The 230,686-nt window shown below is 39.4% G+C and carries 220 protein-coding genes and 2 pseudogenes (2 of these 222 cut by a window edge); 189 read left to right on the top strand and 33 right to left on the bottom strand.

Annotated features, from left to right (window positions below):
* From ffh to ACQKL0_RS03885, 88 genes are all read left to right on the top strand, one after another.
* Nucleotides 1-1,184 carry the 3' portion of a signal recognition particle protein gene (gene ffh, locus ACQKL0_RS04320; RefSeq protein ID WP_402868286.1) on the top strand. The gene continues 157 nt to the left of window position 1, outside the view, so 1,184 of the gene's 1,341 nt are visible here — the last part of the coding sequence; its start codon lies off the left edge, out of view; the stop codon is at nucleotides 1,182-1,184.
* A 150-nt stretch (nucleotides 1,185-1,334) separates the two neighbouring features.
* On the top strand, nucleotides 1,335-1,607 hold the full coding sequence (gene rpsP, locus ACQKL0_RS04315; protein ID WP_053345299.1) for a 30S ribosomal protein S16: 273 nt from the start codon (nucleotides 1,335-1,337) through the stop codon (nucleotides 1,605-1,607).
* A gap of 13 nt (nucleotides 1,608-1,620) precedes the next feature.
* Nucleotides 1,621-1,851: a KH domain-containing protein gene (locus tag ACQKL0_RS04310; RefSeq protein WP_402868288.1), complete on the top strand. Its 231-nt coding sequence runs from the start codon at nucleotides 1,621-1,623 to the stop codon at nucleotides 1,849-1,851.
* Nucleotides 1,852-2,072: 221 nt separating this feature from the next.
* Complete coding sequence (locus tag ACQKL0_RS04305; RefSeq protein WP_402868290.1) at nucleotides 2,073-2,459, top strand: YlqD family protein; 387 nt, start codon at nucleotides 2,073-2,075, stop codon at nucleotides 2,457-2,459.
* A gap of 10 nt (nucleotides 2,460-2,469) precedes the next feature.
* The gene (rimM, locus tag ACQKL0_RS04300; RefSeq protein WP_402868292.1) at nucleotides 2,470-2,988 is read left to right on the top strand and encodes a ribosome maturation factor RimM; all 519 of its coding nucleotides are present in this window, start codon (nucleotides 2,470-2,472) and stop codon (nucleotides 2,986-2,988) included.
* On the top strand, nucleotides 2,988-3,722 hold the full coding sequence (trmD, locus tag ACQKL0_RS04295) for a tRNA (guanosine(37)-N1)-methyltransferase TrmD (RefSeq protein WP_402868294.1): 735 nt from the start codon (nucleotides 2,988-2,990) through the stop codon (nucleotides 3,720-3,722). The genes rimM and trmD overlap by 1 nt, the downstream gene beginning before the upstream one ends.
* Before the next feature lie 131 nt (nucleotides 3,723-3,853).
* A complete protein-coding gene (gene rplS / locus ACQKL0_RS04290) occupies nucleotides 3,854-4,201 on the top strand; it encodes a 50S ribosomal protein L19 (protein ID WP_402868296.1) in 348 nt (115 codons plus the stop codon).
* Between the two features lie 210 nt (nucleotides 4,202-4,411).
* Nucleotides 4,412-4,966, top strand: coding sequence for a signal peptidase I (gene lepB, locus ACQKL0_RS04285; RefSeq protein WP_402868298.1), 555 nt, complete (start codon nucleotides 4,412-4,414; stop codon nucleotides 4,964-4,966).
* A gap of 17 nt (nucleotides 4,967-4,983) precedes the next feature.
* Complete coding sequence (gene ylqF, locus ACQKL0_RS04280; protein ID WP_402868300.1) at nucleotides 4,984-5,856, top strand: ribosome biogenesis GTPase YlqF; 873 nt, start codon at nucleotides 4,984-4,986, stop codon at nucleotides 5,854-5,856.
* A 174-nt stretch (nucleotides 5,857-6,030) separates the two neighbouring features.
* Nucleotides 6,031-6,798, top strand: coding sequence for a ribonuclease HII (locus tag ACQKL0_RS04275; protein ID WP_402868303.1), 768 nt, complete (start codon nucleotides 6,031-6,033; stop codon nucleotides 6,796-6,798).
* A 21-nt stretch (nucleotides 6,799-6,819) separates the two neighbouring features.
* On the top strand, nucleotides 6,820-8,946 hold the full coding sequence (locus ACQKL0_RS04270; protein WP_427686404.1) for a hypothetical protein: 2,127 nt from the start codon (nucleotides 6,820-6,822) through the stop codon (nucleotides 8,944-8,946).
* Nucleotides 8,943-9,215, top strand: coding sequence for an EscU/YscU/HrcU family type III secretion system export apparatus switch protein (locus ACQKL0_RS04265; RefSeq protein ID WP_402987874.1), 273 nt, complete (start codon nucleotides 8,943-8,945; stop codon nucleotides 9,213-9,215). The genes ACQKL0_RS04270 and ACQKL0_RS04265 overlap by 4 nt, the downstream gene beginning before the upstream one ends.
* A 450-nt stretch (nucleotides 9,216-9,665) precedes the next feature.
* Complete coding sequence (gene sucC / locus ACQKL0_RS04260) at nucleotides 9,666-10,826, top strand: ADP-forming succinate--CoA ligase subunit beta (protein WP_402956288.1); 1,161 nt, start codon at nucleotides 9,666-9,668, stop codon at nucleotides 10,824-10,826.
* A gap of 18 nt (nucleotides 10,827-10,844) precedes the next feature.
* The gene (gene sucD / locus ACQKL0_RS04255) at nucleotides 10,845-11,747 is read left to right on the top strand and encodes a succinate--CoA ligase subunit alpha (RefSeq protein WP_402868308.1); all 903 of its coding nucleotides are present in this window, start codon (nucleotides 10,845-10,847) and stop codon (nucleotides 11,745-11,747) included.
* Between the two features lie 144 nt (nucleotides 11,748-11,891).
* The gene (gene dprA, locus ACQKL0_RS04250) at nucleotides 11,892-12,758 is read left to right on the top strand and encodes a DNA-processing protein DprA (RefSeq protein WP_427686402.1); all 867 of its coding nucleotides are present in this window, start codon (nucleotides 11,892-11,894) and stop codon (nucleotides 12,756-12,758) included.
* Nucleotides 12,759-13,023: 265 nt separating this feature from the next.
* Complete coding sequence (gene topA, locus ACQKL0_RS04245) at nucleotides 13,024-15,099, top strand: type I DNA topoisomerase (protein ID WP_427686400.1); 2,076 nt, start codon at nucleotides 13,024-13,026, stop codon at nucleotides 15,097-15,099.
* Between the two features lie 399 nt (nucleotides 15,100-15,498).
* On the top strand, nucleotides 15,499-16,821 hold the full coding sequence (gene trmFO, locus ACQKL0_RS04240) for an FADH(2)-oxidizing methylenetetrahydrofolate--tRNA-(uracil(54)-C(5))-methyltransferase TrmFO (protein WP_427686398.1): 1,323 nt from the start codon (nucleotides 15,499-15,501) through the stop codon (nucleotides 16,819-16,821).
* A 60-nt stretch (nucleotides 16,822-16,881) separates the two neighbouring features.
* Nucleotides 16,882-17,784 carry a tyrosine recombinase XerC gene (xerC, locus tag ACQKL0_RS04235; protein ID WP_402868315.1) on the top strand — a complete coding sequence of 301 codons (903 nt, stop codon included), beginning with the start codon at nucleotides 16,882-16,884 and terminating at the stop codon, nucleotides 17,782-17,784.
* Nucleotides 17,785-17,804: 20 nt separating this feature from the next.
* On the top strand, nucleotides 17,805-18,332 hold the full coding sequence (gene hslV, locus ACQKL0_RS04230; protein ID WP_402868317.1) for an HslVU peptidase proteolytic subunit: 528 nt from the start codon (nucleotides 17,805-17,807) through the stop codon (nucleotides 18,330-18,332).
* 13 nt (nucleotides 18,333-18,345) lie between these two features.
* Nucleotides 18,346-19,755, top strand: a complete 1,410-nt coding sequence (gene hslU, locus ACQKL0_RS04225) for an HslU--HslV peptidase ATPase subunit (protein ID WP_402868319.1) — start codon at nucleotides 18,346-18,348, stop codon at nucleotides 19,753-19,755.
* A 107-nt stretch (nucleotides 19,756-19,862) separates the two neighbouring features.
* Complete coding sequence (gene codY, locus ACQKL0_RS04220; protein WP_402868321.1) at nucleotides 19,863-20,642, top strand: GTP-sensing pleiotropic transcriptional regulator CodY; 780 nt, start codon at nucleotides 19,863-19,865, stop codon at nucleotides 20,640-20,642.
* A gap of 983 nt (nucleotides 20,643-21,625) precedes the next feature.
* Complete coding sequence (gene flgB / locus ACQKL0_RS04215; RefSeq protein ID WP_402956295.1) at nucleotides 21,626-22,021, top strand: flagellar basal body rod protein FlgB; 396 nt, start codon at nucleotides 21,626-21,628, stop codon at nucleotides 22,019-22,021.
* Nucleotides 22,021-22,479, top strand: a complete 459-nt coding sequence (gene flgC, locus ACQKL0_RS04210; protein ID WP_402956297.1) for a flagellar basal body rod protein FlgC — start codon at nucleotides 22,021-22,023, stop codon at nucleotides 22,477-22,479. Before flgB ends, flgC begins: the two co-directional genes overlap by 1 nt.
* A 23-nt stretch (nucleotides 22,480-22,502) precedes the next feature.
* Entirely contained in the window at nucleotides 22,503-22,811 is a 309-nt protein-coding gene (gene fliE, locus ACQKL0_RS04205) for a flagellar hook-basal body complex protein FliE (RefSeq protein WP_402956299.1), read from the top strand.
* A 93-nt stretch (nucleotides 22,812-22,904) separates the two neighbouring features.
* Complete coding sequence (gene fliF / locus ACQKL0_RS04200; RefSeq protein ID WP_427686396.1) at nucleotides 22,905-24,506, top strand: flagellar basal-body MS-ring/collar protein FliF; 1,602 nt, start codon at nucleotides 22,905-22,907, stop codon at nucleotides 24,504-24,506.
* A 12-nt stretch (nucleotides 24,507-24,518) separates the two neighbouring features.
* A complete protein-coding gene (gene fliG / locus ACQKL0_RS04195) occupies nucleotides 24,519-25,538 on the top strand; it encodes a flagellar motor switch protein FliG (protein WP_402956303.1) in 1,020 nt (339 codons plus the stop codon).
* A complete protein-coding gene (gene fliH / locus ACQKL0_RS04190; protein ID WP_427686394.1) occupies nucleotides 25,531-26,292 on the top strand; it encodes a flagellar assembly protein FliH in 762 nt (253 codons plus the stop codon). Before fliG ends, fliH begins: the two co-directional genes overlap by 8 nt.
* Before the next feature lie 2 nt (nucleotides 26,293-26,294).
* A complete protein-coding gene (gene fliI, locus ACQKL0_RS04185; protein WP_402956307.1) occupies nucleotides 26,295-27,614 on the top strand; it encodes a flagellar protein export ATPase FliI in 1,320 nt (439 codons plus the stop codon).
* A 2-nt stretch (nucleotides 27,615-27,616) separates the two neighbouring features.
* Nucleotides 27,617-28,060 (top strand): flagellar export protein FliJ, encoded by a 444-nt coding sequence (fliJ, locus tag ACQKL0_RS04180; protein WP_402868333.1) that lies wholly within the window; start codon nucleotides 27,617-27,619, stop codon nucleotides 28,058-28,060.
* An 8-nt stretch (nucleotides 28,061-28,068) separates the two neighbouring features.
* A complete protein-coding gene (locus ACQKL0_RS04175) occupies nucleotides 28,069-28,686 on the top strand; it encodes a MotE family protein (RefSeq protein WP_427686393.1) in 618 nt (205 codons plus the stop codon).
* A 26-nt stretch (nucleotides 28,687-28,712) separates the two neighbouring features.
* Nucleotides 28,713-30,107, top strand: coding sequence for a flagellar hook-length control protein FliK (locus ACQKL0_RS04170; RefSeq protein WP_427686391.1), 1,395 nt, complete (start codon nucleotides 28,713-28,715; stop codon nucleotides 30,105-30,107).
* An 8-nt stretch (nucleotides 30,108-30,115) separates the two neighbouring features.
* On the top strand, nucleotides 30,116-30,751 hold the full coding sequence (gene flgD, locus ACQKL0_RS04165) for a flagellar hook assembly protein FlgD (protein ID WP_402987897.1): 636 nt from the start codon (nucleotides 30,116-30,118) through the stop codon (nucleotides 30,749-30,751).
* 11 nt (nucleotides 30,752-30,762) lie between these two features.
* The gene (locus ACQKL0_RS04160; protein ID WP_402987900.1) at nucleotides 30,763-31,146 is read left to right on the top strand and encodes a TIGR02530 family flagellar biosynthesis protein; all 384 of its coding nucleotides are present in this window, start codon (nucleotides 30,763-30,765) and stop codon (nucleotides 31,144-31,146) included.
* Between the two features lie 77 nt (nucleotides 31,147-31,223).
* Nucleotides 31,224-32,426, top strand: coding sequence for a flagellar basal-body rod protein FlgF (gene flgF / locus ACQKL0_RS04155; RefSeq protein ID WP_402987903.1), 1,203 nt, complete (start codon nucleotides 31,224-31,226; stop codon nucleotides 32,424-32,426).
* 50 nt (nucleotides 32,427-32,476) lie between these two features.
* A complete protein-coding gene (locus tag ACQKL0_RS04150; RefSeq protein ID WP_402988021.1) occupies nucleotides 32,477-32,692 on the top strand; it encodes a flagellar FlbD family protein in 216 nt (71 codons plus the stop codon).
* A complete protein-coding gene (fliL, locus tag ACQKL0_RS04145) occupies nucleotides 32,689-33,117 on the top strand; it encodes a flagellar basal body-associated protein FliL (protein WP_402987906.1) in 429 nt (142 codons plus the stop codon). The genes ACQKL0_RS04150 and fliL overlap by 4 nt, the downstream gene beginning before the upstream one ends.
* 52 nt (nucleotides 33,118-33,169) lie before the next feature.
* Entirely contained in the window at nucleotides 33,170-34,168 is a 999-nt protein-coding gene (fliM, locus tag ACQKL0_RS04140; RefSeq protein WP_402868343.1) for a flagellar motor switch protein FliM, read from the top strand.
* Nucleotides 34,158-35,384, top strand: a complete 1,227-nt coding sequence (gene fliY / locus ACQKL0_RS04135; protein ID WP_427686388.1) for a flagellar motor switch phosphatase FliY — start codon at nucleotides 34,158-34,160, stop codon at nucleotides 35,382-35,384. The genes fliM and fliY overlap by 11 nt, the downstream gene beginning before the upstream one ends.
* Before the next feature lie 20 nt (nucleotides 35,385-35,404).
* On the top strand, nucleotides 35,405-35,767 hold the full coding sequence (locus ACQKL0_RS04130) for a response regulator (protein WP_063231856.1): 363 nt from the start codon (nucleotides 35,405-35,407) through the stop codon (nucleotides 35,765-35,767).
* 19 nt (nucleotides 35,768-35,786) lie between these two features.
* Nucleotides 35,787-36,461, top strand: a complete 675-nt coding sequence (locus tag ACQKL0_RS04125) for a flagellar biosynthetic protein FliO (RefSeq protein WP_427650991.1) — start codon at nucleotides 35,787-35,789, stop codon at nucleotides 36,459-36,461.
* Complete coding sequence (gene fliP / locus ACQKL0_RS04120) at nucleotides 36,458-37,123, top strand: flagellar type III secretion system pore protein FliP (RefSeq protein ID WP_402868349.1); 666 nt, start codon at nucleotides 36,458-36,460, stop codon at nucleotides 37,121-37,123. The genes ACQKL0_RS04125 and fliP overlap by 4 nt, the downstream gene beginning before the upstream one ends.
* 14 nt (nucleotides 37,124-37,137) lie before the next feature.
* Nucleotides 37,138-37,407 (top strand): flagellar biosynthesis protein FliQ, encoded by a 270-nt coding sequence (gene fliQ, locus ACQKL0_RS04115; protein WP_402868351.1) that lies wholly within the window; start codon nucleotides 37,138-37,140, stop codon nucleotides 37,405-37,407.
* Nucleotides 37,408-37,410: 3 nt separating this feature from the next.
* Entirely contained in the window at nucleotides 37,411-38,187 is a 777-nt protein-coding gene (gene fliR, locus ACQKL0_RS04110; RefSeq protein WP_402868354.1) for a flagellar biosynthetic protein FliR, read from the top strand.
* 2 nt (nucleotides 38,188-38,189) lie between these two features.
* The gene (flhB, locus tag ACQKL0_RS04105; RefSeq protein ID WP_402868355.1) at nucleotides 38,190-39,272 is read left to right on the top strand and encodes a flagellar biosynthesis protein FlhB; all 1,083 of its coding nucleotides are present in this window, start codon (nucleotides 38,190-38,192) and stop codon (nucleotides 39,270-39,272) included.
* 37 nt (nucleotides 39,273-39,309) lie between these two features.
* Nucleotides 39,310-41,346 (top strand): flagellar biosynthesis protein FlhA, encoded by a 2,037-nt coding sequence (gene flhA, locus ACQKL0_RS04100; protein ID WP_402868357.1) that lies wholly within the window; start codon nucleotides 39,310-39,312, stop codon nucleotides 41,344-41,346.
* Complete coding sequence (flhF, locus tag ACQKL0_RS04095; RefSeq protein WP_427686386.1) at nucleotides 41,343-42,515, top strand: flagellar biosynthesis protein FlhF; 1,173 nt, start codon at nucleotides 41,343-41,345, stop codon at nucleotides 42,513-42,515. Before flhA ends, flhF begins: the two co-directional genes overlap by 4 nt.
* Nucleotides 42,499-43,365, top strand: coding sequence for a MinD/ParA family protein (locus ACQKL0_RS04090; RefSeq protein WP_427686384.1), 867 nt, complete (start codon nucleotides 42,499-42,501; stop codon nucleotides 43,363-43,365). Before flhF ends, ACQKL0_RS04090 begins: the two co-directional genes overlap by 17 nt.
* A gap of 10 nt (nucleotides 43,366-43,375) precedes the next feature.
* Nucleotides 43,376-44,473, top strand: coding sequence for a protein-glutamate methylesterase/protein-glutamine glutaminase (locus tag ACQKL0_RS04085; protein ID WP_407407646.1), 1,098 nt, complete (start codon nucleotides 43,376-43,378; stop codon nucleotides 44,471-44,473).
* A 20-nt stretch (nucleotides 44,474-44,493) separates the two neighbouring features.
* Entirely contained in the window at nucleotides 44,494-46,539 is a 2,046-nt protein-coding gene (locus tag ACQKL0_RS04080; protein ID WP_427686381.1) for a chemotaxis protein CheW, read from the top strand.
* Between the two features lie 124 nt (nucleotides 46,540-46,663).
* The gene (locus ACQKL0_RS04075) at nucleotides 46,664-47,134 is read left to right on the top strand and encodes a chemotaxis protein CheW (protein ID WP_402956335.1); all 471 of its coding nucleotides are present in this window, start codon (nucleotides 46,664-46,666) and stop codon (nucleotides 47,132-47,134) included.
* 4 nt (nucleotides 47,135-47,138) lie between these two features.
* Nucleotides 47,139-47,777, top strand: coding sequence for a chemotaxis protein CheC (locus tag ACQKL0_RS04070; RefSeq protein WP_402868368.1), 639 nt, complete (start codon nucleotides 47,139-47,141; stop codon nucleotides 47,775-47,777).
* The gene (locus ACQKL0_RS04065) at nucleotides 47,770-48,273 is read left to right on the top strand and encodes a chemotaxis protein CheD (protein ID WP_402868370.1); all 504 of its coding nucleotides are present in this window, start codon (nucleotides 47,770-47,772) and stop codon (nucleotides 48,271-48,273) included. Before ACQKL0_RS04070 ends, ACQKL0_RS04065 begins: the two co-directional genes overlap by 8 nt.
* 124 nt (nucleotides 48,274-48,397) lie before the next feature.
* Nucleotides 48,398-49,165, top strand: a complete 768-nt coding sequence (locus tag ACQKL0_RS04060; RefSeq protein ID WP_402868372.1) for a FliA/WhiG family RNA polymerase sigma factor — start codon at nucleotides 48,398-48,400, stop codon at nucleotides 49,163-49,165.
* Between the two features lie 165 nt (nucleotides 49,166-49,330).
* Entirely contained in the window at nucleotides 49,331-49,648 is a 318-nt protein-coding gene (locus ACQKL0_RS04055) for a hypothetical protein (protein WP_403123142.1), read from the top strand.
* An 11-nt stretch (nucleotides 49,649-49,659) separates the two neighbouring features.
* Nucleotides 49,660-50,295, top strand: coding sequence for a hypothetical protein (locus ACQKL0_RS04050; RefSeq protein ID WP_402956340.1), 636 nt, complete (start codon nucleotides 49,660-49,662; stop codon nucleotides 50,293-50,295).
* A gap of 151 nt (nucleotides 50,296-50,446) precedes the next feature.
* Entirely contained in the window at nucleotides 50,447-51,160 is a 714-nt protein-coding gene (rpsB, locus tag ACQKL0_RS04045) for a 30S ribosomal protein S2 (RefSeq protein WP_402868377.1), read from the top strand.
* A gap of 283 nt (nucleotides 51,161-51,443) precedes the next feature.
* Nucleotides 51,444-52,328 carry a translation elongation factor Ts gene (tsf, locus tag ACQKL0_RS04040; RefSeq protein ID WP_402868378.1) on the top strand — a complete coding sequence of 295 codons (885 nt, stop codon included), beginning with the start codon at nucleotides 51,444-51,446 and terminating at the stop codon, nucleotides 52,326-52,328.
* Between the two features lie 130 nt (nucleotides 52,329-52,458).
* Entirely contained in the window at nucleotides 52,459-53,175 is a 717-nt protein-coding gene (gene pyrH / locus ACQKL0_RS04035; RefSeq protein WP_402868380.1) for a UMP kinase, read from the top strand.
* Between the two features lie 3 nt (nucleotides 53,176-53,178).
* Complete coding sequence (gene frr / locus ACQKL0_RS04030) at nucleotides 53,179-53,736, top strand: ribosome recycling factor (protein WP_402868382.1); 558 nt, start codon at nucleotides 53,179-53,181, stop codon at nucleotides 53,734-53,736.
* A 369-nt stretch (nucleotides 53,737-54,105) separates the two neighbouring features.
* Complete coding sequence (locus ACQKL0_RS04025) at nucleotides 54,106-54,879, top strand: isoprenyl transferase (protein ID WP_402868383.1); 774 nt, start codon at nucleotides 54,106-54,108, stop codon at nucleotides 54,877-54,879.
* Between the two features lie 25 nt (nucleotides 54,880-54,904).
* A complete protein-coding gene (locus ACQKL0_RS04020; RefSeq protein ID WP_427686379.1) occupies nucleotides 54,905-55,702 on the top strand; it encodes a phosphatidate cytidylyltransferase in 798 nt (265 codons plus the stop codon).
* Between the two features lie 41 nt (nucleotides 55,703-55,743).
* The gene (gene dxr / locus ACQKL0_RS04015; protein ID WP_402956342.1) at nucleotides 55,744-56,904 is read left to right on the top strand and encodes a 1-deoxy-D-xylulose-5-phosphate reductoisomerase; all 1,161 of its coding nucleotides are present in this window, start codon (nucleotides 55,744-55,746) and stop codon (nucleotides 56,902-56,904) included.
* A 7-nt stretch (nucleotides 56,905-56,911) separates the two neighbouring features.
* Entirely contained in the window at nucleotides 56,912-58,180 is a 1,269-nt protein-coding gene (gene rseP, locus ACQKL0_RS04010; protein WP_402868389.1) for an RIP metalloprotease RseP, read from the top strand.
* Between the two features lie 244 nt (nucleotides 58,181-58,424).
* The gene (locus ACQKL0_RS04005; protein WP_407407637.1) at nucleotides 58,425-60,125 is read left to right on the top strand and encodes a proline--tRNA ligase; all 1,701 of its coding nucleotides are present in this window, start codon (nucleotides 58,425-58,427) and stop codon (nucleotides 60,123-60,125) included.
* Nucleotides 60,126-60,293: 168 nt separating this feature from the next.
* Nucleotides 60,294-64,613, top strand: coding sequence for a PolC-type DNA polymerase III (locus ACQKL0_RS04000; RefSeq protein ID WP_427686378.1), 4,320 nt, complete (start codon nucleotides 60,294-60,296; stop codon nucleotides 64,611-64,613).
* Nucleotides 64,614-64,806: 193 nt separating this feature from the next.
* On the top strand, nucleotides 64,807-65,280 hold the full coding sequence (rimP, locus tag ACQKL0_RS03995; RefSeq protein WP_402868394.1) for a ribosome maturation factor RimP: 474 nt from the start codon (nucleotides 64,807-64,809) through the stop codon (nucleotides 65,278-65,280).
* A 40-nt stretch (nucleotides 65,281-65,320) separates the two neighbouring features.
* Complete coding sequence (gene nusA / locus ACQKL0_RS03990; protein WP_402868396.1) at nucleotides 65,321-66,451, top strand: transcription termination factor NusA; 1,131 nt, start codon at nucleotides 65,321-65,323, stop codon at nucleotides 66,449-66,451.
* Nucleotides 66,452-66,468: 17 nt separating this feature from the next.
* On the top strand, nucleotides 66,469-66,744 hold the full coding sequence (gene rnpM, locus ACQKL0_RS03985) for an RNase P modulator RnpM (RefSeq protein ID WP_402868398.1): 276 nt from the start codon (nucleotides 66,469-66,471) through the stop codon (nucleotides 66,742-66,744).
* Between the two features lie 4 nt (nucleotides 66,745-66,748).
* A complete protein-coding gene (locus ACQKL0_RS03980) occupies nucleotides 66,749-67,054 on the top strand; it encodes a YlxQ family RNA-binding protein (RefSeq protein WP_402868399.1) in 306 nt (101 codons plus the stop codon).
* 19 nt (nucleotides 67,055-67,073) lie between these two features.
* The gene (infB, locus tag ACQKL0_RS03975) at nucleotides 67,074-69,233 is read left to right on the top strand and encodes a translation initiation factor IF-2 (protein ID WP_402868401.1); all 2,160 of its coding nucleotides are present in this window, start codon (nucleotides 67,074-67,076) and stop codon (nucleotides 69,231-69,233) included.
* The gene (locus tag ACQKL0_RS03970) at nucleotides 69,230-69,511 is read left to right on the top strand and encodes a DUF503 domain-containing protein (protein ID WP_402868403.1); all 282 of its coding nucleotides are present in this window, start codon (nucleotides 69,230-69,232) and stop codon (nucleotides 69,509-69,511) included. Before infB ends, ACQKL0_RS03970 begins: the two co-directional genes overlap by 4 nt.
* A 17-nt stretch (nucleotides 69,512-69,528) precedes the next feature.
* A complete protein-coding gene (gene rbfA / locus ACQKL0_RS03965) occupies nucleotides 69,529-69,897 on the top strand; it encodes a 30S ribosome-binding factor RbfA (RefSeq protein ID WP_402868404.1) in 369 nt (122 codons plus the stop codon).
* A gap of 93 nt (nucleotides 69,898-69,990) precedes the next feature.
* Nucleotides 69,991-70,911, top strand: a complete 921-nt coding sequence (gene truB / locus ACQKL0_RS03960; RefSeq protein WP_427686376.1) for a tRNA pseudouridine(55) synthase TruB — start codon at nucleotides 69,991-69,993, stop codon at nucleotides 70,909-70,911.
* 34 nt (nucleotides 70,912-70,945) lie between these two features.
* Nucleotides 70,946-71,896 carry a bifunctional riboflavin kinase/FAD synthetase gene (gene ribF / locus ACQKL0_RS03955; protein WP_407407632.1) on the top strand — a complete coding sequence of 317 codons (951 nt, stop codon included), beginning with the start codon at nucleotides 70,946-70,948 and terminating at the stop codon, nucleotides 71,894-71,896.
* Between the two features lie 159 nt (nucleotides 71,897-72,055).
* Nucleotides 72,056-72,325, top strand: a complete 270-nt coding sequence (rpsO, locus tag ACQKL0_RS03950) for a 30S ribosomal protein S15 (protein ID WP_402868411.1) — start codon at nucleotides 72,056-72,058, stop codon at nucleotides 72,323-72,325.
* Between the two features lie 323 nt (nucleotides 72,326-72,648).
* Complete coding sequence (pnp, locus tag ACQKL0_RS03945) at nucleotides 72,649-74,766, top strand: polyribonucleotide nucleotidyltransferase (RefSeq protein ID WP_402868413.1); 2,118 nt, start codon at nucleotides 72,649-72,651, stop codon at nucleotides 74,764-74,766.
* A gap of 158 nt (nucleotides 74,767-74,924) precedes the next feature.
* The gene (locus tag ACQKL0_RS03940; RefSeq protein WP_402868415.1) at nucleotides 74,925-75,884 is read left to right on the top strand and encodes a polysaccharide deacetylase family protein; all 960 of its coding nucleotides are present in this window, start codon (nucleotides 74,925-74,927) and stop codon (nucleotides 75,882-75,884) included.
* Between the two features lie 46 nt (nucleotides 75,885-75,930).
* Nucleotides 75,931-77,157, top strand: a complete 1,227-nt coding sequence (locus ACQKL0_RS03935) for a M16 family metallopeptidase (protein WP_402868417.1) — start codon at nucleotides 75,931-75,933, stop codon at nucleotides 77,155-77,157.
* Nucleotides 77,158-77,296: 139 nt separating this feature from the next.
* A complete protein-coding gene (locus tag ACQKL0_RS03930) occupies nucleotides 77,297-77,575 on the top strand; it encodes a YlmC/YmxH family sporulation protein (protein ID WP_402868419.1) in 279 nt (92 codons plus the stop codon).
* Between the two features lie 195 nt (nucleotides 77,576-77,770).
* Complete coding sequence (gene dpaA, locus ACQKL0_RS03925; protein ID WP_402868421.1) at nucleotides 77,771-78,673, top strand: dipicolinic acid synthetase subunit A; 903 nt, start codon at nucleotides 77,771-77,773, stop codon at nucleotides 78,671-78,673.
* A complete protein-coding gene (locus tag ACQKL0_RS03920; protein WP_402868422.1) occupies nucleotides 78,670-79,272 on the top strand; it encodes a dipicolinate synthase subunit B in 603 nt (200 codons plus the stop codon). The genes dpaA and ACQKL0_RS03920 overlap by 4 nt, the downstream gene beginning before the upstream one ends.
* Before the next feature lie 224 nt (nucleotides 79,273-79,496).
* Nucleotides 79,497-80,552, top strand: coding sequence for an aspartate-semialdehyde dehydrogenase (gene asd / locus ACQKL0_RS03915; protein WP_402868424.1), 1,056 nt, complete (start codon nucleotides 79,497-79,499; stop codon nucleotides 80,550-80,552).
* A gap of 94 nt (nucleotides 80,553-80,646) precedes the next feature.
* A complete protein-coding gene (gene dapG / locus ACQKL0_RS03910; RefSeq protein WP_402868426.1) occupies nucleotides 80,647-81,873 on the top strand; it encodes an aspartate kinase in 1,227 nt (408 codons plus the stop codon).
* Nucleotides 81,874-81,909: 36 nt separating this feature from the next.
* A complete protein-coding gene (dapA, locus tag ACQKL0_RS03905) occupies nucleotides 81,910-82,779 on the top strand; it encodes a 4-hydroxy-tetrahydrodipicolinate synthase (RefSeq protein ID WP_402868575.1) in 870 nt (289 codons plus the stop codon).
* A gap of 292 nt (nucleotides 82,780-83,071) precedes the next feature.
* Entirely contained in the window at nucleotides 83,072-84,742 is a 1,671-nt protein-coding gene (locus ACQKL0_RS03900; RefSeq protein ID WP_402868428.1) for a ribonuclease J, read from the top strand.
* 219 nt (nucleotides 84,743-84,961) lie between these two features.
* On the top strand, nucleotides 84,962-85,699 hold the full coding sequence (locus ACQKL0_RS03895; protein WP_402868430.1) for a ClpP family protease: 738 nt from the start codon (nucleotides 84,962-84,964) through the stop codon (nucleotides 85,697-85,699).
* Complete coding sequence (locus ACQKL0_RS03890) at nucleotides 85,696-85,923, top strand: YlzJ-like family protein (RefSeq protein WP_427686372.1); 228 nt, start codon at nucleotides 85,696-85,698, stop codon at nucleotides 85,921-85,923. The genes ACQKL0_RS03895 and ACQKL0_RS03890 overlap by 4 nt, the downstream gene beginning before the upstream one ends.
* A 221-nt stretch (nucleotides 85,924-86,144) precedes the next feature.
* Nucleotides 86,145-88,478, top strand: a complete 2,334-nt coding sequence (locus ACQKL0_RS03885; RefSeq protein WP_427686370.1) for a DNA translocase FtsK — start codon at nucleotides 86,145-86,147, stop codon at nucleotides 88,476-88,478.
* A gap of 35 nt (nucleotides 88,479-88,513) precedes the next feature.
* Here the strand turns inward: ACQKL0_RS03885 and ACQKL0_RS03880 are convergent, their stop codons facing one another.
* Nucleotides 88,514-88,813, bottom strand: a complete 300-nt coding sequence (locus tag ACQKL0_RS03880) for a DUF6509 family protein (RefSeq protein WP_402868433.1) — start codon at nucleotides 88,811-88,813, stop codon at nucleotides 88,514-88,516.
* Nucleotides 88,814-89,126: 313 nt separating this feature from the next.
* Here ACQKL0_RS03880 and ACQKL0_RS03875 point away from each other — a divergent pair, with 313 nt between their 5' ends.
* The 20 genes from ACQKL0_RS03875 (at nucleotide 89,127) to ACQKL0_RS03780 (ending at nucleotide 111,261) form a co-directional block, all read left to right on the top strand.
* Complete coding sequence (locus ACQKL0_RS03875) at nucleotides 89,127-89,852, top strand: GntR family transcriptional regulator (protein ID WP_402868435.1); 726 nt, start codon at nucleotides 89,127-89,129, stop codon at nucleotides 89,850-89,852.
* Nucleotides 89,853-90,004: 152 nt separating this feature from the next.
* Complete coding sequence (locus ACQKL0_RS03870; protein WP_427686368.1) at nucleotides 90,005-91,102, top strand: BMP family lipoprotein; 1,098 nt, start codon at nucleotides 90,005-90,007, stop codon at nucleotides 91,100-91,102.
* A gap of 188 nt (nucleotides 91,103-91,290) precedes the next feature.
* The gene (locus ACQKL0_RS03865; RefSeq protein ID WP_402987964.1) at nucleotides 91,291-92,826 is read left to right on the top strand and encodes an ABC transporter ATP-binding protein; all 1,536 of its coding nucleotides are present in this window, start codon (nucleotides 91,291-91,293) and stop codon (nucleotides 92,824-92,826) included.
* A complete protein-coding gene (locus ACQKL0_RS03860) occupies nucleotides 92,819-93,889 on the top strand; it encodes an ABC transporter permease (protein ID WP_402987972.1) in 1,071 nt (356 codons plus the stop codon). Before ACQKL0_RS03865 ends, ACQKL0_RS03860 begins: the two co-directional genes overlap by 8 nt.
* Nucleotides 93,890-94,849: an ABC transporter permease gene (locus tag ACQKL0_RS03855; RefSeq protein ID WP_402987978.1), complete on the top strand. Its 960-nt coding sequence runs from the start codon at nucleotides 93,890-93,892 to the stop codon at nucleotides 94,847-94,849.
* A 212-nt stretch (nucleotides 94,850-95,061) separates the two neighbouring features.
* On the top strand, nucleotides 95,062-96,342 hold the full coding sequence (gene yfmF, locus ACQKL0_RS03850; protein ID WP_402868445.1) for an EF-P 5-aminopentanol modification-associated protein YfmF: 1,281 nt from the start codon (nucleotides 95,062-95,064) through the stop codon (nucleotides 96,340-96,342).
* On the top strand, nucleotides 96,342-97,628 hold the full coding sequence (gene yfmH / locus ACQKL0_RS03845) for an EF-P 5-aminopentanol modification-associated protein YfmH (RefSeq protein ID WP_427651443.1): 1,287 nt from the start codon (nucleotides 96,342-96,344) through the stop codon (nucleotides 97,626-97,628). The genes yfmF and yfmH overlap by 1 nt, the downstream gene beginning before the upstream one ends.
* Nucleotides 97,629-97,648: 20 nt before the next feature.
* A complete protein-coding gene (gene ymfI / locus ACQKL0_RS03840; protein WP_407407618.1) occupies nucleotides 97,649-98,374 on the top strand; it encodes an elongation factor P 5-aminopentanone reductase in 726 nt (241 codons plus the stop codon).
* 82 nt (nucleotides 98,375-98,456) lie between these two features.
* Nucleotides 98,457-98,714 (top strand): DUF3243 domain-containing protein, encoded by a 258-nt coding sequence (locus ACQKL0_RS03835; RefSeq protein WP_402868451.1) that lies wholly within the window; start codon nucleotides 98,457-98,459, stop codon nucleotides 98,712-98,714.
* A 244-nt stretch (nucleotides 98,715-98,958) separates the two neighbouring features.
* Nucleotides 98,959-99,750 (top strand): DUF3388 domain-containing protein, encoded by a 792-nt coding sequence (locus ACQKL0_RS03830; protein ID WP_402868453.1) that lies wholly within the window; start codon nucleotides 98,959-98,961, stop codon nucleotides 99,748-99,750.
* An 8-nt stretch (nucleotides 99,751-99,758) separates the two neighbouring features.
* Complete coding sequence (locus ACQKL0_RS03825; protein ID WP_427651441.1) at nucleotides 99,759-100,673, top strand: RodZ domain-containing protein; 915 nt, start codon at nucleotides 99,759-99,761, stop codon at nucleotides 100,671-100,673.
* A gap of 174 nt (nucleotides 100,674-100,847) precedes the next feature.
* A complete protein-coding gene (gene pgsA, locus ACQKL0_RS03820) occupies nucleotides 100,848-101,432 on the top strand; it encodes a CDP-diacylglycerol--glycerol-3-phosphate 3-phosphatidyltransferase (protein WP_402956357.1) in 585 nt (194 codons plus the stop codon).
* A 16-nt stretch (nucleotides 101,433-101,448) separates the two neighbouring features.
* A complete protein-coding gene (locus ACQKL0_RS03815) occupies nucleotides 101,449-102,681 on the top strand; it encodes a competence/damage-inducible protein A (RefSeq protein WP_402987995.1) in 1,233 nt (410 codons plus the stop codon).
* Nucleotides 102,682-103,029: 348 nt separating this feature from the next.
* A complete protein-coding gene (gene recA, locus ACQKL0_RS03810; protein WP_402868461.1) occupies nucleotides 103,030-104,073 on the top strand; it encodes a recombinase RecA in 1,044 nt (347 codons plus the stop codon).
* A 342-nt stretch (nucleotides 104,074-104,415) separates the two neighbouring features.
* A complete protein-coding gene (gene rny, locus ACQKL0_RS03805; RefSeq protein WP_402868463.1) occupies nucleotides 104,416-105,975 on the top strand; it encodes a ribonuclease Y in 1,560 nt (519 codons plus the stop codon).
* A gap of 128 nt (nucleotides 105,976-106,103) precedes the next feature.
* Nucleotides 106,104-106,901 (top strand): TIGR00282 family metallophosphoesterase, encoded by a 798-nt coding sequence (locus ACQKL0_RS03800; RefSeq protein WP_402868465.1) that lies wholly within the window; start codon nucleotides 106,104-106,106, stop codon nucleotides 106,899-106,901.
* 247 nt (nucleotides 106,902-107,148) lie between these two features.
* Nucleotides 107,149-107,409, top strand: a complete 261-nt coding sequence (gene spoVS, locus ACQKL0_RS03795) for a stage V sporulation protein SpoVS (protein ID WP_191095538.1) — start codon at nucleotides 107,149-107,151, stop codon at nucleotides 107,407-107,409.
* Between the two features lie 90 nt (nucleotides 107,410-107,499).
* Nucleotides 107,500-108,417, top strand: a complete 918-nt coding sequence (locus ACQKL0_RS03790; RefSeq protein WP_427686366.1) for a dipeptidase — start codon at nucleotides 107,500-107,502, stop codon at nucleotides 108,415-108,417.
* Nucleotides 108,418-108,650: 233 nt separating this feature from the next.
* Nucleotides 108,651-110,408 carry a 2-oxoacid:acceptor oxidoreductase subunit alpha gene (locus ACQKL0_RS03785; protein ID WP_402868468.1) on the top strand — a complete coding sequence of 586 codons (1,758 nt, stop codon included), beginning with the start codon at nucleotides 108,651-108,653 and terminating at the stop codon, nucleotides 110,406-110,408.
* The gene (locus ACQKL0_RS03780) at nucleotides 110,395-111,261 is read left to right on the top strand and encodes a 2-oxoacid:ferredoxin oxidoreductase subunit beta (RefSeq protein ID WP_402868470.1); all 867 of its coding nucleotides are present in this window, start codon (nucleotides 110,395-110,397) and stop codon (nucleotides 111,259-111,261) included. The genes ACQKL0_RS03785 and ACQKL0_RS03780 overlap by 14 nt, the downstream gene beginning before the upstream one ends.
* 80 nt (nucleotides 111,262-111,341) lie before the next feature.
* On the opposite strand, the gene ACQKL0_RS03775 is transcribed toward ACQKL0_RS03780, so the two are convergent.
* The gene (locus ACQKL0_RS03775; RefSeq protein WP_427686364.1) at nucleotides 111,342-111,539 is read right to left on the bottom strand and encodes a hypothetical protein; all 198 of its coding nucleotides are present in this window, start codon (nucleotides 111,537-111,539) and stop codon (nucleotides 111,342-111,344) included.
* Nucleotides 111,540-112,046: 507 nt separating this feature from the next.
* Between ACQKL0_RS03775 and miaB the strand changes: the two genes are divergently transcribed.
* The 6 genes from miaB to ACQKL0_RS03745 all read left to right on the top strand — a co-directional run bounded on the left by miaB (nucleotide 112,047) and on the right by ACQKL0_RS03745 (nucleotide 120,204).
* Nucleotides 112,047-113,591, top strand: coding sequence for a tRNA (N6-isopentenyl adenosine(37)-C2)-methylthiotransferase MiaB (gene miaB / locus ACQKL0_RS03770; RefSeq protein WP_402868474.1), 1,545 nt, complete (start codon nucleotides 112,047-112,049; stop codon nucleotides 113,589-113,591).
* A 1-nt stretch (nucleotide 113,592) separates the two neighbouring features.
* Entirely contained in the window at nucleotides 113,593-114,021 is a 429-nt protein-coding gene (locus ACQKL0_RS03765) for a RicAFT regulatory complex protein RicA family protein (protein WP_402868476.1), read from the top strand.
* 213 nt (nucleotides 114,022-114,234) lie between these two features.
* Nucleotides 114,235-114,774, top strand: a complete 540-nt coding sequence (locus ACQKL0_RS03760) for an outer spore coat protein CotE (RefSeq protein WP_402868478.1) — start codon at nucleotides 114,235-114,237, stop codon at nucleotides 114,772-114,774.
* Between the two features lie 261 nt (nucleotides 114,775-115,035).
* Nucleotides 115,036-117,675, top strand: coding sequence for a DNA mismatch repair protein MutS (mutS, locus tag ACQKL0_RS03755; RefSeq protein WP_427686362.1), 2,640 nt, complete (start codon nucleotides 115,036-115,038; stop codon nucleotides 117,673-117,675).
* A gap of 23 nt (nucleotides 117,676-117,698) precedes the next feature.
* Nucleotides 117,699-119,648: a DNA mismatch repair endonuclease MutL gene (gene mutL, locus ACQKL0_RS03750; protein ID WP_427686361.1), complete on the top strand. Its 1,950-nt coding sequence runs from the start codon at nucleotides 117,699-117,701 to the stop codon at nucleotides 119,646-119,648.
* 91 nt (nucleotides 119,649-119,739) lie between these two features.
* Nucleotides 119,740-120,204: a GNAT family N-acetyltransferase gene (locus ACQKL0_RS03745; protein ID WP_402956377.1), complete on the top strand. Its 465-nt coding sequence runs from the start codon at nucleotides 119,740-119,742 to the stop codon at nucleotides 120,202-120,204.
* 112 nt (nucleotides 120,205-120,316) lie between these two features.
* Here the strand turns inward: ACQKL0_RS03745 and ACQKL0_RS03740 are convergent, their stop codons facing one another.
* The 3 genes from ACQKL0_RS03740 to ACQKL0_RS03730 all read right to left on the bottom strand — a co-directional run bounded on the left by ACQKL0_RS03740 (nucleotide 120,317) and on the right by ACQKL0_RS03730 (nucleotide 122,196).
* Entirely contained in the window at nucleotides 120,317-120,535 is a 219-nt protein-coding gene (locus ACQKL0_RS03740; protein WP_403123129.1) for a DUF3006 domain-containing protein, read from the bottom strand.
* The gene (locus tag ACQKL0_RS03735; protein WP_402956381.1) at nucleotides 120,536-121,375 is read right to left on the bottom strand and encodes a ComEC/Rec2 family competence protein; all 840 of its coding nucleotides are present in this window, start codon (nucleotides 121,373-121,375) and stop codon (nucleotides 120,536-120,538) included. It lies immediately after the preceding gene.
* Nucleotides 121,376-121,575: 200 nt separating this feature from the next.
* Nucleotides 121,576-122,196 (bottom strand): cupin domain-containing protein, encoded by a 621-nt coding sequence (locus ACQKL0_RS03730; protein WP_427686358.1) that lies wholly within the window; start codon nucleotides 122,194-122,196, stop codon nucleotides 121,576-121,578.
* Nucleotides 122,197-122,456: 260 nt separating this feature from the next.
* Here ACQKL0_RS03730 and ACQKL0_RS03725 point away from each other — a divergent pair, with 260 nt between their 5' ends.
* Together ACQKL0_RS03725 and ACQKL0_RS03720 are read left to right on the top strand one after the other, a co-directional pair.
* Nucleotides 122,457-124,349, top strand: coding sequence for an OPT family oligopeptide transporter (locus ACQKL0_RS03725; RefSeq protein WP_427651436.1), 1,893 nt, complete (start codon nucleotides 122,457-122,459; stop codon nucleotides 124,347-124,349).
* The gene (locus ACQKL0_RS03720; protein ID WP_427686356.1) at nucleotides 124,339-124,701 is read left to right on the top strand and encodes a PqqD family protein; all 363 of its coding nucleotides are present in this window, start codon (nucleotides 124,339-124,341) and stop codon (nucleotides 124,699-124,701) included. The genes ACQKL0_RS03725 and ACQKL0_RS03720 overlap by 11 nt, the downstream gene beginning before the upstream one ends.
* Nucleotides 124,702-125,174: 473 nt before the next feature.
* Here the strand turns inward: ACQKL0_RS03720 and ACQKL0_RS03715 are convergent, their stop codons facing one another.
* Complete coding sequence (locus tag ACQKL0_RS03715; RefSeq protein WP_402875257.1) at nucleotides 125,175-126,356, bottom strand: NAD(P)/FAD-dependent oxidoreductase; 1,182 nt, start codon at nucleotides 126,354-126,356, stop codon at nucleotides 125,175-125,177.
* Nucleotides 126,357-126,399: 43 nt separating this feature from the next.
* Entirely contained in the window at nucleotides 126,400-126,843 is a 444-nt protein-coding gene (locus tag ACQKL0_RS03710; protein WP_402875259.1) for a DUF1641 domain-containing protein, read from the bottom strand.
* Between the two features lie 1,156 nt (nucleotides 126,844-127,999).
* Between ACQKL0_RS03710 and ACQKL0_RS03705 the strand changes: the two genes are divergently transcribed.
* The 8 genes from ACQKL0_RS03705 to spoVK all read left to right on the top strand — a co-directional run bounded on the left by ACQKL0_RS03705 (nucleotide 128,000) and on the right by spoVK (nucleotide 137,643).
* On the top strand, nucleotides 128,000-129,616 hold the full coding sequence (locus ACQKL0_RS03705) for a thiamine pyrophosphate-binding protein (protein ID WP_427686354.1): 1,617 nt from the start codon (nucleotides 128,000-128,002) through the stop codon (nucleotides 129,614-129,616).
* Between the two features lie 273 nt (nucleotides 129,617-129,889).
* A complete protein-coding gene (locus ACQKL0_RS03700; protein ID WP_427686352.1) occupies nucleotides 129,890-131,650 on the top strand; it encodes a SulP family inorganic anion transporter in 1,761 nt (586 codons plus the stop codon).
* Between the two features lie 24 nt (nucleotides 131,651-131,674).
* Nucleotides 131,675-132,025, top strand: coding sequence for an ArsR/SmtB family transcription factor (locus ACQKL0_RS03695; RefSeq protein WP_402875268.1), 351 nt, complete (start codon nucleotides 131,675-131,677; stop codon nucleotides 132,023-132,025).
* 411 nt (nucleotides 132,026-132,436) lie between these two features.
* Nucleotides 132,437-132,892: an SMI1/KNR4 family protein gene (locus ACQKL0_RS03690; protein ID WP_402875271.1), complete on the top strand. Its 456-nt coding sequence runs from the start codon at nucleotides 132,437-132,439 to the stop codon at nucleotides 132,890-132,892.
* 618 nt (nucleotides 132,893-133,510) lie between these two features.
* The gene (locus tag ACQKL0_RS03685; RefSeq protein ID WP_407406269.1) at nucleotides 133,511-134,821 is read left to right on the top strand and encodes a sensor histidine kinase; all 1,311 of its coding nucleotides are present in this window, start codon (nucleotides 133,511-133,513) and stop codon (nucleotides 134,819-134,821) included.
* Nucleotides 134,822-135,094: 273 nt separating this feature from the next.
* A complete protein-coding gene (gene miaA, locus ACQKL0_RS03680) occupies nucleotides 135,095-136,078 on the top strand; it encodes a tRNA (adenosine(37)-N6)-dimethylallyltransferase MiaA (protein WP_427686350.1) in 984 nt (327 codons plus the stop codon).
* 3 nt (nucleotides 136,079-136,081) lie between these two features.
* Nucleotides 136,082-136,315, top strand: a complete 234-nt coding sequence (hfq, locus tag ACQKL0_RS03675; RefSeq protein WP_034313436.1) for an RNA chaperone Hfq — start codon at nucleotides 136,082-136,084, stop codon at nucleotides 136,313-136,315.
* Nucleotides 136,316-136,686: 371 nt separating this feature from the next.
* Complete coding sequence (gene spoVK, locus ACQKL0_RS03670; protein WP_402875280.1) at nucleotides 136,687-137,643, top strand: stage V sporulation protein K; 957 nt, start codon at nucleotides 136,687-136,689, stop codon at nucleotides 137,641-137,643.
* 42 nt (nucleotides 137,644-137,685) lie between these two features.
* Here the strand turns inward: spoVK and ACQKL0_RS03665 are convergent, their stop codons facing one another.
* A complete protein-coding gene (locus ACQKL0_RS03665; RefSeq protein ID WP_402875283.1) occupies nucleotides 137,686-138,294 on the bottom strand; it encodes a trimeric intracellular cation channel family protein in 609 nt (202 codons plus the stop codon).
* A gap of 163 nt (nucleotides 138,295-138,457) precedes the next feature.
* On the opposite strand from ACQKL0_RS03665, the gene hflX reads away from it, so the two are divergent.
* The 6 genes and pseudogenes from hflX to ACQKL0_RS03635 all read left to right on the top strand — a co-directional run bounded on the left by hflX (nucleotide 138,458) and on the right by ACQKL0_RS03635 (nucleotide 144,984).
* On the top strand, nucleotides 138,458-139,711 hold the full coding sequence (gene hflX / locus ACQKL0_RS03660; RefSeq protein ID WP_427686348.1) for a GTPase HflX: 1,254 nt from the start codon (nucleotides 138,458-138,460) through the stop codon (nucleotides 139,709-139,711).
* A gap of 13 nt (nucleotides 139,712-139,724) precedes the next feature.
* Nucleotides 139,725-140,993: an aminotransferase class I/II-fold pyridoxal phosphate-dependent enzyme gene (locus ACQKL0_RS03655; protein WP_427686346.1), complete on the top strand. Its 1,269-nt coding sequence runs from the start codon at nucleotides 139,725-139,727 to the stop codon at nucleotides 140,991-140,993.
* Between the two features lie 210 nt (nucleotides 140,994-141,203).
* Nucleotides 141,204-141,608, top strand: a complete 405-nt coding sequence (locus ACQKL0_RS03650) for a MerR family transcriptional regulator (RefSeq protein ID WP_402875291.1) — start codon at nucleotides 141,204-141,206, stop codon at nucleotides 141,606-141,608.
* Between the two features lie 37 nt (nucleotides 141,609-141,645).
* Entirely contained in the window at nucleotides 141,646-142,980 is a 1,335-nt protein-coding gene (glnA, locus tag ACQKL0_RS03645) for a type I glutamate--ammonia ligase (RefSeq protein ID WP_402875294.1), read from the top strand.
* A 672-nt stretch (nucleotides 142,981-143,652) separates the two neighbouring features.
* Nucleotides 143,653-144,197, top strand: a pseudogene (locus tag ACQKL0_RS03640) (GNAT family N-acetyltransferase).
* 340 nt (nucleotides 144,198-144,537) lie between these two features.
* The gene (locus ACQKL0_RS03635; protein WP_403123111.1) at nucleotides 144,538-144,984 is read left to right on the top strand and encodes a hypothetical protein; all 447 of its coding nucleotides are present in this window, start codon (nucleotides 144,538-144,540) and stop codon (nucleotides 144,982-144,984) included.
* 311 nt (nucleotides 144,985-145,295) lie between these two features.
* Here ACQKL0_RS03635 and ACQKL0_RS03630 read toward each other — a convergent pair whose 3' ends face one another.
* A complete protein-coding gene (locus tag ACQKL0_RS03630) occupies nucleotides 145,296-145,673 on the bottom strand; it encodes a PH domain-containing protein (protein WP_427686344.1) in 378 nt (125 codons plus the stop codon).
* Between the two features lie 370 nt (nucleotides 145,674-146,043).
* Between ACQKL0_RS03630 and ACQKL0_RS03625 the strand changes: the two genes are divergently transcribed.
* Together ACQKL0_RS03625 and ACQKL0_RS03620 are read left to right on the top strand one after the other, a co-directional pair.
* Complete coding sequence (locus ACQKL0_RS03625; RefSeq protein ID WP_427686342.1) at nucleotides 146,044-146,310, top strand: CotD family spore coat protein; 267 nt, start codon at nucleotides 146,044-146,046, stop codon at nucleotides 146,308-146,310.
* A gap of 238 nt (nucleotides 146,311-146,548) precedes the next feature.
* Complete coding sequence (locus ACQKL0_RS03620) at nucleotides 146,549-147,241, top strand: N-acetylmuramoyl-L-alanine amidase (RefSeq protein ID WP_427686340.1); 693 nt, start codon at nucleotides 146,549-146,551, stop codon at nucleotides 147,239-147,241.
* Nucleotides 147,242-147,467: 226 nt separating this feature from the next.
* Here the strand turns inward: ACQKL0_RS03620 and ACQKL0_RS03615 are convergent, their stop codons facing one another.
* Nucleotides 147,468-147,743, bottom strand: a complete 276-nt coding sequence (locus ACQKL0_RS03615; protein ID WP_402956403.1) for a YqhV family protein — start codon at nucleotides 147,741-147,743, stop codon at nucleotides 147,468-147,470.
* A 363-nt stretch (nucleotides 147,744-148,106) separates the two neighbouring features.
* Between ACQKL0_RS03615 and ACQKL0_RS03610 the strand changes: the two genes are divergently transcribed.
* Entirely contained in the window at nucleotides 148,107-148,715 is a 609-nt protein-coding gene (locus ACQKL0_RS03610; protein WP_403123107.1) for a VanZ family protein, read from the top strand.
* Nucleotides 148,716-148,767: 52 nt separating this feature from the next.
* Here ACQKL0_RS03610 and ACQKL0_RS03605 read toward each other — a convergent pair whose 3' ends face one another.
* Complete coding sequence (locus tag ACQKL0_RS03605) at nucleotides 148,768-150,261, bottom strand: peptide MFS transporter (RefSeq protein ID WP_427686338.1); 1,494 nt, start codon at nucleotides 150,259-150,261, stop codon at nucleotides 148,768-148,770.
* Nucleotides 150,262-151,013: 752 nt separating this feature from the next.
* On the opposite strand from ACQKL0_RS03605, the gene ACQKL0_RS03600 reads away from it, so the two are divergent.
* Nucleotides 151,014-151,250: a GlsB/YeaQ/YmgE family stress response membrane protein gene (locus ACQKL0_RS03600; protein WP_402875429.1), complete on the top strand. Its 237-nt coding sequence runs from the start codon at nucleotides 151,014-151,016 to the stop codon at nucleotides 151,248-151,250.
* 170 nt (nucleotides 151,251-151,420) lie between these two features.
* Here the strand turns inward: ACQKL0_RS03600 and ACQKL0_RS03595 are convergent, their stop codons facing one another.
* Together ACQKL0_RS03595 and lexA are read right to left on the bottom strand one after the other, a co-directional pair.
* Entirely contained in the window at nucleotides 151,421-151,708 is a 288-nt protein-coding gene (locus tag ACQKL0_RS03595) for a hypothetical protein (protein WP_402956409.1), read from the bottom strand.
* Nucleotides 151,709-151,901: 193 nt separating this feature from the next.
* Complete coding sequence (gene lexA / locus ACQKL0_RS03590; RefSeq protein ID WP_402875352.1) at nucleotides 151,902-152,525, bottom strand: transcriptional repressor LexA; 624 nt, start codon at nucleotides 152,523-152,525, stop codon at nucleotides 151,902-151,904.
* A gap of 159 nt (nucleotides 152,526-152,684) precedes the next feature.
* On the opposite strand from lexA, the gene yneA reads away from it, so the two are divergent.
* The 6 genes from yneA (at nucleotide 152,685) to ACQKL0_RS03560 (ending at nucleotide 157,215) form a co-directional block, all read left to right on the top strand.
* Nucleotides 152,685-152,996 carry a cell division suppressor protein YneA gene (yneA, locus tag ACQKL0_RS03585; RefSeq protein WP_402875354.1) on the top strand — a complete coding sequence of 104 codons (312 nt, stop codon included), beginning with the start codon at nucleotides 152,685-152,687 and terminating at the stop codon, nucleotides 152,994-152,996.
* 12 nt (nucleotides 152,997-153,008) lie between these two features.
* Nucleotides 153,009-153,665 carry a YneB family resolvase-like protein gene (locus ACQKL0_RS03580; RefSeq protein ID WP_427686336.1) on the top strand — a complete coding sequence of 219 codons (657 nt, stop codon included), beginning with the start codon at nucleotides 153,009-153,011 and terminating at the stop codon, nucleotides 153,663-153,665.
* 64 nt (nucleotides 153,666-153,729) lie between these two features.
* A complete protein-coding gene (locus ACQKL0_RS03575; RefSeq protein ID WP_402875358.1) occupies nucleotides 153,730-153,963 on the top strand; it encodes a DUF896 domain-containing protein in 234 nt (77 codons plus the stop codon).
* Nucleotides 153,964-154,194: 231 nt separating this feature from the next.
* Nucleotides 154,195-156,201 carry a transketolase gene (gene tkt / locus ACQKL0_RS03570; protein ID WP_427686334.1) on the top strand — a complete coding sequence of 669 codons (2,007 nt, stop codon included), beginning with the start codon at nucleotides 154,195-154,197 and terminating at the stop codon, nucleotides 156,199-156,201.
* Between the two features lie 273 nt (nucleotides 156,202-156,474).
* Complete coding sequence (gene sirA, locus ACQKL0_RS03565) at nucleotides 156,475-156,915, top strand: sporulation inhibitor of replication protein SirA (protein WP_402956413.1); 441 nt, start codon at nucleotides 156,475-156,477, stop codon at nucleotides 156,913-156,915.
* 84 nt (nucleotides 156,916-156,999) lie between these two features.
* The gene (locus tag ACQKL0_RS03560; RefSeq protein WP_402875361.1) at nucleotides 157,000-157,215 is read left to right on the top strand and encodes a YneF family protein; all 216 of its coding nucleotides are present in this window, start codon (nucleotides 157,000-157,002) and stop codon (nucleotides 157,213-157,215) included.
* Between the two features lie 333 nt (nucleotides 157,216-157,548).
* Here ACQKL0_RS03560 and ACQKL0_RS03555 read toward each other — a convergent pair whose 3' ends face one another.
* Entirely contained in the window at nucleotides 157,549-158,283 is a 735-nt protein-coding gene (locus ACQKL0_RS03555; RefSeq protein ID WP_427686331.1) for a glucose 1-dehydrogenase, read from the bottom strand.
* 111 nt (nucleotides 158,284-158,394) lie between these two features.
* Between ACQKL0_RS03555 and ACQKL0_RS03550 the strand changes: the two genes are divergently transcribed.
* On the top strand, nucleotides 158,395-159,030 hold the full coding sequence (locus ACQKL0_RS03550) for a TetR/AcrR family transcriptional regulator (RefSeq protein ID WP_402875365.1): 636 nt from the start codon (nucleotides 158,395-158,397) through the stop codon (nucleotides 159,028-159,030).
* 99 nt (nucleotides 159,031-159,129) lie between these two features.
* On the opposite strand, the gene ACQKL0_RS03545 is transcribed toward ACQKL0_RS03550, so the two are convergent.
* Nucleotides 159,130-159,885 carry a polysaccharide deacetylase family protein gene (locus ACQKL0_RS03545; RefSeq protein ID WP_427686329.1) on the bottom strand — a complete coding sequence of 252 codons (756 nt, stop codon included), beginning with the start codon at nucleotides 159,883-159,885 and terminating at the stop codon, nucleotides 159,130-159,132.
* A gap of 161 nt (nucleotides 159,886-160,046) precedes the next feature.
* Nucleotides 160,047-160,214, bottom strand: coding sequence for a Spo0E family sporulation regulatory protein-aspartic acid phosphatase (locus tag ACQKL0_RS03540; RefSeq protein ID WP_402875367.1), 168 nt, complete (start codon nucleotides 160,212-160,214; stop codon nucleotides 160,047-160,049).
* Nucleotides 160,215-160,452: 238 nt separating this feature from the next.
* Between ACQKL0_RS03540 and ACQKL0_RS03535 the strand changes: the two genes are divergently transcribed.
* From ACQKL0_RS03535 to ACQKL0_RS03495, 9 genes are all read left to right on the top strand, one after another.
* Nucleotides 160,453-161,160, top strand: a complete 708-nt coding sequence (locus tag ACQKL0_RS03535) for a cytochrome c biogenesis CcdA family protein (protein WP_427686327.1) — start codon at nucleotides 160,453-160,455, stop codon at nucleotides 161,158-161,160.
* A 189-nt stretch (nucleotides 161,161-161,349) separates the two neighbouring features.
* Entirely contained in the window at nucleotides 161,350-161,709 is a 360-nt protein-coding gene (locus ACQKL0_RS03530; protein WP_402875372.1) for a response regulator, read from the top strand.
* 113 nt (nucleotides 161,710-161,822) lie between these two features.
* Nucleotides 161,823-162,299 carry a CcdC family protein gene (locus tag ACQKL0_RS03525; protein WP_402875374.1) on the top strand — a complete coding sequence of 159 codons (477 nt, stop codon included), beginning with the start codon at nucleotides 161,823-161,825 and terminating at the stop codon, nucleotides 162,297-162,299.
* Between the two features lie 174 nt (nucleotides 162,300-162,473).
* Nucleotides 162,474-163,526, top strand: a complete 1,053-nt coding sequence (locus tag ACQKL0_RS03520) for a YeeE/YedE thiosulfate transporter family protein (RefSeq protein WP_427686325.1) — start codon at nucleotides 162,474-162,476, stop codon at nucleotides 163,524-163,526.
* 33 nt (nucleotides 163,527-163,559) lie between these two features.
* Nucleotides 163,560-163,787, top strand: a complete 228-nt coding sequence (locus tag ACQKL0_RS03515; RefSeq protein ID WP_402991956.1) for a sulfurtransferase TusA family protein — start codon at nucleotides 163,560-163,562, stop codon at nucleotides 163,785-163,787.
* 123 nt (nucleotides 163,788-163,910) lie between these two features.
* Entirely contained in the window at nucleotides 163,911-164,216 is a 306-nt protein-coding gene (locus ACQKL0_RS03510) for a DUF3219 family protein (protein WP_402956423.1), read from the top strand.
* An 84-nt stretch (nucleotides 164,217-164,300) separates the two neighbouring features.
* A complete protein-coding gene (locus tag ACQKL0_RS03505; RefSeq protein WP_402956425.1) occupies nucleotides 164,301-164,729 on the top strand; it encodes a DUF2621 domain-containing protein in 429 nt (142 codons plus the stop codon).
* 140 nt (nucleotides 164,730-164,869) lie between these two features.
* On the top strand, nucleotides 164,870-166,015 hold the full coding sequence (locus ACQKL0_RS03500) for an exonuclease SbcCD subunit D (protein ID WP_427686324.1): 1,146 nt from the start codon (nucleotides 164,870-164,872) through the stop codon (nucleotides 166,013-166,015).
* Nucleotides 166,012-169,146: an AAA family ATPase gene (locus tag ACQKL0_RS03495; protein WP_427686322.1), complete on the top strand. Its 3,135-nt coding sequence runs from the start codon at nucleotides 166,012-166,014 to the stop codon at nucleotides 169,144-169,146. The genes ACQKL0_RS03500 and ACQKL0_RS03495 overlap by 4 nt, the downstream gene beginning before the upstream one ends.
* Nucleotides 169,147-169,204: 58 nt before the next feature.
* Here the strand turns inward: ACQKL0_RS03495 and ACQKL0_RS03490 are convergent, their stop codons facing one another.
* A complete protein-coding gene (locus ACQKL0_RS03490; protein WP_402875388.1) occupies nucleotides 169,205-169,624 on the bottom strand; it encodes an Hsp20/alpha crystallin family protein in 420 nt (139 codons plus the stop codon).
* A 344-nt stretch (nucleotides 169,625-169,968) separates the two neighbouring features.
* On the opposite strand from ACQKL0_RS03490, the gene ACQKL0_RS03485 reads away from it, so the two are divergent.
* The 17 genes from ACQKL0_RS03485 (at nucleotide 169,969) to ACQKL0_RS03405 (ending at nucleotide 185,595) form a co-directional block, all read left to right on the top strand.
* Nucleotides 169,969-171,150: a thiolase family protein gene (locus ACQKL0_RS03485; protein WP_427686320.1), complete on the top strand. Its 1,182-nt coding sequence runs from the start codon at nucleotides 169,969-169,971 to the stop codon at nucleotides 171,148-171,150.
* A 345-nt stretch (nucleotides 171,151-171,495) separates the two neighbouring features.
* The gene (locus tag ACQKL0_RS03480) at nucleotides 171,496-173,106 is read left to right on the top strand and encodes a long-chain-fatty-acid--CoA ligase (RefSeq protein WP_402875392.1); all 1,611 of its coding nucleotides are present in this window, start codon (nucleotides 171,496-171,498) and stop codon (nucleotides 173,104-173,106) included.
* Between the two features lie 320 nt (nucleotides 173,107-173,426).
* Nucleotides 173,427-174,704 carry an MFS transporter gene (locus ACQKL0_RS03475; RefSeq protein WP_402875396.1) on the top strand — a complete coding sequence of 426 codons (1,278 nt, stop codon included), beginning with the start codon at nucleotides 173,427-173,429 and terminating at the stop codon, nucleotides 174,702-174,704.
* 57 nt (nucleotides 174,705-174,761) lie between these two features.
* A complete protein-coding gene (locus ACQKL0_RS03470; RefSeq protein ID WP_402991968.1) occupies nucleotides 174,762-175,934 on the top strand; it encodes a thiolase family protein in 1,173 nt (390 codons plus the stop codon).
* A 106-nt stretch (nucleotides 175,935-176,040) separates the two neighbouring features.
* Nucleotides 176,041-177,189, top strand: coding sequence for an acyl-CoA dehydrogenase family protein (locus ACQKL0_RS03465; protein ID WP_427686317.1), 1,149 nt, complete (start codon nucleotides 176,041-176,043; stop codon nucleotides 177,187-177,189).
* Nucleotides 177,190-177,353: 164 nt separating this feature from the next.
* Nucleotides 177,354-177,758, top strand: a complete 405-nt coding sequence (locus tag ACQKL0_RS03460) for a PaaI family thioesterase (protein WP_427686315.1) — start codon at nucleotides 177,354-177,356, stop codon at nucleotides 177,756-177,758.
* A gap of 42 nt (nucleotides 177,759-177,800) precedes the next feature.
* Nucleotides 177,801-179,414 carry a long-chain-fatty-acid--CoA ligase gene (locus tag ACQKL0_RS03455; RefSeq protein WP_427686313.1) on the top strand — a complete coding sequence of 538 codons (1,614 nt, stop codon included), beginning with the start codon at nucleotides 177,801-177,803 and terminating at the stop codon, nucleotides 179,412-179,414.
* A 289-nt stretch (nucleotides 179,415-179,703) separates the two neighbouring features.
* A complete protein-coding gene (gene pssA, locus ACQKL0_RS03450; RefSeq protein ID WP_402875403.1) occupies nucleotides 179,704-180,450 on the top strand; it encodes a CDP-diacylglycerol--serine O-phosphatidyltransferase in 747 nt (248 codons plus the stop codon).
* 208 nt (nucleotides 180,451-180,658) lie between these two features.
* On the top strand, nucleotides 180,659-180,919 hold the full coding sequence (locus ACQKL0_RS03445; protein WP_402956433.1) for a metal-sensitive transcriptional regulator: 261 nt from the start codon (nucleotides 180,659-180,661) through the stop codon (nucleotides 180,917-180,919).
* A gap of 164 nt (nucleotides 180,920-181,083) precedes the next feature.
* Nucleotides 181,084-181,563, top strand: coding sequence for a DsrE/DsrF/DrsH-like family protein (locus tag ACQKL0_RS03440; protein ID WP_427686311.1), 480 nt, complete (start codon nucleotides 181,084-181,086; stop codon nucleotides 181,561-181,563).
* A 20-nt stretch (nucleotides 181,564-181,583) separates the two neighbouring features.
* Nucleotides 181,584-181,949, top strand: a complete 366-nt coding sequence (locus ACQKL0_RS03435) for a rhodanese-like domain-containing protein (protein WP_402956507.1) — start codon at nucleotides 181,584-181,586, stop codon at nucleotides 181,947-181,949.
* A gap of 19 nt (nucleotides 181,950-181,968) precedes the next feature.
* Nucleotides 181,969-182,265, top strand: coding sequence for a rhodanese-like domain-containing protein (locus tag ACQKL0_RS03430; RefSeq protein ID WP_402875408.1), 297 nt, complete (start codon nucleotides 181,969-181,971; stop codon nucleotides 182,263-182,265).
* Between the two features lie 52 nt (nucleotides 182,266-182,317).
* On the top strand, nucleotides 182,318-182,887 hold the full coding sequence (locus ACQKL0_RS03425; protein ID WP_427686308.1) for a sulfurtransferase TusA family protein: 570 nt from the start codon (nucleotides 182,318-182,320) through the stop codon (nucleotides 182,885-182,887).
* Nucleotides 182,888-182,919: 32 nt separating this feature from the next.
* Nucleotides 182,920-183,315 carry a DsrE/DsrF/DrsH-like family protein gene (locus ACQKL0_RS03420; RefSeq protein ID WP_402956438.1) on the top strand — a complete coding sequence of 132 codons (396 nt, stop codon included), beginning with the start codon at nucleotides 182,920-182,922 and terminating at the stop codon, nucleotides 183,313-183,315.
* Between the two features lie 55 nt (nucleotides 183,316-183,370).
* Nucleotides 183,371-184,498 (top strand): MBL fold metallo-hydrolase, encoded by a 1,128-nt coding sequence (locus ACQKL0_RS03415; RefSeq protein WP_427686306.1) that lies wholly within the window; start codon nucleotides 183,371-183,373, stop codon nucleotides 184,496-184,498.
* A 39-nt stretch (nucleotides 184,499-184,537) separates the two neighbouring features.
* A complete protein-coding gene (locus ACQKL0_RS03410; protein ID WP_402956509.1) occupies nucleotides 184,538-184,765 on the top strand; it encodes a sulfurtransferase TusA family protein in 228 nt (75 codons plus the stop codon).
* Nucleotides 184,766-184,815: 50 nt separating this feature from the next.
* The gene (locus ACQKL0_RS03405) at nucleotides 184,816-185,595 is read left to right on the top strand and encodes a sulfite exporter TauE/SafE family protein (RefSeq protein ID WP_427686304.1); all 780 of its coding nucleotides are present in this window, start codon (nucleotides 184,816-184,818) and stop codon (nucleotides 185,593-185,595) included.
* Between the two features lie 140 nt (nucleotides 185,596-185,735).
* Here the strand turns inward: ACQKL0_RS03405 and ACQKL0_RS03400 are convergent, their stop codons facing one another.
* The 5 genes from ACQKL0_RS03400 to ACQKL0_RS03380 form a co-directional block, all read right to left on the bottom strand.
* Nucleotides 185,736-188,123, bottom strand: coding sequence for an Ig-like domain-containing protein (locus ACQKL0_RS03400; protein ID WP_427686302.1), 2,388 nt, complete (start codon nucleotides 188,121-188,123; stop codon nucleotides 185,736-185,738).
* 749 nt (nucleotides 188,124-188,872) lie between these two features.
* Nucleotides 188,873-189,169 (bottom strand): hypothetical protein, encoded by a 297-nt coding sequence (locus ACQKL0_RS03395; RefSeq protein ID WP_427686300.1) that lies wholly within the window; start codon nucleotides 189,167-189,169, stop codon nucleotides 188,873-188,875.
* A gap of 630 nt (nucleotides 189,170-189,799) precedes the next feature.
* Nucleotides 189,800-190,063, bottom strand: coding sequence for an SH3 domain-containing protein (locus ACQKL0_RS03390; protein WP_427686298.1), 264 nt, complete (start codon nucleotides 190,061-190,063; stop codon nucleotides 189,800-189,802).
* Between the two features lie 279 nt (nucleotides 190,064-190,342).
* The gene (locus ACQKL0_RS03385; RefSeq protein WP_427686296.1) at nucleotides 190,343-191,116 is read right to left on the bottom strand and encodes an SH3 domain-containing protein; all 774 of its coding nucleotides are present in this window, start codon (nucleotides 191,114-191,116) and stop codon (nucleotides 190,343-190,345) included.
* A gap of 151 nt (nucleotides 191,117-191,267) precedes the next feature.
* Nucleotides 191,268-191,858 (bottom strand): hypothetical protein, encoded by a 591-nt coding sequence (locus ACQKL0_RS03380; RefSeq protein WP_427686294.1) that lies wholly within the window; start codon nucleotides 191,856-191,858, stop codon nucleotides 191,268-191,270.
* Nucleotides 191,859-192,729: 871 nt separating this feature from the next.
* Between ACQKL0_RS03380 and ACQKL0_RS03375 the strand changes: the two genes are divergently transcribed.
* The 5 genes from ACQKL0_RS03375 (at nucleotide 192,730) to ACQKL0_RS03355 (ending at nucleotide 199,670) form a co-directional block, all read left to right on the top strand.
* Complete coding sequence (locus ACQKL0_RS03375; RefSeq protein WP_427686292.1) at nucleotides 192,730-193,224, top strand: hypothetical protein; 495 nt, start codon at nucleotides 192,730-192,732, stop codon at nucleotides 193,222-193,224.
* A gap of 156 nt (nucleotides 193,225-193,380) precedes the next feature.
* Nucleotides 193,381-193,650, top strand: a complete 270-nt coding sequence (locus ACQKL0_RS03370; protein WP_427686290.1) for an HAD family hydrolase — start codon at nucleotides 193,381-193,383, stop codon at nucleotides 193,648-193,650.
* 1,937 nt (nucleotides 193,651-195,587) lie between these two features.
* Entirely contained in the window at nucleotides 195,588-195,770 is a 183-nt protein-coding gene (locus ACQKL0_RS03365) for a hypothetical protein (RefSeq protein ID WP_427686288.1), read from the top strand.
* A 360-nt stretch (nucleotides 195,771-196,130) separates the two neighbouring features.
* Nucleotides 196,131-196,718, top strand: a complete 588-nt coding sequence (locus tag ACQKL0_RS03360; protein WP_427686286.1) for a TasA family protein — start codon at nucleotides 196,131-196,133, stop codon at nucleotides 196,716-196,718.
* A 1,296-nt stretch (nucleotides 196,719-198,014) separates the two neighbouring features.
* Nucleotides 198,015-199,670: a M28 family peptidase gene (locus tag ACQKL0_RS03355; RefSeq protein WP_427686284.1), complete on the top strand. Its 1,656-nt coding sequence runs from the start codon at nucleotides 198,015-198,017 to the stop codon at nucleotides 199,668-199,670.
* A gap of 426 nt (nucleotides 199,671-200,096) precedes the next feature.
* On the opposite strand, the gene ACQKL0_RS03350 is transcribed toward ACQKL0_RS03355, so the two are convergent.
* Both ACQKL0_RS03350 and ACQKL0_RS03345 read right to left on the bottom strand, forming a co-directional pair.
* Nucleotides 200,097-200,525 carry a MarR family winged helix-turn-helix transcriptional regulator gene (locus ACQKL0_RS03350; protein WP_402966978.1) on the bottom strand — a complete coding sequence of 143 codons (429 nt, stop codon included), beginning with the start codon at nucleotides 200,523-200,525 and terminating at the stop codon, nucleotides 200,097-200,099.
* A gap of 280 nt (nucleotides 200,526-200,805) precedes the next feature.
* On the bottom strand, nucleotides 200,806-201,435 hold the full coding sequence (locus ACQKL0_RS03345) for a nitroreductase family protein (protein ID WP_427686282.1): 630 nt from the start codon (nucleotides 201,433-201,435) through the stop codon (nucleotides 200,806-200,808).
* 612 nt (nucleotides 201,436-202,047) lie between these two features.
* Here ACQKL0_RS03345 and ACQKL0_RS03340 point away from each other — a divergent pair.
* On the top strand, nucleotides 202,048-202,959 hold the full coding sequence (locus tag ACQKL0_RS03340) for a DNA/RNA non-specific endonuclease (RefSeq protein ID WP_427686280.1): 912 nt from the start codon (nucleotides 202,048-202,050) through the stop codon (nucleotides 202,957-202,959).
* A 796-nt stretch (nucleotides 202,960-203,755) separates the two neighbouring features.
* Nucleotides 203,756-204,106, top strand: a complete 351-nt coding sequence (locus ACQKL0_RS03335; protein ID WP_427686278.1) for a transposase — start codon at nucleotides 203,756-203,758, stop codon at nucleotides 204,104-204,106.
* Between the two features lie 329 nt (nucleotides 204,107-204,435).
* On the opposite strand, the gene cyoE is transcribed toward ACQKL0_RS03335, so the two are convergent.
* On the bottom strand, nucleotides 204,436-205,332 hold the full coding sequence (gene cyoE / locus ACQKL0_RS03330) for a heme o synthase (RefSeq protein ID WP_427686276.1): 897 nt from the start codon (nucleotides 205,330-205,332) through the stop codon (nucleotides 204,436-204,438).
* Between the two features lie 307 nt (nucleotides 205,333-205,639).
* Here cyoE and ACQKL0_RS03325 point away from each other — a divergent pair, with 307 nt between their 5' ends.
* The gene (locus ACQKL0_RS03325; protein WP_427686274.1) at nucleotides 205,640-206,383 is read left to right on the top strand and encodes an SDR family NAD(P)-dependent oxidoreductase; all 744 of its coding nucleotides are present in this window, start codon (nucleotides 205,640-205,642) and stop codon (nucleotides 206,381-206,383) included.
* Between the two features lie 502 nt (nucleotides 206,384-206,885).
* Here the strand turns inward: ACQKL0_RS03325 and ACQKL0_RS03320 are convergent.
* The 4 genes from ACQKL0_RS03320 to ACQKL0_RS03305 form a co-directional block, all read right to left on the bottom strand.
* Nucleotides 206,886-207,164 carry an RNA polymerase sigma factor gene (locus ACQKL0_RS03320; protein WP_402876092.1) on the bottom strand — a complete coding sequence of 93 codons (279 nt, stop codon included), beginning with the start codon at nucleotides 207,162-207,164 and terminating at the stop codon, nucleotides 206,886-206,888.
* A 385-nt stretch (nucleotides 207,165-207,549) separates the two neighbouring features.
* Entirely contained in the window at nucleotides 207,550-208,461 is a 912-nt protein-coding gene (locus tag ACQKL0_RS03315) for a DMT family transporter (protein WP_427686272.1), read from the bottom strand.
* Nucleotides 208,462-208,727: 266 nt separating this feature from the next.
* On the bottom strand, nucleotides 208,728-209,978 hold the full coding sequence (locus ACQKL0_RS03310) for a CynX/NimT family MFS transporter (RefSeq protein ID WP_427686270.1): 1,251 nt from the start codon (nucleotides 209,976-209,978) through the stop codon (nucleotides 208,728-208,730).
* Between the two features lie 88 nt (nucleotides 209,979-210,066).
* Nucleotides 210,067-210,804, bottom strand: coding sequence for an SDR family NAD(P)-dependent oxidoreductase (locus ACQKL0_RS03305; RefSeq protein ID WP_427686268.1), 738 nt, complete (start codon nucleotides 210,802-210,804; stop codon nucleotides 210,067-210,069).
* 142 nt (nucleotides 210,805-210,946) lie between these two features.
* Here ACQKL0_RS03305 and ACQKL0_RS03300 point away from each other — a divergent pair, with 142 nt between their 5' ends.
* On the top strand, nucleotides 210,947-211,831 hold the full coding sequence (locus ACQKL0_RS03300) for a LysR family transcriptional regulator (protein ID WP_402872334.1): 885 nt from the start codon (nucleotides 210,947-210,949) through the stop codon (nucleotides 211,829-211,831).
* A gap of 499 nt (nucleotides 211,832-212,330) precedes the next feature.
* Here the strand turns inward: ACQKL0_RS03300 and ACQKL0_RS03295 are convergent, their stop codons facing one another.
* The gene (locus tag ACQKL0_RS03295) at nucleotides 212,331-213,293 is read right to left on the bottom strand and encodes a fumarylacetoacetate hydrolase family protein (RefSeq protein ID WP_427686265.1); all 963 of its coding nucleotides are present in this window, start codon (nucleotides 213,291-213,293) and stop codon (nucleotides 212,331-212,333) included.
* A 115-nt stretch (nucleotides 213,294-213,408) separates the two neighbouring features.
* Between ACQKL0_RS03295 and ACQKL0_RS03290 the strand changes: the two genes are divergently transcribed.
* The 8 genes and pseudogenes from ACQKL0_RS03290 to truA all read left to right on the top strand — a co-directional run bounded on the left by ACQKL0_RS03290 (nucleotide 213,409) and on the right by truA (nucleotide 222,736).
* Nucleotides 213,409-213,573 carry a heme-binding protein gene (locus tag ACQKL0_RS03290; RefSeq protein WP_427686263.1) on the top strand — a complete coding sequence of 55 codons (165 nt, stop codon included), beginning with the start codon at nucleotides 213,409-213,411 and terminating at the stop codon, nucleotides 213,571-213,573.
* 413 nt (nucleotides 213,574-213,986) lie between these two features.
* Nucleotides 213,987-215,447 carry a sensor histidine kinase gene (locus ACQKL0_RS03285; RefSeq protein WP_427686261.1) on the top strand — a complete coding sequence of 487 codons (1,461 nt, stop codon included), beginning with the start codon at nucleotides 213,987-213,989 and terminating at the stop codon, nucleotides 215,445-215,447.
* Nucleotides 215,422-215,994, top strand: a complete 573-nt coding sequence (locus tag ACQKL0_RS03280) for an ANTAR domain-containing response regulator (RefSeq protein ID WP_427686259.1) — start codon at nucleotides 215,422-215,424, stop codon at nucleotides 215,992-215,994. Before ACQKL0_RS03285 ends, ACQKL0_RS03280 begins: the two co-directional genes overlap by 26 nt.
* Before the next feature lie 151 nt (nucleotides 215,995-216,145).
* Nucleotides 216,146-217,414 (top strand): ethanolamine utilization protein EutH, encoded by a 1,269-nt coding sequence (gene eutH / locus ACQKL0_RS03275; protein WP_427686257.1) that lies wholly within the window; start codon nucleotides 216,146-216,148, stop codon nucleotides 217,412-217,414.
* 188 nt (nucleotides 217,415-217,602) lie between these two features.
* Nucleotides 217,603-219,051, top strand: coding sequence for an ethanolamine ammonia-lyase reactivating factor EutA (locus ACQKL0_RS03270; protein WP_427686255.1), 1,449 nt, complete (start codon nucleotides 217,603-217,605; stop codon nucleotides 219,049-219,051).
* Nucleotides 219,052-219,067: 16 nt separating this feature from the next.
* Nucleotides 219,068-220,429 (top strand): ethanolamine ammonia-lyase subunit EutB, encoded by a 1,362-nt coding sequence (locus ACQKL0_RS03265; protein ID WP_427686254.1) that lies wholly within the window; start codon nucleotides 219,068-219,070, stop codon nucleotides 220,427-220,429.
* Nucleotides 220,430-220,482: 53 nt separating this feature from the next.
* Nucleotides 220,483-221,199 (top strand): annotated as a pseudogene (gene eutC / locus ACQKL0_RS03260) (ethanolamine ammonia-lyase subunit EutC); the annotation flags it as partial.
* A gap of 799 nt (nucleotides 221,200-221,998) precedes the next feature.
* Nucleotides 221,999-222,736: a tRNA pseudouridine(38-40) synthase TruA gene (gene truA / locus ACQKL0_RS03255; protein ID WP_427686252.1), complete on the top strand. Its 738-nt coding sequence runs from the start codon at nucleotides 221,999-222,001 to the stop codon at nucleotides 222,734-222,736.
* Between the two features lie 69 nt (nucleotides 222,737-222,805).
* Here truA and ACQKL0_RS03250 read toward each other — a convergent pair whose 3' ends face one another.
* Nucleotides 222,806-223,120: an iron-sulfur cluster biosynthesis family protein gene (locus ACQKL0_RS03250; protein ID WP_427686250.1), complete on the bottom strand. Its 315-nt coding sequence runs from the start codon at nucleotides 223,118-223,120 to the stop codon at nucleotides 222,806-222,808.
* A 417-nt stretch (nucleotides 223,121-223,537) separates the two neighbouring features.
* Here ACQKL0_RS03250 and ACQKL0_RS03245 point away from each other — a divergent pair, with 417 nt between their 5' ends.
* Nucleotides 223,538-223,747, top strand: coding sequence for a hypothetical protein (locus ACQKL0_RS03245; protein ID WP_402872441.1), 210 nt, complete (start codon nucleotides 223,538-223,540; stop codon nucleotides 223,745-223,747).
* 164 nt (nucleotides 223,748-223,911) lie between these two features.
* Here ACQKL0_RS03245 and ACQKL0_RS03240 read toward each other — a convergent pair whose 3' ends face one another.
* Both ACQKL0_RS03240 and ACQKL0_RS03235 read right to left on the bottom strand, forming a co-directional pair.
* Nucleotides 223,912-225,339: an aldehyde dehydrogenase family protein gene (locus tag ACQKL0_RS03240; RefSeq protein WP_427686248.1), complete on the bottom strand. Its 1,428-nt coding sequence runs from the start codon at nucleotides 225,337-225,339 to the stop codon at nucleotides 223,912-223,914.
* Nucleotides 225,340-225,577: 238 nt separating this feature from the next.
* Complete coding sequence (locus tag ACQKL0_RS03235) at nucleotides 225,578-225,922, bottom strand: DUF6176 family protein (RefSeq protein ID WP_427686246.1); 345 nt, start codon at nucleotides 225,920-225,922, stop codon at nucleotides 225,578-225,580.
* A 292-nt stretch (nucleotides 225,923-226,214) separates the two neighbouring features.
* On the opposite strand from ACQKL0_RS03235, the gene ACQKL0_RS03230 reads away from it, so the two are divergent.
* The 4 genes from ACQKL0_RS03230 to ACQKL0_RS03215 all read left to right on the top strand — a co-directional run.
* Nucleotides 226,215-227,684 (top strand): MFS transporter, encoded by a 1,470-nt coding sequence (locus ACQKL0_RS03230; RefSeq protein ID WP_427686244.1) that lies wholly within the window; start codon nucleotides 226,215-226,217, stop codon nucleotides 227,682-227,684.
* A gap of 138 nt (nucleotides 227,685-227,822) precedes the next feature.
* Complete coding sequence (mscL, locus tag ACQKL0_RS03225; protein WP_427686242.1) at nucleotides 227,823-228,215, top strand: large conductance mechanosensitive channel protein MscL; 393 nt, start codon at nucleotides 227,823-227,825, stop codon at nucleotides 228,213-228,215.
* A gap of 465 nt (nucleotides 228,216-228,680) precedes the next feature.
* Complete coding sequence (pxpA, locus tag ACQKL0_RS03220; RefSeq protein ID WP_427686240.1) at nucleotides 228,681-229,439, top strand: 5-oxoprolinase subunit PxpA; 759 nt, start codon at nucleotides 228,681-228,683, stop codon at nucleotides 229,437-229,439.
* A gap of 114 nt (nucleotides 229,440-229,553) precedes the next feature.
* A protein-coding gene (locus ACQKL0_RS03215; protein WP_427686522.1) for an NRAMP family divalent metal transporter crosses the window boundary here: on the top strand, nucleotides 229,554-230,686 show its 5' portion. Its footprint extends 7 nt past the window's final position; only the first 1,133 of its 1,140 coding nucleotides appear in the window; the start codon lies at nucleotides 229,554-229,556; the stop codon falls past the right edge of the window.

Genomic DNA, 230,686 nt, shown 5'->3' with positions numbered 1-230,686 from the left:
TGAAGCGTGTAAGTGAGCGTTCGGTAGGCCAGGAAGTGCTAAAAAGCTTAACCCCCGGTCAACAGGTAATTAAAGTAGTTAAGGAAGAATTGACTCAGCTGATGGGCGGCGAACAGAGTAAGATTGCCGTTGCCTCCAAACCACCGACTGTCATTATGATGGTAGGTCTTCAAGGGGCAGGTAAAACGACGACTACCGGAAAGCTGGCAAATCTTCTTAGAAAAAAATACAACCGTAAGCCATTGTTGGTTGCGGCTGATATTTACCGTCCGGCGGCGATTAAGCAGCTTGAAACACTTGGCAAACAATTAAGCATGCCTGTTTTTTCCCTAGGTGATCAGGTCAGTCCTGTAGAAATTGCGAAACAGGCGATTGAAAAGGCGAAGGAAGAACATCATGATTATGTGTTGATTGATACCGCAGGTCGCCTCCATGTTGATGAAAATCTGATGGGCGAACTGAAAGATATCAAGGAATTGACCAAACCGGATGAAATCTTCCTAGTTGTCGATGCGATGACAGGTCAGGATGCTGTCAATGTGGCTCAAAGTTTCAATGAACAGCTCGGTCTAACTGGAGTCGTATTAACGAAGCTAGATGGAGATACTCGTGGTGGTGCGGCACTTTCTATTCGTTCCGTTACGGACACGCCGATTAAATTTGTCGGTATGGGCGAAAAATTGGATGCACTTGAAGCATTCCATCCAGAAAGGATGGCTTCAAGAATCCTTGGTATGGGTGATGTATTGACCCTTATCGAAAAAGCACAAGCCAATGTTGATGAAGAAAAAGCGAAAGAATTAGAGAAAAAGATGCGTACCGCTACTTTTACCTTTGATGATTTCCTTGAACAGCTTGGTCAAGTGCGCAATATGGGACCGCTTGATGATATTTTGAAGATGATTCCTGGTGCGAATAAAATGAAAGGGATGGATAACCTTCAGATCGATGAGAAACAGATTGGTCATGTTGAGGCTATCATCCGTTCAATGACGACGCAAGAGAAAGAACATCCAGAAACCATGAATGCATCCCGCAAGAAACGGATTGCCAAAGGGAGCGGAAGATCGATCCAAGAAGTGAACCGTCTACTGAAGCAATTTGAAGAAATGAAAAAGATGATGAAACAAGTTACAAGCATGCAAAAAGGAAAGAAAAAGGGATTTAAATTCCCGTTCATGTAAGTTTTTTTCATGGGAAATGAGCATAAAAATAGGCTGAAACCGCCTATTTAAACACTTTTTTCACCTGTTAAGAAAAAAACCTTTACAAACATACAAGACATTTGATATTATACTATCTTGTGTGAAACTATTCGGAGGTGCTTATTTAAAATGGCAGTAAAAATTCGCTTAAAACGTATGGGAGCAAAAAAATCTCCTTTCTATCGTATTGTAGTTGCAGATTCTCGTTCACCACGTGACGGACGTTATATCGAAGTAGTGGGAACTTATAACCCGGTGACTCAACCAGCTAAAGTTGACATCAATGAAGAGCTTGCTCTTAAATGGTTACAAGATGGAGCTAAACCATCTGATACAGTTCGCAACTTATTCTCAACTCAAGGCATCATGGAAAAATTCCATGTTGCAAAAAACAGCAAGTAATCGACGCTAGTTGATGAAATCTTTAATTGAAACGATTGTTTCAGCACTTGTGGATCATCCGGAAGAGGTTATTGTAACTTCGAAGGAAGAAGCCGACCGGGTTGTTTATGTCCTCTCCGTTCATAAAGAAGACATGGGCAAGGTCATCGGTAAACAAGGGCGTGTTGCTAAGGCGATTCGAACTGTGGTATATGCAGCAGGATCTTCACAGCAGAAGAAAATCTATTTGGAGATTTCCGAATAAGGAGGGCTAATCCCCTCCTTTTTTTGTACTTCAAGAAAAGTTCAATCCCGGGTCTACTTGCAATTTCATGGATTCGGGGTTTAATTTTCATTCTTTTGAGACACATCTTTCACCATTTTACGTTATACTTAAGAGAATGACCCTCATTTTTTCAAAAGATTACCCTATCATACATATTTTTTGAACGAAATAAGAAATCATAGATAATAGGAGGCGCTGGAATGAAAATTCTCCAAAATGTAATCGTTAACCAAGTATTAACGGAATCCAGCAAGAATCAGCTCCTCGATAAGTACAAATCAAAACGACTACAACTTCAAAAAGAAAGTGAACAGCTTCGTTTTGAACTGAAAAAACTTGAAAAGACCCGTAACCTTCAGCCCGCCAGCCTTCGTTCTCATTTTGAAAAAGAAATTAACCAAAGGCAGGAAAAAATCAAACTGCTTGAATTTCAAATGGAACAGTTGGAAATCCTTCCTATTGGAAGCGAACTGAAGGAACGGGAAGTCCAAAGCATTATTGATGTAGAAATCGGGGAAGATTGGGACGATCTTATGACAACGAAGACAATTGTCATTAAAGATGGAATTGTCTCGGAAATTCGTTAGAGGTGAAAGAATGGAAAACTGGTTTAATGTAGGTAAAATCGTCAATACGCACGGTCTTCTAGGAGAAGTCCGTGTTATTTCATCAACAGATTTCCCGGAGAAGCGGTACAAAGTTGGCAATACGCTGTATTTGTTCAGGGAAACAGAGAAAAAACCATTGCCGCTTACAATCAGGTCACACCGGACTCATAAAAACTTTAATCTATTGACGTTTGAAAACTATTATAACGTCGGTCAGGTAGAAGCTTTCCGCAACGGGATTTTGAGAATAAAGGAATCACAGCTTGGCAAACTGGATGAAGGGGAATTTTTCTTCCACGAGATCATCGGCTGTAAGGTCTTCACGGATGAAGAAGAGGAAATAGGAGAAATCGTAGAGGTATTGACTCCAGGTGCCAATGATGTTTGGGTCATTAAAAGGACGGCAGGCAAGGATGTTCTAATACCGTATATCGATCAGATTGTAAAAGAGGTCGACATCTCGGAGAAAAAGGTTATCATCACGCCGATGGAAGGACTATTGGACTGATGAAAATCGATGTACTTTCTCTTTTTCCAGAAATGTTCGAAGGAGTGCTTGGTTCCTCTATGTTAAAAAAGGCGGCAGAAAAGCAGGCTGTCAGCTATCGAGTGACCAATTTCCGCGATTACGCAGATAATAAACATTCAACTGTTGATGATTACCCATATGGCGGTGGGGCAGGCATGGTGTTGAAGGCACAGCCCATTTTTGATGCTGTAGAAGCGATCAAAGGCCAAGGTGACCTAAAACCTAGGGTAGTACTCCTTTGCCCGCAGGGGGAGCGCTACACGCAGAAAAAAGCAGAGGAACTTGCAAAGGAAGAACATCTCATTTTCGTATGCGGCCATTATGAAGGATATGATGAGCGTATCAGGGAGCATATCGTCACAGATGAGATATCAATAGGCGACTATGTACTTACAGGTGGAGAATTGGGGGCCATGGTCATTATAGATAGTGTTGTCCGCTTGTTGCCGGGTGTTCTTGGAAATGTTGATTCCCCGATTCTTGATTCCTATTCTTCTGGTTTATTAGAGCACCCTCATTACACTAGACCTGCAGATTTCCGGGGCATGAAAGTCCCGGATCCACTCATATCCGGAAATCATAAAAAAATAGATGAGTGGCGGATGAAAGAATCATTACGGAGAACATGGCAGAGACGACCTGATTTGCTTGAAAGCTATGAACTTTCCGATCTTGAGAAAAAATTGCTGTCAGAGATTCAAAAAGAAGAATGATCGCTATTGCATCAATGCATATTGTATGGTAGGATAGACCTTGTGACTTGGGCAAAAGTCCGGTCTTATATCGATGTTCCGCTGCAAAACAATTCAGTATTTGCAAGAGCGTCCAGGAGGAGTTGGAATTCATGCAAAATCTTATTAACGAAATTACAAAAGAACAACTTCGCACAGATCTTCCATCATTCAGACCTGGTGACACAGTACGTGTACACGTTAAGGTTATTGAAGGAACTCGCGAACGTATTCAGTTGTTTGAAGGCGTTGTAATCAAACGTCGTGGCGGCGGAGTTAGTGAAACTTTCACAGTACGTAAGATTTCTTACGGCGTTGGAGTAGAACGTGCTTTCCCTGTTCACACACCAAAAATTGCGAAATTAGAAGTTATCCGTCACGGTAAAGTCCGTCGTGCGAAACTTTATTACCTACGCGAACTTCGTGGTAAAAAAGCACGTATTAAAGAAATTCGTCGTTAATTCTTCGAATCTCTCTATGCGGGTTTACCATGATCCACATAAGGTGCGAAACCAAATCGTATACAAAAAAAGGAGCCTGTTTAACAGGCTCCTTTTTTTATCGATTAAACCATCCGGAAAAGAAGTGAGAGGGTCCTAAACCTGCTCGCTATAGCGTCCGTAACATGTTAAAATGATTAGATGATATGCTTTTCTAAAAGGGTGGTAAGGATGGCGAAAAAGAAAAATGAATTGTGGGAATGGATAAAGGCAGCCCTAATTGCGGTCATTTTAGTAACGCTTATTCGTTATTTCCTTTTGGCCCCAATCTATGTGGACGGCTTTTCCATGATGCCGACTTTGAAGGATACAGACCGTATGCTCGTTAATAAATTCTCTTATTCAGTGGGTGAACCAAAAAGATTCGATATCATCGTCTTTAAAGCGCCGGAAGGCAAGGATTACGTTAAACGGGTCATCGGTCTTCCCGGTGAAAAGGTGGAATATAAAGATGATATACTTTATGTGGATGGAAAAGCATATGGCGAACCATATTTGGATGAATATAAAAAGCAATTGATTGATGGTGGACCATTGACCGAGCCTTTTACATTAAGTGATATCATTGAACAGGAAACGGTGCCTGAAGGACATTTATTTGTTTTGGGAGATAATCGTCGCTTCAGCAAGGACAGCCGCCATATCGGGGTTGTTTCGTACCGGGAAGTGTTAGGCAAAACTAAATTAGTTTACTGGCCAATCAAAGACTTTCGATTGGTGGAATAGTAGAAAGGTGGATTCCATTGACAATACAGTGGTTCCCTGGCCATATGGCCAAAGCGAGACGGGAAGTAACAGAAAAATTAAAACTGGTGGACATCATATTTGAACTTGTGGATGCACGTATCCCGGCATCTTCACGGAATCCGATGATAGATGAGATTATCCAGCATAAACCAAGGCTTATCTTGTTGAATAAAGCCGATATGGCTGATCCGGTAAAAACCAATCAGTGGCTTGATTATTATAAATCACAAGGTAAAACGGCAATTGCTATTAACTCACAGGCGGGAAATGGTCTGCATCAGATTACGACGACTTCTAAAATGCTCTTGAAAGAGAAGTATGATCGGATGGAGTCAAGAGGAATCAAGCCGCGTGCGATTCGTGCGATGATCGTCGGGATTCCGAATGTCGGGAAATCGACGCTGATCAATCGGCTTGCTAGGAAGAACATTGCCAAAACGGGCAACACGCCTGGTGTGACGAAGGCCCAGCAATGGATAAAGTTCGGTAAGGAACTCGAACTTTTAGATACACCGGGGATTCTGTGGCCTAAATTCGAGGATCAGGAAGTCGGTTTAAGACTGGCCTTGACAGGAGCAATCAAGGATACGATTTTAAACTTGCACGAAGTCTCTCTCTATGGTCTTCGCTTCTTGGAAAAAGAATATCCAGATCGGTTGAAATCACGATATAATCTTGATGTCATCCCACAAGAAACGCTGGAACTTTTCGATGCAGTTGGGAAGTTCAGAGGATGTATAGCCTCTGGAGGATATATCGATTACGATAAGACCGCAGAACTGGTCGTTCGTGAAATCCGTTCTGAAAAGATGGGCCCGCTCACATTCGAGCTACCGCCTAAAGAGGACCAAGAAAACACGCCCGACTAACCTCTGTCCGGGCCAAGCTGTACAAGAGAATAAACACGGAGCGGGACTTTAGGCATCGAAGGTTGTTTTAACCTAAATGATGTCTCTTTTCCGCTCCGTATTTTTGATGGAACTATAGGAATGTAACATTTCTGCCGATACTTATAATGATGGGTGATAAAAATGAAAACAGCCATGAATATTAACGAAATTTCTTCAAGATTAAAATCCATAAGTAATCCGGAAGATCCTTTTTTGCAAGAATGCCGGGAGGATGCTCGCAAGGGAGTCGCCGATTTAATCGGCAAATGGAACAAATCCTACGAAAAAGCTCAACAAATCAGGGATACCTTCTTAAAAATGTCAGAGTTTGAGCGAGAGCTGCGCCAACAAGGGTTTTCGGTTCTTGCCGGTATAGATGAAGTAGGAAGAGGGCCCTTGGCTGGTCCGGTAGTGACAAGTGCGGTTATTTTACCAGAGACTTTCTATTTGCCTGGGCTAAATGATTCGAAAAAAATTTCCGAGTCCAAAAGGGAACAATTTTATGAGGCGATTCATAAAGAGGCTATATCAATTGGGATAGGCATTGTACATAGCGAAGAAATCGACGAAATCAATATCTATCAGGCTACGAAAAAGGCCATGATGGCAGCGGTGAACAATCTTTCGGAATTGCCGGATCATTTATTGATTGATGCAATGGAACTGGATATGCCCATTCCTCAGCTCTCGCTAATAAAAGGAGATGCTAGAAGTATTACCATATCTGCGGCTTCAATCGTCGCTAAAGTGACACGTGACAGGATGATGAAGGAATATGGGGTAAAGTACCCGGAGTATGGATTTGAAAAGCATATGGGCTATGGTACGAGCCAACACCTCGAAGCTCTCGATAAGCATGGGCTTACACCATGGCACAGAAGAAGTTTCGCACCTGTAAAGGAAATTGCGGCAAGGAAATAAGGATTAAAGGAGGATGAGGGGATGCAATCAATAACAAATGGTCAGTCTGTTTCTACACCCGTTGGGATACAAGGAAGCACGAATCTAAAGAGTGGGCAAATTCTTTTCGGAAAAGTGAATAAGATCTTTCCGAACCAAACGGCTGAAGTGCAGATTGGCCAACAAAAAATGATTGCGCACCTGGACGTCCCGCTACAGGTTGGGGAAAGATATTGGCTTCAAGTGCAGCCAAATGAGGGACAGGTGGTTTTGAAAGTACTTGATTCCCCGAATGTGAACCTCTCGAATACAAAAGAAGCAGCGGCACAGCTACTTGTTTACCTTGGTGTTAAGTCGGAACCAGAGTCTACAAAGCTTGCCGAGTTTTTACTGAGAAATCAATTCCCCATCACCAAAGATTTCTTCTCATCAGCATTGCAATGGGTTAAAGCGGCAAGTACAACTGAATCGGGACTTTCTGTTATTAAAACGATGTTTACGCAGCAGCTACCTTTTGTTAAGGATGTATTTTTTGCCTTGGCCGAACTAGCAAAAGGTGAACCTTTTCATAAGTTACTAAGTGGTCTGCAACAACAATTACAGGAAAGCGGATCTGACACAAAGACGCTGGTGCAGCTAAAAGCCGTATTGGAGTCCCTACATATTACTAAACAAGATCAATTGCAACAAACTGGTTTGCACAGACTTATTGCAATTTGGCTTGATTCCAAGTCGACACCAGATATGAAATCAGGAGCCTTTTCCTTGCTTCAAAAGACTGGTTTCATTCCAAGTGGGATAACTGAAACGGAATTACTGAGAAGAATAGTTGCTGAATCGGTGCGGTCGCCGGAACCCATGAAGACCCCAACGGCTAATAAACTACAGCAAGGACTGCAAGCACTAGCAAATGGAACGCTTGGACAAGGGAATATGGAATCTAACCTTATTAAACTATGGGGGAGTTCGGATATAGGAGCGAAGGCATCTTCAGATGTAAAAGATGTAATACCGTATAAAAGCATCGCAACCGATGAAAGGTCTGGACTTAATCTAAACCTGCTTGAACGTGCTTTTGGGAAAGGCTCCTCGGCAAGGGAACCAGGGACTATCCCTATGATTCAACGGAATGGAATCCAAAGCGGAAATGAAGGGCCGGAGTTAATCTCAGAATCATTAAAGAGCTCTAAGGCTGATACCCAATGGCAGGGGATGCAACAGACGGTCCGGCAAATTCCAGTGTTTACAAAAGAAGTCCTTAATCTTACTTCACATTTACTTGAACGTGCTTTTTCCGAGGTGTCTGCCAATCGTAAAATCACCCCGGTCGATCTAGAAGTCGATGAATTATTGAGTCAAATAAATAAGGATGTAGGGCAAGTTGGTGAGTCGAAGGGGAAAGTGGGGGATCTTCTACTTCAGGCTTTTAAGCAAGTTCCAGAAACTCCCTCTGCTGCTATCAATCCCGAGAAACTAGTGCTGAGCCATTTAATAGATGAAGGTTTTCAACCAAATGATTTTACAAATGGGACAGCTGTAGCCCAACAACTGAAAGAATGGACCAAAATGCTTGGGCTTCAACTGGAGCATGTTCTTGCTAATCTATCGGGAGGCGAATCGGAAGCGCTATCAGAGGAGTTAGAAACTCTCAAGCCTTTACTCCTAAAATTGTTGAATGAGCAGCATCCATCAGCAATTAAAGACATGGCTGAACAAATAGTGAATCGGCTCACTGCTCAGCAGGTTCTTTCACAGGATAACGGACCCATGCAAAATTTATTGCTCACCCTTCCTCTCAACTTAGGTTCGTTCCAAACGGATTTAACGTTGCAATGGAGTGGAAGGAAAACAAAGGATGGAAAGATCGATCCTGATTACTGTTGTATCCTGTTTTATTTAGAGTTAGAGAACCTTAACGAAACCATCATTGACATGCAAATCCAAAACCGCGTCATCAACGTGACTATCATTAACGAGCAGAATCAAACAATTGAAACTGCGGCGAGTAATTATCTGGACGTGTTGAAGGATAATTTGCGATTGATGGATTACAAGTTATCAGGAGTTTTATTTCAGGACACAACACGCACAAGAAATACGGGTGTGAGGCAGACTACTGTTCCTTTTTCAGAGACAGGAACTTATAGTGGGGTGGACATTCGGATATGAAACAGGAAAAACGGAAAGAAGCGATTGCCTTAAAGTATGATGCAAAGTCATCACAGGCACCTGTCTTGTTGGCTAAGGGAAAAGGCAAGACGGCAGAGAATATCCTGGTAAAGGCAGAGGAACTGAATATTCCTGTACAGAAGGACGAAACGTTAACGGAACTTTTAGGTCAGCTTGATATTAATCAAACGATACCGGAAGAATTATATGGAGCTGTTGCCGAAGTATTCGCTTTTGTTTATAAGGTGGACCGGAATGCTAAAAGTTAAAACCCTAATTTTATTCGGCAGGTTAAAAAAATGGTCGGATTGTGAAGGAAACCATAAAAAGTACTGAAAAAAATCATTATATTAAAAACATAGTAAACTAATGATAAAAGGATGAAGCAGAAGCTTCGTGCTTTTATTTTTTTGTCCAAAAAAAATAAATAAGGGTGCAAATCTTATAAAAGTGAAGAAAGAAATTCCTAAAAAATGGCTTTAAATAAGGTGTTTAATTAAAAAAGTCTGTAGGTGTAAAATGATCATCCTGAAAATGAGCCTATGAATGAATAATGTATTTTCTTCCATATAATAGAAGGTTAATTAGGTATATTGTAATAATTATTTTTCATAGTAGATAAAGAAAATTATGCATGAAAGAGAATTTTGTTGTAATATGGTAGAGAAAACACGCACCAAATTTCAGTTTTGTTTTTTAGTAGATAAGGAGGATGGGAAATGAATATCCATGAGTATCAGGGGAAAGAGATTTTGAGACAATACGGGGTATCTGTTCCAAATGGCCGAGTTGCCTTTACTGTTGATGAAGCAGTTGAAGCGGCGAAGGAGTTAGGTACAGATGTTGTTGTCGTCAAAGCTCAAATCCATGCGGGTGGCCGCGGAAAAGCCGGCGGAGTTAAGGTTGCGAAGAATCTTGATGAAGCACGTACATATGCAGAAGAGATTCTTGGTAAAACGTTGGTGACCCATCAAACAGGGCCTGCAGGTAAAGAAGTGAAGCGTTTACTTATCGAGGAAGGCTGCGATATCACTAAGGAATATTACATTGGTCTGGTCTTGGACCGTGCAACGAACAGTGTAGTATTGATGGCCTCCGAAGAAGGAGGAACGGAAATCGAAGAAGTGGCTGAGAAAACTCCCGAGAAAATCTTCAAGGAAGTAATTGACCCTGTGGTCGGTTTAACGGGTTTCCAGGCACGTAGAATCGCTTTTAATATTAATATTCCAGCTCCATTAATAAATAAAGCATCTAAATTGATGATCAACTTATATACAGCATTCGTAGAAAAAGATTGTTCGATTGCCGAAATCAATCCGTTAGTCGTGACGGGGGATGGCAATGTAATGGCCTTGGATGCTAAATTGAATTTTGATGACAATGCAATATACCGTCAGAAAGATATTTCAGAGTACCGTGATTTGGATGAAGAAGATGCTAAAGAAATTGAAGCATCAAAACATGGTCTTAGTTACATATCGCTTGACGGAAATATTGGCTGTATGGTTAATGGCGCCGGGCTTGCAATGGCAACAATGGACATCATTAAACACTATATGGGCGACCCAGCCAATTTCCTTGACGTCGGGGGCGGCGCTACAGAGGAAAAGGTGAAAGAGGCTTTCAAAATCATCCTGTCCGATGAAAAAGTAAAGGGCATCTTTGTCAATATCTTCGGAGGAATCATGAAATGTGACATCATCGCGACAGGCGTCGTAGCTGCTGCAAAAGAGCTAGGCCTGGATGTTCCACTCGTTGTTCGCTTAGAAGGAACGAATGTCGATTTAGGGAAAAGTATTTTGAAAGATTCTGGACTAAATATCACCGCTGCTGAATCCATGGCAGACGGAGCGCAAAAAATAGTATCACTTGTAGGATAATAGGCAGGGGGGAACATAATGAGCGTTTATATTAATAAAGATACGAAAGTGATTGTTCAGGGAATCACTGGCTCAACAGCATTATTTCATACAAAACAGATGTTAGAATACGGTACGAAAATCGTTGCAGGGGTCACTCCGGGTAAAGGTGGAACAGAAGCGGAAGGGGTACCTGTATATAATACAGTTTCCGAAGCTGTCACTGAAACAGGGGCGAATGCATCGGTTATCTATGTACCGGCTCCATTTGCAGCAGATGCAATTCTAGAAGCGGTTGACGCGGAGATTGATCTCGTCATCTGTATTACCGAGCATATTCCAGTCCTTGATATGGTTAAGGTCAAGCGGTATATGGAAGGCAAAAAAACACGCTTAATTGGACCTAACTGTCCGGGTGTGATTACCCCGGAAGAATGCAAAATCGGGATAATGCCTGGCTATATCCACAAAAAAGGCCATATTGGCGTAGTTTCTCGCTCTGGCACTCTGACTTATGAAGCCGTACATCAATTATCACAAGAGGGCATTGGGCAATCATCAGCTGTCGGCATTGGTGGGGACCCTGTTAATGGGACTGATTTCATTGATGTGCTTAAAGCATTCAATGAAGATCCAGAAACCCATGCGGTAATCATGATAGGGGAAATCGGTGGCACAGCAGAAGAAGAAGCGGCCATTTGGGTTAAGGAAAATATGACGAAACCGGTTGTTGGATTCATTGGAGGACGTACGGCTCCAGCTGGAAAACGTATGGGACATGCTGGTGCAATTATTTCAGGAGGAAAAGGAACAGCCGATGAAAAAATCCGCGTCATGAATGAATGTGGAATTAAAGTTGCTGAAACACCATCGGTCATGGGAGAAACCTTGATATCCGTCTTAAAAGAAAAAGGCATGTACGAACCTTGTAAAACGCATTAATAAGAGATGGGCCGACCTGATATTGGTCGGCCTTTATTTCACTTCTATAGTAAGTACCCTTCGAAAGTATCCATGACATCTTCATTTGACAAACCATACGACCATCCCCTGCTTTTGAATAATCCTCAAAGGAGTGCTTCCAAATTGAACAGAAATGAAAAACTAATCCACCTTCATCATTGTCGTGGTGCAGGCTGGAAAACGATAAAAATGATCTTGGCTGCAGACCCATCCCTCACCACCCTCTTTACAAAAACGTATGCTGAATGGAAAGAAATTCTCTCCATCCCGAACGACAAACTCCAACTCTTTCTCGCAGACTTGCATTCTTACAATACGATTGAAAAACTGAAACAATATGAAAATAATCAAATCCACTGTATGACGATTTTTGATGAAGACTATCCATATCTATTAAGACAAATTTTCGATCCCCCCTGGGTGCTTTATTTAAAAGGCAATAAACAGCTTTTAGCTAAGAAGAATACCATAGGTGTCGTTGGTACACGGAATCCAACCTCGTACGGGTTAGAGGCCTTAAAAACGATTTTAACGCCACTCGTAAAGAGAAAATTCGTGATTATTAGTGGAGTGGCAGTTGGAATTGACGCGATTGCCCATAAAATCACGTTGAACGAAGGTGGACATACGATAGGGGTTTTAGGAGGGGGATTAATGCACATTTATCCGAAAATCAATATTCCACTCGCAAGGGTGATCATCGATAAGGGATTGCTTCTTTCGGAAACCCCTCCGACTAGGAGATCGGAACCTTGGATGTTCCCTCTCCGCAATAGAATCATCAGTGGTTTATCGCAGGGGATTTTCGTGGTAGAGGCAAAGCAGAGAAGTGGTTCGCTTATCACAGCGCAGGCTGCACTTGACCAGGGAAGGGACGTATTTGCACTTCCTGGTAATATAACCAGTCTTGAATCAATGGGGACTAATCAATTAATTCAAGAGGGAGCTAAATTAGTTTTGACAGCTGAACAGATTGAGGAGGAATATTAAAACAATATAATATAGAAGATATACGGTGAAACCTCCAATTTTTGTCGAAAAAGGTGCTTTTTTAGGTGAATAGAATAAAATATTAGACAAAAAGGTTGAAAAAATTGTAAAACTGTTATAAGTTTTGCAACAGGCACCTCTTGTCAAAATATCTAAATCCTGATGAATCAGCGGGATTGGAAAAGTAAAGAGGTGTTGACAAATGATTTTTGAATGATTAATAATAGTGAAGATTTATATTACCTCTTTGAGGAGGATTTATTGGATGTCAGATTACTTAGTGATTGTGGAATCGCCCGCAAAAGCAAAGACGATAGAGCGATACTTAGGAAAGAAATATAAAGTTAAAGCTTCCATGGGTCATGTACGCGATCTACCTAAAAGTCAAACGGGTGTCGACGTTGAACATGGCTATGAACCTAAATATATAACAATCCGCGGCAAAGGCCCGGTTTTAAAAGAATTGAAAACAGCAGCAAAAAAAGCAAAAAAAATCTATCTCGCAGCTGACCCCGACAGAGAAGGTGAAGCGATTGCCTGGCATTTAGCGCATAGCCTCGACGTCGACATAAACTCGGATTGCCGTGTCGTATTCAATGAGATTACGAAAGAAGCAATCAAAGAATCATTTAAATCTCCGAGACCGATTAATATGCAATTGGTTGATGCCCAGCAGGCAAGGAGGATATTGGATCGTTTGGTCGGGTACAATATTTCCCCTCTATTGTGGAAAAAAGTGAAAAAAGGCTTGAGTGCCGGACGGGTTCAATCAGTTGCAGTCCGAATGATCATAGATCGTGAAAAAGAAATCAAAGACTTCGTTCCTGAAGAGTATTGGACAATCAAGGCCGATTTTGTAAAAGGAAAAGAACAGTTTGAGGGTTCCTTTTTCAGCCTTGCGGGAGAACGTACTGAATTGAATACGGAAGAAGACGTGAAGAAGGTTCTGGATTCTTTGAGCGGTGGGGAATTTACAATCGGTACCGTGACAAAAAAGGAAAGAAAACGTAATCCAGCTGCACCATTCACAACTTCTTCCCTACAACAGGAAGCTGCGCGTAAATTGAATTTCAGGGCCAAGAAAACGATGATGCTTGCCCAGCAGCTTTACGAAGGAATTGAGCTAGGAAAAGAAGGAACAGTCGGACTGATTACTTACATGAGAACGGATTCAACCCGGATTTCCGATGTGGCTAAGCTCGAAGCGCATAACTTCATCTCAACTAGTTATGGTGAAAAGTATGTCCAGACGGAACAGCGTAAAGAGAAAAAACAGACAAATGCCCAGGATGCCCATGAAGCAGTGAGACCGACTAGCACACTGCGGGAACCAGGTTTAGTGAAAGAATTTTTATCCAGAGACCAATTCCGTTTATATAAATTGATCTGGGAACGTTTCGTTTCAAGTCAAATGTCTTCTGCTGTTATGGATACAATGAGCATCGACTTACATAACGGAGATGTCATATTCAGAGCAAATGGATCAAAAGTTAAATTTCCTGGTTTTATGAAGGTCTATGTTGAAGGAACGGATGACTCGGTGGAGGAAAAGGAGAATACCCTTCCTGATGTGAAAAAAGGTGATCAATTCTTTTCAAAAGATGTTGAGCCTAAGCAGCATTTCACGCAACCGCCGCCCCGCTATACAGAGGCACGCCTTGTTAAAACGCTGGAAGAATTAGGAATAGGTCGGCCATCCACTTATGCCCCTACTTTGGATACGATACAAAAAAGGGGTTACGTCACGCTTGATAACAAACGATTTATCCCGACCGAACTTGGTGAAATAGTCCTTGAACTAATTCGCGAATTCTTCCCATATATCCTGGATGCTGAATTCACAGCCAAGATGGAACAGGAGTTTGATGGTGTAGAGGCTGGAAGTGTTGAGTGGGTTAATGTCATTGATGACTTCTACAAGGATTTTGCTGTTGATTTGGCCAAGGCAGAAGCCGAGATGGAAAAGATTGAAATTAAAGATGAACCTGCTGGCGAGGATTGTGAAGAATGCGGTCATGGAATGGTCTTCAAAATGGGGAGATACGGAAAATTCATGGCATGCAGCAATTTTCCTGACTGCCGTAACACGAAACCAATCGTCAAGGAAATCGGTGTGAAGTGCCCAAAATGTAAAGAAGGAAACATCATAGAGCGGAAAAGTAAAAAACGCCGCCTGTTTTATGGATGCGATACGTATCCAGGGTGTGATTTCATTTCATGGGATAAGCCATTGCCGCGTAATTGTCCAAAATGTGAAGGTACCCTTGTTGAGAAAAAACTTAAAAAAGGCGTACAAGTACAATGTGTGGATTGTGATTTCAAAGAGGTACCTCAAGCTTAAGGAAAGGTGGGCAATCATGCCCACCTTTTTCATGTTCACCAGAAAAGGACTGACTCGGGTAGAGCTGAGTTTCTTCATATTAGGTAAGGTATGATATCATGATAAAGAGAAGGATGTTCCTCGCAGAATATATTGGAAAGGCATGAAACTTTTTAATTTTGCTCAAGTATTGTAAAATTCAGTGGACAAGTGCCTTCATTTAAAGTTATAATTCCTCTTTGTGTCCAGTTATTGTTTCTGTAAGAACACGACTTAAGGCATTTATCCAAATAGACATACTTAAAAAGTGCATCAGCAGGAATGTGCAAGATGGGGTATACATATAAACATATCGTTAAAATGAAGATTTTGTAAAAAACAATTTTGATGATAAATCTTCCTGTTTTATCATATCTATACATGGAGGTTCGAAATATGAAAGAAGCAAAAGTAAGTGTAATTGGTGCTGGGCTTGCAGGAAGTGAAGCTGCTTGGCAATTAGCTAAAAGAGGAATAAAAGTTGATTTGTACGAAATGCGTCCGGTTAAGCAAACGCCTGCACACCATACCGATAAATTCGCTGAACTTGTTTGTTCCAATTCACTTCGGGCAAATACGTTAACAAATGCTGTAGGTGTTTTAAAAGAAGAGATGCGAACATTGGATTCCGTTATTATTTCCGCAGCAGATACTTGTGCTGTTCCTGCTGGTGGTGCATTAGCCGTCGATCGTCACGAATTTGCTGACCTTGTAACGGAGAGGGTGAAAAATCATCCAAATGTGACCGTTTTCCATGAAGAAGTGACAGAGATTCCTGAGGGTCCAACCGTCATAGCTACGGGTCCATTGACTAGCCAATTTTTATCGGATAGCTTGAAGCAAATTATGGATGAAGAATATTTATATTTCTATGATGCTGCAGCTCCAATTCTTGAAAAAGAAAGCATCAATATGGATAAAGTCTATTTAAAGTCCCGCTATGATAAAGGGGAAGCTGCTTACTTGAACTGTCCGATGACCGAAGAAGAATTCGATCGGTTTTATGAAGCGCTGATTTCTGCAGAAACTGTGCCACTTAAGGAATTTGAAAAAGAAATCTTTTTCGAAGGGTGCATGCCAATAGAAGTAATGGCATCTCGTGGGAAAAAGACGATGCTATTCGGACCGTTGAAGCCGGTTGGATTGGAAGATCCAAAAACGGGTAAACGACCATTTGCTGTCGTTCAACTTCGTCAAGATGATGCAGCTGGAACCCTTTATAACATTGTTGGTTTTCAGACACATTTAAAATGGGGACCTCAAAAAGAGGTACTTCAGCTGATTCCAGGATTAGAGAATGCTGAAATTGTCCGTTATGGAGTGATGCACCGCAATACATTCATCAACTCTCCGAATGTGTTAAAGCCGACCTATCAATTCAAAAACCGGGAAGATTTATTCTTTGCCGGCCAGATGACGGGTGTGGAAGGGTATGTGGAGTCTGCCGCATCAGGACTGGTCGCCGGAATTAATGCAGCAAGACTGGTTCAAGGGATGGAACCAATCGTTTTCCCTGCTGAAACGACAATGGGGAGCATGGCAAGGTATATTACGTCCACTAACGGGAAGAGCTTCCAGCCGATGAATGCGAATTTTGGTCTCCTCCCAGATTTAGAAATCAGAATCAAGTCGAAAAAGGAACGAAATGAGGCACATGCAAATCGCGCTTTAGACACAATTCAGAACTTTGTGAAAAGTTTGTAAAATCATTTGCCTGCTGTTTTAAAGTATGATACTATTTATAAGCCTTTGCGAGGTGTTTCTATGATCAATCAAAATAAGGCGTTATCTTCCTTCATTGAATATCTACAAATAGAAAAAAATAGTTCACACTACACGATTGAAAATTACAAGCGGGATATTCACGAATTTTTCTTATTCCTGAACGAACAACGGATTACCGATGTCGCGTCAGTCGAATATATGGATGTCCGGCTATATTTGACGAATTTATATGAGAAACAACTTTCAAAGAGGACTGTAGCAAGAAAAACATCTTGTTTGCGTAGTTTTTATAAATTTCTAATGAGGGAAGGGGAAGTCAAGGATAATCCTTTTTCCCTTGCATCTTTACCCAAAAAGGAACAGAGATTGCCTCGCTTTCTGTATGAGGAAGAAGTCAATCAGTTGTTTTCTTCTTTAAAGAAAGATACCCCAATTGAAATCAGAAACGTTGCATTACTGGAATTACTGTATGCTACTGGCATTCGCGTAAGTGAGTGCTGTGAAATCAAAGTACAGGATATCGATCTCTCGCTTGGAACCGTACTGATCCATGGAAAAGGGAAGAAAGATCGGTATGTCCCGGTTGGCAGTTATGCTCAGGAAGCGATAGATTTATACATACGTACAGCCAGGATGGAAATGACATCGTCTGACGCTAAGGCGCATGCTTATTTATTTGTTAACTTTCGCGGAGAACCCCTTACACCTAGGGGGGTCCGTTATATATTAAATGAATTGATTAAAAAGTCGGCCGCTGATGGAAATCTGCATCCCCATATGTTGAGGCATTCATTTGCCACTCACCTTTTAAATAACGGAGCAGATATACGTACGGTTCAGGAACTGCTTGGACATTCAAAAATTTCATCTACGCAAGTGTATACGCATGTAACAAAGGACCAATTAAAAAAAGTCTACAATGCATCACATCCGCGGGCTTAAAAGTTGAAAGGGGACACTTTATGACAACGATATTTGCAGTGCATCATAAAGGAGAATGTGCCATGTCCGGTGATGGGCAGGTTACTTTAGGGAATTCAGTAGTGATGAAGCATACGGCAAGAAAAGTGAGGAAAATCTTTAACGGGAATGTCCTGGCAGGTTTTGCAGGTTCTGTTGCAGACGCATTCACTCTTTTCGAAATGTTTGAAGCCAAGCTTGAGGAATACAATGGGAATCTTCAACGTGCAGCCGTCGAAATGGCGAAGCAATGGCGGAGTGATAATGTGCTTAGAAAGCTGGAAGCAATGTTAATTGTCATGAATAAACAAGATTTGCTTCTCGTTTCCGGTACTGGAGAAGTAATTGAACCTGACGACGGGATTCTAGCCATAGGATCTGGTGGAAATTATGCTCTAGCTGCAGGCAGGGCTTTAAAGCGTTTTTCTAGTGAAAACCTATCGGCAAGGGAAATAGCCCAATCATCTTTACAAATTGCAGCGGAAATTTGTGTATTTACAAATACGAATATAATCGTGGAAGAGTTGTAAGGAGGAGCGCACAATGTCAAAGAAAACTAATTTAACACCGAGGCAAATCGTAGAGAAACTGGATCAATATATTGTAGGACAGAGTGAAGCAAAACGTGCAGTAGCGGTTGCATTGCGTAATCGATATCGTCGTTCTTTACTCTCAGAACAACTTCGTGATGAAGTCGTTCCTAAAAACATATTAATGATTGGACCGACTGGTGTTGGGAAAACAGAAATTGCTCGGAGAATGGCTAAATTGGTTGGTGCTCCTTTTGTGAAAGTGGAAGCAACGAAATTTACGGAAGTCGGTTATGTCGGCCGTGATGTAGAATCCATGGTGCGTGATTTAGTGGAGACTTCCGTCCGCCTCGTGAAGGAAGAAAAGATGGTTAGTGTCAGAGAACGGGCAGAGGAAAATGCCAATCGCCGTTTAATTGATTTATTAGTGCCATCTAATAAAAAACAGAGCAATTTCAAAAACCCTCTCGAAGCATTTTTCGGAGGAGGAACGAATCAAGCTGAACAGGATTCGAGTGACAACTCAGAAGATTTAAGCCTTCAGCAAAAAAGAAAGCTTGTGGCCAATCAGCTGGCTAAAGGCGAGTTAGAGAATGAAATGATTACAGTTGAGGTGGAAGAACAGGCCGCATCCATGTTTGATATGCTACAAGGTTCGGGAATGGAACAAATGGGGATGAATATGCAGGATGCCTTGGGAAGCTTGATGCCCAAGAAAAATAAAAAGCGTAAATTGAAAGTAAGCGAAGCACGAGTTGTCTTGACCAATGAGGAAGCGGCAAAATTAATCGACATGGATGAAGTAACATCGGATGCTGTATACGGTGCAGAGCAAAATGGGATAATATTCATCGATGAAATTGATAAGATCGCTAGCAAACAGTCGGGAAGTTCTTCAGCGGACGTTTCAAGAGAAGGTGTACAACGGGATATCCTTCCAATTGTTGAAGGGTCTACAGTTGTAACAAAATACGGATCCGTTAAAACCGATCATGTACTCTTCATTGCAGCAGGGGCTTTCCATACGGCTAAACCCTCGGATCTTATTCCTGAGCTGCAGGGCCGTTTTCCAATCCGTGTGGAATTAAACAAATTGACCGTCGAAGACTTTGTGAAAATTTTACACGAGCCGGATAATGCTCTGTTAAAGCAATATGTAGCTTTATTAGAAACAGAAGGTATAGAAATTGAATTTTCTGACGAAGCTGTAAGTAAGATAGCAGAAGTGGCTTTCGAGGTTAATCAAAACACAGATAATATTGGGGCAAGGCGCCTTCATACAATCCTGGAGCGTCTTCTAGAGGACTTATCTTTCGAAGCTCCTGACATTACGATGGAGAAGATTACAATCACTCCTCAATATGTCGAAGATAAGCTGGGCTCGATTGCCCGTAATAAAGACTTAAGCCAGTTTATCCTTTAGAATGAACCAGCGGCAATATTCATTGCCTAAGCAAATTACATCACATTACGGAAATACAACTTCATAGTCAATTGTGAACCATGGTATTTTTAGGAGGAACAAGTCAGATGAACTTATTAGCAAAAACAAGAAAAATTAATGCAATGCTCCAAAAAGCAGCAGGAAAAGCAGTTAATTTCAAAGAAATGGCAGAAAGTTTAAGTGAAGTAATCGAAGCGAATGTATTCGTCGTTAGCCGTCGCGGAAAATTACTTGGAATCGCAGTAAGCCAACAAATCGAAAATGAACGTATGTATAAAATGTTAGAAGATAAGCAATTCCCTGAAGTGTATACAAAGAATCTATTCAACATCCAAGAAACATCTTCTAACCTCGATATTGAAAGCGAATATACAGCTTTCCCAATTGAGAATAAAGAGTTGTTTTCAAATGGCCTAACTACCATCGTTCCTATCATGGGCGGGGGAGATCGTTTAGGAACATTGATTCTTGCTCGATTACAAGATAAGTTCCATGATGACGACTTAATCTTGGCGGAGTATGGAGCCACTGTTGTTGGAATGGAAATCCTTCGTGAGAAATCAGAAGAGATTGAAGAAGAGGCACGTAGTAAAGCAGTCGTTCAAATGGCTATATCTTCACTTTCTTACAGTGAATTAGAAGCTATTGAACATATATTCGAAGAACTTAAAGGGAACGAAGGATTACTTGTTGCATCTAAAATTGCAGACAGAGTTGGTATTACTCGTTCAGTAATCGTAAATGCACTTAGAAAACTTGAAAGTGCCGGTGTTATTGAATCACGTTCATTAGGAATGAAAGGGACGTACATCAAAGTATTGAACGATAAATTCCTTAACGAGTTAGAAAAACTTAAAAATAACTAAAATTCAGCTCTAGATATAAAGCTGATAGTACCAAAGGAAAGGGTTCGGGAATTTAATTCCGGATCCTTTTTTTATCTTTAAATGTAGATGGAGAAAATTAGCATCTCGATTTCTAGCAATCTAACCAAAAAGGCACGATCTCTTAGTGGGTGAGAGATCGTGCCTTTTTGGGGTTAGGTACGAAATATAATCGTATATATATTAAATTGCACTTATTTAATATATCCTTCATCCGGTAAAACTAAGGTAGTAGTTATAAGAACATGTAGGAGGTTCAATTTATAATGAAGTTTTCCATTATAGGGTAATTGGAATCAAATTCTAATAGGCAGTATGAGGATAAAGAATCGTTTATCCAAAATACAGTATAATTTTCCTTATATAGGGTAATTATACTGTAATAGCTATCTGAATAGACAGTCCTCTATGGTCAATAAAAGATTGTCTTCATTAATTTTAAGAATACTTTATATCTCAGGCATTTATTAATCGGAATTTCCGGGAAGTTTAATATGTGGAAAAAAGTCGAATGCTTTAATAGTTTTATATTCTTTTAAAAAAATTAGGGAGTCAGTATTTGTAAAAAATCTGATTTTTTACACGTTAATTCACCCTTTGCTGAAGCAGTATGTAGATTACCATTAAACTATTACCAATATATACCTGATGGTTTCTATACTAATTAGTTCTAAAGTATCAGGTATATGGGTTTGTGATTCTGTATGATAAATAAGTATTTAAAGATAAAAAATGGATAAAATCATAAAATAATGTAATATAACGTCACAATTGACTAGAAATTTAAATAAAAAAGCTATAAATTTGAGCAAATTGTGACATTTTTCGACTATAATAGGTCTAAAGTCTATATATTGATTATAGACATCGTTCTTGCGTTTCTTTAAAATTAAGGATATTAAGATAATGGATTTATTTATCACATAAGTTATTATTTGCTTGGATAGAAAGAGGGGAACGACAAAATGGAGTTATTTTCAAATACCTTTCAATCACTGGAAAACGCTCTGAATTTTTCTAGTACGAAACAAAAGGTCATTTCGCAAAATATTGCTAATTCCGATACGCCGAATTATAAGGCGAAAGATGTTTCTAATACAAAGTCCTTTCGAACAGAACTTGATACGGCTATTCAATCATATCGTACCGATGACAGGCACTTTAGCTTTAAATCAAACGGCAAAGCGACTTCTTCCATTGTTACACAGAACAATGTGAATTATAACAGTAACGGGAACAGTGTGGATGTCGATAAAGAAATGACGGACCTGGCTACGAATCAAATTTATTATAATGCTGTAACGGATAGACTTTCGGGTAAATTCCAGTCATTGGAATCAGTGATTAGGGGTGGGAAGTAATGGGGATTTTTCAGAGTATTAATACGACGGGCTCAGCTTTGACTGCCCAAAGGCTTCGGATGGATGTGATTTCTGCCAATATGGCTAATGCCGATACGACTAGAGCCGAATTTGATGCGGAGTCGGGACAATGGAAACCTTATTCAAGAAAATCGGTTGTTCTGCAAAATAAGGAAGCAAGTTTTGCAAGTTTTCTAGATGCAGCAACCGGAAAAACGAACGGTACGGGTACAGGTGTAAAAGTATCAGGAATTGTTAAAGATGAAACACCATTTGAACTGGATTACAATCCAGATCACCCAGATGCAAATGAAGATGGATATGTAGAGATGCCAAACGTGGATCCACTGAGAGAAATGGTCGACTTAATGAGCGTCACTAGATCCTATGAAGCCAATGTCACTGTTTTGAATGCATCAAAGGGAATGATGATGAAGGCATTAGAAATCGGTAAATAATTTTTGATTGGAGCGTGTGCATTATGGAGGGGATTTCTCTTTCAAGCATAAGCAATATAGATAAAGCATGGAAAAGTCAGCAGACTAACACAAGTACACCATACGAAGCGCAACAAGATTTTGCGTCCGTATTAAAAGAAACTATGAATAAAGTTAACGAGGCCCAGGTATCATCGGACAGCCTTACAGCTAAGTTAGCTAACGGAGAAGACGTGGAACTTCATAATGTGATGATTGCTTCACAAAAGGCGAGCATTACGATGCAGGCTACGTTAGAGGTTCGGAATAAAGTGGTCGAAGCCTACCAGGAAATGATGAGAATGAGCATTTAACATTCATTTTAAAGACCTCATATAAAGAGAGAAAAAATGGCTAGGGGGAAAATGCCTCCTCTCATAAATTCATAGACTGACCGGGGGATTTAAATGAATGATGCACTAGTGAACTTTAAAAATAAAATAACTGGTTACTGGAGTACAAGAAGTAGAAAACAAAAGATGATAATGATTGGTTCAACGGCATTAGTCATCATCATCGTCATGGTTGCCTCATTTTTCGCAACCCGAACGACATTGGTTCCGTTATATTCCAATCTGAAACCATCCGAGACGGGTAGCATAAAAGAAAATTTAGACAGTCAAGGAATAAAAAACGAGATTGCGGATAACGGTACAACCATCAAAGTACCACAAGAAAGTGTTGATACGCTCAAAGTCGAACTAGCGGCTGAGGGAATACCAGAGTCTGGTAGCATCGATTATTCATTCTTTAGCCAGGGAGCTGGATTGGGAATGACTGAAAATGAGTTTAATGTAATTAAATTGGATACGATGCAAACAGAGTTATCCAATTTAATAAAGAAAATTGATGGAGTCGAGGACGCTAGCGTCATGATTACGCTTCCTGATAAAGGAGTCTTTGTCAGCGAATCCGCCGGTGAAGCTTCAGCATCGATTGTATTGAATACGAAATCGGGCTATAAGTTCGAGGAGAGTCAAGTCAATTCCCTATATCATCTTGTTTCGAAAAGTGTTCCCAACCTTCCTACAGATAATATCGTCATCATGAATCAAGATTTTGAGTATTATGACCTTAAAAATGAAAATTCGTCATTCGGTTCTGCTTTTCAATCTCAAAATGAGATAAAAAAAGAAATAGAACGAGATATACAAAGACAAGTGCAAAATATGCTTGGAACTATTATGGGGCGGGATAAAGTGGCCGTTTCCGTTACGACCGACATTGATTTTACTCAAGAAAATCGGGAAGAGAACCTTGTGGAGCCGGTGGATGAGGAAAATATGGCTGGAATAGAAATTTCAGCCCAAAGGATCAACGAATCGTATAGCGGGGACGCAGCTGAAAATGGGGGAATTCCCCAAAGTGAAGACTCCGCGGATTCATTGGGTTCCAGTTATGTAGAAGGTACGACAGGTTCAGGCGATTATGAAAAAACAGATGAAACTATAAATAGTGAAGTGAACCGAATCAAGAAAGAAATCGTTGAAAGTCCATATAAAGTCAAGGATTTAGGCATTCAAGTCATGGTAGAACCACCTACCGCTGATGATCCGAATTCATTATCTCAACAGAGCGTGGATGATATCACACAAATCCTAAGTACGATTATCCGAACGACGATAGATAAAAAAGCGGTAGGGGAAGAACTGACAGATGATGAATTAAATCAGAAGATTGCCATTTCCGTACAACCTTTTAATGGAAAAATGAAGATCTCAGAAGAGGAGAATGCTTCCTCACTACCGATATGGGTTTATATTGTTGGTGGAGTTCTATTGCTAGTCATTATCATTCTATTAGTCTTATTCTTCCGTTCAAGACGTCAACGGGATTTGGAAGAGGAGTATTACGAGGAAGTAGAAGAGGAAGCCCAATTCCAAGTTCCTGATTTAAATAAAGAGACGGAATCGGAGGCCTCTTTAAAAAGGAAACAGCTTGAAAAATTGGCTAAAGAGAAGCCAGATGAATTCGCAAAATTATTAAGAAGCTGGATAGCAGAAGATTAGGAGGCCATGCAAGTGATAGATCGAAAGAAAAAGGGTGGATTGACAGGTAAACAAAAGGCGGCAATCCTCCTTATCTCCTTAGGCCCGGATGTTTCTGCATCCGTATATAAGCATCTTTCAGAAGAAGAAATCGAGAGGCTGACTCTGGAGATTTCAGGAGTTAGAAGTGTCGACTCGCACGATAAGGAAGAGATTTTAGAGGAATTTCATAACATCGCTTTAGCACAGGATTATATTTCGCAAGGTGGGATAGGATACGCGAAGCAGGTTTTGGAAAAGGCGTTAGGTACCGATCAAGCTGCGGCCATCATTAACCGTTTAACTTCATCCCTGCAAGTTCGGCCTTTCGACTTTGCACGTAAAGCAGACCCAGGGCAAATATTGAACTTTATTCAAAATGAGCACCCTCAGACGATTGCCCTGATTTTATCTTATTTAGATCCGACACAGGCCGGACAAATTTTATCAGAACTGCCTCAAGAAGTGCAGGCAGACATTGCAAGAAGGATTGCTTTGATGGATAGCACTTCGCCAGAGATTATTAATGAAGTGGAACAGATATTAGAAAGAAAACTTTCTGCAACCGTTACCCAGGATTATACACAAACCGGTGGTGTCGAAGCTGTGGTAGATGTCCTGAACGGAGTCGATCGTTCCACGGAACGAACCATTTTGGATGCTCTTGAAATTCAAGACCCTGAACTTGCAGAAGAAATCAAGAAGAGGATGTTTGTCTTTGAAGATATCGTGACCCTTGATGGTAGAGCCATTCAACGTGTGGTTCGGGAATCTGATAATGAAGATCTTAAACTTGCACTTAAAGTGGCAAGTGAGGAAGTGAAAGACATTGTATTCCGCAATATGTCCAAACGGATGGTCGAAACCTTTGAGGAAGAAATGGAATATATGGGACCTGTTCGTCTACGTGATGTAGAAGAAGCACAATCAAGAATCGTTGCTGTCATTCGCCGCCTTGAAGAAACTGGTGAAATTGTAATCGCCCGCGGCGGAGGGGATGATATTATTGTCTAGAATTATTAAATCTCATCAGGCGAAGGAAGATGAACGTAACAAATTCACGATTAAAATCCGGCAATTTGATGTCCAGGCAACAGAAAATGATGAGGGGCAAGTCACCAATCACTTCCCACCTAATGAATTTCTTAATCAAACCATACAAGAAGCGGATGCCATATTAATAGAAGCAAAGCAGCAAGCCGAAACGATTGTCGAAGAAATTCAACAAGCGAAGAATTATTGGGAGCAAGAGGAAAAAAGAATATACATTGAACAAGCACAAAAAGAAGGATACCAACAGGGAATTGAGGATGGAATTCAAAAGGGCTATAACGAGATGGCCGGGGACATCGCTTTTGCGAAAGAAGTGGTGGAGGCATCAAAAGTAGATTATCAGCAACATCTTGAATCCTCTGAATCAGTCATTCTAGATATAGCATTGAACGTAGCCAAAAAAATCATCGGACAGCAATTGGAGGCTAAGGAAGAAACATTCTTATCTCTCGTTAAGGGAGCGATTAAAGAAGCAAGGGAATACCGGGAAGTTCAGTTGCACATTCATCCGTCCAGATACCAATCGATTCTTTCTCACAAGGATGAAATGATTTCGATTTTTCCAAAAGAAGCGGAATTATATATTTATCCTGATGATGAATTGGATGAAAGCAGCTGTATCATAGAGTCGGAGAATGGAAGAATTGATGCAAGTGTCGATAGTCAACTACTAGAAATTAAGGCAAAACTATCCGAACTGTTGGAAGGGGAGTAAAGATGAAAGCGAGAGACCTCATACCCTATATTGATGAAGTCGATACATTTAAACACTATGGCCGAGTCAAGCGTGTCGTAGGGTTGATGATTGAATCTCAAGGCCCTGAAAGCTCTGTTGGAGACGTTTGCTATATCTATACCGGTGTTCAAAAAAAGAAAAAACCGATACTGGCTGAAGTCGTCGGTTTCCGCGATGAAATGGTTATTCTCATGCCATTTACAGCTGTGAGTGATATTTCACCAGGGTGCATCGTCGAAGGAAGTGGGCGTAGCCTTGAGATAAAAGTGGGAAGCGGATTGATTGGCCAGGTTGTCGATCCTCTGGGTTTTCCCATCGATCATTCCCTGCTTCCGAAGGGACTAGCTACGGTACCAGTCGATCAAGATCCTCCCAATCCTATGGAAAGACCACCGATTGATGAACCGATTGATGTTGGTGTCAGGGTGATAGATAGTCTACTAACAGTCGGAAAAGGGCAACGTGTCGGGATTTTCGCTGGGAGTGGAGTAGGGAAAAGTACATTGCTAGGCATGGTGGCCAGGAATACGACAGCTGACTTAAATGTTATTGGACTTGTTGGGGAACGTGGTCGGGAGGTTCGGGAGTTCATTGAGAAGGATCTTGGTCCAGAGGGATTGGCTCGTTCCATTGTGGTGGTGGCAACTTCCGATCAGCCAGCGTTGATGCGGATTAAAGGAGCAATGACAGCAACTGCAATTGCAGAATACTTTCGGGATAAGGGATTGAATGTAATGTTGATGATGGACTCTGTCACAAGGGTGGCGATGGCCCAAAGGGAAATCGGACTAGCTGTCGGTGAGCCACCTACGACAAAAGGGTATACACCATCGGTATTCGCCATTCTTCCAAGACTTTTAGAAAGAACGGGAACAAATCAACTAGGATCTATCACAGCCTTTTATACGGTTCTTGTTGATGGAGACGATATGAATGAACCAATTGCTGATGCAGTCAGGGGAATATTGGACGGGCATTTCATCTTAGACCGTAATTTGGCTAACAAGGGCCAGTATCCCGCGCTTAATGTTTTAAAGAGCATCAGCCGAGTCATGAATAACATCGTTGGAGAAAGACACAAAAAGTCGGCAGAAGAACTACGTGCAAACTTATCTACTTATATGGATTCGGAAGATTTAATTAATATAGGAGCTTATAAAAGGGGATCTTCGAAGGAAATAGATAATTCCATAAAGCGCTACCCGGAAATCATTTCATTTTTAAAGCAGGGCACTCATGAAAAGGCGCCTAAAGATATAAGTATAGGAAACCTTGTAGATTTGATGGAAAGAGGTGAGTAGCTATGATTTATCAATATAAGTTCGAAAAGATTCTTACCATAAAAGAAAAAGAAAAAAGAGATGCACTATCTAAATATAATACAGCGCTGAAAAAGTTTGAAGAAGTGGCTGGAAAACTATATAAGTTCTTGAAGAAGAAAGAGGACTTACTGGCATTCCAAGAGGAAAGGTTGAGAAATGGTTTGTCCATTCAAGAAATTCGCCATCACCAGCTGTTTATGGACAATCTTGAAAAGCTCATAAGTCTTAGCCAGGAGGAAGTCATAGAAGCTCGTTATAAAATGAATGTCCTGCAAGAAGTATTAATGGAAAGAAATATTGAAGTGAAGAAGTACGAGAAAATGAAAGAAAACGATTTTCATAAATTCTTGGATATCATCAAGGAAGATGAGAATAGACAAATGGATGAAATATCTATCAGGCAATTCTTAAGTAAAGGGCGTTAGGTGATAGAATGCGTAAAAAAGAAGAACCAACTGGATTGGATGAATTGGAAGAAAGTAAAATAAGTAAATTTCAATGGTTTCTTGTCATCTTTATCCCTTTGATTTTTGCGGTGACTGTTGCATTGATCGTTTTTACTGTAGCCGGTGTGAATGTCATGGAAAAGGCTAAGGAGCTATCAGGGGAAATCCCCTTTACTGAACTATTTGAAAAAGATGATGAAAAAGTAAAACCTGCACAAGAGATTGGTAAGGATTCAAAAAGATTGGCTAGACTAGAGACTGAAATTAAAGACAAGGAAAAAGAGATAAAGAAACTTGAAAGCATCATTGACACCCGTGATCAGGCGGTCGAAAAGGCTGAGGCAGAAAAACAGCAAATACAAACTCAATTGAATCAGCTTAAAGAAAGCCAGGATGGGAGTAAACGGGCATTCAAGGACATCATACGCACATATGAAACGATGGCTCCTAAAAAATCAGCGCCAATCATTACGGAGATGAACGATGAAGATGCCGTGAAAATCTTGGCAAGTATGAAAGCTGATACATTAGCGAAGGTCTTGGAGCAGATGCCTACCGCAGATGCTGTCAGATTAACGAAGAAACTAACAGAGTCTAGTACGTAAGTCGCATGAAAGGAGGTGATTTAAACGTGAATTCGGCCATTAATTCGATGCTACCTTTGGCATCAGTGAATAAAAAAGTACAACCCAACCAGAGCCAAGGATCAAATGCCCAGTTTGGATCCGCCCTTCAATCCGCATTGACTGTAGAGACAGATTCGGACAAGACGTTGGATGCAGAATCTATCACTCTTTCGGAGAAAGAACTCACAACACTAAAGGATTTGGTGGATTTCTTGAAACAATCCAATTTAAGTGATCTTGAAGGGGGAGTAGCAGCTGAGGACTTGTTAATAAACGAGTCGTCAGGTTCGGGAGAGTTACTTTTACAGCTACTGCAAATTCTTAACGGTGATGACAAAACTAGTCTAGAGAGATTTTTTACAAGTATCGAAGAACTTGATTTAGATAGTGACCAGGAAGAGATGGCACTCGACGCTCAAAGTCTTCTCGGTGCTAATGTCATGGACCTATATACAATCCTTAAACAGGTTGCATCGTTAAGTGAAGATGAGTGGAAACAGCTCCCAATAGAGGGAACGGCAAACCTTTTAAAGCTAGTGAAAGTTCAGGAACTTCTATCAGAAACTAAAGATATGACACTGGACGAAGCATCCATCCAGAAGCAAATGAAGAACGTGCTTGATGGAATAACCGGAAAGCTTGAAAAATGGGTGTCCAATGAGCAACAGAAAAAAAGTGGAGATCTTGATTTTTCAGTTCTAGTGGACAAAGGGCAGAATAAATCTCTCGAAACGGTGAGGAATGCATTCTCTCGGATGGTAGAGGCTGATAAAGAAGGAAACAAGCAAGGCCTGGGTTTGCCAATCCAAATTTTAAAACCGGATCAGCTTAATTTCACTCTAACAAAAAATGATAAAACAGATGGACAAGAGGTTCTGAATACAGAGGAAAGCACCCACTTAAATCCAAGTGTTCCCGTTCAAATGAGCAAGATAGAACAATTGGTTTTGACAGCTTCCAAAAGTGGTCAGAACGTAAGTCAAGAGGAATTCGTCAAGCGATTTGAATCCATTTTGAACAAATCAAATTTCTCAGGAACGAATGGCGTCAATAAGCTGTTAATTAGACTGAACCCTGAACACCTGGGCTCGCTCAGAATTGAATTGATCCAAAAAGATGGACTGATGACAGCAAGAATCTTAGCCACTACAGCACATGCAAAGGATATGTTGGAGAACCAAGTTCGAGGATTAAAGCAAGCCTTTAGCGGGCAGAACATTCAAATCGAAAAAATCGAAATTGCACAGGCCTTCAACTCTTTCAATGCAGAGAAATTCAGCCAGAAAGATGCAGAGGACCAAAGCAGACAACACCAAGAAAGCAAGCAGGAAAGTAACGAAGAATCAGAAAGTGAATTTACCAGTTCATTTGCTGAAGCCCTGTTAAATCTAGAAGTGTAGGTGAAGAAATGACGACGATTGATACATCACTCATGTTATCAAACTATCAAACCGAAACAAGAAAAACGGGGGATAATCTAGGAAAAGATGATTTCCTGAAGTTGTTGCTTACTCAACTACAAAATCAAGACCCTTCAAGCCCGATGGACAACTCGGAGTTCATAGCCCAAATGGCGACTTTTTCATCTTTAGAACAGATGATGAATATCGGAACTAAAATGGACGAGTTGCTTGCATCCAATCAGCAAAATAGTTTGATGAACTATAACTCCTTTGTTGGCAAAGAAGTGACATGGCATAAACTTGACGAGGGTGATGAGAACCTTGCAATTGAAGAAGGAACAGGAATCGTGGATTCAATTCAATTTAAAGGAGATAAAGTTTATTTCCTTTTAGAAGATGGAACCAAACTTGAACCGGCGAATATTTCAGCCATGAAGCAGACGGGAACAGGCTCAAATAGCCTGACGACAGCAAGCGAGCTGATTGGTAAAAGTGTCACGTGGAATGATGAGAAAAACGGTGAGCAGTCGGCCATTGTAACATCAGTATCGATGAATAATGGCAAGCTGCAAATCGAAGTGGATGATGAAACAGGCACAAAATTATCAAGAGAGCAATTGATAAAAATAGCTGGCGCTTAAGGAGCGGAACGATGAATAAACTAGGCTTTCAAACTAATTCCGCTCAAGCGATACCACTGATGAAATCACCCTTGAGACAAAGGCAAACGGTCCAGCAAGGATTTCAACAGCACTTCAAGACAGCTGTAACAGATGTTGAAAAACTGACGATCAGTAAACACGCTCAAATGCGGATGAATCAAAGGAAAATAGAAATAAATCCCCAAACTTGGGATCTAATTGCCGATAAAGCAAGTGAGGCCAAAAAGATGGGAGTGACAGAGTCACTCATAATCACCGATAATGCGGCGCTCGTAGTCAGCACGAAAAATAACAAAGTTATCACTGTCATGGACCGAGATGAAGCATCGTCTCAAATTTTCACGAATATCAATGGAACCATATTACTGGATTAACGGGCCGGCCCTAGTATAGGAAGCCTAGACTGTGGAATGACAGAAGCAGTCGCTAATATGAAAGGGGAACGTTTAATATGCTTCGTTCAATGTACTCAGGAATCAGTGGGTTGAAAAACTTACAAACAAAATTGGATGTCATCGGGAATAATGTGGCTAATGTAAATACGTATGGTTTTAAGAAAAGCCGTGTTACTTTCAGTGATACGATGAACCAAACAATATCAGGGGCAAGTGCTGCAACGGAAAATAGAGGGGGGACCAATGCCAAACAAGTAGGTTTAGGATCTACAATCGCGACGATAGACACGATTCATAGTCAATCAAGCTTGCAAACTACTGGACGTGATCTAGACTTGGCTGTATCCGGTGATGGCTATTTCGTCGTTAAACAAGGTGACGCCTTATCGTATACACGTGCCGGAAATTTCTATTTAGATGATAATGGTACCCTCGTAAACTCGAGTGGATCCAAAGTGCAAGCCTACAAGGTTGATGCAAATGGAAAATTATCGAATACAATCGGTGATGTAGCAGTTAACGTAAATGCTGTTTTACCGGCAGTAAAGACAACTACAGTAACCGTGAGTGAGAATCTTGCAGCAGACGCTATTAAAGGTTCCGTATTTAGTCAGCAAATCAAAGTGATTGATGATAAGGGTCAAGAACAAACGAAAACGATGTATTTTCAAAAAACATCTGAACCAAATGCTACTACTGGTTCATGGGATGTATTTGTAGACCAGGAACCACCGACTGTTCCTGGTACTACAGGTTCAGGTCAATTAACTACTCTTGCTTTTGATAATAACGGTAATTACACTTCTGGTAATAAAACAGAAGCTACCATAAATTATAATTTTTCAAACCTTACCCAAGTTGCAGGAACAACAACAGCTCTTGTCAATCCAAACGGTAATAAAGAAGGAAAACTGGAAAGCTTTAACTTCGGCGCTTCAGGTGAAATTAATGGAATATACTCAAACGGGAAAATCGTGACATTGGGTCAGTTGGCCATCGCCAAGTTCTCAAACGCTTCTGGTTTAACCAAAACTGGCGGTAGCACATTCCAGGAATCGATTAACTCAGGAACGGCGAACATCGGTGTAGCTGGGGATGGCCGCGGAACACTTGCATCCGGGTCATTGGAAATGTCCAACGTCGATTTATCCGAAGAGTTCACGGAGATGATTGTTGCTCAGCGTGGTTTCCAGTCGAATTCGCGGATCATCACGACGTCTGATGAAATTCTGCAAGAACTGGTTAACTTAAAACGATAGGTTAAGGGAGGGAGGAGCCAGGCGCTGATTTGCTCTGGCTCCTACATATTATTATTAAAGTGACAAGGCTGAATGGCAAAAGATTTCATATTAATGCATTGTACATAGATACGGTCGAATCGCTGCCGGATACGACCATTACTTTTACAAATGGCAAGAAGATTGTAGTACTTGAGAAAGAAGAGGAATTGATTCAGGCTATCATTCAATTCTACCGTTCCGTTAACGTTCTTGGATTTCAAAAAGATGGGGAGGGAAGCGTATGAAAAAAAAGCTATTGACGATTATATTGATTATGCTTGTGGCGATAACCCTGGTTGGCGTCATAGCAGTAGTGGTTGTTACGAAGTTATCTGACCCCACATCGGCAGAAGACAAGCCAAGTATAGATGAAATCGTTAAATCTTCTGTTGAAATTCCTGAGATTACGACGAATCTAGCGGGCAATGATTATATTAAAATATCATTTATGGTCCAGACAGATAGTAAAAAGGCTAAAGAAGAACTGGAAAAAAGGAATTTTCAAGTGAAAAATATCATTATAACCGAGCTTTCCGAAATGAAGGCAACAGATTTGACAGGTAAAAAGGGCAAGGAAAAACTTCAGAATACATTAAAGACTAAAATTAATGAATTAATGGAAGAAGGAAAAGTTGAAAAGGTTTATATAACCTCCTCGATTCTTCAATAAGAACATCCTGACTTCATTAAATAAGAAGGGGAAGTTTTGGAGGTGAATGCTAATGTCCGGGGAAATATTATCGCAAAATGAAATTGATGCACTACTATCAGCGATTTCTACAGGAGAAATGGATGCAGATGATTTAAAGAAAGAAGAAATAGAAAAAAGGGTGAAAGTGTACGACTTCAAGAGAGCGCTCCGGTTCTCGAAAGACCAAATCAGGAGTTTGACACGCATCCATGACAATTTCGCAAGGTTATTGACAACCTATTTTTCAGCGCAGCTAAGAACCTATGTTCAAATTTCGGTCGCTTCCGCTGACCAAATCCCTTATGAAGAATTTATACGGTCCATCCCAAAAATGACAATTTTGAATGTATTCGAGGTTCCACCCTTGGATGGTCGCATCATACTTGAGGTCAACCCGAATATTGCGTATTCCATGATGGACCGGGTGTTGGGCGGCAGGGGCGTCAGTGCAAATAAAGTTGACAGTCTAACGGAAATCGAAACGAAAATCATGTCAAATCTCTTTGAGAAGGCTTTTGAAAATTTACAAGAAGCCTGGGAGACGATTGTCGAAATCGAACCGGTGATGACGGAATTCGAAGTGAATCCGCAATTCTTACAGCTAGTTTCACCCAATGACACAGTGGTGGTCATTTCGTTGAATACCCAGATTGGTGAAACAAGTGGAATGATCAATATATGTATACCGCACGTCGTATTAGAACCGATCATACCAAAGTTATCTGCTCATTACTGGATGGAAACGTCCCAAAAAGAAAGACTGCCTGAGGAAATCAAGGTCTTGGAAACGCGTATCAGGAATTCAGACCTCCCAATCATTTCCGAACTTGGAACCACTGATATTACCATACAGGATTTTCTGCTTCTTGATGTAGGTGATGTTATCGATTTAAATCAGGCAATCGATCAACCTTTATTAATTAAAGTTGGAGGAATTCCAAAATATAGTGGGCAACCAGGCAAAGTAGGTAAAAAACATGCCATCCAGATTCTTGATATTTTGAAAGGGGGAGACGAAGATGGTAAGTGACGAAATGCTTTCACAAGACGAAATAGATGCCCTTTTAAAAGGTACAGATGATACAGATGAAGGGGTAAGCTCGCTTCCCATTGCTGATTATTTATCAGCAATGGAACTGGATGCACTCGGTGAAATCGGGAATATCTCTTTCGGAAGCTCAGCAACTGCATTATCTACCTTATTGAACCAAAAGGTGGATATCACGACTCCGACTGTTACCATCATTGAAAAGGGTAAAATAGCAGAGGAGTTTCCACAGCCATATGTGGCCATCCAAGTAAGGTATACGGAGGGGTTTTCCGGTATCAATATGCTTGTCATCAAGCAAAGTGATGCAGCCATCATCGCCGATTTGATGTTGGGTGGTGATGGATTAAGTCCTTCGGATATGCTAGGGGAAATCCAATTAAGTGCGGTCCAGGAAGCAATGAATCAAATGATGGGGTCCGCCGCTACGTCAATGTCGACCATTTTCAGCAAAAAGGTTGATATTTCTCCACCTAGCATAGATTTACTCAATTTTTTGAACGGCGAAGGCGAGGACGCCATCCCGAACGAAGATCTATTTGCAAAAATTTCGTTCCGGCTGCGCGTCGGTGATTTAATTGATTCAAGCATCATGCAGTTATTGCCTTTAGAGTTCGCTAAGGGGTTGGTCGATGAACTATTGAATGGTACCGGAGATAGTGAACCTGCCGAAATTCCAAAAACGATGGAACAGGTGGCCAAAAATCAGCCGCAGAGCATTCCGACACAAGCGACTGTTCAATCACAGATGCCCATTACGAACCAATCAGTCCATGATCCATATGGACAAATGCCTTATCAGGCACAACAACAGACTTATCAAATGCCTAATGAACCTCAGCATTTTGGTTCACCAAGTGCATCCAATGGTAAGCCTGTAAATATCCAACCAGCTAGTTTCACAAGTTTTCAGCCTTATCAACTTCAAGAATCGGAAACGAAGAACCTCAGCATGCTGATGGACATTCCACTTCAAGTAACGGTAGAACTTGGCAGGACAAAGCGTTCGGTCAAGGAAATCCTGGAGTTGTCATCCGGTTCTATCATTGAATTGGATAAACTGGCTGGGGAACCTGTTGATATTCTTGTAAACAGCCGGTTAATCGCAAAGGGTGAAGTTGTTGTCATTGATGAAAACTTTGGAGTTCGAGTTACTGATATTATGAGTCAGAGCGACCGATTAAAAAAAATTAGATAAAATTTGGGGGAAGAAACAAAATGGCAAATAGAATATTAATTGTAGACGATGCAGCATTTATGAGAATGATGATCAAGGACATTCTTTCTAAAAATGGCTTTGAGATTGTCGGGGAAGCGGCAGATGGAGCCCAAGCAGTTGAGAAATATAAAGAAACGCACCCGGATCTTGTAACGATGGATATAACGATGCCTGAAATGGATGGAATTACCGCATTAAAGGAAATTAAAAAGGTAAATCCTCAAGCCAAGGTCATCATGTGCTCTGCAATGGGCCAACAAGCAATGGTCATTGATGCCATCCAAGCGGGAGCCAAAGACTTCATTGTAAAACCGTTCCAAGCCGATCGCGTATTGGAAGCCATAAATAAAGCACTAAGCTAACTAAGAGGGTGTCTTCATATTGTTTGCTTTTAAAAAATGGCTTCAAGTTTCACTAGCGCTAGTCATTTTGTTTTGCGGGGCCATTCAGGTCCATGCACAAGATCAGGATGACACAGTAAAGAATTTTTTTGAGCCAGAAAATTCAAAAACGGATAAAACTGATAAATCAAAAGAATCCCTTTCTACCGATTCCCAATCTACCGATGAAGCAACGAATCCTGAAAAAGTGGGGATTACTGGATGGGAGTTCCTCAGGATGATTCTTGCGACCATTTTTGTGGTCGTGCTGCTCTATATAGTTTTAAGATTTGTAGGAAAGAAAAGCAAAACGTATCAAAAAGCCAATTCGGTTGAGAATCTGGGAGGTACGAGTCTCGGGGCAAACCGATCCGTACAGCTTGTAAAAGTCGGAGGAAGGATTCTAGTCGTAGGCGTTGGTGAAAACATCCAACTTTTAAAGGAAATAGATGATCCAAAAGAATATGAACAGCTGATAGAAGATTACAATGGGAAAATGGACCAGATGATCCAGCCAAGAGATTTTGTGGCAAAAATGAAAGGCAAATGGCTGAAAAAGGATGAAACAGAGACTAATAGTTTTTCCTCGGAGTTCAAAAATCAGCTCGAGAAAATGTCTAAAAGCAGGAAGAAGCTGTTAAAAGAACTTGATAGGAAAGGAAGAGACAAAGAATGAATGAGTTCATGGAGTTCTTTAACAACAGTGATCCCACTAGCGTCTCTACTTCCGTCAAGTTAGTTCTTTTGCTAACCGTTTTATCTCTTGCTCCTAGTATATTGATTTTAATGACGTGTTTTACGAGGATCATCATCGTACTCAGTTTTGTCAGGACTTCGCTGGCGACGCAACAGATGCCGCCGAACCAGGTACTGGTCGGCTTGGCTCTTTTCATGACTTTTTTCATCATGGCTCCCACTTTCCAGGAAGTGAATGAGAAGGCATTGACTCCTTTATTTAATGAAGAAATTGATTTGGAAGAGGCGTATGAGCAAGCAGCGATTCCTTTTAAGGAATTTATGAGCGCTCATACGAGACAGAAAGACCTGGCCTTATTTCTTGACTATGCCCAGGTAGAACAGCCAAAAACGATACAGGATATCCCCTTGACTGCTTTTGTTCCAGCATTTGCAATCAGTGAAATTAAAACGGCCTTTCAAATAGGATTCATGATTTTCATTCCTTTTTTAGTGATAGATATGGTCATTGCCAGCGTCCTGATGTCAATGGGAATGATGATGTTACCGCCGGTCATGATTTCCCTCCCATTCAAGATCCTTCTCTTCATTCTTGTTGATGGTTGGTATTTAGTAGTGAAGTCATTATTACAGAGTTTTTAAGCAGGTGAGAAAAGATGAGTGCAGATTATGTGATTGATGTAGCAGAAAAAGGAATTTATATGGTGTTGATTATTGCGGGTCCGTTGATGTTGATAGCTCTTGTGGTCGGGTTATTAGTAAGTATCTTTCAGGCAACCACTCAGATTCAGGAGCAGACATTGGCCTTCGTTCCGAAAATTGTGGCTGTTTTATTGGCGCTTATTTTATTGGCCCCATGGATGCTCAGTCATCTATTATCATATGCCAATGATATATTCGGTAATTTGAATCGATTTGTAGGTTAGGGCATGGAAGAAATATTCCCTTACTTTCCTGCTTTTTTATTAATAGTAGTCAGGGTTACTACCTTTTTCGTGGCCATGCCGATTTTTTCGTATCGATCAATTCCGATACAGCACAGAATCGGGTTGGGGGTTTTCCTGGCTTGGATCATGTACTATACCATCGATGCCCCGGTTCTGGATTTGGATGTGACTTTTTATTTATTGATCATGAAGGAAGCACTTGTAGGACTTTTCATTGGGTTTGCTGCTTATATGATCTTGTCTGCGGTCCAAATTGCCGGTGGGTTAATCGATTTTCAACTGGGCTTTTCGATAGCGAATGTCATCGATCCACAAACAGGAGCACAAAGTCCCTTGATGGGACAATATTTATACACGATAGCCCTATTGTTTCTATTAAGCACCAATGGTCATCATTTACTACTGGATGGAATCTTTTATAGCTATCAATTTATCCCGATTGACCAATTGTTCGTCCCGTTCGGCGACCAAACAATAATTGAGTACTTGGCCAAGGCGTTTAGTAAAGCATTTATGATTGCCTTTCAAATGGCGATCCCAGTAGTGGGGAGCATATTTTTAGTGGATGTCACGCTTGGTATCCTAGCAAGGACCGTTCCTCAACTAAATGTTTTTGTTGTCGGCATCCCTGTGAAAATCATCGTGGGTTTAGCGATTGTCATCATAGTCATGGGAATGATGATGACGGTTGTGTCACAGTTATTTAACTTCATGCTCCTGACGATGCGTCAGTTAATGCAGCTGATCGGGGGCTTATGACAATGGAATGGATACAACTGGATTTACAGTTTTTCGCCGGTGAAAAAACGGAAAAGGCAACCCCAAAAAAACGTCAGGATTCAAAGAAAAAAGGGCAAGTTGCCAAAAGCCAGGATGTCAACACCTCAGTTAATTTAATCACTGTATTCTCAGTGTTGCTGTTGATGGGACCCTATATGTACAATCATTTACTCTCCCTTATGAAGAAATACCTACAGAACTTCACGATGGCCGATTTCAGTGAAGAGGGGATGCAAGTCATTTTGCTCGAAATTCTTGTAGAGATGGGACTTGTTCTGGGTCCTGTTTTTCTGGCAGCAGTGGTAGCAGGGATTTTGGCCAATGTGATGCAAATCGGTTTTATGTTTTCTACGGAATCAATCCAGTTCAAGCTCGAAAAGCTGGACCCCATTAAAGGGTTTAAACGAATTTTTTCCATGAGGGCAATTGTTGAATTATTGAAATCCATTCTTAAAATATCATTTGTTGGTTTTGTTGCTTTTTATGTACTTTGGAACCGTATGGAAGAGATCATGATTTTATCACAGATATCTGTGGCAGATGCAATGGCAACATTGGCGGATATTACGATTAAAGTAGGGTATTATGCTGCCGTGGCTTTATTGTTCATTGCACTATTGGACTATATGTATCAAAAATATGACTTTGAAAAAAACATCCGGATGTCTAAGCAAGATATTAAGGATGAATATAAAAATTCTGAAGGCGACCCGCTCATTAAATCTAAGATCAGGCAAAAGCAACGTCAGATGGCTGCCCAGAGAATGATGCAGGAAGTGCCGAATGCGGACGTTGTCATTACAAACCCCACGCATTTTGCCATTGCTCTAAAATATGATGAAAATGAAGCGGAAGCTCCCTTTGTCGTGGCGAAGGGTGTGGATTTTGTTGCTCAGAAGATTAAATATATCGCGAAAGAAAATGATGTCGTCATGGTGGAAAATCGGCCTTTGGCAAGATCGTTATATGATCAAGCCGAAGTGGGACAAGCGATACCGGAAGAGTTTTTTAAGGCAGTCGCTGAAATACTGGCCTTTGTATATAAAACGAAAGGCAAGCTTTAAAAGGTAGATTGTTACCTGTTAGTTAGGAGAGAAAAACATGCGAGCAAGAGATTTGGTTGTTATATCGAGTGTCATCATGATTGTCGCCATGTTGGTCATACCATTACCAACTTGGTTATTAAGTATCTTACTTCTTTTAAATATATCTCTTGCGCTGTTGGTTCTATTGACTACGATGAATATGAAAGAGCCGCTTGAGTTTTCAATCTTTCCGTCGCTGCTCTTATTATTAACACTATTCAGACTCGGATTGAATGTGTCCACGACTCGTGCCATTTTGACGTATGGAGATGCTGGCGGTGTCGTTGAAACCTTTGGCTCCTTCGTGGTTGGAGGGAATGTTCTTGTAGGCTTAGTGGTATTTATAATCTTGGTCATCATCAATTTCATTGTCATCACGAAAGGGTCCGAAAGGGTATCTGAAGTAGCGGCAAGGTTTACGCTGGATGCGATGCCTGGGAAACAGATGGCCATTGACGCGGATTTGAACGCTGGGATGATATCTGAAGGCGAAGCACGTACAAGGCGAGAAAAAATCAGCAACGAAGCCGATTTCTATGGATCCATGGACGGGGCGAGCAAGTTCGTAAAAGGTGATGCCATAGCAGGTATAATCATTGTCATCATCAACTTGATTTTTGGGATGATCATCGGTGTCATGCAATTGGACATGAGCTTTGGCGAATCAGCCGTCCATTTTTCCATGTTATCGGTGGGCGATGGAATCGTCAGCCAAGTGCCGGCATTACTGATTTCAACGGCTACAGGGATTGTCGTGACTCGTGCAGCCTCTAATGGAAATTTAGGCGCGGATATCGTTGAGCAGTTATTTCAATTTCCTAAAATGCTGTACTTGACTGCAGCAACAATTTTCCTCCTGGGATTATTCACCCCCATATCGGATGTATTCACAATGCCGATTGCCGCTTTGTTGGTTCTGGGTGGATATGTCATTTCCAAAACACCACAACCTGATGAAAATGAAATCCAGGAGATGGAAGAAGTATTGGAAACGGACGAAATGAAAAGTCCTGAAAGCGTCGTGAACCTTTTGAGTGTCGACCCCATTGAATTTGAATTTGGCTATGGACTAATCCCCCTTGCCGATACGAATCAGGGAGGAGACCTTCTCGATCGGGTGGTCATGATCCGCAGACAGCTGGCAATCGAAATGGGTCTGATCATCCCGGTGGTGCGGATTCGGGATAATATCCAGTTGAATCCTAATGAGTATCGCTTGAAGATCAAGGGAAGTGAAATTGCCAACGGAGAATTACTTTTGAACCACTATTTAGCCATGAGTCCTGGCATAGAGGACGATACAATAGAAGGAATCGATACGGTTGAACCGTCATTCGGTCTGCCTGCTAAATGGATTACGGAAGACATGAAAGAGCATGCGGAAATGATGGGCTATACCGTGGTGGATCCTCCGAGTGTGGTTTCCACGCATTTAACGGAAGTCATCAAAGCTAATGCCCATGAACTTTTGGGCAGGCAGGAAACGAAACAATTAATCGATCATCTACGAGAAACATCGCCGATTCTCGTAGAGGAGGTCACCCCGAATCCATTATCGATTGGGGATGTCCAAAAGGTCTTGGCAAAACTATTGAAAGAAAAAGTTTCGATAAGGAACTTACCAATCATTTTTGAAACGCTTGCTGATTATGGAAAGTTATCTACTGATACCGATTTGCTCACTGAATATGTAAGGCAGAATTTAGCAAGGCAAATTACGAACTCCTTTATTTCAGGAGAAAACCGGATAAAAGTCATCACTTTATCGGGAAAAGTGGAGAAGGCGATTGCAGATGCGGTACAACAAACTGAACATGGTAACTTTTTATCGCTCGATCCGACTGTATCCCAGTCGATACTAGAGGCGATTGCCAGTAAATTGGAGGAGCTGACTTTGATGGATCATCAACCGATTGTGCTTTGCTCCCCAGCTGTACGTATGTACGCTCGACAATTGACAGAACGTTATTTTCCCAATGTACCGATTCTTTCATACAATGAACTCGAATCAAATGTAGAAGTACAAAGTGTAGGGGTGGTGAATATTGATTGAGAGTAAAGAAATATATGGCACCTTCCATGTCTGAAGCCATGAAGCAGATACGACAAGAGTTAGGCAGTGAAGCGGTCATTTTAAGTTCGAAAGCGGTATTCACGGGTGGTTTTCTAGGGTTGTTCAAGAAAAGGAATATTGAAGTCATGGCTGCCATCGATCCCGTTTCACAGCCCGCCCAACCCGTAACTAAACAAAAAGAGAAAAAGCTGCCTGTAAAACCGGCACTTGAGAGTACTAAAGCGAAAAACAATGAACAGGCTGCATCAAAACAAATCAACCGGGGAGATGTTGAACTGGTAAAGGAAATTGAGGGGTTAAAAGGGATGATAAGAAATATACAAATCCCATCACACGCCCATTATCCGGAGAAATTACAACAAGTTTATGAGTATCTTATCGAACAGGATGTCGATACAGTTATCCGCTCACAAATCATGGACGAGCTCCTTGATAAATGGTTTGCTACTAAAGCGGATTCTACTGATGAAGAGATTAAAAACTGGCTAGAAGCATCTTTGTGTAAACTAGTGGATCAGGTACCGAATGGAAGGCCCGGCCTGCAGAAGAAATATATTAATATTGTAGGTCCGACAGGTGTTGGCAAGACAACAACTTTAGCCAAGGTAGCAGCAGAGACCATGCTGAAGCATGATAAGAAGGTAGCTTTCATTACAACCGACACGTATAGGATAGCTGCTATCGATCAGTTGAAGACATATGCAAAGATTCTAAACGTTCCAATCGAAGTGGCTTATAACTTGGAAGATTTCAAAAAAGCCACAGAACGCTTTTCTCATTACGATTATGTGTTCATCGATACAGCTGGAAGGAATTTTCGCAATCCGCAGTATGTTAAAGACCTAGGGGAAATCATCCACTTCACAGATGAGATGGAAACGTACTTAGTGCTTTCATTGACTTCGAAGCAAAAGGACATGGAGGATATTTATCGACAGTTCACGACGATTCCGATTAAGCAGGTCATTTTTACGAAAGCGGATGAAACGTCTACTTTTGGTTCGATCTTTAATTTTATTCACACTCATAAATTGGGGGTAGCTTATATAACAAATGGACAAAATGTGCCAGATGATATTGAAAAAGCAACTTCATCCAATTTATTGAAGATGGTTCTTGGAGCTAAAGATTATGAAAGATCAAGCTGAAAACCTAAGAAGGAGACTGGAATTGCAAAAAAACCATTTAATGGCCAAGACACTTGCCATCTTGAGTGGAAAAGGTGGAGTCGGTAAATCCAACTTTTCTTTGAACTTTGCCATTTCCTTGTCGAAACTGGGAAAAAAGGTATTGTTGTTCGATATGGATATTGGAATGGGTAATATAGATATCTTATTTGGGCAGCATTCTCCATATAGCATCGTTGACTTTTTTGAAGATGGTCTAAGCTTGAAAGAGATTATGACCACAGGACCGGAACAAATTTCCGTAATAACAGGTGGAACCGGGCTGACCCACCTTTTTACTTTAGATGAAGATAAATATGCACGTTTTACTGATGAATTTGGTTCTCTGCTAGAGAGTTATGATTATATATTGTTTGATATGGGGGCAGGTATCACACAGGATTCCGCAAAATTCCTTTTGTGTGTGGATGAGTTAATCATCATCACAACCCCAGAACCGACTTCTGTGATGGATGCTTACTCTACGATGAAATACATTCATTCAATAAATGATGAGATTCCATTTTTTCTCGTTTGCAATAGAGTGTTCACGAAAAAGGAAGGGAAAGAAACGATGATCAGACTTCAAAATGCCCTGAGAAAATTCCTTGGAGCGGAGATGGTTTCACTTGGCTATCTCCCCGATGATAGGTCCGTTTCCAAAGCGGTTTCCAAGCAGATTCCTTTTATCCTTTCTTATCCTGATGCGGCTGTTTCCAAATCTCTAATCGAGGTTGTATCTAGATATGTAAATCATGGCTTAGGTGAAGAATCAATTATACAAAAAAGTAATTTCCTGCAAAATATGAAACGATATTTTCTTGGAAAGTAGGTTTCCTTATATGGAAAAGGTTAAAGTGTTGATCGTGGATGATTCCGCGTTTATGAGGAAGCTGATTTCTGAACTTTTAGCAGAAGATAATAGAATGGAAATCATTGGTACGGCCAGGAACGGTAAAGATGCTTTATTAAAAATAAAATCGCTGAAACCGGATGTCGTCACCTTGGATGTTGAAATGCCGGTTATGGATGGATTAGAAGCGTTAAACCGGATTATGGAAGAATGTCCGACAGCAGTGGTCATGCTATCAAGCACGACGAAGGAGGGGACGGAAAGTACATGTATCGCCATGCAGAGTGGCGCCATTGACTTTATTGCTAAGCCTTCAGGGGCTATTTCACTGGATTTGCATAAAATTAAGGAAGAACTATGTGAGAAAGTTATGGCAGCCAGCCTTGCAAATGTTCACAAACTACAAAAAAGTGCGATAAATGTTGAAAGAAACCCATCAGACTGGAAAAAATATAGTAAAATAGAATCAAAAGAAATTAACGATATTGATAATGATATGAAAAAATGGTTCCATGGCAATAAAAAGATTGTAGTTATTGGTACATCGACAGGAGGACCAAGGGCTTTGCAGACAGTATTGACGGGTCTCCCGGAAAATATCGATGCCCCTATTTTGATTGTCCAGCATATGCCTCCCAGCTTCACGAAATCCTTAGCCGATAGGCTCAATTCATTATCGAGGATACGGGTAAAGGAAGCGGAAGATGGGGAATTGATTCAAAAAGGAGTAGCATATATCGCTCCGGGGGGATTCCATTTCAAAGTGAAAAAAGTTGGGTTGAGTCTTGCGGTAGAATTGGATCAATCCGAGCAGCGAAATGGGCATCGTCCTTCGGTGGATGTGCTTTTCGAATCAGTAAGTGAAATAGCGGAATTTGCAAAAATAGCTGTTGTCATGACTGGAATGGGTATGGATGGTTCAAGCGGGCTTACCAAGTTGAAAAGAACTGGTCCCTTAAAGGCAATAGCAGAGTCACAGGAGACGTCAATTGTCTTTGGAATGCCAAAGGCGGCGATTGCTACCAATTTAATAGATAGCATAGAGGATGTAGATAAAATAGCAAAAGCCATAATTGGCTATTGCTAACATACGGGGGTGGAGATTGTATGGATATGAATCAGTATTTAGAGGTATTTATTGAAGAAAGTAAAGAACATCTTCAAACGTGTAGTGAACAGCTGTTGGTACTTGAGAAGAACCCGGAGGATCTTTCGATAGTCAATGAGATTTTTCGTTCCGCACATACTTTAAAAGGTATGTCGGCTACAATGGGCTATGAGGATTTAGCTGATTTGACCCATAAAATGGAAAATGTTCTAGACGCGATCCGGAACAGCAAAATTATCCTAACTCCTGAACTGTTCGACGTAATATTCTTGGCGGTGGATGACCTAGAAGCAATTGTCATGTCGATTGCTGAAGGCGGAGATGGCAAACGTGATGTGACGAACGTGGTGCGAAAATTGCAACAAATCGAAAAAGGTGAATCACTGGTTATCCCTACAATTAATGAAACGGCAGCAGCATCTCCCGTTCTAGAAACAATGGAACAAGCAACGATGGGCGAATATGACGAATTCGAAATGACTGTTTTGCAGCAATCCAAGGAACAAGGATTTAAAAGCTATGAAATTTCAATCAGCTTACGTGACGACTGCCTTTTAAAAGCTGCAAGAGTGTTTATGGTGTTTGAAGTTCTTGAAAAGTCAGGTGAGGTGATAAAATCGAATCCACCCGCTGAACTTTTGGAGGAAGAACAATTTGATCAGAAATTCACGGTTACATTGGTGACCAATGAATCGATTGAAGAGACCAAGAAAAAAATCATGAAGGTTTCAGAAGTGGATGTCGTCGAAATAACAGCCCTAAATCTGGAAGAACTACGTCATGCTGCAAATATTAAAGAGGAAAAAAAAGCGGCCGATAAAAAGCCTCAGGAAGGTACGGACCAGTCACCTTCAATCAATGAGGCTAAAGAAACAAAAAAAACGGTCAAGCATGCTCCAAGCAAGACCATTCGGGTAAATATCGAGCGGCTAGATATATTAATGAACTTATTTGAAGAACTAGTTATCGATAGAGGAAGGTTAGATCAAATTTCAAGCGATTTGGATAACCAGGAACTGCACGAAACTGTGGAAAGAATGTCCCGCGTAACAAGCGATTTGCAAACGATTGTGTTGAACATGCGCATGGTTCCTGTCGAAACGGTATTCAACCGTTTTCCGAAAATGGTACGCCAATTAGCGAGGGATTTAAATAAAAAGGTAGATTTAGAGATTATCGGCGCTGAAACTGAATTGGACCGAACGGTGATTGATGAAATTGGCGACCCACTCGTCCATTTATTAAGAAACGCGATGGATCATGGAGTGGAGACACCCGAAAAGCGCCTTTCTAAGGGAAAAAATGAAGTAGGGAAGATTCTGTTAAAGGCCTATCATAGCGGTAACCATGTGTTCATTGAAATTGAAGATGATGGAGCTGGTATTAATAAAGAACGGGTTTTAAGTAAAGCCCTTTCCAATGGAATACTAACGAAGGAAACCGCCGCAACACTATCGGATAAGCAAATTTATGAATTGATTTTCGCTTCAGGTTTCTCCACAGCCGATACCATTTCGGATGTATCTGGCCGTGGCGTAGGTTTGGATGTCGTGAAGAACACAATAGAATCACTGGGCGGATCGGTAACAATCGACTCTAAGGAGAATGAAGGGTCCATTTTTCTCATACAACTTCCTTTGACGTTATCTATCATTTCCGTCATGTTAGTTGAAATTCAACAGGAGAAATATGCAATCCCTCTTTCTTCTATTATAGAGACAGCCATTATAAGAAAAGAAGATATTATGAATGCCCATAATCAACAAGTGATCGACTTTAGAGGAAAAGTGCTGCCACTCCTGTTCCTAAAGGACATTTTTGATGTGCCCGTACAAAACGAAGAAGAAGAGTTTCTTTCAATCGTTATAGTCAGGAAAGGCGAAAAAATGGCGGGACTTGTAGTGGATTCCTTTATAGGGCAACTTGAAATCGTCTTGAAGTCATTAGGTAATTATTTATCGACTGCATTTGCCATATCTGGAGCTACTATTTTAGGCGATGGCCAAGTAGCCTTGATTGTCGATTGTAATGCATTGATTCACTGACCATTTTAATATATAGATTCGCTACAATCCTTCCTACCATTTGATTACTGGAGACCCTTTGGAAACAAGGGTCAATGGATGAACAGTAGATATGGTTGAGGGGTAAAAAGAGGAGGGTAATTGAATGTCGACCACAAGTCCTGTTCAAGATATAAAAGTAATCGTGTTTCAAATCAAAGACAAAGAATATGCGATTCCGGTGGATAAAGTAAGTGGAATAGAAAAACTTTTGCATATAACAAGGGTACCCAAGGCCGTTCCATTTGTTAAAGGTGTGATTAATTTAAGGGGTGTGATTACCCCCATTATTGATTTAAGAGTCCGTTTCGGTTTTGAAGAGGTTGAATATAACGATTCAACGAGGATCATCATTGTTGTCCTTGATGACATCGAAGTAGGGTTGATTGTCGATTCAGCCAATGATGTGCTTGACATTCCCGTCGAGAGCATTGAGCCTCAGCCGGAAGTTGTCGGTCATTTAGCTTCTGAATATATCAGCGGTGTCGCAAAAATTGAAAAACGTTTGCTTGTATTGGTGAATTTGGAGAAGGCCTTAAGTCTCGAAGCAAATGAAATCGTGAGAAAAGAAGGATAAAGGGATGTCATTTATTGATAAAATCAACCCCATCCACCTCGATATCCTCAAAGAAATTGGGAATATTGGGGCGGGACATGCTGCTACTGCACTCTCTGCCATTCTTAATAAAAAAATAGATATGAATGTTCCTAATGTCCGGGTAGTTTCCTTTGATGAAATGATGGAATTGGCAGGGGGAGCAGAACATGTTGTGGCTAGTGTCTTTTTGCGAATTGAAGGAGATGCCACTGGAAGCATGATTTTTATCCTTTCATTACCTGTAGCTGAATATTTCATTCAACAGATGATAGGGGATGAAACCTTCTCCATTGATAAACCACAGCATTCTGAATTAGCTCTTTCTTGTCTACAGGAATTAGGGAATATCCTGTCGGGATCCTATCTTTCTTCTTTATCGGATTTTACTAAGTTGAATATATATCCATCGGTTCCTTCCTTGAATATCGATATGGTGGGAGCAACTATCAGTTATGGATTACTGGAATTATCACAAGTAAGTGATTCTGCTATTGTGATAGATACCGTCCTAGCGCAGAATGAGAGGTTTGCTGAATCTATCAATGGCCATTTCTTTTTACTGCCCGATCCTGATTCCTTTGATACTATTTTTGCTGCCCTGGGAGTGACAATAAATGGTTGAATTATTGCAAATCCAAGTTGTTAAAGTGGGGATAGCGGATATGAATACTGTAAAACCTCCTTATTCGATTCGCACTTCAGGGCTTGGTTCATGCGTAGGGGTCGTCATTTATGATGAGAAAAGAGAGATTGCCGGTTTGGCGCATGTCATGTTGCCGGATTCTTCACTTGCTAAGTCTGGTCAGATTAATCGGGCCAAGTTTGCCGATACAGCCGTAAAGGAATTGGTGAATCGTCTGGTGAAGGAAGGAGCAAGGCCTGCTTTTTTAAAAGCAAAGCTGGCTGGAGGTGCACAAATGTTTCAATTTGCCTCTGGGGGGGATTTAATGAGAATAGGACCCCGAAATGTTGAAGCTGTCCGGAAAGAATTGGCTGATTTACGAATACAGGTCGTTTCGGAGGACGTCGGCGGGAACAGTGGTAGGACGATAGAATTCAATGTGACAAAGTGCATGCTTAATATCCGGACAGTAAATAAAGGGACTAGAAATATTTAATTGGGAAGATGAAATTTGCGCAGCCGGAAAGTGACGGGAACACTGCAATCAAAATATTGTTGCACCTAGAGCCTTCGAGGACCGTTTTGATTACAAAACGTAAACAATGTTAGGAGGAAATCCCATGTCTCAACTGACTATCGAAGAAGAACAGTTATGCTGGAAAAATTGGGTCGACTGCAGGGACCCGCAAGCAGGGGACGTTTTGGTGAAGAAATATGTTCCACTTGTATCTTACCATGTCCAACGTATTTCAGTCAGCCTTCCTAGGAATGTCAGTCGTGATGACATTAGGAGTTTAGGGATGATGGGCTTATTTGATGCCTTGGAGCGCTTTGATCCAAAGCGTGATCTGAAATTTGACACATATGCTTCATTCCGGATCCGTGGGGCCATATTGGATGGTTTAAGGAAAGAGGATTGGCTACCGCGGAGTGCGAGGGATAAAGCGAAAAAAATCGATTCAGCTATTGAAAAATTGGAACAAAAATATATGCGGAACCTTACACCAAAGGAAATTGCATTTGAATTAAATATTCCGGAAGATGAAGTATATGCTGCACTTAACGAGCATTTCTTTGCCAATGTTTTATCCATGGATGAAAATCCTCAAGAACAGGATGACAAAGAAAAAACGAATTTCCATATTAAAGATGATAAAGCAGACCTGCCTGAAGAGAATGTTCTAAGACAAGAATTGTATGCAGAGCTAGCAAAGGTCATAGAAACACTAAATGAGAAAGAACAGTTGGTATTGCAACTTTTTTATAAAGAAGAACTTACGCTGACGGAAATTGGACAAGTGATGAGTCTTTCCACATCAAGGATATCGCAAATTCACTCAAGGGCGATATTTAAACTTAGACATGCTATGCAGGATAAAAAAAGTTAACCCATATTTTTATTTAGTGTCATGCTTCGAGGCATGCTCTATGAGAAATGCATGGATTTATCAGTTTGGACAGACCATTCCGAACATTTTGAATCCATGGGAAGAACATGTGTACACAGGCAGTTATACAGAAGAATCACTATAGAAATATAGGGGTGGATGGCTGTGAGTTTAAAAGCAATCGAGATGCAAATTGCCCTTCCAAGAACCCAAGATGCCGGAAAGATCCAAGAACAACTTTTACAAAAAAATCTAATCCAACAGGATCATGCCACCCATCAAGGAAGAAAAGAAGAGGAACGAAAACAAACGACTGTAATGGGCGAGGAACAAAAGCTCCCAGCTCATTTTTATGAAAAGGAAGGTAGCGCAGATAAGGGTCCGTTTTTTAAACAGCGTAGGAAGAAAGACAATACGAGACAAACAACAGAGAATATAGATCCCCATCCCTATAAAGGAAAGAGTATCGACTATTCCGGTTAAGAGGAGGCACCATGTCAGTATTTTTTATGTTACTCCTTTTTAGTCTAAATATTTTCACGATTTTCGCCGTTATTCTTTTGTATCTTAGACAAAATCGATTAAGTAAGCTAGAAAAGGAACAAAAAGCCACCATAATTGAAATGGAAGAACTACTAACAGGCTATCTAATGGAAATGAAGGAAGATAACGAAGCCTTGATAAAAGCTTTTACACAAACTGACGTCTTACCTAATGAGAAAAAGATAGAAGAGTCAGTAATAGTAAAAACAAGGCCACCTATAGAAAAGGAAGCAGAACTAGAAAAGGAATCATTCCCTGACTATAAAGAACCAAGTTTTAACGGGAAGAAATTGCAGGCTGCTAATGCTTATATGAACCAGACTGGAATAGAAGAAGAATTCAAGCCAGCCAATGAAGTGAAGGACAAGCTCGAACTTTCGGCGGAGGCCTCCATTTTAACCAAACAAGAGGCACGCGTGGAAAAAGATTTTTCAGCCATGCTACAGGATTCTTTAGAAGAATTATCATTAAATGAACAGGTAGACTATTTAGTGGAGCAAGGTCTTTCAATTGAAGATATCGCCAAAAAATTAAATAGGGGTCAAACGGAAATTGAGCTTTTATTAAAGTTCCGTATGGATAGATAAATATTGCTTGATTGTATCACCTGAGTATGATATATTATGAAATGGTGTTAATACACACGCCCGTGATTCTAGCAGATGGTGCTGTTTATACAGTTTCTGTATGAAAATGATCGGAGCGGAGGAAAAACAAAACCATTTAGGAGGAACTAAAATGTCAGTCATTTCTATGAAACAATTGCTTGAAGCTGGTGTGCATTTCGGACACCAAACACGTCGCTGGAACCCTAAGATGAAGAAATATATCTTCACTGAGCGTAACGGCATCTACATCATCGACCTTCAAAAAACAGTTAAAAAGGTTGAAGAAGCTTATAACTTCGTTAAAGAACTAGCTGCTAACGGTGGAACTGTTCTTTTCGTTGGTACTAAAAAACAAGCTCAAGAATCAGTTAAAGAAGAAGCTATCCGCTCTGGTATGTACTATGTAAACCAACGTTGGTTAGGTGGAACTTTAACAAACTTTGAAACAATCCAAAAACGTATTAATCGTCTTAAAGATATCGAAAAAATGGACGCTAACGGAACTTTCGAAGTGCTTCCTAAAAAAGAAGTAATCCAACTTAAAAAAGAATGGGATCGCTTAGAGAAATTCTTAGGCGGTATTAAAGATATGAAGACTCTTCCAGATGCGATCTTCGTTATCGACCCTCGCAAAGAGCGTATTGCTGTTGCGGAAGCACACAAATTAAACATTCCACTTGTTGGTATCGTTGATACAAACTGTGATCCGGACGAAATCGACGTAGTTATTCCTGCTAATGACGATGCAATCCGTGCTGTTAAATTATTAACAGGTAAAATGGCAGATGCTATCTTAGAAGCTAAACAAGGCGAAGAAACAGCAACTGAAACAACTACTGCTTAATAGTTGACAGAACTGCTTAACTAGTGAGAAAAAAAGGTGATAAGAGGATAATGCCTTTTATCCCTTTTTTTTGCACTAAATAAGCATACATAAATCCCGTGCCTTATCACGGCTGATTTTTGAAACTGGAGAGAACCGAGCTTATTTGTCATAACGTTGACCAATAAATATTTTTTGTAAAAATTTGCTGCGATTTGTTGTATTTGTTGTTGAAAACAAGTATTATCTAGCAAAATGGGTAAAGACTGAATAAACCGCACTTAATTTGAGGAGGATTTATATTATGGCAATCACTGCACAATTAGTTAAAGAATTGCGTGAAAAAACTGGCGCTGGCATGATGGACTGCAAAAAAGCACTTGTACAAACTGAAGGAAATATGGATAAAGCGATTGACTTCCTTCGCGAAAAAGGAATTGCAAAAGCTGCCAATAAAGGCGACCGTATCGCTGCTGAAGGGTTAACTTCTATCGTAGTAGACGGAAACCAAGCAGTAATCCTTGAAGTGAACTCAGAAACTGATTTCGTTGCTAAAAACGAAGGTTTCCAAACTCTTGTTAAAGAATTGGCTTCATTCTTATTGGCTAACAAGCCTGAAACTGTAGAAGCTGCTCTTGAGCAAACAATGGAAAACGGTGTGAAAGTTGCTGATCATATCAATGCAGCAGTAGCTAAAATTGGTGAAAAATTAACTCTTCGCCGTTTCCAAGTCGTTACAAAAACAGACAGCGATGCTTTCGGCGCTTACCTACACATGGGTGGACGTATCAGCGTACTTACAGTTCTTGAAGGTACAACTGATGCTGAAGCAGCTAAAGGTGTTTCTATGCACATCGCAGCTCTTAACCCAAAATATGTTTCTCGTGACCAAGTAGACGCTACTGAGCTAGAGCACGAACGTGAAGTTCTTACTCAACAAGCCCTAAACGAAGGCAAGCCAGAAAAAATCGTTGCTAAAATGGTTGAAGGACGTATCAACAAATTCTACGAAGAAATCTGTGTAAACGAACAAGCTTTCGTTAAAAACCCAGATCAAAAAGTAGGACAATTCGTTGAAGCACTAGGCGGAAAAATCCTTTCATTCGTACGTTACGAAGTAGGGGAAGGTCTTGAAAAACGTCAAGAAAACTTTGCTGAAGAAGTAATGAACCAAGTTAAAAAGGACTAATTTATTGTAAGAAAATGGTTAAATAGGGAACACTATAGTGTTCCCTATTTTTTAAAATGTCCTGAATTTTTGATTAATGCAAGAATGAGCATGATGGACGAACAAAAAGATTACATAGTTGGAGGTTCTCATGGCTAAATATAAACGTGTCGTATTGAAACTCAGTGGTGAAGCATTGGCTGGAGACGAGGGTTTCGGAATTAATCCTGCAGTTATAAAGTCGATTGCAGAACAAGTAAAAGAAGTAGCTGAATTGGATGTAGAAGTAGCTGTGGTTGTCGGTGGCGGAAACATATGGCGCGGGAAAATCGGTAGTGAAATGGGCATGGACCGTGCAAATGCCGATTATATGGGCATGCTCGCTACAGTCATGAATTCATTGGCGTTACAAGATAGCCTCGAGCAGCTTGGGATTGAAACGCGCGTCCAAACGTCCATTGAGATGAGACAAGTGGCAGAACCATATATTAGACGACGTGCAATTAGACACCTGGAGAAAAAGAGAGTAGTCATTTTTGCAGCAGGAACAGGAAACCCATATTTCTCAACGGATACGACTGCCGCATTACGTGCAGCTGAAATTGAAGCGGATGTCATCTTGATGGCGAAGAACAATGTGGATGGCGTATACAATGCTGATCCTGTTAAAGACAAAAATGCAGTGAAGTATGATGAGCTTTCATATCTTGATGTGATAAAAGACGGATTACAAGTCATGGATTCTACTGCGTCCTCGCTATGTATGGACAATGATATTCCATTGATTGTCTTCTCTATTATGGAAAAAGGTAATATTAAGCGCGCTGTATTAGGCGAAACGCTTGGAACTATTGTAAGGGGGAAATAAAAGATGCCGAAACAAGTTATTTCGAATGCGAAAACGAAAATGGAAAAAGCCATTAGCGCTTACACACGTGAATTAGCCAGCATCCGTGCCGGAAGAGCAAATGCCTCATTGCTTGATAGAATCTCAATTGATTATTACGGATCCCAAACACCTATCAATCAAATGGCGGGCATTTCTGTACCAGAAGCAAGACTTTTAGTCATCCAGCCTTATGACAAAACGATTTTGGGCGAGATTGAAAAAGCAATTTTGAAATCGGATTTAGGATTAAATCCTTCTAATGATGGTTCTATAATCAGGATTGCCATTCCTGCGTTAACAGAAGAACGTAGGAAAGAACTTGTCAAGGTCGTTAAGAAAGAAGCCGAAGAAGCAAAAATCGCGGTTCGTAACGTTCGCCGTGATGCCAACGATGAGTTGAAAAAGCTTGAGAAAAATGGCGATATCACAGAAGATGACTTGCGCGGTTATGCAGATGACATTCAAAAGATGACGGATGGCAACATCTCAAAAATCGATGATATTACAAAAGATAAAGAAAAAGAAATTCTAGAAGTCTAATCCCTTCTAAAAGCATTGAATAAAAGGGCCGAATCCATTGTGGTCATGTCTTTGATCTAACATATAGGTGTGTTAAAAAGAGAAAACTGTTATAATAAGGTTTCTCCGATTATGAATACGCCTGAGTTAGTAAGAGCTTGAAAATGATGGAGGAGGTCCTTTTTGCCTTTTCTTCTTGAAAGGATATGCATTATTTATTTCTGGCCAACTTCTAATGAAGATAATATTTTCATAATAATAATATGAGAACAAGTTTTTTTTTGATATTATAATATAGATTCTGTTCTTATTTAGAATCCAAAAAATATACATAGTGCACGTAAATATTGCCTTTGTAGAGATAAGTACAACCTAATGGGGGACTAACATATGTATTCACTATGGAAGCGTTTCGTTAAAAAAGATGCTTCTTCCGATGTAGCAAGTAGGATCCAGCATATTAAGGAGTCTAATGTTCCTCAACATATTGCCATTATTATGGATGGAAACGGCCGATGGGCTAAAAAACGTGCGCTGCCACGTGTGGCAGGCCACCATGAAGGAATGAAAACCGTTCGAAAAATAACAAAGATTTCTAATGAGTTGGGAATAAAAACGTTGACCGTTTATGCGTTCTCCACAGAAAATTGGAAACGTCCGAAAAGTGAAGTCGATTTTTTGATGAAACTTCCACAGGAATTCCTAGGCACCTTTTTGCCAGAGCTTATAGCTGAAAATGTAAGGGTGGAGATGATGGGAGACTTATCTTTAATCCCGTCACATACTCAGAAAGCAGTTAAACAAGCGATGGAGGATACGAAAAATAATAACGGGATGATTTTGAACTTTGCCCTTAATTATGGAAGCCGTGGAGAAATAGTTGCGGCGGTCAACAGCATCATACATGATGTGAAAAATGGTATAATAAAGGAAAATGTTTCTGAGGAAATAGTATCAAGCTACTTAATGACACAACATTTGCTGGATCCGGATTTGTTGATCCGTACAAGCGGCGAAAAAAGGTTAAGCAACTTCATGCTTTGGCAGTCAGCGTATACCGAGCTATGGTTTACGGATGTGTTATGGCCGGACTTTAGTGAAGGTCATTTACTACAGGCTGTCGAGGAGTATCAAAAACGTTCACGCAGGTTCGGTGGCGTTTAATGTAGAAGGCGAGGAAATAGGAATAATGAAACAGAGAATTATTACGGCAGTCATCGCTGCCGCCATCTTCATTCCAATCGTGATGATAGGGAAGCTTCCCTTTTTATTGGTAATCTACCTTCTAGCATCTATCGGTTTGTATGAATTGATGAAAATGAAAAAGATGCGTGTATTCTCCTTTGAGGCAATCCTTTCACATGTTTTACTTTGGATATTATTACTGCCGAATGAATATAGCACGTTTTTAACTGAAAATAATTATGACAAAGTACAGATTTTCTTAATCGGCGTTTTAGTGCTATTGCTTTATACGGTCCTTTCGAAAAATATGTTCACTTTCGATGATGCAGGATTTTTGGTCATTGCGATTCTTTACTTAGGCATCGGCTTTTACTATTTCTTTGAAACACGTGACAATGAATCTCTAGGTCTAGTCTATATCCTTCTTACTTTATTTACGATATGGGCAACCGATTCAGGAGCATACTTCATTGGAAAAGCAATCGGTAAGAGGAAGTTATGGCCTGAAATCAGTCCTAATAAAACAGTCGAGGGATTTTTTGGAGGCGTAGTTTCCGCGTTAGTCGTAGGTGTGCTTTTTTACGTATTTTCATCCCTTGACTATTCGATATGGCAATTGTTGTTGATATCATTAATCATAGCAATCTTCGGCCAACTGGGAGACCTTGTTCAATCGGCTTATAAACGTCATTATGGCGTAAAGGATTCAGGAAAGATCCTACCTGGTCATGGCGGGATTTTAGACAGGCTGGATAGTTTAATATTTATTTTACCAATCTTACATTTATTGCATGTATTATAATTAAAAAGGTAAGGTTATATGGAATTAGGAGATGAACGGATTTGAAGTATATCAGCCTTCTGGGTGCAACAGGTTCGATAGGCAAGCAAACGGCGGATGTGGTCAGGGCCCATCCCGATCAATTTAAGATAGTGGCACTTTCGGCCGGAAAGAATATTGCTTTGGTCAGAACCTATATAAAAGAGTTTGAACCAGAACTAGTTTCCGTACAGACAAAAGAAGATTATGAGGTTTTGAAAAGCGAGTTCTCTAACCGGAAAGATATTGAGTTCATGTATGGCGATGAGGGAATAACGGCAGTGGCTGTGTATAATCAAGCAACAGTCTTAGTGAATGCGGTCATCGGCAGCGTAGGACTTTATCCGACTTTGCAAGCGATTAAAGCCGGTAAGGATATTGCGATTGCCAATAAGGAGACTTTGGTAACAGCGGGCCATTTGGTCATTGATGAAGCGAAAAAGGCCGGGGTAAGGCTGCTTCCGGTCGATAGTGAGCATTCAGCAATTTTTCAAGCACTTCAGGGTGAACAAGAAAAAAATATCGAGCGCTTAGTCATTACTGCCTCTGGTGGAAGTTTCCGTGATCGCACCCGTGAAGAGCTAAAAGGCGTCACGGTAGAAGAGGCTTTAAACCATCCAAACTGGTCTATGGGGGCTAAAATCACCATCGATTCAGCATCCATGATGAACAAGGGATTGGAAGTAATCGAGGCACACTGGTTGTTTGATCTTCCATACGAAAAGATTGACGTGCTTCTTCATAGGGAGAGCATTATCCACTCAATGGTGGAATTTCATGATTCCAGTGTGATGGCACAGTTAGGTACACCTGATATGCGTGTACCCATCCAATTTGCCCTTACATATCCAGATCGACTGCCTCTTGTAGGACGGAAGCGTTTGAATTTGGCTGAAGCGGGAAAACTCCACTTTAGTGAAATGGACTTCACTCGATATCCTTGTTTGCAATTCGCTTACAAAGCAGGTAAAATGGGCGGCACAATGACAACGGTGTTGAATGCTGCAAATGAAGCTGCAGTAGCTGCATTTTTATCTGGAAAAGTTTCTTTCCTAGAAATTGAAACCCTGATAGAAAGAGCGCTTAACAAACATTCTGTCATAGCGAGTCCTGACTTAGAAACGATCCAGGAAGTCGATAAAATGACAAGGAAGTTTATAGAATCCTTAGTGAAAGATAGGTGACCAGAACATGCAGACTCTAGAAACGCTTATAGCGTTCATTATCATTTTTGGCGCTCTTGTTTTTTTCCATGAGCTTGGACACTTAGTATTTGCGAAGCGTGCTGGAATTCTATGCCGCGAATTTGCAATCGGATTTGGACCAAAAGTATTCACATATAAAAAGAAGGAAACGGTCTATACGATACGTCTTCTTCCTCTAGGTGGATACGTTCGAATGGCCGGAGAAGATGCGGAAAATATTGAATTGAAACCTGGTTACCGTGTGGGATTGATGTTTGATGAAGAAGAAACCGTCACGAAAATCATCTTGAACAACAAAGACAAATACCCGGATATTCGGCTTGTCGAAGTGGAAGTGATAGATTTAGATCATAAACTGATACTTACGGGATATGAAGAGGGAGAAGAAGACACGTTAAAAACGTTTTCGATCCATAAGGAAGCCGTAATCGTTGAAAATGGGGTCGAGAACCAAATTGCCCCTTATGATCGCCAGTTTGCATCTAAATCTCTTGGACACCGCTTTTTAACAATCTTAGCGGGCCCAGCAATGAACTTTGTTCTAGCTTTTGTTATTTTTACATTGATTGGTTTATTTCAAGGCGTCGTGGTGGACGAAGCCAAACTGGGTGAATTAACTAAGGACGGTGCAGCCGTTACTTCTGGACTTAAATCAGGGGATGCCATTCAATCGATTGAAGGTACGGAAGTCACAACCTGGGAAGATGTACAGGCGAGTATCCAAAAAAGTCCCGGTAAAGAAATCGAATTCGTTGTATATAGGGACGGTAAAACGTTAGAAGTTCCAGTTACTCCTCAGGAAGTCGAGAGGGAAGGTCAGAAAATTGGAATCATCGGGGTATACCCGCCCGTTGAAAAAGCTCCACTAAAGGCCATTCAATATGGTGCGACGGAGACGTATTTTTGGACGAAACAGATTTTCATCATTCTGGGTGACCTAGTAACGGGTGGCTTTACGATTGACAGTCTATCTGGTCCAGTAGGTATATATAAATCGACTGAGGAAGTCGCAAAACAGGGCTTGTTCACGTTGATGAAATGGGCTGGGTTGCTCAGCATAAATTTAGGAATCATGAATCTTTTACCGTTACCTGCTTTGGACGGCGGACGATTATTATTCTTCGTGGTTGAGTTCTTAAGAGGAAAACCAATTGATCGCCAAAAAGAAGGAATGGTGCATTTCATCGGATTTGCTTTGCTGATGTTGTTAATGATCGTCGTGACATGGAATGACATCCAGAGGTTCTTCCTATAAGCTGATATGAATGAAACCAAACAAGCCAGCAGAACTATCTGTTGGCTGTTTGAATCTACTTGTAACTTTTTGAAGAGTTTGGGCAAAATAGTTTGTTTTATCGGGAATTCGTAAGTATAATCGAAAAAGAGCGAATGAAATCAACTTAATTTAAATCAATCAGACAATAATAATGTAATTTTGTATTACATGACCCGTAAATTTCCGTATGGAAGTTTAAAGGAAATATTGAAGAGGTGTAGATATGAAACAAAGTATGACGTTAATCCCTACATTGAGGGAAGTCCCTGCAGATGCAGAAATTAAAAGCCACCAGCTTTTGTTGCGAGCAGGATTCATGAGACAGAATTCAAGTGGCGTTTACAGTTTTATGCCGCTTGGTAATAAAGTGCTTCAAAAGGTTGAAGCGATTGTTCGGGAAGAAATGGACAATGCAGGTGCCGTAGAATTATTGATGCCAGCCCTTCAACAAGCGGAATTTTGGCAGGAATCCGGTCGTTGGTATACATATGGACCCGAATTAATGCGATTAAAAGACCGTAACAACCGTGAATTTGCCCTTGGAGCTACACATGAAGAGGTCGTTACAAGCTTGGTTCGTGACGAAGTGAAGTCATACAAGCGTTTGCCATTGACGGTTTATCAAATCCAAACGAAGTTCCGTGATGAAAAAAGACCTCGTTTTGGTTTATTGCGCGGACGCGAATTCATCATGAAGGATGCTTACTCATTCCATGCAAATCAAGAAAGTCTTGATGCTGTATATGAAAAACTTTATGCGGCCTATTCAAATGTATTTAGCCGTTGTGGCCTTGATTTCCGTGCAGTCATCGCCGATTCAGGAGCGATGGGTGGAAAGGATACACATGAATTCATGGTGCTTTCTGAAATTGGAGAAGACACGATTGCCTATTCAGATACATCCGATTATGCGGCGAATATTGAAATGGCTCCTGTAGCGGTAAAATATGAAAAAGATTCCGAAGAGCAGGGAACACTTGATAAAGTTCATACTCCTGGACAGAAATCAATCGATGATGTAGCTTCATTTTTGAAAACCAATGCCTCAAAATTGATAAAGTCCTTGTTATTTAAAGTGGATGAAAAATATGTACTCGTCTTGGTACGAGGAGATCATGAAGTGAATGATATCAAAGTTAAAAACTTCTACAATGCTGAAGTCGTGGAGTTGGTGGACCCTAACGAAACGAAAGAAGTCTTAGGTTGTGCGGTAGGTTCTCTTGGACCAATCAATATTGCCTCAAGCGTAGAAGTCATCGCCGATTTGGCCATTGAAGCAATGGTTAATGGAGTATGCGGCGCTAATGAGGAAGATTATCATTTTGTAAATGTAAACCCTGACCGTGATTTTAAGGTGGAAAGTTTTATCGATCTTCGTTTTATCCAAGAGGGAGATCCATCACCGGATGGCAACGGAATAATCAAGTTTGCTAAAGGAATTGAAGTCGGTCACGTATTCAAGCTTGGGACTAAATATTCCGAAGCGATGAACGCGACGTTCCTAGATGAAAACGGCCGTTCGCAACCGATGATCATGGGTTGTTACGGTATTGGCGTATCTCGTACACTTGCAGCTGTCGCTGAGCAATTCAATGATGAGAAAGGTTTAGTATGGCCGGTGAATTTGGCTCCGTTCCAGGTCCATTTGATTCCGGTTAATATGAAGGATCAATCTCAAGCTGAACTTGCAGAAAAACTATATGCTGAACTTAAAAAACAAGGCATGGATGTCTTGATGGATGACCGTCATGAACGTGCCGGAGTGAAATTTGCCGATTCTGACTTGATTGGACTTCCTGTCCGCGTAACGGTCGGTAAAAAAGCTTCCGAAGGCATCGTGGAAGTGAAGATCCGTAAAACAGGTGAAGTGCTTGAACTGGAAACATCGGAACTTGCACAGAAGTTACATGAATTATTGGGATAAAGCAGTAAAATCATAGCTTGATTTGGCATCATTCATTTGGATGATGCCTTTCCTTTTCCCTATAATTAGATGTCCGTGAACTGCATCTAGTATGTTATAATAACCACTGTTATTAGAATGAAACTGATGAATAATATCTTTAGATAGTAGATAAAGGGGAGAGAGGAAATGGATCAAAATCCAAACAGCGGTAGAGAGAGATTTCAACTCTTGCTCCAGCAATTGGGCTTGACTGAGGATGCCTTTGTGAATTTTTTCATCGGTGCCGAAATTGATAAACTTTCCATAGAGAGAGAGTCCCAAAAATGGCATTTTGCCTTTAATATACCTGCGTTAATTCCATGCAGTGTTCATACAAGATTTTCAAATCATTTAACTAGTACTTTTGCCCATATTGCCAAGGTTACATTCACCATGAATGTTGCCAATCCGATAGTGACGGAGGAATTGGTCAAAGAATACTGGAAAAATTGCATAAGTGAGCTACAAGGCATATCGCCAGCACTTTTATCACTCTTAAATGAGCAAGAACCCAAAGTGACAGGGTATAAGCTCGTCGTCAATGCACGTAATGGTGCGGAAGCTGGACAGTTAAAACAGAAATACTCCGGTCTCATTTCGAATATTTATCAAACGTATGGTTTCCCTCCATTAACACTTGAAGCAGAAGTGAACGAAAACGTTTCGGAAACTGATTACAAGAAGTTTTTAGCAGAGAAGCAAAAGGAAGATGAGGAAAAGGGACTTGCCGCGTTACTAGAGATGCAGAAGAAAGAATCGGAAAAAGGAGACGAGGGTGTTTACGAAGGCCCAGTTAAAATCGGGTACACCATTAAAGAAGATGCCGATTTCCGTAGCATAGAGCAAATTATTGATGAAGAGCGCAGGATAGCGATTGAAGGTTTCGTGTTTGACGCGGAAGTCCGTGAGCTCCGGAGCGGACGTAGTCTATTGACGTTTAAAGTTACGGATTATACAAGCTCTATTTTAGTTAAAATGTTTTCACGTGACAAAGAGGATGCTGCCATCCTAGCCCGTGTTAAAAAAGGAATGTGGGTACGTGCCCAAGGTAGCATTCAAAATGATACGTTTGTTCGCGATCTAGTTATGATCGCAAACGATATTAATGAGATTTCTAAGCAGGGACGGCAGGATAAGGCTCCTGAGGGTGAAAAACGCGTCGAACTTCATATGCACACACCGATGAGCCAAATGGATGCAGTGACGCCGACATCCGCTCTTGTTGCCCAAGCCGCGAAGTGGGGTCATAAGGCTGTTGCCATCACCGATCATGCAGGGGCTCAATCTTTCCCAGAGGCCTACGGCGCCGGTCAAAAACATGACATCAAGATTTTGTATGGTGTCGAAGTGAATCTCGTGAACGACGGTGTACCAATCGCTTATAATGAAGCACATATACCGCTTTCCGATGCCACCTATATCGTTTTCGATGTCGAGACGACTGGTTTGTCTGCCGTTTATGATACGATCATTGAATTAGCAGCCGTGAAAATTCATGATGGAGACATCATTGATAAATTTGAATCATTCGCTAACCCACATCGACCGTTATCCAATACGATCATCGACTTGACTCATATCACAGATGATATGCTGGTGGATGCACCGGAAGTTTCAGACGTATTGGAAAAGTTCAAGGAATGGGCGGGAGATGCCATCCTTGTTGCGCATAATGCAAGTTTTGATATGGGCTTTTTGAACATGGGCTACAAAAATATTGGGTATCCAAAAGCAACCAATCCCGTATTGGATACGCTGGAATTAGGGAGATTTTTATATCCTGAGTTCAAAAATCACCGGTTGAACACATTGTGTAAAAAGCTCGATATTGATTTGACTCAACATCATAGGGCCATATACGATGCTGAGGCTACGGGGTACCTGATGTTGAAGATGTTGAAGGAAACGATATCGAGAGGCATTACCCATCATGATCAATTAAATGACAATATGGGAAACGGAAATGCATATCAGCGTTCTCGACCATCTCATTGTACTTTGATTGCACAAACACAGGAAGGCTTGAAAAATCTCTTTAAATTGATTTCATTATCCCATATTAATTATTTTTACAGAGTTCCGCGGATTCCGCGTTCTCAACTAAAAAAATATCGTGAAGGAATTCTCGTTGGTTCTGGATGTGATAAAGGGGAAGTCTTCGAAGGGATGATGCAAAAGGGTTTTGAGGATGTTGTTGAAATTGCCGAGTTTTACGATTATCTTGAAATCCATCCAAAGGATGTTTATCAACATTTGATAGAGCTTGAATTTGTCCGTGATGAAAAGTCGTTAGAGACGATTATTTCAAACATTGTCAAGCTCGGAGAAAAGCTTAATAAACCTGTTGTAGCGACAGGAAATGTGCATTATTTGGACCCGAATGACAAGATATACCGTAAAATCCTTGTGAATTCACAAGGTGGGGCGAATATGCTGAATCGACATAAGCTACCAGATGTCCATTTCCGTACAACGGATGAAATGTTAAGGGACTTTTCCTTCCTTGGTGCCGAGAAGGCAAAAGAAGTCGTAGTCACAAATACGAATAAAATTGCAGATATGATAGAAAACATCAAGCCAATCAAGGACGATCTATATACACCTAAAATCGAGGGTGCAGAAGAAGAAATGCGTGCAATGAGTTATGGAATGGCTAGAAAGATATATGGAGAGAATCTACCGGAAATCGTTGAGGCCCGTCTTGAAAAGGAACTAAAAAGTATTATCGGCCATGGATTCGCCGTTATCTATTTAATTTCTCATAAACTGGTTAAAAAATCATTGAATGATGGCTATCTCGTTGGTTCCCGGGGTTCGGTCGGATCGTCATTCGTTGCGACGATGACAGAAATTACGGAAGTGAACCCGCTGCCGCCTCATTATGTGTGCCCTGTATGTAAGAAATCGGAATTCTTTAATGATGGGTCAGTAGGCTCAGGGTTTGACTTGCCTGATAAAGATTGCCCGGATTGTGGCATTGCCTATACGAAAGACGGTCATGATATTCCATTTGAAACGTTCCTTGGATTTAAAGGGGATAAGGTCCCCGATATTGACTTGAACTTCTCTGGTGAATATCAGCCGAAAGCCCATGATTATACGAAGGTCCTATTTGGAGAAGATTATGTTTATCGTGCCGGTACAATCGGTACGGTGGCTGAAAAGACGGCATACGGATATGTTAAAGGCTATTCAGCCGACAATAATATCCATATGCGTGGTGCAGAAACAGATCGCCTTGTCGCAGGATGTACGGGTGTTAAACGGACAACTGGACAGCATCCAGGGGGAATCATCGTTGTCCCGGATTACATGGATATCTATGATTTCTCACCAATACAGTTCCCTGCGGATGACAGAAACTCAGAGTGGAAAACGACTCACTTTGATTTCCACTCCATTCACGATAATATTTTGAAACTGGATATACTTGGTCATGATGATCCGACGGTGATCAGGATGCTTCAGGATTTAAGTGGTATTGACCCAAAAACGATTCCTACAGATGATCCAGAGGTAATGAAGATATTCAGCAGCACGGAATCGTTAGGTGTGACCGAAGATCAAATCATGTGTAAAACCGGGACACTTGGCATACCTGAATTTGGAACGCGTTTTGTTAGACAAATGCTTGAGGACACTAAACCGACGACATTTTCCGAGCTTGTCCAGATTTCTGGTTTATCCCATGGTACCGATGTATGGCTGAGCAATGCACAAGAACTGATTCATAATAAAATCTGTACACTTAGCGAAGTAATCGGTTGCCGGGATGATATTATGGTTTATCTCATTTATCAGGGACTAGACCCTTCCCTTGCTTTTAAAATCATGGAATCCGTACGTAAAGGGAAAGGCTTGTCTGAGGAATTCGAAGAGGAAATGCGTAAGAATCAAGTGCCGGAATGGTATATAGATTCCTGTAAGAAGATTAAATATATGTTCCCGAAAGCACATGCTGCCGCATATGTGTTGATGGCGGTTCGGATTGCCTATTTCAAAGTGCATTTGCCATTATTGTATTATGCAGCATATTTCACGGTTCGTGCCGATGACTTCGAAATAGATGCCATGACACGTGGGTCACAAGCAATCAAGACCAAGATGGATGAAATAAATGTAAAAGGGTTGGATGCTTCCACGAAAGAGAAAAACACACTGACGGTACTTGAGCTAGCGTTGGAAATGTGTGAGCGTGGATACTCTTTCGCCAAGGTAGACTTGTATAAATCGAGTGCAGACCAATTCATCATTGAGGGTAACACGTTAATTCCACCTTTCAATTCGATTCCAGGTCTTGGTACGAATGCGGCGATCAATATTGTCAATGCGCGCAAAAACGGAGAGTTTCTCTCCAAGGAAGATTTGCAACAACGGGGGAAGGTATCCAAGACAATTCTTGAATACCTTGATAAACAAGGCTGTCTCGAGGCTCTTCCAGAACAAAATCAGCTTTCCTTATTTTAAGTGTGGAACTGCCTATGAAAAGGAAGAAACAGACATGATATTTGCAAAAATATCTTGATTATGGTATATTTTTATTGGAAATACTAAGAGGAACCAATGGCAAGAGTGGGGAAACCCACTCTTTCGTGTTGTATTGACCATTTAATTTTGAATCCGAAACCAAGCGCACACAACGCACGTATGGAGGAAACAAATGAGTAAAAAGGTAACGGAAGTTGTAGAAGAATTAGCTCTACCAATTCTTGAAGAATTGCAGCTTGAATTAGTTGAAGTGGAGTATGTGAAGGAAGGCAAGAACTGGTTCCTTCGAGTGTACATTGATAAAGAGACAGGCGTAGATCTTGAAGATTGCGGGAAAACGAGTGAAAAGCTCAGTGAAAAGCTTGATGAAGTCGATCCAATTCCACAAATTTATTTTCTCGAAGTTTCATCTCCCGGAGCGGAAAGGCCTCTAAAAAAAGAGAAGGATTTCCTTAATGCTATCGGTAAAAATGTTTACATAAAAACATACGAGCCCATTTTAAATGAAAAAGAATTCGAAGGAATCATGACCAATTATGATGGGAATGAAGTGACGCTTGAAATCAAAATCAAGACTAGAAAGAAAATAGTCGTCATTCCATTTGAAAAAGTGGCGAAAGCAAGACTTGCCATTACCTTCTCTTAATCAAGCAATTATTAATTAAATATCCGTAAGGGGGATCACCATGAGCAATGAGTTATTGGATGCTCTCTATATTTTAGAACATGATAAAGGAATTTCGAGAGAAGTTTTGATCGACGCGATTGAGGCTGCACTTATATCGGCATATCGCCGTAACTTTAACCAAGCACAAAATGTACGTATCGACTTGAATTTAGGCAAAGGCACCATGCGAGTATTTGCCAGAAAAGATGTAGTCGAGGAAGTATTCGATTCACGTCTGGAAATTTCCGTTGAAGAAGCAAGAGCAATAGATCCAAACTACCAGTTGGAAGATATTGTGGAAATGGAAGTTACGCCTAAGGATTTCGGCCGTATTGCCGCACAAACAGCCAAGCAGGTCGTAACACAAAGAGTGCGTGAAGCTGAACGTGGTATCATTTACGCAGAATTCATAGACCGTGAAGAGGATATCATGACAGGTATCGTGCAACGCCAGGATTCACGTTTCATCTATGTGAGTTTGGGGAAAATTGAAGCATTGCTTCCTGTCAATGAACAGATGCCAAATGAACAGTATAAACCTCACGACCGCATCAAGGTTTTCATTACAAAAGTTGAAAAGACTTCGAAAGGGCCACAAATTTTTGTATCCCGTTCTCATCCAGGTCTTTTAAAACGTTTGTTTGAGATAGAAGTGCCTGAGATTTTTGATGGAACTGTAGAAATCAAATCAGTTGCCAGAGAAGCAGGCGACCGCTCAAAAATTTCTGTACACTCAGATAATGAGGAAGTCGATCCAGTTGGTTCATGTGTTGGCCAAAAAGGACAGCGTGTCCAGGCTATCGTCAATGAATTAAAAGGTGAGAAGATCGATATCGTTAAATGGTCAGAAAATCCTGTTATCTTTGTTGCGAATGCTTTAAGTCCTTCAAAAGTGCTTGAAGTAATCGTTAAAGAAGAAGACAAAGCGACGACTGTCATTGTTCCTGACTACCAACTTTCACTAGCAATTGGTAAGCGTGGACAAAACGCACGCTTAGCAGCCAAACTGACTGGCTGGAAAATTGATATCAAGAGTGAAACGGAAGCCCGCGAAGCTGGTATTTACCCTGTTGAAGAACAGGAGTTCTTATTAAGCCGGGATAGTTATGTGAATGAAGAGGATGAAGAATTCGAAGAGGATAACGAGTAAGGTAGAGGTGAATATAGATGAATAGCCGAAAAAAAATCCCGATGCGTAAATGTGTTGCCACTGGCGTTATGAAGCCAAAGAAAGAACTCATTCGTATCGTTCGATCTAAAGAAGGGGAAGTCAGCCTTGATCCGACCGGAAAAAAATCGGGAAGGGGAGCTTATTTGACCCTTGATCGGAATATTATCGAGCTGGCCAAAAAGAAAAATGTGCTGGCAAATCACCTTAGTACTCAAATTGATTCTTCCCTTTATGAACAATTGCTTGAATTAGTGGATAAGGAGCAAGACTAACACCATGACCCAACAACAACAATGGATGTCTCTATTAGGTTTGGCCAATCGAGCACGCAAGCTAATTTCGGGTGAAGAATTAGTGGTTAAAGAGATTAGAAGCGGTAATGCCAAAGTTGTTATTTTAGCCGCGGACGCTTCAAAAAACACTGAGAAAAAAATCTCTGATAAGTGCGCATTTTATCAGGTTCCTTTAAAAAGAGTCGAAGACAGATCTATGCTCGGCCATGCTATTGGCAAAGATGCTAGAGTTGCCGTCGCAGTTCTTGATGAAGGTTTTGCACAAAAACTCCGAATGCTGCTCGATTAAATTTACCGGGGGTGAACGTATGACAAAATTGCGTGTATATGAATATGCAAAACAGAAAAACGTTTCAAGTAAAGACGTAATAAATAAACTTAAAGAAATGAATATAGAGGTAACAAACCATATGACAGCATTAGACGATTCAACTGTAAACAAATTAAACGATTCTCTTAAACCAAAAAGCGAAGAACCAACCCAAGCAGCTGCTGAACCGAAAGCAAATGCAACGGTTGCGAAATACGAAGCTGAAGCAGATGAGAAAAGCACGATCAATAAAGAAAAGCTAAAGAAAAAGCCACCAGTTAAACCGTTGGGCACTAAAAAACCATCAGGACAGTTTAGCAGGGGAAGAAATAACCGTAATAAGAATAACAAACAAAGACAATCGGCGCCGCAGGCACCAGTTACAAAACGTAAAGAAAGAGAACTTCCAGAAAAAATTACGTTTTATGAGTCTTTGACTGTCATGGAACTTGGTAAGAAACTTCACCGTGAACCTTCTGAAATCATTAAGAAGCTTTTCATGCTTGGAGTCATGGCTACAATCAACCAAACGTTGGATAAAGATGCTATCGAATTAATCTGTACTGAGTACGGAGTATTGGCTGAAGAAGAGATTCGTGTTGACTTGACAGATCTTGAGTCATTAGTGACTGAAGATGCTTCTGAAGATTTAATCGAACGTCCAGCAGTCGTAACTATCATGGGTCACGTCGATCATGGTAAAACGACATTGCTTGATTCTATTCGCCATACAAAAGTAACAGAAGGCGAAGCGGGCGGAATCACTCAACATATCGGTGCTTACCAAGTCAAAGTCAATGACAAGAAAATCACATTCCTTGATACACCAGGACATGCTGCGTTTACAACAATGCGTGCTCGTGGAGCTTTAATCACGGATATTACGATTCTTGTTGTAGCAGCGGATGACGGTGTAATGCCGCAAACAATTGAAGCGATTAACCATGCTAAAGCAGCGGATGTTCCAATCATTGTTGCTGTTAATAAAATGGATAAAGAAGCAGCTAATCCTGACCGCGTCATGCAAGAATTAACAGAGCATGGTTTAGTTTCTGAAGCATGGGGTGGAGATACGATCTTCGTACCTATTTCTGCCAAAACGGGCGAAGGAATTGATAACTTGCTGGAAATGATTCTACTAGTTAGTGAAGTAGAAGAATATAAAGCCAATCCAACCCGTAAAGCGAACGGAACGGTTATAGAAGCACGTTTGGATAAAGGCCGTGGCTCTGTAGCGACGTTACTAGTCCAAAACGGTACTTTGAAAGTCGGAGACCCAATCGTTATCGGTAATACTTTCGGCCGTGTACGTGCCATGGTCAGTGATCTTGGACGTCGTGTTAAGGATGCAGGTCCATCAACACCGGTTGAAATCACTGGATTGAATGAAGTTCCACAAGCAGGCGACCGTTTCATCGTCTTTGAAGATGAGAAAACAGCCCGCCAAGTTGGGGAAGTACGTGCACAGAGACAACTTGCTTCACAACGTAATGAAAAATCACGTGTAACGCTTGATACATTGTTTGAACAAATGAAAGAAGGGGAAATTAAGGAATTGAACATCATCTTAAAAGCGGATGTTCAAGGTTCTGCTGAAGCAGTAGCCGCTTCCCTGAATAAAATAGAAGTAGAAGGCGCTAAAGTAAAAATCATTCATATCGGCGTCGGTGCTATCACAGAGTCTGATATCATCCTTGCTACCGCTTCTAATGCAATCGTAATTGGTTTTAATGTTCGTCCCGATGCGAATGCGAAGCGTGCCGCTGAATCAGAACAAGTTGATGTTCGCCTTCACCGTATCATATACAAAGCAATTGAAGAGATTGAATCGGCTATGAAAGGGATGCTTGATCCTGAGTTCGAAGAAAAAATCATTGGTCAAGCTGAAGTTCGTACAACTTTTAAAGTATCTAAAGTTGGTACAATTGCTGGTTCATATGTTACCGAAGGAAAACTTACGCGTGACAGCGGAATTCGCTTAATTCGTGAAGGTGTTGTCATTTACGAAGGTGAAATTGACGCATTGAAACGTTTTAAAGATGACGTTAAAGAAGTGGCAACAAATTATGAATGTGGTATTACCATTAAAAATTACAATGACCTTAAAGAGGGCGATGTAATTGAGGCTTATATAATGGAAGAGATCGAGCGTAAATGATCGTTGGATCCGTCCAATGTGAGTGCATAATCTATGACACCCATTCTTTGAAAGAAAAACGAGCTGTGTTGCAACGTGTCATGACACGGCTTAAGCAGAAGCTTAATGTCTCGGTAGCGGAAACGGATTTCCAGGATCTTTGGCAGCGTACTAAGATTTCTATCGTAACCGTTTCATCCTCAAGGAAAGCTACTGAGAGGGAACTTCAAAATGCCCTTAAATTTCTAGATTCATTTCCGGAAATTGAGCGCACAATAACAGATATAGACTGGCTATAAGCTAGCGAGGTGATATTATGAGCCTTCGAGCAAATCGTGTGGGCGAACAAATGAAAAAAGAGCTGAGTGAAATCATCGGCCGCAAAATTAAAGATCCAAGAATCGGATTCGTCACAGTAACGGATGTTGAAGTGACAGGCGATTTACAACAAGCAACAGTTTATATCTCTGTCTTGGGAGACCAGGAGCAACGGGAAAAAACTTTGCAGGGTCTTGAAAAGGCAAAAGGATTCATGCGTTCAGAAATTGGGCAAAGAATTCGCTTGCGTAAAACTCCGGAGTTGTTTTTTGAATTTGATGAATCCGTCGATTATGGTAACCGTATCGAATCATTAATTTCTCAAATCAAAAAAGAGGAAAAACCTTCAGTAAAAGACGAAGAATAAGCAAGCAGTAAATGGAGGCTGACTCAATAAGTGCTTTGCACTTCTTGGCTCGGCCTCTTTTTTTTGAAATGACAAGATTAATGAGGTGAAGGAATGGACGGCATACTCCCATTATGGAAACCAAAGGGAATGACATCCCATGATTGTGTTTTTAAATTAAGGAAGATTTTAAAAACGAAAAAAGTCGGACATACGGGCACTTTAGATCCTGAAGTCACCGGTGTTTTACCGATATGTATCGGCAGGGCAACGAAAATTGCCGAATACTTAACAGAAGCAGGTAAAGCGTATGAAGGGGAAGTGACGCTTGGTTTTTCAACGGCTACCGAAGATGCGACTGGAGAAAAGGTGGCGGAACAAAAGGTAACCGAAACATTTCAACGTTCACAAATCCTTGAGGTATTGAAATCCCTAACAGGAACAATTGAACAAACTCCACCAATGTTTTCAGCTGTCAAGGTAAATGGCAAAAAGCTATATGAATATGCTCGGGCTGGGATAGAAGTGGAACGTCCAACACGGGAAGTAACTATTCATGATATTACTTTACTGGATGACCGTTCAGAATTCAAAGGTGAAACCATTTCCTACCGGTTTCGTGTCAAGTGTAGCAAAGGAACCTATATTCGGACATTAGCGGTGATGATGGGCGAAAGATTGGGATACCCGGCACATATGTCGGACTTGGTCCGGATTGAAGCGGCTGGCTTTACGCTTGAGGATTGTTTCACGTTCGCTGAGGTGGAAGAATTCATGGAATCAGAAAAGACAGGAGATTTTCTGTTGCCATTAGAACGTGGATTGTTACATTTGCCGAAATTCCAGATTAATGATAAAGTAGCAAAGAAAGTACTTAACGGTGCGGTATTGGAACAAACGGAGGATGTTGTTTTTGAAAAGGGGCAACCATTTGTCATGATGGATCCCACTGATAAGGCGATTGCCATTTATCAAATACATCCCACAAAAGAAGGGTTAATTAAACCTGTCAAAGTTTTCGCACAAGAATCATAGACCGTTTTTGCCGTCGGAAAGAGGAGATTGAAAGGTGAAAGTGATTGCATTAGAGCATCCTCATCAATTTAAACCGGATGACTTCCCTGAGCTTGTCATGGCACTTGGTTTTTTTGATGGCATCCATAAAGGACATCAAACTGTCATCCAAACCGCTAAGCAAAAGGCTCATGAAATGAATCTTATGTCAGCAGTCATGACATTTGATCCACATCCTTCCGCTGTATTAGGGAAGAAAGTGGGAAACATCCGTTATATTACACCACTGGAAGATAAGATAAAAATCATAGAAACGATGGAAATCGATTACCTATTTGTCGTCCACTTCAGTAAGGAATTCGCTTCGATGCTACCTGAGGAGTTCGTGGATGATTACCTAGTGGGTCTGAATGTCCGTCACGTTGTAGCAGGTTTTGATTATTCATATGGCCGCTATGGTAATGGATCCATGGATGACCTACCTATCTATGCTAAGGGGAGATTTGGTCAAACCGTCGTTGCAAAGCAGACATTCGAGGACGGAAAGGTAAGTTCCACAAGAATCAGGGAGACGCTCAGCAATGGTGATTTTTCTGACTTCTATCATTTAGCGGGTCGTCGCTATGTAACAAAGGGACATGTAGTCCATGGAGAAAAGCGGGGGAGAAAGTTAGGATTCCCGACCGCGAATATTGAAGTGAGTGATGATTACATATTCCCCGCACCTGGCGTATATGCAGTCAGGATTAAAATAAGTGGATCCTGGTATGATGGGGTGTGCAATGTAGGGTATAAGCCGACATTCCATGAAGAAAAACCCGAATATCCTAGCGTAGAAGTTCATGCATTAGGTTTTACAGGAGATATCTATGGAGAACAGGTGTCAGTCGAGTGGCATATCAGGTTGAGAAGCGAGCGCAAATTCTCGGGACTTGAAGAGTTAGTCAACCAGATTGAAATTGACAAGCAAAATACGCAAGCATATTTTGCCGAATTGAACGGGTAACGTTGTAAGAAACCAAAAGGATAGAAGACAAGGCTTGCAATTTTGACGGAAAACATGTATTCTATTGTATGTATGAAAATAACCATTGCTTGGCTAGTCGAGACTCCGACGCTGGCTCGGTAATAGGTGATTTTACAGAATTTTAGGAGGAATAATAACATGGCTATTACACAAGAACGCAAAAACGAACTTATCGCTGAGTTCAGAACTCACGATACTGACACTGGATCTCCAGAAGTTCAAATCGCAGTACTAACAGAAGAAATCAACAACTTGAACGGTCACTTACGCACACACAAAAAAGATCACCATTCTCGTCGCGGTCTTCTTAAAATGGTAGGTAAACGTCGTAATCTTTTAACTTACCTACGTAATAAAGACGTTACTCGTTACCGTACACTAATTAACACATTAGGTCTACGTAGATAATTTTTTCAAAAAAAGCGGGAAATTTCCCGCTTTTTTGATGTTATTCAAATGATTTGGACGCTATCAATTTTTAGGCTAAGCCATCGTCCTTTGGACTCGGCAGCCGCCGAGTTTTTTTCTACTCATAAATGATTAAGATATATACATAATTGAATGAATAAATATTTAGTCATATTACTGTTAACACTTGTTTTTTTCGTGCATAATAGTGATAGTTTGGTTATAACTTGAGTTCAATTACTTTCACATATAATGATTTAATTTAATAAAGGTTTAGGTAAACTAAGCCTCTAATAGCGAAGATTCAGAGAGGGGTTTAATAAATGGGACAGGGAAAACATACGTATTCATTTGACTGGGCCGGCCGTAATGTAACGGTAGAAATCGGTCAGTTGGCCAAACAAGCGAACGGAGCCGTTTTAGTCCGTTATGGCGAAACAGCTGTCTTAAGTACAGCAACTGCTTCTAAAGAACCTAGAAACGTCGACTTCTTCCCGTTGACAGTCAACTACGAAGAAAGACTGTATGCAGTCGGTAAAATTCCAGGGGGCTTCATTAAACGTGAGGGTAGACCGAGCGAAAGAGCTATTTTGGCAAGCCGTCTAATTGACCGTCCAATTCGTCCACTATTTGCGGATGGTTTCAGGAACGACGTTCAAATCATCAGCATGGTCATGAGTGTTGATCAAGATTGTTCTACAGAAATGGCAGCAATGCTAGGTTCTTCCCTTGCACTTTCAGTTTCTGACATTCCGTTTGAAGGACCAATCGCGGGCGTAGTAGTAGGAAGAATCAATAATGAATTCATCATAAACCCTACTGTTGACCAACTTGCGAAAAGTGATATCAACTTAACGGTTGCTGGAACAAAGGACGCTATCAACATGGTTGAAGCTGGAGCGAATGAAGTGCCTGAAGAAACAATGCTTGAAGCCATCATGTTTGGACATGATGAAATCAAGAAGGTCATTGCATTCCAAGAAAAAATCGTTGCTGAAATTGGCAAGGAAAAGCTACAAATCACTTTGTATAAAGTGGATGAAGAACTTGAAGCAGAAGTGAAAGGCCTATGTGAGGCGGAACTTAACAAAGCTGTACAAGTTCAGGAAAAACATGCACGTGAAGCCGCCATCAAAGAGGTTAAAGATGATGTGTTGGCTAAATACGAAGAAGAAACTGATGAAGAAAAACTAAAACAAATTAAAGAAATTTTAAATAAACTGGTTAAATCAGAAGTCCGCCGATTAATCACGGAAGAAAAAGTACGTCCGGATGGCCGTAATCCTGATGAAATCAGACCATTGTCATCTGAAGTTACGATTTTACCACGTACCCACGGCTCTGGATTGTTCACACGCGGACAAACACAAGCACTATCCATTTGTACACTGGGAGCACTAGGAGATGTACAGATTTTGGACGGGCTTGGAACAGAAGAGTCAAAACGCTTTATGCATCATTATAACTTCCCACATTTCAGTGTTGGGGAAACAGGTCCGATCCGTGGGGCAGGACGTCGTGAAATCGGTCACGGTGCACTTGGTGAAAGAGCATTAGAACCAGTCATTCCAAATGATAAAGACTTCCCTTATACAATCAGACTTGTATCTGAAGTACTTGAATCTAATGGATCAACATCTCAAGCAAGTATCTGTGCTAGTACGCTAGCTATGATGGACGCGGGTGTTCCATTGAAAGCACCGGTTGCAGGTATCGCAATGGGTCTTGTAAAAACAGGTGAGCATTATACGATCCTGACTGATATTCAAGGCATGGAAGATCACCTTGGCGATATGGACTTTAAAGTGGCTGGAACATCTAAAGGTGTTACCGCTCTTCAAATGGATATCAAAATTGATGGTCTTTCAAGAGAAATTCTTGAAGAAGCATTGCTTCAAGCTAAAAAAGGCCGCATGCATATCTTGGAATCGATGATTGCTACAATCAATCAACCGCGTGAAAAATTGTCCAAATATGCGCCTAAAATCGTTACAATGACCATTAATCCGGACAAAATCCGCGATGTTATCGGACCTAGTGGTAAACATATCAATAAAATCATTGAAGAGACCGGCGTGAAAATCGATATCGAACAAGATGGTACGGTATTCATTTCTTCAACGGACGAACCGATGATCGAAAAAGCTAAAAAAATCATTGAAGACATCGTTCGTGAAGTCGTTGTGGGCGAACTATACTTAGGTAAAGTTAAACGCATTGAAAAATTCGGTTGCTTCGTGGAGATTTTCAATGGTAAAGATGGTTTGGTCCATATTTCGGAATTGGCTGAAGAAAGAGTCGGCAAAGTGGAAGATGTCGTTTCACTTGGCGATGAGCTATTAGTAAAGGTCACTGAGATTGACAAACAAGGTAGGGTTAACCTTTCTCGTAAAGCTGTACTTAAAGAACAAAAAGAAGCAGCTAATCCTTCTCAATCATAAGAAAAAAGAATATACGGCATGCGGTTCTCTTTATGAACCTGCATGCTTTTTTTGTTTGAAAAGGCCCCCTTATTTATAAGCATTTCAGCAATTGAAAGTTGTCATGTTCTACCTTGTCCATTTTCTTCATACATTTCTGTATGAAGGGGGCGTAAAAAATGAATAATAAATGGAAGCAGATAGTTGCGATAAGTGCCATTGCAGGTATATCATGGTTATTAGTGCAAAATCCATATACACAAGTTTATTTGACCCAGTTAACGAATCAATCAGTGGCTACCATGAAGCAGGAAGATGAACTGCTTACCGAGATAAAAGGATCAGCCCAAAAATATGAGATTGCACCCCAAGATGCACGAATAGATTCGGTTTGGAAGACCGTTCCTGGGTATAATGGCCTTACGGTCAATATCCAGGCTTCGTATAAAGCAATGAAGAAGGAGGATAAATTCGATAAGGATAAGCTTGTGTATGAACAAGTTCCCCCAAAAGTCCATTTAAAAGATCTTGAGCCTGCACCCATTTACCGGGCACATCCGGAAAAGCAGGTTGTATCATTTTTAATCAATGTGGCTTGGGGAAATGAATACCTACAAGATATGTTGGCTGTGTTGAAGAAGCATAATGTAAAGGCGACGTTTTTTCTAGAAGGGAAATGGACGAAAAATAATCCGGAATTCGCAAAAATGATTGTGGATGGTGGTCATGAAATAGGCAATCATTCATACTCGCATCCTAATATGCAAACCATTTCCTCACAGGCAACACGGGAGGAAATCACCAAGACGAATGAAGTGGTGGAAGCTGTGACGGGCGTGAAGATGAATTGGTTCGCCCCTCCAAGTGGGAGTTATCGAGACGAAACGGTCAAAATTGCGAGTTCTTTAGGAATGGGGACCGTGATGTGGAGTGTGGATACGATTGACTGGCAAAAACCCAGCCCCGAGGTCCTTCAACAAAGGGTCCTTTCTAAAGTTCACCCTGGAGCTTTTATTTTAATGCATCCGACAGAATCTACAGCCAAATCCTTGGAGACGTTAATTATTAATATAGAAAAGAAAGACCTGGAAGTTGTTAAGGTTTCGGAAGCAGTTAGTGAGGAACGTTTGAATCCGTAACGCTTTGGTTACGATAGCAGCATAGAATGATTGGGAGGAATGTTAGTTGATTAAGAAATACACGTGTCAAAATGGAGTAAGAATAGTATTGGAAAATATTCCAACAGTGCGTTCAGCGGCAATTGGAGTTTGGATCAAGACCGGTTCGCGGAATGAAACACCGGAACTGAATGGTGTATCCCATTTTCTTGAGCATATGTTTTTCAAAGGGACGACAACGAGGAACGCGCGTGAAATCGCCGAGTCGTTTGACAGCATTGGCGGCCAAGTGAATGCATTTACTTCAAAAGAGTATACATGCTACTATGCTAAAGTAATGGATAACCATGCAAGCTATGCTCTTGAAATTCTTGCTGATATGTTCTTCAACTCTACATTTGATGAGGAAGAATTGAAAAAAGAAAAAAATGTTGTCTATGAAGAAATCAAAATGTATGAAGATACACCCGATGATATCGTCCATGACCTTTTGAGCAAGGCTGTCTATGAAAATCATCCTCTTGGCTATCCAATCCTTGGTACGGAAAGTACGTTGGAAACATTCAATAGTGAAACACTTAAGAAATATGTTCATGATATGTATACGCCTGATAAAGTCGTCATCTCGATTGCTGGAAATGTGGACGAGAAGTTGATTCAGGAAGTGGAAAGTTACTTTGGTTCCTATCAAGGTGGGGAAGAGCGTCTTGAATTGGTGAAGCCTTCATTCCATGAAAATAGAATCACTCGTAAAAAAGAGACTGAACAAGCACACCTATGCCTCGGTTTCAAAGGTTTGGAAATCGGAAATGATAAAACCTATAGTTTAGTCACATTGAATAATATCCTTGGAGGTAGCATGAGTAGCCGTCTATTCCAAGAGGTCCGTGAGCAACGTGGGCTGGCCTACTCGGTATATTCTTACCATTCAAGCTACCAGGATACGGGTTTAGTGACCATTTATGGTGGGACAGGCACAAGCCAGCTTGACAGCTTGTATGATACGATCCAGGAGACGCTTGCTACGCTGAAAAGAGACGGAATCACAGAAAAAGAATTGCGAAATAGTAAGGAACAGCTAAAAGGTAGCTTAATGCTAAGCCTTGAGAGCACAAACAGCCGAATGAGCCGTAATGGCAAAAATGAGCTAATGCTAGGTGAGCATCGTTCACTGGATGATATCATAGTCAAGATTGATGAAGTTACGGAAGATAGTGTCAATGAACTAGCAAACCGTATCTTCACAGAACACTCTTTATCGTTGGTGAGCCCTTTGGAAAATTGGGATAAATAAATATCTACGACCTGTTCTTCTGTTTAGGAGGGCAGGTTTTTTTTGGAAGGAAGGGGACGACTATTTTAATAAATGCCTTCTAAGTTCTCTTGATTTCGGATATAGATGGAATTAAGGAGAAAAAAAGGGGGATTCGGATTTGAGGCTGAGTGAATTAAGTGGAAAAGAGATAGTCGATGTGAACAGGGCAGAACGATTAGGTGTCCTGGGACAAACGGATTTGGAATTTGACGAAACGGGACAAATTACCACTTTGGTCATTCCTTCAGTAAAATGGTTTGGGCTTTTCAGAAATGGAAGTGAAATCAGGGTACCATGGAATCACATTAAAAAAGTGGGAACGGATATGCTTATCATCGATTTTAGGGAAGAACTTGAAGCTCATTCGGTGGAAGACGGAGAACATATGGATGGATAGGAATGAAAATGAGAAAAGACTAATGAGCGCCTTAGCTGGTAATAGCTATAGGCGTTTTTACTTTTCTAATCACCGTTCTTTATTTCAGTACATAAGATGGATGGAGACTGAATGAATATCGGATAACAAAACGCCTTCAAGAGTTGATTTTGGGCGAGGAGTGGGTTGGATTTTTAAAAAGAAGGTGACGATTTAATGCTCACAGACATGCAAATCGCTGTAATCGGTGGGGATGCGCGTCAGCTTGAAGTTGTTCGTAAACTGACTGAGCTAGATGCGAAGCTGTTTTTAGTAGGGTTTGAACAGCTTGACCATGCGTTTACAGGTGCGGTTAAGGAGAAATTAGAAGATATAAATTTTACGGAACTGGATGCAGTTATCTTGCCTGTGCGAGGGACGGATTCAACCGGTAAAGTGGAAACCATCTTCTCCAGTGAAGATGTTTTCTTGACCGAGTCCATGATAAATGACACGCCAAAGGATTGTGTATTTTATTCAGGAATCAGTAATGATTACCTCGATCGACTATTCAAGGAAGCAGGTCGTAAACTCGTACTCTTATTTGAGCGAGACGATGTAGCGATATACAATTCGATTCCCACCGTAGAGGGCGCAATCATGATGGCTATTCAACACACGGATTTTACCATCCATGGATCGGATGTTGCCGTTCTAGGCCTAGGAAGGGTTGGGATGAGTGTGGCACGATCATTTCAAGCACTTGGAGCCAAAGTGAAGGTAGGGGCGAGGAAAAGCGAAGATATTGCGAGAATTACTGAAATGGCGATAATCCCTTTTCATCTAAATGATCTTGCGTCCGAAATGAAAAATGTTGATATTTGCATTAATACCATCCCTTTTCCCATCATTACAGCAGACGTTCTTGCAAACATGCCCGTTCATACTTTGATTATTGACCTTGCTTCAAAGCCTGGGGGGACGGATTTTCGTTTTGCGGAAAAAAGGGGAATTAAAGCGTTATTGGCGCCAAGCCTACCGGGGATAGTGGCCCCGAAAACTGCCGGTCAAATTTTGGCGAATGCACTTGGGGTCTTGATCCAAGGGGAATTCTTGAAAAGAAAGGGGAAAAAATTATGAATCTGAAAGGTAAACGGATCGGTTTTGGATTGACAGGATCGCATTGCACATACGATAGTGTGTTTCCCGAGATAGAAAAACTTATAAATGAAGGGGCAGAAGTCATTCCGATTGTGACATCCACTGTTCAAAATACGGAAACACGCTTTGGAAATGGGGAGGACTGGGTTGCACGTATAGAAAAATTGACGGGAAATGAAGCCGTTGATACAATCGTCAAAGCAGAGCCATTAGGACCTAAATTGCCGCTAGACTGCATGGTCATTGCTCCGTTGACCGGGAATTCGATGAGTAAGATGGCAAATGCCCTTACAGATTCGCCTGTACTTATGGCTGCAAAAGCGACGATGAGAAATCACCGTCCAGTTGTGGTTGCGATTTCAACCAACGATGCCCTTGGTTTGAATGGTGTAAATTTAATGAGGCTGATGGCTGCAAAGGATATCTATTTTGTTCCATACGGCCAAGATAATCCGGTAGGCAAACCGAGCTCGATGGTGGCGAGAATGAGTTTGATTCGGGATACCATCGTGGCGGCAATAGAAGGAGAACAAATACAGCCAGTGATTATTGAAAGGTTCAAAGATGATGTAATCTAATTGTCGTTCCATAATGCCTAAATCCAGGAAATGTCATTTGTTCATGCTTTGCAACCAGTTGGAATTATCGTTAAGAACCAAAAACAATCTATACTACCAGAATATTTTGTTAAAGTGCGTTCTTTCGAATGTTAATGTGTTAAAATATATGATATTCTGAGCAAGTAGAAATAATTAGACAAATTATAAACCAACTTTTAGAGATAGAAAAGGAGTATGGACAAATGACCGGGACACAGGGATTGCATATTGCAGTAGTAGGAGCGACTGGAGCAGTAGGACAACAAATGATTTCAACACTTGAACAACGGGATTTACCGATTAAGAAAATCATCTTTTTATCATCGGCTCGTTCTGCAGGGACTAAATTGTCATTTAAAGGCGAAGAAATCGAAGTTCAGGAAGCAAAACCTGAAAGCTTTGAAGGCATAGATATCGCTCTTTTCAGTGCAGGAGGAAGTGTGTCTAAGGAATTGGCTCCTGAAGCAGTAAAAAGAGGAGCGATAGTAGTAGATAATACAAGCGCGTTCCGCATGGATGAAAATGTTCCGCTTGTTGTACCGGAAGTAAATGAAGAGGACTTGAAACAGCATAACGGGATCATTGCCAACCCGAATTGCTCAACAATCCAGATGGTTGTTGCATTGGAACCAATCCGTCAAGAGTTTGGTTTATCAAAGGTAGTAGTTTCAACATACCAAGCAGTATCTGGAGCTGGAGTCGCTGCGATAAACGAACTAAAGGATCAGGCTCGTGATCTTCTGGATGAAAAAGAAATCGAACCAAAAATCTTGCCGGTAAAAGGGGATGCCAAGCATTATCAAATTGCTTTCAATGTCATTCCACAAATCGATAGGTTCCAAGATAATGGATTCACGTTTGAAGAAATGAAAATGATTAATGAAACAAAGAAAATCATGCATATGGAAGAGCTACCTGTAGCGGCAACTTGCGTAAGGCTTCCTGTTGTAACGGGGCATTCGGAATCCGTATACATCGAAGTCGAAAAAGAAGGCATTTCTGCGTCTGAGATCAAGAATTTGATGAAAACGGCACCGGGAGTCGTATTAGAAGATGAGCCAGAACAACAGGTTTATCCAACGCCTGCATCATCTGTCGGCAAGAATGACGTATTCGTTGGCCGGATCCGTAAAGATTTAGATGAAGATAAAGGCTTCCATTTATGGATAGTTTCCGATAATCTATTAAAAGGGGCAGCATGGAATTCTGTCCAAATAGCTGAAAGCCTTTTAAAATTAGGGTTAGTGACAGTTAAGTAAGGTAAAAACTCAAGCAGCTAAGACTTGTCAACATGATAGAGAGTTAGGTCAGCTTCCTTAACGGGGGAGCTGGCTTATATTTGGGGTGAGAATAGTGAAAATAATCGTCCAGAAATTCGGTGGGACATCAGTCCGGGACGAAGAGAGCCGGGCCCATGCCAAGAATCATATCGAAAGGGCAATTAAAGAAGGCTACAAAGTGGTGGTCGTTGTTTCTGCCATGGGTAGGAAAGGCGATCCATATGCGACGGATACGTTACTTTCTTTAGTGAATGGTTCCAACGCCCGCCTCTCCAAGCGGGAACAGGATTTACTAATGTCGGTAGGGGAAACGATCTCTTCTGTCGTATTTACGAATATGTTATTGGAACATGGAATCGAGGCTACTGCATACACAGGTGCTCAAGCAGGGTTCCAGACGAATTATGAATTTTCGAGTGCGAAAATCATTGAAATGAAATGTGACCGTCTTCTGAAAGAACTGGAATTGAAGGATGTCGTCGTGGTCGCAGGCTTCCAAGGGGCCGCTAAAAATGGGGACATGACAACTATTGGACGAGGTGGAAGTGACACTTCGGCTGCTGCATTGGGGGCGGCTTTACAGGCTGACCGCGTTGATATTTTCACGGACGTCGAAGGTATCATGACCGCTGATCCACGGATTGCAGAGCATGCACGCCCATTATCGATCGTTTCTTATACTGAGGTATGCAATATGGCATATCAAGGCGCTAAAGTCATCCATCCCCGCGCGGTCGAAATTGCTATGCAGGCAAAAGTACCAATCCGGATTCGTTCGACATACAGTGAAGGGTTGGGAACTCTGGTTACCAGTGTCAATAAAGGAAGCCAAGGTAGTGATATCAGGGAAAGACTCGTTACAGGAATCGCTCATGTTTCGAAAATCACCCAAATTAAGGTGAATGCAAAAAAAGGACAATATAATTTACAGGCAGAAGTGTTTAAAGCAATGGCAAATGCATCTATTTCCGTAGACTTTATCAATATTTCTCCGCATGGTGTCGTGTATACGGTCACGGAAGAGATGACCGAACTTGCACTTTCCATTCTTACAGGAATGGGACATGAGCCTCTCGTTGAGCGGAATTGTGCGAAGGTATCAGTCGTGGGAGCAGGCATCAACGGAGTACCTGGGGTTGCATCAAAAATTGTCACAGCATTATCGGAAAATGAAATCTCGATTCTACAATCCGCGGATAGCCATACGACTATATGGGTTCTAGTGAAGGAAGAAGATTTAATCAAGGCTGTAAATTCACTTCATGATGCATTCCATTTACATGAAATAGAAGCAGAATAATCTATATAGAGGTTTTAAAAATTAAAGAGGTGTTAAATAATGATATTTGGTAGAGTATCAACCGCAATGGTCACCCCTTTCGATAGCAAGGGAAACGTTGATTTTCAAAAAACAACTAAATTAGTCAATTACTTATTATCGAACGGAACGGATTCGCTTGTACTTGCGGGTACAACTGGGGAATCACCGACATTATCCTCGGAAGAGAAGATAGCCTTGCTTCGCCATGTCACCAAGGTTGTAGAAAAACGGGTGCCAATCATCATGGGAACTGGGAGCAATAACACATATGCTTCTATTGAGCTGACTAAAAAAGCAGAAAAGAATGGCGCCGACGCAATCATGTTGGTGGCTCCTTATTATAGTAAAACGAATCAGGAAGGCCTATACCAACATTTTAAAGCGATTGCCGAAAGTACGACATTGCCGGTCATGGTTTATAACATTCCGGGACGTGCTTCGGTCAATATTGAACCGGAGACCATTATTCGCCTTGCGGAAATACCGAATATCGTGGCTGTGAAAGAGGCGAGCGGCGATTTAAACGCCATGACCCAAATCATTGCCGAAACGGATGAAGATTTCGCTTTATATAGTGGCGATGATGCTTTAACCCTTCCTGTACTAGCAATCGGTGGGGTTGGGGTCGTATCGGTTGCTTCCCATGTAGCCGGGAATGAAATGCAGAAAATTGTTGAAGCTTTCGTCACTGGGAACTTATCGGAAGCGGCGAGACTTCATCAGGAGCTACTCCCGCTCATAAAAGGCTTATTTGCAGCACCAAGCCCTGCGCCTGTTAAAACGGCTCTTCAAATTCGTGGCATAGATGTAGGCTCAGTCAGGTTACCAATTGTACCATTGACTGAAAAAGAGCGCTTAACGCTCATATCCGTCTTAAATAAATAAAAATTCACCAAACAAGCTGATCGTTTAATGATTGGCTTGTTTTTACATAGAATGATTAGTTTTGGGATTCCCGTATTATTTTCTTTCCAGTTATAGGATAAAGGCTTATACTTCTAATAGTCTTTTCTTTAAAAAAGACAAAAATTGAGAAGTGGGACCTATACATATACGCATGGCCAAGTAGAGGAAAAAATCTTTCTAAAAATGGTATGTGTTGTCATGTTTTTTGAACTTGAGTTATAATGAAATCATTGGAACTTATGAACGGCTATTTTTTAAGGAGGATATTCGATTGGGTAAAGATAAAAATAATGGAATTAAAGTGATTTCTCTTGGGGGACAAGGGGAACTTGGTAAAAATATGTATGTAGTTGAGGTGAACGATGACCTTTATCTTTTGGATGCAGGTTTGATGTTGCCGGAAGAAGAAATGCTTGGCATCGATGCTGTTATACCTGATATTTCTTATTTGATGGATAACAAAGAACGGATTCAGGGGATTTTTATAACGCATGGTCATGAAGATCATATGGGAGCCCTAGCTTATGTATTGAAGTATTTACCTGTTCCTGTTTATGGGACAAAGTTAACACTAGCGTTGATTAAGACTAAGTTGAAGGAAGATGGCTTTAATGGCCGGGCAATTTTTACTGAGATTGACTCTGATTCCCTTTTGAGTTTCCCAGAGGCTGCTGTTTCCTTTTTCCGTACGAACCATAGTATCCCTGATTCTGTGGGAGTGGTCATCCATACTCGTGAAGGGGCCATCGTCTACACCGGTGATTTCAAGTTTGATCAAGCTGCGACCGAACTGTATAAACCGGAAATAGGCAAAATGGCAAGTATAGGAGAAGAAGGGGTCCTATGTCTCCTATCTGATAGCACAGGAGCGGAGAAACCAGGCTATACACCATCCGAAGCGGTAGTGGCCAAGGATATTACCGAAGCTTTCCGGTCCACATCCGGAAGAATTATCGTTGCCTGCTTTGCTTCGAACGTAAATCGAATTCAGCATGTTTTCAACGCGGCTGCAGCGAATAAGAGGAAAGTGGCCGTTGTTGGAAAAAGTCTGAAGCGGGTATATGAAACAGCCTTAAATCTAGGTTACTTAAAAGTGGAAGAAGATTTAATCATTCCGGTCAGTGAAATCAGCCAATACGAAGACCGTGAAATTGTGGTGTTATCAACGGGTCATCAGGGGGAGCCGATAGCGGCACTTCAAAAAATGGCGAAGCAGACTCATAAGCAAGTTACGATTAAGAAAGGGGATACGGTCTTGATCAGTGCGTCCCCACTACAGGGTGGAGAACTCATTCTATCAAAAACCGTCGACTTACTTTACCGGGTGGGTGCGGAAGTCGTTTCTTCTAATAAATATAAGGTCCATGTTACGGGCCATGGTAGTCAGGAAGAATTGAAAATGATGATCAACCTGATGAACCCTAAGTTTTTCATACCGGTACATGGGGAATACCGTCACCTTTATTCTCACCAAAAAGTAGGTATCTCTGCCGGAATCAAGCCGGAAAACATTATGATTGCTGAAAAAGGTGACGTCATTGAAATGAATGGTGATAAGATTGCCCTTTCAGGCAAGGTAACTGCTGGAAATATTTTAATTGATGGCAGTGGTGTTGGTGATGTCGGGAATATCGTACTCCGTGATCGCCGTCTGTTATCACAAGATGGTATATTGATTGTTGTGGTCACGTTGAATCGACAAGATAAGAGCATTGCTGCAGGTCCGGAAATCATCTCCCGTGGATTCGTATATGTACGTGAATCAGAAAAAATGATGACGGAAGCAACAGCCATTGTCAATGAGATAGTGAAGAAAAACGGTTCTCGTCAGCCTTTCGATTGGTCCACGCTGAAACAGGAAATGCGTGATGCGCTAAACCAATTCTTCTATGAAAAAACAAAGCGTCGTCCGATGATATTACCCATCATCATGGAATATTAATAAAGAAGGGATTTTCATACCCCCTTTTTCAAGTAAAATAAGCGAAAATGCAAAAGGCGGCAACGTTCATACAACGTTTCTGTCTTTTTGTATTCCTTTCGATTTCGATTTTTATAAGGGGCAAGGCTTTTTCTCATGCAGGCTATCTGACTGGAAGAATGAAGTTTAAGACTCGAGACATAATAAGGGCATAGGCTTTTGAGAAAGGGGTTGCCATAAGTGGATACACCATTACCAAATGAAAATGAAGGACGACAGGAAGGTAAAAATTCAACTTTAATTGAGAAGATTCAGCAGTTGGGAACAACAAGTGTCCCACAATTATCGAAAGACTCAAAAATCCATTGTTTGACGATCATTGGTCAAATTGAAGGTCACATGCAACTTCCTCCACAAAATAAAACGACAAAGTATGAGCATGTTATTCCTCAAATTGTTGCGATTGAACAAAATCCTAATATTGAGGGGTTACTTGTCATTTTAAATACCGTCGGAGGAGACGTGGAAGCGGGACTAGCCATTGCCGAGATGTTAGCTTCCTTGTCTAAGCCGTCCGTCTCCATCGTTTTAGGAGGCGGACATTCCATTGGGGTGCCGATTGCTGTATCTTGTGATTATTCCTTTATAGCAGAGACGGCGACCATGACGATCCATCCTATTAGGTTGACAGGTATGGTCATTGGAGTACCGCAAACATTTGAATACTTAGATAAAATGCAGGAACGGGTCATAAAGTTTGTCACACGGCATTCCAATGTTACCGAAGACAGTTTTAAAGATCTAATGTTCGCTAAAGGAAATTTAACGAGGGATATAGGCACGAATGTAATCGGGGTGGAAGCGGTCGATGTAGGAATGATTGATGGTGTCGGAGGAGTAGGGCAGGCGATGAGGAAACTGAATGAATTCATGGAGGAAAGAAGTACAAATAAAGGAGAAGAGGGGCTACTGCAATGACACTTTATACGATTGTTCCAGAAGAAATCATCTTCCCTCATCCCCATGAGAAAATTGCACAAATGATTGAAATGAAGGTGAATGGGGTTCATGTTATGGTGGAACATGAAGGAGGAAGTTCGTTTCGCATTGATCGGATCGTGAGTACGAATCCTGAGGATTACATGAAGACCAATGTACAGCCTGGTGAAGTCGTCAATGTATTCGAAGCGTTGAGAAATTAGAAAAAAGGACCAACGGAGAGAAATTATGATATACTAATGAAAAAATTAGCAGCCCTTTGGCTGCTTTATTCATTGGTTTGTTTTTTCATGTTAGATAAGACACGATCAAGGGACAACATGATATTTTTTTGATATAATCGTTGAACGAACGTTTGTTTCCTATTGAGTTGTACCATATGAATGGAAAAAAGAAGTTTCAAGAAGAATCAGGTGATTTTATGGTGAAGAAGAAAAAAAGGAAAAAGAAAAGTACAGAAAAATTAAAGATTACGCTTAAATATGAATTGATTGGCCTAATCATAATAAGTCTGGCCGTCATTGCCATTGCAAAACTAGGGGCAGTGGGAAATGGTACCGTCCTTTTAGTCCGTTTCTTTATGGGGGAGTGGTATATTCTCTTTTTATTAGGGGCAATAGCGGCGGGCTTTTATTTGATGATTAAAAGAGAAGTTCCATATTTACTGAAACGGCAGTTAATTGGCTTGTATTTCATTGTTGCGAGTATGCTACTGCTTAGTCATGTCACCCTCTTTAATTTATTGGCCGAAGGTGGTCCTTTCGCAAAGCCAAGTGTCATTTCGAATACTTGGGAATTGTTCTGGATGGAAGTGACCGGAAATGCTAGCACAAAGGATCTTGGCGGTGGGATGGTTGGTGCTGTTTTATTCGCTGCTTCTTATTTCTTGTTCGATGAAGCGGGTTCAAAAATCGTATCCATCGTCCTAATAATCATTGGGATTGTATTACTGACTGGGAAAACACTAGGCGATACTCTTGGTAAATTTGCCTTCGCCCTTGGTAGCTTTGTTAAAAGGCAATGGACCGCGTTTAGTGATGATATGAAAACCTGGAATAACGATAAGAAACAGAAGAAAAAAGATCCGGTCAAAAAGAAAAAACGTGAAAAAGAACCAGTGGAAGAAGAGGTTCATGCCATACAGCAGGTAGAAGAGACACAACAAGTGGCGACAGAGCGTATTATTTCAAGCTTTGCAGATAAAGCATACGGTGATGATGAAAAGGATGAACAACCGTCTGCTGAAACGCTACCTTCGGCTGAAGTTGAAGAAGAACATGACGATCCTGTTCCCGCCATCGATTTTACGGAAGTAGAAAATAAAGAATATGCTCTACCGCCACTTTCCTTGTTATCGCAACCGAAAAAAACGGATCAAAGTGGAGAGTATCAATTAATTCATGAAAATGCGGCAAAGCTCGAACGCACTTTTCAGAGCTTTGGGGTCAAAGCAAGAGTCACTCAAGTTTATTTGGGACCGGCTGTCACTAAATATGAAGTGCATCCGGATGTAGGGGTGAAAGTCAGTAAAATAGTGAGCCTTTCCGATGACCTTGCACTGGCACTTGCAGCTAAAGATATCCGGATGGAAGCACCGATTCCAGGTAAATCGGCGATTGGGATTGAGGTACCGAATTCCGAGGTGGCAATGGTTTCCCTTAGAGAAGTATTGGATGCAAAAGAAGTGGACAAGCCGGATGCCAAGCTGCAAATTGGTCTAGGCCGAAATATTTCCGGTGAAGCGGTTAAGGCGGAACTAAATAAAATGCCCCATTTACTGGTAGCGGGGGCTACAGGCAGTGGTAAATCCGTCTGTATCAACGGCATTATCACAAGTATCTTGATGCGGGCAAAACCTCATGAAGTGAAGATGATGATGATTGATCCGAAAATGGTGGAACTCAATGTCTATAACGGGATTCCACATTTACTGGCACCAGTCGTGACTAATCCGAAAAAAGCGGCCCAAGCTTTGCAAAAAGTGGTCAGTGAAATGGAACGACGCTACGAGCTCTTTTCACATACGGGTACGCGTAATATAGAAGGCTATAACGATTACGTAAACCGTTTTAACAGTGAGGAAGATTCCAAACAACCGTTGTTACCTTATATAGTAGTGATAGTCGATGAACTGGCTGATTTGATGATGGTGGCTTCAAATGACGTGGAGGATGCTATCACACGTCTTGCACAGATGGCAAGGGCAGCGGGCATCCACTTAATCATAGCCACTCAGCGACCCTCTGTAGATGTTATTACGGGTGTCATCAAGGCCAACATCCCATCCAGGATCGCTTTTAGTGTCTCCTCCTCAACGGATTCAAGAACCATACTCGATATGGGAGGTGCGGAGAAACTGCTAGGACGTGGAGATATGCTATTTTTACCTGTTGGATCTTCAAAACCAATTCGCGTCCAAGGGGCTTTCTTATCCGATCATGAAGTTGAAGAAGTGGTCACTTTCGTCATTTCCCAACAGAAAGCTCAGTACAACGAAGAAATGATTCCGGATGAGATACCGGAGACGTCAAGCGGTGAAGTCGAAGATAGTTTATATGGGGAAGCGGTGGCTTTAATTACCGAAATGCAGACAGCTTCTGTCTCGATGCTTCAGCGTCGTTTCAGGATTGGCTATACGCGGGCTGCAAGGTTAATCGATGAAATGGAAGCAAGGGGAATCGTCGGTCCATATGAAGGAAGTAAACCACGTAATGTGTTAATTTCCAAAGATGATCATGATGAAGCACATTTATCTTAGGTATAAAAAAATACCGGGCAGCTGCCCGGTATTTTTTAATTTACTGTCGCTTCGTCTAGATGCTCTAGGCAGAAGGCAGTAATCATGGCTACTTCTTCATCTTCTAACTCGAAATCAAACAGTTGATCGCTGCCTTTTTCTAGAATGTCATATTTAACAAGTCTGCCATTCTGTTCTTCGACAACAAATAAAACCCGGATATATAAACCGTTCTCTGAAAAGAGTTCGTCCTCTTCCGGAACTTCAATATCTAAAAAGTATTCAAAGCGGTCTCCGGATAAGATTCCGAATGGGTCGGTCAATTTTTCTACGGTATATTCTGTAATGTTTAACATAATTCGATCATCCCTTCAAAGAAGATAAGTTCTATTATACAGCAAAACGGATTCTTGGAAAGAAAGCAGTGTCATTTTAGCAATAAGAATTTTACCCATGACCAATAGTTGGATTAGGGCAAATAATCGTAAGATTTGCAACGTTTTTACTACGTGGAAGAAAATAGGGGGGTATATTCTACTAAATTCTTTTCAGTTAATTAGTAAAACTCTATTTATTTATAGTTGAAAAAATGTTATATTATTTTCGATTAGTAGGAATGATTCAACATCAGATGTCTGATGTCTTAAGAAACAAGCTGGGGGAAACTGTATGTCTATTAAATCAGATAGTCGACATTTATATTTGCAGGTCATTGATTACCTGAAGCAAGATATTGAATCAGGAGTTTACAAGGAAAATGAAAAATTTCCTTCTGAATTCGATCTTGCAAAAAAGCTAGGAGTGAGTAGAGCGACGCTTCGTGAAGCACTGCGAATTTTAGAAGAAGAAAATATCATCATTCGCCGCCATGGAGTCGGAACCTTCGTCAATCCTAAGCCACGGTTCACTTCGGGTATCGAGCAACTAAAAAGTGTCACGGATATGATTGAGGAGGCAGGGATGAAGCCGGGGACGTTTTTCTTAAGTTCGACGACTCAAGAACCAACAGAAGAGGATATCCGCAGGTTTTCATGTACACCGGATGAACGCATCGTGATCATTGAACGTGTGAGAACAGCGAATGGTGAGCCTGTCATCTACTGTATCGATAAAATTCCTGAATCTATTCTCTCGGTGAATTTCGACCGTAATGATGAGTCTCTTTTTGATATATTGGAAAGGGACGCTGATAGGAAAATCACCCATGCCGTAGCTGAAATAGAGCCTATCGGATACCATGAGAAGGTTTCTCCTATCCTTAAATGTACGCCTGAAGCTGCCTTGCTCGTTCTAAAGCAGATGCATCTGGATGACTGGGACCAGCCTATCTTGTATTCTGTTAACTACTTTAAAGCCAATATGTTCAGTTTTCATGTCCTTCGGAAACGGGTGTAGGCATAGTCCCTTACATAAGGATGAATGCAAACGTTTGTTACCACTATGGCACACCGTTAACCGTTTCGTTTTTTGCGGACCATTGAAAACGCAAACATGAATGACTTTTCAGAACATTCCTGCTCAAACTATCAATCTTAGGAGGAAAAAAAATGAAAAAGCGTAAATTGGGTTTAGCTCTTTCGCTTGTTCTTGCTGCTGGTACATTATTGGGGGCTTGTGGTAATTCAGAGGACGATGATAAAGAATCTTCTACTGGGAAAGACAAGAAAGATAATTTCACAGTAGCGATGGTGACCGATACGGGTGGGGTTGATGATGAGTCTTTCAACCAATCCGCTTGGGTAGGAATTCAGGACTTCGGGAAAGAAAATAACTTGAAAAAAGGTAAGGATGGATACAATTACCTGCAATCAAAATCGGATGCTGACTATGCAAAGAACTTGAATACGCTTGTCCGCGAAGATTACAGTTTGATTTATGCCATTGGTTTCTTATTAGCAGAGTCAGTTGAAGAAGTAGCTGACCAACGTCCTGATTCACATTTTGCTATCGTTGATACTATTGTGGATAAACCGAATGTTGCAAGTATTAATTTCAAAGAACAGCAAGGTTCCTTCTTGGTTGGGGTTATAGCTGGACTTCAAACGAAAACGAACAAAGTCGGTTTTATCGGCGGAGTTGAATCCGAATTAATCAAAAAATTCGAAATCGGATTCAAAGCTGGTGTATTGGCAGTAAACCCGAAAGCAAAAGTAGAAGTCAAGTATGCCGGTGATTTCAATAAGGCTGATATCGGTAAATCTACTGCTGGGTCTATGTACTCTTCAGGAGCAGATATCATTTATCATGCTGCTGGCGGTACGGGTAAAGGTGTATTCACTGAAGCAGTGGAACAAAAACAAAAAGATCCTAAGAGAGAAATTTATGTAATTGGTGTGGATAGTGATCAAGTTAAACTGGGAGATGTTCCAGGAACAGATGAAAATGTTACATTAACATCCATGATTAAACGCGTTGATATTGCGGTTAAAGACCTTTCTACAAAAGCGAAGGATGGAAAATTCCCTGGTGGAGAAACCATTGAATATGGTATCGAAGAGAATGGTGTAGGCATTTCAGAATCGAAAGACAATGTTTCTGAAGAATCTTTAAAAGCAGTAGAAGAATGGACTGCGAAAATCAAGTCAGGTGATTTAGTGGTTCCTGGCACGGATGATGAATTCAAAAAATTCCAAGAAGAATTATAATCAGAAAGATCGAGAGGGAGTAGGGAACATTTTCCTATTCCTTCTTTTCCCCAAAAACGCTGGTGGAAAAAAATGAATGAAAGACTATGAAAGATTCATAGTTTCTCATTTGGTTTTTTCTAATAAGGTAGGGATAAGCCAATCTTCTAGTTAAGTTTCATATACACTCATTTAGGGGTTGATTATACGTGGATTATGTAATTGAGATGCTGAACATCCGAAAGGAGTTTCCTGGAATCGTCGCTAATGATAATGTAACCCTTCAAGTGAAAAAAGGGGAGATTCACGCATTATTGGGTGAAAATGGTGCCGGAAAATCGACATTGATGAATGTTCTGTTTGGTCTTTACCAACCAGAACAAGGGGAAATTCGAGTGAATGGAGAGCCCCATAAAATCACAAGTCCGAATATTGCAAATGATTTAGGAATCGGGATGGTGCATCAGCATTTTATGCTTGTTGATCCTTTTACTGTCACTGAAAATATCATTTTGGGAAAAGAACCTTCAAAGGCTGGGAAAATCGATTTAAAAGAGGCGAGTGAAGAAGTTCGGAAACTATCGGAACAATACCAGCTTCGTGTTGACCCTCATGCGAAAATTGCCGACATTTCGATAGGGATGCAACAACGTGTCGAAATTTTGAAAACACTCTACCGTGGGGCAGAGATTCTCATATTCGATGAACCTACGGCCGTATTGACCCCTCAAGAGATTAAAGAGCTGATAACGATTATGAAGGCGCTCGTTAGAGAAGGGAAATCTATCATTTTGATCACCCACAAACTTAAGGAAATCATGGAAGTTTGTGATCGTGTGACAGTCATCCGTAAAGGACAAGGAATTGGGACGGTTACTGTCAGTGAAACAAACCCCAATGAACTAGCTAGTTTAATGGTTGGCCGGGAAGTCCTATTTAAAACGGAAAAAACGGAAGGTACCCCAACGGATGTCGTTTTAGATGTAAAAGGACTTGAAGTGAAGGATGCCAGGGGAGTTTCAGCCGTAAGGAACCTGGATTTAACCGTCCGTGCTGGAGAAATCGTCGGTATCGCAGGAGTGGATGGCAATGGTCAATCCGAACTCATTGAGGCTTTGGCCGGTTTAAGGAAAACGACAGCTGGTAGCATTCAATTGAATGGCAAGGAAATCCGGAATCTAAAACCACGGAAAATTACGGAATCAGGGGTAGGACATATCCCGGAAGACCGTCATAAGCATGGCTTGGTCCTCGATTATAGCATTGGGGAAAACATTGTCCTGCAAACGTATTATCAACAGCCATTTTCCAAAGGTGGAATCTTGAATTCAAGAAAAATATTCGAAAAAGCTCGTTCTTTAATTAAATCTTATGATGTTCGTACACCAAGTGAGTATACACCTGCAAGGGCTCTATCGGGAGGAAACCAGCAGAAAGCAATCATCGGCCGGGAAGTTGATAGAAACCCGGATTTATTGATTGCCGCACAGCCCACTCGAGGACTCGATGTTGGAGCGATTGAATTTATTCATAAACGTTTGATTGAACAACGTGATGCGGGCAAGGCGGTACTTCTCATCTCATTCGAACTGGATGAAATCATGAATGTGAGCGATAGAATTGCTGTTATATACGAGGGAGAAATCGTGGCCATTGTCAATCCTAAAGAAACGACAGAACAGGAACTTGGGCTTCTTATGGCTGGCAGTAAACGGACGGGAGCAGGTGAGAAACAACATGACTAAAGACAAAATCATGAAGTTTGTATCTAAATATTTATCCAAATTACTAAACCCGGTGATTGCCGTCATCCTCGGTTTAATTGTAGGGGCTATCATCATGTTGGTCAGTGGATACGATCCAATTGCAGGATATGGTTCCATGCTTGGCGGCATTGTTGGGGATTCTTATTATGTGGGAGAATCAGTCAGGACGATCATCCCTTATATCCTTACCGGTTTGGCGGTCGCTTTTGCTTTTCGTACGGGTCTATTCAATATCGGTGTTGAAGGACAATTAATCGTAGGCTGGCTGGCTGCAGTATGGGTAGGAATTGCTTTTGAACTTCCTGGGATCATTCATTTACCTTTAGCGATTTTAGCAGGGGCCGCTGCAGGAGCTCTGTGGGCCTTTATCCCGGGGTATTTAAAAGCGAAATTTCGTGTACACGAAGTAATCGTTTCTATCATGCTAAATTATACGGCCTTATATGTAACGAACTATTTAATCCGGAACGTATTGACGGACAAGCTGGATAAAACAGAGAGAATTGCTGATTCTGCTTCTCTTCGTTCACCTTTCTTTGAAAGTATGACCGATTATTCCCGGATGCACTGGGGAATTGTCGTAGCCATCATATGTGTGATCATCATGTGGTTCATTTTAGAAAAAACCAAAACCGGTTTTGAATTGAAAGCGGTTGGATTTAATCAGCATGCATCTGAGTACGCAGGGATGAGCGTCAATAAGAACATTATCCTGTCCATGGTCATTTCAGGTGCATTCGCTGGTCTTGCTGGAGCGATGGAAGGATTGGGTACATTCGGATATGCTGCCGTAAAAGGCGGATTCACAGGTATGGGATTTGATGGTATCGCAGTCGCGTTACTCGGAGCGAATACGGCCATCGGTGTTGTGTTGGCAGCCTTATTATTCGGTGGACTAAAAGCCGGGGCATTGAACATGCCACTTGAAACAGGCATACCTAGTGAAATTGTAGACATTGTCATTGCATTGATCATCTTCTTCGTAGCATCCAGTTACTTTATTCGTTGGATTGCCAATCGTTTTAAGAAAGGGGTGAAATAAGTGGACTTTTATCAAGTTTTACAAATTATTGTACCATCAATGATCGCTCTAGCTGCTCCGCTTATATTCACGGCACTCGGCGGAGTATTTTCTGAACGGGCTGGCGTCATCAATATTGGGTTAGAAGGATTAATGGTCATTGGTGCTTTCACCGGGATTGTATTTAACTTAACCTTTGCCGAAACATTTGGCGCTTGGACTCCGTGGCTGGCAGTTTTAGCCGCTATGGTTGCCGGATTGTTATTTTCGGTTCTCCATGCCGTTGCGTCGATCACATTCAGGGCGGACCAAACGGTTAGTGGGGTCGCCATCAACTTATTGGCAGTCGGGCTCACGATGTTTTTAGTCAAGCTGATTTATGATAAAGGACAAACAGATCGTATTACGGAAACATTCCCGAGGATTGATGTCCCATTATTAAGCGATATCCCATTCATCGGTCCAATCTTCTTCTCGAATGGATACTATATCGTCTATATCGCTATTTTAATTTCATTTGTCGTATGGTATATCCTTTATAAAACGCCGTTCGGCTTACGAATCCGGGCTGTAGGGGAGCACCCGATGGCCGCTGATACGATGGGTGTCAACGTTACGAAAATTCGGTATGCAGGCGTTCTTCTTTCAGGTGCTTTTGGGGGAATCGGCGGAGCAATATATGCGACCATCTTTTCTAATGAATTCAACCATGCGACCATCAATGGTCAAGGGTTCATGGCTATTGCGGCCATGATATTTGGTAAGTGGCACCCAATCGGGGCTATGGGAGCCGCCTTATTCTTTGGACTGGCTCAAAGCTTGAGTATTGTGGGATCAAGCTTACCATTCTTTAAAGACATACCATCTGTCTATCTATTAATTGCGCCTTATGTTCTAACAATTATCGCATTAACTGGATTCATCGGTCGCGCAGATGCACCTAAGGCATCTGGTCAGCCGTATATCAAAGGAAACAGGTAAAAGTTTGACGGTCAGCTATTATAATGCTGACCGTTTTTTTCATGTCAGGGACAGAGTAAAGATAGTTAAGTTGGAACTTTTACAAAAAAAGTACCTCCAACTTGCATGAATTTTCCTTTGACATGTATATTTTAAGGAGATGTTTAAAAGATTACGTATCTACAAACAATAACTTAATTAAGAATGCATTCCATATCGAGGAGGATTAATCCATGTCTATTGCATCCGACACAGTTACAGAAAAAAGCGGATATAAGCTGCATATTGTCCATACGGATAAATATAAAACAAACACGCTCGTGTTGAAAATGAAAGCTCCACTGACTAAAGATTCCGTTACATACCGTGCTTTATTGCCATATGTGCTTCAAAGCAGTACAAGTAAGTTCCCAACTACGCCCGAGCTTCGGTCTTATTTGGATGATCTATATGGAGCGGGCTTTTACGTCGATGTGGCAAAAAAAGGGGAATATCAAGTCGTGAGCTTTACCATTGATATCGTCAACGAAAAGTTCTTAAGCGACCCGACCCCCCTTCTGGAAAAAGCTTTTGCGTTGCTTTCTGAAGTGATCTTTCATCCCAAAACAAATGGAGAGGCTTTTGATGCCAAGACTGTTACCAATGAAATCAGGTCATTAAGGCAACGTATTCAGTCAATCTATGATGATAAAATGAGATACTCCGCTACTCGTCTTGTCGAGGAAATGTGTAAAAATGAGCCATATGCTTTGGAGGCCAGTGGCAATTTAGAAGACCTGGAGACCATTACTCCACAATCACTTTATGCTTTTTATGAAAAAATGCTGGCTCAGGATGATATCGATCTGTATGTCATTGGTGATATTGATGAGTCAGAAGTGGAGAAGCTGGCTGACCGATATATTTCCCTTCCGGAACGGGTTCCGGCCCGACTTCAAAGAAATATAGGGGGAAAAGTTGAGAAAGAACAAGAAATCATTGAGAATGCTGATGTGAAACAAGGGAAGTTGAATATGGGGTATCGGACGCATATTTCATATGGAGATCCCGACTATTATGCCCTCCAGCTGTTTAATGGGATTTTTGGCGGTTTTTCACATTCAAAACTTTTCATCAATGTCAGGGAAAAAGCAAGCCTGGCTTATTATGCTGCCTCAAGACTTGAAAGTCATAAGGGACTTCTAATGGTGATGGCTGGCATCGAAAATGCTAACTATAAGCAGGCGATAGATATCATTCATGAACAAATGAAGGAAATGAAGCAAGGGAATTTTTCGGAAGAAGAATTGGAGCAAACGAAAGCTGTCATTAAAAATCAACTTCTAGAAACCATTGATGTATCAAGGGGATTAGTCGAAATCCTCTATCATAATGTTCTATCGGGGAAAGATATCTCACTTGATGAATGGTTTGAAAAAACGGAACAGACAACCAAGGAAGATATTATCAAAGTTGGCCAAAAGATTGAGCTAGATACAATTTACTTCCTATCTGGAACGGAGGTGCAAGAATAATGGAAAAAATTGAATTCGCCCAATTAAAAGAAGAGCTCTATCATGAAAAAATGGAGAATGGATTAGAGGTATATATTCTTCCAAAAAAAGAGTTTAACAAATCATTCGCCACGTTTACGACAAAGTACGGTTCAGTTGACAGCCATTTCAAACCATTGAACCAAGAAGTATTTACAAAAGTACCGGATGGAATTGCCCATTTCTTAGAGCATAAGTTATTTGAAAAAGAAGACGGAGACGTGTTTCAACAATTCTCTAAGCAGGGTGCGTCCGCCAATGCCTTCACATCGTTTACAAGGACGGCTTATCTTTTTTCGAGCACATCGAATTTTGAAAGGAACTTAACCACATTAATAGACTTCGTCCAAGAACCTTATTTCTCCGAGAAGACCGTCGAGAAGGAAAAAGGCATTATAGGACAAGAAATTAATATGTATGATGACAACCCTGATTGGCGTTTATATTTTGGTACGATTGCGAACATGTACCATCACCATCCTGTGAAGATCGACATCGCAGGCACAGTCGAATCAATCGCAGATATTACGAAAGACATGCTTTATGATTGTTACAATACGTTCTATCATCCAAGCAACATGCTATTATTCGTTGTAGGACCAGTGGATGTGGAGAAAACGATGAAGCAGATACGGGATAATCAAAACGGTAAAGACTACCGGGAACAACCGGAAATCGAACGGAGATTCGAAAAGGAGCCCGATACAGTAGCTAAGGATAAGGACATTTTAAAAATGAATGTTCAAACACCGAAAGTGATGATTGGAATCAAGGCCAATGATGTTTTTCAAACAGGCGAACAACTTTTGAAGCGGGAACTGGCAACGAATATATACTTAGAAATGCTGTTCGGGAAAAGTTCATCCCTTCATGAAGGCCTGTATGAGGAGGGGTTGATTGATCAAAGCTTCTCGTATGATTATACCCAGGAACAAGGGTTTGGTTTCGCTTTAATTGGTGGAGACACGGCCAATCCTGAAAAATTAACAAAGTCTTTGTTGGAAATCCTGGAGAATTCTAAAAAAGGTACTGGTTTAAGTGAAGAAAGTTTGCAAAGAACAATTAAGAAAAAAATTGGTTCTTACCTTCGCTCACTGAATTCACCCGAATATATTGCCAACCAATTTACGCGGTATGCATTCAATGAGATGAAATTATTCGATGTGGTAGCAGTTTTGGAAAAACTTAAAATGGAAGACATCGAACAGATTGCCAAGGATCTAATTTCCGTTGAGCGGATGACGGTCTGTGAGGTACTTCCTAAATAACATATAGAGGGGGCATGAAAGTGGAAAAGCGTTTTGCCCTTATAACGGGAGCTAGCGGAGGAATCGGCAGGGAAATTGCTTTAAAACTTGCGGAAGAAAATTATTCACTTTATTTACATTACAATAGCAATGAGGAAGCCATTCATGATCTAATTGAACAACTTCGTCCATTTCAGGTCGAACTCATCCCGATTCAGGCAGATTTGTCTACCGGGGACGGTTACAAAAAATTGGTGGAAAATATATTTGCTCTTCATGCCATCGTCCTTAATAGCGGGAATAGTTATTATGGACTCATATCAGACATGACTGAGCAGATTGTCAATGAAATGGTTCAGCTACATGTGACCAGCCCTTTTCAATTAACCAAGGAATTGTTGCCTAAATTAATGTATCAAGAAAAGGCGGCCATCGTCGCAGTTACATCCATCTGGGGTCAGACGGGTGCTTCATGTGAAGTGCTTTATTCGATGGTCAAGGGAGGGCAAAATGCCTTTATCAAGGCATTAAGCAAAGAAGTATCATTAAATGGACTTCGTGTAAACGCCGTCGCCCCTGGCGCGATTTCAACTTCCATGCTGGAATCTTTTAGTGCGGAGGATTTGGAAATCATTAAAGGCGACATCCCAATGGGCAGGATGGGGAGTGCCAAGGAAGTGGCGGAAGCCGTTTCCTATTTACTTTCCGATAAGGCTTCTTATATAACCGGGCAAATCCTTGGTGTAAATGGCGGTTGGTACACTTGAATAAAATTTTTAAAGATGCATAATTTCATCGTTTCCTTCACAAAATATACTTGTACTATTTTGAAGGAAAGGGTGACCACACATGTCTGTATTAGACAATTGGGATCAATGGAAAAATTTCTTGGGAGATCGTCTTAATGAGGGTGAACGCCAAGGGTTGAATGATGAGACAGTAAATAGCTTGGCTTTCGAAATCGGTGATTACTTAGCTAAGCAGGTTGAGCCCCAAAACGACCAAGAAAAAGTGCTAGCTGATCTTTGGTCCGTTGCGAGCGATGAGGAAAAACAAGCAATGGCAAATGTAATGGTCAAGTTAGTCGAGAACAACGGAACAAAGTAAATATGTGAAGATAAAGGCCCCGTTACCCTTGTAATGGGGCCTTTATCTTGGTTATATAAAATATTCCGCTATCCTTCAATGAAAATGGAGATTTTTTATAGGGTTTTTCCTTTTAACTTATCAAGAAATACTATATTATAGAATCTAGACAGTAATAATTTAAAAGTAAAGAAGATGAAATAGTATGACGGATAAGTAATACTCGATGGTTGGATAAAAGCTTCTAGGCTTAAGGAGTGTTATCGTGGAGAAAAAAGAATGGTATTTTGAATATGAAATTCAAGTTAACCGTCCAGGTTTATTAGGGGACATATCATCTTTGCTGGGTATGCTATCCATTAATATCATCACTATTAACGGTGTCGACCAAGGCAGGCGAGGTTTGCTTTTAAGGGCAAACGACAGCCGAAATATAGAGAGATTTGAGTCCATTCTCCATACGATGGATACGATAAAGGTCATTAAACTTAGAGAACCCAAATTACGCGATCGGCTTGCGGTCAGACATGGCCGTTATATACAACGTGATGCCGATGAAAAAAACACATTCAGATTTGTTCGTGATGAATTGGGCTTACTGGTGGACTTTATGGCCGAACTATTCAAACAAGAAGGTCACAAGTTAATCGGTATTCGAGGAATGCCCCGAGTCGGAAAGACCGAATCGATAGTTGCATCAAGCGTTTGTGCGAATAAAAGATGGTTGTTTGTGTCATCTACCCTTCTAAAGCAGACGATTCGCAGTCAACTTATCGAGGATGAGTACAATAATGATAATTTGTTTATTCTAGACGGAATTGTATCAACCCGTCGCGCCAATGAGAGACATTGGCAGCTTATCCGTGAAATAATGAGGCTTGATGCTGTCAAAGTCATTGAACATCCAGATGTGTTTGTTCAAAATACGGAGTATACGCTCGAAGACTTTGATTATATTATTGAACTAAGAAACAATCCAGAAGAAGAAATTACATATGAAGTTGTGGACCAAAAAGATCAGTTTTCTGGTTCGGAATTTGGATCCTTTGACTTTTAAAATGGCAGGTGTTTTATTTGACTGAATTAGGTAATCGATTAAAAGAAACTAGGGAAGCCAAAGGGCTTACCCTTGATGATTTACAGGAACTGACAAAGATTCAAAAGCGGTATCTTGTAGGGATTGAAGAGGGAAATTATAGTATGATGCCCGGAAAGTTTTATGTGCGGGCATTCATCAAGCAATATTGTGAAGCTGTAGGTCTGGACCCTGATGAAATATTCGAGGAGTTCAAGAGCGACGTGCCATCTGTCTATAGCGAGGAACTGCCTGAACAGCTTTCAAGGGTTCAAACCCGTAAGACGATTCCGGCAAAAGACTCCAAATTTGTAGAGATGTTGCCTAAAATCCTAGGTGTGATCGTGGTAATTGGTGTCGCTATATTGATTTGGGTGTTGGTTTCCAATAGTATGAGTAAGTCCAATGACAATGATAAAAAGAGCGATAAACCGAATGAAGTGGTTGGATATAACGAAAGTAATGAGTTTAACGAAAAAGAAGAAAAAGTAGATAAAGACCAGAAAGAAGGAACAGATACAGCTGATAAAAAGGATAAAGACAATGCTGTAGAAGAAGAAAAAGAAGAAGAAAAGATTGAGCAGGATTTGACTGTTGTCAGTTCTAGCGGTAAAAATAGTACGTATGAGTTAAAAGGTTCGGATACTTTCAAATTGAAAGTTTCCTCTAAAGGTTCGCCATGGGTAGGTATTACAAATGGTGAAGGGAAATTACTTTTCCAAGGGACAATCAAGGAAAATGAAAGTGAGGAAATAGATTTTACTGAAGAAAAAGAAGCTGTCATTAATATTGGTAGAGCAAACGAAACGGAAATTTTTGTCAATGATGAAAAGCTTGAGTATACTATTTCACCCAATGATATGACTACGCAATTGGTTACGATACAATTTACGAAAGCGGAATAGTCATCTCTTAGATGACTATTTTTCTCTTTTCTATATGGAAAATGTCCATGTTAAACCGGCATACATCAATGATTTTGAGGTAAATTATACATAGGTAAACTTGGCCATTGGCCACATTACAATGATGGAAAGCGCATTGCCTAAAAGCAAGCGTATATTTTGGAGGTTAAAAGTTTGAATCTGCCTAATAAGATTACAGTAGCAAGAATCTGTCTAATTCCAGTTTTTTTAATCATCATGCTCGTACCTTTTTCTTGGGGAACACTTACTTGGGGAGAGTATACATTGCCGGTGGCGCATCTAGCGGGGGCTATACTTTTCATCATAGCTTCTACTACGGATTGGATTGATGGTCATTTTGCAAGAAAATATAATTTGGTTACTGATTTAGGGAAGTTTTTAGACCCGTTGGCCGATAAATTACTTGTTTCGGCAGCATTGATTGTTTTAGTTGACTTAAATTTAATGTATGGCCAGTCCTGGATTGCCATCGTCATTATCAGTCGGGAATTTGCCGTTACTGGTTTACGCCTGGTTTTAGCCGGTACGGGTGAAGTGGTCGCGGCCAACCAATTGGGTAAAATTAAAACATGGGCACAAATTGTCTCAATATCTGCTTTATTGCTTCATAACCTGCCCTTTGCTTTTATTTCGCTTCCATTTGCCAATATCGCTCTATGGATTGCGTTAATCTTTACAATATGGTCTGGGGCCGATTATTTTGTGAAAAACAAGCAAGCTTTCATTAATTCTAAGTAACGAAGGGGTCGTTGATATGGATGCAGAAATCATTGCAGTAGGCTCTGAACTTCTATTGGGGCAAATTAACAATACAAACGGAAGGTTTTTATCGCAACAGTTTGCTGAAATGGGTGTCAATGTTTTTTACCATACTGTCGTCGGAGATAATGACCGCCGTCTGCAACAAGCCATAGAGATTGCTGAGTCACGGGCTAACTTAATTGTCTTTACTGGTGGCCTTGGTCCAACGAAGGATGATTTAACGAAGGAGACAATTTCTCGCCACATTGGGAAAAAGCTCGTTTTTGATGAGGATGCACTACAATCCATAGAAGCGTACTTTCAAAAGCGCGGTCGTCCAATGACTGAAAATAATAAGAAGCAGGCTCTTGTCTTGGAAGGCTGTGATGTATTGCCAAACGACCATGGCATGGCACCCGGAATGGTCTTGGCTAAATCGGGAATCACATATATGCTGCTTCCTGGTCCACCAAGCGAAATGGAACCGATGTTCTTAAACTACGGATATGAAGCAATCATGAAAAGGCTTGAAAAGCATGAACGAATTGATTCGAAGGTTCTTCGTTTCTACGGAATAGGGGAAGCGGAGCTGGAAACGGTGATAGAAGATCTTCTCGTAGACCAAACCAATCCAACCATTGCCCCACTTGCAGCTGAAGGGGAAGTGACTTTAAGGATTACAGCAAAAGAATCGTCTAAAGAAAAGTGTGAAGAGCTTATTTTGGGAGCGGAGAAGGAAATCCTTAGTCGGGTCGGTCAATATTATTATGGAAGTGATAATACATCGCTGATAAAAGAACTGGTTAAAGAATTAACGGTCCGTAAGCTAACGATCGCGGCGGCGGAAAGTTTGACCGGTGGAATGTTTCAAGAACAGTTAACGACCATACCAGGTGCTGGAAAAGTGTTCAAAGGCGGTATTGTCAGCTATACAAACGATGCAAAGGCGGATGTGCTAGGCGTAAGCGAAGGAACCATTTCAACTCATGGCGTCGTGAGCGGAGAGTGTGCCATGGAAATGGCCTCTAAGGTACGGGAGAAGCTTGATGCAGATGTAGGTATCAGTTTTACTGGAGTGGCAGGACCCGATGAACAAGAAGGGAAACCAGTGGGTACTGTATTCATTGGCATTTCCTTACGGGGTGGGGACACTCGCTTTGAAGAGTTGAATTTATCTGGAAGCAGGGCGCAAAACCGAGTAAGAAGTGTAAAATATGGTTGCCATTATTTATTACGGGGTTTATAAGCGACATAAAAGCAGAGCTCAAAAGGCTCTGTTTTTTATGTCTTAGAAGTTTTCATTTTGTCGAATTAGGGAAAAGAAGAAAACAGTTTATTCAATAAAAAGGCATTTTATTAGCGGATATCTTATAGAAAAAGATAAAATCACGTAGACAAAATACTTTTTCATAAAGATTTAACCAAAAGAAAAAAACGAATGAATGTTCGACTTTTTGCTTGGCAAAATAGCAAAAAGAGTATATAGTTAAGATAGGTTTTGAGACAAGATATTGACCTTGTCCTCAAAGAATGGCTAACGTAAGAACATCTTTAATCGGACTGCCGATTATTTGAATATAGAGGAGGAACTTAAGTGAGTAGTGATCGTCAAGCGGCTTTAGATATGGCGTTAAAACAAATTGAGAAACAATTTGGTAAAGGTTCTGTAATGAAACTTGGAGAACAGTCCGATCGAAGAATCTCAACGATTTCGAGTGGGTCTCTAGCGTTGGATGTAGCATTGGGAGTAGGTGGCTATCCGAGAGGCCGTGTCATTGAGATATACGGACCGGAGAGTTCAGGTAAAACGACTGTTGCCTTGCATGCAATAGCAGAGGTGCAAAAGACTGGCGGAACAGCTGCATTTATTGATGCTGAGCATGCCTTGGATCCAGCATATTCTGAAAAACTTGGCGTGAATATTGATGAATTGTTGCTTTCACAGCCTGATACTGGTGAACAAGCCCTTGAGATTGCGGAAGCGTTAGTGAGAAGTGGTGCGGTGGATATTATTGTTATCGACTCCGTAGCAGCACTTGTTCCTAAAGCGGAAATCGAAGGAGAAATGGGAGATTCCCATATGGGTCTTCAAGCCCGTATGATGTCACAGGCCCTTAGAAAACTTTCTGGTGCTATCAATAAATCAAATACCATTGCGATTTTCATTAACCAGATTCGTGAAAAGATCGGGATTATGTTTGGGAATCCAGAAACGACTCCGGGTGGTCGTGCCTTGAAGTTCTATTCGACTGTTCGTCTTGAAGTGCGTCGTGCTGAACAATTAAAACAAGGTAATGAAATCGTTGGTAATAAAACAAAGATTAAAGTCGTTAAAAATAAAGTAGCTCCACCTTTCCGTCAAGCGGAAGTCGATATCATGTATGGTCAGGGAATCTCACAGGAAGGCGAAATCATTGATATGGGTGCAGACCTGGATATCGTCCTAAAAAGTGGTTCGTGGTATTCATACAATGATGAGCGTGTGGGACAAGGTAGGGAAAATGCGAAATTGTTCTTGAAAGAAAATCAGGACATCGCTAAGGAAATCTCACAAAAAATCAGGGACCATTATAATCTAGATGGAGAGTTTGAGCTCCCGAAAGAGGCTGAAGAGGAGCATCTTGAACTACTTGATTGATGGTAGGAAAGGACCTAAGCTAATTATGCTTAGGCCTTTTCTATATTCCTTAAGATCGTTGAAATGGAAAAATTGCAAAAATTAAAGCGGTTTTGCAGCCCTCAATTATGTTAAACTGATACATAATTGCTATGCATAGTAATAAAACGAGAATAAACCTTGATACATAAGGGACAAAGGCTTGACAATAAAAATTCTCAACTATACAATTAATATGTATATTTTACAATTTTTCAAACTAAAATTTTGAAAATTAAGAGCTGTATATTGAATTTATGTGCAATGTACTTGCCGACAGTTCAACATTTTATGTAAAAGTTCATAGCAAGGGGAGGTGAAACGATGGAACCCATGACAATCATCTTCACTTTGCTTGGCCTAATCGTCGGTGCAGTTGTTGGTTATTTTATTCACAAATCAAAATTTGAGAGTAAAATAGCAGGGGCAAAGGGCTCTGCTGAACATATCCTTGAGGATGCAAAACGTGAAGCGGAAGCGCTTAAAAAAGAAGCCTTGTTGGAAGCAAAAGATGAAATTCACAAGGTTCGTTCTGAGTCCGATCGGGAATCCCGTGAAAGAAGGAACGAATTACAAAAACAAGAAAATCGATTATTGCAAAGAGAAGAGAATCTTGATCGGAAGGATGAAACGTTGGATAAACGTGAAAGCCTTTTAGAGAGAAAAGAGGAGTCTCTTAACCAAAGACAACAGCATATTGAAGAGATGGAAAGCAAAGTGGACGAGACGGTACGTAAGCAACAAACGGAGCTTGAACGTGTCTCTGGTTTGACTCGTGAAGAAGCTAAATCGATCATTATAGATCGAACAGAAAATGAGCTTGCTCATGATGTAGCAGTTATGATTAAAGAAAGTGATACCCGCGCCAAAGAAGAAGCTGATAAAAAGGCGAAAGAAGTCTTATCTCTAGCCATTCAGCGTTGTGCGGCTGATCATGTTGCAGAAACCACCGTTTCTGTAGTGAATCTTCCAAATGATGAAATGAAGGGACGGATAATCGGACGTGAGGGCCGAAATATCCGAACACTTGAAACGCTAACGGGTATTGATCTTATCATTGATGATACTCCTGAGGCAGTCATCCTATCTGGATTTGATCCAATTCGACGGGAAACAGCACGTTTGGCTCTTGAAAAACTAGTTCAGGACGGACGGATTCATCCGGCTCGTATTGAAGAAATGGTTGATAAGGCAAGACGTGAGGTAGATGAACATATTCGTGAAATTGGTGAACAAACAACTTTCGAAGTGGGTGTTCACGGGCTTCATCCAGATCTTATCAAGATTCTTGGTCGTTTGAAGTTCCGTACAAGCTATGGTCAAAACGTACTGAAACATTCTATTGAAGTGGCCCAACTTTCAGGATTATTGGCAGCTGAGCTTGGTGAGGACGAAGTACTTGCCCGCCGTGCCGGTTTATTACATGATATTGGGAAAGCAATTGACCACGAAGTGGAAGGTAGTCACGTTGAAATCGGCGTTGAATTAGCGACTAAGTATAAGGAACATCCAACTGTCATCAACAGCATCGCTTCACATCATGGTGACACAGAGCCAACATCCATTATTTCGGTGCTTGTAGCGGCCGCTGATGCCTTATCAGCTGCAAGACCAGGTGCACGAAGTGAAACGCTGGAAAATTACATTAGAAGACTTGAAAAACTTGAAGAGATATCCGAATCCTATGATGGAGTGGAAAAATCCTTCGCGATTCAAGCCGGACGTGAAGTGCGGATTCTAGTGAAACCAGAACAAATAGATGATCTTTCGGCTCATAAACTTGCTCGTGACATCCGGAAACGGATTGAAGAAGAGCTTGATTACCCAGGTCATATAAAAGTAACAGTAATCCGTGAAACAAGAGCGGTAGAATATGCCAAATGATTTGGCTTGGAAAACGAAGTGGTGAAAACCACTTCGTTTTCATTTTTTGTATGAACTTTTTTGAGGATGTCTGTGCAATCAACCAGTTATACGAAATAAGTGAAATGTATATAGGAAAGGGTTTTAGTATGAAATTGTTATTTATAGGAGATGTAGTGGGGGCACCGGGCCGTGATATGGTTAAAGAATACCTCCCAAGACTTAAAGAAAAATATCACCCGCACATCACGGTAATAAATGGTGAGAATGCTGCAGGAGGCCGGGGAATTACGGAAAAGATTTATCGCAGTTTTCTGGAGTGGGGCGCGCAGGCCGTAACAATGGGAAATCATACATGGGATAATCGAGATATTTTTTCGTTTATTGATGAAGCGGAATATCTTGTTCGTCCAGCCAACTTTCCCATGGGTGCCCCGGGTGAGGGGCTGAAGTATATAGCGCTAGATCACCAGGAAATCGCTATCATCAATCTACAGGCCCGGACATTCATGCCGGCATTGGATTGTCCTTTCCGAAAAGCGGAAGAGCTCGTTCTGGAAGCCCAAAAAAGGACACCTATCATTTTTGTCGACTTCCATGGTGAAGCTACAAGTGAAAAACAAGCAATGGGCTGGTACCTTGATGGGAAGGTGACAGCGGTGGTAGGCACACATACACATGTCCAAACAGCTGATAACCGGGTTTTACCACAAGGTACAGCTTATGTATCGGACGTAGGGATGACAGGGCCTTATGACGGCATTCTGGGAATGGAAAGAGAGGCTGTCATCCATAAGTTCTTGACGAGCCTCCCTGTGCGATTTGAAGTACCTAAAGCTGGCCGTTCCTTATTAAGTGCTGTATTAATAGATATTGATGAAAAGTCAGGCAAGGCGGTAAACATTGAGCGAATACTGATAAACGAAGATAACCCGTTTTATAACTAACTTAAATGGACATCAGTCGTGGCTGATTGTCCATTTTTCTTTATAAAAGCTACGTGATTTTCACACGAAGGATTCAATGAGAGAAAAAGTTAAGTAAGGTCTCCTAATAGGGAATCTAAAATCTGTTGTTGGACAATCCTGGTTTTCTTTGTCATACAAGTTTTACTAGCTGAATATAGTAGCAGTGGAAAGTGTTATAACTATTGAGCCAAGTTATAATCGGCAGGGAAAACAAGGAGGACTAGGAATGGAAATATTAAAGGTTTCAGCAAAATCTAATCCTAATTCTGTAGCAGGCGCACTGGCGGGGGTTCTCAGAGAAAGAGGAACCGCAGAAATTCAAGCAATTGGTGCAGGTGCGTTAAATCAAGCCGTTAAGGCAGTAGCAATCGCAAGAGGATTTGTCGCACCTAGTGGAGTCGACTTGATTTGTATTCCTGCCTTTACGGATATTCTCATTGATGGCGAAGAGCGTACGGCAATTAAGCTAATCGTTGAACCAAGATAAATTCATAAGTTTATGCCTGTTTGTCGGATGGCGAGCAGGTTATTTTTTGTATGTGACGAATAAGAAAGGGAGAGAAGGGGGATTGGATGGGTGATTTTTGATGCGCATTGTGATGTTTTGATGAAATTGTTTATAGATCCGGATATTTCCTTTGTGGACAGCGATAAGTTACATATAACGAAGCGTAAACTTATGGTTTCAGGTGGAAAGGTCCAATGCTTTGCGATATACATTCCTGAACAAGTCCATTCGGATATGAGATTTCAGGCTGCCTTGGCGATGGTGGATATCTTTCACAAAAAAATCCTGGCTGAACCTGAAATGAAATTTATAAGGTCAAAGAAAGATATCGATTCACTGGGTGAAAAAGAGATAGGAGCTTTGCTGACATTAGAAGGCTGTGATTGCATCGGGGATGATGTATTAAAGATGAAAACCCTCCTTCAGCTGGGGGTTACTTCGGTAGGATTAACATGGAATTATGCCAATCTGGTAGCCGACGGAGTTTTAGAAAAAAGAGGAGGCGGGCTGACGAGATTTGGAACGGATGTGGTGGCATTATTGAATGTGCAGTCGATATGGTGCGATCTTTCCCACCTATCGGAATCTGGGTTTTGGGACACCATAGAAATAGCTGACTTTCCGATTGCTTCCCATTCGAACGCCTATCGTTTATGCCCACATCCAAGGAATCTGAAAGACAGCCAAATAAAGGCTCTCCTAAAAAAGAATGGGACTATTGGGGTGACATTTGTTCCTCAATTTTTATCACAAGGTAAATCCGCGTCCATAAAAGACGTTATCAATCATATTGAACATATTTGTAGTTTAGGTGGAGAAAAACAAATTGGTTTTGGATCGGATTTCGATGGCATAGAAGAGATGGTCGATGACTTGGTCTCTTATAGCAATTACCAAAATTTAATTGATGAACTTGATAGGCTCTATTCCACAGAATTCGTAAAAGGCATTCTTTTTGAAAATTTCATTCGTCATTATCCTCGATAAAAAAAGGATAGGGCGAAATGGTGTTTTTATTCTGATTTTGTAGATAGGATTGAATATTCTGAAAATATAAAAAATAAAAGCAAAAAGGTTGCAATTTATGTATTTAACCGATAGAATTGAAAGCGTTTAGTACACCTTTTCTGTCATAGAACGATTATTTACATATTGAACGTTCTGAAGAGAGGTACAGGTAAATAGCAGTTATATACGAACGTTCTAAAGGAGTGTAAGACATGATCAATCAACTTTCATGGAAAGTTGGCGGACAACAAGGTGAAGGTATTGAAAGTACAGGAGAAATATTCTGTATTGCCCTCAATCGCTTAGGTTATTACTTGTATGGCTACCGTCATTTCTCATCTCGAATAAAGGGAGGACACACGAATAATAAGATTCGTGTAAGTACTTCTGAAACTCGTGCTATCTCAGATGATTTAGACATCTTAGTTGCTTTCGATCAAGAAACAATAGACGTCAATTATAAAGAACTACACGAAGGCGGCATCATTATCGCTGATGCAAAATTTAAACCTGTCTGCCCTGAAGATACAAAGGCAGAGTTATATATAGTCCCATTTACGGAAATTGCATCTGAATTGGGTACTTCTTTAATGAAAAACATGGTGGCAATCGGAGCTACCTGTGCTGTACTTGGCATGGAAATCTCCGTGTTCAATGATGTTGTTGATGAAATCTTCGGCCGTAAAGGTGAAGAAATCGTTAAAAAGAACATGGATGCGATTACTGCTGGTTATAAGGCCATGGAAGTATTGCTTGGTGAAAAAGTGGGCGCTATGGAACTTGAAAAAGCGGATGGTCAAAAACGTTTATTCATGATTGGTAACGACGCAATCGCACTAGGTGCAGTTGCCGGTGGATGTCGATTTATGGCTGCTTATCCGATTACGCCAGCCTCGGAAATCATGGAGTATTTAATCAAGAAACTGCCTAAAGTGGGTGGTACCGTCATTCAGACGGAAGACGAAATCGCTGCAGCTACGATGGCAATCGGGGCTAACTACGGTGGTGTTCGTGCTATTACAGCTTCTGCCGGACCAGGTCTTTCATTGAAAATGGAAGCAATCGGTTTAGCGGGAATCACAGAAACTCCGATTGTTATTGTAGATACACAACGTGGCGGTCCTTCTACCGGACTTCCAACGAAACAAGAACAATCTGACTTAATGGCGATGATTTATGGGACGCACGGAGAAATACCGAAAATCGTCATGGCCCCAAGTACGGTTGAGGAAGCCTTTTATGATACGGCTGAAGCCTTCAATCTTGCTGAGGAATACCAATGTCCGGTTATCATTTTATCCGATTTACAGCTATCATTGGGTAAGCAGACCGTGCAACCGCTAGATTACAGTAAAGTGGAAATCAGACGTGGTAAACTTTTGGACACGGAAATAGAAGGCCCTCAAGAAAAAACATATTTCAAGCGCTATGAAGTAACAGAAGATGGAGTTTCTCCTCGTGTCGTTCCAGGCATGAAAAACGGAATTCACCATGTTACGGGTGTAGAGCATGATGAAACAGGGAAGCCTTCTGAATCAGCTGCAAATCGTGTAGCACAAATGGATAAGCGGATGCGTAAGCTTAGCAATTTAGCGAACACATTCAATACACCCGTTTACAAGAATGCACCACACGAAGAGGCTGACTTATTAATCCTAGGGTTTAACTCTACCCGTGGAACGATAGATGAAGCAATCGGCCGTTTAGAAACGGATGGAATAAAAGTGAATCATGCACAAGTTCGTTTGATTCATCCATTCCCTGCCGATGAAGTTCTTTCTTTAGTGCAATCAGCTAAGAAAGTAGTAGTAATTGAAAATAATGCGACTGGACAATTGGCTAATATTATCAAGATGAATGTCGGGCATGTAAATAAAATTAAAAGCATCCTAAAATATGACGGCAACCCATTCCTCCCGCATGAAATTCACACACAATGCAAGGAGATGTTCGAATATGGCAACATTTAAAGAATTTCGAAATGATGTAAAACCTAATTGGTGTCCTGGTTGTGGGGATTTCTCCGTTCAGGCTGCCATGCAGCGTGCGGCAGCCAACGTAGGCTTAGAACCGGAAAACTTAGCTGTGGTTTCTGGAATCGGCTGTTCAGGTCGGATTTCAGGCTACATCAAATCTTATGGTTTCCATGGCATTCATGGTCGTTCGCTACCGATTGCCCAAGGATTGAAAATGGCTAACCGCGAGTTGACCGTTATAGCTTCCGGTGGAGACGGAGATGGTTTTGCAATCGGGATGGGACATACCATTCATGCCATTCGTCGTAATATCGATATTACGTATATTGTCATGGATAACCAAATTTATGGTTTAACAAAAGGACAGACTTCCCCACGTTCAGCTGCTGGGTTTAAAACAAAATCCACCCCTGAAGGATCAATTGAGAGGGCTGTCTCTCCGATGGAATTAGCTTTATCGGCTGGTGCTACTTTTGTCGCTCAAAGCTTTTCGACGGATTTAAAAGACTTAACTGCAATTATTGAAGCAGGAATCAATCATAAAGGATTCTCCTTTATTAATGTTTTCTCTCCATGCGTAACGTATAACAAAATCAATACCTATGATTGGTTCAAACAAAATCTAACAAAATTAAGCATGATTGAAGGATATGATTCTACAAATAAAGAACAAGCCATGCAAACGTTGATGAAGCATGACAGTCTTGTGACAGGAATCATTTATCAAGATTCTTCACGTTCTTCTTATCAAGAATTAATTCCAGGTTATGCAGAAGAAGCATTGAATAAGTCTGATTTAACTCTAGATCAAGCTCATTTTGATAAACTTGTTGAAGAATTTATGTAAGCGTGAAAAGGTTCACCCCAAATTTGGGGTGAACCTTTTTTGTGGTTAATAACCAAGCGTTCTAATGAGGAGACAGCACGCTAGAAGATGGTGCTACCTAAATAGTAGGGCTTAGAAGAAACCGTTATTGCATCCGCAGCGGTTTCCTCGGTTACAGCATCCGAAAGAGAAGAAATTACAACGATTTCTTCTACAACAACAGTTGTTGTTATTGTTGTTATGATGATGGTGGTGGTGATGGTGATTGTTGTTGTCGTTGTGGCGGTCGTCGCGGTCATTGTCGCGTCTTTGACAACCCCTCACCGCACGACAGAAATCTCTTTCGATTCTGCTATTATCGTCGTTATTACGATGATGATCGTGATTATTATTGTTATTTCCAGAACATGACATATAAGTCACTCCTTAAATTGTTTTTGTTGTACGAGATATCTTATTCAAGAGCGGACAGGATGTTATAGGACTATGTCCTATATAGTGAAAATGTACGATAGACCTAGACTGTCGATAGTAGTGAAAAAGTTTTGGGTAATAAATTCAGGGTTTATTTTTATTATTTTATTACCTTTTTTGTGAATTTTTTCTAACAAGTGCTTAAGGAGCGACAGAATGATTGTTTCTTCCAGGTAAAAGCTTTATACTATGTTAATGTGGATATATCACACTTAAAAGCAAATATTTACTGGTGATTTTAAAGGTGAATTGGACAAAAATCATTGTAAACATGATGGGTCTGGAAATAGTTAGGATGATAAATAAACTAACTATTTTGAAAGGAGATTAACATGAACGAGAAACAAAGATTAGAATTACAACAAGTACAGAATGAAAATCCAGCGGACAAAAAATCCGAAAAGGATTACAGTAAGTACTTTCAGGCAGTTTATATCCCGCCTTCCTTGAAGGATGCTAAAAAACGAGGAAAAGAAAATGTAGAATACCATGATGACTTTGCTATTCCTGAACAATTCCGAGGAATGGGAGAAGGTAAGAAATTTCTTATTCGTACATACGGTTGCCAAATGAATGAGCACGATACTGAAGTCATGGCGGGTATCTTTACGGCACTCGGATATCAACCGACCACTACAGTCGACGATGCGAATGTCATTTTACTGAACACTTGCGCAATAAGGGAAAATGCAGAGAATAAAGTATTCGGGGAACTAGGGCATTTAAAATCACTTAAATTGGAAAAACCAGATTTGCTTTTGGGCGTCTGCGGCTGTATGTCCCAGGAAGAATCGGTCGTTAAAAGAATTCTTGAGAAACATCATTTTGTCGATATGATCTTTGGTACACATAACATCCACCGACTACCACAAATCCTAAATGAGGCGTATCTTTCAAAAGAGATGGTCATTGAAGTTTGGTCCAAAGAAGGGGATGTAATCGAAAATCTTCCTAAAGTACGTAAAGGGAAAACAAAAGCATGGGTCAATATTATGTACGGCTGTGATAAATTCTGTACGTATTGCATCGTGCCTTTTACACGAGGTAAAGAAAGGAGTCGCCGTCCCGAAGACATCATTCAGGAAGTTCGTCATCTTGCAGCACAGGGCTACAAGGAAGTCACCCTCCTCGGTCAAAATGTGAATGCATATGGGAAAGACTTTACAGACATGGAGTATCGTCTTGGTGACTTGATGGATGAAATCCGTAAAATAGATATCCCGCGGATTCGCTTTACTACTAGTCATCCCCGGGACTTCGATGATCATTTGATTGAAGTTCTTGCTAAAGGCGGTAACCTAGTGGATCATATCCATCTTCCTGTTCAATCGGGAAGTACGGAAACGCTTAAAATCATGGCGCGTAAATATACGCGTGAACAATATTTAGAGCTTGTTAGAAAAATTAGGGAAGCAATTCCTAGTGCATCTTTAACGACGGATATTATTGTCGGTTATCCAAATGAAACGGAAGAACATTTCGAGGAAACGATGTCTTTATACCGGGAAGTTGGATTTGATGCTGCTTATACGTATATTTACTCTCCGCGAGAAGGAACGCCTGCAGCAAAAATGCAGGATAATGTCCCGATGGAAGTGAAAAAAGAACGTCTGCAACGCTTAAATGCCCTTGTGAACGAAACATGTGCTTTGAAAATGAAAGAGTACAATGGGCAAATTGTAGAAGTTCTCGTGGAAGGTGAAAGTAAGAAAAATCCAGATGTATTAGCAGGGTATACTACGAAAAATAAGCTAGTGAACTTCAAAGGACCAAAGTCCGCGATTGGCCAAATCGTCAAGGTGAAAATCACCGACACGAAAACATGGTCATTGAATGGGGATATGGTTGAAGAAGCGACAGCGATAGAGGTGGATTAAAATGACAAAATATACAAAAGACGATATCTTAACAAAAGCGGCAGAGCTAGCTGAAATGATTGCCAGCACGGAAGAAGTGGATTTCTTTAAACGGGCTGAGGCTCATATTAATGAAAACCAAAAGATACGTGAAATGATTGCCAGTATCAAAAGCTTACAAAAACAAGCTGTGAACTTCCAACATTATGGAAAAGAAAAAGCATACGGGCAAGTTCAGGCGAAAATCGATGCCCTTGAAAAGCAGTTGGATGAGCTTCCAATCGTCCAGGAGTTCAAGCAATCCCAAGTCGATGTCAACGACCTTCTTCAAATGGTTTCTTCGCAAGTATCCAATAAGGTGACGGATTTGATAATTGAATCAACTGAAGGTGATATCCTTCGTGGTGAGACAGGATCAAAGGTACAGGCTGGTGGCGGAGGTTGTTCATAATATTTTCGGAAAGCCCTTCTGGATGCAGAAGGGCTTTTTTATGTTTCAAAAACCCTTATACAGCGCCCATTCGTGACACATATCCCAAAACTGGTGCATAAAATAACCTAGATTTAAACATTACAGCAGTTTTCAGATATTAAAAATTCTACGCACACTAGACTTTTACCACGCATAGGATGAATGGAAACTGTATGAGGAGGGTTCGCTAGCATGTCACAATATAGAGAGATAATAACTAAAGCGGTGGTGGCCAAGGGACGTAAATTCACAAAGTCCTCACACACCATTTGCCCGGCTCATCATCCTTCTAGCATTCTAGGTTGTTGGATCATCAACCATAAATACGATGCCAAGAAAGTCGGCAAAAAGGTAGAAATTCACGGCAGCTACGAAATCAACGTTTGGTATTCATATAACCATAATTCAAAGACGGAAGTTGTCACTGAAAAAGTACAATATACCGACGTGATTTCGCTAAAATACCGTGATCCAGATTGTCATGATGACCATGAAATCGTAGCACAAGCTGTCCAACAGCCGAATTGTTTAGAAGCATCCATCTCCCCATGTGGACAAAAGATCATTGTTCATGTGGAAAGAGAATTCTTTGTGGAGGTCGTTGGCGAAACGAAAATTTGCGTCGCTGTAAGCCCAGATGGCCGCTGTGAAGATGACTGGGGCTCAGATTTTGATGATGATGAGTTCGAAGATTTAGATCCGGATTTCCTTGATGAATTCGAAGATGAGTAAAATACTTTAATATAGTCAATACCGGATGACATTCCCTTCATCCGGTCTTATTTACGTTAAAAGAAGGACAGGCCAAATTAGTAGAGTATTTTATTACCCGCATAAGCTCCTCGGCGTCCTAAATCCCCTTATAAAAAGGAAAAAAACAGTGTATTATGCATGTTTTCTTGTAATAGCGAATACAGGAAAGGTGCTATCCCGTATGGTATAATAAATGACATATATAAATAACAGATTATAGTTTGGAAAGGTTTTGAAAGAATGGCTGGATATACACCAATGATTCAACAATATTTAAAAATCAAGGCAGAGTATCAGGATGCCTTTTTATTTTTCCGTTTAGGGGATTTTTATGAAATGTTTTTTGAGGATGCATTGAATGCCTCACAGGAACTGGAGATTACATTAACGAGCCGGGAGGGTGGCACGGAAAATCGAATTCCCATGTGTGGCATTCCCTATCACTCGGCTCCCAATTATATTGATATTTTGATAGAAAAAGGCTTTAAGGTAGCCATTTGTGAACAGACAGAGGATCCTAAACAAGCAAAAGGGGTAGTCCGCCGGGAAGTTGTCCAGCTGATTACACCGGGAACCAAAATGGATAGTAAAGGACTTCGGGAAAAAGAAAATAATTACATTGCATCCATCACGTCCTTTACAGATGGGCCATTCGGCTTTGCTTACAACGATTTGTCGACAGGTGAAAACAAGGTCACGTTGATTGAAAGTTTTGAAGAGGTATTGAATGAGTTTGCAAACCTTGGTGCCAGCGAAGTTGTCATTGCAACGGATTTTAACGATGAATGGAAAAAGCAATTGCAGGAAAGGGGTGCCGCAGCACTTTCCCTTGAGGATAACTTAGAGCAAAGTGAGTCGTTCGTTTCTTTGTTTCGACTGTTGAAAGAAGATAAGCAAGCTCAAACGACTGCGCGTTTATTGAATTATTTATACCGAACCCAAAAAAGAAGCCTAGATCACCTGCAGCCAGTATTTGCATATGAAACGTCCCATTATATGAAAATCGACTATTATAGCAAGCGTAATTTGGAGTTGACGGAAACCATCCGTTCCAAAGGAAAAAAAGGGTCGTTATTATGGCTTTTGGATGAGACGAAGACAGCGATGGGAGGCAGGATGCTTAAGCAATGGATTGATCGTCCACTCATCAATCGACTGCAAATCGAACGTAGACAAAACCTTGTGGAAATATTGAAGGATCACTACTTCGAACGTCAAGATTTGCGCGAGCGCTTGAAGGAAGTATATGATTTAGAGCGTCTTGCGGGCCGGGTGGCGTTTGGAAATGTCAATGCACGTGATTTAATCCAGTTGAAACGTTCACTCCAACAAGTACCCATCATTCGTGAAATCGTCCAATCCTTGGGCTCCAATGGCGATATAACAGCTCTCGCCGAAAAGCTGGATCCCTGTGAGGAAGTGACCGATTTACTTGAAACGGCATTAGTGGAAAATCCACCGTTATCCGTTAAGGAAGGGAACATTATCCAAGATGGTTTCCACTCGGAACTGGATACATATCGAGATGCCAGCCGAAACGGAAAAACGTGGATCGCTCAGCTGGAACGGGAGGAACGGGAACGTACCGGAATACGATCATTGAAAATCGGCTATAACCGAGTATTTGGTTATTATATTGAAGTGACTCGCGCCAATTTGCATTTACTTGAAGAGGGACGGTATGAACGGAAGCAAACCTTGACCAATGCTGAAAGATATATCACACCTGAACTAAAAGAAAAGGAAGCCTTGATTTTACAAGCCGAAGAGAAAAGCATCGGTCTTGAATATGATCTGTTCCTCAGCCTCCGTGAACAGGTGAAAAGCTATATCCCACGTTTACAAGAGCTTGCGAAAGGCATCAGTGAACTTGATGTTCTCCAATGCTTTGCAACAATCAGTGAAGAGCGTCATTATGTAAAGCCGGTCTTTTCTGAAAATCGTAAAATAGCCTTACAGGAAGGACGCCACCCTGTTGTCGAAAAAGTACTGCATTCTCAAGAGTATGTTCCAAATGACTGTTTTATGGATAGCGACCGTGAGCTACTTTTGATTACAGGACCTAATATGTCGGGTAAAAGTACGTATATGCGTCAGATTGCGTTGACATCCATTTTGGCCCAAATCGGTTGTTTTGTATCGGCGACCTCAGCGGAACTGCCGATTTTCGATAAAGTGTTCACTCGAATTGGTGCAGCGGATGATCTCATTTCGGGGCAAAGTACTTTCATGGTCGAGATGCTCGAAGCAAAAAATGCCATCATGAATGCTACGGAAAACAGCTTGATTTTATTCGATGAAATCGGACGAGGAACTTCCACTTACGATGGTATGGCGTTAGCGCAGGCAATCATTGAATATATTCATGGAGAAATCGGTGCAAAGACACTCTTTTCAACACATTATCATGAATTGACCGTGCTATCAGAGGAACTTCCTAAACTGAAAAATATCCACGTAAGTGCAATCGAACAGAATGGGAATGTCGTTTTCCTTCATAAAATAAAAGAGGGACCAGCCGATAAAAGTTATGGTATTCATGTTGCCAAGCTTGCCAACCTTCCAAAACAGTTAATTGACCGGGCAGCTGCCATTTTAGCGCAACTTGAAAGTGATAATGAACAAGTGACGCAAACACCTTCACAGTCAGCTGTTGTAGTAGATATAGATGTTCCTAAAGGATCTAAAGAAAAGGATGGTACGGTTGTAAATGAAGCGTCGCAACTTTCCTTTTTCGGAGAAGAAGTTCCAAGGGAAAAAACCAGTTCATCAGCTAAGGAAAAAAAAGTGCTTGATGATATCAAATCGCTCGATATCCTAGAAATGACACCACTAGATGCGATGAATATACTCTATAAATTGCATAAGAAATTGAAATAAATAATTGAAGCGAGGCGATAAAAGTGGGGAAAATCATACAGCTAGACGAGTCTTTATCGAATAAAATAGCAGCTGGCGAAGTGGTTGAACGTCCTGCCTCAGTCGTGAAAGAGCTAGTGGAGAACGCCATAGATGCCAACAGTACCATCATTGAAATTGAATTGGTGGAGGCCGGACTTGGGTCCATCAGGATCATAGACAATGGAGATGGAATGACGGCCGACGATGTAGAAGCGGCGTTTAAACGTCATGCCACAAGTAAAATAAAAGATGAAAATGACTTGTTTCGGATTCGGACGCTCGGGTTCCGTGGTGAAGCCATGCCAAGTATCGCATCAGTTTCCCATTTTGAAATGAAAAGCAGCACGGGAGAGGGGCCAGGAACCCGAATTCTGCTTGAAGGGGGGATCATTCGTGAATTGGAGGCTTCATCAAGCCGAAAAGGGACGGACATCACGGTCTCCGAGCTTTTCTATAATACACCGGCACGATTGAAGTATTTAAAAACGATTCATACGGAGCTAGGAAACATTACGGATGTCACGAACAGGCTGGCTTTGTCACACCCTGACGTTTCGATAAGCCTTACGCATAATGAGAAGCGTATTTTGCATACAAATGGTAATGGAGATGTCCGGCAAGTACTGGCCGCAATCTACGGAATGAATATCGCCAAAAAGATGATTCCGATAGAGACGAGGTCTTTGGACTTCACTATAACCGGATATATCGTAATGCCCGAGGTCACCCGTGCCTCCAGAAATTACATTTCGACGATGATTAACGGTAGATTTATAAAAAACTATGTTCTTGTTAAGGCAATCCTGGAGGGATACCACACACTCCTTCCTATTGGACGTTTCCCAATTGCTTTGTTGAATATTGAAATGGATCCAATCTTGGTCGATGTTAATGTACATCCGTCCAAATTAGAGGTGCGACTTAGTAAGGAACAAGAGTTATATGCCTTAGTATCGGAAACGATTAAATCAGCTTTCAAGAAACTTTCCTTGATTCCAAGCGGTTTCACGCCGTCACAAAAGAAAGAGGAGCCTAAAAGCGAGCAGACGTCTCTCAGCTTAGACCATGTCGTAGAAAGAGGAAGGCAAGTTCTTGAAGAAGCAAAAAAAGAAGCATCCCTACTAAAGAATACCTTGATACGAGAAAAACAACAGCAAGAAGTTCCAGTGGAATCTATCGATGATAACCAGGATATTGATACCATGCATGAATTAATATATAGCAGTGAAGATGGAATGCAAATGGGAGAGGCCTCTATCCCTGTCATACCTCCAGAAGAAAAAAGGTCCTTGTTCGAATCCGCTGAAGGGTATACAACATATACAGTCGAAGAGGATGAGGAAGAAATAGAGGAGGAAGATGCTTCAAGCCGCATACCTCCTATGTATCCAATTGGACAAATGCATGGCACCTATATTTTCGCCCAAAACGAAAAAGGTTTGTATATCATCGATCAGCATGCTGCACAGGAACGGATTAAATATGAATATTTCAAAGAAAAGGTTGGTCGTGTCGAAAATGAGCTACAGGATATGCTCGTTCCGATCACGTTAGAATTTTCGACCGATCAATCAATTCGAATCAATGAATACAAGGATGAGCTAGAAAAGGTCGGCGTCTTTTTAGAGGAATTCGGTTACAATTCCTTTATCGTCCGGTCCCATCCACAATGGTTCCCTAAAGGAATTGAACAGGAAATCCTTGAAGACATGATTGAACAATTATTGTCGATGAAAAAGGTGGACATAAAAAAACTGCGTGAAGCGGCGGCCATCATGATGAGCTGCAAAGCCTCCATTAAAGCCAACCGCCACCTCCGTAACGATGAAATACAAGCCCTTCTTGATGAATTAAGGAGAACAACCGATCCATTCACCTGTCCGCATGGAAGACCCATCATCATCTCCTATTCAATTTACGAAATGGAAAAGATGTTTAAAAGGGTGATGTGAAAATGAAAAGAGAACCCCTTGTTATTAAGGGGTTCTCTTTGGGATAGGTACCAACATAATACGTAATATGTATGCTAAGGGAGGAGTTTCTTTGCATTTTGAACCGATTGATGTAACGAAGCATAGAACATTCATTATTCGATTTCGTAGGGACTCTTTCATCATAAGCTTTGGTTCTGATAAGGATCTTGGAAACGTAGAGGAATATCTGGATTGGGTAAAAATAAAATCGAACCGATATCCAGGTGGATTTGTCTTGGTTATGGAAGATGATGTGCCCATCGGTCAACTTGAACTTACAATTAAAGAATATAAGGGTAGTAAAGTAGGCTACGTAAATCTTTATTATCTCATTCCTGAAAAACGTGGAATGGGGTTAGGGAAGGAACTTCACCGATATGCTCTTCATTTCTTTAAAAAATATGGGGTAAAGGAATATCATCTACGCGTTTCTCCTACTAATAGAAACGCATTGTCTTTTTATCGTAAAAATGGAATGCAGGAAGTAGGGTTTGAATTAGAGGGAAAAGTGATAAGAATGAAAGGGAACGTGTAAGTTAAAAAATATACCTCCAGGGTAAGTTCATGTTTCTCAGCTAGTTCATTATTATTAAGGTAAAAGATGTAGAAAAAATCCCCTTCTCATTTTGAGAAGGGGATAGTCGTAGTCAATCTTCAAACAACTCATCCATCAAGTCATCAATTTCTTTTTTTAACTTTCTTGTTCCTTCTTTGGAGACAGTAATTGTATCACCATCGATAATCAGCATATCTCCGACCTTGGCCCCTTTTGGAAGGGAGCTTTTCGGAAAATCCTTCATATCGCCACCATCGATTTCCACGACAGCGATTTTACCTTCAAAGCGATCAATTATTCCTTGCTTCATTTATTTCACCGTCTTTACAGTAAGTTTCGTACCTGTAGAAGTAAAAATAATGTTTCCAGATTTGTCTGTACGATAGATTTTAGCTTTTATGGAATTCAAGCGTTTTACAACGGTAGAAGTAGGATGCCCATAGCTATTTTTTCCTACACTTATTATAGCGTATTTTGGTTTTGCTTTCTTAATAAAAGCTGAACTAGAAGATGTTTTTGCCCCGTGGTGCCCAACTTTAAGGACATCCACGCTTGGTACTACCTTTTTGGCAAGCATGTCTTTTTCGGATTTTTCTTCAGCATCGCCAGTGAACAAGAACGATTTTTTATTATGTTTAAGCAATAGGACGGCACTCCAGTTATTTAAGTCTTTCTTATAGTCTTTGACTGGAGCAAGGAATTTCAATGACGTATTCTTTGCCTTCGTTGTGACTACTACCCCGGTCTTTGCTTTCTTGATTTTTAGCCCTTTCTTCTTAACCGCTTTTAAAAAGTCTTTGTAAGCTTGTGTGGTATGGGAAACTTTCGGTGCATACACAGCTTTGACTTTCAGGTTATTGATTACATAGGCCAGTCCACCGATATGATCGGCATCCGGATGAGTCGAGACAACCGCATTCAACGTTTTTACCTTTTGTTTTTTCAGATAGGCAACGACATCATCGCCTTTTCCTTTTCCACCAGCATCAATTAAAATGTTTTCATTACCGGTTTGAATCAGGATGGAATCGCCTTGGCCCACATTGATAAAGTGTACCTTCACATTGGAAGCAGCAGCTTCAGTTGACTGGATTCCAGTAAATAAAGTTAAACATAGAACAGCCACTAATATTACTTTAAGTTTTTTCATCATTATATCACCCTAGCATATCTTATCATGGTTATTAAGAGAAAGTGAGATAATAAATATTTTAAAATAGTATTTTTTTATTCGTATAGATATTTATATGTTATTTTATGCATAAATTAATTAAAATATACCATTAATATAAATATAAGGATAATATTTTAGTTATTTATGTGATTTTATATTATTTTATTAGAATAATACTAATAATATGGTAAAACTGATGGGTTTTGATAGTAGTAGGGGATACCGTACCATTGGTTCGGATCGTGCCATGATTGATGGGAATGGTTATTCCCATTTCTGTTATAGGTTACGGGTGGGCCAATGAAAGTCGAGGGCTGGACGGGTGACACCGTTTTATTCCATTGGTTTTCATCTATGGAATAAGTGTGGGCCATGATATCCGCTGGCGTTAATTTCAAGATATCCGATCCCAGAATGACTTCAGGGGTAGGTGCATTAAAAATAGCAAGTAAATGTGTTTGGTCCATGGTAGCCACTTCATAATGCCACCACCCTTGTGGGACGTTCGCAACTTGGCCGGGAGTAATGGGGTAGTTTTGAATGAGCTTTGTATATGGATTCAGAATTGATACTGTAGCGGCCCCGGAGATGCAATAAACTAGTTCGGCTGCTTTTTGATGGTAATGAGGTTCGATGATATTATTGGCACTTAAGAATATATCGAGTAAAGAAGTGTTCTCCAGGGTGTTCAACTGTGAGATGCCCAATACATTTATATAGTTCAGATTATCTTTTTTTACTAAAGTACTTTTAGTTACATCGAAGGTAAATTGAGTCGAAGGTGATGCATAATCCATAGGTATCCTTCCTTTACGATGGTGTGGGTTTTGAGCAGAATATGCGGTTTTTCTTTAGAATGTGCAAATACCCATGATAAAGATTGTAGTTAGAAACCAAAGTCTTTCAAAATAATATTCTTATAAAATATCATTTAACTGAATTTTCCCTATTGTCTTATTTAAGAATAAGCAGAATTTTCCCATTGCATGAATAGAAATTACAGTGATATAATAATTCCTGTGTTTTTAAAGTTAAAAAGATATAGGAAGTGTCTAAATTGTCTAACAATTCGAAAGAGAGCAAATTCGTCCCGTACGTTTCTGCTTCGAAATCTTTACCCGAATTAACTGTCACTGCAATTATTCTAGGTATAATTCTTGCCATCGTTTTTGGAGCAGCTAATGCATATTTAGGTCTCCTTATTGGATTGACGGTTTCCGCATCTATACCCGCGGCGGTAATTTCAATGGCAATCCTGAGAGGGATTTTTCGACGAGATTCCATCTTAGAAAACAACATTGTGCAAACGATGACAACAGCAGGTGAGGCCATTGGGGCCGGAGCCGTTTTTACTATCCCAGCATTATTTATGTGGGGGATGGATGTTAGTCAAGCGTTAATCCTATTCATTGTTTTAACTGGTGGATTCCTTGGGGTCTTCATGATGGTCCCCCTTCGTCAGCTTTTAATAGTAAGGGAGCACGAAACATTACCTTATCCTGAGGGTACGGCATGTGCCGAGGTATTGAAATCAGGAGAAAAAGGCGGTTCTAGCGCTAAATTAATCGGAGTCGGTTTAGTAATCGGTGGTGTGGTTAAAGCGCTTGGAGATGGATTCAAGCTATTTAAAACGGAAGTGGAAACAGGCATCACTGGTTTTAAAAATGCAGTAGTCGGCCTTGATGCATTTCCTTCCCTATTGGGTGTCGGGTATATCATCGGTCCACGTGTTGCGGGTCAAATGATCGGTGGGGGTCTATTGGCTTGGGTCGTCCTTATACCGGCCATTAGCTTCTTTGGTAGTGGTAGCTCTACACCTATATTCCCGTCAGAAGTTCCTATCGGTGAACTGGACGCTTGGGGAATTTGGGATAATTATATTCGGTACATCGGAGCTGGAGCAGTTGCGACTGGGGGCTTAATCACACTGATTAAGACATTGCCCACTCTATTCAGTTCTGCTTTTGCAACGCTGAGAGGCGTGCAAGCGAATAAAGGTCAGCTTAAAGCCGGGCTAATTCGTACTGAAAAAGACATTCCTGCTAAATTCGTGTGGTTAGGGATGCTTATTGTTCTTTTGATTATTGCCTTTGCACCTGTAACGGAAGTAGGTATCATAGGCGCAGTTGCAATCGGTATTTTTGGTTTCTTATTCGTTACGGTCGCTTCAAGGATTGTTGGGATTGTAGGAAGCTCTTCATCCCCTACATCTGGGATGACCATTGCGACACTACTAATTGTAGCGCTTATTTATAAGGCAACAGGCTTCACTGGCATGGATGGCATGATAGCTGTAGTAACGGTTGCTGCAATCGTTTGTACGGCACTTGCAGTGTCAGGTGACGTTTCTCAAGATTTGAAAACAGGTTATATTGTCGGTGGTACGCCATGGAAACAACAAGTTGCGATGATGATTGGTGTCGTTGCATCTGCAGCTGTCATTGGCTTTACCTTAGTGTTAATGGATAATGCTTATACAATGGGTTCTGCAGAACTTCCTGCACCTAAAGCGGCCTTGATGAAAATTCTTGCTGAAGGTGTTCTTGGAGGAGACTTACCTTGGACCCTTATCTTCATCGGAACGGCGATTGCCATTACTCTAGAGTTCTTCGGTTTGAATTCACTTAGTGTGGCAGTTGGGATTTACTTGCCAGTTCATACGAGTGCGCCAATCATGATCGGTGGATTTGTACGTTACTTCGTTGAACGTTTTGCTAAATCTAAAGAAGCACGTAAAGCAAGAGTAGATAGAGGAACATTGTTCGCGTCCGGTTTAATCGCCGGTGAATCATTGATTGGAGTGCTTATTGCAGTCTTAATTGCAGTGGGAGTAAAAGTTCCAGCCGTAGCGGTGATAGCGAGCAACCTAATACCATTCTTACTTTTCCTTGCTTTAGCTGGAGTACTTTGGTTTGTATCTAGCAAAAGGAATAAAGAAGATGTTTCGTAAAAAGAAAACATCAAAGAGGAACCTGTTAACTATGGTTCCTCTTTTGGAAAGTCGTGTCACCCTAGAAATGGATTCTTCTTCGGACTTAGGATTTTTGATTATCCAGAGAACTAACTTCATCGAGAGACTGACGATTCGTTTCTTGAAGCAAAGGGCATTTCGTAAAATCAAGCTAGATAAGTTTGGGAGATTTGCCATTGAACAAATGGCATATCGCAAGAATGTCCAAGCGATTTCGGAAGCGATGATTGAACACTTTGGGGAAGAAGCCGAACCGGCCTTACCACGACTTGTGAAATTTTTTGAAATCCTTGAAGTTCATGAATGGATCATTTGGGAAGAAGAAAAATAACAAACAAGCTGAAGCATGCAAATCGCGCTTCAGCTTGTTTTTTTGCTTTTTCATTAATGAGGGGTAGCGAAATCAATAGCTAAAGGTGATTCGAAAAAATTTCTTAATAACGTCAGAGAGTAGGTTGTAGGGCTGATCGTCATGTTTTGTATTTGTAAAAGGAGCGTATTCTGTAAATGTTAACGTATATGATTTTATTCTTGATGGGTTTGTATGGGAAATGTAATAGGGACGCTAAAGAGGGTGACACCAGGCCTGAATTTAAAGTCCGGCAAAATGCCCTCAGTCTATACTTATTGTATTGCCTTGCCATACTACGGGGGAGGGGACCATGTTCTATCATTTATTAATTCGTCAATAGATTCCTAATCTATCAATTGGTGGAATTGAAAAATCCAGTTTCCGTCTAAGGACAGAAACTGGATTTTTCTCAGCGTCTACTTATTTACAAATGATTAAGTTCAGTGTTGAACTTAATAGACCAAATTGTAAAGCGCTTTGATATGAGTAAGATAACGGATGTTACTAGCTTCCTTCATTAAAGTGGCAGGTAAGCCTTTAAGTTCAGTGTTGTTAGCCCCAACTGTTGCTACACCATCTTTACGACCTAAGCTGGCAAGTGTTCCAGAATTGATAGGTGCGAATTTTTCTAGTGTTTTACCTTCAAATGCTGCATATAGGTTGTAACCGACTAGTTCGCCCATTTGCCAAGCGTTTTGTGCTGTTGGTGCGTATGGACGTCCACCTTCTGGAGGGAAGGCAACGGCACTATCGCCAACAACGAATACGTCATTATGAGACTTGGATTGAAGATATTCATTGACAGTTGCTTTACCACGGTCCACTTCAAGACCTGATTCCCCAACGATAGGAAGAGCAGCGACCCCACCAGTCCAAACAAGTGTATTAGCCGTGATGGTTTGTCCATCTTTCAATTCGATAACATTGCCTTTGACACCTGTTACAGGAAGGCTAGTTAAGAATTCGACCCCACGTTTTTGTAGACTTGTCATTGCGCGTTCAATTAATGAATCCGGTAATACAGGAAGAATCTTTGGACCAGCCTCGATAAGCTTGATTTTCAAGTCTTTGTAGTCTACGCCAAATTGTTTTGCAATTTTAGGGAAATGATCTACGATTTCACCGATTAATTCAACGCCAGTTAATCCACCGCCGCCGATTACAATCGTTGCGTCCGCTTCATTTTTCGTAATGGAATATTCACGAATGCGATCTTCGATATGTTTGTAAACTTTGTTTGCATCATGTACAGATTTTAATACCATGCTGTTTTCTTCAAGTCCTGGAATGCCGAAGAATCCTGTTTGGCTTCCTAAAGCAACAACTAAAGCATCGTAAGTTAGAGTAGAACCATTAGCAAGTTTAACTTGTTTTTTATCCACTGAGAAAGATTCAGCTTTGGAAATGACAAGGTCGATGTCTTTTCCTTTGAAAAGTTTTTCTAACGGAATGGCAACAGCTTGTTCAGAAACTGATCCTCCTGCTAGACGATGAAGTTCTGTGATAATTTGGTGTGTTGGGTATTGGTTAACCACTGTAACTTGTGCTTCATCTTTATTTAAGTATTTTCGAACCGTTAATGCAGATAGTAATCCGCCGTATCCTGCACCTAAGATGACGATATGTTTTGACATTTGTTAATCCCCCGTCCTAACTGGTTGAATGATAATAATAGAATTAGTTTTGGTTCTTACGTTCTGCAGAGATTTCAAGGAACGCACTTGCGAAACGGAAAAGTTTTTGCGCTTGTGGATCTTTCATCATACGTAGTAAACCGAAAAGACCAATGACTTCCGTACTTTCTTCAGCCCGGTCCTTTGCTTCGATTGCATTGGCAGCAAGGCCCTTTACAGAAGATACAACTGGTGTTGCCATTTCTGAAATAGCACTGACTGTATCATTTTTCAATACTTCATCAGTTGCAACAGATTGAGCAAAATCATATGACTTTGTCAAAATATTAACCAATTCCGTTAATTTTGGTAATTGTTCTACTAAATTATTCAGTGATTGTTGAACCTCAGGGTTTAAAAGTTGATCTAGGATATCTCTTTGTTCCTGGCTTGCAGAGATATTAAGTGTTTCGTTTTCAGGTTTTGATTTTGAGACTACATCTGCCATATCTATTTCCCCTTTGCGTTGAACTTAATTTGCTAATTAGGATGCAAAGTCACATTACTATCGAAGTCAGAAACTATAACTTTGAAAATCTCTTTAAAAAGTTATCGCTACTAGAGGCCCATACTGATATGTAGTTCCTTTGATAGAACCTATTAACTTACTGAACTCACGTGTCTCTATCCTAACACTCCTAATCATACGTCTACCGACTGTTAATTTCAAATAGTTTTTTACAATATGAATATAACTTAAAGTTATTATTTATGTTCGTGTAAGCCAGGGAACATTTTTCGTGGTATCATCGGGAAACTTGAATATCTTCTATATTCTCCATTTTTATGGTTTTTTTGAGAATTCACCTTAGAAATAGGCTTCATTCCTATAAAATACCTATAATTTTCTTACTTTTTTGTGTTTCTTTTAGTTTTTACGAATAAACTCTCTAAAATCAGGGTATAAGATATTACTTGTATTGGAGATGATGCCTTTGATCAAACGTCGATTATTAAAAGTTCATGGAGAAATGATTCAGATTTCCTCCAGATATTCTAAAAAGCATAACAAATGGAATTGTACGGCCAAACTTCCCAATAGTTCGCTTATCGCATATTGTCGAGATAAAAACAGGATACGTGCAGAAACTGTGTCCATGAGTAGGTTAATAATTACTTATGATGATTATAAAATCATATAATCAGGATGAACGTACTTTATAAATAGTAAAAGGGCACTCAATCATTTTTTTGATTGGGTGCCCTGGCCTGCCCTTTTAATTAACGCTTTATCTTGAAATTCCTTAAATGTTCATTCCCATCATGAAAGGATGTTTGTTTTTCCATACATAAAAAGCGGGGATCACTGGAGTAAGGATACATGGCTATCTTTCATATATCATCATATTAATAATCTCATGCATTATCAGTATCCTTTTTTTAAAAGAATATTTTGTATGTTGCTATAGTGATATACGTAATTGAAAGATGATTAGAAATCCATACAAGTAGAAAAGCTATCTGTTAATGCTCAGATGGCTTTTTTAATAGAACTAACTATAAAAAAATAAAATTCAATACATTTGTTTAAAAGAAAGGAGATTAGTGTAAAAAATAATAGGACAAATTAACGCAAGTAATAAAAACGAGAGGGTTGAAGGATTTTGGAACATTCTAAGAATACAGTTGCCGAGTTAATCATTCAACAATTACAACTCATGAATGTGAAAAGAATTTATGGAGTGGTGGGAGATACGATAATTGGACTGATTGATGCACTGGCGAATCAAGAAAATATTAAATTCATTGCTGTTAAGCATGAATCGGTAGCCGCTTTAATGGCTTCGGCGGAGGCCAAGTTAACAGGGGGATTGGGTGTGTGTACCGCGACCATGGGACCTGGGGTCACTAATTTGCTTAATGGACTTGGTGATGCCTATTCCGATAAAGCACCGGTGTTGGCCATAACAGGGCAGGCTCCAAGTGATAAAATAGGAACGGATTTTCAACAATATGTGAATCAACAGGAACTTGTGAAGCCGTTTGCTTCTTATAGTGTAAATTTGACCAGCCCGGATGCCATTATTGAAGTGATGCACAAAGCGGCCCAAAAATCGCTTGGCCAGAGAGGGGTTACTCACCTTTCCATACCAAAGGATTTTTTCGATAAAAAAACGGAAGTGCGGCCAAGGCGTTTACCTTTACTTGTTAAAAGTACTTCCTCGCTGGAAGAAGAAAGCAAGAATCGGATTCTTGAGGTAATGAAAACAGCGAGACAACCTATGATACTGGCTGGAGCCGGTGCCCGTGGTGCTTCAGAAGCGATTGAGATGCTTGCGGATACGTGGGGTGCTGCCATTCTTACTAGCCTTGGGGGTAAGGGCGCTTTCGAGGCAAACTCTCCAAATCTTTTACAGGGCATCGGGGAAGGCGGCAATCCATATGCGAAGAGCGCCTTCCTGGAGGCTGACGTCGTATTGCTTGCCGGTGTTACTTGGTGGCCCGAAGGATATGTGCCAACCGATGCGAAGATTATACAGATAGACAGTAATTTTGACAAGATCGAAAAAAGCATACCCGTAGAAATCGGTATTAAAGGTAATACTGAAGAGGTTATTCCTCAATTGAATCTTGGATTAAAAGGGCACAACAAGAATGATGAGTGGGTCGGTCGTTGCCGGGAAGTGAAAGAATTATGGTCAGCGCAATTGGAACAGGAAGGCAATAGCGAAGGTTCTCCTATACACCCAGCAAGGATTATTCGAGCGATTGAAAGGACGATAGATCCAGATGCGATCCTGGCAATCGATACTGGGGATGTAACTGTTTGGACGAATAGAATCTTGCGCCAACAAAACCAAAGGGTTCTATTTTCAGGATATTGGAGAACGATGGGGTTTGGTCTTCCAGCTGCAATGGCTGCCAAATTAGCCGAACCGGAAAAACAAGTAGTAGCCGTTGTCGGTGACGGAGGCCTTCAGATGACACTTGCTGACTTACTGACAGCCAAACGATACGGCATTAAGATTACCATCATCGTACTCAATAATGAATCACTACAAATGGAACGGGATAAAATTAAAGCTGAGGGAGGGGATGAAGTGGGCGTGGGTCTGACAAATCCTGATTTCGTAAAGGTAGCAGAAGCCTGTGGATGGAAGGGTGTGCATGTCGAAGAGGATAACTCCTTGGAAGCATCCATCACAGAAGCTTTGCAGTCAGAGTTACCCGCTTTAGTCGATATCCGTACAGCTCAAATCTTTTTCCCTGAAACAGAATGAAAGGACAATTACGTACAGGGAAAATATATAGTGGAAGGAAGTTAGTAAAAAGAGGCATTTGACCAATGGGTTAAGTGCTTCTTTTTTTGCCAAATATATATAGAAAGGACCCATTAAAAGGTACTGTATCAAAAATAAATGATTCACGCTTCCTACTGAATTACCCCCTTCTTTAAAATGACCTTTGACAAAAAGAAGAGAAAGGGTTAAATTCTAATAATCGTATATTCAAATAATCAGATATACAAAAATAAAAAAAGGAAGTGCTTTTTTATGAAGCGAAATTGGCTTATTGATGGAAGATACAAAGATTATTCTCTTCAATCTTTACAAAAAGATTTTATAGCTGGACTCGTAGTCGGTGTAATTGCCATTCCATTAGGCATGGCATTTGCTATAGCTTCAGGTGTAAAACCTGAATATGGGATATACACGACAATCATTGCCGGAGTATTGATTTCCCTATTAGGGGGTTCGAAATTTCAAATAGGTGGGCCAACAGGTGCGTTTATCCCGATTTTATTTGGGATTGTAATGACATATGGGTTTGAAAACTTATTAATTGCTGGATTTTTAGCAGGAATCATCCTAACCTTAATGGGGATTTTTAAATTAGGCTCATTAATTAAGTTTATTCCCAAACCTGTAACGATTGGGTTTACCGCTGGGATTGCTGTCATCATATTTGTGGGCCAGGTTCCGAACTTTCTGGGATTGTCTGGTGTGGAGAAACACGAAGAATTCATTAATAATGTAAAGGAAATATTCATGCATATTCAAAGCATGAACATGTACAGCGTATTAACCGCAGGTATTTGTTTAATGGCTGTTTTAGGCACACCTAGGTTCTTTCCAAAGATTCCAGGGCCACTAATCGGCATTATCTGTTCGACATTGGTTGCCACTTTCTTATTTCCGGGTCAAGTAGCAACGATTGGTTCAACATATGGGGAAATTCCAAATAATTTGCCACAGTTCAAATTTCCTGAGATTACTTTAGATCGCATTCAACTTTTAATTCGACCCGCGCTTGTCATAGCCATGCTAGGAGCAATAGAATCATTATTATCAGCAGTCGTGGCAGACGGGATGTCCGGTAGTAAGCATAATAGTAATAAGGAATTGATTGGTCAAGGCGTTGCTAATATAATTACGCCTCTATTCGGTGGAATCCCAGCGACAGGTGCAATCGCAAGAACGGCTACCAATATTAAAAACGGGGCTGTTTCCCCGGTATCCGGTGTGGTTCATGGCATAGTCGTCCTCTTGGTTTTAGTGCTGTTTGCACCGTACGCCTCAAAGGTGCCGTTGGCAAGTATGGCTCCGATATTGATGGTGGTTGCTTGGAATATGAGTGAGAGGCATCTTTTCTTTAATATGGTCAAAATCAAAACGACAGATTCACTCATTCTAGTTATAACATTCTTATTGACGGTATTTGAAAATTTAACCAGTGCCGTAGAAGTGGGGCTTATTTTAGCCGTCCTTTTATTTATAAAACGAATGAGTGATACAATAGTAACTGAAAAAGTATTGCCTAATCCCAATAATAAACATCAACAGGTTGATAGCCGAGTAGTTACATCTACGCATGATTGTCCACAGATTAGTATATATAATGTGGAAGGGCCCCTCTTTTTCGGTGCAGCCCAAACTTTTGAACAGTCTATTATTGGGACAACCCATTCCAAACCAAAGGTACTGCTTTTAAGAATGGGACAAGTCCCATTGTTGGATACCACTGGTGAGTCTTATCTTTCTAACATCGTTCATCATTTTTCTAAACACGGTCTCGTTTTGATTTCTGGAATCAAACCACAACCTAAAACGCTTCTGATCAAAACTGGCTTATATGAAGTAATTGGGAAAGATCATTTTTTTGATCATACAGGAGTAGCGATTGATTACGCTCTTGAACAGTTAAATAGGAATAAGTGTCTTGGCTGCAAGCACTTTGCCTTTAGAGAATGTTCGGCTTTATCAGGGGATCTCACCAAAGGTATTGAGGAAAGAAGACGGGCCTTTTCCAGTTAATTAAATTGAAGAGGAGAATTATCATTGAATCTTGAGATGCAACAATTTAAAGCGGAGTTTTTTAAGGCACTTGCACATCCCTTGAGAATAAAAATTCTCGAGTTATTGTCAGAAGGAGATAAAAACGTAAATGAAATCCAAAATCTCATTGGTAGTGAAGGATCCGCAGTTTCCCAGCAGCTAACCGTTTTACGAGCGAAAAATATTGTCGTAGGAACGAAAGATGGAAATCGCGTGGTCTATTCACTAAGAGACCCCATGATTGTGGAACTTCTTTCAATAGCACGTCAAATATTTAATAATCACTTGGTAGATACGATTTCAATGCTAGATAAAATAAGTGAAAATGAGGAAAAGAATAGAAATAAGTTGTAACTGAGGCTGGGGGATGTTGACATAGCAACGTAAAGATGAACTATGTCAACACCTTTATTTTTCCTTTTTATTTGCAGAAAATACTGAAAAAAACAAACGAAATTATGTTAATATATTTTAAGAAAGTGGTATAGGATAAATATGGGGAATAATAATTATAGTGAAGTTTTCTTTTACAAGCAAGGAAATTTGACGAAAACGTACTATTTCCCCAAGAATTATGAAAGTCTACATGGTATAGTACAATTATAATTAGATATTGTTATTTATTGTAAAACGAGATAGTAAAGGGACTATTGAAAGACAACTGCAATCAACATATATCCTCGGAGTTATCCCCTGATTACATTTAAGTTTAGGCATATAGGTGGCTAATGTAGTTTTTTATTAAAACGAACTGGAGTTGATAGGATGAGGAAAATCACTGGATACGGCAAAGCAACACAGGAAGCGGTCAATAACTTTGAGAGGTATGTCGGTTTCGAGATTCCGGCTGATTATAAACATTTCCTCCTTGAATATAACGGAGGGACCACTACCGTTCAAAATGGTAAGTTTTATGTAGAGGCATTGGACACACTTGTATCGTTAGACGTGTTATATGGGTTGGATATCGATAGTGAACAGCTTGATTTACAAAAGTTGCATGAAAATAATAAAGATGGTTTACATACAAATTGCATTATAATCGGCAACGATACCTGTGCAGGAAAAATCCTGTTGATAAACAATGATGAAGAACAAGGAATCTTCTTTTGGGATCAGGGGTGGTACGCAGATCCCTCCAGTCAGGATGAAAATATTTATAAAGTGGCAGAAAGTTTCAAATCCTTTATCGAGGGACTAAAAATCCCTGAGGAAATTTAATGGTGTAAAGTCACTCCTTGATTGGTTAAAAACCAGTCAAGGTTTTTTATCGTGACTGACAATTCCATTCTGCATGCTTTAAGCAATTCATGGCAGAAAATCAATCTTTAGTAGAAAATCGAACAGGTCATTTAAGTGCTTCTCGTGGACTTGCGGGGAGTGATCCTCTTGATTTTATTGTCTTGTAAATGATTTCATCTATTGAAACTTCAACAAATTTCTACGGGGTGTTATAGTACGTAAAGGTTTGAAAAAAATGAAATCAATTAATAAAGCATGATAGCCGAAAAAAGGGGCTGTCCCAAAAGGTGTAATTACCCCGTAATTGAATAAATAGTAAAAGGCAGAAACGTTGATTTAACAACATTTCCGCCTCTTTGTTTTTGCGAAATTACTGGAATAAGGACTTATTAGACAGCCCCTTTCACACTTGTTGAAGTCTAGAAAAAGGAATATTTAGAACGTTGTGTCATTATCTTATTTATTCATTTTGTGATTAAATATACCTATGATAATCGATATAAAATAAGTTTACTATATTCCTTTCTCTGTAATTATAGTAAAATTATAGTATAATATCCGATTTTCAACTTCAAGAGATGGGGTATATAGAATTTTATGAAAAATAAAAAGGTAAAAGCATTCATTATAATGATATTCCTATTGTTACTTGGATTTGTCCTACTTAATATGTTTACTTCTTATTTAAATATCAAAAATACTGTTCAAAGGTCTGTGGCCAATCAAAATCTCTTGGTTGCTAAGTCTGTTGCTAGTACGTTGGATATAGAAGCCTATAAACGCTTTCTTAAAAACCCAGTAAAGAGCCAAGAATATGAGGATATTAAAGCCTATTTAGAGAATGTCCGTGAAAATGTTGGCGTTGTACACATCTATACTTTAAAAGTGGAAAACCCCCAAGAGTCAAGGACCATGATTGCAGGTCTCCCAGAAAACGTTAAAAGAGAACCTGAAATTGGGGAACTATGCACGGTCCCCGAACGCCAGGTCAGACAGGCCTATAAGGGAGAAAACTTCATCACGGATATTCTGGATGACCCCATATATGGGAAGTATATGACTGTAGGAGTTCCCATAAAGGATAAGGAAGGCTCCGTAATAGGTTTTTTAGGAGTGGATGCGAGTGCTGAAGATATTCACGCAATAAGCGATGAGGTTATCAATAGCAGCATTTTTAATCTGATTTATTCGGGCGCTTTTGTCATTATCCTGGCCATTGCTTTTACAATCATGCAAAGATGGTATCGAAAAGAGTTGATACGAGAGGTAGGGGATACTGAGGATACGTACAGGGCGGAGTTTCAATCTCTTATGGCATCTGTTCGTTCCCTAAGGCATGACTTCTCCAATCACATTCAGGTCGTACACGGTCTTTTAAAACTTGGAGAAAAAGATAAAGCATTAGAATACTTAACAGGTCTCTCTAAGGAGATCCATACCATAGAATCCATGGAAATGAACGTTACACACCCTGGGTTATCGGTGCTGTTGGAAACGAAAAGGCTGTCTGCCCAAAACTATAATATTGATATAAGCCTTGATATTTCTCCAGATTCTTTCGATACGATTAAGACGATAGATTTAATTAAATTGTTATCAAATATAATAGATAATGCCATAGAAGCTACGATTGAAATACCTGAGCAAGAGCGGCGTATGAATATCATTTGTAAAAAGGATAAAGGAAAATATACATTCACCGTTACGAATTCAGGACAGATGATTAGTAGGGGGGACCTGGAAAAGATTTATATAAGTGGATTTTCCACTAAAAAGAAAGAAAAAGGAAAAGAGCGTGGTCAAGGTCTGTTTATCGTTAAGGATCTAGTAAGAAGATATAACGGTGAGATATCAGTAGATTCGAATGAAGTAGAAACGACTGTAACGGTCTTAATACCTGTGGAATGAAGTTTTTACAAAGAGACCGCCCAAAATGTGAGATGCTTTATTTTGTTAGGGATGTTTAGGGGCATGAACCCGTTTATGGGATCATGCCTTTAGTCATGTGGATTTACAGACAGTACTCCAAGCGTTGAACCAGAACCTTCGCTAACTTGTTAGGAGATATATTCGCCGATGTGAATAAATGAGTGAGGAATGGATATAATGGTTAGATGTTTAACTGCTTTTGTGGCGTTTTGTGATAAGATAAAAAAAAATCATATAAGGCAGTGAATAAAGTTGACACAACAAAAAGGAAAACTTCTAGTCATTATTGGACCGACGGCAGTAGGCAAGACGAAACTGAGCATTGAGTTGGCCAAGCGATTTAATGGAGAAATAATTAGTGGGGATTCCATGCAGGTTTATAAGGGAATGGATATTGGAACTGCAAAGATCACAAGAGAAGAGATGGAAGGCATTCCCCATTATCTACTTGATATAAAGGGGCCGGATGAACCATTCAGTGCAGCTGAGTTTCAGAAGCAGGCAAATGCTTGCATTGAGGATATTCAGGGCAGGGGCAAACTCCCTATCATAGTAGGAGGCACGGGTTTATATATTCAATCGGTAATCTATGATTATCATTTCTCTGAAGCGCCATCCGATCCTCTATATAGGGAACAGCTCGAAAAACAAGTCAACGAAGCAGGAATCGATCCTGTTTTTGACCAATTGCGGAGTGTGGACCCAGAAAGTGCTAAAAGAATACACCCTAATAATGTAAGAAGGGTGATTCGTGCACTTGAGATTTACCACTGTACAGGAAAAACAATGAGTGAGCAGATGAATCAACAACCCACGGAAATGAAATATGATACATGCATAATAGGACTGACAATGGATCGGGACAAGTTATATGAACGTATTGACCAACGAGTTGATGGAATGGTGGAAGCCGGATTGATTGAAGAGGTACAATCTTTTTATGATCAAGGATTGAGGGATTGCCAATCGATACAGGCAATTGGTTACAAAGAGATATACGACTACTTTGAAGACCGGGCTTCGGTGGAAGAAGCGATCGATTCTTTGAAGCAAAACTCACGCCGATATGCAAAACGTCAATTGACCTGGTTCCGAAATAAAATGGATGTAATCTGGTTTAATATGACGGACATCGAAGGGTTTACAAAAAAAATAAATGAAATATCTGGATTTGTAGCAGGAAAGCTTTTCAAAGAAGGCGAATACATAAATTTAGAGAGAAAAGAGGAGGACTAAATCATGAAGCAATCCGTAAATATTCAAGACCAATTTCTTAATCAATTACGAAAAGATGGGACGTATGTGACGGTTTTCTTATTAAATGGTTTCCAAATCAGGGGCCAGGTTAAAGGGTTTGATAATTTCACTGTGTTATTCGAATCCGAAGGTAAGCAGCAATTGGTATACAAACATGCTATATCCACATTCGCTCCACAGCGTAATGTTCAAATTGATTACGAAGTGAAGGAATAACCATATACATGATAGCAAAATGACAGGCGGCCCACAGGGCGGCCTGTTTTTTTGTGCTAAGAGCTTGTATCTTTTTCAAGGATTCGATTATTTTACTTGTTCGTTTTGAATATATATATATGGAAGGAAGAATCATTTCTCGGGAAAGCGCAGGAAATGACAAATGAATGAAAGAAATGATGAATAGGAGATAAATTGTCGAAAGCCCCTTTATAGACAAGAAAGCTAACTGAAAAACCCAATATTTACAAAAGTAAATTAGACGGAGATATTGGCGAAGGGAAAACATATAATGACCCGAAAGGTCCGTGTGTGTTCATGTTAAATGAATGGTTTAAAAGTTTAGGGTCCAAGATGGAGAGGTGAAGACATTGGAACAACCGATCCGTATGAAAAATAACGGGCAAATCAATATCGTTTTTAATGCGGAAAATAGAAAATCACTACAGAAAGATTTGCCGGTCAAAGAAGTGTTGGTCCAAGAAATTCCCCAACAACATGTGGCTTTGAAGGAAATAGAAGACGAACTGAAGGCACTGGTTGGAATGGATGAGATGAAACGCATGATAAAGGAAATATACGCTTGGATTTACATAAACAAACAACGTGAGACCAGAGGGCTGAAGACTGGTCAGCAAGCACTTCACATGATGTTTAAAGGGAATCCAGGAACAGGTAAGACTACCGTTGCCCGATTGATTGGTAAGTTGTTTCAAAAGATGAATGTCCTTTCTAAAGGGCATTTGATTGAAGCGGAACGCGCCGATTTGGTCGGTGAATATATTGGTCATACAGCCCAAAAAACACGTGATCTGATTAAAAAGGCAATAGGTGGCATATTATTTATCGATGAGGCCTACTCTTTGGGAAGAGGTGGAGAGAAGGATTTTGGCAAAGAAGCGATAGATACGCTTGTCAAGCATATGGAAGATCGCCAACACGAATTCATCTTAATCTTAGCAGGTTATTCTCGTGAAATGGACTATTTCCTAAGTCTTAATCCAGGGCTTTATTCGAGGTTTCCACTAGTCGTCGATTTTCCGGACTATACAATCGATCAGTTAATGGAGATAGCTGGCCTCATGTTGCAAGAGCGTGAATATATTATGAGCCGGGATGCCGAAAGGAAGTTAAAGGAACATTTAATTGTATTACGTTCCGATCGTGGCGTGGTATCGTTTTCTAATGGCCGTTATATCCGGAACGTACTTGAAAAATCGATAAGGGCGCAGGCCATGCGCCTATTAATAGAAGATACGTTTGAAAAGGTCGACCTGCTTACACTGACCAGTCAAGATCTCGTTTTCGAGGATGATGAGAAGGAGTGACAACAGAAAGGCCCGCCATTAAACGTGGCTGGCCTTTCGCATTTATATTTTCGGGACCCATTTTTTATTAGGAAGGTGCCAATTGTAGGTGTAAGATAGCACGCGGAATAAAGTGACGAAAATAAAGAGTGTGTATAAATGCCATGCTTGTGAGAAAAGTCCACTGCCTAGAGCCAAACCTGCGATGATTGCCCAAACGGCATAGATTTCTTTTCTAAAGACTAACGGTTTTCTCCCGGCAAGTACATCCCTGATTATTCCCCCACCACAACCGGTTAGTGCCGCGGACACGATAATGGCGCTAATTGGATGATTTAGTTCCACTGCATACATGGCACCTTGGATAGCAAACGCAGAGAGTCCAATGGCATCACTGAAGTTTCCCCATCTGTCCCAATGCCTTGATAGATTGGTAGGGAAAAGAAAAACGATGGTGATTGAGACCAGGGCGACGGTGAAATAGAGGCTTTGATCCCAAAGCGCAGATACAGGCACGCCGATTAAAAGGTTTCGAATCGCGCCTCCCCCGAAAGCCGTAACAATTCCTAAAATATATACTCCTAAAATATCATACTCTTCTTCCATTGCAATGATGGTTCCGCTTATGGCAAATGCAATTGTACCAATGAAGGTTAATACTTCCCACGTCATATCCTTTTCCCTCTATGTCATTTCAGATTTATGGTAAAGCCAAACTTGATTTTAGCATGTTACGGGTGATATTAATATGGTTACTGGCCCTGTTTTTAGGAAAATTTTATATGTGGCCATTTATTTGGTATGATGGATGAAAATTGTTTAGGTGGTGTGTGAATTGGAACAGGCAATAAGAGAAACCGCTGTATTGATTGGTTGTCAAACAACAGAGGATGAGGAGCATTTCCGCTATTCACTGGACGAGCTGGCGTCGTTAGCTAAGACAGCAAATGGCGAGGTATTGATGACCATTACACAAAAAAGAGAACGGGTTCATCCGTCTACATATATAGGCAAAGGGAAAATAGAAGAACTACAAAACCTGGAAGCAGAATTGGAGCCTGATTTATTCATTTTCAATGATGAATTATCACCGAGTCAAATCCGGAACCTTTCTAAATTCCTCGAGGCGAGGGTGATTGACAGGACTCAGCTTATACTGGACATTTTTGCTCAGCGAGCCAGGTCGAGGGAAGGTAAGCTCCAGGTGGAACTTGCCCAGCTCCAATATTTAATGCCCCGTTTAGCCGGGCAGGGTACAGCCATGTCCAGATTAGGAGGCGGAATCGGTACGCGGGGACCGGGAGAGACGAAGCTCGAAAGTGACCGCCGTCACATTCGTGGGAAAATTGACGAAATCAAGCAACAACTAAGTGGAATCGTGAAGCACCGTGAGAGGTATCGTGAAAGGAGAAAAAGAAATAAGGCCTTTCAGGTTGCTCTGGTTGGTTACACGAACGCTGGTAAATCAACCTTGTTCAATCGTTTGACAGAAGCAGATTCTTTTGAAGAAAACCTGTTGTTCGCCACTCTCGATCCAATGACGCGAAAAGCGATTCTTCCTAGCGGCTTTACTGTACTAATGACCGATACGGTCGGTTTCATTCAGGATTTGCCGACTTCCCTGATTGCAGCCTTTCGCTCGACATTAGAGGAAGTGAAGGAAGCGGACTTGTTGCTCCACGTTGTCGATTCGTCTAGCTCGGATTATTTTAATCATGAGAAAACGGTTCACAACCTATTAAATGACTTAGATGTCTCTTCCATTCCCCAGCTAACGTTGTATAATAAGAAGGATAGGGTTCACGTCGACTTTTTAAGGTCTTCCAGTAATGATTCGTTATTAATCAGTGCCTATGACCAAAAAGACCTGGAAACAATCATGGAAGAAATTGAAAAGTACGTCATTGAGAAAATGATACCGTATAATGTTTTCTTACCTTCCAGTGAGGGTAAACTACTATCACAGCTGAAAAATGAAACCATTTTGCGCACTCTCTCCTTTAATGAAGAATCGGAAAGATATGAATGCAAAGGTTTTTGTCTAGCTGATCATTCAATAATTGGACAGCTAGAGAAATACTCATTATAAAAGGGGAATTTGGATGTATCAGCAATTAAAGCATGGAGAAGTCTTAAAAACAATCGCCCAAGAAGTCGAAGCGATGATTTTTCCATTACATAAGCAAGTAGATGAAAGAATCGAGACCAATCAATTTCGCGTATTGCAAAGCTATCAGAAGCACCGTGTGAGTGATTCGCATTTTAACCCAACAACAGGATATGGATATGATGATATCGGACGTGATACGCTCGAATTAATATATGCCGATGTTTTTGGTGCGGAAGCAGGACTGGTTCGTGCTCAAATCATTTCAGGTACACACGCCATATCCACTGCCTTATTTGGGATTTTACGTCCAGGCGATGAATTGCTATACATAACTGGAAAACCATACGATACATTAGAAGAAATTGTCGGGATCAGGGGTTCTGGAATTGGGTCCTTACGCGATTTTCAAATAGGTTATGATGCGGTACCGTTAATGGAATCGGGAAGTGTGGATTTTGAAGCCGTCAGACATGCGATCAATCCGAAAACGAAAATGATAGGCATCCAACGCTCAAAGGGCTATGCGACTCGTCCTTCCTTTACAATCGATGAAATAAAGGAAATGATTTCTTTCGTCAAGGAAATCAATCCAGAAATCGTTGTTTTCGTGGATAATTGCTACGGCGAATTTGTGGAAACGGAAGAGCCTTGTCATGTCGGGGCAGATCTTATGGCGGGTTCTCTAATTAAAAATCCAGGTGGCGGAATTGTGAAGACTGGCGGATACATTGTCGGTAAAAAAGATTTAGTTGAAGCGTGTTCCTATCGTTTGACGTCCCCAGGTATTGGAGCGGAGGCAGGGGCTTCACTATATAGCCTACAGGAAATGTACCAAGGATTCTTCCTTGCGCCACATGTCGTCGGGCAAGCGATAAAAGGTGCGATGTTCACAGCAGCCTTTTTAGAAAAAATCGGGATGAATACATACCCTCGTTGGGATGCAAAACGTACCGATTTAATTCAGTCTGTCCAATTCGATGATAAAGATAAAATGGTAGCTTTTTGCCAGGCAATTCAATATGCATCCCCAATTAATTCACATGTTACTCCATACCCTGCTTATATGCCAGGGTATGAAGATGATGTAATCATGGCTGCAGGAACATTCATCCAAGGAGCTAGCATTGAACTGACGGCAGATGGACCGACAAGGCCTCCTTATGTTGCCTATGTTCAAGGTGGCTTAACATATGCCCATGTCAAAATGGCTGTATTGACCGCGGTGAACTCGTTAATGGAGAAAGAATTGATACATTTGTAACGTGAGATGGTAGCCGTTAGTTTAAGAAATACACTTCGTGAGAACCCAGCATGTCTGGATTCTCATGAAGAAAAATAGTCATAATATTCAATGGGTTACAAATCATTCAATTTTTATGAATAATTTATGTCATAAAAGGTAACATGAACTTGACATATTAAATACCATATACTATGATTATATCAAGATAAACAAAGGAGGATGCAAAGAATGAGCGGCAACAACATTCGGCGTTCTATGCCTCTTTTTTCCATCGGAATTGTGATGCAGCTGACTGATTTGTCTGCACGTCAAATTCGATATTACGAAGAGCATCAATTAATTACTCCTATGAGAACAGACGGAAACCGGCGCGTTTTTTCTTTAAACGATATTGATAGACTCCTTGAGATTAAAGACTTGATCGAACAAGGCGTCAATCTCGCTGGCATTAAGAAGATATTTACTGTAAAAGAACAAAATTTACCGAAATCACAAGATCTTGAACAGGCGGAGAAAATAAGACGTGACTTAAGTGATGACGAACTGCGTAAGCTTTTACGAGCAGAGCTTCTCCAAGGCACTAGAAATCGCACATCTCTCCGACAAGGTGATATGTCGCGTTTTTTCAAATGAAATATCAATATGAACTATTATTTAGGGGGAATTGAAAATGGCAAAGTTTACACGTGAAGATATTACTCGTTTAGCAAAAGAAGAAAATGTAAAGTACATTCGTTTACAATTCACTGATATCCTAGGAACAATCAAAAATGTAGAAATTCCAGTTAGTCAATTGGAAAAAGCACTTGATAATAAAATGATGTTTGACGGATCTTCCATTGAAGGTTTCGTACGCATCGAAGAATCAGATATGTATTTGTACCCTGATTTAGATACATGGGTGGTTTTCCCTTGGACATCAGAAAAAGGTAAAGTTGCTCGTCTGATTTGCGATATCTACAATACAGATGGAACACCTTTTGATGGGGACCCTCGTGCTAACCTAAAACGAATTCTCGCTGAAGCAAGAGAAATGGGCTTCACGAACTTTAACTTAGGACCTGAACCTGAATTTTTCTTATTCAAACTAGATGCTCAAGGCGAACCAACTCTAGAATTAAATGATAAAGGTGGATACTTTGACCTTGCACCTACTGACTTAGGGGAAAACTGCCGTCGCGATATCGTTCTTGAACTGGAAGAAATGGGCTTTGAAATTGAAGCATCGCATCACGAAGTTGCCCCAGGACAACACGAAATCGATTGGAAATATGCAGACGCTGTATCAGCTTGTGATAACATCCAAACATTCAAATTGGTCGTTAAAACGATTGCCCGTAAACATGGTTTACATGCAACGTTCATGCCAAAACCATTGTTCGGTGTGAATGGTTCAGGTATGCACTGTAACGTATCTCTATTTAAGGGAAGCGAAAATGCTTTCTACGATAAAGAAGGTAAATTAGAATTAAGCAAAACAGCTGAACAATTTATCGCGGGTATCATCAAACATGCACCAAACTTTACAGCGGTAACTAACCCAACTGTTAACTCATACAAACGTTTAGTACCTGGTTATGAAGCACCTTGCTATGTTGCTTGGTCCGCTAAAAACCGTAGCCCATTAATCCGTATCCCGGCTTCACGTGGAGTAAGTACTCGTGTTGAGGTACGTAGTGTCGATCCAGCAGCAAACCCATACCTTGCACTTGCGGTCATCCTAAAAGCGGGTCTAGACGGAATCGCAAATAACCTGACTCCTCCAGCTCCAGTGGACCGTAACATCTATGTCATGAACAAAGAAGAACGTGAAGCGGAAGGCATCATCGATCTTCCATCTACTTTATACGCGGCATTAGAAACATTAAAAGCGGATAAAGTCATCAAGGATGCTCTAGGTGACCATTTACTTGAACACTTCATCGAAGCAAAAGAAATCGAGTGGGATATGTTCCGCACGCAAGTTCACCCTTGGGAACGCGAACAATATATGAGCACGTATTAATTCTTTGAACCCTTGACGCTCTAAGCGTTGAGGGTTTTTATTTTGTGGGTGAATACTTTATATTTATGTTTACTTTTTAAATACACAAAACACCCACACTCACGACAAAACTTTGTTTATATATGCACCGAAATTGTTCACTTAACCTTTAGCCCTACTACATCAGTATTCACTATCAATTTTATGTCGCAGTTCAACTCTCAACTTATAAGTTGAGAGTTGAACTTTAATCTTAGTGAAAGATGTTATTCGTTTTTTCTTCGGTGATGCCGATAATAGGGGTTTATTTTAACTATATTATTTTTCCTTCTATTCAACTAACCGAGCAGGATAGGTAAATAAGAATAGGAGGAAAAAAGGATAATAAATAGAATATCAATATCAATCATATAAGCAAGAAAGGTAGATTAGGCTCAATATTTCAACTCTATTTTTAAGATCGCCCCTCATTTTTATAACATTAAAGAAAATATAAAATGTGCAATTGATGAACATGTAACCTTAACAAATGGGGATTAAGCAAATATTTACTCAAACAAACCTTGGAATTGCTTTGTTATTCTGTTAAAGGGCGCTTATCTGTAATTATGATAAACACCTTTGTTGAAAAAAATGATTAAGTCCTTAACAGTAATTTCAAATAATTGGTATTAAGTTTAAGGAGGCTCTAGAGTGCTTAACTTAGAGATTAGAAGGCCAAGAACTGAGGATATAAAAGAGTTAAATCAATTTTTTAGAACAGTAATAACTGATATATTTATTAAAGAAGGTATAGGGGATAAGCTAGAGGACATAGAAAACGAAATTGAAGCTAAGAAAACCTACTTAGAAAGTGACTTGGAAAGTAATGGTGAAAAACGATTTTTTCTGATTGCTTTAGATGGAGATAAAATAATCGGTACAATTGAATACGGTGCAGCAAGCGATCTTATAAGTAAATGTACAGATAATGCTTTAAAAAATTAAACGAGGTGGGTACAGTATTTGAGGATCCTGACTACCAAAGGAAGGGTATAGGTAATTTACTATTAAATAAAATATATTTGACGCTGCATAATAAGGGTATAGAAGAATTTTGTTTAGATAGTGGATATATAAGTGCACAAAAAATCTGGAAAAAGAAATATGGAGATCCTGATTATTTCTTAGAGAATTATTGGGACGAATGCTATCATCACATGATTTGGAGACTCATGGTCGATGATTTATTAAAATAACCTACCTCCTTTTATTGTTTTCTTTTCAGTATTTTATGGAACTTTTATTAGACTAAATAAGCTATAAGAAGCTGTTTGGTTATTCCATAAAAGGGCGCTTTAATGGCACAACTGAACTTCTATTTTATCTGACGGGCTTTATTTTATTTATATTAACTTTGATACTTTCTAAGTATGTTTCACACGACTCCTTATAAAGTAAAGTTAAAATTAAGTGTCATCATGAATTAAAAAGGTCAAGTAAGTTTAGGATGAAAGGGATTGTATGAATAAATCACATTTTACTTTACCTTTATTGTTATAATTACCTATATAGATAATAAAAAGGAAGTGAGCTCAAATGGATAATGCTAAGTACATAGAAGTGGTTTTTGAGAATTGTGAATCAATTGTCATTCCAACAGAGCGTGTTTTAGGTCTAACATATGCTGAACTAACACCTTTAAAGGATGATCATGCCTTAGAAAATTCTTATCATAGCAGCCGTATAGATTTAGAAATTTCATATACGCACCAAACAGAACTTGAATACTCCCCAACGGATAATGATGATCTTCTTGGTGCATATATTAATAATCCTACAAGTAATAAGGTGGAAGACAGACCTAATATTCTAGGGCGATTATTTAATTACCATGACATTATGTATATCCAACTATTAGATACAGATGAAAAGCCCCTAAAAAATATTTATGTACCTTGGTACGAAGAGGATCAATATGATAATCGCTATATGAAGATACTTAAAGAAGAAGGCTCATTTACAATTGAAATTAAACCTGAATAGATATGTAAGCAATTTGTTCTAGATGCTATACAATAAGTAATGATTTACGTGCATATATTACTTATTGTATACATCATAATGAATAAATTACATATTATATCCGAAAAAACCGTTTTTTTAACGGGAGGTGCAAAGGGTGAACAAGCATAAAGCCCGAGAGACCAGGGTTGTATACAGTTCGGCAATTTTCTATTGGTTATCATCTGAAAGCTGGTGTTAATTTCACTGATATTAAATATTACTTTCTTCCATATAAGAGTCCCCAAAACAAGCCTTTGTTCTTTCAACTATGCTAATCAATATTCGTTGAATTACCCACAGACTGCAGCTAATAATTTTTGAATATCATAAATACTTTTATCTTTTTTGAATTGTTTCGATACAGCTGGTGTTTGTGCACCTGAAATCCATATTTTTAATTCTGCGTCTAAATCAAAGTGTCCAGCAGTTTCTACGCTGAAATGGGAAATGCTTTTAAAAGGTATGGAATGGTATTCTACCTTTTTGCCAGTAATTCCTTGCTTATCCACTAATATAAGGCGTTTGTCTGTAAATACAATCAAATCTCTTATTAATTTAAACGCAGCATCTACGTCCTCACCATTCGTTAGAATCTGTTCTAGTTCTTTTGATGCTTCATCTTTACTTATCGTTGAGGCATTACCGATTAATCCATCTAAGAATCCCATGCTATTTCCTCCTTAAAACTTGGTTTTACTCTAAAAATCCGTGTTTAATTTTTGACTTATATTTAAAATAGGTAAAAAAACCTAAATAAATAGTAGCACTATTGAATTAGTATTGTAAGCGGGCAATTTTGGTCATTTTATCTTTAATTGGCAGTGTTGTTGAGGGGAACCGTATAACTTCCTTTATTCTTGTATTACTTTGATTATAAATACAAATGATCTATTTCTGACTAGTAATGACTCATTCAGTGGTTTCATTTATATTATCCTGACCAATATAAAAATTAGTGTATTCGTTTAGTACAAGTTATCACCTTACTTCATAAGCTACACTGTAAGTACTAAAACTAATTAAAGGTGGGATTTTATAATGAGTTGTAATTGTAGAAAGTGCCGTGAACAAAGGGAAGAAGTGATTACTAGCCCAACTGAAACGGTTGTTAATACCAGAGTGAATCGGCGGGTAGTGAAGCATATACACCCTACTGAAGTTATCAATGTAAATAGAACCATTGTAAGAAATGAACATTATTATCCTGTAAGGGAACGGGAAGTATATGAAACAGTGGAAGAAAGTTTCAACTGCGGAAGCAATGTTAATAACTCTAATCGTTGCAGACCGTTTTGGAATAGATAATTAACATGTAGGGCACTCATCAGAAATGAGTGCCTTTTCCCTTTTCAAGAAGTAGTAAGCTTTCAAAGAGTAAATCATACTATTATGTAATAATAATTTTTAGGCTGTCATTCTAATATGGGCCACCCCTGTATTATTCAAGTTCTTTAGTCGTGTATCACTGCTTTGAGAGTAATCAAATGACAGATGTACAAGCATTTATAGGGGTTATACATATAATTAATAGGAGGTGATAATTATGGTGAAAATATATATTGATCCAGGTCACGGGGGGAAAGATTCAGGCACTGTAGGAAATGGATTGAAAGAAAAAGATCTTACATTAAAAATTGCTAAAAGAATCAGGGAGTTACTTGCACGGTATAAGAATGTATCGACAAAGATGAGTCGTACAGGAGACACCTTCCCGTCCTTATCGGCACGGACAAACGAAGCGAACGCCTGGGGAGCTGATTTCTTTTTGTCCATCCATATTAATGCCGGTGGTGGACAAGGATATGAAGATTATATTTATACATCCACTAATCAGGTTACTAAAAAGTACCAGGATAATATCCACACTGAAATCCTGAAACTTGTGGATTTGAAAGATCGTGGACAAAAAACAGGAAATTTACATGTGCTTCGGGAATCCACTATGCCTGCTTTATTGACTGAAAATGGCTTCATTGATAATGTTTCTGATGCCTCTAAGTTGAAAAAGAGTGCTTTTATTGAAAATTTGGCTCAAGGACATGTCAATGGAATCGTTAAATCATTCAATTTGAAAAGGAAAGAGGAGGTACCAAGTAACACTCACACGATTGTAAAGGGTGATACTCTTTATAGCATTGCCATAAAATATGGAACAAGTGTGTCTAAACTTTTAGCTCTGAACCCTAAGGTTAAACCCAATTACCTTGAAATCGGTCAAAAACTGCGAGTGAAATGATAGCTCTGGATGGTGAATGAAACATTATCAAGTACTTCGAGATACCACACTACACACCATATCTAATCCCTTCTCTTATTGAGATTAAAGAAGTTGATTAAGTGAATTGTAGAAATGGCTGTCACATATGTAGATAATCTGAAAATATCGTTGGTGAAATCAAAAAGGTGCCGAAATGTTTTATCTTGGGCAATCCCATTTATTGAGAATGGTTGTTTTATGCTTATTATTCGCTTTTTATTCCAATAAATATAATGGTCACTCCTATAAAGATGCATGAAACTTTAAAGAGGGAAAGCTTTTCGGTCATCCCGAATAAGCCAACAGCTGTTGTACTAATAAGTATTATAGGTCCAACAAGTGCGAGGGAACTATTCACAACCAACGCTTTTTCGATATCATTAAGTCTTAACATGAGTATAGCTGCGAATATTTCTATACTTCCCGAAAGCAAACGAAGTAAACCCATTATAAGAACGGCTTTTTCAAAAGCTATAAACATGATTTTCCCCTCCGAACTTTTGGCACGTTTATCTTATGAATCTATTTTAAAAAATAGGACAACTTTATCCTATCCCGGTGGTCGTTCCATTTGAAAATACCCATCGTTATGGACTTTATGAAGGGGGTCAGGTGGAAGTCAGGTGACACGGTATCTTTCTTGGCTAAACAGTACGATAGCCGACAGATACCAATATATATATATAATAAAAGTCGGTCAGAAATTACGTGTTAAGGAGTATGTCAACGGAGAGAAAAAGTAGGAAATCTTATGAGTGTTGTACCAAGCGCTATATCTTTCATATTGACGGTATGTCCTCAATAGCCTAGGATGTAATGGTATTCGTTAGAAGGAGGGCCCCATATGACTTATAAAACGCTATTGCTTACGCTTCTGTTCTCACAGGGGTTATTCTTCGGTGGTCTACCTATTTTTCTTCAACTCCTATTCTATTTGAACCCTTGGGTGATCATGGTTGTATGGGTTTGTATTGTAGTCTCTGTGTTGATGATCGTCTTATTGGTCAGGGGGGAAACAATAAAACTACCCCGATTGTATTGGCAGGTAGCGATAAGTGGTTATAGTTTCTCTTTGCTAGTTTTACTTTTCTTCCGACCTGAAGGACAGGAATATTCGTATAATATTATCCCGTTATCTACAATCAGCCCTTATTTAACTGGTGATTCGAATTGGCTTGTTTCTTTTTATAATCTAAGTGCAAATGTAGGATTATTCATTCCATTTGGATTGTACCTGCTATCCAGAAAGGGAAAAAAGATGACCGGTATTCCAAGATTTCTTATTCCCTTTTTCTCAATCTCAATCATAGAAATATGCCAGTATGTTTTTCAAAGAGGAAGTTTGGATATAGACGATCTGATCTTGAACCTTATTGGGGTATATTTGGGATATTTCTTGTATCGTTGGTTCGTGAAAGTGATAGATATTATCCCCGCAAAGCGGAATGCATGAAAAACAAAAAAAGCCAGCTTGTCCATGATAGGAGAAGCTGGCTTTACATTTGTTAACGTAAGCCTTTCATAAAGCCTTGAATCTTTGGTGATATTGCCAATAGGATAAATCCTAAAATCAATGAAGTGATTCCGATAGCCCCGAAATAGACCATTTCCGTGTCCGCAGAGTAAAATCTTACAATTTGAGCATTTAATGCTTGTGCTGCTGCATTGGCTAAGAACCATAAACTCATCATTTGTGCTGAGAACGCAGATGGAGCAAGTTTAGTCGTAGCTGACATACCAACAGGTGACAAGCATAGCTCTCCAATTACTACAAGGAAATAACTAAGTACAAGCCATAATGGGCTAACTAATGAACCGGCTCCTCCAAAATAAGAGGGAACCAAAATTACTAGGAATGATAAACCAGCAAAGAATAGGCCAATTGAAAACTTTTGAGGTATAGTTGGCTGACGTTTCCCTAATTTAACCCATAACCATGCGAATAAAGGAGCTAAAGTAATGATGAACAATGGGTTTAAAGATTGGAACCATGCTGGTGAAATGTGAAAACCTGCAAATTCTAACTGTGTCCGTTTATCAGCATAATTTGCTAAAATAGTTGAGCCTTGTTCTTGGATGGCCCAAAACATGACAGCTGCTATAAATAAAGGAATATAGGCTAGTAAACGTGAACGCTCAACAGCTGTTGTTTTCGGACTACGGTACATCACAATAAAATACATGGTAGGAATAAGAATTCCAAGAATACCAACAAGGCCGATAAAGCTATTAAGTGTTAAGAGACCATTTGAGATAGCGATTGCACAAATGATGGCAATAATTAAAATAGCTAGCCCAATCTTGGTGTAAACAGATTTCTTTTCATTCGGAGCCAAAGGATTGACAGGGGTTATTCCTGCAAGTCCCAGATTTTTTTTCTTTGTAGCCATGAAGACGATTAATCCAATAAACATACCAACGGCTGCAATACCGAATCCAAGGTGGAAATTGTACTTCATTCCAACTGTTCCGACAATAAGCGGAGCAATGAATGCACCCGTGTTTATTCCCATGTAGAATATGCTGAAACCAGAATCTCGACGGTTATCGTCTTCTGCATATAGCTCCCCAACAATACTGGATACATTTGGTTTTAAAAGACCTGTACCTATAACGATTAGTATCATGGAAACAAAGAACATGGAAATGCTGCCCGGTATGGCAAGTGCAATATGACCAAGCATAATCAATATACCGCCGTAAAAAACGGCTTTCGATGTTCCGAAAATCCTATCGGCTAACCAGCCACCAATAATTCCGGACATATATACTAACGATCCATAGATGGATACAATGGCTAGAGATGTTTTTTCATCAAGACCTAATCCACCTTTAGATACCTCATAATACATATAGTATACAAGAATGGCCTTCATACCATAATAGGAGAAGCGCTCCCAAAACTCCGTGAAGAAAAGAGTGAATAGTCCTTTAGGGTTTCCGAAAAAACCTTTTTGAGGAATGCTATCCAAAATTTTCTGTTTATTTATTGATGACATACATTCTCCTCCTTTTATTATAGTATAATAACTTTTCTTAGAGCAGTTGTAAAGAATATTTAGTGTATTTTAATAATAGTTCATAATAAGTGGTGTTTATATCCCGTTTTTGTGAAATACAGGACTATTGAAATGGCATAAATAGGTAATGAGGTATATATTAGAGCCCTTTAATCACGTTGGATTGAAAACGCACCGTTCATTTGATATATAATCCATTAAGTAAATGATTTGGGGTTTCGAATTGCAAGAACCTTCAATAAGTTATGAAAATCCAATTTTAAATGGTTGTGTAGAAAAAATGATGATGAATAAAGGTTGAAATATTAAAAAAGTATGGTAGGAAATAGTGTAAATAATTGAAAATAGGAATATTGTCATATCGACAAAAGAAGCCAAAATACTTATTCTAGTATAGAAAGCAATTTAATTGTTTTCTTTTTTACCATGTGGTGCCGCCAGATAATTGCAGTTATCTGGCGGCATTTATTATTATAACCAAATAATAATTTTCAACCATTCTTACTGGATGGTTTTCTTTGTGGTAGGGAGAACGGAAGATCAAACACTAAAGGCCACCCTTTTTAGGGCGGCCTTTTATAGTACCTATATAGGTAGAAGTATATAAGCAGCCGATAAGTTTATTGCCTGAGGAGCTTAAGTGATTTTCATTAGTCACAAGTCTGTTCTATTAATAAAAAAATTTCATAAATTTTAGAGAAAGGAGGTGGTTATTTTTGGAGCTAATTTGGATGTTAATTGTTGGTGGAATAATTGGATGGCTGGGAAGCCTGATTTTAGGAAGGGATATGCCGGGTGGAATTATTGGAAATATCATTGCTGGATTTGTTGGAGCATGGCTTGGTACTGCAATATTAGGGCCAATCGGACCTGAAACAGAAGGGTTTTACATTGTGCCTGCGTTACTGGGTGCCATAATTGTAGTGTTCATTGTATCCATTATCATGAGAAATACAAGATGGAGGTAGAAAGCAGAGGGTATACGATTGAATAAATTTTCCAGAATCACGTGTAGATGGTTTAGAGAAAGCTGATCTATATGTGTCCATTATTGCTTGAAAATGCTGTTCAACAATACTGGACAGTTTTTTTGCGTAAAAAAATAGAGGTTTCGATTAAAGGATCGATCAGTGTTTACTCAATCCGAATGATTATCAGAGTTTCTAAAGGATACGAAAGCTGTTTTAAGTGCGGCGTAATTACCGATACTGGCGTATCCGTAAAACCATCCCATAAAAATCCCGGTAGTCAAGTTATGCCGATGGCTTATGAATATAGAAATGATTAAACCAAGACATAACGCAATAGTGGGTACGTAACTTCGGGGGATAGGAAAGAGAAACTTTATAATTTGGGTCAAAATCATGATAGTTGGGATAGCCATTACAGCATCCCAAAAATTCGTATGTATCGTCGGAAAATCCATAGTAACACCACTTTCAAAAAGAAATGTCTATTGAACTTAATTTCACCGGATATAAAAGAATTATACCTTGTTATTTTGACTCGGTTTGTTATTCAATGCTCTCTAGTAAAATATTATAATATTGCTTCTGTCATATACATAGGATGTAATACATAGACTTAAAACAAATAAAAAAAGCGCAATTTGTGCGCTTTTAGTGAATTTGCCTATATAGCCCGATCACTCTTCCAAGAATGGTTACATCTCTTAGAATGATAGGTTCCATATTGGAGTTTTCCGGCTGAAGCCGTATGTAATCCGGTTCCTTAAAGAATCGTTTAACGGTGGCTTCATCATCTTCCGTCATGGCCACGACGATATCTCCGTTATTGGCATTGCTTTGTTGTTTTACAATGACATAATCTCCATCATGAATTCCTGCTTCAATCATACTTTCACCCATAATTTCAAGCATGAACACATGATCATCATGTGGAACCATACTTTCAGGAAGAGGGAAGTATTCCTCTATGTTCTCAATGGCAGTTATCGGCATACCTGCGGTTACTTTTCCGAGAAGTGGTACGTTAACTACGTTTGTTTTTGGAATGTTATTAGATTCTTCTATATTTAAAATCTCAATGGCCCTTGGTTTAGTCGGGTCGCGTCTGATTAAGCCTTTGCTTTCCAAACGAGATAAATGTCCATGTACAGTCGAACTTGATGCAAGTCCCACAGCTTCGCCAATCTCTCTAACGGAAGGTGGATAACCTTTTTGACGAACTTCATCTTTTATGAAATCAAGAATATCCTGCTGCCGTTTTGATAGTTTAGTCATATACGCACCTCTTCTCTATAATTCTTTGCTATATTATAGCATGGCTCTCCATGCTATACAAACATAAGTTCGAATTTGGTTGTTGACTGAAACAAACGTTCGTATTATAATTCAATTATCAACTAAAAACGAACGTACATTCGCTATGGAGGGATATTAATGAAGACATTTTGCAAAAATAATATCTATACGATTCTATTAGCAGGATTTGTATTTATCTTGTCTATTTTATTCTCTTTCACATTAGATAGTAATCAAAATAAGGATTTCCTTTCGATTGAAATTAACGAAGGTGATACTATATGGGAGATTTCAGAAGAATATGGTCAAACCGAATTGACAAAAAAAGAATTCATTGGTTGGATAGAAGAGTATAACGGTGTAAGGGCGGATACGATTAAGGCAGGTCAAATCATTGTCATACCAGTTGAAAGTGAAAAAGTAGTCCAAAGTTTGGCTAGTAAGCAGTAAAGGTAGGTTCATATGAAAGCAGTCATCTATTGTCGGGTAAGTACAGAAAAAGAAACACAGGAAACCTCGCTAGCTAGGCAGGAAGAGGAATTAGTAAAGTTAGCAGAACATAATGACATGGAAGTCGTTTCAATAATAAGAGAGCAGGCAAGTGGTTACGAACTGAACCGTGACGGGATATTTGACATGCTTGATCTTTTTAAGACAAAAGAAGCGGATGTTCTCCTGATTCAAGATGAAACTAGGTTGGGAAGAGGAAATGCTAAAATTGCCTTGTTTCATGTTGTACTTAAAGAAGGAGTGAAGATTTTCACACTTTCTCATGATGGTGAATTAGAGTTATCGGACTCTGATGCCATGGTTATCCAAATTGTTGGTATTGTAGAAGAATATCAACGCAAACTACATAACCTGAAAATTAAACGTGGTATGCTTAGGGCCGTTGAAAATGGCTACCGCCCCCAGAAAAACCTGAAGAACCAAAGAAACTCCACTGGCAGGGATCGTAAAGAAGTACCCATAGAAGAAATTGTGAAACTGCGTTCGAATGGATTAACTTTTGCCGAGATTGCGGCAACACTGAGAGGCTTTGGCTATGACGTGTCAAAAGCAACGGTACACCGCAGATTCTTGGAATACCAGCAAGGTACACCGGAGAATCAATCATAGAACTTGTAATTTCACTTTTTTTTTAATACCATGTCAATATCCGTATATATAAAGGAGAAAAATTATGCTATCAAAAGAAAAAATGGCCCGTATCAATGAACTTTCTAAAAAAGCTAAGGGAGAGGGCTTAACTGTAGAAGAGGCGAAAGAGCAAACTTCCTTACGAAGTGAGTATTTGGAGACATTTAGACGTTCAATGGCTGATACGTTAGAAAATGTTAAAGTTATCGATCCAGAAGGTAATGATGTCACGCCTCAAAAAATAAAAAATATTAAAGAAAAAAAAGGTTTACATTAACCAATAAGGACTGATGATGGCCCCATAATTAGGATTACTCATGAGGAATGTAAAGTGAAAAAAGAGAATGCATCGATGTATGTATTCTCTTTTTTGGTTTAACCTAACCTTGGTAAATCCTTAATTAGTAGAAAATTGAATTAGCTGTGCAAGAAATGGTTATTTTAGTTGTGATATTAAGTTAGTCAATATAATATAAAGAGGTACACTACAGGAAGGGATGTTTTACACATGTTAGATAAATTAGATGCACTTTCTATTAATACAATTCGTACATTATCGATCGATGCAATTGAAAAGGCTAATTCAGGTCATCCAGGCATGCCTATGGGTGCAGCTCCCATGGCATATAAGCTGTGGACTGATTATATGAATCATAACCCGAAAAATCCTGATTGGTTTAATAGAGACCGTTTTGTTTTATCGGCAGGACATGGTTCCATGCTATTATACAGTCTCCTGCATTTATCAGGTTACGGCTTGACAATGGATGACTTAAAGGGTTTCCGTCAATGGGGAAGTAAAACTCCTGGGCATCCTGAATACGGACATACTGCTGGAGTAGATGCCACTACTGGACCACTTGGCCAAGGGATTGCAATGGCTGTAGGTATGGCAATGGCAGAACGTCACTTGGCTGAAAGCTACAATCGTGATTCTTATAATGTGGTTGATCATTATACATATAGTATTTGTGGGGATGGAGACTTAATGGAAGGCGTTTCAGCTGAAGCAGCTTCTTTAGCAGGGCATCTTCAACTAGGAAGACTTGTCGTTTTATATGATTCAAACGATATTTCTCTTGATGGAGATCTTAGCCAATCATTCAGTGAAAGTGTAGCAGACCGTTTTAAATCATACGGCTGGCAGTATCTGAGAGTGGAAGACGGCAACGATTTACAACAAATCGCAAAAGCCATTGACGAAGCAAAGACTGATGAAGCTCGTCCAACTTTAATCGAAGTGAAGACAGTGATTGGTTATGGTTCTCCTAACCGCTCTGGTAAGTCTGCTGCTCACGGTGCTCCTCTAGGTGCTGATGAAATGAAGTTGACAAAAGAAGCTTACAAATGGACATTCGAAGAAGACTTTTATGTTCCGGATGAAGTATATGCACACTTTAATGAAGCTTGCGTAGAAGCTGGAAATAAAAAAGAACAAGAATGGAATGAATTATTTAATAAATATAAAGAAGCGTACCCTGAGCTCGCTGAACAGCTGGAGCTTTCTATAAAAGGTGAACTACCTGCAGACTGGGATCAAGAAATTCCAGTTTATGAAGAAGGCAAGACATTGGCTTCGCGTGCTTCCAGTGGAGAAGTATTGAATGCATTAGCGAAAAAACTACCTAGCCTTATTGGAGGTTCAGCTGATTTAGCAGGTTCAAATAATACATCCATCAAAGGTGCTACAGATCTATTGCCTGGAAATTATAGTGGACGTAATATTTGGTTTGGTGTACGTGAATTCGCTATGGGAGCAGCATTGAATGGGATGACGCTACATGGTGGCATCAAGGTTTACGGTGGAACATTCTTCGTATTCTCTGATTATCTACGTCCATCCATCCGAATGGCTGCCTTAATGGGACTTCCTGTAACATATGTATTCACTCACGACAGTATCGCTGTTGGTGAAGACGGACCGACACATGAGCCTATCGAACAATTAGCCTCATTACGTGCCATGCCTAATCTTGGTGTGATTCGTCCAGCTGATGGTAATGAAGTTGCAGCAGCTTGGAAGGTCGCTATTGAGTCTAAAGATAAACCAACGGCACTTGTGTTAACACGACAAGGGTTACCGACAATCAAAAACACATCAGAAACTGCTTATGAAGGTGTGTTAAAAGGTGCGTATGTTATATCAGACGCTAAAAAAGAAGTAGCGGATGCATTGCTACTGGCTACTGGTTCTGAAGTTCATCTAGCTGTCGAAGCACAGCAAGCATTGTCGGAGGAAGGAATTGAAGTTTCCGTTATCAGCATGCCATCGTGGGATCGTTTTGAAACTCAATCCAAGGATTACAAACAAAGTGTAATCAACCCGGCTGTCAAAAAACGTCTGGCTATCGAAATGGCTTCACCATTTGGCTGGGACCGTTATACAGGGGATGAAGGTGAAATTTTAGCCATTAATCATTTTGGCGCTTCAGCTCCAGGCGGTAAAATTATGAAAGAATTCGGCTTTACCGTTGAAAATGTAGTAGCTCGTGTGAAAGAGATGCTTGTTAAATAATTGAGTAAGACCTGACTGACACCTATTTATGAGGTGTCAGTTTTTCTTATATTTCAGGTAAATGAGGACTTATTTAAAAAAATCCCATTCGACAAAAAAAGATGAAAATTTCTCCAGCAAACAACATATCTTGTTGTTTTGTCAAGATATAATAAGAATAATTAATTATCGATTAAATGTGTCAAATGGGTAAAGGTTTATAAAGGGTCATGGCAAAAGACATTACGTTTTAATATCTATTCGTAAATTGAGATCCTAGGGAGGTATAGGCAAATGAGGACCTATCAGATTTTTTTGATTGAAGATGAATTCGCCCATCATTATTATGGTAGGGAAAAGCTTTTCTTCAATTTGTTTTTGGAGTATATTCAAGCAAAGGGTGGACTAAGGAGTATTTTGCAAAAACAAATCGAATATGTCACCAAGACAGTTCCCGTAATCCAATTGCAGGCTGTTATTGAACAGCGGTTAAAGAAAAAGATGAATTTTTGGTCGCAAAACGGTAAATACTATTTAGAAAAAACAAGTGGAACAAGCAAGGCGGCCTTAACTATTGAGGGTGAATCCATAATACTTAAATCTGAAGGTGACGTTGAAGCGGAGACTGCTTTCTTTGAATGTATTCGCAAATGCGAACCAGGTTTTCTAGCCATTGATTTTGAACATGAAAAGTATGGTTGGTTAAAACCGATTAAAGAAAGAAAATTTGTCTAAATGGGGGACTTTTCGCTAGCGGGTATTGTATAATAATATTTGGTCTAGTACACTGATGTTAGACAACATGAAGGAGGAAATAGTATGTGGGTTTACATTCTAGTTGGCGTACTAGCATTGATTTTGGGAATAGTGCTAGGATTTTTCATCGCTCGTAAATACATGATGGATTACTTAAAGAAAAATCCGCCAATTAACGAACAAATGTTGAAAATGATGATGATGCAAATGGGTATGAAACCGTCCCAAAAGAAAATTAATCAAATGATGAGTGCTATGAATAAACAACAAACCAAATAAATAGCATGAAAATCGCTATGCACTAATTTTTAATCGATTGATTATGGCTATTATAGGATGAGCAAATCATAAAATGCATTACAGAGTAATCTTTCATCATAAATTTTTGTTTGCTTTATCTTTCATCGCGATCCGAAACCTCTTTCTCTGACGAAATCTACCAGAGAAGGGGGTTTTTTGTGTGAGGGGACCAGGCCCATATAAAAATTGATTATTAAGTGTACAGAAAGGAAAGACGTGATAGATAGGAATCCCATTCATAATGGGCGTTAAATGTAAAAATAGGTTGCCCCAAGATAAAAGGGGCAACCTGTGTGTATGTGTCATTTTATATTATTGTGCAGTTAATCCGCCGTCAATTACGAATTCAGCTCCTGTAGAATAGCTGGATTCTTCGGAAGCTAGGAAAAGAACGAGATTGGAGACTTCTTCTGGCTGTGCCACGCGTTTAAGAGGAATATGTTTGGCAAATTCTTTGATGACTTCGACAGCATCGCCTTGGGTTACCATCGGTGTTTCAATCACACCTGGGTGTACTGAATTCACTCGGATTCCATAACGTGAAAAATCAATGGCGGCTGCTTTTGTCATTCCGCGAACGGCAAATTTTGTATCCGTATAACCAATCGCACCAGCCACTAACCCGTTCATTGAAGAAATATTGACGATTGATCCGTTTTCAGTTTTCTTCATGGATGAAACAACGGTTTTCATTCCTAAAAATACAGATACTTGGTTAATTTTGACGATTTTAAGGTACTGATCCAAGGTAATATCTTCAATGGAGTTATTAAGGCTTATTCCTGCATTGTTTACTAGAATGTTTACTGGGCCAAATGTGTTTTCAGTCTCGGTAACGACAGTCTGCCAATCGGATTCGCTAGAAACGTCTTGTTTAATAAATATGGCGTTTTCGCCTAGTTCTTTCGCAAGAGCTGCTCCGGCTTCTTCATTTAAGTCGGTTAAAACGACTTTTGCGCCTTCTTCAATAAATTTACGCGCATGAGTCGCACCCATGCCGGCTGCTGCGCCAGTGATAATTGCTACTTTATTTAATAATCTTTCCATAAATAACACCTCATTATTATTTTTTTGATAGTCGAACTATCATTTTATGCATTTTTATTTTATACTATTTAACAGAATATATCAAGCAATAGGAGAAAGGACCGATGAATCGTGAGTTCAAATACTAGAGAAAAAAATAAAAAGCATCGGACAGAACAAATAATCCTTGCAGCGGAGGAATTATTTTCAGAAAAAGGATTATATGATGTACAAATGCAAGATGTCGCTACAAAGGCAAATGTCGGTATAGCCACCTTATTTCGTTACTTTCCTAAAAAAGAAAATTTAATCGTTGAGGTTGCTGTATTCATTTTAAGTAATTTCCAAGACGACCTAAAAAAGATTGCCGATTCAGAAAAGAACGCATACGAAAAATTTGAAGAGTTATTCGAATATTTTTTAGAGATCGCGAATGGACCAGCTAGAAAAGTCACCTTATTTCGTGAGGCTTTTGAAAGCTATTCCTCATATAAAAACGAGCCTCTAGAGAATATTGATTCCTATATCGACATACAAAAAGAGTTATCGCGTGAAATTTTCAAAATCATAAAGCAAGGGGTTGAAGATGACTCTCTCCGTTCTGATATAAATATGGAGCTAGCCCTTCAAACAATAACTAATTGTTTTAGCATATTTTCAACGAGAATCACTTTGCATGAAAAGGTAGCTATACCATCTTCGGGTATTACCCCCATTGACCAACAACAGTTTTTAAAAGAGATGTTCCTCCACTATATAAGGGCTTAAATTGGTTGAAACACCCTAACTGATACTGGGATGACATATCGATTTGATTGAGTGGCCTATTACTAGTGTTGACCGAATAAATAAAACGTATTATATTTCCTATTTCAATGGGAAAACCCTGAAAAATTCAGGTAAGGTAAGGTTTGAACGATACAATAATTCGGATACGGTTACACATTCATAACCATTTTTATAAAGATAAGCTAGTGTTGTTTCTAAAGCACGAACTGTTTGGGGGCGGTCACTCCAATCATGGAGTAAAATGATATCTCCGGGTCGCAAGGATTTAATGATGTGGTTTGATATTTTATTAGCTGGAGGCCTAGCCCAGTCTTTTGGGTCCTGATGCCAAGACCAGAGTACCACTTTAAATCCTTTATTAACCGCAGTATTAATGATTGTGTCATTATGGAAACCACCTACAGGACGATAAAGAGAGGGTTTATATCGTGCAAGGTCCCATATAATCTTATCCGTATCATCTAATTCCGATGATAGTTTATGAGCAGTTATATTCCTATCATATGGATGAGTATAAGTATGGTTGGCAATTTCATGACCTTCCTTAATCTCTCTTTTTAAAACATCTGGGTAGCTCTTCACTTTATTACCCGCTACGAAAAAAGTAGCTTTTGCATTATATTTTGCTAAAAGATCCAGGATCTGAGGAGTATAGTCTGGATGGGGCCCATCATCAAATGTAATGGCAACGATTTTTTCTTGAGTATTCACTTCCCAAATAACATTTCCTGTTTTTTCGTAAACTGCTCTGCTGTCTGTTGCTGCCTGGGACTCGTTATACGAGGCAGGAAACAACAAAATAATGAGGGATAGGGCAATAAATAAAGTTTTCACAATAGTTTCCTCCAGGAAATACGGTTATACATGTTATTATGCGGAGTTTGTCTTTATTTATTAATGATTAGGAATGAGAAGAAGAGAGGTAAGCAATAAGTGCACGTCATTGAGGAATGAAGATGAATATACGTCATATACTGAAACCAGTATCACTTTAGTCAAGTACCCGTTTTATAATGTTTTTCATGATAGATGTTGAGTAATTGGTCAAGCTGTTGACTAAGTTCGATGGCAAGATGTGAACTTAACCCATTTCGCTCCACTATAGTAATAAGTTCACTTCGTTTTAATTCGATTTGTTCAAGACATTCATTACTTTTTAACATAGCTATTCCTTTCTAATCCGAATGCATTGGCGTTTTTTTAGATTTGTTGTAAAATATGTATGAATATAACAATTATAAAGCCTTGATGAATTGTTATCAAATAAGTTTTTCACTTATGGGTAAAGATCATTTTAATTAGCTTTTTCAGGTGTCACGAAAAATTATCAATTCCAAAAATGTATTTTTTTATATAATTTGATACAATGTTTATAGGTTGTCTTACATAGGAGTGGAAGTCTTGGATGAAATTAATATTTTCTTAGCATTTGGAGCTGGATTTTTGAGCTTTATTTCTCCATGCTGCTTGCCGTTATATCCTGCTTTTTTATCATACATCACAGGTATGAGCGTGGGAGAAATCAAGTCGGATAATACTATGCTGCAAAAAAGAAGCATGTTGCATACGTTGTTCTTTTTGCTAGGTTTCTCGTTGGTATTTATAGCGCTAGGATTCGGTACTACATATTTAGGTTCTTTCTTTTCGGATTATAAAGAGTTAATTCGTCAAATTGGTGCCATCTTAATAGTCCTTTTTGGGTTATTCATAGTGGGAATCTTCCAACCGAAGTACTTAATGAAGGATAGCCGGTTTGAATTTAAGAACAGGCCTGGTGGTTACTTGGGATCGATTCTTATTGGTCTTGCTTTTGCAGCTGGGTGGACGCCATGTGCGGGTCCCCTTTTAGGTACTGTCATGACGCTAGGGGTAACAAATCCTAGTGCCGCTATGAACTATATGATTGCTTATGTATTAGGATTTGCCATCCCATTCTTTGTTTTATCCTTTTTTGTAGGGAAATTAAAATGGATAAAAACCTACAGTCAGTACATTATGAAAATTGGCGGTTATTTAATGATTGTTATGGGGATTATCTTATTTTTTGATTGGATGACTAAAATCATTGCCGTTTTAACTACACTATTCGGTGGGTTTATTGGATTTTAGTGCATTTTCATGTAAAAAAATATATTTTTTGAATTGTATAGGCTTTTCATTGAGTCTTTGGTCTCTTTTTTTATTCCTTTAGTTATAAAATTCGTTGATTTTAGGACTTAAGTTAGATATTCTAGGAATATATAACTTTGAATATCTTTTATTTGTTCTGCTTGTTGTTTGAAATGAGGAGGAGCGGCTATGGCCCAATTATTAGTAGTTGATGATGCTAAATTTATGAGAATGACACTTTCAAATATATTGACTAAAGCAGGCCATGAAGTGGTTGGTGAAGGTGAAAATGGAAAAGAGGCGATTGAACTATATCGAAGACTGAATCCCGATTTAGTCATAATGGATATAACAATGCCGATAATGAGCGGGCTTGATGCAGTTAAGGAAATAAAAAAGGAGTTTTCCTCTGCAATGGTTATTATGTGCTCAGCTATGGGGCAGCAAAAAATGGTTGTGGAAGCCATTGAGGCTGGAGCAAAGGACTTTATTGTAAAGCCTTTTGATGAGAATCGAGTCTTGGATGCCGTTAATAGGGTATTGGATTAAATACTCGCCTTGTTAATCTGATTTAGGTACTATATACTTTGTTTAAGGTTATAATTATTATATAGTTTTCTTAGTGTGTACCTACTTACTATTAGCTAAAAAGGATGAGTTAAATGATATATATAACAACAGGAATGGCTATTTTGATGGCTTTAGTTGTTTTTAAGTTGCGTATGAAGGAAACGGAAAGACCGGTGAATGCGAAAAAGATTATACTACCGCCTCTTTTCATGAGTACAGGAGCTTTGATGTTTCTTTTTCCGATGTTTCAAGTAACACGTTCTGAACTTTTAGAAGCTCTTATAGCTGGTATGTTATTTTCTATCTTATTAATCAAGACTTCGAAATTCGAAGTGCGTGATGAACAAATATATATCCAGCGTTCCAAAGCATTTATTTTTATTTTAATCGGTATTATGGTAATTCGTTTGGTAGCTAAATTGATTTTGGGAAGCACGATTGAAATTGGAGTGCTTGGTGGGATGTTTTTCCTTCTTGCTTTCGGTATGATTGTTCCTTGGCGAGTTGTGATGCTTTACCAATATAAAAAAGTCAAAGCAGCTTCTTTTAGTGAAGGTAAGATGATTTGACTTTTACCCAGTGAAAACCGCATGTTGACACATGTGGTTTTTTTGTTTGGTAAAAACACTTAGTTGTTCTATTCAAAATTAGGTTAGAGGAGAAATTCATTAAAAATCATAGTAATTTCATGCGAATTATATTATATTAATATTATTGTTGTTTATTTAAGGAGGAAACGGTTTATGTTACAAATGATTGTGTTAGGGATTATTTGTGGTTTACTATTAGGATTTGTGCTTCAAAGAGGCCGTTTCTGTGTTGTTGGTGCATATCGTGATTTGCTTATAGCGAAAGACGGGCGAATGTTTTTAGCTACGTTCATTGTCATTGCGATACAAAGCGTTGGTGTGTATGTACTACGGGATACAGGAATCATTCAATTTGGTAATGATGGTTTTCCTTGGTTAGGAACCATCCTCGGAGGCTTTATATTCGGTATCGGGATGGTTCTTGCAGGAGGCTGTGCGACAGGAACATGGTACCGGGCAGGAGAGGGTATGATCGGTAGTTGGGTCGCACTCTTCGGTTATATGCTTGGAGCTGCAATGACGAAGTACGGCGTGTGGAAAGCTACAGGGGATCATCTGGTTTCTTATCGTACGAGTGATACGTATATTCATGAAACGTTGAATGTGTCACCTTGGTTATTGGTCATTGTTTTGATAATCATAGTTGGTATCTTGGTCATCAGGGAATTTAAAAAGCCTAAACTTCCTATGTTCAAGATGAAACCGAAAAAAACGGGATTGGCTCATATTTTATTTGAAAAACGCTGGCATCCCTTTGTCACTGCATTATTGGTAGGACTTATTGCCATCGTGGCTTGGCCTTTAAGTGCGATGACCGGGCGAATGTTCGGTTTAGGGATTACTACACCTTCTGCGAATATTTTAACGTTCCTTATCACAGGAGATGACGCGCTCATCGATTGGGGTACATTTTTAGTATTGGGCATTTTCTTGGGTGCTTTCATTGCAGCCAAAGGCAGCGGGGAATTCCGTTGGAGACTGCCTGATATGAAAACATTGCGTAATAATGCTTTTGGTGGAATGATTATGGGATTTGGCGCGAGTATCGCCGGCGGGTGTACCATAGGTAATGGACTGGTTAACTCAGCATTATTTGCGTGGCAAGGCTGGGTCGCGATTGTCTTTTTCTTATTAGGAACATGGGTAGCGGCTTATTTCACTATCATCCGTAAGCAAAAGAGTTCAAGTGCATCTAAGGCTGCCTGAGTTTTATCACATTAATTAGAGGAGTGGAGTAAAATGGCAAAGGTATTAGAGACATCAGGAATGGTTTGTCCGTTTCCATTAGTAGAGGCTAAAGAAGCAATTGCAGGTATGACAAAAGGGGAAGAATTGATCATCAATTTCGATTGCACCCAAGCAACGGAAAGTATCCCTCGCTGGGCTGCAACGGAAGGTCATGAAATTACGGAATTTGAACAAGTCGATGACGCTCAATGGCGTATAATCGTTAAAAAAGGGAATTAATAGAAAAAATGTGCCGGGGATTCCCTAGCACGTTTTTTTTTATTTTGAAGCTAAATCGTTGGCGTTAAGCAGTCGGAGTGGTAACATAACTTTAATCTAATATACTAAGGAGTTGTTAATGAAATGGTTGATGAAGTTGTATTGAATGATGTTTCGCTGCAGGTCACAAATTTTCATGCCGAATCTATAAAGAACCCTGAAAGCGGAGAACTTAGAAAGATTAGTTTTGATTTTAAAGTAACGAGCGAGGAGTATCATGATATCACAACGCTGCTCTATCAAATGGTTTTTGATTTAAAGATTCCTGAGACAAGAGAAGAATACCGGGCAGAAATCTTCAACTATTCAACATCGCTTACGAATTTATATGAAGAAAATGCTGTGGGAGACTTTTCCCTTACGTTAATCGAAGTAGATTCTCAAGATTGATTCCATTACCAGCCTTGTAAAGAAATGGGTTACTGTCTATAATAATGGTAACGATAAATTAATTTATACATATGAGGTGGTTCTTTGCTAGGAGGCTGGTTTTTATGGTTTATCCTTTTTTGGGTAGTCCTTTTAGTAACGTTGATGAGCATTGGTGGCTTTTTCATGTTTCGGAAGTTCTTAAAGAGATTCCCGAAAGAAGACGGGAAATCAGATATGGATTGGGAAGAGTATTACTTGGAACAAACGAACCACTTATGGTCACAACAGCAAAAGGATTTACTTGAAGATTTAGTAAGCCCTGTACCGGAACTTTTTCGTGATGTGGCCCGTCATAAAATCGCTGGTAAAATCGGTGAATTGGCTTTGAAAGAAAAGGCACCGGATATAACAGAAGATTTGGTGATTCGTGGGTATATCATTGCCACACCCAAACGAGATCATAAGTTTTTACAAAAAAAGTTGACGGAACGACAAGTGAATATGGATCCCTATCAGCATTTATTTAGCTGAAGGCAGGGTGGGCATACTCTTTAGAGTGTGCCTTTTTTATTATGGATTGTGGTAATAATTAGAACGTTTGTACTCTATCAAGGCTTTCTTTTTAATATTTGATATAATAGTAGTAAGAAAAACGAGGACGGAGTGAAACGATGAAATTTATCCATACGGCCGATTGGCATTTAGGGAAAATTGTTCACGGGGTCCATATGACGGATGACCAACGTCATGCCCTGCTACAATTTATTGAGATAATCGAAGAGGAAAAACCCGATGCGGTGGTCATTGCCGGTGATCTTTATGACCGTTCCGTACCACCGACTGAGGCGGTTGAGCTACTTGATGAGATTCTTTATACGATCAATGTAAAAATGAAAATCCCCATTGTGGCCATATCAGGGAACCACGATTCGGCTGAAAGGTTATCATTTGGCTCATCATGGTACCGCCATAGCCAGTTATACATTCACGGGAAACTGACAAAAACATGTGAACCAGTCCATATCAAGGGTGTTAATTTTTACTGTGTTCCTTATGCAGAACCAGGGACGGTTCGTCACGTTTTCGAGGATGAAAGCATCCATTCCCATCAAGAGGCGATGAGAAGGATAACAGGGGCTATAGAGGAAAAGCTTAATCCAAACGAGCCGAATGTATTGGTGGGACACGCTTTTGTATTGGGTGGTAAAACGAGCGATTCAGAACGGGTTCTGTCAGTGGGTGGATCTGGTTGTGTGACAGCCGATTTATTCGATGCATTCGATTATACGGCACTTGGGCATTTACATAGCCCGGATGCAATTCGACATCAAAAGGTTTATTACTCCGGATCACTTTTAAAGTATTCATTTTCTGAAGCTAAACAAAATAAGTCGCTATCCATCGTTGAAATGAGAGAAGATGGTAACTTTGAGATTCGCTATCGGTCCCTGACCCCTAAGTATGATATGAGGGAGATTTCAGGCACGATGAAAGAATTACTTGACGTTACTTTTTATCAAAACCAAAAAGTAGACGATTATTTGAAGATTACCTTGAATGACGAGGGATCGCTCATCGATCCCATTAACCGATTGCGTCAAGTTTACCCGAATGTGCTTCATCTGGAACGGAAATGGGATCTGACCGATTTGAGACGAAAAAAATCATATTCCTCCGTAAAAGATGAAAGGAAGTCTGAAATAGACTTGTTTGAGACGTTTTATCAGGAGATGACAGATAGAGAGTTCGATTCTCAAAAGCAGGAACTGATGGTTTCTGTCATTGAAGCTGTCAAGAAAGAGGAGGCTTTGAAATGAGACCTCATATTTTGACGATGCAAGCATTCGGTCCATATGCGGGTAAGGAAATCATTGATTTTAATACACTGGGAGAACGGACCATGTTTGTCATTTCAGGAAAGACCGGTGCCGGGAAAACGACCATTTTTGATGGGATTAGCTTTGCTATATATGGGAAAGCGAGCGGTGAAGACCGTAGTGGACAAGATTTACGAAGTCAATTTGCCGAGGATGACGTCTTGACGGAGGTTTCATTGCAATTCACTCTCCGTGGAAAAACATATTTGGTTACCCGATCTCCACAGCAGGAACGAAAGAAGAAATCAGGAGAGGGTACCACAACCGTTAGTGCGAAAGCAGAACTATATGAATTGGTACAAGGCGAGGGGAGAAAGTTACTGGGAGCCAATGTTCGCGAGGTTGAAGAGAAAATCAAAGTACTCATTGGGTTGGATGCGAACCAGTTTAGGCAAATCCTGATGATTCCGCAAAATGAATTCCGTAAACTATTAACATCTGATAGTAAAGATAAGGAACAGATTTTGCAAAAGTTATTCCATACCGAATTATATAAGAGAATAGAAGAAAGATTAAAAGAGGAAGCATCACTTCTTAAGAAACAAAGTGAAAAAAGCGCACAGCGTCGCATTGAATTAATGAAGGGCATCAAACCGGGTGATCATGCGGAGCTTCAATCTTTATTGGAAGCAGCTGAACCAAATGAACAACAAATTCTTCCTTTGCTTCATTCGGTGATATCAACGGCTACAGAAAAGCATCAACATTTAGGTGAGCTTCTAAAGGAAAAGCAGAATGCCCGTGATCAGGTCAACCAAGAGCTATCCAAAGCGGCCGATTTATTGAATAGATTTGCTGAGAAAGACAGATTACAAAATGAAAAAGCAGACTTAGAAAACAGGCGCCCGGAAATTATGGAGTTAAAAGAACAAATGAAAATGGCTCATAAAGCGGCCTCTCTAGAAAAACAAGAGCAATATTACTTGCGAATCGGTAAACAGGTAAAAGAGGTGACGTCTGAACTTCAAAATTTAACCAAGCAGGCCGAACTATTGTTAGAGGAGCGCCTGAAGAAACAGGAAGTTTATGAGCAAGAGCTTAAAAAGGAAGAGGATCGAGAACAGGCATTACGGAATGTACATCAGCTTGAACAAGTGAAAGAAGCCGTTTTGACTTATTCAAGTCTTAGAGAACAGGTTACTTTAGATGAAACAGAGTGGAAGAAAAGTAAGCAACTCCGTGAACATAATGTTTCAGAGCTTGCTAGAATCGAAACGGACATGGAGAAAATCAGCCTTGAAAAGGCGGAAGCCGAAAAAGTGGCGATCCTTTATGGAGAGAAAGAAAGGGAGTTTGAAAGAAATCAACAGCTTCTTTCAAAACTTAGAAAGCTACATGCTGTTTATTCAGAATGTAAATGCATGATGGATGTCTTGGAAAATAAAAAGTCTACATTTCAAAAGATGCTCGATCATCATCTCCAGGAAAAAGAAAAACTAGAGGAAATCAATCAAAACTGGCGTGCCGGCCAGGCTGGTATGCTAGCATCCATGCTTCATGATGGTGAAAACTGTCCCGTCTGTGGTTCGATTGATCACCCTGAGCCTGCACTCTTGCATGAGAATATGCCATCGGATGTAGAATTGAAACAGCAGGAAAATATAGTGAAAATGGCCGATAAACAAAAAAGTCAGGCTGAAAGTGAATTTTACCAGGCAGAATCGAAATTCCAGGCACTCACAGACACCAAGAATGAAAGATACACAGATTTACAAAATGACGTTCCGGAGTTCGCTTCCGAGCTTATCGACGAATACTTGAAGTCGTATGAGGAAAAAGGAAGAGAGTTACAAGGGCATTTACAATCATTAATGGATAAGAAGGATGCAGGAAGCGAATTGGAGAAACGATTGATTGCCTTAAAAGAGAAGGGTACTCAATTGAAAGAGAACTTGGCATCTTTAGAGAAAATGGAAGATACTACAAAGACCAGGTTTATTGAGAATTCAACAAAGCTTACAGGCCTAACGAATTCCCTACCAGAAGGAATTCGTACTGAAGTAGAATATGCAAGGGCATTTGAATTGGCAGTCAGAAGGCAGAAGCAGTTACAAAAATCATTGGAAGAGGCACAAAAAGCCCTTCAATTGGTCAAAGAAAAAGAATCGGGCATCCATGCGAAAAAGGAATCGTTCGCAGGAAATATAGATGCATTGAAGCTTGAATTAAATCAAGAGCGTGAAAAGCTGGTTGTGGAAATGTCCAACCAAGGATTTGCTACTTATAAGGAATATACTGCAGCCAAAAGGACTGAAGAAGTGCTTGAATCTATGGAAAAACAAGTACAATTATACGAACAAAATTGGCAAAGTGTGATTAGCTTGTTTCATGATCTGGAAATGAAGTTAAAAGATGTACCAAAACCGGACTTGGAGGGGTTAAGAAAGACCTTTGAATTCATTGACGGTGAATTGGAAAAGTTGCGACACACACAGAATGAACTACAGGCTGAACAAAGGAATAACCAGGAAATCGAGCAGAAATTGGCATATATTAGAGAAGAGCAGAAAAGCCTGGATGAAAAATATAGCATCGTTGGGCATCTTTCAGAGATTTCAAAAGGCCAAAATTCATTCCGAATTACGTTTGAACGGTATGTCTTGGCTGCCTTTTTAGATGATATTCTAAAAGAAGCCAATCTGAGACTGTTAAAGATGACGAGCGGTCGTTATCAGCTATTGCGAAAGCTTGACCCAACTCGCAGGAATATTCAAAGTGGGTTGGAGCTGTCAGTATATGACCAATATACCGGACAGGAAAGGCATGTCAAAACGCTTTCTGGCGGAGAGAGTTTTAAAGCCTCGCTTGCCCTTGCTCTTGGGCTTGCAGATATTGTCCAGCAGAATGCAGGAGGAATTTCCCTGGAAACGATGTTCATAGATGAAGGTTTCGGTACTCTCGATCCTGAATCACTGGATCATGCCATTGAAGCATTAATGGATATCCAGAGTAGTGGACGGTTAGTCGGCATCATTTCCCATGTTCCTGAATTGAAAGAACGAATCGATGCACAGCTTCAAGTCACATCCACTCAAAATGGAAGCACCACAACATTTAATTTTGCTGGCTAATAAAAAAGAATGGCTCTGGAAGCAAGTAGCTTCTGGAGCCATTCTTTTTTATTTAAAGCTATTCGATCTGAATACTATCTTGGTCTTTACCGGGGGAATACTTATGAATACGAATCACTAATGATGGGTGGGTAAACTCGGCAGTGATCCTTCGTGAACAGATGGAAAAAGGGAAAGAAATTTTTCGTTGTGTAGGTGATGTAATCGCTTTATCTTTATGAAATAGCTTTTGAAAAGGTTTGTGAGGCTTTTCAACGGTAATCAAAATTTCGTTATCTTTTAAACGCACTTTAATATCCTTTGCTTCATGGTTTTCCAATATTGCTTCCACCATATACTCGTCATCACTTTCGTAAATGTCAATTGTAAATAATTGATGGTCCAATTTACTTGTCTCCGGATTAAGAAAAAACTTTTTCACCCATTCATCAAAAACCTTTACCTCATTCATCTGTACATCATGTAGTTTATCTTGCATGTGGATACCCCCGGTTTTGCCTTTGTTTGTATTATATGTTGGAAGTATCGAAAATGGTGATAATTAGGAAAACTTTCTAACTTAACTAAAATATATGTGGATTAGATACAAACACAACGGTGATTTTCTTTCAGTGCAATGATTATTATTTTTACGCCATACGAAGTGAAGACCGATAAAATTGGTGCTGGCAAAACCATTAATCGATACAAGCAAAATTAATGCACGAAACTAAAGAGGATTTAGACTCGTTCATGAAGAAGATAACAGTATAAACAGAAAAATCGAGGAGAGCAGTTTGACCTGCTTTCCTTTTTTTCTTTAAGAAGCTAGGAGGAACTGGAATGGAACATGAATTTGTCATTGTAAGTGCGAACCGTACGGCTATAGGTAAAATGGGAGGACAACTAAAAGATGTACAAGCGGGTCATCTAGCGGCAACGGTCATTAAGGATGCAATCGAGAGAGCAGGTCTGGCACCCGAGCAGATAAATGAAGTGATTTTTGGTGAAGTGCGCCAGTCGACCGAATCTTCAAATCTAGCACGTGTTGCCGCGTTAAGAGCGGGTATCCCTCCTGAAGCTTCGGCTTATACAGTAAACCGCCTATGTGCTTCAGGCATACAGGCAGTGATTTCCGGTGTTCAGCATCTAGCTTTTAATCCGGATGATATTGTCGTGGCAGGTGGAGCGGAAAATATGAGTAGAGCCCCCATTTACCTCAGAAATTCACGATTTGGAGAAGGAAACCCTCATCTAGTTGATTCTAATCTTGAAAATGGACAGCAGCCAACCGAAGTGTATGGAAAAGATTTGGGGATGGGGATAACAGCAGAAAACGTAGCGGAAACCTACCAAATTTCCCGGGAAGCCCAGGACGCCTTTGCTGTAGAAAGCCAAAGAAGGGCAAGAAAGGCGATTGAGTCTGGTTCCTTCGAATCTCAAATCGTTCCGGTTGAAATAAAGACTAGGAAAAGGACAACAGTATTTCAAGTGGACGAGCACCCAAGAGAAACATCGATAGAAAAACTGTCCCATTTGAAGCCCGTCTTCAAAAGTGATGGAACAGTCACGGCTGGTAATGCCTGTGGCCGTAATGATGGTGCCAGTGCTTTAGTTTTGATGACCCGCGAAAAGGCTTTTAATCTTGATATCAAACCGATTGCCAAGATTGTAAACTGGTCTACAGCTGGTGTCGATCCACGTTATATGGGAATCGGTCCCGTTCCCGCGATCGAGAACCTATTGAAAAAGACTGGACTGGCAGTTGAAGATATCGGACTGTTCGAGTTGAATGAGGCATTCGCATCACAATCATTGGCTGTTATACGGGAAGCCAAGCTAGATCCTGGTAATGTCAATGTCAACGGTGGAGCCATTGCATTAGGCCATCCACTAGGGGCAACGGGGGCGATTATCATGACCAAATTAATTCACGAGATGCAACGGCGCCAAGAGAAATACGGAATGGCAACCCTATGTATTGGCGGTGGACAAGGGATGGCCATTTTATTGGAATTGGCTTAATAGGGATTTGAAAAACTCTTCACTAAGCTTAACTCATTAAAACACAAAACTTAGCCACCGATTATACCTGCATTCTCTCTTAATATGCTAGTAAACCCATCCTTATTGTAGAAGGTTGGGTTTTTTGATTTTCTGGTAAATGAGAAAAATTCAAAAATGAATTATCAGTTTATGGATGAATCCTTTAAAACAAAGGCTTTATAACGAGTAAGATTCAAAAATGAATTTGATCACTCAAAAAAATTAGCTGTTTCCCCAGTGTGTGATTTGGCATGAAACTTGCATTGTTATATGTGTAAACCATATGTAGAAGAATCGGATTTGAGAAAAATGGAGGGGTTAAAGGTGCGAAAAACAGTAAAACAACCATGGGAGCAATGGTATGCAGAAGGAATGTCGTCATTACTTCTACCGGAAATTTCCGTCTATACACTACTGGACCAATCAGCAAAGAAATTCCCTGATCATACAGCCATTATTTTTGAAGACCATCTCATGGATTATAAAAGCCTGAAATCACAGGTAGATAAACTTGCAGGTAAGTGGAAAGAAATGGGGTTCGTGAAAGGTGAAAGAATTGGCCTTATGATGGCCAACCATCCTTATTTCATCATCAGTTATTACGCTGCACAAGCGCTGGGACTCATTGTTGTTCAACTGAACCCTATGTATAAGCCTAGGGAACTGCTCCAAATATTAGTGGATTCTAATGCTCTATATATTGTGTATGACCAATTGGCCGCTACTACCATTGAAGAAACAAAAGCGATATATGATTTTTCAATCTGCATGAAGACGGACGATGACCAATTAGACGGCCTATCCCTACGTTCTTTGATAGAAAATGGAGAAAAAATCAAGGAAGTTGAAACGATAAATCCTCTTGAAGATATTGCGGTCATCCAGTATACGGGAGGGACGACGGGGAAAATGAAGGGAGCGATGCTTACCCATTACAATCTGACTTCCAATGTTATACAGAGCTCTGAAATGTATGGGGATTTGATGGTGCCCGGAAAGGAAGTCGTGCTGGCAGCGACACCGCTTTATCATGTTTACGCGATGACAAGTGCCATGAATCTCGGAATTTATATTGGAGCTGCCATTCTATTATTTCCTAAATTCGAGATTCAAAATGTACTAATGAATATTCAAAAGTACCGTCCGACTTTTTTTCCAGGCGTTCCAAAGATGTACAATGCGTTCGTCAATCATCCTGAAATCGAAAAATATGGACTGGATTGTCTGAAAAATTGTTCTTGTGGCTCAGCACCCATGCCAGTTGAAGTCATTAATCGATTCGAGAAGCTGACAGGTGCTTCTATAGGAGAAGGTTTTGGGTTATCAGAAGCCTCTCCTTCCACACATCGTAATCCGCCCTTAGGTAAAAGGAAAATCGGGAGTGTCGGCATTCCTTTTCCTAGAACCGATTGTATGATCGTAGACGCGGACAATAATGAAGTGCCATCCAAAGGGGTGGGAGAGCTGCTTATAAAAGGCCCACAAATTATGAAGGGATATTGGAATAACGAGGTGGAAACGAGAAAAGCTCTCCAAAATGGCTGGTTGTATACAGGCGATCTTGCTTCAGTGGATGAAGAGGGGTATTTCTACATTGTCGGCAGAAAAAAAGAAATGATCATTATTAGCGGGTTTAATATATATCCGCAAGAGGTGGAAGGTGTCCTTTATCAGCACCCGGATATTCAGGAGGCGGCTGTGGTGGGGATACCGCATAAAGAATTAGGAGAGGTCGTAAAGGCATTCATTGTTCCAATGAAGGATGCCAACATTGACCTTGAGGAAATTGAAGGATATTGCTATACCCAGCTGACACCCTATAAGGTTCCGAAGCAATTTGAAGTAAGGGAGGAACTGCCGCGAAACACCGTTGGCAAACTATTAAAAAGGTTGCTTATAAAAGAGGAACTGGAAAAGAGGACAAAGAAGGATTGAAGCGGATCCAGCTTTTTAATGGAGGTAGTGGAAGCAAGAATCAATAGCATTCCAGTGGAGGAAATCGGGAAGTCGGAAGATATGCTTTTTTCGAAGATGAATGTTCTTCATTCCTCAGTGGCCAGGTACTACTGCTATATGTGACTGGAGGTTCTAATGAGATTCCTAGTTTCGTAATGGAATTCAACCAAGAAAGGCATTAATTCGACCACACAGCCAGATAATTCAACCATGGTAGCAAGTAATTCGACCATCAGAAGCGATAATTCAACCACCAAGACTATAAGACTATCTATTCACAAAGAAACGAGGGGATTCACATGCGTTGGTTTGTTCTTTCTCTATTATTCCTCGGAGCGGTCATTAACTTTGCTGATAAATCAATAATCGGACTGGCCGCTGTGCCAATCATGAAGGAATTCGATCTTTCCTATGCCGAATGGGGACTTGTAGGAAGCAGTTATTATTGGCTCTATCCTGTAACGGGCATTTTTGGAGCCGCATGGGCTGATAAGCTCGGGGCCAAGAAAGTACTGGGGTTCATCATGCTGACATGGACTGTTTTACAATTTGGTGTTTTGGCCATTGCTGCTTTGCCACTATTAATTATTTATAGAATCTTACTTGGGGCATTCGAAGGGCCATATAGCCCTATTGCTTATAGCCATGCGGATAAGTGGTTCCCCCCGAAACAACGGGGATTAGCCAACTCGGTTGTAGTGGGAGGGGGAACGGTTGGTGCGATGATTGTTGCACCGCTTCTTGTTTCCATGATTACCATTTTTGGATGGAAAGTGGCCTTTGCTAGTCTTGGAGTAGCAAGCCTTGTCTGGTTCTTCTTATTTCAATTTTTAACGAAGGAAAATCCCGTTCAAGTATATGAGAAGGTCCAGAAGAAAAAGAAAGAAAAGATGGAGAAATTCAAACTGAAAGACTTTCTCGTGCTTTTAGCGTCTCCAACCGCTTTATTTACGACACTCGCATATTTCTCAACGTATATTCTGGTCGTCTGGTTTTCCGTTTGGTTACCGATTTATTTAGTGGAAGTCGTAAATATGACACCCGGACAGATGGGCACGAGCATAGCAATCATTGGAGTCATTTCCGTATGTATTTATATGGGTGTTTCCATGTTATCGGATTACTTATTCAAGAAAAATCAGAATTGGCGTTCATCCAGGGTCTTGGTTGTAGCTGGAGCAATGATCATGGGTTCACTATTCCTATCTTCCATCATGGTCTTTCAAAATCCAATTTGGGTGATTTTTGCAATGTGCTTGGCTAAAGGTCTCACCTATTCCATATTACCGATTGGACCAACGATCATGATCAATGAAATGCGTGAACGCGGCGGACTGATGACAAGTATCTTAACGTCTTCAGGCAATCTTGCAGGCATTGTAGCTCCTCTACTAACGGGTTATATCATTAGTTTAGCGGCGGGGAATAAAATACTAGGCTATAACTTGTCCATTTTGTTCATGGCTGCCCTTGTTCTGGTATTCGGCTTATTGTTTGCCATGTTCGTTAAGCCAACTAAGTCAAAAGATGGGCAGGAAATCAGACCAACAGAAGATTATGATTTGAAATCTTCATAAGGGTTACCAGCATCCAAAAAATATAAAAAAGGAGCGGATGAGGAAATGAATATAGATGTGAATAGAGAGGCTGTCATTGTTTCAGCAGTAAGAACGGCGATTGGGAAGCAAGGGGGCGCACTAGCGACAGTACCCGCACACGTATTTGGGGCAGAAGTGGTAAAAGAGGCATTGAAACGCGCAAATGTAGCTCCTGAAATGGTGGACGATGTCATCATGGGGAATGTTTTAAGCGGAGGAGGCAATATCGCTCGATTAACCGCCCTTCAGACAGGTCTTTCCATGCAATTACCGGGTTTAACGGTCGATCGCCAATGTGGGTCCGGAATCAATGCGGTCAATTTGGCTGCACAAGCAATCTGGGCGGGTGATGGGGACGTATATATCGCTGGAGGAGTTGAGAGCATGAGCCGGGCTCCTTATTTGATGGATCGTCCGGATAAACCATATAGCTCTTCTCCACCAAATTTCAGGAAATCTCAGTTATCTCCAAAAGAGGTAGGCAATCCACCGATGGGAATTACCGCCGAAAATTTAGTTGCAAAATATGAGATCAGCCGGGAAGAACAAGATGAGTTCGCCATTGAGAGCCAGAAAAAGATGGCGAGAGCGATGGAAGAGGGACGCTTTACTGAACAAATTGTTTCAGTGAACATCCCGGTTCGAAATGGAGAGCCGGTAGGATTCAAAGTAGATGAACATCCACGTCCGCAAGTAACCAAAGAAGCGCTAGCGAAACTTCCTCCTGCATTCCTTGAAGGTGGCTCCGTAACGGCCGGAAACAGTTCGGGTTTAAATGATGCGGCGTCTGCTCTTGTCATTATGTCTAGGGAGAAAGCAGATGAATTGGGAATTAAACCTCTAGCGGTGATTAGAGCACACGCGGTTGCTGGTGTCGATCCCAACATCATGGGAATCGGACCGGTTCCAGCAGTAAGAAAGGTCATGGAAAAATCAGGGCTCTCGCTAAACGATATGGATATTATCGAAATTAATGAGGCTTTTGCGTCGCAAGTAATTGCCTGTAATCGGGAATTGGAAATGGATCCAGCCAAAGTGAATGTGAATGGAGGGGCGATTTCTCACGGACATCCACTTGGTGCCACAGGTGCAATTCTGATCACGAAAGCGGCCCATGAATTGAAACGATCTGAAGGAAGATATGCTCTCATTACGGCGTGCATTGGTGGTGGGCAAGGAATTGCCACAATCTTAGAACGGGAAGGTTGATTTTTCTTAAATTCGGAAGGAAATTCACTAGCATTTTTTTAATAGAATTGTTCCATTTGCGAATCAGACGAATTAAAAAAATCCACTATTAGGAGGCATTTGAATTATGACCATTACTTTAACGAAAGAAATGGAACAAATGAAAGCAATGATTCGGAATTTTGTTGAAAAGGAAGTAGAGCCTCTAGCCCAACAAATTGAAGAAGAGGATCTCATCCCACAACATCTTGTTGAAATGTCCAAAGAACTCGGATTATTTGGGATTAGCATACCGGAACAATACGGTGGAATTGGTTTGAATACAGTAGAAAAGGCGACGGTATTAGAGCAGTTAGGCAGAACGCACAATGGGTTTGTTTCGTTAATAAGTGCTCATACCGGTATTGGAAGCACGGGCCTGGTAAAGCTTGCATCTGAACAGTTGAAAAATAAATATCTGCCTGAGATGGCAGCGGGTAATAAAATAGCCGCTTTCGCTTTATCCGAACCTGGTGCAGGTTCGGATGCGACCAATTTGGCGACGACTGCAGAGAAAAAGGGCGATTATTGGGTGATGAATGGTACAAAGCATTTCATCACCAATGGACCGATTGCTGATGTTTACACAGTTTTTGCGTTAACGGATAAAGATAAGGGGGCAAAAGGCGGGATCACTGCCTTTTTGGTAGAAAGAAATTTCCCTGGGGTCACTGTCGGTAAAAAGGACAAGAAAATGGGATTAAGAGGTTCGTATACATCTCAGGTCATTTTTGAAAATTGTATCATTTCTGAAGAAAATGTCATTGGTGAAGTGGGCATGGGGTATATATCAGCTCTTAGAATATTAGGGGAAGGACGTGTCGGACTTGCCGCAAGAGCGGTAGGATCATGCGGCAAATTAATCGAGCTATCTACCAAATATGCAAAAGAGCGGATTCAATTCGGTAAACCAATTGCTGATAATCAAGCCATACAATGGATGCTAGCGGATATGGCAACAGAAACAGAAGCCGCAAAAGCGTTGACGATGATGGCAGCACAAAAGATTGATGAAGGGAAAAAAGTAATTAAAGAGGCTTCCATGGCCAAACTGTTCGCTTCTGACGTTTTTAATAGAGTAGCAGATAAGGCGGTTCAAATTCACGGGGGTATGGGGTATATGGCAGAATATCCAGTGGAACGCTTTTATCGCGATGCTCGCATTACAAAGATCTATGAAGGAACAAACGAAGTTCAACGGCTTATCATTGCCAGAAATATATTGGATGAGTATTGATTCGTGTTTTTTAGAATCAAATAATGTAAGAGCGCATTCAATCAGGACTGCATCTCAGGAAAGCGGGCTGGACATTTGTACGGGAATCTGTCCAGTTCCAAACGTAGAAGGCAATAGGATTTTGTTTTTTGATGAAGCGGAAATCATGAGGGGGAAAGTGAAAATTGACTACTAACGTGGAGGATATTCGCAACCAATTCGAGAGCAGTCCATTCTTTGCATATATTGGATTTGAAGTCATTCAATTTGAAGAAGGAAATGTCCGTCTGAAATTAAATATCGAGAAACATATGCTTAATATAAATGGAACGCTTCACGGAGGCATTCATGCGACCATGCTTGACACGATTCTTGGGATAGTGATTCGTTCTCTGACTAAAGCACGTGTTGTAACGACGAGCTTGACTGTTCATTATCTCGGCAGCCTGTCATCAGGAGAAATATATGCGGAAGCCAAGATTCTTCAGGAGGGGTACAAAACCGCTTTTGCAGAAGGAGAAATTAAAGATTCCGCTGGAAATCTCATTGCAAAAGGTACGGGGGTATTCAAATTGATTCGAGATGAATGAAAATAGTGATTGGCGGTGGAAAAAGAAGAAGGAGTGAAGCCGATGAATAGAGTGTGGCAGAAATCTTATCCGGAAGATACCCCCTTTGAGGTAGAAATTCCTTTAATGTCTATATACGAAATATTGGACCATTCGGCACGACAATACCCATCCACCAAAGCTGTTATTGATGGAGAAAGGGAACTTTCTTATTTGGAATTGAAGAGAAAAATTGATTGTTTTGCAGGTTCATTAAACAAGTGGGGATTAAAAAAAGAGGATAGAAGCGCATTGATGTTACCCAATTGTATAGAATACATCATTGCCTATTATGCTATCCACCGTTTGGGAGGCGTGGTGGTACAAGTGAACCCGATGTATAAGGCAAATGAACTAGCCTATATATTACGGGATTCCAATGCCACATGGTTGATTGGAAATGATGAACAAAAGAAAAAGATAGTACAAACTGGTTTGGCAGATATGCTCACGATTATTTCAGCAAATAAATTGCAGGAAGACAGCTACTATTCATGGATAGCAGAAGAGGAAAATGAACTTCCTGAGCTGGATATTAATCCAAAAGAAGATATTGCGTTACTTCAATATACAGGAGGAACCACAGGAAGAGCCAAAGGGGTCATGCTCACTCATTTCAACCTGATTGCCAATGTCATACAAGATTTTACCTATACAGCAAACGCCCTTCAACTGCAAAAACCGGGTGAGCGGATGCTTGGATTGACGCCACTGTTTCATGTATTCGGTAATGGCAGGATGAACAGTGCCGTTTATGCGGGAGCAACGTACATCACTCTAGAGAGATTTGAAATAAACAAGGTCGTCGATTTGATTAGAAAACATAGACCGACCATTTTTCCAGGTGTTCCTACCATGTATATCGCTTTACTAAATCATCCGGATTTGACAGCGCAAGATCTCAGCAGTTTTAAATACTGCAGCTGTGGCTCGGCGCCCCTTCCAGTGGAAGTTATCCATCAATTTGAGCGTAAATTCGGTGTGTCAGTATCAGAAGGCTTTGGCATGTCGGAAACTTCACCTACCACCCATCGAAACCCAGTAAAAGGTCAAAGAAAGATAGGAAGCATTGGTATTCCCTATCCTAACACTGATGCCAAAATCGTCGATATCGAAACGGGGAAAGCGGTGCTGCCGTACAATCAGGCAGGGGAACTAATCATTAAGGGTCCACAGGTGATGAAGGGGTATTGGGGAAATCTAGAGGAAACTTCAATGGCATTAAGGGAGGGTTGGTTATATACCGGAGACATAGCCACAATGGATGAAGAAGGGTATTTCTTTATTGTGGGCAGGAAAAAAGAGCTAATCATTGCAAGCGGCTATAATATTTATCCGATTGAAGTAGAGGAAGTCATTTATCAGCATCCCGGAGTGGAAGAAGCTTGCGTATTTGGCATTCCGGATACCTATCGCGGGGAAACCGTCAAAGCTATAATCGTGCTAAAGAAAGGGGTAATTGCAACAGAACAGGATATCATAAAGTTCTGCAATGAACGTTTGGCTAAATATAAGGTTCCACGAGTGATAGAGTTTAGGGAACTTATGCCGAAGTCAGCGGTCGGGAAAATTTTACGACGGGTTTTGGTTGAGGAAGAAGGCAAGAGGACAAATAGTTTAAGGACTTATCGTCGATAGGCCTTTACACTTTCCGCACGATTCACAATCCTGAAAAATTTTGGTCGTACTACATATTCTACATTAAGGACAAGACGATGTTCATCATTGTTTATGTCCTATTTTTTATTACTAAGAATATATTTAAGAATAGTGCCTGGAAACCTATAATTGGGAATAGAGGGACTTGTAAATATAATCTTAGCCATAATACTGGTATGAAGTTATAATTAGAGGAGAACAAGTTAAGCTTTTTCAAATCAATGTAAAAGCAAAGGAAAGTTTAATTTAGGAATTAAGGAAGTGTAGGATGAAAAAACATATACCTAATATGCTGACTTTGGGAAATCTATTATGTGGGTTCTTAGCGATAGGATGTATTATTACTGGTGATTTAAGAAATGCGACGATATTGATTTTTATCGCGTTAATGCTGGATGCATTGGATGGCAGGGTGGCAAGGATCCTTGGGGTATCTAATGAGATGGGGAAAGAATTGGATTCACTTGCCGATATCGTATCTTTTGGAGTAGCCCCCGCCTTTTTAGCCATACATACATATTTCAACGACTTTGGACAAGTTGGGATGCTAATCGCCGGTTTGTTCCCTCTATTCGGTGCATACCGATTGGCCAGGTTTAACATTACCGATCAAGCGGAATCTGTAAAATACTTTAAAGGGGTTCCCATCACATTAGCAGGCGGAATTGTGGCTTTTTTCGTCTTGTTTTCAGGATCCGTACCATTATGGATATTTATTATCCTGTATTATGGACTGTGTATATTGATGGTAAGTACAATGAAAATCCCAAGCTTCAAAAAAGTTGGCAGACCGAAGAATAGTGTTCTTATTACCTTGTTTTTATTCTATTCATTTTATTTAGTGGCTAAATCTAAATTTGAATCTGTTCCGATATCTTTCTATATTGCATTAGGAACCTATATATTGTTAATTGTGGTGAGATATATAAAAGAAAAAGAACCAAAATTCCCAAACAAAAAGAAAGTTAAAAAGCAAAAAATCAAAGTGATTCGTAAGAAAAGGATGAAACAATAAAAAGGCGCTGTCCCAAAAGGCATGGATAATGACTTCTGGGATGGCCCTTTTTTTCGATAACAAGAAACCGTCTAGTCTTTAGTTTTTGTTCGAAATAAAAGTGAAAGAATTTAGTTTGACATTATACCCCTGCAGGTATATTATTGGGATATAAGTTGTTCCACAGGTTCTTTGTTTGTCTATATAGATAGGTGGGTGGGTATAGATCATGGAATACGATAAAAGCGTCATCAATCGGTTAAGACGAATTGAAGGCCAGATTAAAGGTGTGCTAGGCATGATGGAACATGGCAAGGACTGTAGAGATATCGTCACTCAGTTATCAGCAGCTCGAAATGCGATTGATAGGACGATGGGAGTCATTGTTAGCGCAAATCTGGAACAATGTGTGAGGGAGAATGTCATGAAAGGCGAAGATACAGATAGCCTTGTCAAAGAAGCTGTTGAATTACTAATCAAAAGTAGATAATATAGCCCAATAAATAACGCAATTATGTAGACTGTCCAGCTCTCAAGTGGGTTGACTACTATTATTTTTTTGTCTCATATATACCCCTGGGTGTATAACGGGAGCAGGTAAATTTTTTAAAAAATATACCCAATAGGGTAATTTGAATACAGGGGGAAATACTAATGACAGAACAGAAAAAAACGACGATCATTTTATTTAGTGGAGACTATGATAAGGCAATGGCTGCTTACATTATTGCAAATGGAGCGGCGGCTTATGATCATGAAGTGACCATTTTCCATACATTCTGGGGGTTGAATGCATTACGAAAAGATGAGCCATTGACATTGAAAAAAGGCTTCCTTGAAAAGATGTTTGGAAAAATGATGCCGCGTGGTGCAGATAAAATGGGATTATCCAACATGAACTTTGCAGGCATGGGTCCTAAGATGATCAAGCATGTCATGAAAAAACATAATGCCATGTCCCTCCCCAGTTTAATTGGAATGGCCCAAGAACAAGAAGTGAAACTGATCGCTTGTACGATGACCATGGATTTACTTGGTTTGCAGCAAGAGGAATTACTAGAAGGCATTGAATATGCGGGTGTGGCTGCTTATTTAGCTGACGCAGAAAATGGTAACGTCAACTTATTTATCTAAGGTAAGGGAGGAATCAAGCTATATTGGGTACACTATTAAATATCCTCATGATTGCTATAATCGTCTGGTTCTTGTATCAACGATTTATTCCGGCAAAAGGGATTAAACAGATTACTACGATCGAATTAAGAACACAATTAAATAATCAAAGTAAGCAATATATTGATGTCCGGACGCCTAATGAGTTTAGGGGAAAACATATCAAGGGATTTAAAAACATTCCCTTATACGAACTGCAAAATAGAGTGAAAGAACTCTCTAAAGACCAAGAAGTTTTCGTAATCTGCCAAAGTGGTATGAGAAGCAGTAAGGCAAGTAAGTTATTGAAAAAAATGGGATTCATAGAAATCACGAATGTTAAAGGCGGAATGAGTGCTTGGCACTAATAAAAGGAGGAAGTCTGCTATGAAGGAAATTTCAACACAGGAAGTCGAAACTCTTTTAAATCAAAAGGCACCAGTGAATATTATCGATGTACGTGAAGTGGATGAAGTGAAAACGGGTAAAATCCCATCTGCCATGCATATACCTTTAGGACTAATAGAATTCAAGATGCAAGATCTGGACAAGTCAAAAGAATATATCATGGTCTGCCGCTCTGGTGGTAGAAGTTCAAAGGCCGTAAAACTACTTGAGGATCATGGGTATCAAGTAATCAATATGACAGGCGGAATGCTTGCCTGGAACGGACCAACCGCGTAATTTTTTTGAATAGTTAAATACCCCATGCAGTATAAATCGAGGAGGAAGAAACATGATTAAAACAAATTCTGTTTTAGATGCAAGAGGATTAGCATGTCCGATGCCCATTGTCAAAACCAAAAAGGCTTTAAATGCCTTGGAGTCCGGTGAAGTATTGGAAGTCCAAGCAACGGATAAAGGTTCAACGGCCGACATGAAAGCTTGGGCAGAGAGTACAGGTCATCAATATTTAGGTACAGTCGAAGAAGGAACGGTTTTGAAACATTACCTTCGTAAGTCAAGCGGAGAAGAAAGTATGGAAAAGAGACACCCGAACGTCATTTCTAATGAGGAGCTTCAACAAAATCTGGAAGCCAAACAGAATATCGTCGTACTGGATGTACGAGAATCAGCAGAGTTTGCTTTTGAACACATTCCCACGGCACAATCCCTTCCCCTTGGTGAATTGGATGGCCGTCTAAGTGAATTGGATAAAGAATCCGAGATATACGTGGTTTGCCGTACTGGGAGCAGAAGTGACCTAGCTGCGCAAAAACTAACTGAATCAGGATTTAAACAAGTAATCAATGTTATGCCTGGCATGAGCCAATGGAATGGTCCGACAGAAAAGTCAGTGAAGTAATAAAAACTAAAACTAATATGGAGGAATGAAGGATGACTAAAAAAGTAGCAATCATCGCTAGTAACGGTGGATTATTTGACGCATATAAAGTTTTTAATATTGCCACAGCAGCGGCAGCAACAGATCAAGAGGTAGCCATTTTCTTCACATTTGAAGGGTTAAACTTAATCCACAAGGAAGGCAATAAACAACTTCCGATGCCAGAAGGAAAAGAACATTTTGCGGAAGGATTTGCAAAGGCCAATGTACCGGCCATTCCAGAATTACTTGCTATGGCTCAAGAATTGGGCGTTACATTCATAGGATGCCAAATGACAATGGATGTTATGGGACTAGTGAAGGAAGATTTCGTCGACGGAATTGAAGTGGGCGGCGCCGTAACATTCTTGGAATTCGCTAAAGATGCGGATGTTACTTTAACATTTTAATAGCTAAAAAAAATAAAAAAATTTGAAATTAAATATACTGTAGGGGGTATATAGAATGCCATACAATGAAATGACAGCTAAAGAAGTGGCAAAGAAAGTAATCAATAAAGATGACCTATTTATCTTTGACGTTCGTAATGAAAATGATTTTAACGATTGGAAAATTGAAGGAGAGGGTTTCGAATACTTTAATATGCCGTACTTCGAATTGCTAGATGGTGTGGATGAAGTCATGGATAAAATCCCTGCCAATAAGGAAGTTTTGGTGGTATGTGCAAAAGAAGGTTCATCCGTTATGGTAGCGGAAATGCTATCTGATGCAGGGCTAACGGTTTCTTACTTAAAGGGCGGAATGAAAGCGTGGAGTGAACACTTAGAGCCATTGAAAATTGGCGATTTGAAGGATGGTGGGGAGATCTATCAATTTATCCGTCTTGGAAAAGGATGCTTGTCCTACATGGTCGTTTCCAACGGAGAAGCAGCCATTATTGACTCTACCAGGATGATTGATACCTACCTTGATTTTGCAGAAAGCATTGGTGCAAAGATCACACAAGTATTTGATACACACTTACATGCTGACCATATTTCAGGTGGTCGACAAATTGCAGAAAGCACGAATGCAACGTATTGGTTGCCACCAAAAGATGCAACCGAAGTTGTCTTTGGATATGAGCCTTTAGAGAATGGTAAAGTAGTTAAAATTGGTCACACGGCTATTGAAATCCAAGCTCTATATTCTCCAGGACATACAATTGGTTCTACTTCATTTGTTGTCGATGAAAAATACCTTTTGACAGGGGACATTCTATTCATCGATTCGATTGGTAGACCGGATTTAGCTGGATTGGCTGAGGATTGGGTTGGCGACTTGAGAGAAACCCTTTATACACGTTACAAAGAACTATCAGACGAGTTGATTGTCCTTCCATCTCATTTCATGATCATTGAAGAATTGAACGAAGACGGCAGTGTCGCTAAGAAGTTAGGATCGTTGTTTGAAGAAAATCATGGCCTGAATATTGCAGACGAAGCAGAGTTCAGAAAGATGGTAACGGGAAACCTACCTCCACAACCGAATGCTTACCAAGAAATCCGTCAAACGAACATGGGGAAAATCACGCCTGATGAGGAAAAACAACGTGAAATGGAAATTGGACCGAATCGTTGTGCGGTACGATAAAACATCACAAAAAACTATGAATAGAGGAGATTTATCATGATGAAATCAGAAAAGATATTAGATGCTAAGGGCTTGGCTTGTCCAATGCCAATCGTAAGAACAAAGAAAGCGATGAATGAATTGGAATCCGGTCAAGTATTGGAAATACATGTAACAGATAAAGGCGCAAAAGCAGATTTAGCGGCTTGGTCAAAATCAGGCGGACATGAGCTAATTGAAATGGCAGAAGATAATGGCGTGTTGAAATTCTGGATTAGAAAAGGCTGATAAAGATAAGGGGACCAATTAGGTTCCCTTCTTCTAAAGGAGAGACTGACATGGACATTACTTTTATCATCACCATATTTTTAATTGGTTTCATTGGCTCCTATATTTCAGGAATGCTTGGCATAGGCGGGTCGATCATCAAGTACCCGATGCTTTTATACATTCCACCGATCTTCGGTTTAGCGGCATTCAGTGCCCACGAAGTTTCAGGTATCAGCGCCGTACAAGTATTATTCGCCTCCATCGGGGGTGTATGGGCTTACCGTAAGGGTGGTTATTTAAACAAGCCGCTTATCCTCTACATGGGTATCAGTGTATTAATAGGAAGTGTGATTGGGAGTTTCGGATCGGAATCGATGTCGGAAGACGGTATCAATATTGTCTATGGCCTGCTTGCTTTAATAGCAGCTGTGATGATGTTCATACCGAAAAAAGGAATCGATGATATCCCGTTGGACCAGGTCAAGTTTAATAAATGGTTAGCGACAGTACTTGCCTTAATAGTCGGTTTAGGTTCCGGGGTTGTCGGGGCAGCAGGGGGCTTCTTACTTGTTCCGATTATGCTCGTTGTCTTGAAAATACCGACGAGGGTAACCATTGCCTCTTCACTAGCCATTACCTTCATTTCCTCCATTGGGGCAACGGTCGGCAAGGTCTCTACAGGCCAAGTTGACTATTACCCGGCAATCATCATGGTAGTTGCAAGTATCATCGCAGCTCCACTTGGTGCAATGGCTGGGAAGAAAATGAACACAAAAATCCTTCAAGTCATATTAGCACTATTAATATTAGCAACAGCGGTGAAAATTTGGTTGGGGATTTTGGTGTAGGGTTGAGGTCGGGGGTTTGAATCCCTCACAGGTTATCCGATTGGAAAGGCTGGAATCCTTGATAGATCAAGGGGTTCAGCCTTTTTTCTATTTTATAAAAAAAACGATACATTCATAATGAATGTATCGTCCCTTGTAAATTACATGCTTCCGAATCTATCTTTACCCTCATGTTCTCCATTTATCTTCTTATACTTGTATTCTACTGGATAGTCAGAAAATGGTTCTCTCCATCTATCTATGAGTGCTGTTAATCCATGCTCAGTTCCTAAAGATTCTTTATAAATTGAGTCGTTGGTATAGACCTTTACTTTCCCTTCATCTATATTAGCAATATAATAATTATAAAAAGGGTCAACTATAATGATAGATTTCATGAGTGTATTATTAACCCCACCTTCAACAGCAATTGTTTCTTCTAAACCGTATTTTTCCATAGACCATTCTATTGACTGCATATTTTCTACTAGCGTTTTGTAGTTTTTACCTAACAAAATTCTGATATCTTCATCGAATTCTGCAAATTCTGGAATAGCATTTAACAGAGATAGGTTTTTAGCTGATTCTTTTTCTTCTTGGGCTTTTTTCTCTTCTTGCAATTGTTTGAAGTTATTTATATAAATGGGAATTTCAAGGGTTTGTTTTTTCTTATCTATTGTTTGGGTAAGAGTAATTGTTGCTTTTTCCTTTTCAGGGTATTGCAATGCTTTAACAATTATTCCTTTCTTACCTTTTGTGACCGTTACTACTTTCTTCGGAGAAACAGTAATCTTGATATTTTTCATATTTGCCTGTTTATCTGATTTTTTCAAGTTTAGTATGTTGTACATGATAGACATAATTTCCACATTTTTAGATTCTTCTGCACTTAGATTCATAGGTTCTACTTTTGACAAACCAGTAACTACTTCACAATCATTATAGATACTTTTTCCACCAATCGGGTGTTCAGCCAAAACATACTCTGCCAGTTTTCCTTTTGGAGTATTGATAATAGCAGAAGCATTGGCAGAAGCTCCATATCCAAGTTTCCCACAAGCATATTTACCGATTACAGTATCAGTACCAGCTGCTGCTTCTCCTGTAAAATCCACACCTGCATATCCCTCTAAACCAGCGCCTACTACACCGAACGCCGTTGCTAAAATATTAAATGCAGGACCAAACTTCCCTTCGACCTTTCCTTTGCCTTGGATGCCTAGTTCAGATGTTGAGTTAACATCGGAAATGTTGTTAAATTTGGAATCTTCGTAAAGAAAGCCATTTACTTCTTGCTTGTCTATGGACACCCATAATTTTGCTTCGCCTGATATACCATATGTAATATTAATTGTAAGATTGCCTTGAATAATGAGACCAGGTATGGTGGTTGGGATATTAATTTTCCCTATTTTGATACTACCAGGAATTTTTTTCGCTTTTAAAATCTCTATCTTTGGTTCTTTTGCTGTTTTCCCCATTCGATTAAATGTTATATCTGTTTTTGCTTTTGTTGTAGTTGATAATTCCATACGATTAATCTTAAGTAATTTTGTTTTAAAATCAACTTTTACTTCCGGAGAGAACAAAGTTAATTTTCCATTTGCAGCTACTTGGTTCTTTTTATCAAAAATGAAATCATTAAAGTTAACCTGTATGCTTTTATTAATCTTTACATTAATACTTGGCTCTTTAAATTCATATTTCTTTTCGTCTTCTTCTGTGGTGTTGGTGCCAGCCACCATGCTAGAAATTTGACCCGAGGCAACAGAAGTTACCGATAATCCTTCTATACCTTTTTCAGGGGTAAAATTATCTTCTGTAATTGGGTAATTTTTATTAACATCCAGCGCTTCATAAATTTCTGTAAACTCAGGTACCGTTACTTTGACGATATAACTAGTAAATTTTCCTTTTACCGATGTTACCTTTAGCGCTTGACCTTCTGGATGTTCTAATGTGGGAACAATGATAATATTATCCACAATGATTGCTTCTTTCGTAGCATTCTTTTTAATCTTCAACTCATTATTTTCCAAAAACTTTACTTTCTCTTCATCTATTTTTTTTATCTTCGGGTTTAAAACGGCTTTTTCCACCTCGTCACGAACAGTTATAAATTTCATTCTATAACTTCGGCTAACATTTGAACCGTTTTTGTATTTCATATCTTTTTTAATATTTAGTTCGTAACGCTCCCCTTTTTCATAACCTTCTAGAGGTGGATTAATGAGCAATGTTTTTCCTTCATTTTTCAAACTAAAGTTAATTGAAACATTTTTATTTTGGTCATCGACTATGGAAATGTTTTTGTCTGTTAATGTTTCTTCGTCTAAGGGTTTATCAAATGAATATTCCCATATCTTATCTATTGGTATACCTGTTCGTACATCTAAATCTTCATTTTTTATGGTCTCTTTTTCTGTTTTAATATCTTGTTCGAATTCATTACCCACAGCAGTTTCTGCTTCATCTATATTTCCATAGAAAAAGTATGCTGCCCCCCCCACTATAAGTAAACTGAACAAGATCATAGTAAACTTTCTCATCTAACAAACCCCTTTTATCTTTTTATGTACTAGATAAATAGTACCACTCTTTATAATGGAGCATTTGGCTAATAAATGCATTACATTTAAAAAAATTCTACAAAAATAAACATATTATTCTTTAATACAAAAAGAGAACCCGCTTGGGTTTCTCTAATTCATTTTCATTCTTTTAGTGATTTAAGACGTTGTATTGACGGTTCAAACTTATCTTTTGGTACTTTTATAAAATAAATTTTTTTACTGATTTGGAAGAAAGGAGTAAATTTCGGTCGAATTAGATTAGGCAAAATGGAGTGGATTATTGTGATGAAAAGTTAGCGAATCAATTTACGTCAGTCATTACTTGAAGACCTGTACGACTATCATTTTGCAGATGGTGGTGATTTATCTAACCGGAGACTTTAATGAGGGTGGAGAGCGAAGGCTTGCATACCTTTACCTTTCCGAAAAGGGTTATGAAGATTTATTCATAGATGAGAACGGTGCTAATACAAGTATAAGAGCAGCGGGGATAGAGACAGTTGAGGGCGGCAGAACCAAAATACACTGAGCGTAAGAGGAGAAATTCTGTTGAACGTTTTTTTGAAGTATTACCTGTTGAGGAATACGTGATAGGTAAATGATATCTGCTTTTTTATGAGAAAAGAAAAGTAGCTGAATAAAAAGGCAGCTACTAAGAATTATTTTTTCAGCCTTAAAAGTAACTGAAGTTTTATCACTTATCAATTTCCCTGAACTTGTTCTTTTTATATATACTTTCCCAGCTTTCTTGATGCTGTAACGGACGCTAGCTGATTCCCTTTAGCATCATATACCGTAACAACATCTTTTTTACTTACTGAACTAATAACAATTACATCTGATTTGTTTTTATTGTTAGTTACCGCTATTTTTCTCGCTGAAGGCTTGGCTGAAACAGGAAGAGTGGTCAGTCTAGCATTTCCGAACACTACTTTATGTTTGTTCAATGCCCTTGCTTTTTGTTTAAGAGATAATTCTAACGTTTTTGTGTTTTTTGATATTCTAAGAGTAAGATTTTTCATATCAGTTTTCTTTAATTTTTTGGAATAGAGTAATTTGTTATCGGCGTATATATTGACAATGGTAGTACCGTAATCAAGAAACTAAGAGAACAACTGTTAAATATTGTCCAAGATTAAATTGGTAAACAGAAAAGGTCAGCTATCAGCTGCCCGTTTTTGTTAGCTATAGCTGAAATCTACTTATCGCTGATTATACTTTGTAAGTTTTTCAGAGATTTTCCATCCAGTTTAATTCTTATTAATCAGTTTATAAGTCCTGGTTCCGCTTGGAATTATTGTATACCCAGCATCCCAAGGTTCAAAATTAAATGAGATAGTTAGGTATTCAGAGGGGCCTTGTTTATAATAAGACTGTTTTGTTTTATTGTAGGTTAATACAGACGAGCTAATTTCATAATTTATACTATCATCACGATAGTTAATTCTCTTTTGGTACGTTTTACCGTCAACAGATATAACCATATCATACTTTAAAAATAAATCGATATAAGAAAGAGTGTGTGTATTTTTTAAACGGTTTATTACCGTTCTCTTCGGTAACTCTTTTGTATAATCATCATCCCTAAAGCTTTCCTGTGCCTTCTGAATCTTGTTAAAGGTAGTTACTGCGTTCTTCTTGGGGTATGTTGATTAATAGCGGAGAGAGGAATTGTTAATATATCTTTTCTTGTCTTTATACTTAATTTGAGCCCATCCATTCACATTTTCTTTGTAAACAGTGACTTTAGTTTTATTTTTTAAGGTTCCAACTTTTTTGTACTTACAGCTTGTATTATTTAAACATGATTTATCCGCTCCCGTATATATGGAAAGCCTCTTTGAGAAAGAAACGGTTGCTGTCTTAGTCTTCGCACTAACTTCTTGAATAGATACATTTTGAACCGTACATACCATCAGTGCACTAACAAATTAAACCATAATCTTTTTATTTCAATTACCTCCCAATCATTCTTATTATTTTCTTTAATTAGTTGCCAATGGTTATCTGAAGTTAAGCTTATGTTAGGTACTGATATATGATGCGACATTCTTCTTAACGAATGGTGAATGTGAAGAATTAAATTTAACAAAGTTGAAACCAGAAAGTAAGGCGATGTAGTTTATATAGAAAAACGAACAGGTTAGAAGACTGTTCGTTTTTCTATTGTTTAGCAATAATAATTACACAGCGGTTTATTTATTCTGGTAGGTTTTAACTCGACTGTCTATTTTCCAACCCGTGTTTTTCTTTTTAATAAACTTGTATACGGTTGTTGAACTAGGTATTATTTTATCACCACTATCCCAAGCTTTAGTATTATACGATACTGTCAAATATTCAGAAGTACCTTGTATATAATACGTCTGCTTGGTTTTAATTAATGAAATATCTATTTCCACCTGGTAACTTAAACTGTCGTCACGATAGTTTTCCCTAGGTTGGTATGTATCACTGTACCTATCTTTAACCATGTCAATTGCAATGAAATTTTCTATATAAGAAACCGTATGTGTTCCACCTAATCGGTTCATAATTTCTTTTCTCGTAAATTTTCCACGATCATCATTCCAAGAAACAACTTGGGCTTTTTGGATTTTCTTAAAGATAGTGTTTATATTCTTCTTTGAGTAAGTAGAATAATAGCGTAAATATGCATTGTTAATGAATCTCTTCTTGTTCTTGTAATTAATTTGCGCCCAACCATTAACGTTTTCCTTGTAAACAGTAACTTTAGTTTTGTTTTTTAATGTGCCTACTTTTTCATACTTACATTTAGTGTTTTTTAAACATGACTTATCCGCTCCCGTAAATACCGCTAACCCCTTAGAAGAGGAAACAGTGGCAGTTTTAGTCTTTGCTCCAACTTCTTGAATAGATACTGTTAATACAGTTAGTAATACCATCAAAATACTTAATGAAAAAACAATCGATACTCTTTTAATTTTAATTCCTCCCGATGCAATCACAATCTTATTAGCAATTTTTTAGCCTAGTAAAGTATATTTCCATGAAATTAAGAAGAGACTATGCTAACGAATAGTAAATAGTGTTGCGAATGAGATTAATATTGTCTTTTTTATTCAGTAATATTTGAGGATTTTACATAATACTTTAAAATTAGAATTTGTGATTATCTAAGATTGATTCTGTTGAACTAGAAAAATTACCTACATCACTCAACTTTATATAAAATTTGTTAAGTGCCCGGCTACTCAAAAGCATCCTATTGGATAACCATTTTAATGTATAAGGTACATTGTTTTTATGTCCTTTAATGATAAAAACTTCTTTTGTAATAGCTCGCGAATTACCAACCATTCTACCGTTTATGTTTGCTGAGGTATGAGCAACTTGTCCTGTATTTTCCTGAATCACCTGAATGTTAGTAAGGTCAGAAATTTTAAAATCGTATTGCTCTTTCTTAGTAACAAACACTAATGATTGCTTCGTTAACATTAAAACCCCTTTATTAGAAGTATCGTTTTGAAGGACTGCATATAAAGAAGCAATAGGTAGTTCACCTGTCTTTTTAAAAAATAATTTATTTGCTTTTTTTACACGATGATTATCAATATAAAAACCAACGAAGAATGCGCCCGCTAAACAGATAATAGGTAATACAAAAGTTGTAAAAAAATCATCCATTAGTAAATTAAATATTATAAAAAAAAGAACACCGCTCGCCATTAAAACATTCCATAAAAGCATTCTACCCGTCCTTAATATCCACATAATCTTACCCCTTTTATCTTATTTTTCTATATCAATCATTTATATCAAAATAGTGGCAAATAATCCACTTATATATTTAATTTATATACAAAAGGCTGATTGACACCGACTGAAAAATGTGAGTTTATTCCAAATCACTACTTTCGTTAAATTTTTCACCCTACTAACGGCACCCTTATAAATGGATAGAAAGTTCATAAATAATATAGTAGTTGAACCTAATCGTTACTATTGAACTATACAAAAATTAAGTTTAATATCATATTAGCAGTCATCTTTTATTTAATCGGTGGAGAAAATGGCTATGGATGTCTCCTCTTTCTGATAGGTGCCTTGATATTATGGAGGATAGGTCTATTAGGCATTGTTATTAGAGTAATTACTTGACTTGCTAAGATACTATTTAGAATAGGAGGGATGTTAAAGAAAATAATTATTTATGCTGTCAAAATATATGAACGTTTTGAAGATAGTAGTTTAGAATTTATCTTTTCATTATTTTAAAGACTTGCGCGATGATAATTATCTACATACTTTTAATCCTTTAACCAATATATTTTAGGAGATACAGCATGAAATATAAAATTCCAGCGTTATTCATTGCCGATTTCTTATCTTTTCTATCCAACAAAAACAGGTAACTGCAGAGAGATTTGATGTTTGGTTAACTGAGATAGTTCCCACTTCTTCCGAAGGACTTAAAATAAATTTTTGGTCAAATCCTGTATTAAAGTCGTAAATAAGGTTGTTGCGAAGAATAGTGAATTAAGGTTGAAATAACAGAATGATAATGACTCATTTTAGTTTTTTTAACTAAAAGTAATTAAAGAAAAAGGGTGGATAAAAAATGGGGATTTTAAAAAAAGTGTTAGGTTTTACTAAGAAAGAATCTGAAAGTCTATTAGGTAGTAAAACAAAGGTGGTACATAGTCAAACCAATACAAATATAGAAGTAGAAGAAAATGCAGAAACAAAACGTATTATTGAGGAATTTAAGGAAAAGAACCGCAATAGTAAAGCAGATTTGGAAGATGCAAAAGCTGCATTCTTAAAGAAGCACTCTCAAGATAATACAAATACAAAAGTAGAAAATACTACCGAAAGAATTTTGGAAGAATACAAGGAAAAAATGCGTAATAGCGAAGTAGATATGGCAAATACAAAAGCTGCATTCCTTAAAATGCATTCTCAAGACAATGAAGATACTGAGAGTGAAAAAAATCAGGTAGAAGATTCCGATTTATCCTATTCTGAAGAAGATAATAATACTAGAAGTGCGGCTTTTGCAGAATGGAATAAAGCAAATATGAATAGTATCATGAATGCATTCGACAAGAAATAATAATTTAATTTTCAATGAGAATAACTCCTTGCTAAGAAACATTAAAGAGACCTACGGGTCTTTTTTGTTTTAATAACATTCACGGTACCATAACCTGCCCAAGACCAAGGAAACTATTAAAAAAAGTAAAGACAGGAGGAATTTTAAAACAAAGGAGTGAGAGTAGAAGATTTTAAAAAGTACCTTTTTGACATAGATGGGACTATTCTTAATACAAAGGAAGAAATATCAGCAAAAACAAAAGATTCAATCCGAATACTAATAGATAAAGGAATAGAAGTCCTTTTAGCAACTGGTAGGTCTCTTCAAGAAACATTACAAGTAGCGGAAGAACTTGAATTCAGTCTACTGTTACGTTTAATTGTTCTTACGTGGTATATAAAGGGGAAGAAATCCGTAAAAATCACATTGAACAATTTTTATTAAATCCATTATTTGAAGATATCCGTAAGGATGGCAATGCTTTTTCTTGTTGCGGAATAGATACTACCTATTACTCTGATTTCAATAACCCTATATTTTAAAAAGCTTTTGTACTTATAATGTTATTGGATAATAATGGACTATTTTTATCTACCGTTCCTGTAATTTTCCACTGTGAATTGTTAGTCTGGATAGACGGAGCCATAGTTACTTATCTAATCGGTTACATACAGATAATGTTTTAGCACTCTAATTTAAGCCTAAGTACTTCTAATTTTCAACTATTATCATTTGGTTTTAGAAAATGGCCATTGAAATTACTCAAGATATAGAAATAGCATATGTAAAATATAGAACAGATTAGATAGTTCAACATAAGCAGCTTTTAATTTAAGGAACAGAAGAGATTGTGAAGGAACCTAACTAAACTAATGAGTGGTTTAGTTTAATTTAATAAGAATTTAAGAGCCTATATAATATATAATGATTACCTGGTAATTATCGATACAAGTGTTTATATTTATTATTTAATAATTGTTAGATCCTTTTACTATATAATTACGATAAACTCACTAACATCTCTTGTGTTGCCTACAGTTCGCACACGTTGAAAGCGGAAGTATTAAATAATTAATTGGAAGTTATGTGATTTTTATATTTCAATTTATTGTTTATTTGAATGTAACTATGCTTTATAAGCTTAATTGTAACAGACCACCTGCTAATGCTCACACATTTGCTCACATAATTATTTTTTCGAGTTAAATTCATTTATCTCATTTGTTTTTGAACTTGCTTAAAACCTTGATAAATCAATCATTTTCGAACTTATTTAATTCAGTTGAACTAACTTAATTTAGTCTAATGAGATTGACAGGGTTGGGGTCGGGGGTTCGAGTCCCTCACAAATCATCTGATTGGAAAGGCTAGAATCCTTGATATATCAAGGGTTTTAGCCTTTTTTTGCTGATGTCTTAATAACTGCGTTTTAATCTGCTAGAGGGATTTGCTAACATAGTTATTTTTCTTAGCTGAATTTAATAACCGGAAATAATAAATACAACATGTTGATAAATAAACTTTCGAGATTCAATGTAATTCGTTGTTCTAGATTGATTTTGTTCAATGAAATTGAAAGGAAAAAAGTTTAGGTTAACTCTCACCTTCGAGTTAATGATGATTTTATTACATGTATGAGATAGAGGTTTTTGCTGTAGTCTTGTTCAAAGTTCTTAAGATTGTAAAAAAACCACCAGCATCCCTTAAAATTCTTATTGAAGTGGTAATGAACATAGAGATGTCAAATGAACAATATTCACCTTAGTAATATTCTGTCTTTAATCCTCCAACTCTCTACATGTATAGACAATCATTCTTGGACATTCTTCGATTAGTATTTATCTGAAGTATTAACTTTAATCCAAATTATGAACCATTTCACAATCAATAACCATTGATACCCCTAACTGTTCCATAGCATGCCAATAACCCGCAACATAAAATACCAGGCTCTACATGGACTTGATCATTAAAGGCGTCGACAAGTTTTTTATACCAAAAATATCTCTACAAAACAGGTCAAAACCCATGAACAAATGACAAATACTTTGAAAGGTATCCATTAAATACGTCGATTTCTAACTATTAAACAAGTTGTATGTAGGGTTTTGTCAAATTAAAATTTCTTATAATTCCGAAAACTAACAAAATTTTCACTAAGCAATGCTTAGAATTAACAGCAAGGTTTAAGGAAACTATTAAACATTTTATAAACAGATCATCATATCTGGGCACATGGAAAATTCTAGTGGAAGAACCTTTTATTTAAAATTCACAAACATAACCAAGTAGTAGATTTTACTCAGGTATTGTCCGAGTTATGGATTTGAGGGGGGGATCAGGTAGAACACTAAGCTTGAACAGAAGACGATTTAGGGGGCATGTTTCTATTCAAGGCGAAATGTGATTGGTTTAAAGTGCTGTTGGATCATCAAAAAAATCCGAATGTGATCTCCGCGAAAGCGTATAACAGTTTGAAAGCGAATGCCGATGCTATTAATGAAGAGAAAAGCCGGTTAGCGGACAACCCGATCATGTTAAAAAGGGGAGATTGTTACTTATAAAACAAGTGACGGAATCCTGATTACCCATCGGATTTTTAAGGGATGGGGACGCAATACATAACATAGGGCAATCACACTACCGGATGCCACTATATTTCATTGGGCATCTATATAGGGGTTACAATTCCTTATATCAGTCTCTTTGTCAATTCACGTGAGACTAGCGCTTTACTGCTTATTCTATTGAGCGTGTTGTTATTCTAAATGCAGGTTTTACCGATTGGGTAGACCTTAAGTGGAATTGGAAGTAAAGAAGAAAGCGAAGGAACAATATCAATTAGCTTCGGTTATAAAACTAAACTTGATAGTCGTTCAAAATTAATATCCCTAAAAAGGGAAAAAGCTTAAGGAGGAGTAAATATGGAATTGAAAAAGAAATTAGGTATGGGAATTATGTCGGGAATAATGGGGGTATCTTTAATTGGAGGGGGAACTTTTGCGTACTTTAGTGACAGTGCAGATGCGAGCAGTACGTTTGCGGCGGGGACACTCGATTTATCTGTGCAACCCACAAAGATCATTGATATCAGCAACATCGCTCCTGGAGACTCGATGACGCATGTTTTTGAACTGCATAATGACGGGACACTAGATATCAAAGACGTGACGTTGGGTACCCAGTATTCAGTGGTTGATGCCAAAGGGGATAACACGGAGGATTTTGGCAAGTATATTGAAGTGGAATTTCTGTACAATATGGACCAATATAATGAAATCATTTACAAAACAACATTGGATAAGCTAAAGGGTATGAGCCCAAAAGCGGTGTCAGAAAAGATATTTAACGAAGCTCTGGATGGTGGCATCCTTAAGGTGGGCGATGAACATGATTTAGTAGTGAAATTCAATTTCATTGATAACGAGGGAGATCAAAATCAATTCCAAGGGGATAAACTTAAACTATCATGGACTTTTAACGCCACACAAGGGAAAGGTAGAGAACTATAAGAAAAAAAAGCTGTGTCATGGTTGCTTCCTTGTTTTGATTTGGGCACTTCTCTATCAAACTTGATTATAGATTTTCGCATTTATGAGATTCATAGGAAAAAAACCTATAGAATGGCTGGGACAGTTGGAGAACTGTCCCGTCTAGTTTAGTGATCAATTTTAGCCATTTTATCCTTGTAATTTTTACTTGGTGCCTATTCGACTCTAACCTCCTGCGCCAGGCAAGGTACACGTTAAAACGTACAATTAAAATATCAGATAGGAATTTTTGTATCCATTCCATCCATTAGTAGTTGTTATTAATGTCGTTGAAACTTACCCCAATTACATAGTTAATTATGCTACTAACGATAGTGTTTATCATTATAAAGTATCAGGCTATTCTTATGGAATGATTACACCACTCTTGTATTTTTAGAAGGGGACGGAGGAAAATGTATCTTAAAAAATTGATGGGAGGTGATTTGCAGGCGCTCTCCTATTAGGGTGCTTAAGAGGTGTTTCCCTTAAGTTGGATAAGAATTGATGGTAAATAAACGGCTCTTGAATTCCTCAATTTGTAAAATGCCAAATGTTATGGGTATGTATTCCTTAAGGGCCCTGTTAAGAATTTGGGAAGAGCGGATAGTTTGCCAAGCTACGCAACTAATATTTTTAAAGTAAAGGCGTGGAATGTAAAAAAAATCAAGGATTAGATTGAAAAAGCAAAAAGGGAGCATTCATCTTCAAAAAGCTCTCACTTGGTATCACGGGGTGTCAAGTCGTGGTGAGACAAACATGACAGTAAAGACGCATTAGTAAAAACTGACCTTGTAAATGATGGGGCTTCAGTTACCCACGTATCATGAAGGTATGGAGGCTGAACTTCGCGTTAGAATCGAATAATGAGAGTTATTACTAGTCTCGTAGAGGCTACATAAGTTCCTATATCCCATTATTAGACCTAGACAACAGGATAACACGGAAGAAGCTGGCACTATTTTTTCCATTCTACCTCGAGTTCCTAAGAATACTTCGCCAGCCTTTTCCTTATGACTGGATTTAACGAAGGATTGTAGGTACACTGATGCCTAAAGAATCAGGAAGGGACGTCAACATAGGCACATTCTGCAGTACTTAAAGCCCTATCACTACTTTCCATAATTATCTAGTAGTGATAACACAGCGTACCCATATGTTTCGATAGTTTCACAGAATATTAAGATACTATAAGAGACTTTGTCAAAAAAACTTTTTGACACTCTACCAAAAGTTAAAACCGTTGGTACTACAACATATATACAGGGGAGGAATATGATGAAAAGGTTTGGTCTGAAAAAAGTTTTTTCAATAGCGATAATAATTGCATTTCTACTTGGTACGAACCAAATGAGTTCTACGGCTGCGGAAAATCGAATTTTCAATGATATGCCACATACAGGAAATGTTTTCGCAGACATGGAAAAACAAATTGATTATTTTAAAGAAGATGGGAATATTCGGAGTGATATCGCGGTCCGTACATTGAAAATGCACATTAGCGGAGTAGCTCTTTTTCAAAAACAAGGACAGACCGATAAGGTAATTAAACAAATGCAGAGTTTTAAACGCCTGCTTGATAATCAGAAAAGCAGCGGGGGCATTTCCGGAATAGCGCATGATGTCCTGAATACGTACACGCAATACGCGATTGGAAAAATTAATGGTTCATTTAACTCCGATAATGTTATGAAGCATATCAAACACCTAAGTGTTGATATTGGGCCAAGGGAGGCAGGCAGCGAAGGAGAGAGAGCAGGTGCTGAATACATTGAAAGTGTGTTGAAAAGTTACGGCTATGAGACCAAAATCGAGGAAGCGCCCAGGAGCAATCGAGTTGAATTGATACTTAAGGTGCTCTCCGACAATAACAAAAAACTTCCATTGAGGGCCGTTAGCGGAGCCCCTCAAACGACTGGGGACGGTATCACAGGGAATATTTATCATGCGGGTGCTGGCCAACCGAGTGATTTCACTGCGGCTGCAAGGGGCAAAATCGCCTTAATACAAAATGGTGGAATCACTGCCGGGGCCAAGGTGCAAAACGCAATGGCTGCAGGTGCGATAGGTGTCCTTATATATGACAACCAGGATCGCTTTACCCTTCCATCTGTTTCCCTAGGCAGCGTACGCCCTAACATTCCGGTTGCGACAATTACCAAGAAGGATGGGGAAGCATTTGTTTCTCAACTTTCCAAAGGAAATGTAGAAGTCCAACTTTCAATTAAAACACTGACGAATCAAAAAACAGTCAATGTAATCGCTGTAAAAAAACCAAAAGGCATTGAAAATCCTGAAATTTATTACATTGGCTCACATTTGGACAGTGTTGCATTCGCGCCAGGGGCCAATGATGATGCCTCCGGGACGTCTACACTAATGGAGTTGGCAAGGATTTTTAAAGACTATGATGGCGACAAAGAATTACGCTTCGCTGCATTTGGGGGCGAAGAACTTGGATTTGTAGGTTCGAAATACCATATCGGTAATTTGTCAGAAGATGAAGTTAAAAGAACAAAAGTTCAGTTTCAGATGGATATGACTGGTACGGCTTGGGTACCTGCCTCGCAACTTTTTATTAATACTGTAGATGGGAAATCGAATCTTGTTTCGCAATCAACACACCAAGCTGCTGAAAAACTAGACATTAATAAGGATTTATTGCCTGTTCATATGTTGAGTAGGTCTGATCATGTACCATTCCACGAGAAAGGGGTACCATCAGCATTGTTCATATGGATGGAACCTGGTACACCACCTGGGGGAGCTGATATCGAGCCTTATTATCACTCTTTAGAGGATAAAATAGAGCATGTAAGCCCTGAAAGAATACAACTTACCGGGGATGTAGTTTTTAAAGCTATTTCTGATTTAATTGGTTTCCAGGAAAATGGTGGTAAGAATGAAGAGGCATCACTAAAGGATGCTTCATAGATTCATAGTTAAACAGATGAATGCCTGGAGAACAGCTTGATTTCGTAAGGAACTTCCAGATAAGTAACCAAACATATCAAACATTTCCTTGGGAAGCCTAAGGGAATATTTGATACACTCACCACATTACGAAGCTGTCGCGGTACTGGAATTAGTTTAATAAGCCAAAAATAGCTGTGTCAAAAATCCAGGTTTAAGTGGATTTCGGCACAGCTTTTCTTTTGTAGATATGATTTATAGTTTAAACAGGATTAGTTGCGAAATATCAAGGCTATGAATAAAGAAATGAACAACTGAGGGCTGCATTTACAGAAGAAGAAAAAATCCTTACGTCTGCTTCGGCTGAAAACCAAGTATTTGAAGAATCACTAGCTGCTACTCTTAGTCTGTTTTAATACAATAGATTTTTACAATGAAGAGCAAAAATTAAAGCTTCTCTATATTGCGATTTAAGCGCGTGAGAAATTGCTTGAGCTCCTGTAATTCGCTATCTGAAAAATCATCATAGAGATCATTCATAAATTGATCTTTAAACATTGTACAGCCTTCTAATAATGCTCGTCCTTTATCTGAAATCGTTACAAGTACTTCGCGATTGTTTTTTTCATTACGTTTGCGTTCGACATATTGCTGTTCTTCAAGCAACTTTAAATGGCGCGTAATGGCCGATTGATCGATAGCTAAGGATTGTTGTAGTACCTTTTGTGTAACACTATCCTTTTTAACTAAAGAAACTAAAATTTCATATCTAGTCAAACTAACTTCTGTTCTTTTTTCAAAAATTTGAGTGACGTGACGGTCTAACCTTTTCAACATCATAATCATTTGTTTCTTATCATCCAAACAAACTTCCATACTATTCCTCCTCACATTGGTTGCTCGTCGTTTTGCGCTCACTAAAACTTGTGTTCGAATTCGGCCCTATTATAAAAGCAATTTAGGTATCTAATGATGTACGCCAAAAACTGTTCTTTGTTACATTTAGCTTTTGGACGCTTTGCGATCCCTATATGATAGCATTTCCGTTCATTTGGATAAAGTGTAACAAATTTCAAACTTACGTGAATCAAGATATGATTAATGATTTAGTGATACGAATCAATAACACGTCATGTGAATACTTCCTCTAATTCACTTAGCTTGAAAAACGAATAATTTGTTCAAACGGTAAACGTGATGAATTACGTGCTGGCATAGCAGGCTTTCCGATAGCAATTAAAATCATCGGTAACTCATTGGCAGGTAGCTCATATTTTTTAGCGAATGCTGCTTTATCAAAGCCGCCCATTATTACTGTTTCATAGCCCATGTCCTTCGCTAAAAGTACTACTTGCATAGAAATTAAACCAACATCTAAATGTGCAATATTTGTTCGTTCAATTTCAGAAAAATTACTATATGCAGATTCAGAATTGGCAATCATCATATCAGCAATATCACGTGGCATATAACCTAGCTCAACATTTAAATCATTAATTTGTTTAGCGTTTTTATACATTTCATTATCGCCTAATACCGCAATAATCGCTGATGATGTTTCGATTTGTTCCTGATTAAATCCAGCAATGCGTAGTTCTTTCTTTTGCTCTTGATCATCAATAACAAGGAAGCGCCAAGGCTGTAAGTTACTTGATGATGGAGCTGATGTTGCTTGCTCTAAAATATGTTGAATTTGCTCACGAGGAATAGTAACACCAGGCTCATATTTACGCACCGATTTACGTTCATCCATTAATTTTTCTAAAGCTGTTTTTTGTTGTAACATATTTTTCACCCTTTTTTGTTGGAATTTGAATCGGCTTTCATTATAGTTGATTAGTCAACAGTTGACAAGTCATTTATCGATTCGGGATTTTTGATAGGCGAATGATTGGACAATTGGCACGGAAGAAATTGGGGGTTCAATTCCCTTACAGGTCATCTGATGGGTAGCACGGAACCCTTGATATACCAAAAGTTTTAGTCTTTTTTTCTGTTATTAATTATTTATATGTGAAGCCAAAAAGATAGCAACGGGTTGCCTGAGTTTGGGCACAAAATAGGGATTACCACGAAAAAATAATGATGATAAAAATTAAATTGCTTAGATACTAATACATGGATTGGCCTTTCATTGGGTTCAGCTATGTATTTTTTTATATGGAAACTCATCCTAAATCACACTGACGAAAATAATTATAACGGAGTATGTGAATTTGTACGTGAGTTATTGGGTGAGTTGTACAGAGGAAAAGAAAAATAGAATAACATTATGTGATAAGATACAATTAAATGTTTTTAAAGTTATTAAGTTATTAAAGTTATAATACTATTATAAGGAGTACTAAAATTGAAAAGGATAACAAGTTATTTAGCATTACTTTTAACGATTATGTTTATGGTCGGTTGCACGAACGAAGAAAATGCAACCATTACAGATGGAGAAACAGATTCCCAAGAAGTAACCACAGTCGATACTGATGAAAATAGTATAAAGGAAGAGACTAACAATACGGAAGTTGACGGATCAATAGTTGAAGAAACAACAACCGAACCAAATGATGAACAGTTCTCAGGATACAAACGTATTGAAATTGATGGTGGTGATTTGTCTGGATATCGTGAACCCAACGTCGTTGTTGACATTGGCTATGGGGACCGTGAATATTGGGCATTTACTAATGAATATGGGCAACTAGTACGTGTCATTGCTGAAGAAATCACTTTACAAGATGACCGTAACGAACCTGTCACATCGTCTGGAAGATACTATTCGGATGAGGCGAAAGTTCCAGGTGTCGAAAGCGATGTTCTAGATGAAGGACATATCATCGCTGATTCTCTCGGAGGGGTATCGAATGCATATAATATTACCCCACAAGATAGTACACTTAACCGCCACGGTGACCAAGCTTATATGGAGAATGCGATTCGTAGTGCAGGTGGAGCCACTAATTTTGAAGCGATTATTACATATCCAAATTCGAAAACGCAGATTCCTTCACATTATCAATATACCTATACGTTAAGGGGCAACAAGATTGTTGATTCATTTGACAATGGAAATCCTGATGAAGTAAATGCATCACTCGGTTTAACAGGCAGCAAACCTTCTAATTCAGATAGATCAAATCAAAATTCAACGAGTTCCAATAAAAACGGTGATATTTCTAGTGTTGATACTAACGGAAATGGACAAGTTACGATTAAAGAAGCAAAAGAAGCAGGTTTCAGTATGCCCATAACGAGGGATCATTGGTTATACCCCTATATGCGTGATAACGATAATGACGGTATGGTAGGTGAGTAAGCACCTTTGAGGAAAAGTTTATGAAGAACATTCCCGACAATGGAAGATTTAAAGATGGGGCTGTTCCAAAAGGGGTAATTACACCGAAATTGAATAAATAGTAAAAGGCAGAAACGTTGATTTAACAACATTTCTGCCTCTTTATTTTAGCAAAATTCACTGGAATAAGGACTTATTAGACAGCCCCTATTTTAGTTAGCTCCACATTTTCCGAACTACATATAGTGAATATCGTTTCGCTTAAATAAAAGATATTATATGAGATTTATCTGTTTGCACCAAACCCATTAAGGCCTTAACGTAAGATTTTGTCACAAGTCTTGGAGAGAGTTTTAAAGGCATGACTAATTCCATCATCTATCCTATTCAAATCTATACGCATATTTCTAAATCTATCATAGACTCATACGAACGAGATATGGTAGGTGGTAATGCTTACTCACAGGCTCAAGCTATCTTATGCACTTAGGAACAGTGGCCACTTCATTGGTAGGTACTAAAGGTGCAGAAGCCGTAACAAAGAAGGGGTAGTAACTACTAAAAAAGCAGGGGTGAGAGGTACTGTTAAGGCGAAAGAATGGTCTGGTTCTATCGCTAGCCTATTGCCAAACAATCCGAGGAACCAACTATTATTAGCAGAGGGAGTTCCTTATAATACGGTTAATAGTTGTGGTAGAGAATCCTAGACAGTTATTGGCTAGGGGAATTGCAGAAAAAGAAGAGTCTATGGTGACATACCAAATTCTAAGTTGTAAAATTTTATTGGATTTTATGTATCTAGAAATGAGGAAATAAAATGAATGAGATTTTTGTTAAATCACTTTATGAATCTATAGTTAAAGAGAACCTTCAACTATACAAAAACTTGTATGAAACAACAAATATTACGTCTAAAACAGATGATTATTGGAAAAAAACTATTGGTTTTTACACTAGTTTAACAGACGAAAATAAAGATATATTAATGAAGATAATTGAACAAACCATGATGGATACTATTTCAAACATGCTAGGAGTAATTGATGGCTGTTCAACTTTAAAAGATTGTTCGTTCGAACCAAAATTACTACTTGATTCTATTGATACAGAAGGAGAACTACAAGATTCATTTTTAGAATTAATAGAAAAAAGAGGCAGCAACAGCTAATCGAACTTTTATTACAGTGTTTTTCATATAGAACACAATTATAATTTATAGAAAATGTTCGATACTGCGGAGGTACCATCATTTGCTAGACAAGAATACTATAATGCTATTAATCTCTTTAGGAAGTAATATAAATGACAAAATATACTAGTGGAAACGTACTACCAAAGGATTATTGTACAAATTGAAAAGCCCTACTCAATTGAGAGGGCAGTCAATTCACGTTCAAGCTTCAAAAAGTTCGTCCATTAAATCTTCAATTTCATTTCTTAGAGGCTTTAAAAAGTCTTTGAATGCTCTTATTTTATGGGTGAATTTAGGTGGAAACATTATAATGCGTTTAAAATTAACCCGATTGAAGCGTAGATAATTACCGTAAAGTAGATAACCATCATGTGTACTAAGGAAAATATAAACATTTTATTTGCCCAAACCTTCAGTTCGTTTTTACGTTGTCCGAATAAGCTGAGACCTAACCATATCAGGCCTAAAATAAGTGAAATTAAAGTAAGGCCTAAGCTTAGTGGTAGAAATAAAAAGCTGGACAGCACCAATAGAACTAAATAGAAATTTGTTTGAATATATGTCCGTTTCCTACTTTTTACAACGGGAAGCATGGGAATATTTGCTGCAGCATAATCTTTTTCCTTACGGATGGCAATCGCATAAAAGTGAGGCATTTGCCAAATCACCATGATTAAAAACAATGCCCAGCAAGCGGGATGCCAAATATCTGGAGCGACTGATGCCCAACCGATTAAAGGAGGCATGGCACCAGAAATACTACCAACTTCCGTATTCCAAATAGTATGGCGTTTAGTCCACATTGTATAAGGGACAACGTAGAAAAATACCCCTAAAAATCCAAGTAAAGATGCTAATGGAGAGGTTAAGTATAATAAAGTTAACCCGATTATTAGTAGTGAAATGGCAGCTACTAGAACTTTATTAATTGATATGGCACCTGTAACCGTTGGGCGAATTTTTGTACGAGCCATAATGGCATCAATATCACGATCGTAAATGTTGTTGAATGCACCAGCTGCGGCTATAACGGCAGCTGTTCCTAAAAATGCAAAAACTATATTCCAAACGTTATCTACAAAACTGTATTGATAAGTATATAAAGCGAGCATTAATCCTGCGATCATTGGAATAAGATTTGACTTGATAATTCCTGTTTTAACTACTTGAGCCCATAAGGTCATCTGTGATTGCTTTTTCATTGTATTTTGTAGCTCCTCTTTTATTCACAAGAACTAATATAACCTATAAGGTTAGCTAAATTCCATCATAATATTGCTTTTCTACAATCATTTTTAATTATATCATGTCTAGCTACTGAAACATGCAATGGACTTTTCGAAAGAAGTGTACGAAATAAGGAGAATATAGTGACTCAACCATATTTTTCTGCTTGGAAAATATTTAGTGGCTTTGAATATCCAAAATTGAATGGATAAATACAGTTCCTTGACAAATAATAATTGTGAGAAAGTAAGCGGGAATTTTATTTTACATTGGAGGAATATCATGGGTAAATTGGATGGTAAAGTAGCTATCATTACAGGGGCAGCACAAGGTATGGGTGCCATGCATGTTCGTAAATTCGTGGAAGAAGGCGCAAAAGTAGCGATTACAGACCTAAACTTTGAAGGTTCACAAAAACTAGCCACAGAATTGGGGGAAAATACAATCGCTCTCAAATTAGATGTTGCAAGTGAAGAGAACTGGATAGAAGTTGTAGGGAAAACAGAAGAAAAATTTGGTCCTATCAATGTTTTAGTAAACAATGCAGGCATCGGTATCTTCAAAACACTAGAAGAACTAACTGTAAAAGACTTCGAATTAACATTTAAGGTAGACGAGCTGGGTGTATTCTTAGGAATGCAAAAAGTACTTCCTTCTATGAAAAAAGCTGGTGTAGGTTCTATTGTTAACATTTCATCAGTAGATGGTTTGGTAAGTGCACCAACTGCCATTGCTTATAGTGCTTCTAAACATGCTGTAACCGGTATGACAAAAGGTGCTGCTGCAGAGCTTGGACCATATAACATCCGTGTGAATTCCGTACATCCTGGAATCATCAAAACCCCTATGGCTGACCAACCAGATGTTGAAGAATATCTAAAACAACTTGAACAAGATATTCCCCTTAGAAGAAGAGCAGAAGTAAAGGAAGTATCTAATTTAGTTGTATACCTTGCATCTGATGAATCTAGCTATTCTACTGGAAGTCAATTCGTAGTAGATGGCGGAATGATCTCTGACCTATAAAAAAGAGGGAATGGTTATGAGGAAATTTTCAAATGCAGTCTTTATATTTTACTGATTATTACTATTATTGGCGCAATTCTGTTGTGGAATTGTGCTTTCTTATGATTATAGATCTAATAATGGCATGTAGCTTGTCGAGTTAGAGAAAAGAATATATGATGACAAACAAATTATCACGACAGATTTTAATAAAAATTCAAAAGGGCTCGGAATTAAATACTTCCGAACCCTTTTACCTGCAAATTAAACGTCGTGTATGATGGGTTAATTTCTATGTGAAATGTTATATTACACAATTATGTTTTCTAGATAGATGATGAAAAATTAATTCTTGGGAAATCTTCGAAATCTCATTCATCTAGTTTATTACGGAAAAAGTTCTGTATTTCTTATGACTATAAGTTCAAGTTCCTTTTTTAACATAGAATTAATTTTAATTCCTGGATGGAAGAGAATATGGTGAAGTAGAGGAGACGATTTAATAGTAAGGTTTGTATGATTATTAATCTTTTTTAAGATAACGTTTATAATATACATGATTATAAACGATCCTTTTCATGAGAAAGGTAGATATCTTCGTGTCGTTAGAATCCTTAAAGTATTGAGGAGAGTCCCATAACTCTTTAAAAACTTCTGAAATTAAGTTTTCTGAATAGATCTTAGATCCAGTTAATTTTAAGGCAATACTCTTTAGCATTTCTTCATGATTAGAGTATAACTTACTAAAATACTCGGTATCTTTATCTAATATATGAGTAACAATTTCATTTTTTGTATCCAATATTACACCTCATTTCTGTGTTGCTATAGGTAATATGTACCCTGTTTTTACTGAAGGAAAACTTGAAATCATGAGAAGCAGAACTTTATATAGAACAAGGTTGTAGAATTTATGATATTTGAAGCTAAAAAGCCTACATGATCTCATAGAGTCATGTAGGCTTTTTCTTAGTTATAATTAAGTTTCATTTCATTTTTTAGGGATTAAAAAAAGATTAAACTAGTACAGACAGTTTGAAAGGAGTAATTATAAAGGAATAGTTATGTACGTTTACCTTTTCTAAAAGATTGCTGCGGAACGACTAGGTGGAATAAAAACAAGTGATGTACAATCCATTTTAGGTCGAATATGGGACAACAATCAATTGTATGAATAGCAGTTAGAACTACACAGCTTTATTTTTTCGACGAAGCAACAATAGTTCTATTGCTCCCGATCCAAGTAATACTCCTGAAACAATGAAGATAAGACCAAAAAAATGTGCTGGAACGATTGCTTCGTTCAAAAGAATAGCCGCACCGACTAATGAAAAAAAGGTGTTGAAGTTTAAGAAGATAGAGGATTCTGCGGCTCCAACCTTTCCAATGATGTAATTATAAGTCATATGACCTATTCCTGTAGCAAAAATAGCTGAGAAAAAGAAAGCTACCCAGATAGAAAACGAAGCAGATGAGATTGAAGCTAAACCATGTGGTTCCTTCCAAAGACTTATGGCAAATAAAATAAATGATCCAATTAGCATCATGTAACCCGTTAATAGCCGCGGGTCCATCGTTTTCGAAGCTTTATAAATCAGGATAAAACTTAGCGCTTGTGAAAGAATGGAGAGTAAAATATCAAAATCTCCTAGATTAATAGAATGGATGCTTCCACTTCCGGCCAAAACGGTAACACTCACGCCAAGAGCCCCACAAATAAACCCAAGAACTCGAATGAATGTAAGTTTTTTGCGAAAAATCACCATAGAAAAGATGGCTGTCAATAAAGGTCCCATCCCCAAAATCAATCCAGTATTCGTAGCTGAAGTTTTTGTTAACCCTTCTGCTAAAAAATAATGGTGAAAGACTACGCTCAAAAGGGCTCCCCCAAAAATGTAAAAAAGTTCAGATTTTTTTGGAAGACGAATGAGGCCAAGCATTCCCAAAATTAAAAAGACTATCAAAGAAGCCGTAAAAATTCTTAGAGAAGTTATGGTCACAGGTTGAATGTGTTCAACTAAAATTTTTATAACAGAAACGTTGAAACCCCAAATAATCATGATTCCAATAAGCAACATGTAAGTTTTAAAATAGCTCATACAAAAACAACCTTTCAAACTTATTCAACAATTGACCTATTATACAACCTTTTTCAAGAAAATACCAAAACTAAAAGAGATAGTTTTTAAAAACTGAGCATGAGTAAATTATTTATGCCAATAATTTGTAGTGACTACTTTGAAATGGATGTTAGTCCCTATACTTCACATCGTATTAGTTTGGGTGTAGGTGAAATGATTCTTCAGTTTGAAGAGTGGCTATAAAAAAGCCTACAAGATCTCATAGGATCTTGTAGGCTTTTTCATTAGTTAAAATTTAATTTTTTCTTCCATTTTAAAGAAATTAAACTTGAAGAAATCGTAATGATAAAGAGGACAATAACAATAATGAATACAGTATAGTAAGAACCTGTTGAATCAAAAATGTAACTGAATAATGTTGTACCGAATGCCACACCTAATGTAGAGGCTGACATAATCGTTGTATAAATGGATGCGTAGTCTCGCCCGCCGAATACTTCGCGAATCACGACTGGAGGAAGTAAGGTAGACCCTGAGAATCCTATACCAAATAGTAAGGCACCAGTATATAGCATACCAATTCCGAATGAATCAGAAATAAGTAGTGCGACAACACCTAGCATACCCCCGCCAATACCAACAAATAGAGCTACTTTAATTCCCATTTTATCGTTTATGGCACCAAGCAGGAATTTACCACCTGTTTGACCAATCGTTACACAAGTTACACCTGTAGCAGCCATTGTAGCACTAAAGCCTACGGATTGTACAAAGTTTGGTACATGGAAGCTAACGGTTGAAGCCAGTCCGAAAAGCCCTGTGAATAAAACAACCAAATAGAATGTTGGGGATTTCATTGCAACACCTTTCAAGACACCTGATTCAGGTTTTTGTTGCGTATTAGTAGTATCGGTGTAGACTTCATCGGCACCATAAGCAGTCATATTTAGTTGTTCTGGTTTTGAACGAATAACGAATAGAGAGAATGGTAAAATAAGAATGGCTACAATAACACCTAATGTCATATATGTTGAGCGCCAGCCAATCGATTCAATCAAGACACCGGTGATTTGAGCGAAGACCGCACCGCCAACCCCCATGAATGCCATAGCAAAACCTAAAGAGGTACCAACTTTTGCTTTAAACCAGTTGTTCATGATTAAAGGAATGGACCCGTAAATTAAGAATGTACTACCAATTCCTAAAGCAATCCCTGAAATATAGAAAGGGAAGACAGAATGATAGGTACCCATTAATCCAAATGCTAGCGCATTTATAATACCAGCAATCGTTAAAATATAGCGGATATCAAATTTGTTCAATATCTTTCCTGCAAATGGTAGTAAAATGGTGACAGTTAAATACATTAGCGATGTATACAAGCTAATTTTAGAAACCCCAACTTGAAGATCTTCTGCTACTGCACGGTATAGTAAACCTGCACAGCTTACGATAATTCCGACACTTGCGGCGTAAATTGCAGCACTTGCCACCATAATCCACCAAGCATAGTGGATTTTCCCTTGTTTTTTCATGATGTCACCTCGTAAAAGTGGAGAAACAAGCACGTTGCTTCTCCACTTTGTATTATTTTATAAATTAAGCAGTTAAAAATTTGTATATTTATTGAATGGTAAATCCGCCATCGATTGGTACAGCGGCACCACTTATGAATTTCGCTTCATTTGATGCTAAAAATACAGCTAAATCAGCGACTTCTTCTACTTGACCAAATGTACGAGTCGGTACTAAATCTTTTGGAATTCCAGCTAAAACATCCTTAACTAAAGGTGTTTCGATGGTTCCTGGGCAAATAGCGTTAATTTTAATACCATGGCGTGCATATTCAGAAGATAAATGCTTGGTATACCCAATTACTCCATGCTTAGTAGCGGTATAAGCAGCTCCACCTTTACCTGCAACCAAACCAGCAACAGAAGCAATATTTACGATGGAACCAGTACCACGCTCAATCATGCTAGGTAAAACAGCATTCGAGAATTCGAATACACTTGTTAAGTTAATATTTAAGAAGAAGTTCCATTGATCTAATGTCGTATCTAATGATTTAGCATATTTATCAAATACACCTGCATTATTTACTAAGACATCAACTGGACCGAAAGTGTCTTCTGTTACTTTGACACAATTTTGGATATCCTCGGTTTTCATAACGTTCACAGATACAGCGATAGCTTCTCCGCCAAACGCTTTAATTTCTTCAGCAACAGCTTTTGCCCCTTCTAAATTCAAGTCAGCTACAACTACTTTTGCGCCTTCTTTTGCAAAACGGATAGCTTCTCCTTGCCCCATACCGGATGCTGCTCCTGTAATGATCGCTACTTTTTCTTTTAATCTCATATTGAAAACCCCCATATATTTTTTGTTCACAATTTGTTCATATATCAGTGACAATTACATTTTAAACGTATTTTGATATAATGAAAAATACCAATTAACTATTTCCTTATAACTTGAGGTTATTAAGGGTAGGAGGAAAATTATGGACCTAGTAAAGTTACGATATTTTTATACAACCGCACAATTAGAAAACGTGTCACTTGCAGCTAAAGAACTATCGATTTCGCAACCAGCGTTAAGTAAGGCGATCACTAATCTTGAAGCAGAGTTAGGGATGGATTTGTTTTTCCGTAGTGGCAAGCGCATTTCATTAAATGAAAATGGAAGGTTTTTATTCAAACGTGCGGAGCGCGTTTTCTCTGAGGTACATCATTTAGAGCGTGGATTAGAGGAAAGACGAGGCGAGGGAAGTGGGAACTTGTCGATTGTGACGACATTACCATATACTTTCACGAATATCTTAGATCAGTTTTTCAATAATTATTCCAATGTTAAATATCAACAAGTACCGTTATCAAAAGAAAATTTACAACAATTCACGGAAAATGGAAAATATGATGTATGTATTACCACTGAGCAAATCGAACATCCAAATGTAGAATGGGTTCCATTATTTGAAGAGGAAATTTTTCTAACTGTACCAAAATCATATAAAGAGAAGAAAGAAGGAACAATTAATTTGTTGGAATTTGACGAACTACCTTTTATCGGTTTAACCAATAAGTACACCTTTCGTCAATTTACCGACCGATTTTGTAAATCAATAGGATATACACCGACTTATCAAGTTGAAGTAGAAGAAGCAACAACCATTTTACAGCTTGTGAAAAATGGACATGGTGCAGCCTTTACACCTGAAACAGCTGTTAATTTATATGAAAGTAAACTTAAGCACTTGAAAATTGAAAATAAGAAGTTTACCCGTACCATCGGCTTATTAAAGCATCGATATTTATTCCCTACAAAAATTTCGGAGGCATTCGTTGCCCATTGTCATCGTTATTTTCAAGAATATAAAAAAGATTAAATGAGATTAGTTTTAAATGCGGAATTATTCGTAGCGAAGATTCGACGAGATAGGGATTTAGATGGAATATCAATATATATTGAAGTGGTGAAGTGGGTTTAGTAGAAGAATTTAAGTAGTAAAATCCTATTAAAAATATGGAAATGTTAATAGCGATTCTTGAATGTCAGAGAGAAAAGAGAAGACTAGATACGTCTAGGAACCGAACCTAGTCTTCATTTTTACCTCAATTTTTGGTTTTTCAATAGTGTACAGTTTCCATTATAAAGTAGAAAGTAATTGAATTTAAAAGGAAACCGTTTTCAAATTTTATAGATTAAACGAATTTTAAAGTGGCCAATACTTATTTGACCTATCCATTGTCCATTTTTCAACTGATAGCAAACTTTCGTTACCTTTATCCTAGCCAACAATCTTCATGGTAGGAATAGGTTGGCAGGTAAATTCACACATGGAAATATTAATCTAGCCAGAAAACTGGAATCGTAGAATCAGCCCTTTATTTTACAGGTATTGCATGTGAAATTTTATTTTCTTGCATGCCTAAGTCCATTACATTGTCTGTGCTTTTGATGGAAAGACGTAAAACATCGCCATCTTGCAAGTATCCATTGTCTTTTTGCGTATCGATAAAATAAGAGATTTTATCTTCATGAGGAATTGTATTATCAGAAAAATAGTGGATGATATTTGCATTTAGACGTAAGCATACGCCACCAGGCGTTCCTGTAAGCACAAGGTCTCCTGTTTTCAAATTGAAGATTTCGGACATTTCACTTAATGTTTCTGTTGGTTTGAAAAGTAATTGATCCGTTATTACATGTTGGCGCGTTTCCCCGTTTACTTCTAAGTGAAGAACAAGTTGATCTAGGTATTGAATCTCATCTTCTTCTAATAAATAAATGTAAGGCCCTACTGGACAAAAACCTCGATAGCTTTTTCCTTTGAACCATTGTTGTTCTACAATTTGCACGTCTCGTGCAGACATATCATTGGCGATAACAAGGCCAGCAATGTAGTCTTTCAGATTATCCCCTGTAATCGTGGTTTGTTCTGTGATGTCTTTATTTATGATCAGACCAAGCTCAATCTCATAGTCCAATAATTTCACATGTGCAGGACAGAGTATATCAGCCGTTGCGGATGTTAATGTGCTAGACGCTTTTGTGAACAATAAATTGTACGGAGGCTTTTGTTTTGTAAAACCTGCTTCTTCGCGGTGTACGCTGTAGTTGGTTCCTTGACAAAAGATATTAGCATCTTCAGTGACTGGTGAAAGTAAAGTGATTTCTTCATTAGTAACGATTTTTCCATTTGTTTTTGCATGTTGAATGGCTTCATACCCGTTAGTTAATAATTTGTTTAATGATTCGGCCTCATGTTCAATGATTCGAATGGCTTCTTCTAAAACACCCCAATGTACTTGAGATTCATATTCAAAACGTAATAATTTAATGCCCATAGTAATATCCTCCTTAAAGTTATTACACTTATTGTAATGGTTAAGCTTTACATGGTACTAGAATAAGATTTATTGAAATCTAGAGTGAAATTAAATTTAAAAATGAAATTGGGTCTTGACATGTATTGAATCCAATAAAATATATTTGTTTTATGTCAATCCAATTCAAAAAGTTCAAGTCGATGGTGAGTGCGTGGGAGGAATTGGTGTTAGCGGAGGACACTACACGCATGATAAGCAGGTTTGTGAGGCTATTCAAAAGACTTATATAAGGTTCTAATACTTATACTTAAACTATAAATGAAAAAAATTCCATTGTCTATATTCATATGTTAGATTATATAACATACATTTTAATGTTTTATTGGAAATGGCTTGAAAATAGAGGAAGAACTATGGTTAAATTAAATAATAGTATGTAAATGTTATATTTTATCCCAGTGTTATTGAAAGAAGTTTTCTATAAGATTGTGAGTAGAAGATTATTTGGGAGATAGGTTTTCTTGAAATGTATATTTCTTGATTGAATTCATCAACGGGAGTGAATATTTATCCAGTTGATTGGTGTAATGACTCCTAGCGGAATGTACAGGGGGTGGGATAACGAAAAACTCGAATAATCAGAACTATTATTCATGATAAAGAATCAGCATGTCAGTTAGTGTTGCAACTCCAATGATAAGGTGTTTTTATATGGACAAAACTACAATTGAAGAGCTCTGCCAGTCATATACTGATCTTTCAGGCTCAGATATTCAGATTGTTGCTAGCATAGCGAATACGCTACATCTTTATGCTGAACTTAGTAATAAGTGTATATTTATTGATTGTATGACGAAATCTAGCAAACGGGCAATTGTTGTAGCCGAAGCTTTTCCGAGGACCCAGGAAGCAGTTTATAAAAAGTCCGTTGTAGGGGAATTCGTCTATGAAGTATTTGAGCCAGGCGTTCATTATAGTTTTAGTACTGGGAAAAAGTCTGATCGGAATCGAGCTATTACACAAGAAGGTAAAATTGTTGAGCAAAGTACGGTGCCCATACGTAATGATAATCATGAAGTGATTGCTATAATGATTATGGAAGAGGAACTTTCTGGTACTTATAATAACCTGAATGAGCCGTCTGATATTTCATTTGGATCAAAAGCGCTCGGGAATCTTATGGCCGAAACTATTGATGATTATCCGATTGTACCAGATCTGTTGATGGAAAGTTTTCTCGTTACAGACGCTGATCAACGTCTTGTATATGCTAATGCTGCCGGAGTTAGATTTATAAATGAAATGAGCCAAGCGGATCGCATTCAACATGAGGAAATTTTAACATTGCTTCCTTTTTTAGAAGAAGTTCTAGATAATCAGGAAGAAGTTTTTGTTTCTGAGTTGACGGTGTTGTCAAAGAACATCGAAGTGAAAAAGGTGAAGATGCACAGTAAAACAAATGAGCTGAAGGGTATTTTGATGATCATTCAGGATTTGACAGAACTGCGCACGAAAGAAAAAGAACTAATGATGAAGTCTGTTGTCATTAAGGAGATTCATCACCGAGTCAAGAATAATTTACAGACTGTCGCAAGTCTTTTACGGTTACAGATGCGCCAAGTATATCCACCTGAAAATAAAATCCATTTTGAGGAAACATTAAACCGGATTTTCAGTATTTCTTCCGTTTATGAATTGATCTTGGCCAATGAAAACGTGGATGAAGACGATGTTGACCTAATTGAATTAACGAAGAAGATTAGCTCATCAATGGTACGTAATGGACTTCATAATAAAATAGGTTTGAATATTGAGTCCAATGGCAACAGAGTATTAACATCTTCCAGAAAAGCTGTTTCGGTTTCTTTGATTGTCAATGAACTTGTACAAAATTCATTGAAGCACGCATTTCCAGGAGAGTTATCCGGCATGATCCATATCGAGTTTTTTTCTCGGAAGAAGTTTGTTGAACTGCACATCCACGACAACGGCGTCGGGATGTCAGAGGTTTCCTATTCGCTCGGGCTTCAAATTGTTCATAATCTCGTTGTGAATGATCTTGAGGGAGAATTCACGTATATGACAGTTCAAAGTGGTACACATGCCACGATTAAGTTCCCGCTGAGCCAGGAGGTAATGATTCATCATGAAAAAACGGATACTAATTGCTGAAGATGAATCGATTATTCGAATGGATTTAAAGATGATGCTTCAGGATAATGGTTTTCAAGTGGTAGGAGAGGCGGGAGACGGAGACCGTGCGATTGAACTTGCTTTTGAGATGAAGCCAGACCTCATATTAATGGATATAAAAATGCCAAAAATGAATGGTTTGCAAGCAAGTAACATCATTGGTCGCCAACTTGATTTGCCAATTCTTCTTATTACAGCATATAGCCAACAGGAGTTCGTGGAAAAAAGCAAACAGGATAATATTCTCGGGTACCTCGTAAAACCGATATCGGAATCAAATTTGATTCCTGCTATCACGGTAGCCCTTCATCAGGCTGACAAAGCAAAGGCGCTAAAGCAGTCAATTCAGTCAGCACAGGATGAAGTTCAAAAGCGAAAGCTAATTGAACGAGCGAAAGGTTTACTGATGGAGAGAAATAAGCTCTCTGAACAGGAAGCTTATACCTCCCTTCGAAGGGAGAGCATGTCCCGTCAGCTGACAATGGAGTCAATTGCACAGGAAACTATTCTAAATTATTCCAATTAACAAGTACATAAGAAATTATTAAGCAAAGGCGCTTAAAGACTCACTTCTTTAAAGCGTCTTTTTGTTCTTGAAAAGATGCTAATATTTGTAAGAGATAAGAGAATATAGAATTGGATGATATTAATTATCAAGAAAACTGGAGGAAATATATATGGAGTTAATCGGGACGAGTGTAATATATATTATCATGGCGTGTGCTCTTGCGGGAGCCATTGCCGCTATAAAAAACCCGGATCAAGGGCTCGGAAAAGAGTTCATGGACGGTATCCATACAGTAGGTCATATTTTTGTTCCGGCTGCTGGGATCATGGCATCCATTCCGTATTTGACGATTTTTATTGATAAACTCGTCGGACCATTTTTTAACCTTCTTGGTGCTGATCCGGCGATTGCAGCCACAGCCATTCTGGCATCTGACATGGGCGGATATCAACTGGCAAATGCATTGAAGGGATCATATGAAGGCTGGATCATGGCATTGATCGTTGGTTATATGGCCGGTGCCACCATTGTCTTCTCGATTCCGATGGGATTAGCGATGCTTGATAAACGCGATCATAAGTATATGGCACTTGGAATTATGTCAGGCGTATTGACGATTCCGATTGGCGCGTTAATTTCTAGTGTATTGGTCGTTTTATTTAATACAGACATCCGTACAGAAATCAGTACAACAGCTGATTCAACACATGAATTCGCACTGGCATATGGGCAGATTTTCCTCAATTTATTACCTCTGCTCCTATTCGTGGTCGCTATTGCAGCCGGACTTAAATTTTTCCCGCGGATGATGATCAGTGGTTTTATGATTTTTGGGCGAGCGCTGGATGCATTAATTAAACTGGTGCTTGTTTTCTCGATTATTGAAATTTTCACAGGAATATTTTCGACGGTTTTCGGAGGGTGGGGTTTCCATCCGATCATGGCTGATGAAAAAGATCAGTTCCGTGCCCTTGAAACAGCAGGTTATATCGGTATCATGCTTGCCGGAGCCTTCCCAATGGTATATTTACTCCGTAAATATGCAGCAAGACCGCTTGAACTAGGCGGCCGTAAACTTGGTTTATCTTCTACTGGAAGTGCTGGGATTTTGGCAACAGTAGCAAACATTCTAGCAATGTTCCAGCTCATTCGATACATGCCACCTAAAGACAAAGTTATCAATATTTCATTTGCGGTATGTGCAGCTTTTTTGCTAGGAGATCATTTATCGTTTACCGCTAACTTTCAGCCAAATCTAATTTTGCCGGTTCTTGCCGGAAAGTTCCTTGCTGGAGTATGTGCCATTGCCTTCGCTTTTTGGCTATCCGTACCAACTGCATTAAAACTCGAAGAACAGGACCGTAAAGAAGGTATAATTAAAAAAGGAGAGTATCTTAAAGAAGAGAATATTGAATTTCTCGATGAGAAGAAAGCTTAACGCTTATCTTTTTAAACAGCTAAGAATAACAAAAATGGTATGTCTGCTATAATCTTTACATTTAATAGAATATTTGATATATTGACACTAATAAAAGTGAATGTTTCTGGCAAAGGCGCCTTTACAGTTCGACGAAAAATCGTCGGTTTTGTAATGGCGCCTTTTTTACGAGGAAAGCGGGTGTCTAGATGGCCGGATTTCATTTAAAACAAGATACAATCATTAGCGCCGGTATAGATATCGGCACGAGCACAACCAAAATTATTATCAGTCGCTTTTCACTAATGAATACCGCCGGGAGTACAGATGTCCCACGCGTTGAAATTGTCGGTAAAGAAATTTTTTACAAAAGTCCTATTTTTCGAACACCACTTAAAGATGCTTGGACCATTGATGTTTCTAGCGTGGAAAAAATCATTCGGTCGCAATATGAGGAGGCAGGTATACATCCATCAGATATCGAAACAGGAGCTGTCATCATAACCGGTGAAGCCGCGACAAAACGAAATGCAAGCGAAATCGTTCATCACCTATCAGGTGAAGCGGGTGACTTTCTTGTGGCAACAGCTGGATCAGATCTAGAAGGTATCATCGCGGCGAAAGGTTCCGGTGCATATGACTATTCGGTGAAAACGGGAAAAGTGACAGCTAACATCGACATCGGTGGTGGCACAGCGAATATCGCTGTCTTTAAACGGGAGGAATTGCTGGGTACGTGTACATTGCATATTGGAGGAAGGCTCATTGAATTTTGTGATGGGTTGATCACATCGATTTCACCTCCTGTACAAAAGTTAATTGAACAGGAAGGTTGGACTCTTAAAGTGGGGGATTCAATACATCACCCTGATATTGATAAAGTGACGGAATTTATGACCGAGTCGATTGCGCGTATTCTAGCAAACGAACCTGATTTAAAAGATGAAGTGCTCCTCCTTGGCCATCTGCCCAATTGGAAAACGAAGGTTGAAGATGTTATCTTTTCTGGTGGCATTTCTGAATGCATGTATAAGAAGGATTCTTTAAAACCCTCTGACATCTTGTACAGTGATATTGGAGTTAAGCTGGCAACGGCCTTGTTAAACAGTGGAGAACTTACTAAATGGAACAGGATCGAACCCAAAGAGACTGTGCGGGCAACGGTAATCGGTGCTGGAACCCAAACGACAGAAATAAGCGGTGCAACGATTCAGGTTGCTTCAGATGAGCTACCTCTGAAAAATATGCCTGTATACAAATTCTCGTTTGAAGCTGGGTTTAAAAGCGGGCTTTCAAAATTCAAAGAGTCTTTTATAGAAGCGATAGAGGTATATGATTCATTTCAGGAAGGTCAAAATTTCGTCATTTATCTAGCGGATTTGCCATATATGAGCTTTAAAGATATTCAAGCATTGGCAAAAGGAATTATAAAAGTGATGGATATGCGTCATGATCCGGAACAGCCGATGGTCATTGTTTTACAAACCGATCACGCCAAAGTGCTTGGCCAGACATTACACGCGATGAATGCCCGGCAAAGTGTCATTTGCATTGATCAGTTAAATGTCGAACATGGAAATTATATGGACATTGGTCGTCCTCGGCAATCCGAAGTTGTGCCTGTTGTCGTCAAAACATTAACGTTTCATTCATCATAAAGGAGACAGATAGAGTATGAAGTTAAAAACGATGCTTGGTGGTAAAGTATATCAATTCACTAGTTTAAAAGAAGTATTTGCAAAAGCAAATGAAGAAAAATCCGGGGACCGTCTTGCGGGGCTGGCAGCGGAAAATGTGCAAGAACGCATCGCCGCTAAAACAGTTATCAGTGACATTACGCTTGCTGATATTCGAAACCATCCATTTCTGCCTACTGATCAGGATGAAGTATCCGCCATTATTGAAGGCGACGTAAATGAAAGGGTTTATTCGCAAGTGAAAAATTGGAGTATTGCAGAATTACGGGAATACATTTTAAGCAATGAAACTGGAGACAGAGAGCTGAAGCGGCTTAGTAAAGGACTGACTAGTGAAATGATTGCAGCAGTCACAAAGCTCATGTCGAATCTAGACCTCGTCCATGCGGGAAACAAAATGGAGATTTTAACGACCTGTAATATTACCATCGGTCAAAAAGGTACTCTATCATCAAGGCTTCAGCCGAACCATCCGACCGACAATGTGGAAGGGATGCTTGCATCGCTTAAAGACGGTCTCTCGTATGGAATTGGTGATGCGCTAATTGGCATTAATCCAGTCAATGATTCTGTTGAAAGTGTGAAGCGACTTCTACACGCGACTAATGATTTTATACAAGAATGGAAGATTCCAACACAAAACTGTGTGCTTGCCCATATAAGTACGCAGATGAAAGCCATTCGACAAGGAGCGCCAGCGGATATGATTTTCCAAAGTATCGCAGGAACAGAAGCTGCAAACCAATCATTTGGCATTTCTGCTGAGCTGATTGCAGAAGCTAATGAGTTAGCAAAAAGACAGGGAACGGGTACGGGGCCACAGCATATGTACTTTGAAACGGGTCAAGGCTCTGAATTATCTGCAGAAGCGCATTTTGGCATTGACCAACTAACGCTTGAATCACGCAATTATGGCTTTGCCCGCCACTATGATCCGTATATCGTCAACACTGTCGTCGGTTTTATTGGTCCAGAGTATTTATATAATAGTAAGCAGGTTATCCGTGCTGGTCTGGAAGATCACTTTATGGGTAAAATGCATGGCCTTCCTATGGGAGTAGACATTTGCTACACGAACCATATAAAAGCCGATCAAAATGACATTGAAGACCTAGGCGTTTTACTGACGGCTGCAGGTGTAAACTTCATAATAGCCACGCCAATGGGTGATGACTGCATGCTAAATTATCAATCTATGAGCTATCATGACGTAGCTACATTAAACCGGTTATTCGGGAAAACACCGGCACCGATTTTTCTTGAGTGGTTAGAGAAAATGGGGATCTATGAAAACGGACGCCTTGGCCCAAATGCGGGTGACATTTCTTTATTTTCGTAAAAAGGGGGAACTTAATCTTGGGAAATGAACAAAGGTTGAATCATAAGGGTCCAGACCCAAAAAATACTGAGTTGGTGAAGGAACTACAAAGGCAAACACCGGCACGCATAGCGGTAGGCCGGGCAGGATCAAGACCAAAAACGAATACTTGGCTTCAATTTCGATTTGATCATGCAGCAGCAGTTGATGCTGTATACGGAGAAGTACCGGACGAGTTGCTAAAGGAACTAAATTTATTTCAAGTTCAGACACGAGTCAAGGATAAAGAAGAATACATACGCCGTCCAGATCTTGGTCGGAGATTGTCCGATGAAGCAATAGAGATCATTAAAAAGAAATGCAAGTCTTTACCCAGCGTGCAAATTGTCGTCTCTAATGGGTTGAGTGCAAAAGCAATTGAGGAGAACGTGGAAGATGTATATTTATCACTCGTTCAGTCATTAGGATATTTAGGCATTCAGACCGGTACGCCTTTTTATGTCGATAAAGGCCGTGTTGCCCTAATGGATGAAATCGGAGAAATACTTCAGCCGGATGTCCTGATTTTACTGATTGGTGAACGGCCGGGACTTGTTTCAGCTGAGTCGCTCAGCGCGTATTTATGCTATAAACCGCGTATCGGGACGATAGAATCAGAACGGATGGTCGTCTCGAATATTCATAAAGGCGGCATTCCCCCTGTTGAAGCAGGTGCCTATCTTGGAACGCTTATTCAAAAAATTATAAAATACGAAGCGAGCGGCGTTTCACTCGTGAAAAAGGAGGGCTAAAAAGGCAGTACACGTAAAATTCATGGAGTTGCGAACTATTCAATTCATCTCAAATGTCTATAAAATAACAGCCATTAGCAAAGCTTTGAAATTATTTTAATATCAAATATGCAGTGGAGATGAAGCAACCGAAAAAAGTGAATGGTTGAAATAATAATAAACAAACTTTAGTTTGTTAGTGTCTATAGAGAAGCTATAGAGGGTAGTCCCCCTACAGGTCTTCATATAGAAAGAACCTAAATCCTTAATCTAATAAGGGTTTAGGTCTTTTTTGCATCAAAATGTAAATCTGAATTTTTGATTTTTCACCTATAGCGTCGACTATCTTGAACATCAAAAGGTTCGAAGTTAAATTTCTTCACCAAAGTGTAAATCGAAAAAATGAAACAGAAGCCAATGAAAATCAGCTTCTTTCTCCTAAGGGGTTGTACCTGGACTTTTTATAAAGTTCTCAATTTATTCCCTTTAACATGATGCATCGTAAAGGTATTTTGAATAGTTTGTTTCATTGCATGACATCGGTCCCTTTGGTACACTATGCAGAAGTGCTTAGCACTTTTTTTGTTAGCATAATTGAGTTTGTATGTTCTTTACATATATTAAGAGCGTACTGGTAAGTAATTGGAGCTCTCTAAAAAATGGGAGAGTAAAGGTTTAAATTCTATAAAAAATATTTTAAAAATTAATAGTGTTACTAATAATGAAAAAATCATTTTATCCCTCATGAAGGATTGAATGGGGGTCTGGTTTGTCTGTACTTTTGGAGACAATCTTTTAGTAATAATAGTAGGAGGAAGTAATGAATAACTACAAATTGACCATTCAATATGATGGTGGACGCTATCAGGGTTGGCAACGACTTGGCGATAGTGAAAATACGATTCAGGGAAAAATAGAAAGTGTGTTAACGGAAATGGTAGGAGAACCCATTGAAATCATTGGGTGTAGCAGGACCGATTCGGGTGTACACGCGTTTTCACAAATAGCCAATTTTAAGATGAGTTTGAATATGACTGAAACTGAAGTCATGAATTATTTGAATAGGTATTTACCACGGGATATCAGTATTGTGGAAGTTACATTGGTTCCTGAACGTTTTCATGCCCGTTATAATGTGAAGGATAAGACCTACTTGTATAAGATCTGGAACGAACCTTATACAAATCCATTCATGCGAAAGTATAGTATGCACGTTGAGGAAAACCTCAATATATCAAGCATGATAGAAGGTAGTCAGTACTTTATAGGCAGTCACGATTTTACGGCTTATTCGAATGCAAAGTCAAAGAAGAAGTCCATGGTCCGTGAAATATATTCTATTGATATAGAAGAAGTTGCAGGCTTCATCGAAATTAGAGTGCGAGGTAACGGTTTCCTTTATAATATGGTTAGAAAGATTGTGGGAACGTTAATAGAAGTCGGATTGAATGAAATAGATGCTAAAAATATCCCAAGTATCATTGAGTCGAAAGAAAGAATCCAAACGGGCCGTATGGCAGACCCAGCTGGGTTGTACTTGGAAACGGTCGAGTTTTAAAACAGAATCAACGATATGGATACACTTAAAAAACCAACTGAAATAGAAGTTGGTTTTTTGAGGTTTTTATTAATTGACTCTCTTCAATTGGAGATTATATCGGAATGTTTCTTCGTCTGAATATAGTTTATATCCAAGACTATCACTGTAGCTAAGAAATACTTTATTCGGTAAGTGCTTTTTGGATTCACTTGATATTAATATAGGCACTCCATCGATTATGAATTTCTCATCTTCTTCTGTTTGGTTATCAATTTTCAGTTCGTGTTCCACATAAATGGAACAGCTTCCAAGATAGATGGCTTCGATTCGTATCCCTTCGTTCTCTTTATAGTCCACTTTTCTTAATTGTTCTACTGCTTCTTTTTTTAGCTCAATATGCATTTATCAACACTCCAGTTAAAAGTTTTTTATCATGAATGTCAGTACAAAGAACGTCTGGTTAAATATTCTATTCATTCATATACCCAATTGTTTATATACTAATGTGTCCATTAAATGTTAAATGAAGAGATATCTTATGTAAATGCTTTCATGAAAAATCCTCCTAGCGCGCATTTTAAAACGGGCTATAGAGTAAGAAAGCAAAATAGTAGAGCAGAAGTTCGATGTTAGCCTTTCTTCCTTAGAATGAAAAGGGTTTATTTCATTCAAATACGAAAGAGCTATGTGTCATATAATAAAAGTAATGCTATAATAGGGTACTCAAGTGGATTAGGGTGCCTTTTACCTACATTGAAAGGGAATGATCCGAAACTTCCCCTTTGTTTATTTCGGAAACACTATCGGAGGTGTGTTAATATGAATAAAAAATGGACTATTGAAAATATCCGTGACTATGTCACGAAGAATTCCGATAGTGAATTACTTTCTACTGAATATCTTGGGTACTCCCAAAAATTACAGTTTAAATGTTCATGCGGAAATATCTTTGAAAAATCTTTCACTAAATTTAAAGGGAGCAATCAGAGAAGTTGTTCAGATTGTTCAGCTCCTAAACCTTCACGCTAAGGTTTATAAATCCAGTATATAAGAAGTCGCTCAATACTCTAAGAATTCAGGGGGGTATTGAGCGACTTCTTTTGTTTATTAGGGGATATGGAACTAATTCATTTAGGGGTTAGTTACTAAAAGGTAAAGGGAAGGGATGCCCAAAAGGACACCCAGTTTATCCATTAAGAGGGCATACCTATAATAGCTTTCGGCTCTAGGAACTCCTCGATTCCGTAATCCCCCCATTCACGACCGATTCCTGACTGTTTGAAACCTCCGAATGGTGCAGAGAAGTCTGTTTTTGGATTGTTGACCGTGATTTGGCCGGCCCGGATGTTTGAAGCCACTTTGAACAATTCATCTGGATTCTGACCGAATACATACCCCGCTAATCCATATTTTGTGTCATTGGCGATTTCGATGGCTTCATCGATTGTTTCATAAGTCAGTATGGACATGACAGGTCCAAAGATTTCTTCTTGGGCAATGGTCATATCGTTTTTAACATCGGTGAAAACGGTGATATTTGAGAAATATCCTTTATCGAGTCCTTCTGGTTTTCCTGGTCCACCAGCGACAAGAGTGGCTCCTTCTTCAGTACCTTTATTTATATAGGACTGAACAGTTTCCCATTGTTCCTTAGAAACTTGTGGTCCCATGAAGGTGTTTTTATCCTGTGGATTGCCTACGGGAAAATCGGGAAGTGCTTCTTTGACGGCGTCAATGAATTCATCATGCATCGATTTTGGAATGATGGTCCGTGTGGCCGCTGTGCAAACTTGTCCGGTATTCATTGCAACATTTAAAATGGAGGTTCGTGCCGCATCCTTAACATTAGCGTCTTTTAAAACAACCAACGGAGATTTCCCTCCAAGTTCAAGTGACACTTTTTTAATATCCTGAGCCGCATTTTCCATGATTTTCGTTCCCACGGGACCAGATCCGGTAAAGGAAACGAAATCAATACCTGGATGAGAACTGATGGCGTCCCCAATGGTTGAGCCCGATCCATTTACTAAGTTGAATACACCTTTAGGTAATCCGGCCTTATCAAAAATCTCTGCTAGGATGATTGCCGCAAATGGTGTCATGGCGGCAGGTTTTAGTACGACGGTGCTACCAGCAGCAAATGCACTTGCTAGTTTGGTAGAAGGTTGATTTGTCGGGAAATTCCAGGGTGTAATAAGACCGGCAACGCCAATTGCTTCTTTTTTGATTAAGGTGTTTCCTCTTTGTTCAGTAAACTCGAAGGTTTTAAGGAGTTCAGCAGCTTTTTTAAAATGCTGTAAGCCCATCTCGTACTGAATTTGTTCACTACGAGTAATAGGTGAACCTAACTCTTCGGTTATAACTTTAACAAGATCATCTTTCCGGTTTTCATATTCTTTAGCAATATTCTCTAAAAGTTTCATTCTTTCTTCTATATCCATTCTAGAGAAGGACGGGAAGGCAGCACGCGCTGCTTCCACGGCACGATCGACATCTTCTTTACTACCAGCACTAATTTTCCCGATGACTTCTTCTGTAGCTGGGTTAATAACATCAATCGTTTCTGTACTTGTGGAATCCACCCATTCGCCATTAATATATTGCTGTGTATAGTTATGCATGATTCCAGCTCCTTTTCTTCATTTATATTAGTTTTTTCCCCTGTATAATGAAGAGTAAACGTTATGATGCTTGTAACTGGATAGGATAGTTGAACAGCGGTTTATGAAGCAATTAATCTTAAATGATGTATTATGTTGAAATTCATAAACCTTAAATTATGTTTCAAGCGGTGATAGGCAAGGTCTGATCGTCTTACTGATTCCAAACGAAATACAAAAAACCTCAAAAAAATTGAGGTCATTTCATGTTTTCCCTTATATTGGTGGGAATCATGACTACTTCGGTTTTCAAATCGACCGGTCTAAATGTTTCATCGATACATTCTTTCCAATACTCTACATGTTTTTTATCTATCCAGTGTTCTGATTCGTTCACTTCAACACCATTTTCACCTTGGACAGAGTACCAATATAAATATTCATCACCATTTAAAAGCTCTCTAAAAATGGTTTCCACATACATCTTTTCACCTTCAAGTGTTAACAGCACATCATTCATATTTTCATTAAGAAATCGTATCCATTCATCTACTTGTTCTGATTTCCCTTCCTTCACCCTAAATCTTGTAAGTTCTACATTCATATATATCCTCCGTAAAATGTAATCATTTATCCATGTTACATATTTTAGATGGTTTTGAAATAAATAACAATATCTAATTCTACTGTGTATGATTGTATATAAGGAACGAGAGTGCGGTTTGGGTATTAACCAATTCCTTCCACTTTAATATTATAATACTATGTATAGTCTCGTTTTAAATGTATCTGTAAACAACCAATAAGCACTACTATTTAAATAGTAATCTAGTTAAGATATGATGATAGAAAGATTACTGTAGAAACAAACTACTTTAATGATAAGGAGATTTAAAATGCATCGTTCGCCTATAGATTATTTACGCCTGGCAGGAATCTTGGATGGCGTTTCATTGTTGACATTATTACTTATTGCTATGCCACTAAAGTATTTTGCTGATTTACCGCTTGCAGTGACGATTAATGGTAGTATACACGGGGGAATTTTCCTCTTGTATATCGGAAGCATTCTATATGCAGCCATTCGCATCCAGTGGTCGATTAGTTGGTCACTTGCCGCGGTATTTGCCGCGTTTATTCCGTTTGGGAATTTTATCTTTGACCTTTATTTAAAAAAAGCGAAAGATCGCTACCATGTAAAGCCTTTCCGAATATCATGGATCATCTATAGCATTATATTCTTTTCATTTATAGACTTATTTGCTCAGCTGCCGGTCATGAGTACATTTGCGACGTCAGTAGGGGCGAGCGCGTTTATTGCAGGTATTGTGGTTGGTTTATATTCGTTTACAAACTCATTTGGCAATATCACATCGGGAATATTAACGGATAAAATAGGTCCACTCTCGATGATGATATTTGGACTGGCCGCTACGAGTGCATCATTATTTTCTTACCATTTCGTTGATGACCCTATGACTTTACTTATTGTTCGATCTTTACACGGCTTTTTTGGCGGGCTTATTGTACCCGCTGCATTTACGCTTCTAGCGAATACAACGGAGAATGATGAACAAGGAAGTAAAGGTGCGGTAACAGGGTCATTCGTGGGGATCGCCGCCATTATAGGGCCAGCTTTCAGTGGGATAATGGCGAGTAGAACGTCCGTTCCGAATGTCTTCACCGTAATAGGCGCCCTCGGTGTCTTATTACTTGTTAGCTCTTTTTTATTACGTCAAGTACATGTCAAGAAGATAAAGAGAGAAGCGTCGCATGTCTCATTCAAGTGGAACCGGGATGTACAAAAGGCATTTATGGGAGCATTCTTTTTGATGTTTTCCCAAGGGGCATTGGCTTATTTGCTGCCTTTGCATGTGGAAGCACTTGGCTATAGTTCCCGGATGTCCGGTACACTAATGAGCATGTTTGGAATTGTAGCGGTGTTCCTTTTTATTTTACCGACAAATCGAGTATTTAACCGGGTTGCTCCTTTGTTTACCATGCTTATTGGTGTGGCTGTTTTAGCCATTAGTCAAATGCTGATTGGGCAAATGACGACGACGTTGACATTATATCTTGTGATGATTCTATATGGCATTGGATTCTCAAGTTTATTCCCTTCCATCAATTCCCTCCTGATACAATCAACGACGCCTGAAACACGTGGACAGGCTTATGGATATTTTTATGCGTTTTTCTCTATCGGTGTGGTTGTCGGTTCATCGGTTCTTGGTTTTTTACGGATTGGGATCGCCGGAGGGTTTATGCTCACGGGGATGGTGCTCACAGGATTTTTAATAGTTGTCCTTTTCGATATTAGAAAAAGGGTAAAGAGCAAGAAAATTTCTGATTTTAGTATGAAATGATTAATGAAAAAGGGATGTAGGATTGTTTTACGTGCTTAATCTTATGTCATTTTTTCTATTGATGCTTCTAGACTTATTCATTTTTTCGTGTGAATCTGATAAACTTGTAGCACGTAAAGATTGAAAGGTGTAGGTAGTATGATTAAGGAATTTAGGGAGTTTATTGCTAAAGGCAACGTACTGGACCTTGCGATTGCAGTAGTGATGGGTGCGGCTTTTGGAAAAATCGTGTCGTCACTAGTTGAAAATATTATCATGCCGATTGTTGGGATTTTACTAGGGGGAATCAATCTTTCTTCACTGTCCATAACGGTGGGAAAAGCGGTCATTCAATATGGGTCATTTATTCAGGCCGTGATTGATTTCTTGATTATTTCGTTTGCTATTTTCATATTCATGAAGTTGGCAAACTCTATTTTTAGGAAAAAAGAGCAAGAAGAGGTAGTGGTGGAAGCACCAGCAACTGAACAATATTTAAAGGATATCCGTGACCTTTTGCAAAAAAATGTACGCGAGGATGACAGGAGATGAACCTCCTCATTTTCTGAGCATGGTCCTTGTATATAACTACTAGAATGATAAAAGAGCATGTCTGGAACAGTTTGGTTCCAGACATGTTCTTTTATTTATGTATAAAGAAATTTTTTAAATAGTACTATGGAATTATTCAAAGGTAAAGGTCGGCTTAAATCAGGAGGGATAAAAAGAAGTAACGGACAGCTCATACCAAGAAATTTTAAGAAAACGTGGTTATTTAGGAATTAAACCTTCAGGAAAAAATGCCTATTAAACTGGGTGGTATTTACCATATTTCATAATTTTTAGATGTTAGGTAATCTAACAAGTATATTGTGTAATTGAAAAACTAATGATACAATTTAGAAAATTCCGAAATACGAAACCGACATTCCGAATTTCGGGACAATGTTGAATACTTTACAAACTATTAATCGATGAGAAGAGTAAAAGAATGATCGTTGAAATGGAGGAATACTCATGCATACAGTTGATTTGAATTGTGATTTAGGAGAAAGCTTTGGAGCTTATCGAATGGGAAATGATGAAGAAATTTTAAATTATGTTACTTCAGTGAATGTTGCGTGCGGTTTTCACGCTGGGGATCCAACTGTTATGAGAAAAACAGTTCAGTTAGCTTTGGAAAAGGGTGTAAAAATCGGTGCCCATCCTGGTTTGCAAGATTTAATGGGATTTGGGCGACGGAATATTCATATTTCCCCCCAGGAAGCTTATGATATGGTGGTGTATCAGATAGGTGCATTAAATGGTTTCTTGCAATCTGAAGGAGGCCGGATGCAGCATGTCAAACCGCATGGGGCACTTTATAATATGGCGGCTCAAAACAAAGATTTGTCCCTTGCCATTGCAGAAGCCGTATATAAAATTAACCCACAACTTATATTATTCGGTTTGTCGGGGAGTGAATTGATACGTGCTGGTCAATCTATTGGTTTACAGACCGCTAGTGAAGTGTTTGCCGATCGTACGTATCAGAAAGATGGCTCATTGACATCTCGAAGGGAAAAGAATGCATTGATTGAAAGTGATGATGAAGCCGTAGCCCAAGTCATTACCATGGTTAAGGAAGGAAAGGTGCTGTCCCAGCAAGGAACGCAAGTGGAAATTAAGGCAGATACGATTTGTATACATGGAGATGGAACTCACGCACTAAGCTTTGCAAGTCATGTTAAAAAATCGCTAGAATTATCTGAAATTACAGTCAGTTCATTCGCTTAATATCAAACATCTAGGAGGTAGATTCTATTGGAGCCAATCAAAAATACATCGGTACATAAAATTTCAAATAAGCCAAAGACCAATAAGACTTTATTGTTGGGTGCAGCATTCCTTATGGCAACGTCAGCTATTGGACCAGGATTTTTAATGCAAACAACGGTTTATACTCAAAGTCTGGCAGCAAGTTTTGGATTCGTCATTCTTATTTCTGTTATTCTCGATATTTTTGCTCAAACTAATGTGTGGCGAATTATTGCTGTATCTGAAAAAAGAGGACAAGAGATTGCTAACATGGTTCTTCCTGGGCTAGGTTACGTTTTAGCGGCTCTCATCGTTCTGGGAGGTCTTGCATTTAATATAGGGAATATCGCTGGAGCTGGACTAGGTTTAAACGCGATGACAGGGATGTCTCCAACAACTGGAGCAGCCATTAGCGCAGTCATTGCTGTTTTGATTTTTGTGGTGAAAGAAGCAGGAAAAGCCATGGACCGATTTACACAGATTGCTGGCTTTGTAATGATCTGTTTGATGGTTTACGTAGCATGGACAACCTCTCCTCCAGTTGGGGAAGCGGTAGTGAAGACATTCGCTCCCGATAAGATAGATATCATTGCAATCGTTACGTTAGTTGGGGGATCTGTGGGCGGTTATATTACATTTGCAGGTGGACATCGTCTATTAGATGCGGGAGTCAAAGGTGTCGGGGCCCTTCCAGAAGTTACGAAAAGTTCCGTCGTAGGCATTTTAATAACCACGGTTATGAGAATTGCTCTATTTCTAGCTGTCTTGGGTGTTGTATCACAAGGCTTACAAATTGATTCGGAAAACCCCGCAGCATCCGTATTTCAACTTGCCGCTGGAAATGCTGGCTATAAAATTTTTGGTGTTGTTATGTGGGGAGCTGCCATAACATCAGTAGTAGGTGCTGCTTATACTTCTGTATCATTTATCAGAACATTCAGCCAGAAGATAGAGAAAAAAGCGAATTGGATCATTATTGGCTTTATTCTTCTTTCCACCATTTGCTTTTTGTTAATAGGTAAACCGGTTAAAGTACTCCTTGTGGTAGGGGCAATTAACGGCCTCATTTTACCAATCGCCCTTGGAACGCTATTAATCGCCGCTTATAGGAAGAATATTGTAGGTGACTATAAACATCCATTGTGGCTAACGATTTCCGGTGTATTCGTTGTCATCGTTATGGCATTAATGGGTGGGTATACATTAATCACCCAACTACCTTCACT

The sequence above is a fragment of the Peribacillus sp. NPDC097264 genome, from assembly GCF_050277925.1.
Lineage (GTDB): Bacteria > Bacillota > Bacilli > Bacillales > DSM-1321 > Peribacillus.
This window is presented reverse-complemented; position numbering and strand designations above follow the sequence as displayed.

Excerpts from the sequence above, each read along its gene's own strand:
- ACQKL0_RS03395 (WP_427686300.1), bottom strand. The coding sequence starts at position 189,169 with ATGAAAAATCTTACTCTTAGAATATCAAAAAACACAAAAACGTTAGAA.
- ACQKL0_RS03880 (WP_402868433.1), bottom strand. The coding sequence starts at position 88,813 with ATGTTAAACATTACAGAATATACCGTAGAAAAATTGACCGACCCATTC.
- fliE (WP_402956299.1), top strand. The coding sequence starts at position 22,503 with ATGGAGGGGATTTCTCTTTCAAGCATAAGCAATATAGATAAAGCATGG.
- ACQKL0_RS04000 (WP_427686378.1), top strand. The coding sequence starts at position 60,294 with ATGGATCAAAATCCAAACAGCGGTAGAGAGAGATTTCAACTCTTGCTC.
- ACQKL0_RS03710 (WP_402875259.1), bottom strand. The coding sequence starts at position 126,843 with ATGGCAGATGTAGTCTCAAAATCAAAACCTGAAAACGAAACACTTAAT.
- ACQKL0_RS03920 (WP_402868422.1), top strand. The coding sequence starts at position 78,670 with ATGAATCTGAAAGGTAAACGGATCGGTTTTGGATTGACAGGATCGCAT.
- ACQKL0_RS03980 (WP_402868399.1), top strand. The coding sequence starts at position 66,749 with ATGACCCAACAACAACAATGGATGTCTCTATTAGGTTTGGCCAATCGA.
- fliR (WP_402868354.1), top strand. The coding sequence starts at position 37,411 with ATGGAAGAAATATTCCCTTACTTTCCTGCTTTTTTATTAATAGTAGTC.
- ACQKL0_RS03525 (WP_402875374.1), top strand. The coding sequence starts at position 161,823 with ATGATATATATAACAACAGGAATGGCTATTTTGATGGCTTTAGTTGTT.
- glnA (WP_402875294.1), top strand. The coding sequence starts at position 141,646 with ATGGCAAAGTTTACACGTGAAGATATTACTCGTTTAGCAAAAGAAGAA.
- ACQKL0_RS03890 (WP_427686372.1), top strand. The coding sequence starts at position 85,696 with ATGACACTTTATACGATTGTTCCAGAAGAAATCATCTTCCCTCATCCC.
- ACQKL0_RS04090 (WP_427686384.1), top strand. The coding sequence starts at position 42,499 with ATGAAAGATCAAGCTGAAAACCTAAGAAGGAGACTGGAATTGCAAAAA.
- pssA (WP_402875403.1), top strand. The coding sequence starts at position 179,704 with ATGAAAAAACATATACCTAATATGCTGACTTTGGGAAATCTATTATGT.
- sucD (WP_402868308.1), top strand. The coding sequence starts at position 10,845 with ATGAGCGTTTATATTAATAAAGATACGAAAGTGATTGTTCAGGGAATC.
- miaB (WP_402868474.1), top strand. The coding sequence starts at position 112,047 with ATGAACGAGAAACAAAGATTAGAATTACAACAAGTACAGAATGAAAAT.
- ACQKL0_RS03500 (WP_427686324.1), top strand. The coding sequence starts at position 164,870 with ATGAAATTTATCCATACGGCCGATTGGCATTTAGGGAAAATTGTTCAC.
- ACQKL0_RS03800 (WP_402868465.1), top strand. The coding sequence starts at position 106,104 with ATGAAATTGTTATTTATAGGAGATGTAGTGGGGGCACCGGGCCGTGAT.
- ACQKL0_RS03285 (WP_427686261.1), top strand. The coding sequence starts at position 213,987 with ATGGACAAAACTACAATTGAAGAGCTCTGCCAGTCATATACTGATCTT.
- ACQKL0_RS03655 (WP_427686346.1), top strand. The coding sequence starts at position 139,725 with ATGTATCAGCAATTAAAGCATGGAGAAGTCTTAAAAACAATCGCCCAA.
- hslU (WP_402868319.1), top strand. The coding sequence starts at position 18,346 with ATGTCAAAGAAAACTAATTTAACACCGAGGCAAATCGTAGAGAAACTG.
- ACQKL0_RS03410 (WP_402956509.1), top strand. The coding sequence starts at position 184,538 with ATGAAATCAGAAAAGATATTAGATGCTAAGGGCTTGGCTTGTCCAATG.
- ACQKL0_RS03610 (WP_403123107.1), top strand. The coding sequence starts at position 148,107 with ATGACTTATAAAACGCTATTGCTTACGCTTCTGTTCTCACAGGGGTTA.
- rpsO (WP_402868411.1), top strand. The coding sequence starts at position 72,056 with ATGGCTATTACACAAGAACGCAAAAACGAACTTATCGCTGAGTTCAGA.
- sucC (WP_402956288.1), top strand. The coding sequence starts at position 9,666 with ATGAATATCCATGAGTATCAGGGGAAAGAGATTTTGAGACAATACGGG.
- ACQKL0_RS03295 (WP_427686265.1), bottom strand. The coding sequence starts at position 213,293 with ATGGGCATTAAATTATTACGTTTTGAATATGAATCTCAAGTACATTGG.
- tsf (WP_402868378.1), top strand. The coding sequence starts at position 51,444 with ATGGCAATCACTGCACAATTAGTTAAAGAATTGCGTGAAAAAACTGGC.
- asd (WP_402868424.1), top strand. The coding sequence starts at position 79,497 with ATGACCGGGACACAGGGATTGCATATTGCAGTAGTAGGAGCGACTGGA.
- ACQKL0_RS03650 (WP_402875291.1), top strand. The coding sequence starts at position 141,204 with ATGAGCGGCAACAACATTCGGCGTTCTATGCCTCTTTTTTCCATCGGA.
- fliM (WP_402868343.1), top strand. The coding sequence starts at position 33,170 with ATGTCCGGGGAAATATTATCGCAAAATGAAATTGATGCACTACTATCA.
- rpsP (WP_053345299.1), top strand. The coding sequence starts at position 1,335 with ATGGCAGTAAAAATTCGCTTAAAACGTATGGGAGCAAAAAAATCTCCT.
- ACQKL0_RS03425 (WP_427686308.1), top strand. The coding sequence starts at position 182,318 with ATGATTAAAACAAATTCTGTTTTAGATGCAAGAGGATTAGCATGTCCG.
- ACQKL0_RS03870 (WP_427686368.1), top strand. The coding sequence starts at position 90,005 with ATGAAAAAGCGTAAATTGGGTTTAGCTCTTTCGCTTGTTCTTGCTGCT.
- ACQKL0_RS03785 (WP_402868468.1), top strand. The coding sequence starts at position 108,651 with ATGATCAATCAACTTTCATGGAAAGTTGGCGGACAACAAGGTGAAGGT.
- ACQKL0_RS03440 (WP_427686311.1), top strand. The coding sequence starts at position 181,084 with ATGACAGAACAGAAAAAAACGACGATCATTTTATTTAGTGGAGACTAT.
- tkt (WP_427686334.1), top strand. The coding sequence starts at position 154,195 with ATGTTAGATAAATTAGATGCACTTTCTATTAATACAATTCGTACATTA.
- ACQKL0_RS03540 (WP_402875367.1), bottom strand. The coding sequence starts at position 160,214 with ATGTTAAAAAGTAATGAATGTCTTGAACAAATCGAATTAAAACGAAGT.
- ACQKL0_RS03615 (WP_402956403.1), bottom strand. The coding sequence starts at position 147,743 with ATGTTTATAGCTTTTGAAAAAGCCGTTCTTATAATGGGTTTACTTCGT.
- rplS (WP_402868296.1), top strand. The coding sequence starts at position 3,854 with ATGCAAAATCTTATTAACGAAATTACAAAAGAACAACTTCGCACAGAT.
- yneA (WP_402875354.1), top strand. The coding sequence starts at position 152,685 with ATGAAGACATTTTGCAAAAATAATATCTATACGATTCTATTAGCAGGA.
- ACQKL0_RS03400 (WP_427686302.1), bottom strand. The coding sequence starts at position 188,123 with ATGAGAAAGTTTACTATGATCTTGTTCAGTTTACTTATAGTGGGGGGG.
- flgB (WP_402956295.1), top strand. The coding sequence starts at position 21,626 with ATGGAGTTATTTTCAAATACCTTTCAATCACTGGAAAACGCTCTGAAT.
- ACQKL0_RS04080 (WP_427686381.1), top strand. The coding sequence starts at position 44,494 with ATGGATATGAATCAGTATTTAGAGGTATTTATTGAAGAAAGTAAAGAA.
- ACQKL0_RS03300 (WP_402872334.1), top strand. The coding sequence starts at position 210,947 with ATGGACCTAGTAAAGTTACGATATTTTTATACAACCGCACAATTAGAA.
- ACQKL0_RS03235 (WP_427686246.1), bottom strand. The coding sequence starts at position 225,922 with ATGAATGTAGAACTTACAAGATTTAGGGTGAAGGAAGGGAAATCAGAA.
- ACQKL0_RS03580 (WP_427686336.1), top strand. The coding sequence starts at position 153,009 with ATGAAAGCAGTCATCTATTGTCGGGTAAGTACAGAAAAAGAAACACAG.
- ACQKL0_RS03380 (WP_427686294.1), bottom strand. The coding sequence starts at position 191,858 with ATGCTTTTATGGAATGTTTTAATGGCGAGCGGTGTTCTTTTTTTTATA.
- xerC (WP_402868315.1), top strand. The coding sequence starts at position 16,882 with ATGATCAATCAAAATAAGGCGTTATCTTCCTTCATTGAATATCTACAA.
- ACQKL0_RS03475 (WP_402875396.1), top strand. The coding sequence starts at position 173,427 with ATGCGTTGGTTTGTTCTTTCTCTATTATTCCTCGGAGCGGTCATTAAC.
- ACQKL0_RS03940 (WP_402868415.1), top strand. The coding sequence starts at position 74,925 with ATGAATAATAAATGGAAGCAGATAGTTGCGATAAGTGCCATTGCAGGT.
- ACQKL0_RS03780 (WP_402868470.1), top strand. The coding sequence starts at position 110,395 with ATGGCAACATTTAAAGAATTTCGAAATGATGTAAAACCTAATTGGTGT.
- ACQKL0_RS03310 (WP_427686270.1), bottom strand. The coding sequence starts at position 209,978 with ATGAAAAAACAAGGGAAAATCCACTATGCTTGGTGGATTATGGTGGCA.
- ACQKL0_RS03875 (WP_402868435.1), top strand. The coding sequence starts at position 89,127 with ATGTCTATTAAATCAGATAGTCGACATTTATATTTGCAGGTCATTGAT.
- topA (WP_427686400.1), top strand. The coding sequence starts at position 13,024 with ATGTCAGATTACTTAGTGATTGTGGAATCGCCCGCAAAAGCAAAGACG.
- ACQKL0_RS03490 (WP_402875388.1), bottom strand. The coding sequence starts at position 169,624 with ATGCAAGATAAACTACATGATGTACAGATGAATGAGGTAAAGGTTTTT.
- ACQKL0_RS03250 (WP_427686250.1), bottom strand. The coding sequence starts at position 223,120 with ATGCATATTGAGCTAAAAAAAGAAGCAGTAGAACAATTAAGAAAAGTG.
- ACQKL0_RS03335 (WP_427686278.1), top strand. The coding sequence starts at position 203,756 with ATGAATGAGATTTTTGTTAAATCACTTTATGAATCTATAGTTAAAGAG.
- ACQKL0_RS03625 (WP_427686342.1), top strand. The coding sequence starts at position 146,044 with ATGAGTTGTAATTGTAGAAAGTGCCGTGAACAAAGGGAAGAAGTGATT.
- ACQKL0_RS03685 (WP_407406269.1), top strand. The coding sequence starts at position 133,511 with ATGAAAAATAAAAAGGTAAAAGCATTCATTATAATGATATTCCTATTG.
- yfmH (WP_427651443.1), top strand. The coding sequence starts at position 96,342 with ATGGAAAAAATTGAATTCGCCCAATTAAAAGAAGAGCTCTATCATGAA.
- ACQKL0_RS03520 (WP_427686325.1), top strand. The coding sequence starts at position 162,474 with ATGTTACAAATGATTGTGTTAGGGATTATTTGTGGTTTACTATTAGGA.
- ACQKL0_RS03240 (WP_427686248.1), bottom strand. The coding sequence starts at position 225,339 with ATGCATAACTATACACAGCAATATATTAATGGCGAATGGGTGGATTCC.
- fliI (WP_402956307.1), top strand. The coding sequence starts at position 26,295 with ATGAAAGCGAGAGACCTCATACCCTATATTGATGAAGTCGATACATTT.
- ACQKL0_RS03355 (WP_427686284.1), top strand. The coding sequence starts at position 198,015 with ATGAAAAGGTTTGGTCTGAAAAAAGTTTTTTCAATAGCGATAATAATT.
- ACQKL0_RS03760 (WP_402868478.1), top strand. The coding sequence starts at position 114,235 with ATGTCACAATATAGAGAGATAATAACTAAAGCGGTGGTGGCCAAGGGA.
- truB (WP_427686376.1), top strand. The coding sequence starts at position 69,991 with ATGGACGGCATACTCCCATTATGGAAACCAAAGGGAATGACATCCCAT.
- ACQKL0_RS04175 (WP_427686393.1), top strand. The coding sequence starts at position 28,069 with ATGCGTAAAAAAGAAGAACCAACTGGATTGGATGAATTGGAAGAAAGT.
- trmFO (WP_427686398.1), top strand. The coding sequence starts at position 15,499 with ATGGAGGTTCGAAATATGAAAGAAGCAAAAGTAAGTGTAATTGGTGCT.
- ACQKL0_RS03375 (WP_427686292.1), top strand. The coding sequence starts at position 192,730 with ATGGGGATTTTAAAAAAAGTGTTAGGTTTTACTAAGAAAGAATCTGAA.
- ACQKL0_RS04075 (WP_402956335.1), top strand. The coding sequence starts at position 46,664 with ATGTCGACCACAAGTCCTGTTCAAGATATAAAAGTAATCGTGTTTCAA.
- ACQKL0_RS04305 (WP_402868290.1), top strand. The coding sequence starts at position 2,073 with ATGAAAATTCTCCAAAATGTAATCGTTAACCAAGTATTAACGGAATCC.
- rpsB (WP_402868377.1), top strand. The coding sequence starts at position 50,447 with ATGTCAGTCATTTCTATGAAACAATTGCTTGAAGCTGGTGTGCATTTC.
- ACQKL0_RS03620 (WP_427686340.1), top strand. The coding sequence starts at position 146,549 with ATGGTGAAAATATATATTGATCCAGGTCACGGGGGGAAAGATTCAGGC.
- cyoE (WP_427686276.1), bottom strand. The coding sequence starts at position 205,332 with ATGAAAAAGCAATCACAGATGACCTTATGGGCTCAAGTAGTTAAAACA.
- ACQKL0_RS03485 (WP_427686320.1), top strand. The coding sequence starts at position 169,969 with ATGGAACATGAATTTGTCATTGTAAGTGCGAACCGTACGGCTATAGGT.
- trmD (WP_402868294.1), top strand. The coding sequence starts at position 2,988 with ATGAAAATCGATGTACTTTCTCTTTTTCCAGAAATGTTCGAAGGAGTG.
- ACQKL0_RS04025 (WP_402868383.1), top strand. The coding sequence starts at position 54,106 with ATGTATTCACTATGGAAGCGTTTCGTTAAAAAAGATGCTTCTTCCGAT.
- ACQKL0_RS03280 (WP_427686259.1), top strand. The coding sequence starts at position 215,422 with ATGAAAAAACGGATACTAATTGCTGAAGATGAATCGATTATTCGAATG.
- truA (WP_427686252.1), top strand. The coding sequence starts at position 221,999 with ATGAATAACTACAAATTGACCATTCAATATGATGGTGGACGCTATCAG.
- rny (WP_402868463.1), top strand. The coding sequence starts at position 104,416 with ATGGAACCCATGACAATCATCTTCACTTTGCTTGGCCTAATCGTCGGT.
- ACQKL0_RS04085 (WP_407407646.1), top strand. The coding sequence starts at position 43,376 with ATGGAAAAGGTTAAAGTGTTGATCGTGGATGATTCCGCGTTTATGAGG.
- hslV (WP_402868317.1), top strand. The coding sequence starts at position 17,805 with ATGACAACGATATTTGCAGTGCATCATAAAGGAGAATGTGCCATGTCC.
- fliQ (WP_402868351.1), top strand. The coding sequence starts at position 37,138 with ATGAGTGCAGATTATGTGATTGATGTAGCAGAAAAAGGAATTTATATG.
- ACQKL0_RS03860 (WP_402987972.1), top strand. The coding sequence starts at position 92,819 with ATGACTAAAGACAAAATCATGAAGTTTGTATCTAAATATTTATCCAAA.
- ACQKL0_RS03455 (WP_427686313.1), top strand. The coding sequence starts at position 177,801 with ATGAATAGAGTGTGGCAGAAATCTTATCCGGAAGATACCCCCTTTGAG.
- ACQKL0_RS03815 (WP_402987995.1), top strand. The coding sequence starts at position 101,449 with ATGGATGCAGAAATCATTGCAGTAGGCTCTGAACTTCTATTGGGGCAA.
- ACQKL0_RS04130 (WP_063231856.1), top strand. The coding sequence starts at position 35,405 with ATGGCAAATAGAATATTAATTGTAGACGATGCAGCATTTATGAGAATG.
- ACQKL0_RS03530 (WP_402875372.1), top strand. The coding sequence starts at position 161,350 with ATGGCCCAATTATTAGTAGTTGATGATGCTAAATTTATGAGAATGACA.
- ACQKL0_RS04270 (WP_427686404.1), top strand. The coding sequence starts at position 6,820 with ATGCAATCAATAACAAATGGTCAGTCTGTTTCTACACCCGTTGGGATA.
- ACQKL0_RS04065 (WP_402868370.1), top strand. The coding sequence starts at position 47,770 with ATGGTTGAATTATTGCAAATCCAAGTTGTTAAAGTGGGGATAGCGGAT.
- ACQKL0_RS03560 (WP_402875361.1), top strand. The coding sequence starts at position 157,000 with ATGTGGGTTTACATTCTAGTTGGCGTACTAGCATTGATTTTGGGAATA.
- ACQKL0_RS03715 (WP_402875257.1), bottom strand. The coding sequence starts at position 126,356 with ATGTCAAAACATATCGTCATCTTAGGTGCAGGATACGGCGGATTACTA.
- flgF (WP_402987903.1), top strand. The coding sequence starts at position 31,224 with ATGCTTCGTTCAATGTACTCAGGAATCAGTGGGTTGAAAAACTTACAA.
- ACQKL0_RS03465 (WP_427686317.1), top strand. The coding sequence starts at position 176,041 with ATGACCATTACTTTAACGAAAGAAATGGAACAAATGAAAGCAATGATT.
- ACQKL0_RS03605 (WP_427686338.1), bottom strand. The coding sequence starts at position 150,261 with ATGTCATCAATAAATAAACAGAAAATTTTGGATAGCATTCCTCAAAAA.
- ACQKL0_RS03405 (WP_427686304.1), top strand. The coding sequence starts at position 184,816 with ATGGACATTACTTTTATCATCACCATATTTTTAATTGGTTTCATTGGC.
- fliF (WP_427686396.1), top strand. The coding sequence starts at position 22,905 with ATGAATGATGCACTAGTGAACTTTAAAAATAAAATAACTGGTTACTGG.
- ACQKL0_RS03635 (WP_403123111.1), top strand. The coding sequence starts at position 144,538 with ATGGATAATGCTAAGTACATAGAAGTGGTTTTTGAGAATTGTGAATCA.
- ACQKL0_RS03690 (WP_402875271.1), top strand. The coding sequence starts at position 132,437 with ATGAGGAAAATCACTGGATACGGCAAAGCAACACAGGAAGCGGTCAAT.
- ACQKL0_RS03430 (WP_402875408.1), top strand. The coding sequence starts at position 181,969 with ATGAAGGAAATTTCAACACAGGAAGTCGAAACTCTTTTAAATCAAAAG.
- ACQKL0_RS04050 (WP_402956340.1), top strand. The coding sequence starts at position 49,660 with ATGTCAGTATTTTTTATGTTACTCCTTTTTAGTCTAAATATTTTCACG.
- ACQKL0_RS03735 (WP_402956381.1), bottom strand. The coding sequence starts at position 121,375 with ATGAAAAAACTTAAAGTAATATTAGTGGCTGTTCTATGTTTAACTTTA.
- ACQKL0_RS04310 (WP_402868288.1), top strand. The coding sequence starts at position 1,621 with ATGAAATCTTTAATTGAAACGATTGTTTCAGCACTTGTGGATCATCCG.
- rimP (WP_402868394.1), top strand. The coding sequence starts at position 64,807 with ATGAGTAAAAAGGTAACGGAAGTTGTAGAAGAATTAGCTCTACCAATT.
- ACQKL0_RS03730 (WP_427686358.1), bottom strand. The coding sequence starts at position 122,196 with ATGGATTATGCATCACCTTCGACTCAATTTACCTTCGATGTAACTAAA.
- ACQKL0_RS04275 (WP_402868303.1), top strand. The coding sequence starts at position 6,031 with ATGAATATTAACGAAATTTCTTCAAGATTAAAATCCATAAGTAATCCG.
- rnpM (WP_402868398.1), top strand. The coding sequence starts at position 66,469 with ATGAATAGCCGAAAAAAAATCCCGATGCGTAAATGTGTTGCCACTGGC.
- flgC (WP_402956297.1), top strand. The coding sequence starts at position 22,021 with ATGGGGATTTTTCAGAGTATTAATACGACGGGCTCAGCTTTGACTGCC.
- ACQKL0_RS03345 (WP_427686282.1), bottom strand. The coding sequence starts at position 201,435 with ATGTTACAACAAAAAACAGCTTTAGAAAAATTAATGGATGAACGTAAA.
- mscL (WP_427686242.1), top strand. The coding sequence starts at position 227,823 with ATGATTAAGGAATTTAGGGAGTTTATTGCTAAAGGCAACGTACTGGAC.
- ACQKL0_RS03420 (WP_402956438.1), top strand. The coding sequence starts at position 182,920 with ATGACTAAAAAAGTAGCAATCATCGCTAGTAACGGTGGATTATTTGAC.
- ACQKL0_RS03595 (WP_402956409.1), bottom strand. The coding sequence starts at position 151,708 with ATGGATTTTCCGACGATACATACGAATTTTTGGGATGCTGTAATGGCT.
- eutH (WP_427686257.1), top strand. The coding sequence starts at position 216,146 with ATGGAGTTAATCGGGACGAGTGTAATATATATTATCATGGCGTGTGCT.
- rimM (WP_402868292.1), top strand. The coding sequence starts at position 2,470 with ATGGAAAACTGGTTTAATGTAGGTAAAATCGTCAATACGCACGGTCTT.
- ACQKL0_RS03510 (WP_402956423.1), top strand. The coding sequence starts at position 163,911 with ATGGTTGATGAAGTTGTATTGAATGATGTTTCGCTGCAGGTCACAAAT.
- ACQKL0_RS03600 (WP_402875429.1), top strand. The coding sequence starts at position 151,014 with ATGTTAATTGTTGGTGGAATAATTGGATGGCTGGGAAGCCTGATTTTA.
- pnp (WP_402868413.1), top strand. The coding sequence starts at position 72,649 with ATGGGACAGGGAAAACATACGTATTCATTTGACTGGGCCGGCCGTAAT.
- rseP (WP_402868389.1), top strand. The coding sequence starts at position 56,912 with ATGCAGACTCTAGAAACGCTTATAGCGTTCATTATCATTTTTGGCGCT.
- ACQKL0_RS04005 (WP_407407637.1), top strand. The coding sequence starts at position 58,425 with ATGAAACAAAGTATGACGTTAATCCCTACATTGAGGGAAGTCCCTGCA.
- ACQKL0_RS03360 (WP_427686286.1), top strand. The coding sequence starts at position 196,131 with ATGGAATTGAAAAAGAAATTAGGTATGGGAATTATGTCGGGAATAATG.
- infB (WP_402868401.1), top strand. The coding sequence starts at position 67,074 with ATGACAAAATTGCGTGTATATGAATATGCAAAACAGAAAAACGTTTCA.
- nusA (WP_402868396.1), top strand. The coding sequence starts at position 65,321 with ATGAGCAATGAGTTATTGGATGCTCTCTATATTTTAGAACATGATAAA.
- ACQKL0_RS03700 (WP_427686352.1), top strand. The coding sequence starts at position 129,890 with ATGAAGCGAAATTGGCTTATTGATGGAAGATACAAAGATTATTCTCTT.
- ACQKL0_RS03245 (WP_402872441.1), top strand. The coding sequence starts at position 223,538 with ATGAATAAAAAATGGACTATTGAAAATATCCGTGACTATGTCACGAAG.
- ACQKL0_RS03775 (WP_427686364.1), bottom strand. The coding sequence starts at position 111,539 with ATGACCGCGACGACCGCCACAACGACAACAACAATCACCATCACCACC.
- fliY (WP_427686388.1), top strand. The coding sequence starts at position 34,158 with ATGGTAAGTGACGAAATGCTTTCACAAGACGAAATAGATGCCCTTTTA.
- fliP (WP_402868349.1), top strand. The coding sequence starts at position 36,458 with ATGAATGAGTTCATGGAGTTCTTTAACAACAGTGATCCCACTAGCGTC.
- ACQKL0_RS03390 (WP_427686298.1), bottom strand. The coding sequence starts at position 190,063 with ATGGTATGTACGGTTCAAAATGTATCTATTCAAGAAGTTAGTGCGAAG.
- ACQKL0_RS03630 (WP_427686344.1), bottom strand. The coding sequence starts at position 145,673 with ATGGGATTCTTAGATGGATTAATCGGTAATGCCTCAACGATAAGTAAA.
- ACQKL0_RS04020 (WP_427686379.1), top strand. The coding sequence starts at position 54,905 with ATGAAACAGAGAATTATTACGGCAGTCATCGCTGCCGCCATCTTCATT.
- ACQKL0_RS03270 (WP_427686255.1), top strand. The coding sequence starts at position 217,603 with ATGGCCGGATTTCATTTAAAACAAGATACAATCATTAGCGCCGGTATA.
- ACQKL0_RS03765 (WP_402868476.1), top strand. The coding sequence starts at position 113,593 with ATGACAAAATATACAAAAGACGATATCTTAACAAAAGCGGCAGAGCTA.
- ACQKL0_RS03445 (WP_402956433.1), top strand. The coding sequence starts at position 180,659 with ATGGAATACGATAAAAGCGTCATCAATCGGTTAAGACGAATTGAAGGC.
- ACQKL0_RS03740 (WP_403123129.1), bottom strand. The coding sequence starts at position 120,535 with ATGAAGCAAGGAATAATTGATCGCTTTGAAGGTAAAATCGCTGTCGTG.
- dpaA (WP_402868421.1), top strand. The coding sequence starts at position 77,771 with ATGCTCACAGACATGCAAATCGCTGTAATCGGTGGGGATGCGCGTCAG.
- hfq (WP_034313436.1), top strand. The coding sequence starts at position 136,082 with ATGAAGCAATCCGTAAATATTCAAGACCAATTTCTTAATCAATTACGA.
- ACQKL0_RS03720 (WP_427686356.1), top strand. The coding sequence starts at position 124,339 with ATGTTTCGTAAAAAGAAAACATCAAAGAGGAACCTGTTAACTATGGTT.
- ACQKL0_RS03665 (WP_402875283.1), bottom strand. The coding sequence starts at position 138,294 with ATGACGTGGGAAGTATTAACCTTCATTGGTACAATTGCATTTGCCATA.
- ACQKL0_RS04070 (WP_402868368.1), top strand. The coding sequence starts at position 47,139 with ATGTCATTTATTGATAAAATCAACCCCATCCACCTCGATATCCTCAAA.
- ACQKL0_RS03575 (WP_402875358.1), top strand. The coding sequence starts at position 153,730 with ATGCTATCAAAAGAAAAAATGGCCCGTATCAATGAACTTTCTAAAAAA.
- spoVS (WP_191095538.1), top strand. The coding sequence starts at position 107,149 with ATGGAAATATTAAAGGTTTCAGCAAAATCTAATCCTAATTCTGTAGCA.
- pyrH (WP_402868380.1), top strand. The coding sequence starts at position 52,459 with ATGGCTAAATATAAACGTGTCGTATTGAAACTCAGTGGTGAAGCATTG.
- flgD (WP_402987897.1), top strand. The coding sequence starts at position 30,116 with ATGACGACGATTGATACATCACTCATGTTATCAAACTATCAAACCGAA.
- flhA (WP_402868357.1), top strand. The coding sequence starts at position 39,310 with ATGCGAGCAAGAGATTTGGTTGTTATATCGAGTGTCATCATGATTGTC.
- ACQKL0_RS04160 (WP_402987900.1), top strand. The coding sequence starts at position 30,763 with ATGAATAAACTAGGCTTTCAAACTAATTCCGCTCAAGCGATACCACTG.
- ACQKL0_RS04265 (WP_402987874.1), top strand. The coding sequence starts at position 8,943 with ATGAAACAGGAAAAACGGAAAGAAGCGATTGCCTTAAAGTATGATGCA.
- ACQKL0_RS03350 (WP_402966978.1), bottom strand. The coding sequence starts at position 200,525 with ATGGAAGTTTGTTTGGATGATAAGAAACAAATGATTATGATGTTGAAA.
- ACQKL0_RS03970 (WP_402868403.1), top strand. The coding sequence starts at position 69,230 with ATGATCGTTGGATCCGTCCAATGTGAGTGCATAATCTATGACACCCAT.
- yfmF (WP_402868445.1), top strand. The coding sequence starts at position 95,062 with ATGTCTATTGCATCCGACACAGTTACAGAAAAAAGCGGATATAAGCTG.
- lexA (WP_402875352.1), bottom strand. The coding sequence starts at position 152,525 with ATGACTAAACTATCAAAACGGCAGCAGGATATTCTTGATTTCATAAAA.
- ACQKL0_RS03365 (WP_427686288.1), top strand. The coding sequence starts at position 195,588 with ATGTTTCTATTCAAGGCGAAATGTGATTGGTTTAAAGTGCTGTTGGAT.
- fliL (WP_402987906.1), top strand. The coding sequence starts at position 32,689 with ATGAAAAAAAAGCTATTGACGATTATATTGATTATGCTTGTGGCGATA.
- ACQKL0_RS04060 (WP_402868372.1), top strand. The coding sequence starts at position 48,398 with ATGTCTCAACTGACTATCGAAGAAGAACAGTTATGCTGGAAAAATTGG.
- flhB (WP_402868355.1), top strand. The coding sequence starts at position 38,190 with ATGGAATGGATACAACTGGATTTACAGTTTTTCGCCGGTGAAAAAACG.
- ACQKL0_RS03265 (WP_427686254.1), top strand. The coding sequence starts at position 219,068 with ATGAAGTTAAAAACGATGCTTGGTGGTAAAGTATATCAATTCACTAGT.
- ACQKL0_RS03835 (WP_402868451.1), top strand. The coding sequence starts at position 98,457 with ATGTCTGTATTAGACAATTGGGATCAATGGAAAAATTTCTTGGGAGAT.
- frr (WP_402868382.1), top strand. The coding sequence starts at position 53,179 with ATGCCGAAACAAGTTATTTCGAATGCGAAAACGAAAATGGAAAAAGCC.
- ACQKL0_RS03515 (WP_402991956.1), top strand. The coding sequence starts at position 163,560 with ATGGCAAAGGTATTAGAGACATCAGGAATGGTTTGTCCGTTTCCATTA.
- codY (WP_402868321.1), top strand. The coding sequence starts at position 19,863 with ATGAACTTATTAGCAAAAACAAGAAAAATTAATGCAATGCTCCAAAAA.
- ACQKL0_RS03555 (WP_427686331.1), bottom strand. The coding sequence starts at position 158,283 with ATGGAAAGATTATTAAATAAAGTAGCAATTATCACTGGCGCAGCAGCC.
- ACQKL0_RS03305 (WP_427686268.1), bottom strand. The coding sequence starts at position 210,804 with ATGAGATTAAAAGAAAAAGTAGCGATCATTACAGGAGCAGCATCCGGT.
- pxpA (WP_427686240.1), top strand. The coding sequence starts at position 228,681 with ATGCATACAGTTGATTTGAATTGTGATTTAGGAGAAAGCTTTGGAGCT.
- lepB (WP_402868298.1), top strand. The coding sequence starts at position 4,412 with ATGGCGAAAAAGAAAAATGAATTGTGGGAATGGATAAAGGCAGCCCTA.
- fliJ (WP_402868333.1), top strand. The coding sequence starts at position 27,617 with ATGATTTATCAATATAAGTTCGAAAAGATTCTTACCATAAAAGAAAAA.
- ACQKL0_RS03415 (WP_427686306.1), top strand. The coding sequence starts at position 183,371 with ATGCCATACAATGAAATGACAGCTAAAGAAGTGGCAAAGAAAGTAATC.
- ACQKL0_RS03340 (WP_427686280.1), top strand. The coding sequence starts at position 202,048 with ATGGTCGGTTGCACGAACGAAGAAAATGCAACCATTACAGATGGAGAA.
- ACQKL0_RS03315 (WP_427686272.1), bottom strand. The coding sequence starts at position 208,461 with ATGAGCTATTTTAAAACTTACATGTTGCTTATTGGAATCATGATTATT.
- ACQKL0_RS03325 (WP_427686274.1), top strand. The coding sequence starts at position 205,640 with ATGGGTAAATTGGATGGTAAAGTAGCTATCATTACAGGGGCAGCACAA.
- rbfA (WP_402868404.1), top strand. The coding sequence starts at position 69,529 with ATGAGCCTTCGAGCAAATCGTGTGGGCGAACAAATGAAAAAAGAGCTG.
- sirA (WP_402956413.1), top strand. The coding sequence starts at position 156,475 with ATGAGGACCTATCAGATTTTTTTGATTGAAGATGAATTCGCCCATCAT.
- mutS (WP_427686362.1), top strand. The coding sequence starts at position 115,036 with ATGGCTGGATATACACCAATGATTCAACAATATTTAAAAATCAAGGCA.
- ACQKL0_RS03230 (WP_427686244.1), top strand. The coding sequence starts at position 226,215 with ATGCATCGTTCGCCTATAGATTATTTACGCCTGGCAGGAATCTTGGAT.
- ACQKL0_RS03495 (WP_427686322.1), top strand. The coding sequence starts at position 166,012 with ATGAGACCTCATATTTTGACGATGCAAGCATTCGGTCCATATGCGGGT.